General features: G+C 70.4%; 212 protein-coding genes, 7 tRNA genes, 1 other RNA gene, 1 pseudogene and 1 riboswitch (2 of these 222 cut by a window edge). Of the genes and pseudogenes, 83 read left to right on the plus strand and 138 right to left on the minus strand.

The genetic code is table 11. The features are described from left to right. Positions 1-40, minus strand: partial view of an L-threonylcarbamoyladenylate synthase gene (locus tag AC3RX0_RS12880; protein ID WP_491506399.1) — the 5' portion only. Its footprint begins 668 nt before the window's first position; only the first 40 of its 708 coding nucleotides appear in the window; it begins with the start codon at positions 38-40; its stop codon lies beyond the left edge, outside the window. 44 nt (positions 41-84) lie between these two features. After that, positions 85-981: a peptide chain release factor N(5)-glutamine methyltransferase gene (prmC, locus tag AC3RX0_RS12885; RefSeq protein WP_491506400.1), complete on the minus strand. Its 897-nt coding sequence runs from the start codon at positions 979-981 to the stop codon at positions 85-87. 85 nt (positions 982-1,066) lie between these two features. Here prmC and AC3RX0_RS12890 point away from each other — a divergent pair. Continuing rightward, a tRNA-Arg gene (locus AC3RX0_RS12890) sits at positions 1,067-1,139 on the plus strand. 157 nt (positions 1,140-1,296) lie between these two features. Here the strand turns inward: AC3RX0_RS12890 and AC3RX0_RS12895 are convergent. From AC3RX0_RS12895 to thiM, 3 genes are all read right to left on the minus strand, one after another. Then, positions 1,297-2,784: a bifunctional hydroxymethylpyrimidine kinase/phosphomethylpyrimidine kinase gene (locus AC3RX0_RS12895; RefSeq protein ID WP_491506401.1), complete on the minus strand. Its 1,488-nt coding sequence runs from the start codon at positions 2,782-2,784 to the stop codon at positions 1,297-1,299. Further along, positions 2,781-3,437 (minus strand): thiamine phosphate synthase, encoded by a 657-nt coding sequence (gene thiE / locus AC3RX0_RS12900; RefSeq protein WP_491506402.1) that lies wholly within the window; start codon positions 3,435-3,437, stop codon positions 2,781-2,783. The genes AC3RX0_RS12895 and thiE overlap by 4 nt, the downstream gene beginning before the upstream one ends. Beyond that, positions 3,434-4,249, minus strand: a complete 816-nt coding sequence (gene thiM / locus AC3RX0_RS12905) for a hydroxyethylthiazole kinase (protein ID WP_491506403.1) — start codon at positions 4,247-4,249, stop codon at positions 3,434-3,436. The genes thiE and thiM overlap by 4 nt, the downstream gene beginning before the upstream one ends. Then, a riboswitch (TPP riboswitch) is annotated at positions 4,232-4,327 on the minus strand. It overlaps the preceding gene by 18 nt. 137 nt (positions 4,328-4,464) lie before the next feature. Between thiM and AC3RX0_RS12910 the strand changes: the two genes are divergently transcribed. Then, positions 4,465-4,749: a Fe-S cluster assembly protein HesB gene (locus tag AC3RX0_RS12910; RefSeq protein WP_491506404.1), complete on the plus strand. Its 285-nt coding sequence runs from the start codon at positions 4,465-4,467 to the stop codon at positions 4,747-4,749. Between the two features lie 189 nt (positions 4,750-4,938). Here AC3RX0_RS12910 and AC3RX0_RS12915 read toward each other — a convergent pair whose 3' ends face one another. The 12 genes from AC3RX0_RS12915 to AC3RX0_RS12970 form a co-directional block, all read right to left on the minus strand. After that, positions 4,939-8,343: an error-prone DNA polymerase gene (locus AC3RX0_RS12915; RefSeq protein WP_491506405.1), complete on the minus strand. Its 3,405-nt coding sequence runs from the start codon at positions 8,341-8,343 to the stop codon at positions 4,939-4,941. 24 nt (positions 8,344-8,367) lie between these two features. Next, the gene (locus AC3RX0_RS12920) at positions 8,368-9,909 is read right to left on the minus strand and encodes a DNA polymerase Y family protein (RefSeq protein ID WP_491506406.1); all 1,542 of its coding nucleotides are present in this window, start codon (positions 9,907-9,909) and stop codon (positions 8,368-8,370) included. A gap of 1 nt (position 9,910) precedes the next feature. Next, positions 9,911-10,645 (minus strand): DnaE2-dependent mutagenesis accessory factor ImuA', encoded by a 735-nt coding sequence (imuA', locus tag AC3RX0_RS12925; protein ID WP_491506860.1) that lies wholly within the window; start codon positions 10,643-10,645, stop codon positions 9,911-9,913. A gap of 172 nt (positions 10,646-10,817) precedes the next feature. Beyond that, complete coding sequence (locus AC3RX0_RS12930; protein WP_491506407.1) at positions 10,818-12,986, minus strand: bifunctional polysaccharide deacetylase/glycosyltransferase family 2 protein; 2,169 nt, start codon at positions 12,984-12,986, stop codon at positions 10,818-10,820. Further along, positions 12,983-13,549 (minus strand): hypothetical protein, encoded by a 567-nt coding sequence (locus tag AC3RX0_RS12935; RefSeq protein ID WP_498166002.1) that lies wholly within the window; start codon positions 13,547-13,549, stop codon positions 12,983-12,985. The genes AC3RX0_RS12930 and AC3RX0_RS12935 overlap by 4 nt, the downstream gene beginning before the upstream one ends. Then, positions 13,515-15,620, minus strand: a complete 2,106-nt coding sequence (locus AC3RX0_RS12940; protein WP_491506409.1) for an oxidoreductase — start codon at positions 15,618-15,620, stop codon at positions 13,515-13,517. The genes AC3RX0_RS12935 and AC3RX0_RS12940 overlap by 35 nt, the downstream gene beginning before the upstream one ends. Positions 15,621-15,626: 6 nt before the next feature. Then, complete coding sequence (locus AC3RX0_RS12945; protein ID WP_491506410.1) at positions 15,627-16,481, minus strand: SDR family oxidoreductase; 855 nt, start codon at positions 16,479-16,481, stop codon at positions 15,627-15,629. Then, entirely contained in the window at positions 16,478-17,674 is a 1,197-nt protein-coding gene (locus AC3RX0_RS12950; RefSeq protein ID WP_491506411.1) for an acyl-CoA dehydrogenase family protein, read from the minus strand. The genes AC3RX0_RS12945 and AC3RX0_RS12950 overlap by 4 nt, the downstream gene beginning before the upstream one ends. Then, entirely contained in the window at positions 17,619-20,693 is a 3,075-nt protein-coding gene (aroA, locus tag AC3RX0_RS12955) for a 3-phosphoshikimate 1-carboxyvinyltransferase (RefSeq protein ID WP_491506412.1), read from the minus strand. The genes AC3RX0_RS12950 and aroA overlap by 56 nt, the downstream gene beginning before the upstream one ends. 128 nt (positions 20,694-20,821) lie before the next feature. Further along, complete coding sequence (locus AC3RX0_RS12960) at positions 20,822-21,319, minus strand: HNH endonuclease (RefSeq protein ID WP_491506413.1); 498 nt, start codon at positions 21,317-21,319, stop codon at positions 20,822-20,824. 345 nt (positions 21,320-21,664) lie between these two features. After that, a complete protein-coding gene (locus tag AC3RX0_RS12965) occupies positions 21,665-22,537 on the minus strand; it encodes a M23 family metallopeptidase (RefSeq protein ID WP_491506414.1) in 873 nt (290 codons plus the stop codon). A 219-nt stretch (positions 22,538-22,756) separates the two neighbouring features. Then, positions 22,757-23,458 carry an iron-dependent transcriptional repressor DtxR gene (locus AC3RX0_RS12970; protein WP_491506415.1) on the minus strand — a complete coding sequence of 234 codons (702 nt, stop codon included), beginning with the start codon at positions 23,456-23,458 and terminating at the stop codon, positions 22,757-22,759. A 151-nt stretch (positions 23,459-23,609) separates the two neighbouring features. Between AC3RX0_RS12970 and serC the strand changes: the two genes are divergently transcribed. Continuing rightward, positions 23,610-24,728 (plus strand): phosphoserine transaminase, encoded by a 1,119-nt coding sequence (gene serC, locus AC3RX0_RS12975; RefSeq protein WP_491506416.1) that lies wholly within the window; start codon positions 23,610-23,612, stop codon positions 24,726-24,728. A gap of 6 nt (positions 24,729-24,734) precedes the next feature. On the opposite strand, the gene AC3RX0_RS12980 is transcribed toward serC, so the two are convergent. Continuing rightward, entirely contained in the window at positions 24,735-25,415 is a 681-nt protein-coding gene (locus AC3RX0_RS12980) for a DUF3027 domain-containing protein (RefSeq protein WP_491506417.1), read from the minus strand. After that, positions 25,399-25,779 carry a cold-shock protein gene (locus tag AC3RX0_RS12985; protein ID WP_491506418.1) on the minus strand — a complete coding sequence of 127 codons (381 nt, stop codon included), beginning with the start codon at positions 25,777-25,779 and terminating at the stop codon, positions 25,399-25,401. Before AC3RX0_RS12985 ends, AC3RX0_RS12980 begins: the two co-directional genes overlap by 17 nt. 117 nt (positions 25,780-25,896) lie before the next feature. Here AC3RX0_RS12985 and AC3RX0_RS12990 point away from each other — a divergent pair, with 117 nt between their 5' ends. The 3 genes from AC3RX0_RS12990 to AC3RX0_RS13000 are packed head-to-tail and all read left to right on the plus strand — an operon-like array spanning position 25,897 to position 29,601. Continuing rightward, complete coding sequence (locus tag AC3RX0_RS12990; RefSeq protein WP_491506419.1) at positions 25,897-26,172, plus strand: multidrug ABC transporter ATPase; 276 nt, start codon at positions 25,897-25,899, stop codon at positions 26,170-26,172. Continuing rightward, the gene (locus AC3RX0_RS12995) at positions 26,173-27,912 is read left to right on the plus strand and encodes a helicase-associated domain-containing protein (RefSeq protein ID WP_491506420.1); all 1,740 of its coding nucleotides are present in this window, start codon (positions 26,173-26,175) and stop codon (positions 27,910-27,912) included. A 36-nt stretch (positions 27,913-27,948) separates the two neighbouring features. Beyond that, on the plus strand, positions 27,949-29,601 hold the full coding sequence (locus tag AC3RX0_RS13000; protein ID WP_491506421.1) for a DNA repair helicase XPB: 1,653 nt from the start codon (positions 27,949-27,951) through the stop codon (positions 29,599-29,601). Between the two features lie 101 nt (positions 29,602-29,702). On the opposite strand, the gene AC3RX0_RS13005 is transcribed toward AC3RX0_RS13000, so the two are convergent. From AC3RX0_RS13005 to folE, 5 genes are all read right to left on the minus strand, one after another. Then, the gene (locus AC3RX0_RS13005) at positions 29,703-31,544 is read right to left on the minus strand and encodes a bifunctional metallophosphatase/5'-nucleotidase (RefSeq protein WP_498165984.1); all 1,842 of its coding nucleotides are present in this window, start codon (positions 31,542-31,544) and stop codon (positions 29,703-29,705) included. A gap of 158 nt (positions 31,545-31,702) precedes the next feature. Then, positions 31,703-32,413, minus strand: coding sequence for a pyrimidine reductase family protein (locus tag AC3RX0_RS13010; protein ID WP_491506423.1), 711 nt, complete (start codon positions 32,411-32,413; stop codon positions 31,703-31,705). A 25-nt stretch (positions 32,414-32,438) separates the two neighbouring features. Then, positions 32,439-33,332 (minus strand): dihydropteroate synthase, encoded by an 894-nt coding sequence (gene folP, locus AC3RX0_RS13015; protein WP_491506861.1) that lies wholly within the window; start codon positions 33,330-33,332, stop codon positions 32,439-32,441. Beyond that, complete coding sequence (locus tag AC3RX0_RS13020; RefSeq protein WP_491506424.1) at positions 33,332-34,555, minus strand: NAD(P)/FAD-dependent oxidoreductase; 1,224 nt, start codon at positions 34,553-34,555, stop codon at positions 33,332-33,334. The genes folP and AC3RX0_RS13020 overlap by 1 nt, the downstream gene beginning before the upstream one ends. Positions 34,556-34,664: 109 nt before the next feature. After that, positions 34,665-35,267: a GTP cyclohydrolase I gene (gene folE / locus AC3RX0_RS13025; RefSeq protein WP_491506425.1), complete on the minus strand. Its 603-nt coding sequence runs from the start codon at positions 35,265-35,267 to the stop codon at positions 34,665-34,667. Between the two features lie 101 nt (positions 35,268-35,368). On the opposite strand from folE, the gene AC3RX0_RS13030 reads away from it, so the two are divergent. From AC3RX0_RS13030 to AC3RX0_RS13045, 4 genes are all read left to right on the plus strand, one after another. After that, a complete protein-coding gene (locus AC3RX0_RS13030; protein WP_491506426.1) occupies positions 35,369-36,061 on the plus strand; it encodes a helix-turn-helix transcriptional regulator in 693 nt (230 codons plus the stop codon). 45 nt (positions 36,062-36,106) lie between these two features. After that, positions 36,107-36,799 (plus strand): response regulator transcription factor, encoded by a 693-nt coding sequence (locus AC3RX0_RS13035; protein ID WP_308491503.1) that lies wholly within the window; start codon positions 36,107-36,109, stop codon positions 36,797-36,799. 11 nt (positions 36,800-36,810) lie between these two features. Beyond that, positions 36,811-38,523 carry a sensor histidine kinase gene (locus AC3RX0_RS13040; protein ID WP_491506427.1) on the plus strand — a complete coding sequence of 571 codons (1,713 nt, stop codon included), beginning with the start codon at positions 36,811-36,813 and terminating at the stop codon, positions 38,521-38,523. A gap of 119 nt (positions 38,524-38,642) precedes the next feature. Further along, a complete protein-coding gene (locus AC3RX0_RS13045; RefSeq protein WP_491506428.1) occupies positions 38,643-38,930 on the plus strand; it encodes a WXG100 family type VII secretion target in 288 nt (95 codons plus the stop codon). A 57-nt stretch (positions 38,931-38,987) separates the two neighbouring features. Here AC3RX0_RS13045 and groL read toward each other — a convergent pair whose 3' ends face one another. The 4 genes from groL to AC3RX0_RS13065 form a co-directional block, all read right to left on the minus strand. Continuing rightward, positions 38,988-40,607 (minus strand): chaperonin GroEL, encoded by a 1,620-nt coding sequence (gene groL / locus AC3RX0_RS13050; RefSeq protein WP_491506429.1) that lies wholly within the window; start codon positions 40,605-40,607, stop codon positions 38,988-38,990. Positions 40,608-40,717: 110 nt separating this feature from the next. Continuing rightward, complete coding sequence (locus AC3RX0_RS13055) at positions 40,718-41,284, minus strand: LytR C-terminal domain-containing protein (protein ID WP_491506430.1); 567 nt, start codon at positions 41,282-41,284, stop codon at positions 40,718-40,720. Between the two features lie 53 nt (positions 41,285-41,337). Beyond that, positions 41,338-41,586: a DUF3263 domain-containing protein gene (locus AC3RX0_RS13060; RefSeq protein WP_491506431.1), complete on the minus strand. Its 249-nt coding sequence runs from the start codon at positions 41,584-41,586 to the stop codon at positions 41,338-41,340. Between the two features lie 9 nt (positions 41,587-41,595). Further along, positions 41,596-42,657, minus strand: a complete 1,062-nt coding sequence (locus tag AC3RX0_RS13065; protein ID WP_491506432.1) for a DUF2332 family protein — start codon at positions 42,655-42,657, stop codon at positions 41,596-41,598. Between the two features lie 58 nt (positions 42,658-42,715). On the opposite strand from AC3RX0_RS13065, the gene msrB reads away from it, so the two are divergent. Together msrB and AC3RX0_RS13075 are read left to right on the plus strand one after the other, a co-directional pair. Next, the gene (gene msrB / locus AC3RX0_RS13070) at positions 42,716-43,123 is read left to right on the plus strand and encodes a peptide-methionine (R)-S-oxide reductase MsrB (protein ID WP_491506433.1); all 408 of its coding nucleotides are present in this window, start codon (positions 42,716-42,718) and stop codon (positions 43,121-43,123) included. After that, positions 43,120-43,659, plus strand: coding sequence for a nitroreductase family protein (locus tag AC3RX0_RS13075; protein ID WP_491506434.1), 540 nt, complete (start codon positions 43,120-43,122; stop codon positions 43,657-43,659). Before msrB ends, AC3RX0_RS13075 begins: the two co-directional genes overlap by 4 nt. Before the next feature lie 142 nt (positions 43,660-43,801). On the opposite strand, the gene AC3RX0_RS13080 is transcribed toward AC3RX0_RS13075, so the two are convergent. Together AC3RX0_RS13080 and AC3RX0_RS13085 are read right to left on the minus strand one after the other, a co-directional pair. Then, on the minus strand, positions 43,802-44,257 hold the full coding sequence (locus AC3RX0_RS13080) for a hypothetical protein (RefSeq protein WP_491506435.1): 456 nt from the start codon (positions 44,255-44,257) through the stop codon (positions 43,802-43,804). A gap of 2 nt (positions 44,258-44,259) precedes the next feature. Next, positions 44,260-46,620, minus strand: coding sequence for a molybdopterin oxidoreductase family protein (locus AC3RX0_RS13085; protein ID WP_491506436.1), 2,361 nt, complete (start codon positions 46,618-46,620; stop codon positions 44,260-44,262). 281 nt (positions 46,621-46,901) lie between these two features. On the opposite strand from AC3RX0_RS13085, the gene AC3RX0_RS13090 reads away from it, so the two are divergent. Together AC3RX0_RS13090 and AC3RX0_RS13095 are read left to right on the plus strand one after the other, a co-directional pair. Continuing rightward, positions 46,902-47,765: a cytochrome c biogenesis CcdA family protein gene (locus tag AC3RX0_RS13090; RefSeq protein ID WP_491506437.1), complete on the plus strand. Its 864-nt coding sequence runs from the start codon at positions 46,902-46,904 to the stop codon at positions 47,763-47,765. Next, complete coding sequence (locus AC3RX0_RS13095) at positions 47,765-48,982, plus strand: SCO family protein (RefSeq protein WP_491506438.1); 1,218 nt, start codon at positions 47,765-47,767, stop codon at positions 48,980-48,982. The genes AC3RX0_RS13090 and AC3RX0_RS13095 overlap by 1 nt, the downstream gene beginning before the upstream one ends. A 21-nt stretch (positions 48,983-49,003) precedes the next feature. On the opposite strand, the gene AC3RX0_RS13100 is transcribed toward AC3RX0_RS13095, so the two are convergent. Next, a complete protein-coding gene (locus tag AC3RX0_RS13100; protein WP_491506439.1) occupies positions 49,004-49,447 on the minus strand; it encodes a hypothetical protein in 444 nt (147 codons plus the stop codon). A gap of 154 nt (positions 49,448-49,601) precedes the next feature. On the opposite strand from AC3RX0_RS13100, the gene AC3RX0_RS13105 reads away from it, so the two are divergent. The 5 genes from AC3RX0_RS13105 to AC3RX0_RS13125 all read left to right on the plus strand — a co-directional run bounded on the left by AC3RX0_RS13105 (position 49,602) and on the right by AC3RX0_RS13125 (position 54,332). Next, complete coding sequence (locus tag AC3RX0_RS13105) at positions 49,602-50,708, plus strand: LolA family protein (RefSeq protein WP_491506440.1); 1,107 nt, start codon at positions 49,602-49,604, stop codon at positions 50,706-50,708. Further along, positions 50,705-51,646 (plus strand): ABC transporter ATP-binding protein, encoded by a 942-nt coding sequence (locus AC3RX0_RS13110; protein WP_491506441.1) that lies wholly within the window; start codon positions 50,705-50,707, stop codon positions 51,644-51,646. The genes AC3RX0_RS13105 and AC3RX0_RS13110 overlap by 4 nt, the downstream gene beginning before the upstream one ends. After that, positions 51,633-52,511, plus strand: coding sequence for an ABC transporter permease (locus AC3RX0_RS13115; RefSeq protein WP_491506442.1), 879 nt, complete (start codon positions 51,633-51,635; stop codon positions 52,509-52,511). The genes AC3RX0_RS13110 and AC3RX0_RS13115 overlap by 14 nt, the downstream gene beginning before the upstream one ends. 442 nt (positions 52,512-52,953) lie before the next feature. Next, the gene (locus AC3RX0_RS13120; RefSeq protein ID WP_491506443.1) at positions 52,954-53,460 is read left to right on the plus strand and encodes a hypothetical protein; all 507 of its coding nucleotides are present in this window, start codon (positions 52,954-52,956) and stop codon (positions 53,458-53,460) included. A gap of 215 nt (positions 53,461-53,675) precedes the next feature. After that, positions 53,676-54,332 (plus strand): hypothetical protein, encoded by a 657-nt coding sequence (locus tag AC3RX0_RS13125; RefSeq protein ID WP_491506444.1) that lies wholly within the window; start codon positions 53,676-53,678, stop codon positions 54,330-54,332. A gap of 501 nt (positions 54,333-54,833) precedes the next feature. Here the strand turns inward: AC3RX0_RS13125 and AC3RX0_RS13130 are convergent. Next, entirely contained in the window at positions 54,834-54,989 is a 156-nt protein-coding gene (locus AC3RX0_RS13130) for a hypothetical protein (protein WP_491506445.1), read from the minus strand. Between the two features lie 384 nt (positions 54,990-55,373). Between AC3RX0_RS13130 and AC3RX0_RS13135 the strand changes: the two genes are divergently transcribed. Both AC3RX0_RS13135 and AC3RX0_RS13140 read left to right on the plus strand, forming a co-directional pair. Then, complete coding sequence (locus AC3RX0_RS13135) at positions 55,374-56,159, plus strand: hypothetical protein (RefSeq protein ID WP_491506446.1); 786 nt, start codon at positions 55,374-55,376, stop codon at positions 56,157-56,159. Further along, complete coding sequence (locus tag AC3RX0_RS13140) at positions 56,156-56,503, plus strand: GntR family transcriptional regulator (RefSeq protein ID WP_491506447.1); 348 nt, start codon at positions 56,156-56,158, stop codon at positions 56,501-56,503. Before AC3RX0_RS13135 ends, AC3RX0_RS13140 begins: the two co-directional genes overlap by 4 nt. A gap of 1,052 nt (positions 56,504-57,555) precedes the next feature. Here the strand turns inward: AC3RX0_RS13140 and AC3RX0_RS13145 are convergent. Together AC3RX0_RS13145 and AC3RX0_RS13150 are read right to left on the minus strand one after the other, a co-directional pair. After that, positions 57,556-57,628: transfer RNA gene (locus AC3RX0_RS13145), tRNA-Thr, on the minus strand. A gap of 27 nt (positions 57,629-57,655) precedes the next feature. Beyond that, positions 57,656-58,651: a thioredoxin domain-containing protein gene (locus AC3RX0_RS13150; RefSeq protein WP_491506448.1), complete on the minus strand. Its 996-nt coding sequence runs from the start codon at positions 58,649-58,651 to the stop codon at positions 57,656-57,658. A 214-nt stretch (positions 58,652-58,865) separates the two neighbouring features. Between AC3RX0_RS13150 and AC3RX0_RS13155 the strand changes: the two genes are divergently transcribed. Further along, positions 58,866-59,969, plus strand: a complete 1,104-nt coding sequence (locus AC3RX0_RS13155; RefSeq protein WP_491506449.1) for an ABC transporter ATP-binding protein — start codon at positions 58,866-58,868, stop codon at positions 59,967-59,969. Between the two features lie 98 nt (positions 59,970-60,067). Next, a complete protein-coding gene (locus AC3RX0_RS13160) occupies positions 60,068-61,378 on the plus strand; it encodes a DUF4032 domain-containing protein (protein WP_491506450.1) in 1,311 nt (436 codons plus the stop codon). 35 nt (positions 61,379-61,413) lie between these two features. Here AC3RX0_RS13160 and AC3RX0_RS13165 read toward each other — a convergent pair whose 3' ends face one another. From AC3RX0_RS13165 to AC3RX0_RS13195, 7 genes and pseudogenes are all read right to left on the minus strand, one after another. Continuing rightward, complete coding sequence (locus AC3RX0_RS13165; protein WP_491506451.1) at positions 61,414-62,055, minus strand: NAD(P)-dependent oxidoreductase; 642 nt, start codon at positions 62,053-62,055, stop codon at positions 61,414-61,416. Positions 62,056-62,141: 86 nt separating this feature from the next. Beyond that, the gene (rlmB, locus tag AC3RX0_RS13170) at positions 62,142-63,134 is read right to left on the minus strand and encodes a 23S rRNA (guanosine(2251)-2'-O)-methyltransferase RlmB (RefSeq protein WP_491506452.1); all 993 of its coding nucleotides are present in this window, start codon (positions 63,132-63,134) and stop codon (positions 62,142-62,144) included. Next, complete coding sequence (gene cysS, locus AC3RX0_RS13175) at positions 63,127-64,542, minus strand: cysteine--tRNA ligase (protein ID WP_491506453.1); 1,416 nt, start codon at positions 64,540-64,542, stop codon at positions 63,127-63,129. Before cysS ends, rlmB begins: the two co-directional genes overlap by 8 nt. Before the next feature lie 43 nt (positions 64,543-64,585). Beyond that, positions 64,586-65,479 (minus strand): RNA polymerase sigma-70 factor, encoded by an 894-nt coding sequence (locus AC3RX0_RS13180; protein WP_491506454.1) that lies wholly within the window; start codon positions 65,477-65,479, stop codon positions 64,586-64,588. An 8-nt stretch (positions 65,480-65,487) separates the two neighbouring features. Beyond that, positions 65,488-66,675, minus strand: coding sequence for an NAD(P)/FAD-dependent oxidoreductase (locus tag AC3RX0_RS13185; protein WP_491506455.1), 1,188 nt, complete (start codon positions 66,673-66,675; stop codon positions 65,488-65,490). A 104-nt stretch (positions 66,676-66,779) separates the two neighbouring features. Further along, a pseudogene (gene ispF / locus AC3RX0_RS13190) lies at positions 66,780-67,250 on the minus strand (2-C-methyl-D-erythritol 2,4-cyclodiphosphate synthase); the annotation flags it as partial. Between the two features lie 11 nt (positions 67,251-67,261). Beyond that, positions 67,262-67,744: a CarD family transcriptional regulator gene (locus AC3RX0_RS13195; RefSeq protein ID WP_491506456.1), complete on the minus strand. Its 483-nt coding sequence runs from the start codon at positions 67,742-67,744 to the stop codon at positions 67,262-67,264. 149 nt (positions 67,745-67,893) lie between these two features. Here AC3RX0_RS13195 and AC3RX0_RS13200 point away from each other — a divergent pair, with 149 nt between their 5' ends. Beyond that, positions 67,894-68,418: a DNA modification methylase gene (locus AC3RX0_RS13200; protein ID WP_491506457.1), complete on the plus strand. Its 525-nt coding sequence runs from the start codon at positions 67,894-67,896 to the stop codon at positions 68,416-68,418. Positions 68,419-68,443: 25 nt separating this feature from the next. Here the strand turns inward: AC3RX0_RS13200 and AC3RX0_RS13205 are convergent, their stop codons facing one another. Both AC3RX0_RS13205 and AC3RX0_RS13210 read right to left on the minus strand, forming a co-directional pair. Further along, positions 68,444-69,127 (minus strand): response regulator, encoded by a 684-nt coding sequence (locus AC3RX0_RS13205; RefSeq protein ID WP_491506458.1) that lies wholly within the window; start codon positions 69,125-69,127, stop codon positions 68,444-68,446. After that, a complete protein-coding gene (locus tag AC3RX0_RS13210; RefSeq protein ID WP_491506459.1) occupies positions 69,124-70,314 on the minus strand; it encodes a sensor histidine kinase in 1,191 nt (396 codons plus the stop codon). Before AC3RX0_RS13210 ends, AC3RX0_RS13205 begins: the two co-directional genes overlap by 4 nt. Positions 70,315-70,533: 219 nt before the next feature. Here AC3RX0_RS13210 and phoU point away from each other — a divergent pair, with 219 nt between their 5' ends. After that, positions 70,534-71,196, plus strand: a complete 663-nt coding sequence (phoU, locus tag AC3RX0_RS13215) for a phosphate signaling complex protein PhoU (protein WP_491506460.1) — start codon at positions 70,534-70,536, stop codon at positions 71,194-71,196. 6 nt (positions 71,197-71,202) lie between these two features. Here phoU and AC3RX0_RS13220 read toward each other — a convergent pair whose 3' ends face one another. Next, on the minus strand, positions 71,203-71,949 hold the full coding sequence (locus tag AC3RX0_RS13220) for a phosphoglyceromutase (RefSeq protein ID WP_491506461.1): 747 nt from the start codon (positions 71,947-71,949) through the stop codon (positions 71,203-71,205). 35 nt (positions 71,950-71,984) lie between these two features. Between AC3RX0_RS13220 and AC3RX0_RS13225 the strand changes: the two genes are divergently transcribed. Beyond that, the gene (locus tag AC3RX0_RS13225; RefSeq protein WP_491506462.1) at positions 71,985-72,806 is read left to right on the plus strand and encodes a class I SAM-dependent methyltransferase; all 822 of its coding nucleotides are present in this window, start codon (positions 71,985-71,987) and stop codon (positions 72,804-72,806) included. A 5-nt stretch (positions 72,807-72,811) separates the two neighbouring features. On the opposite strand, the gene ygfZ is transcribed toward AC3RX0_RS13225, so the two are convergent. The 3 genes from ygfZ to AC3RX0_RS13240 all read right to left on the minus strand — a co-directional run bounded on the left by ygfZ (position 72,812) and on the right by AC3RX0_RS13240 (position 74,954). Further along, entirely contained in the window at positions 72,812-73,918 is a 1,107-nt protein-coding gene (gene ygfZ, locus AC3RX0_RS13230) for a CAF17-like 4Fe-4S cluster assembly/insertion protein YgfZ (protein ID WP_491506463.1), read from the minus strand. 1 nt (position 73,919) lies between these two features. Further along, positions 73,920-74,519: a nitrobindin family protein gene (locus AC3RX0_RS13235; protein ID WP_491506464.1), complete on the minus strand. Its 600-nt coding sequence runs from the start codon at positions 74,517-74,519 to the stop codon at positions 73,920-73,922. A gap of 144 nt (positions 74,520-74,663) precedes the next feature. Further along, positions 74,664-74,954, minus strand: a complete 291-nt coding sequence (locus AC3RX0_RS13240) for a hypothetical protein (protein ID WP_491506465.1) — start codon at positions 74,952-74,954, stop codon at positions 74,664-74,666. A 124-nt stretch (positions 74,955-75,078) separates the two neighbouring features. Here AC3RX0_RS13240 and AC3RX0_RS13245 point away from each other — a divergent pair, with 124 nt between their 5' ends. From AC3RX0_RS13245 to pstB, 7 genes are all read left to right on the plus strand, one after another. Next, on the plus strand, positions 75,079-75,768 hold the full coding sequence (locus AC3RX0_RS13245; protein WP_491506466.1) for a response regulator transcription factor: 690 nt from the start codon (positions 75,079-75,081) through the stop codon (positions 75,766-75,768). Between the two features lie 92 nt (positions 75,769-75,860). Further along, a complete protein-coding gene (locus AC3RX0_RS13250) occupies positions 75,861-78,026 on the plus strand; it encodes an RNA degradosome polyphosphate kinase (protein WP_491506467.1) in 2,166 nt (721 codons plus the stop codon). Further along, positions 78,023-78,961: an NUDIX hydrolase gene (locus AC3RX0_RS13255; protein WP_491506468.1), complete on the plus strand. Its 939-nt coding sequence runs from the start codon at positions 78,023-78,025 to the stop codon at positions 78,959-78,961. The genes AC3RX0_RS13250 and AC3RX0_RS13255 overlap by 4 nt, the downstream gene beginning before the upstream one ends. A 150-nt stretch (positions 78,962-79,111) precedes the next feature. Continuing rightward, a complete protein-coding gene (pstS, locus tag AC3RX0_RS13260) occupies positions 79,112-80,212 on the plus strand; it encodes a phosphate ABC transporter substrate-binding protein PstS (RefSeq protein WP_491506469.1) in 1,101 nt (366 codons plus the stop codon). A gap of 81 nt (positions 80,213-80,293) precedes the next feature. Continuing rightward, positions 80,294-81,262, plus strand: a complete 969-nt coding sequence (gene pstC / locus AC3RX0_RS13265) for a phosphate ABC transporter permease subunit PstC (RefSeq protein ID WP_491506470.1) — start codon at positions 80,294-80,296, stop codon at positions 81,260-81,262. Next, entirely contained in the window at positions 81,262-82,365 is a 1,104-nt protein-coding gene (gene pstA, locus AC3RX0_RS13270; protein WP_491506471.1) for a phosphate ABC transporter permease PstA, read from the plus strand. Before pstC ends, pstA begins: the two co-directional genes overlap by 1 nt. Before the next feature lie 22 nt (positions 82,366-82,387). Continuing rightward, complete coding sequence (gene pstB, locus AC3RX0_RS13275; protein WP_491506472.1) at positions 82,388-83,167, plus strand: phosphate ABC transporter ATP-binding protein PstB; 780 nt, start codon at positions 82,388-82,390, stop codon at positions 83,165-83,167. Positions 83,168-83,182: 15 nt separating this feature from the next. Here the strand turns inward: pstB and AC3RX0_RS13280 are convergent, their stop codons facing one another. From AC3RX0_RS13280 to AC3RX0_RS13295, 4 genes are all read right to left on the minus strand, one after another. Beyond that, positions 83,183-84,067: an aminotransferase class IV gene (locus AC3RX0_RS13280; protein WP_491506473.1), complete on the minus strand. Its 885-nt coding sequence runs from the start codon at positions 84,065-84,067 to the stop codon at positions 83,183-83,185. 241 nt (positions 84,068-84,308) lie between these two features. After that, positions 84,309-84,947, minus strand: coding sequence for a DNA-directed RNA polymerase subunit beta (locus AC3RX0_RS13285; protein ID WP_491506474.1), 639 nt, complete (start codon positions 84,945-84,947; stop codon positions 84,309-84,311). Between the two features lie 55 nt (positions 84,948-85,002). Continuing rightward, positions 85,003-85,422 carry a VOC family protein gene (locus AC3RX0_RS13290; RefSeq protein ID WP_491506475.1) on the minus strand — a complete coding sequence of 140 codons (420 nt, stop codon included), beginning with the start codon at positions 85,420-85,422 and terminating at the stop codon, positions 85,003-85,005. A 56-nt stretch (positions 85,423-85,478) separates the two neighbouring features. Beyond that, on the minus strand, positions 85,479-85,826 hold the full coding sequence (locus AC3RX0_RS13295) for a helix-turn-helix transcriptional regulator (protein WP_491506862.1): 348 nt from the start codon (positions 85,824-85,826) through the stop codon (positions 85,479-85,481). Between the two features lie 100 nt (positions 85,827-85,926). On the opposite strand from AC3RX0_RS13295, the gene AC3RX0_RS13300 reads away from it, so the two are divergent. After that, entirely contained in the window at positions 85,927-87,156 is a 1,230-nt protein-coding gene (locus tag AC3RX0_RS13300; protein WP_491506476.1) for an NAD(P)H-binding protein, read from the plus strand. Positions 87,157-87,251: 95 nt separating this feature from the next. Then, a tRNA-Lys gene (locus AC3RX0_RS13305) sits at positions 87,252-87,326 on the plus strand. Positions 87,327-87,359: 33 nt separating this feature from the next. Here AC3RX0_RS13305 and AC3RX0_RS13310 read toward each other — a convergent pair. Genes AC3RX0_RS13310 through AC3RX0_RS13320 form a run of 3 tightly spaced genes read right to left on the minus strand, consistent with a single transcriptional unit; the run spans position 87,360 to position 89,377 of the window. Next, complete coding sequence (locus tag AC3RX0_RS13310; RefSeq protein ID WP_491506477.1) at positions 87,360-87,506, minus strand: hypothetical protein; 147 nt, start codon at positions 87,504-87,506, stop codon at positions 87,360-87,362. Positions 87,507-87,548: 42 nt separating this feature from the next. Then, entirely contained in the window at positions 87,549-88,049 is a 501-nt protein-coding gene (locus tag AC3RX0_RS13315) for a nucleoside deaminase (RefSeq protein ID WP_491506478.1), read from the minus strand. Next, the gene (locus tag AC3RX0_RS13320) at positions 88,046-89,377 is read right to left on the minus strand and encodes an MFS transporter (protein ID WP_491506479.1); all 1,332 of its coding nucleotides are present in this window, start codon (positions 89,375-89,377) and stop codon (positions 88,046-88,048) included. The genes AC3RX0_RS13315 and AC3RX0_RS13320 overlap by 4 nt, the downstream gene beginning before the upstream one ends. Before the next feature lie 131 nt (positions 89,378-89,508). Here AC3RX0_RS13320 and AC3RX0_RS13325 point away from each other — a divergent pair, with 131 nt between their 5' ends. Continuing rightward, the gene (locus tag AC3RX0_RS13325) at positions 89,509-89,862 is read left to right on the plus strand and encodes a hypothetical protein (RefSeq protein ID WP_491506480.1); all 354 of its coding nucleotides are present in this window, start codon (positions 89,509-89,511) and stop codon (positions 89,860-89,862) included. Positions 89,863-89,891: 29 nt separating this feature from the next. Here AC3RX0_RS13325 and AC3RX0_RS13330 read toward each other — a convergent pair whose 3' ends face one another. The 13 genes from AC3RX0_RS13330 to AC3RX0_RS13390 all read right to left on the minus strand — a co-directional run bounded on the left by AC3RX0_RS13330 (position 89,892) and on the right by AC3RX0_RS13390 (position 102,278). Then, positions 89,892-90,461: an isochorismatase family protein gene (locus AC3RX0_RS13330; RefSeq protein WP_491506481.1), complete on the minus strand. Its 570-nt coding sequence runs from the start codon at positions 90,459-90,461 to the stop codon at positions 89,892-89,894. Positions 90,462-90,486: 25 nt separating this feature from the next. Then, positions 90,487-90,714, minus strand: coding sequence for a hypothetical protein (locus AC3RX0_RS13335; protein WP_491506482.1), 228 nt, complete (start codon positions 90,712-90,714; stop codon positions 90,487-90,489). A 40-nt stretch (positions 90,715-90,754) separates the two neighbouring features. After that, entirely contained in the window at positions 90,755-92,980 is a 2,226-nt protein-coding gene (locus AC3RX0_RS13340; protein ID WP_491506483.1) for an MMPL family transporter, read from the minus strand. Between the two features lie 48 nt (positions 92,981-93,028). After that, positions 93,029-93,104: transfer RNA gene (locus tag AC3RX0_RS13345), tRNA-Thr, on the minus strand. A gap of 68 nt (positions 93,105-93,172) precedes the next feature. Further along, the gene (locus AC3RX0_RS13350; protein ID WP_491506484.1) at positions 93,173-94,729 is read right to left on the minus strand and encodes an alpha/beta hydrolase; all 1,557 of its coding nucleotides are present in this window, start codon (positions 94,727-94,729) and stop codon (positions 93,173-93,175) included. Next, positions 94,726-95,913, minus strand: a complete 1,188-nt coding sequence (locus tag AC3RX0_RS13355) for a DNA polymerase III subunit delta' (protein WP_491506485.1) — start codon at positions 95,911-95,913, stop codon at positions 94,726-94,728. Before AC3RX0_RS13355 ends, AC3RX0_RS13350 begins: the two co-directional genes overlap by 4 nt. Positions 95,914-95,948: 35 nt before the next feature. Beyond that, a complete protein-coding gene (gene tmk / locus AC3RX0_RS13360; protein ID WP_491506486.1) occupies positions 95,949-96,569 on the minus strand; it encodes a dTMP kinase in 621 nt (206 codons plus the stop codon). Further along, the gene (topA, locus tag AC3RX0_RS13365; protein WP_491506487.1) at positions 96,566-99,286 is read right to left on the minus strand and encodes a type I DNA topoisomerase; all 2,721 of its coding nucleotides are present in this window, start codon (positions 99,284-99,286) and stop codon (positions 96,566-96,568) included. Before topA ends, tmk begins: the two co-directional genes overlap by 4 nt. A 98-nt stretch (positions 99,287-99,384) precedes the next feature. Next, on the minus strand, positions 99,385-99,726 hold the full coding sequence (locus tag AC3RX0_RS13370; protein WP_491506488.1) for an Rv3654c family TadE-like protein: 342 nt from the start codon (positions 99,724-99,726) through the stop codon (positions 99,385-99,387). An 11-nt stretch (positions 99,727-99,737) separates the two neighbouring features. Continuing rightward, positions 99,738-100,076, minus strand: coding sequence for a TadE family type IV pilus minor pilin (locus AC3RX0_RS13375; protein ID WP_491506489.1), 339 nt, complete (start codon positions 100,074-100,076; stop codon positions 99,738-99,740). Then, positions 100,073-100,300, minus strand: a complete 228-nt coding sequence (locus AC3RX0_RS13380; protein WP_491506490.1) for a DUF4244 domain-containing protein — start codon at positions 100,298-100,300, stop codon at positions 100,073-100,075. The genes AC3RX0_RS13375 and AC3RX0_RS13380 overlap by 4 nt, the downstream gene beginning before the upstream one ends. Positions 100,301-100,368: 68 nt before the next feature. Then, positions 100,369-101,253: a type II secretion system F family protein gene (locus AC3RX0_RS13385; protein ID WP_491506491.1), complete on the minus strand. Its 885-nt coding sequence runs from the start codon at positions 101,251-101,253 to the stop codon at positions 100,369-100,371. Then, positions 101,244-102,278, minus strand: a complete 1,035-nt coding sequence (locus AC3RX0_RS13390) for a TadA family conjugal transfer-associated ATPase (protein WP_491506492.1) — start codon at positions 102,276-102,278, stop codon at positions 101,244-101,246. The genes AC3RX0_RS13385 and AC3RX0_RS13390 overlap by 10 nt, the downstream gene beginning before the upstream one ends. A gap of 464 nt (positions 102,279-102,742) precedes the next feature. Here AC3RX0_RS13390 and acs point away from each other — a divergent pair, with 464 nt between their 5' ends. Together acs and AC3RX0_RS13400 are read left to right on the plus strand one after the other, a co-directional pair. Continuing rightward, the gene (gene acs, locus AC3RX0_RS13395; RefSeq protein WP_491506493.1) at positions 102,743-104,710 is read left to right on the plus strand and encodes an acetate--CoA ligase; all 1,968 of its coding nucleotides are present in this window, start codon (positions 102,743-102,745) and stop codon (positions 104,708-104,710) included. Positions 104,711-104,726: 16 nt separating this feature from the next. Beyond that, the gene (locus AC3RX0_RS13400; RefSeq protein ID WP_491506494.1) at positions 104,727-105,377 is read left to right on the plus strand and encodes a TOPRIM nucleotidyl transferase/hydrolase domain-containing protein; all 651 of its coding nucleotides are present in this window, start codon (positions 104,727-104,729) and stop codon (positions 105,375-105,377) included. A gap of 231 nt (positions 105,378-105,608) precedes the next feature. Here AC3RX0_RS13400 and AC3RX0_RS13405 read toward each other — a convergent pair whose 3' ends face one another. Further along, positions 105,609-106,070: a RidA family protein gene (locus tag AC3RX0_RS13405; protein ID WP_491506495.1), complete on the minus strand. Its 462-nt coding sequence runs from the start codon at positions 106,068-106,070 to the stop codon at positions 105,609-105,611. Position 106,071: 1 nt separating this feature from the next. After that, a complete protein-coding gene (gene sp36 / locus AC3RX0_RS13410) occupies positions 106,072-106,287 on the minus strand; it encodes a Sp36 family protein (RefSeq protein WP_491506863.1) in 216 nt (71 codons plus the stop codon). Between the two features lie 96 nt (positions 106,288-106,383). On the opposite strand from sp36, the gene AC3RX0_RS13415 reads away from it, so the two are divergent. Then, positions 106,384-109,053, plus strand: coding sequence for a transglycosylase domain-containing protein (locus AC3RX0_RS13415; RefSeq protein WP_491506496.1), 2,670 nt, complete (start codon positions 106,384-106,386; stop codon positions 109,051-109,053). A 10-nt stretch (positions 109,054-109,063) separates the two neighbouring features. Next, positions 109,064-110,005, plus strand: coding sequence for a metallophosphoesterase (locus AC3RX0_RS13420; protein ID WP_491506497.1), 942 nt, complete (start codon positions 109,064-109,066; stop codon positions 110,003-110,005). Here AC3RX0_RS13420 and AC3RX0_RS13425 read toward each other — a convergent pair. Continuing rightward, positions 109,986-111,863, minus strand: a complete 1,878-nt coding sequence (locus tag AC3RX0_RS13425) for a penicillin-binding transpeptidase domain-containing protein (RefSeq protein WP_491506498.1) — start codon at positions 111,861-111,863, stop codon at positions 109,986-109,988. The two genes, AC3RX0_RS13420 and AC3RX0_RS13425, sit on opposite strands and share 20 nt — an antisense overlap. Before the next feature lie 134 nt (positions 111,864-111,997). Between AC3RX0_RS13425 and AC3RX0_RS13430 the strand changes: the two genes are divergently transcribed. From AC3RX0_RS13430 to AC3RX0_RS13440, 3 genes are all read left to right on the plus strand, one after another. Beyond that, positions 111,998-114,352, plus strand: coding sequence for a transglycosylase domain-containing protein (locus tag AC3RX0_RS13430; RefSeq protein WP_491506499.1), 2,355 nt, complete (start codon positions 111,998-112,000; stop codon positions 114,350-114,352). Positions 114,353-114,412: 60 nt separating this feature from the next. Then, positions 114,413-114,486, plus strand: a tRNA-Pro gene (locus AC3RX0_RS13435). Positions 114,487-114,535: 49 nt separating this feature from the next. After that, positions 114,536-115,291 carry an HAD-IIB family hydrolase gene (locus AC3RX0_RS13440; RefSeq protein WP_491506500.1) on the plus strand — a complete coding sequence of 252 codons (756 nt, stop codon included), beginning with the start codon at positions 114,536-114,538 and terminating at the stop codon, positions 115,289-115,291. Between the two features lie 24 nt (positions 115,292-115,315). Here the strand turns inward: AC3RX0_RS13440 and AC3RX0_RS13445 are convergent, their stop codons facing one another. The 9 genes from AC3RX0_RS13445 to AC3RX0_RS13485 form a co-directional block, all read right to left on the minus strand. Next, entirely contained in the window at positions 115,316-116,572 is a 1,257-nt protein-coding gene (locus AC3RX0_RS13445; protein ID WP_491506501.1) for an alpha-hydroxy acid oxidase, read from the minus strand. Further along, complete coding sequence (locus tag AC3RX0_RS13450) at positions 116,572-117,288, minus strand: FadR/GntR family transcriptional regulator (RefSeq protein WP_491506502.1); 717 nt, start codon at positions 117,286-117,288, stop codon at positions 116,572-116,574. Before AC3RX0_RS13450 ends, AC3RX0_RS13445 begins: the two co-directional genes overlap by 1 nt. A gap of 202 nt (positions 117,289-117,490) precedes the next feature. After that, positions 117,491-118,135, minus strand: coding sequence for a thymidine kinase (locus AC3RX0_RS13455; protein WP_491506503.1), 645 nt, complete (start codon positions 118,133-118,135; stop codon positions 117,491-117,493). Between the two features lie 14 nt (positions 118,136-118,149). Further along, on the minus strand, positions 118,150-119,607 hold the full coding sequence (gene mqo / locus AC3RX0_RS13460) for a malate dehydrogenase (quinone) (RefSeq protein WP_491506504.1): 1,458 nt from the start codon (positions 119,605-119,607) through the stop codon (positions 118,150-118,152). 98 nt (positions 119,608-119,705) lie between these two features. Beyond that, positions 119,706-120,776 (minus strand): aspartate-semialdehyde dehydrogenase, encoded by a 1,071-nt coding sequence (locus AC3RX0_RS13465; RefSeq protein WP_491506505.1) that lies wholly within the window; start codon positions 120,774-120,776, stop codon positions 119,706-119,708. 14 nt (positions 120,777-120,790) lie between these two features. Further along, entirely contained in the window at positions 120,791-122,092 is a 1,302-nt protein-coding gene (locus AC3RX0_RS13470; protein WP_491506506.1) for an aspartate kinase, read from the minus strand. Positions 122,093-122,146: 54 nt separating this feature from the next. Next, positions 122,147-123,190, minus strand: a complete 1,044-nt coding sequence (locus AC3RX0_RS13475; protein ID WP_491506507.1) for a DMT family transporter — start codon at positions 123,188-123,190, stop codon at positions 122,147-122,149. Between the two features lie 10 nt (positions 123,191-123,200). Beyond that, positions 123,201-123,794, minus strand: a complete 594-nt coding sequence (gene recR / locus AC3RX0_RS13480) for a recombination mediator RecR (protein ID WP_491506508.1) — start codon at positions 123,792-123,794, stop codon at positions 123,201-123,203. A 3-nt stretch (positions 123,795-123,797) separates the two neighbouring features. Further along, positions 123,798-125,966 (minus strand): DNA polymerase III subunit gamma and tau, encoded by a 2,169-nt coding sequence (locus AC3RX0_RS13485; protein ID WP_491506509.1) that lies wholly within the window; start codon positions 125,964-125,966, stop codon positions 123,798-123,800. 124 nt (positions 125,967-126,090) lie between these two features. On the opposite strand from AC3RX0_RS13485, the gene AC3RX0_RS13490 reads away from it, so the two are divergent. The 5 genes from AC3RX0_RS13490 to AC3RX0_RS13510 are packed head-to-tail and all read left to right on the plus strand — an operon-like array spanning position 126,091 to position 130,484. Continuing rightward, complete coding sequence (locus tag AC3RX0_RS13490) at positions 126,091-126,969, plus strand: SIS domain-containing protein (RefSeq protein WP_491506510.1); 879 nt, start codon at positions 126,091-126,093, stop codon at positions 126,967-126,969. A 7-nt stretch (positions 126,970-126,976) separates the two neighbouring features. Further along, a complete protein-coding gene (locus tag AC3RX0_RS13495) occupies positions 126,977-127,906 on the plus strand; it encodes an ROK family protein (protein ID WP_491506511.1) in 930 nt (309 codons plus the stop codon). Beyond that, entirely contained in the window at positions 127,903-128,832 is a 930-nt protein-coding gene (locus AC3RX0_RS13500; RefSeq protein ID WP_491506512.1) for a 1-phosphofructokinase family hexose kinase, read from the plus strand. Before AC3RX0_RS13495 ends, AC3RX0_RS13500 begins: the two co-directional genes overlap by 4 nt. After that, complete coding sequence (locus AC3RX0_RS13505) at positions 128,832-129,686, plus strand: class II fructose-bisphosphate aldolase (protein WP_491506513.1); 855 nt, start codon at positions 128,832-128,834, stop codon at positions 129,684-129,686. The genes AC3RX0_RS13500 and AC3RX0_RS13505 overlap by 1 nt, the downstream gene beginning before the upstream one ends. A gap of 12 nt (positions 129,687-129,698) precedes the next feature. Continuing rightward, entirely contained in the window at positions 129,699-130,484 is a 786-nt protein-coding gene (locus tag AC3RX0_RS13510) for a DeoR/GlpR family DNA-binding transcription regulator (RefSeq protein WP_491506514.1), read from the plus strand. Between the two features lie 28 nt (positions 130,485-130,512). On the opposite strand, the gene AC3RX0_RS13515 is transcribed toward AC3RX0_RS13510, so the two are convergent. From AC3RX0_RS13515 to AC3RX0_RS13535, 5 genes are all read right to left on the minus strand, one after another. Further along, complete coding sequence (locus AC3RX0_RS13515; protein WP_491506515.1) at positions 130,513-133,002, minus strand: glycoside hydrolase family 65 protein; 2,490 nt, start codon at positions 133,000-133,002, stop codon at positions 130,513-130,515. 30 nt (positions 133,003-133,032) lie between these two features. Beyond that, positions 133,033-133,749 (minus strand): HAD family hydrolase, encoded by a 717-nt coding sequence (locus AC3RX0_RS13520; protein ID WP_491506516.1) that lies wholly within the window; start codon positions 133,747-133,749, stop codon positions 133,033-133,035. Positions 133,750-133,816: 67 nt separating this feature from the next. Next, positions 133,817-135,049 (minus strand): acetate/propionate family kinase, encoded by a 1,233-nt coding sequence (locus tag AC3RX0_RS13525; RefSeq protein WP_491506517.1) that lies wholly within the window; start codon positions 135,047-135,049, stop codon positions 133,817-133,819. Beyond that, positions 135,046-137,175 carry a phosphate acetyltransferase gene (gene pta, locus AC3RX0_RS13530; RefSeq protein ID WP_491506518.1) on the minus strand — a complete coding sequence of 710 codons (2,130 nt, stop codon included), beginning with the start codon at positions 137,173-137,175 and terminating at the stop codon, positions 135,046-135,048. The genes AC3RX0_RS13525 and pta overlap by 4 nt, the downstream gene beginning before the upstream one ends. A 35-nt stretch (positions 137,176-137,210) precedes the next feature. After that, positions 137,211-138,401 (minus strand): RimK family alpha-L-glutamate ligase, encoded by a 1,191-nt coding sequence (locus AC3RX0_RS13535; protein ID WP_491506519.1) that lies wholly within the window; start codon positions 138,399-138,401, stop codon positions 137,211-137,213. Positions 138,402-138,419: 18 nt separating this feature from the next. On the opposite strand from AC3RX0_RS13535, the gene AC3RX0_RS13540 reads away from it, so the two are divergent. Continuing rightward, a complete protein-coding gene (locus AC3RX0_RS13540; RefSeq protein ID WP_491506864.1) occupies positions 138,420-138,914 on the plus strand; it encodes an ATP-dependent zinc protease family protein in 495 nt (164 codons plus the stop codon). A gap of 19 nt (positions 138,915-138,933) precedes the next feature. Here AC3RX0_RS13540 and ffs read toward each other — a convergent pair. After that, positions 138,934-139,030: signal recognition particle sRNA small type (gene ffs / locus AC3RX0_RS13545), an RNA gene on the minus strand. Positions 139,031-139,153: 123 nt separating this feature from the next. Between ffs and AC3RX0_RS13550 the strand changes: the two genes are divergently transcribed. The 4 genes from AC3RX0_RS13550 to AC3RX0_RS13565 all read left to right on the plus strand — a co-directional run bounded on the left by AC3RX0_RS13550 (position 139,154) and on the right by AC3RX0_RS13565 (position 143,762). Continuing rightward, a complete protein-coding gene (locus AC3RX0_RS13550) occupies positions 139,154-140,116 on the plus strand; it encodes an AAA family ATPase (protein WP_491506520.1) in 963 nt (320 codons plus the stop codon). Between the two features lies 1 nt (position 140,117). Then, positions 140,118-141,377, plus strand: a complete 1,260-nt coding sequence (locus tag AC3RX0_RS13555) for a DUF58 domain-containing protein (RefSeq protein ID WP_491506521.1) — start codon at positions 140,118-140,120, stop codon at positions 141,375-141,377. Then, positions 141,364-143,646 carry a transglutaminase TgpA family protein gene (locus AC3RX0_RS13560; protein WP_491506522.1) on the plus strand — a complete coding sequence of 761 codons (2,283 nt, stop codon included), beginning with the start codon at positions 141,364-141,366 and terminating at the stop codon, positions 143,644-143,646. Before AC3RX0_RS13555 ends, AC3RX0_RS13560 begins: the two co-directional genes overlap by 14 nt. Positions 143,647-143,674: 28 nt before the next feature. Further along, positions 143,675-143,762, plus strand: a tRNA-Ser gene (locus AC3RX0_RS13565). A 341-nt stretch (positions 143,763-144,103) separates the two neighbouring features. On the opposite strand, the gene AC3RX0_RS13570 is transcribed toward AC3RX0_RS13565, so the two are convergent. The 7 genes from AC3RX0_RS13570 to AC3RX0_RS13600 all read right to left on the minus strand — a co-directional run bounded on the left by AC3RX0_RS13570 (position 144,104) and on the right by AC3RX0_RS13600 (position 150,257). Further along, positions 144,104-144,712: a hypothetical protein gene (locus AC3RX0_RS13570; protein WP_491506523.1), complete on the minus strand. Its 609-nt coding sequence runs from the start codon at positions 144,710-144,712 to the stop codon at positions 144,104-144,106. Between the two features lie 273 nt (positions 144,713-144,985). Next, positions 144,986-145,738: a nuclease-related domain-containing protein gene (locus tag AC3RX0_RS13575; RefSeq protein WP_491506524.1), complete on the minus strand. Its 753-nt coding sequence runs from the start codon at positions 145,736-145,738 to the stop codon at positions 144,986-144,988. A 961-nt stretch (positions 145,739-146,699) separates the two neighbouring features. Then, entirely contained in the window at positions 146,700-147,392 is a 693-nt protein-coding gene (locus tag AC3RX0_RS13580) for a nucleotidyl transferase AbiEii/AbiGii toxin family protein (RefSeq protein WP_491506525.1), read from the minus strand. Continuing rightward, positions 147,392-147,997, minus strand: a complete 606-nt coding sequence (locus AC3RX0_RS13585; RefSeq protein WP_491506526.1) for a hypothetical protein — start codon at positions 147,995-147,997, stop codon at positions 147,392-147,394. Before AC3RX0_RS13585 ends, AC3RX0_RS13580 begins: the two co-directional genes overlap by 1 nt. Positions 147,998-148,315: 318 nt before the next feature. Next, the gene (locus AC3RX0_RS13590; protein ID WP_491506527.1) at positions 148,316-149,395 is read right to left on the minus strand and encodes a DNA polymerase IV; all 1,080 of its coding nucleotides are present in this window, start codon (positions 149,393-149,395) and stop codon (positions 148,316-148,318) included. Beyond that, positions 149,392-149,832, minus strand: a complete 441-nt coding sequence (locus AC3RX0_RS13595; RefSeq protein ID WP_491506528.1) for a hypothetical protein — start codon at positions 149,830-149,832, stop codon at positions 149,392-149,394. Before AC3RX0_RS13595 ends, AC3RX0_RS13590 begins: the two co-directional genes overlap by 4 nt. A 41-nt stretch (positions 149,833-149,873) precedes the next feature. Further along, entirely contained in the window at positions 149,874-150,257 is a 384-nt protein-coding gene (locus AC3RX0_RS13600) for a nitroreductase family deazaflavin-dependent oxidoreductase (protein ID WP_491506529.1), read from the minus strand. A 124-nt stretch (positions 150,258-150,381) separates the two neighbouring features. Between AC3RX0_RS13600 and AC3RX0_RS13605 the strand changes: the two genes are divergently transcribed. Next, entirely contained in the window at positions 150,382-151,914 is a 1,533-nt protein-coding gene (locus tag AC3RX0_RS13605) for a DUF222 domain-containing protein (RefSeq protein ID WP_491506530.1), read from the plus strand. Positions 151,915-151,957: 43 nt separating this feature from the next. On the opposite strand, the gene AC3RX0_RS13610 is transcribed toward AC3RX0_RS13605, so the two are convergent. Next, entirely contained in the window at positions 151,958-152,602 is a 645-nt protein-coding gene (locus AC3RX0_RS13610) for an NAD(P)H-binding protein (protein WP_491506531.1), read from the minus strand. Between the two features lie 91 nt (positions 152,603-152,693). Between AC3RX0_RS13610 and AC3RX0_RS13615 the strand changes: the two genes are divergently transcribed. Both AC3RX0_RS13615 and AC3RX0_RS13620 read left to right on the plus strand, forming a co-directional pair. Continuing rightward, positions 152,694-153,494 carry an isocitrate lyase/PEP mutase family protein gene (locus AC3RX0_RS13615; RefSeq protein WP_491506532.1) on the plus strand — a complete coding sequence of 267 codons (801 nt, stop codon included), beginning with the start codon at positions 152,694-152,696 and terminating at the stop codon, positions 153,492-153,494. A 188-nt stretch (positions 153,495-153,682) separates the two neighbouring features. Continuing rightward, complete coding sequence (locus AC3RX0_RS13620; protein ID WP_491506533.1) at positions 153,683-154,540, plus strand: sunset domain-containing protein; 858 nt, start codon at positions 153,683-153,685, stop codon at positions 154,538-154,540. A gap of 8 nt (positions 154,541-154,548) precedes the next feature. On the opposite strand, the gene gnd is transcribed toward AC3RX0_RS13620, so the two are convergent. The 5 genes from gnd to AC3RX0_RS13645 form a co-directional block, all read right to left on the minus strand. Then, a complete protein-coding gene (gene gnd, locus AC3RX0_RS13625) occupies positions 154,549-155,607 on the minus strand; it encodes a phosphogluconate dehydrogenase (NAD(+)-dependent, decarboxylating) (RefSeq protein WP_491506534.1) in 1,059 nt (352 codons plus the stop codon). Between the two features lie 49 nt (positions 155,608-155,656). Next, on the minus strand, positions 155,657-156,739 hold the full coding sequence (locus AC3RX0_RS13630; RefSeq protein WP_491506535.1) for a DNA glycosylase AlkZ-like family protein: 1,083 nt from the start codon (positions 156,737-156,739) through the stop codon (positions 155,657-155,659). 65 nt (positions 156,740-156,804) lie between these two features. Continuing rightward, positions 156,805-157,332, minus strand: coding sequence for a GNAT family N-acetyltransferase (locus AC3RX0_RS13635; protein WP_491506536.1), 528 nt, complete (start codon positions 157,330-157,332; stop codon positions 156,805-156,807). Then, on the minus strand, positions 157,329-157,868 hold the full coding sequence (gene msrA, locus AC3RX0_RS13640; protein ID WP_491506537.1) for a peptide-methionine (S)-S-oxide reductase MsrA: 540 nt from the start codon (positions 157,866-157,868) through the stop codon (positions 157,329-157,331). Before msrA ends, AC3RX0_RS13635 begins: the two co-directional genes overlap by 4 nt. Before the next feature lie 62 nt (positions 157,869-157,930). After that, positions 157,931-159,433: a glyceraldehyde-3-phosphate dehydrogenase gene (locus AC3RX0_RS13645; protein WP_491506538.1), complete on the minus strand. Its 1,503-nt coding sequence runs from the start codon at positions 159,431-159,433 to the stop codon at positions 157,931-157,933. Between the two features lie 150 nt (positions 159,434-159,583). Between AC3RX0_RS13645 and AC3RX0_RS13650 the strand changes: the two genes are divergently transcribed. The 3 genes from AC3RX0_RS13650 to AC3RX0_RS13660 all read left to right on the plus strand — a co-directional run bounded on the left by AC3RX0_RS13650 (position 159,584) and on the right by AC3RX0_RS13660 (position 162,775). Further along, positions 159,584-159,961 carry a DUF3054 domain-containing protein gene (locus AC3RX0_RS13650; RefSeq protein WP_491506539.1) on the plus strand — a complete coding sequence of 126 codons (378 nt, stop codon included), beginning with the start codon at positions 159,584-159,586 and terminating at the stop codon, positions 159,959-159,961. A gap of 45 nt (positions 159,962-160,006) precedes the next feature. Further along, positions 160,007-161,041, plus strand: a complete 1,035-nt coding sequence (locus AC3RX0_RS13655; protein ID WP_491506540.1) for an LLM class flavin-dependent oxidoreductase — start codon at positions 160,007-160,009, stop codon at positions 161,039-161,041. Between the two features lie 117 nt (positions 161,042-161,158). Then, on the plus strand, positions 161,159-162,775 hold the full coding sequence (locus AC3RX0_RS13660; protein WP_491506541.1) for an HAD family acid phosphatase: 1,617 nt from the start codon (positions 161,159-161,161) through the stop codon (positions 162,773-162,775). A 12-nt stretch (positions 162,776-162,787) separates the two neighbouring features. Here AC3RX0_RS13660 and AC3RX0_RS13665 read toward each other — a convergent pair whose 3' ends face one another. Beyond that, positions 162,788-163,258 carry an SRPBCC family protein gene (locus tag AC3RX0_RS13665; protein ID WP_491506542.1) on the minus strand — a complete coding sequence of 157 codons (471 nt, stop codon included), beginning with the start codon at positions 163,256-163,258 and terminating at the stop codon, positions 162,788-162,790. Between the two features lie 16 nt (positions 163,259-163,274). Here AC3RX0_RS13665 and AC3RX0_RS13670 point away from each other — a divergent pair, with 16 nt between their 5' ends. Genes AC3RX0_RS13670 through AC3RX0_RS13680 form a run of 3 tightly spaced genes read left to right on the plus strand, consistent with a single transcriptional unit; the run spans position 163,275 to position 164,845 of the window. Continuing rightward, on the plus strand, positions 163,275-163,598 hold the full coding sequence (locus AC3RX0_RS13670; protein ID WP_498165987.1) for an ArsR/SmtB family transcription factor: 324 nt from the start codon (positions 163,275-163,277) through the stop codon (positions 163,596-163,598). 46 nt (positions 163,599-163,644) lie between these two features. After that, positions 163,645-164,250: a helix-turn-helix transcriptional regulator gene (locus AC3RX0_RS13675; RefSeq protein WP_491506544.1), complete on the plus strand. Its 606-nt coding sequence runs from the start codon at positions 163,645-163,647 to the stop codon at positions 164,248-164,250. Positions 164,251-164,293: 43 nt separating this feature from the next. Continuing rightward, positions 164,294-164,845 (plus strand): GNAT family N-acetyltransferase, encoded by a 552-nt coding sequence (locus AC3RX0_RS13680; protein WP_491506545.1) that lies wholly within the window; start codon positions 164,294-164,296, stop codon positions 164,843-164,845. Positions 164,846-164,864: 19 nt separating this feature from the next. On the opposite strand, the gene AC3RX0_RS13685 is transcribed toward AC3RX0_RS13680, so the two are convergent. From AC3RX0_RS13685 to AC3RX0_RS13695, 3 genes are read right to left on the minus strand one after another with little or no spacing between them, the layout of a single operon-like run. Next, positions 164,865-165,473 carry a GNAT family N-acetyltransferase gene (locus tag AC3RX0_RS13685; RefSeq protein WP_491506546.1) on the minus strand — a complete coding sequence of 203 codons (609 nt, stop codon included), beginning with the start codon at positions 165,471-165,473 and terminating at the stop codon, positions 164,865-164,867. Between the two features lie 30 nt (positions 165,474-165,503). Further along, positions 165,504-166,550 carry a GTP 3',8-cyclase MoaA gene (moaA, locus tag AC3RX0_RS13690; RefSeq protein WP_491506547.1) on the minus strand — a complete coding sequence of 349 codons (1,047 nt, stop codon included), beginning with the start codon at positions 166,548-166,550 and terminating at the stop codon, positions 165,504-165,506. A gap of 34 nt (positions 166,551-166,584) precedes the next feature. After that, positions 166,585-167,814, minus strand: coding sequence for an MFS transporter (locus AC3RX0_RS13695; RefSeq protein WP_491506548.1), 1,230 nt, complete (start codon positions 167,812-167,814; stop codon positions 166,585-166,587). 213 nt (positions 167,815-168,027) lie between these two features. Here AC3RX0_RS13695 and AC3RX0_RS13700 point away from each other — a divergent pair, with 213 nt between their 5' ends. Genes AC3RX0_RS13700 through narI form a run of 4 tightly spaced genes read left to right on the plus strand, consistent with a single transcriptional unit; the run spans position 168,028 to position 174,897 of the window. Further along, positions 168,028-171,759, plus strand: coding sequence for a nitrate reductase subunit alpha (locus AC3RX0_RS13700; protein ID WP_491506549.1), 3,732 nt, complete (start codon positions 168,028-168,030; stop codon positions 171,757-171,759). Then, positions 171,756-173,402: a nitrate reductase subunit beta gene (gene narH / locus AC3RX0_RS13705; RefSeq protein WP_491506550.1), complete on the plus strand. Its 1,647-nt coding sequence runs from the start codon at positions 171,756-171,758 to the stop codon at positions 173,400-173,402. The genes AC3RX0_RS13700 and narH overlap by 4 nt, the downstream gene beginning before the upstream one ends. Continuing rightward, the gene (narJ, locus tag AC3RX0_RS13710) at positions 173,402-174,139 is read left to right on the plus strand and encodes a nitrate reductase molybdenum cofactor assembly chaperone (RefSeq protein ID WP_491506551.1); all 738 of its coding nucleotides are present in this window, start codon (positions 173,402-173,404) and stop codon (positions 174,137-174,139) included. Before narH ends, narJ begins: the two co-directional genes overlap by 1 nt. Next, positions 174,136-174,897, plus strand: a complete 762-nt coding sequence (gene narI / locus AC3RX0_RS13715) for a respiratory nitrate reductase subunit gamma (protein WP_491506552.1) — start codon at positions 174,136-174,138, stop codon at positions 174,895-174,897. The genes narJ and narI overlap by 4 nt, the downstream gene beginning before the upstream one ends. Before the next feature lie 54 nt (positions 174,898-174,951). Here narI and AC3RX0_RS13720 read toward each other — a convergent pair whose 3' ends face one another. The 7 genes from AC3RX0_RS13720 to AC3RX0_RS13750 all read right to left on the minus strand — a co-directional run bounded on the left by AC3RX0_RS13720 (position 174,952) and on the right by AC3RX0_RS13750 (position 182,767). After that, positions 174,952-176,247 carry an L-lactate MFS transporter gene (locus AC3RX0_RS13720; RefSeq protein ID WP_491506553.1) on the minus strand — a complete coding sequence of 432 codons (1,296 nt, stop codon included), beginning with the start codon at positions 176,245-176,247 and terminating at the stop codon, positions 174,952-174,954. A gap of 135 nt (positions 176,248-176,382) precedes the next feature. Next, positions 176,383-178,737: an FdhF/YdeP family oxidoreductase gene (locus tag AC3RX0_RS13725; protein WP_491506554.1), complete on the minus strand. Its 2,355-nt coding sequence runs from the start codon at positions 178,735-178,737 to the stop codon at positions 176,383-176,385. Positions 178,738-178,865: 128 nt separating this feature from the next. Then, positions 178,866-179,798: a formate dehydrogenase accessory sulfurtransferase FdhD gene (gene fdhD, locus AC3RX0_RS13730; protein ID WP_491506555.1), complete on the minus strand. Its 933-nt coding sequence runs from the start codon at positions 179,796-179,798 to the stop codon at positions 178,866-178,868. A gap of 62 nt (positions 179,799-179,860) precedes the next feature. Next, positions 179,861-180,763: an ABC transporter ATP-binding protein gene (locus AC3RX0_RS13735; RefSeq protein ID WP_491506556.1), complete on the minus strand. Its 903-nt coding sequence runs from the start codon at positions 180,761-180,763 to the stop codon at positions 179,861-179,863. Beyond that, a complete protein-coding gene (locus AC3RX0_RS13740) occupies positions 180,760-181,539 on the minus strand; it encodes an ABC transporter permease (protein WP_491506865.1) in 780 nt (259 codons plus the stop codon). The genes AC3RX0_RS13735 and AC3RX0_RS13740 overlap by 4 nt, the downstream gene beginning before the upstream one ends. 32 nt (positions 181,540-181,571) lie before the next feature. Continuing rightward, positions 181,572-182,348 carry a molybdate ABC transporter substrate-binding protein gene (modA, locus tag AC3RX0_RS13745; RefSeq protein ID WP_491506557.1) on the minus strand — a complete coding sequence of 259 codons (777 nt, stop codon included), beginning with the start codon at positions 182,346-182,348 and terminating at the stop codon, positions 181,572-181,574. Between the two features lie 23 nt (positions 182,349-182,371). Continuing rightward, positions 182,372-182,767, minus strand: a complete 396-nt coding sequence (locus AC3RX0_RS13750) for a TOBE domain-containing protein (protein ID WP_491506558.1) — start codon at positions 182,765-182,767, stop codon at positions 182,372-182,374. A gap of 98 nt (positions 182,768-182,865) precedes the next feature. Between AC3RX0_RS13750 and AC3RX0_RS13755 the strand changes: the two genes are divergently transcribed. Genes AC3RX0_RS13755 through AC3RX0_RS13780 form a run of 6 tightly spaced genes read left to right on the plus strand, consistent with a single transcriptional unit; the run spans position 182,866 to position 186,814 of the window. Then, on the plus strand, positions 182,866-184,011 hold the full coding sequence (locus AC3RX0_RS13755; protein WP_491506559.1) for a ThiF family adenylyltransferase: 1,146 nt from the start codon (positions 182,866-182,868) through the stop codon (positions 184,009-184,011). Further along, the gene (locus tag AC3RX0_RS13760; protein WP_491506560.1) at positions 184,008-185,204 is read left to right on the plus strand and encodes a molybdopterin molybdotransferase MoeA; all 1,197 of its coding nucleotides are present in this window, start codon (positions 184,008-184,010) and stop codon (positions 185,202-185,204) included. Before AC3RX0_RS13755 ends, AC3RX0_RS13760 begins: the two co-directional genes overlap by 4 nt. Next, positions 185,201-185,686, plus strand: coding sequence for a cyclic pyranopterin monophosphate synthase MoaC (gene moaC / locus AC3RX0_RS13765; protein ID WP_491506561.1), 486 nt, complete (start codon positions 185,201-185,203; stop codon positions 185,684-185,686). The genes AC3RX0_RS13760 and moaC overlap by 4 nt, the downstream gene beginning before the upstream one ends. Continuing rightward, entirely contained in the window at positions 185,683-186,309 is a 627-nt protein-coding gene (mobA, locus tag AC3RX0_RS13770) for a molybdenum cofactor guanylyltransferase (RefSeq protein ID WP_491506562.1), read from the plus strand. The genes moaC and mobA overlap by 4 nt, the downstream gene beginning before the upstream one ends. Further along, positions 186,306-186,584 carry a DUF6457 domain-containing protein gene (locus AC3RX0_RS13775; RefSeq protein WP_491506563.1) on the plus strand — a complete coding sequence of 93 codons (279 nt, stop codon included), beginning with the start codon at positions 186,306-186,308 and terminating at the stop codon, positions 186,582-186,584. The genes mobA and AC3RX0_RS13775 overlap by 4 nt, the downstream gene beginning before the upstream one ends. Further along, a complete protein-coding gene (locus AC3RX0_RS13780) occupies positions 186,581-186,814 on the plus strand; it encodes a MoaD/ThiS family protein (RefSeq protein WP_491506564.1) in 234 nt (77 codons plus the stop codon). The genes AC3RX0_RS13775 and AC3RX0_RS13780 overlap by 4 nt, the downstream gene beginning before the upstream one ends. A gap of 7 nt (positions 186,815-186,821) precedes the next feature. On the opposite strand, the gene AC3RX0_RS13785 is transcribed toward AC3RX0_RS13780, so the two are convergent. Genes AC3RX0_RS13785 through AC3RX0_RS13795 form a run of 3 tightly spaced genes read right to left on the minus strand, consistent with a single transcriptional unit; the run spans position 186,822 to position 189,433 of the window. After that, complete coding sequence (locus AC3RX0_RS13785) at positions 186,822-187,247, minus strand: molybdenum cofactor biosynthesis protein MoaE (RefSeq protein ID WP_491506565.1); 426 nt, start codon at positions 187,245-187,247, stop codon at positions 186,822-186,824. Beyond that, positions 187,244-187,723 carry a MogA/MoaB family molybdenum cofactor biosynthesis protein gene (locus tag AC3RX0_RS13790; RefSeq protein ID WP_491506566.1) on the minus strand — a complete coding sequence of 160 codons (480 nt, stop codon included), beginning with the start codon at positions 187,721-187,723 and terminating at the stop codon, positions 187,244-187,246. The genes AC3RX0_RS13785 and AC3RX0_RS13790 overlap by 4 nt, the downstream gene beginning before the upstream one ends. Before the next feature lie 9 nt (positions 187,724-187,732). Next, positions 187,733-189,433, minus strand: a complete 1,701-nt coding sequence (locus AC3RX0_RS13795; protein WP_491506567.1) for an APC family permease — start codon at positions 189,431-189,433, stop codon at positions 187,733-187,735. 292 nt (positions 189,434-189,725) lie between these two features. Between AC3RX0_RS13795 and AC3RX0_RS13800 the strand changes: the two genes are divergently transcribed. Beyond that, positions 189,726-190,226 (plus strand): nitroreductase family deazaflavin-dependent oxidoreductase, encoded by a 501-nt coding sequence (locus AC3RX0_RS13800; protein WP_491506568.1) that lies wholly within the window; start codon positions 189,726-189,728, stop codon positions 190,224-190,226. Here the strand turns inward: AC3RX0_RS13800 and AC3RX0_RS13805 are convergent. The 6 genes from AC3RX0_RS13805 to rplJ form a co-directional block, all read right to left on the minus strand. After that, positions 190,213-191,181, minus strand: coding sequence for a carbohydrate ABC transporter permease (locus tag AC3RX0_RS13805; protein WP_491506569.1), 969 nt, complete (start codon positions 191,179-191,181; stop codon positions 190,213-190,215). The genes AC3RX0_RS13800 and AC3RX0_RS13805 overlap by 14 nt on opposite strands. Then, positions 191,181-192,491, minus strand: a complete 1,311-nt coding sequence (locus AC3RX0_RS13810; RefSeq protein ID WP_491506570.1) for a carbohydrate ABC transporter permease — start codon at positions 192,489-192,491, stop codon at positions 191,181-191,183. The genes AC3RX0_RS13805 and AC3RX0_RS13810 overlap by 1 nt, the downstream gene beginning before the upstream one ends. 98 nt (positions 192,492-192,589) lie before the next feature. Further along, on the minus strand, positions 192,590-193,918 hold the full coding sequence (locus tag AC3RX0_RS13815; RefSeq protein WP_491506571.1) for an ABC transporter substrate-binding protein: 1,329 nt from the start codon (positions 193,916-193,918) through the stop codon (positions 192,590-192,592). 202 nt (positions 193,919-194,120) lie between these two features. Continuing rightward, a complete protein-coding gene (locus AC3RX0_RS13820; protein WP_491506866.1) occupies positions 194,121-195,350 on the minus strand; it encodes a multidrug effflux MFS transporter in 1,230 nt (409 codons plus the stop codon). 346 nt (positions 195,351-195,696) lie between these two features. Beyond that, complete coding sequence (gene rplL / locus AC3RX0_RS13825) at positions 195,697-196,086, minus strand: 50S ribosomal protein L7/L12 (RefSeq protein WP_491506572.1); 390 nt, start codon at positions 196,084-196,086, stop codon at positions 195,697-195,699. Positions 196,087-196,130: 44 nt separating this feature from the next. After that, positions 196,131-196,646, minus strand: coding sequence for a 50S ribosomal protein L10 (rplJ, locus tag AC3RX0_RS13830; RefSeq protein ID WP_491506573.1), 516 nt, complete (start codon positions 196,644-196,646; stop codon positions 196,131-196,133). A gap of 355 nt (positions 196,647-197,001) precedes the next feature. On the opposite strand from rplJ, the gene AC3RX0_RS13835 reads away from it, so the two are divergent. Further along, complete coding sequence (locus tag AC3RX0_RS13835; RefSeq protein WP_491506574.1) at positions 197,002-197,307, plus strand: hypothetical protein; 306 nt, start codon at positions 197,002-197,004, stop codon at positions 197,305-197,307. Here the strand turns inward: AC3RX0_RS13835 and AC3RX0_RS13840 are convergent, their stop codons facing one another. Further along, complete coding sequence (locus tag AC3RX0_RS13840; RefSeq protein WP_491506575.1) at positions 197,308-197,616, minus strand: helix-turn-helix domain-containing protein; 309 nt, start codon at positions 197,614-197,616, stop codon at positions 197,308-197,310. It lies immediately after the preceding gene. Between the two features lie 150 nt (positions 197,617-197,766). Here AC3RX0_RS13840 and AC3RX0_RS13845 point away from each other — a divergent pair, with 150 nt between their 5' ends. The 4 genes from AC3RX0_RS13845 to AC3RX0_RS13860 all read left to right on the plus strand — a co-directional run bounded on the left by AC3RX0_RS13845 (position 197,767) and on the right by AC3RX0_RS13860 (position 205,707). Further along, positions 197,767-199,506, plus strand: a complete 1,740-nt coding sequence (locus AC3RX0_RS13845; RefSeq protein ID WP_491506576.1) for a type I restriction-modification system subunit M — start codon at positions 197,767-197,769, stop codon at positions 199,504-199,506. Further along, positions 199,503-200,684, plus strand: coding sequence for a restriction endonuclease subunit S (locus tag AC3RX0_RS13850; RefSeq protein ID WP_491506577.1), 1,182 nt, complete (start codon positions 199,503-199,505; stop codon positions 200,682-200,684). Before AC3RX0_RS13845 ends, AC3RX0_RS13850 begins: the two co-directional genes overlap by 4 nt. A 193-nt stretch (positions 200,685-200,877) precedes the next feature. Continuing rightward, positions 200,878-202,479 (plus strand): HNH endonuclease signature motif containing protein, encoded by a 1,602-nt coding sequence (locus AC3RX0_RS13855; RefSeq protein WP_491506578.1) that lies wholly within the window; start codon positions 200,878-200,880, stop codon positions 202,477-202,479. 102 nt (positions 202,480-202,581) lie between these two features. Then, positions 202,582-205,707 (plus strand): type I restriction endonuclease subunit R, encoded by a 3,126-nt coding sequence (locus tag AC3RX0_RS13860; RefSeq protein WP_491506579.1) that lies wholly within the window; start codon positions 202,582-202,584, stop codon positions 205,705-205,707. Positions 205,708-205,710: 3 nt separating this feature from the next. Here AC3RX0_RS13860 and AC3RX0_RS13865 read toward each other — a convergent pair whose 3' ends face one another. Further along, complete coding sequence (locus AC3RX0_RS13865) at positions 205,711-206,010, minus strand: 4a-hydroxytetrahydrobiopterin dehydratase (protein ID WP_491506580.1); 300 nt, start codon at positions 206,008-206,010, stop codon at positions 205,711-205,713. A 96-nt stretch (positions 206,011-206,106) separates the two neighbouring features. Here AC3RX0_RS13865 and AC3RX0_RS13870 point away from each other — a divergent pair, with 96 nt between their 5' ends. The 3 genes from AC3RX0_RS13870 (at position 206,107) to AC3RX0_RS13880 (ending at position 209,057) form a co-directional block, all read left to right on the plus strand. Continuing rightward, on the plus strand, positions 206,107-206,733 hold the full coding sequence (locus AC3RX0_RS13870; protein ID WP_491506581.1) for a YqaJ viral recombinase family protein: 627 nt from the start codon (positions 206,107-206,109) through the stop codon (positions 206,731-206,733). A 96-nt stretch (positions 206,734-206,829) separates the two neighbouring features. Continuing rightward, positions 206,830-208,560, plus strand: a complete 1,731-nt coding sequence (locus AC3RX0_RS13875; RefSeq protein WP_491506582.1) for an MDR family MFS transporter — start codon at positions 206,830-206,832, stop codon at positions 208,558-208,560. Beyond that, positions 208,557-209,057, plus strand: coding sequence for a MarR family winged helix-turn-helix transcriptional regulator (locus tag AC3RX0_RS13880; RefSeq protein WP_491506583.1), 501 nt, complete (start codon positions 208,557-208,559; stop codon positions 209,055-209,057). The genes AC3RX0_RS13875 and AC3RX0_RS13880 overlap by 4 nt, the downstream gene beginning before the upstream one ends. Before the next feature lie 5 nt (positions 209,058-209,062). On the opposite strand, the gene AC3RX0_RS13885 is transcribed toward AC3RX0_RS13880, so the two are convergent. Then, positions 209,063-209,950: a LysR family transcriptional regulator ArgP gene (locus AC3RX0_RS13885; protein WP_491506584.1), complete on the minus strand. Its 888-nt coding sequence runs from the start codon at positions 209,948-209,950 to the stop codon at positions 209,063-209,065. 69 nt (positions 209,951-210,019) lie between these two features. On the opposite strand from AC3RX0_RS13885, the gene AC3RX0_RS13890 reads away from it, so the two are divergent. Then, positions 210,020-210,691, plus strand: coding sequence for a LysE/ArgO family amino acid transporter (locus AC3RX0_RS13890; protein WP_491506585.1), 672 nt, complete (start codon positions 210,020-210,022; stop codon positions 210,689-210,691). 20 nt (positions 210,692-210,711) lie between these two features. After that, entirely contained in the window at positions 210,712-210,987 is a 276-nt protein-coding gene (locus AC3RX0_RS13895) for an acylphosphatase (protein ID WP_491506586.1), read from the plus strand. A gap of 11 nt (positions 210,988-210,998) precedes the next feature. On the opposite strand, the gene AC3RX0_RS13900 is transcribed toward AC3RX0_RS13895, so the two are convergent. The 17 genes from AC3RX0_RS13900 to AC3RX0_RS13980 all read right to left on the minus strand — a co-directional run. Next, a complete protein-coding gene (locus tag AC3RX0_RS13900) occupies positions 210,999-211,727 on the minus strand; it encodes an SRPBCC family protein (RefSeq protein WP_491506587.1) in 729 nt (242 codons plus the stop codon). Then, positions 211,724-212,614: an FAD binding domain-containing protein gene (locus AC3RX0_RS13905; protein ID WP_491506588.1), complete on the minus strand. Its 891-nt coding sequence runs from the start codon at positions 212,612-212,614 to the stop codon at positions 211,724-211,726. Before AC3RX0_RS13905 ends, AC3RX0_RS13900 begins: the two co-directional genes overlap by 4 nt. Beyond that, a complete protein-coding gene (locus AC3RX0_RS13910; protein ID WP_491506589.1) occupies positions 212,611-214,995 on the minus strand; it encodes a xanthine dehydrogenase family protein molybdopterin-binding subunit in 2,385 nt (794 codons plus the stop codon). The genes AC3RX0_RS13905 and AC3RX0_RS13910 overlap by 4 nt, the downstream gene beginning before the upstream one ends. Next, a complete protein-coding gene (locus AC3RX0_RS13915; RefSeq protein WP_491506590.1) occupies positions 214,992-215,492 on the minus strand; it encodes a (2Fe-2S)-binding protein in 501 nt (166 codons plus the stop codon). Before AC3RX0_RS13915 ends, AC3RX0_RS13910 begins: the two co-directional genes overlap by 4 nt. A 17-nt stretch (positions 215,493-215,509) precedes the next feature. Then, on the minus strand, positions 215,510-216,700 hold the full coding sequence (locus tag AC3RX0_RS13920; RefSeq protein WP_491506591.1) for an XdhC family protein: 1,191 nt from the start codon (positions 216,698-216,700) through the stop codon (positions 215,510-215,512). Further along, positions 216,693-217,826, minus strand: a complete 1,134-nt coding sequence (locus tag AC3RX0_RS13925; RefSeq protein ID WP_491506592.1) for a vWA domain-containing protein — start codon at positions 217,824-217,826, stop codon at positions 216,693-216,695. The genes AC3RX0_RS13920 and AC3RX0_RS13925 overlap by 8 nt, the downstream gene beginning before the upstream one ends. A gap of 9 nt (positions 217,827-217,835) precedes the next feature. Beyond that, entirely contained in the window at positions 217,836-218,753 is a 918-nt protein-coding gene (locus tag AC3RX0_RS13930; protein ID WP_491506593.1) for an AAA family ATPase, read from the minus strand. Beyond that, positions 218,750-219,352, minus strand: a complete 603-nt coding sequence (locus tag AC3RX0_RS13935) for a nucleotidyltransferase family protein (RefSeq protein WP_491506594.1) — start codon at positions 219,350-219,352, stop codon at positions 218,750-218,752. The genes AC3RX0_RS13930 and AC3RX0_RS13935 overlap by 4 nt, the downstream gene beginning before the upstream one ends. 89 nt (positions 219,353-219,441) lie before the next feature. Continuing rightward, a complete protein-coding gene (rplA, locus tag AC3RX0_RS13940; protein WP_491506595.1) occupies positions 219,442-220,131 on the minus strand; it encodes a 50S ribosomal protein L1 in 690 nt (229 codons plus the stop codon). A gap of 14 nt (positions 220,132-220,145) precedes the next feature. Then, positions 220,146-220,577 carry a 50S ribosomal protein L11 gene (gene rplK / locus AC3RX0_RS13945; RefSeq protein ID WP_491506596.1) on the minus strand — a complete coding sequence of 144 codons (432 nt, stop codon included), beginning with the start codon at positions 220,575-220,577 and terminating at the stop codon, positions 220,146-220,148. A gap of 97 nt (positions 220,578-220,674) precedes the next feature. Continuing rightward, positions 220,675-221,766 (minus strand): transcription termination/antitermination protein NusG, encoded by a 1,092-nt coding sequence (gene nusG / locus AC3RX0_RS13950; protein WP_491506597.1) that lies wholly within the window; start codon positions 221,764-221,766, stop codon positions 220,675-220,677. A 48-nt stretch (positions 221,767-221,814) separates the two neighbouring features. Then, the gene (gene secE / locus AC3RX0_RS13955) at positions 221,815-222,081 is read right to left on the minus strand and encodes a preprotein translocase subunit SecE (protein ID WP_491506867.1); all 267 of its coding nucleotides are present in this window, start codon (positions 222,079-222,081) and stop codon (positions 221,815-221,817) included. A 47-nt stretch (positions 222,082-222,128) separates the two neighbouring features. Beyond that, positions 222,129-222,201, minus strand: a tRNA-Trp gene (locus tag AC3RX0_RS13960). A 150-nt stretch (positions 222,202-222,351) separates the two neighbouring features. Then, positions 222,352-222,786 (minus strand): pyridoxamine 5'-phosphate oxidase family protein, encoded by a 435-nt coding sequence (locus AC3RX0_RS13965; protein ID WP_491506598.1) that lies wholly within the window; start codon positions 222,784-222,786, stop codon positions 222,352-222,354. An 83-nt stretch (positions 222,787-222,869) separates the two neighbouring features. After that, positions 222,870-224,234 (minus strand): NAD-dependent succinate-semialdehyde dehydrogenase, encoded by a 1,365-nt coding sequence (locus tag AC3RX0_RS13970; RefSeq protein WP_491506599.1) that lies wholly within the window; start codon positions 224,232-224,234, stop codon positions 222,870-222,872. Between the two features lie 31 nt (positions 224,235-224,265). Continuing rightward, positions 224,266-225,732, minus strand: coding sequence for an NAD-dependent succinate-semialdehyde dehydrogenase (locus AC3RX0_RS13975; protein WP_491506600.1), 1,467 nt, complete (start codon positions 225,730-225,732; stop codon positions 224,266-224,268). Between the two features lie 63 nt (positions 225,733-225,795). Further along, on the minus strand, positions 225,796-227,015 hold the 3' portion of the coding sequence (locus tag AC3RX0_RS13980; RefSeq protein WP_491506601.1) for a flavin monoamine oxidase family protein. It continues 139 nt past the right edge of the window; 1,220 of the gene's 1,359 nt are visible here — the last part of the coding sequence; its start codon lies off the right edge, out of view; the stop codon is at positions 225,796-225,798.

Genomic DNA, 227,015 nt, shown 5'->3' on the forward strand with positions numbered 1-227,015 from the left:
GCAGCTGCGCGGGATCGTCGCAGTCGAAGAGGGGGGACATGTCCCGTCCAGTGTAGCGACGGCCGCCTTGCGCTCACCCCATGGTCACGGCCGTGCAGCGCACGTCACCCGGTCGCGCCCTGTCAGGTCGGGGCGCGTCTGCATGCCGGCCCACCCGTCCGCTTCGAGGATGCCGCGGATCGCTGCGCCCTGCTCCTCGCCGTGCTCGATCACGACGAACCCGCCGGGGCGTGCCAGCCGCAGTGCGACGCGGCTGAGCACGCGCACCACGTCCAGGCCGTCGGCGCCGCCGTACAGCGCCTCGGCCGGATCGAACATCTGCACCTCGGGATCGCGCGGGATCGCGGCATCCGGAACGTACGGAGGGTTGGATGCCACGACATCGACGGTTCCGTCCAGCTCGGCCGCAGCCGTCGCCAGGTCGCCGTGCACGAGGTGCACGTTGGCGGCGCGGTGGCGGGCGATGTTGCGCGCGGCCCACGCGTGCGCCTCGGCCGAGCGCTCGATCGCCCAGACCTCGGCGCGGGGCACCTCGGTCGCCATCGCGAGCGCGATCGCGCCGCTGCCCGTGCCCAGGTCGACCGCGCGCGGGTGCGCGGCCTGGGCGCGTGCGAGCGCGTCGATCGCCAGTTGCGCGAGGACCTCGGTCTCGGGCCGCGGCACGAACACGCCCGGGCCCACCTCGAGCTCGAGGTGGCGGAAGGCGGCCAGGCCGGTGAGGTGCTGCAGCGGCTCGCGGGCAGCGCGCCGGGCGACGAGCTCGCGCAGCCGCGCGGCGGCGTCGGATCCCAGCACGTCGTCGCGGATGTAGGCGGCCTGCACGTCCCCGCGCGACGCGCCGATCACGTGGCCGATCAGCAGCTCGGCGTCGACGACGGGGTCGGGGACTCCCGCGCGGGCGAGGGTGTCGGCGGCGCCGCGCAGCGCCGCCGCCATGCGGACGGGCGCGTGCGCGGGCGCGGGCTCTTCGGTCGAGGTCATGGGCGGATTCGAGCCTACCGGCGGCAGCGGGGTCGGCGGCGGCGCTTCGCGGCATCCCCCGCTCGCCCCGTAAGCTGGAGGACGCGCCCTCGTAGCTCAGTGGATAGAGCGGCGGACTCCTAAGCCGCGCGTCGGAGGTTCGATTCCTCTCGGGGGCACACAGGCGCGCCGCTACGTCCCCGGGCGATCCAGAGCGCGGCCACGACGAGAGCCGCGACCATGAGCACGACGTCGCCGACGGACTTCTCGCCGTGCCGGCGGTGCGCGAAGGTCGCGAAGAACTGGATCAGGGCGAGTCCGATCGCCGGCGGACGCCTAGCTGCGCACCCCCGCGGTCATCGTCATCGGTGCCGACATCGGCGCGGCGAAGAAGTCGTGCTCGTATCGCGCCGACCGCTCGAACGCCCGCCACATCCGCTCACGCGTGGTCGCGTCCGCGGCCGCGGCGCGGGCGGCGACGATCCGCACCGCCTCGCGGGCGCGCTCGGCGAACCCGGCGTCGCCGTACGCCCGCAGCCATTGGCCGTAGCGGTGCCCGGGGCGCGCGTGCGCGAGCAGCCGCTGCCCCACATCCTGGTAGATCCAGTAGCAGGGCAGCACGGCGGCGATGAGCTCGTCGTGATCGCCGCGCCCCGCGCACGCCAGCAGATGATCCAGATACGCGGTCGTGACCGGCGCGGGCTCGGCGCCGAACAGGTCCTCGGGTCCGCTCCACGCCGCGTGCAGCGCCGTCTCCGCAGCCAGCGTCTCGTGCGCCCCGTCGGCCCAGAACGCCTGCTCCGACGCGGACGAGGCCCGGGTGCTCGCCGCGGCGAGCACCCGCGAGTAGTCACGCAGGTACAGGGCGTCCTGCGCAAGATACCAGCGGAACCGCTCGGTCTCGAGAGTGCCGTCGGCCAGCTGCGTGACGAACGGCGACGCGTCGATCCGGCCGCGCAGCTCGCCGATCCGCTCCCACCAGTCCGCGGCGACCTCTTCGGGGGTCGGCGCCGCCGTCGCCCACAGTCGGGCGAAGTGCGAGACCGGGCCATGGCCGTGGCCGACCTGCAGGGCGTCGGCCGCTATCAGGCTCTCGGTCAGCCACTCCTTCGCCCAGCCGATCGCGTCGGCCCACGACTGGCCGCGGGCGCGGCGGGTCGCGACGGCCGAAGAGAGCGAGCACCCCGTGCCGTGCGTGTTCACGGTGGCCACGCGCGGCGCGGTGAACGTGGCGACCGGGCCCGTGGCATCCACCAGCGCGTCCGGCACGTCTTCGCCCGACAGGTGCCCGCCCTTGGCGAGGACGAGGATGCCGCAACCCGCCGCCAGGCGCTGCGCCTGCGCCAGGACCCCGGCCCAGGTCTCGGCCGGCTCGGAGCCGACGAGCACGGCGAGCTCGGGCACGTTCGGCGTGACCAGGTGCGCGTGCGTGAGCAGCTCGCGCAGCGCGGACTCGGCCGCCGCGTCCAGCAGCCGGTCGCCGCTGGTGGCGACCATGACCGGGTCGACCACGACCACCGGCGGGCGGACCTCGGCCAGCCACCGCGTCACCGCGTCGATCGTCGGCCGGTCGAACAGCATCCCGATCTTGACGGCGTCGATCTCGACGTCGTCGCTGACCGCGCGCAGCTGCGCGTCGAGGACGTCGATCGGCGGCACGTGGATGCTGCGCACCCCCGTCGTGTTCTGCGCGACGATCGCGGTGGTCACCGCCATGCCGTAGCCGTGACCGGCCGCGATGCTCTTCAGGTCGGCGTGCAGCCCTGCCCCGCCGGTCGGGTCGGTTCCCGCGATGCTGAGCACCCGAGGGATGCCGCGACTCACCGGGTGCCCCCGTCCCATGCGGCACGCAGCTCGGCGGCGGCCGCCCGCGGGTCGTCGGCGGCGCACACGGCCGAGACGACGGCGATGCCGCAGAACCCCGCCCGCCGCAGCGCGGCGGCGTCGCCGGCGCCGATGCCGCCGATCGCCACCGCCGGCAGGCTCACGAGCCGAGCCAGGCGCCCGGCCGCATCGACGCCGATCGGCGCCGGCGCGTCCGCTTTGGACGTCGTGGCGTGCACGGCACCGATCCCGACGTAGTCGATCCGCGCCGGATCGGCGGCGGCGTCGGCCAACTGGGCGGCGGTGGCCGCACTCAGCCCGATGACAGCGTCGCCGCCGACCAGCCCGCGGACGTCGACCGCGGTCAGGTCGCCCTGCCCGACATGGACGCCGTCCACCCGCACACCCCGGGCGCGCGCAGCGAGGTAGACATCGATCCGATCGTTGATCAGCAGCGCGACCCGATCGGGGAGGCGCTGCGCGAGCGCGGCGGTGAACGCCAGCACGTCGCGGGCCGGCGCGTTCTTCTCGCGCACCTGGACGGCACTCACGCCTCCGGCGACGGCTGCGGCCACGGCATCCGTCCGCTCTCGTCCGCCGCGACGCAGCTGCGCGCCGTCGGTGATCAGGTACAGCGAGAGGTCGGGGTTCACCGGATCCTCCCGTCGACGATGTCGTCGGCGGTCACGGCGTGCAGCTCGTCGATCAGCGCCACGGCGAACGACCCCGGGCCGGTCGACCGGGCCGCGGCGCGCTCGGCGGCCACGGCATACGCCGCGCTGGCGGCCACGGCCGCGCCCAACGGGTCGTCGGCGACGCCGGCGAACGCGCCGACGACACCGCCCAGCGCGCAGCCGGCGCCGGTCATCACGGTCAGCAGTGGGCTGCCGCCGGCGACCCGGACGATCCGGTCGCCGTCGGTGATCAGATCCACCTCGCCCGAGACCGCGACGACCGCGCCGGTGGTCTGCGCGAGGTCGACGGCGGCATCGCGCGCGGCGTCGGGACCGTCGACCGAGTCGACGCCCTGCCCTCCCGATCCGGCACCGGCGAGCGCGCGGATCTCGGAGCCGTTGCCGCGGATCACCGCCGGGCGGTGCGCGAGCAGCTCGCGGGCGAACTCGGTGCGCAGCGTCAGAACGCCGACGGCGACCGGGTCCAGCACCCAGGGGGTGCCGGCGATCGCGGCGGCAGTCACCGCCTCGCGCATGGCGGCCCGCTGCTCGGCGTTCGGCGTGCCGAGGTTGACGAGCACCGCCGAGGCCACCCGGGCGAGCTCGCCGGCCTCGGTGGGCACGTCGGCCATCGCGGGACTCGCGCCGATCGCGAGCAGAGCGTTGGCGACCAGGTTCACGGTGACCGGATTGGTCAGGCACTGCACGAGCGGGCGGTGCTCCCGCACCCGCGGCAGAAGACCGGCGGCCCGGTCGACGACATCAATGAGCGTGCGCGTCATGCGCGACATCCCTTCGCTAGTACGAGCTAGATCAGGTTCGACGGGTGTTCTCTCAGCCCTGAGCCCAGGGCACCCCGTGTCACGTGTTACCAGCCACTGTAGCCGCCCCCGCACAGGCCCCGATGCCCGTGTGAATCCCCTCACAAAGCGTCCAGGGGGTTGCATCGCGTGGCCGATCGCGGAATCGTGGCCGGTTCCGAGAGGACTTACGGAAGGAGAGCATCATGCTCACACTGACCGAGAACGCCGCCACCGCGGTGAAGACGATCGTCGCGCGCGGAGCGGATGCCGAGACCGCCGGGCTTCGCATCCACGGATCGGACGATCCCGCCCAGGGATTCGCGCTGACCCTCGCGGTCGCGCCGGAGACGAGCGACGAGATCGTCGACGAGTCGGGCGCTCGGGTGTTCCTGGACGCCGACGCCGCCACGGCGCTGGACGACCAGGTGCTGGACGCCGAGGTGGATGAGGCGGGTGCCGTGCACTTCGCCCTCGCCACGCAGCGCTGACGCGAGCACGATCCCGAGGGGGTTTCGGCCGACGGCCGGGACCCCCTCTTCGCGTCCGGCGACAGGCGGGCCACCCGAGTCCGCGCTCGCCACCGCGAAACGCAGGCGCGAACGCCGAACGAGACAGCGAACACCGACAAGACACGGCGAGCGCGCGGCCCCGGGCGCACAGTGCCCGACCGCGAGCGGCTACTGGAAGTCGCGGGAGCGGTGCGTCACGCCTACGCGCAGGTCCTCGAACGCGTCGGCCACGAGGTTCGTGACCCCTTCGACCGAGCGCTCCACGGTGCCGCGCACGATCAGCGCGGGCGAATCGCGCACCACGCGCCGGTAGCGCTGCCAGGCTCCCACCGAGCACACGATGTTGACGAGACCGAATTCGTCTTCAAGGTTCAAGAACGTGACACCGGATGCCGTGGCCGGCCGCTGCCGGTGCGTCACGAGTCCTGCGACCTCGATGCGACGCCCGGGTTCGTGCTGCCGCAGCCCGTTCGAGGTCAGCACGCCGCGCGCATCCAGCTGAGAGCGGAAGTGCGTCATCGGGTGGTCGTCGGTCGAGATGCCGGTCGCCCACAGGTCTGCTGCGAGCCGCTCGTAGCTCGACGGGTCGCCGAACAGCGGCGGCTGCACCGACACCATCGAGTCGGGCAGGAACTCGGCGCGGTCCTGCGCGGCGGAGCCGGCCAGCCAGATCGCCTCGCGGCGGCGCAGCCCCAGGCAGTCGAACGCCCCGGCGGTGGCCAGCGCCTCGAGCTGCGCCGTGTTCATCCCCACCCGCCGTACGAGGTCGCGCATGTCGCGGTAGCGCCCGTGCACGTCGCGTTCGGCGACGATCTTCTCGGCCAGCTCCTGTCCGATCCCCTTGACCGCGGCCAGGCCCAGCCGCACCTCGAACATCCCGTCGCGGCGATGTGCGGCGGATTCGTCCGGCGCGTCCCGATCGAACGGCCCGACCGGTGGCTGCTCGGGCTCGAGGCACGCGTCCCGGCCGGTGGGACCGGGTTCGCTCACGACCTCCATGACCGCGTGCACCCCCGACAGATGCAGGTCGGGGCGGCGCACCTCGACCCCGTGCCGCCGGGCGTCGGCGACCAGCGTCGCCGGCGAATAGAACCCCATGGGCTGGGCGCGCAGCAGCCCGGCCAGGAACGCAGCCGGATAGTGCAGCTTCAGCCACGAGCTGGCATAGACCAGCAGCGCGAACGACAGCGAATGCGACTCGGCGAACCCGAAGTTCGCGAACGCCTGGATCTTCGCATAGATCGCGTCCGCGGCATCCCCCACCAACCCGTTGCCGGCCATGCCCGCGTACAGCTTCTGCTTGAGCGACTCGATCCGCTCCACGCCGCGCTTGGAGCCCATCGCGCGGCGCAGCAGGTCGGCGTCCTCGCCGGTGAGCCCGCCCACCGCCATGCCCATCTGCATGAGCTGCTCCTGGAACACCGGGATGCCGAGGGTCCGCTCGAGCACCGGCTCGAGCTTGGGGTGGGCGTAGGTCACCTTCTCGCGCCCGAGCTTGCGGCGCACGTACGGGTGCACCGCTCCGCCCTGGATCGGGCCGGGCCGGATCAGTGCGATCTCGATCACCAGGTCGTAGAACTCCCGCGGCTGCAACCGGGGCAGCAGCCCCATCTGTGCGCGCGACTCGACCTGGAACACCCCGATCGAGTCGGCCCGGCACAGCATGTCGTAGACGGCCGCCTCTTCTTTCGGGATCGTCGCCAGCTCCCACGCCTCCCCTGTCGACGCGCGCACCAGATCGAACGTGTACTGCAGGGCGGCGAGCATGCCCAGGCCCAGCAGGTCGAACTTGACCAGGCCCATCCAGCTCGCGTCGTCCTTGTCCCACTGGATGATCGTGCGGTCCTGCATGCGCGCGTGCTCGATCGGCACCACCTCGCCGACGGGCCGCTCGGTCAGCACCATGCCCCCGGAGTGGATCCCCAGGTGACGCGGCGCCTTCAGCAGCTCTTCGGCGTACGCGATGACCTGGTCGGGGATGTCGTGCCCCTCGGCGGTCGACAGCGACGCCCCCCAGCGCTCCACCTGCTTCGACCAGGCGTCCTGCTGGCCGGGCGAGGCACCCAGCGCCCGGGCCATGTCGCGGATCGCGTTCTTCGGCCGGTACTGGATGACGTTGCACACCTGCGCGGCCCGCTCGCGGCCGTACTTGTCGTACACCCACTGGATGATCTCTTCGCGCCGGTCGGAGTCGAAGTCGACGTCGATATCGGGCTCCTCTTCGCGCATGCTCGACAGGAACCGCTCGAACGGCAGGTTGTAGCGGATCGCGTCGACGGCCGTGATGTCGAGCAGGTAGCACACGGCGCTGCTGGCGGCCGATCCCCGCCCCTGGCACAGGATGCCGCGGCGTCGCGCCTCATGCACGATGCCGTGCACGATCAGGAAGTACCCGGGGAAGTCCTTCTGCTCGATGACGTCGAGCTCGTGCGCGATGCGCTCCCGATCCTTCTCACGCAGGTGCGGGTACCGGCGCGGCACCGCGTCCCACACCAGCTGCCGCAGATGCGACATGGGCGTGCGCCCCTCCGGCACGGCGAGCTTGGGCAGCGCGGGTTTGGCCGAGCGCAGCGGGAAGGCCAGCTCGTCGGCCAGGGCCACGGTGCGCGCCACCGCTCCCGGGTAGCGCGCGAACCGTCGCTGCATCTCGGCGCCCGAGCGCAGATGGGCGGCGCCGTGGGCAGGCAGCCACCCGTCGAGCTCGTCAAGACTGCGATTCGCCCGCACGGCGGCGACCGCCGCGGCCAGGTGCCGCCGCTGCGGGTCGGCGTAGTGCACGTTGCCCGTGGCGATCAGCGGCAGACCGCGGTCGGCGGCAAGGGCTGCGAGCAGGTCGTTGGTCGCGGCATCCAACGGCTCGCCGTTGTCGATCAGCTCGACGCTGACGGCGTCCCTTCCGAACAGCGCCACGAGGCGGTCGAGTTCGGATGCCGCGGCCTGCGCGCCGCCGGTGAGTCCTCCGTCGGCGAGGGCACGGCGCACGGCGCCCTTGCGACAGCCGGTGAGGATCGCCCAGTGTCCGTCCGCCTGCGCGGCGAGCTCCTCGAGGTCGTAGACCGGGCGGCCCTTCTCGCCGCCGCGCAGCTGCCCGTGCGTGATCGCCGACGCCAGCCGGTGGTAGCCCTCCTGCCCGCGCGCCAGCACGAGCAGGTGGGCGCCGACAGGGTCGGCCTCGCCCTTCTGCGGCTTCGGCAGCTCGAGCGACAGCTCTGCGCCGTACACGGTCTTCACCTGACGGTCCTGCGCGGCCTCGGCGAAGCGCACGATGCCGTAGAACCCGTCGTGGTCGGTGATCGCCAGCGCGTGCAGGCCGAGCCGCTCGGCCTCTTCGACGAGCTCTTCGGGCGAGGACGCCCCGTCGAGGAACGAGAACGACGAATGCGCGTGCAGCTCGGCGTACGGCACCGCATCGGCCGGGCGCTCGATCGGCGGCGGCACGTACGGACCTCGCTTGTGCGACCAGGCGGGGCTGTCGCCGCCGTCGGCGTCGGCGGGGACCGGCCGCGGCCGGCGCCGGTCGCTGAGCACGCGCTCGAGCTCGGACCACGGGACCGACGGATTGTCGAAGCCCATCAGCGCACCTCCGCCACCGCAGACTCAGTCATAGCGCGCCTCGGCCATCCATCTGCCGTCCTCGCACACGAGCAGCCATGCCCCCTGCTCGGCATCGACGACCTGGAACCGGTGCGCGCGCCGGGCCCGCACGGCGTCCCACCCGCGCTCGTCCACGGTCCACGGGCCCGCCCACGACACGATCGCGCGGCGCCGCCCGCTCTCGGTGAGCATCGCGGGGGCGGCGGTGAGCTCTCCGCGCTCGTCGACGTCGACGGCGATGCCCGCGAAGGCCTCGACGTCGACCGTGCGCGGCGGGCGGAACACCGTCGCCGGCGCCGGGGCGGGCAGGCTGCCGGGCCACGGCCGGTCGCGCGGCTGGGGGGCCACGGCCCGGTCGCCCCACGGCACGAGCACCTCGCGTTCGGCGAGCCATCGTCCGCCGCCGATCTGCGGGGTCAGCACCCCGCGGTGGCCGAGCATCGCCTGCACGCGCGAGAGCGCATGGTGCACTCGGTCGTCGGGCCCCTGTCCGAAGATCGCCGGCTGGTGGTGGGATGCCGCGTCCACCGCCTCGGGTGCGATCCGCACCAGCGCGACCCCGCTGCGCAGCACCCGGTTCTGCGCGTCCTCGGCCAGCTGCCAGCGCACCCGGTCGACGACCGCCGCGGCGTCGAACGCGCCGGGGTGCAGCCAGACCCGCTCGCTGCGCTCGCCGCGGTCGCCCGAGAGCTCGACCCGCAGCTCGGTGCACACCAGGTCGACCGCGCCCAGGCCCGCGATGAACTCGTCGGCGGCGATCCGCATGCCGAACGCGACCTGCTCGGCCCGGTCCAGGGCGGGTTCGAACGCGACCTGGCGGTCGAGCTCGGGCGGTGGCGTGCGCGGGAGCACGGGCTGCGAGTCGGCGCCGGCCGCCAGATCGTGCAGGCGCAGCCCCCGGGGGCCGAACCGGTCGCGCACGCGAGTGGCCTCGAGCGCGGCGAACGCCCCGAGCGTGTGCACCCCGAGCCGGGAGAGCAGATGCACGAGGGCGGGGTCGTCGAGCACCGTGACCGGGAGCCCGGCCAGGAACGCCGCCGCCGCGCCCGCCTCGACCACCCGCACCGGATCGTCGTCGCGAGTGGCCCGGGCCGCCTGCTCGGCGGTGAACGGGCCGTCCGCGACCCCCGCGCGCACGCCCGGCAGCTCCTCGTGCTCGGCGAGGATGTCGAGGATCTCGCACGCGGCGGCCGCCTCGCCCCCGTAGTACCGCGCCGGGCCCCGCACGCGCAGCGCGCACAGCCCCGGCCGGATGATCTGCACCCCCGGGGCGAACTGCTCGACGCGCGCGACCACGGGCGAGAACACCCGCTGGTCGCGGGCGGCGTCCGCACCGATCACCTCGAGGCGCGGCGAGTGGGATTGCGCGTCGCGGCGGCGCTGGCCGCGGCGCACGCCGTCGGCGCGGGCGGCGGCCGAGCACGCCACCACCGCGTTGTCGTGCACGACCGCGATCGGCCCGGACTCGGCCACGCCGTCGCGCAGCAGCGCCGTGACCGGCCAGTCGGGGAACCACAGCACCAGGCTGCGGACGGGGCCGTCCATCTCAGCCCACCGCCCGCATCCGCTCGCCCTCGCCGCGCCACGGCCCGCCCGCGACCTCGCCGGTGCCGATCTCGGTGCGCCACCCGCCGGCATCGCCCGGCCGTGCCGCGCCGAACCCGTCGGGCAGCAGCATCCTCGCCCGCCGCGGTGCGGGCCGGCGCCGGCTGCGCACGCTCACGGTCACCGCGCGGGTGCGCAGGTGGCCGTGCCCGTCGCCGACGCCCGTCCATTCGGGGGCGTCGACGGCGAGCGCCGCCTCTGCCTGCGGCCACTCCCCCTGCACGAGCAGGATCCCGCTCCGGTCGCGCAGCCGCGCCGCCAGCCGCGACGCCTCGGCGGGGACGGTGCGCCCGGTGGGCCGCACCGCGACCACGGGCAGGACGTCGGCGAGGGTCGCGGTCACGGCCAGCCAGCGCGGGCCCGGCTCGGGCACCAGCACGAGCCGGGTGAGGTCCACGCCCAGCTGCTCGGCCGCCTCGGCACCCAGTTCGGGCATGCCCACCACCCCGCACCACGAGCCCGCCTGCGTGGGTGCGGCCAGCAGCGCCAGCAGCAGCGACATCGACGAGTCGAGCACATAGGCGGCGCCGGTGCGCAGGCCGCCTCCGGGGAGCAGCGCGGACAAGGCGGGCAGCACCGGCAGCACCGGCGCATCGAGCCGGCGGCCCTGCGCCTGCTCGAGCCGAGCGCGCAGGCGCGAGACCTCCGTCGCCACCTCGACCTGCTGCGCCCCCATGATCGCCCTCACTTCTACATACTAGAACGCATGTTCTAGATGATCAATCGCGAGAACGACGATAGACGCCCCCTCCGACATCCGAAAGGGCACTATCCATTCGCTATGTTCGACAGTCGCGACTCATCGCATGGATCGAGTGGGCCGTCCGGGCGCACAGCCCGACGCGCGATCAGACGTCGCGCGCGGTGGGCACGCGCAGGCTGCCGTAGCGCTCCATGCGGTGCCACCGCAGGCGGGTCCCCGCGATCGCGGTGAACACCGACTGGATCACGACCAGGTACATCAGCTGTCGGTACACGAACTGCTGCAGCGGCAGCGCCCACAGCGCGCGCATCGACTCGCGGTCCAGCGCCAGGGCGTACGCGGCCATCACCATCTGCAGGGCGAGGAAGCCGAGCCACAGCAGGCCGATCCGCACCGGGTCGAGGAAGATCAGCCCGTACACGGCGAACAGGTCCACCACCGGGGCGAACAGCGGCAGCAGCACCTGCAGCACCAGCAGGTACCCGAGGCCACGGCGTCCGAGCTTGCCGGCGCGGCCGCGCTGCACCACCGCACCGCGGTGCTTCCACATCGCCTGCAGGGTGCCGTAGCACCACCGGTACCGCTGCCGCCAGAGGGCGCCCAACGTCTGCGGCGCTTCGGTCCACGCCAGCGCGTCGTCCTGGTAGACGACGCGCCAGTCCGCCCGGGCCAGCGCCATCGTCAGGTCGGTGTCTTCGGCGAGGGTGTCGTCGCTCACACCGCCCACCTGCACCAGCGCTGTACGGCGGAACCCGCCGATCGCGCCCGGCACCGTCGGCATGCACTGGGCCACGTCGAACATGCGCCGGTCGAGGTTGAACCCGACGACGTACTCGATGTGCTGCCAGCCGCCGAGGACGCCCCGGCGGTTGGCGACCTTCGTGTTGCCCGACACCGCCCCCACAGCGGGGTCGTCGAAGGGACGGATGAGCCGCTCGATCGTCTCGGGCTCGAACACGGTGTCGCCGTCGACCATCACGATCAGCTCGTGCGAGGCCGCGCGCAGCCCGGTGTTCAGCGCGGCGGGTTTGCCGGCGTTGGCCTGGCGGATCACCTGCACCTGCGGCAGGCCGAGCGCCGCAGCGCGGGCCGCAGTGTCGTCGGTGGACCCGTCGTCGACCACGATGATCTCGACCGGATGCGTCGAGGCGGCGATCGAGCGCACGGCCGCCTCGATCCCGGCCGACTCGTTGTAGGCGGGGATGATCACGGTGACCGGCTCGCGCGTGCCCGCGCGGGGCGCCCGCCTGCGCGCCTCACGCGCACGCCGGGAGGCGCGGGCGTGATGCACGGCCGTGGTCATCACCAGGAACACCCGCACGAGCGTCACGAGGCCGCTGATCAGCAGCGCCCAGCTGAGCACGCCGACCAGGACGTCGCTCACCCGCACCGCCCACATCAGCGCGCCCGCCGACACGCGGTCGACGGCGGCCGCCGGCCGCATCGTGTGAGCTACCCCGATCGCATCGCCGATCGTCGTCACGCGGTACCCCTCGTCGGCCCAGCGCGTCAGCATCACATCCAGCGCCGCGACCGTCTCGGCGCGGTCGCCGCCGCCGTCGTGCATCAGCACGACAGCTCCGGTCCCGTCGTGCGGCTTCAGGTTCGACTCGATCGCGGCCACCCCGGGCCGCCGCCAGTCCTCACTGTCCAGGCTCGAGAGCACGGTCAGGTAGCCGTCGGCCGCCGCCGACGCGATCGCGTCCCACGAGGCGGGGCTGACCGACTGATTCGAGGAGCTGTAGGGCGGGCGCAGCAGCGAGGCCGTCTGCCCGGTGGCGGCGATCACCGCCTGCTGCGCGCCCTGCAGCTCCACCGTGCGCTGCCAGCCCGGCGCCTGCCCGAGGTCGGTGTGCGTGAGGGTGTGGATGCCGATCTCGTTGCCGTCGGCGACGATGGCACGGGCGATCTCGGGGTGCTCCAGCACTTCGTTGCCGACGACGAAGAACGTGGCGTGCACGCCGTGCCGGCGCAGCACCTCGAGGATCTTCGGAGTCCATACCGGGTCAGGCCCGTCGTCGAACGTCAGCGCGATCGTGCGCCCCGGCGGCGCGATGGTGTGCACGTCGGCGGGGGTGCGGGCGTCGATCACGGGGCCGCCGCCCCGCACGGCACCCGGCACCTGTCCCGTCCCGGCTGCCGCGGCCACGCCGTCGTCGGTGATGCCGCCCTGATGATGCAGGTATCCCTGCATCGTGAGGGCAGCCGCCAGGACCAGCATGATCCCGGCCAGCACGATCCAATGCGCGCGGACCCGCCGGCCGACGGTCCGCGACCGGCGCGCGCTGCGTTCGGAGATGCGCTCCGAGCTCACGGGTGAGTGGGCGGGGTCGGCTTGCGGGTCTGACCGGGCGCCGCGGTGCTCTTGCCGCGATCGGTCGACTGCGCGGGCACGGTGGGCTGCGGCGAGGGTGTGGATGCCGGTGCCGGCGTGGTCGACGTGGTCGGCGTGGGCGTCGACGACGATCCGGTCGACGGCTGGGGGCCCGGCGTGGCGTCGGGCGCGGTGCGCACGACCGGATCGATGGACGGGGCGGTCGAATCCGGAGAGGCGGATCGGCCGGCGGCCTGCGACGGGGACGGCGACGGCGGGACCGGCTGGGCGGCCGACGGGGGCTGCGGCAGGAACGGCGCATCGATCGACGGACCGCCGACCAGCGCGCTCACCAGCAGCGCCGCGTACGACAGCGCCGCGATCACGGCGACCACGGCCGCGATGCGCACCGCGCTCAGGCGGTGGCCGCTCGCGTCCAGGAAGACGGGGGCGCCGGCCTCGGTGATGGCGGCGGACTGGCGGATGCTGCGGCGGGTGGGCAGTGTCTCGGTCATCGGCTCGGTCATGTCATCTCCGGGCGTCGAGTCTACCGGCGGGTCCATCGACGACTCCTGGGAGCCTCCGCGCGGCGCGGGCGGCGGCGTCGCCGGCCCGCAGGCCCTCTTCGAAGGCGGCGACGGCGTTCAGTCCCACGGTGTTGCGCGCCCCGCCGACGACGGTGTGCGCGATGCCCCGCGCCGCGAGCTGCGTCGCCAGCCCGTCCCGGGGCGTCTGGCCGGCCGCGACGACCACGATGTCAGCCTCGATCAGCTCGGGCGTGCCGTCCACCTCGATGCGCACGCCACCGGGTTCCACGACCCGATAGGCGACGCCGGTGAGCGTGCGCACACCGCGGCGGCGGATCGCCTGCACGGCCGCCCATCGGGTCGTCACCCCCATCCCCGCGCCGATCGCGCCGCTGCGGCGCATGACCGTGACCCGCCGGGCCGGTGGGGCGAGCACGCCTTCTCGCAGCCCGTGCTCGATGAGGAAGCGCTCCCGGTCCGCGTCGTCCGCGGCATCCTCCGTCGTCGCCGGCACCGCGGATCCCTCCACGAGCAGGTGCGCCAGGTCGACGGCGATGCCGCCCGCCCCGATCACGGCGACCCGCGGGCCCAGCCGCTGCGCCTGCGCGAAGGCCTGCGCGTAGTCGATCACGTTCGGTCCGTCGATGCCCGGCAGCTCCACCCGGCGCGGCACGACCCCGGTGGCGACGATCACGTGGTCGAACCCGGCGAGATCATCCGCACCGGCCGTGCAGCCCGTGCGCACCTCGACCCCGAGCCGGGCCAGCGCCCGGGCGAACGACCGTGCGGTCTCGGCGAAGTCGCGCTTTCCCGGCACCGCTCCGGCCAGCAGGAACTGACCGCCGATGGCTCCCGCCGCCTCGAACAGGGTGACCCGGGCGCCTGCGAACGCGGCCGCCCGCGCCGCCTCCATCCCGGCCGGGCCCGCACCCACGACGGCGATGTGCGGCGGTGGCCCGGACGGATGCTCCGGCACGAGCGGGAACTCGAGCTCGCGGCCGGCGCGCGGGTTGACCGTGCACGAGACGGGTTCGAGGCCGAACGAGCGGTCGATGCAGGCCTCGTCGCAGCCGATGCACGGATTCACGTCGGCGGCGCGGCCGGCGAACGAGACCGCCACGATGTGCGGGTCGGCCAGGAACGGCCGCGCCATCGAGACCAGGTCGGCGGCGCCCCCGGCCAGCAGCCGCTCGGCCTGCGCGAGGGTGTTGATCCGGTTCGACGCGATGACCGGCACAGCGGCCCCTGCGGCGGCCAGCGCCGCCCGGATGCGGGCGGGCACCGACGCGAAGGCTGCGTGCGGCACCATCGACTGCACCGTCGGAACGCGGGCCTCGTGCCAGCCGATGCCGACGTCGATCGCGTCCGCGCCCGCCTCGACGACGGCGATCGCCAGCGCGTCCGCCTCGTCGGGGGTCGACGAGCCGTCGACGAGGTCCGCGCCCGAGACGCGAACGAGCACGGGCGCATCCGCCACGGCCCGGCGCACCGCACGCACGACCGCGACCGGGAAGGCCCGGCGCCGTGCGGCATCGCCGCCCCACGCGTCGTCGCGGCGGTTGGTAACCGGCGAGGCGAACTGATTGAGCAGATATCCCTCGGAGGCCATCACCTCGACGCCGTCGAACCCGACCTCGACCGCGACGCGCGCCGCAGCGGCGAAGTCGGCGATCGTGGCGGCGATGCCGTCGTCGTCCAGTCCGACGGGAGTCGCATCCGAGAACCTGCTGTGCACCGCGGACGGCGCCACCGGGGTGAGCCCGAACGACGACGCGAACGCATACCTGCCGGCATGGAACAGCTGCAGCGCGATCCGCCCGCCGGCCGCGTGCACGGCATCCACCACGACGCGCCAGGCATCCGCGTGCCCGGGCTCGTCGAGGAGGGGGTAGCCCGCACCCCCCGCGCCGACCCGGCTGACCGCGGCGCCGCCGGTGACGATCAGGGCGGCGCCGCCGCGGGCCCGCTCGGCGTAGAAGGCGGCGAGCGCGGCCGGGTCCCCGGTCTCGCGGTTCAGGTGCATCGAGCCCATCAGCATCCGGTGCGGCAGCGTGAGCGTGCCCACCCGCACCGGGGTCTGCAGCGTCGGATACAGCGTGCCGGCCACGGACGCCTACCCGCGAGTGGGTCGCGGCGTCAGCCCCAGCGGGTCGGTCGTGTCGCGCCAGTACGGCGGGGCGGCGACCGTCATGCCGCCATCGACGACGATCGTGTGCCCGGTGATGTAGCCCGCGCGCTCCGAGAGCAGGAAGTCGATGGCGTTGGCCATGTCCTCCACCGTGCCGGGACGGCCGAGCGGGATCGCGTCGATCACCTTCTGCATCGGCGCCATTCCCGGCATCGAGTAGAAGTACTCCAGCGAATCCGAGTCGATGAGCCCGCCGTTGACCCCGTTGACCGTGATGCCGTACGCGGCGAACTCCACCGCCATGAAGCGGACGAACGACTCCACCGCGGCCTTGTACGAACCCAGCGCCGCATAGGTGGCGAAGGCGCGCATGCTGCCGTAGCTCGACACGGCGACGATCCGTCCGCCGTCGTCCATGAGCTTCACCGCCTCCTGCGCGCCGAGCACGAACGGGCGCAGGTTCATCGCGTACGAGCGGTCGAGGTGGTGCGTCTTCAGGTCGGTGACGCGCTTGAAGGCGGCCGCGGCGGCGTTGTTCACGAAGAAGTCGAGCCGGCCGTATTCGTCCGCGACCGCGTCGAACAGCCGCACGATGTCCTCGGGGCTCTCCATGTCGGCGCGCACCGCGATGCCGTCACCGCCGCGCCGGCGGGCCTCGGCGACCACCTGGTCGGCGAGGTCGGCGTTCGTGCGGTAGTTCACGACGACGCGGGCGCCCTTGGCGGCCAGCCCCAGCGCGAGGGTGCGGCCGATGCCGCGAGACGAGCCGGTGATCAGGGCGATCCTTCCGGCGTACTCCGCCTGGTCCGGGTCCGCTGAGGGGGTGGATGCCGCAGTCACAGGCTGATCCTCTCTCTCGCCGCCGCGAGCACTTCGCGGGCAACGACCGTCTTCTGGATCTCGTTCGTACCCTCTTCGAACCGCTGTGCGCGGGCGTCGCGGTACACGCGCTCGATGGCCGAGGTCTTCCAGTACCCGACGCCGCCGTGCACCTGCAGGGCCTTGTCGGTGACGCGCGTGAGCATGTCGACGGCGATCATCTTCGCCATCGACGACAGCGCCGGCGCGTCGGGCGCGTCCCGTTCCCACTCCCGGGCCGCGTGCAGCGCGAGCTGCTTGGCCGCCTGGATGTCGGCCTCGTTCTCGGCGATCATGAACGCGATCGCCTGCCGCGAGGCGATGGGCTTTCCGAACGTGACGCGCGTGGTCGCGTAGTCCACGGCGAGCTCCTGCGCGCGCTCGGCCAGCCCCACGCAGCTCATCGCCACCGAGATGCGGCTCGGGGTGAGGAACCCGCCCAGGGCGATCTTCAGCCCGTCACCCTCCTCCCCCAGCCGCTGCGCGACCGGGACGGGGGTGTCGGTGAATGTGAGCGTGGCGTGGTCGGTGCCGTGGACGCCCATCGTGTTCGAGGTGTCCTCGACGTCCGCGCCCGGCGCGTGCCGGTCGACGAGCAGGCCGACCACGCCGTCTTTGCCGGTCGTGCCCTCCAGCCGTGCGAACAGCAGCCAGTAGTCGCATCGCACGCCGAACGTGATCAGGTGCTTGCGCCCGTTCAGCAGATACACGTCGCCCTCGCGGCGCACCGTGCACGTGAGGTCGGCGCCGGTGCCGTTGCCGGGCTCGGTGAGGGTGAAGGCGACCAGCGTGTCGCCGGCGATCATCGGCCGGACGAACCGATCGCGCTGCTCGGGCGAGACGTACGGGTTGATCGCCCGCCAGGTGCCGTTCAGCACATGCACCAGCATCCGGATCGACGCATGCGACCGCGAGAAGACCTCCATCAGCCCCATCCACTGGCTGAACGCCAGTCCCCGTCCGCCGAGCTCGCGCGGCGCCGCCATGCTCAGGTAGCCGCGCTGCTTCAGTTCGGCGAACAGCTCGGGCGGCACCGTCCCGGTCCGCTCGATCGCCTGGGCCCATTCCTCGCCCGGTCCGCGCACCCAGCGGGTGACGTCTGCGAGCAGGGATTCGTACTCATGCGCTTCGATTCGGCTTCCACGTCCGTCGAGCGTGACCGGGCTGCTGGTCATCGATGGGGCCCTCCTTGTCGGTGTCGGTCAGTGCGGCCAGACGCTGCGGCTTGAGCGTCGCCGCCCGTTCCCGCAGCAGGAACTTCTGCACCTTGCCGACGGCGTTGCGCGGCAGGCTGTCGATGACCTCGAGCCGCTCGGGCCAGTAGCTCTTCGACACGCGGCAGTCGTCGAGGTAGCGCTGCAGCTGGCGGAAGCTGAGGCTCGCACCCGGGGCCAGCACCGCGAACGCGCATGCGCGCTCCCCCAGGCGCGGATCGGGCATCGCGACGATCGCGACATCCTCGATGGCCTCGTGGCGGTACAGCAGCTGCTCGATCTCCGAGACCGGCACCTTCTCGCCGCCGCGGTTGATCACGTCGCGCACGCGGCCGGTGATGCGCAGGTAGCCGTCGTCGTCGATCGTGGCCAGATCCCCGGTGCGGTACCAGCCGTCGGCGGTGAAGGCCTCGGCGGTCAGGTCCGGGCGGTCGAGGTAGCCGTCGAACACCGTGGGGCCGGTGAGCTCGAAGTCCCCTTCCACGCCGGGCGCGACCGGGTGCCCCGTGTCGTCCACGATCCGCAGTCGCACGTCGTGCAGCGCCTTGCCGTCGGTGCCCCAGGCCTTGGCCTCGGGATCGGCCGGGCTCGACAGGGCCGCGAGCCCGGTCTCGGTGGTGCCGAACGCGCCGCACACCGTCGTGCCGAGCACCCGCGTGGCGTGCTCGGCGAGCGCCCGCGGCACCGCGGCGCCCGTGGCGACGAAGATGCGCAGGGCCCGCGGCGGCGCGGCGCCGGCCTCGACCTCGCGCACGAGGTCGGTGAGGAACGGGGTCGCGGCCTGCACGAACGTGCCCTCCCACTCGTCGAGCACCTCGAGGGCGCGCTTGCCGTTCCACGTGCGCTGCACGATCTCGGGGACGCCCAGCACCCACGACAGCCACATGCCGTAGAGGAACCCGGTCTGGTGCGCGAGCGGTGACGGCACGAACACGGCGTCGGTCGAGTTCAACGGCAGCTGCTCGATCTCCATCCATGCGGCGCGGCTCAGGCTCCGGTGCGTGTGGATGACGCCCTTGGGCTCACCGGACGTGCCCGACGTGAACAGCAGCTGGGCCGGGTCCTCGGGCGCCGGCGCCCGGGCGTCGAGGGCCGCACGGTCCACGCGCGCCCACGCCGAGGCGCGGTGCCACGCGAACCACTCGACGTCGGGGTTCTCGCACGACGGCACGACGTGCGCGACGCCCGGCGTCAGGTGCATGACCAGAACGTTGCGCACCGCGAGCTCGGCCGCCTCGGGGCCGGAGAGGATGTCGGCGAGCTCGCGATCGTGCTGTCGACCCCGGTAGTTGTCGGCGACGATCACGAGCTTCGCCTGCGACCGCTTCAGCGCGAAGGCGACCTCGCGCTGGCGGAAGATCGGCATGATCGGGCAGATCACCGCGCCGATGCGGGCCGCCGCGGCGGCGATCACCACGAACCCGGCGCAGTTGGGCAGCTGCACCGCCACGCGGTCGCCCGGCTGAACCCCGAACTGCAGCAGGAGAGCTGCGGCCTTGTCGACCTCGCGGTCGAGCTCGGACCAGGTCAGCGGCGTGGTGCGGTCGCTGGCGGCGTCCACGAGCGCGAGCCCGTGCGGGCGCTCCGTCGCCCAGCGGCGGATCCACTGCGCACCGGTGACCCGGCCGGCCTCGTCCGCGGTGCCGGCCGGCGGAAGCCGGCGCGCGGTGGGGCGGGCCGGCCCCTTCTCGACCTGCATGTCGATGTGCAGGTCGGTCATCGCGTCGAGGAACTGCGGGTACGAGATGCGGTACGCGTTGGGGAACGTCAGCGTCGAACGGCCCGACGCGGCCGCGGCGGCCACCGCCAGCGACATCAGCACCCGGTGGTCGTTGAACGACGACAGGTGCGCGCCGTGCAGTCGGCGCACGCCGCGGATGTGCAGGTCGGTGCCGTCGAACTCGAGATCGCCGCCCATCTCGTTCAGCTGCAGCATCGAGGTGACGCGATCGGACTCCTTCAGCCGCACGTGCTCGACGTTGTGGAAGACGCTCTCACCCTCGGCGACGGACGCCATGGCCGCCAGCACCGGCAGCATGTCGGGCACGGTGCGGCAGTCGACGTCGGTGGCGCGCAGGCGGACGCCGTCGTGCTGGATGCGCACGCCTCCGGTCTCGGCGTCGACGACGAGGGGAAGGCCCATGCGGTGCGCGATGGCGAGGAAGTCGGCCTCGGGGTGGTCGATCTCGGCGGGGTCGACGCTGGTCAGCCCGGTCAGCAGCACGTCGGCGGGCCGAAGCCCCGCCACGGCCAGCCCGAACGCCGCCGACCCGATGTCGGGCGGCAGCTGCAGATCCGCCGGGCGGGCGATCTGGCCCGGCTCGATGTCGTAGCGGCGCCCACGCTCCGAGACGGCGACGTGCAGCCCGAACTGCGCCATCATCCGGACGGTCAGGTCGACGTAGCTGCGCTCGTTGAACGCCCCGTCGACGATGACCGTGGTGTGCCCGGTGGCGAACGGGGCGATCAGCAGCAGGGACGAGATCCACTGCGACAGGGTCCCGGCGATGTGCACCGTGCCGCCGGCCGGACGGCCGTGACGCACCCGGATCGGCGGACAGTCGGTCGGGGACGAGGCATCCACCCCCAGCTCGTTCAGCGCACGCAGCAGCGGCCCGATCGGCCGGTGCTCGAAGTACTTCTGGCCCGTGATCACGATGTCGCGGTCGGCGAGAGCGGCCAGTCCCACCATGAAGTACAGCGTCGTGCCCGAGCTGCCCACGCTCTGCCGTTCGCGGCGCGGGCGGTAAGGCCCGCCGTGGACGACGAACGTGTCGCCGTCCATCTCGATCCCGATGCCGAGCGAACGCAGCAGCCCGACCGTGTACTGCACATGCCGGGCGTCGCTGAGCCCGGTGATGCGACTGGTCCCCGGTGCGAGCGAGGCGAGGATCAGGGCCCGGTGCGCGTGGTACTTCGAGTTCGGCACGCGGACGGTGCCGTGCACCCGCGCCGCGCTTCCCGCCACTGACAAGTGCATCGTCACAACCTCCCGTTCCGGAAGTGAACGGTCAGTCTCGACAGTCCACGTCGGTCGCCACGTGCGACCATACTCCCGCCACGGCCGATCGTGGGGTGATCACAGGCCAGACTGTGCCGACGCATAGGTCAGGCGGCGAGTGCGAGGTACGGCTCCCAGCGCGGGTCGGCCCGCTCGGTGCCCCGCACCGTCCAGTGGCCGCCGTGCGGCGGGTGCGGAGCGAACCGCAGCGTCCAGCTCATCTCCTGCGGTGTACGGTCGCCCTTGCTGTTGTTGCAGCGCTGGCAGCACGCGACCAGGTTCTCCCACGTGTCCTTCCCACCGCGCGAGCGGGGCATGACGTGGTCGATCGTGCCGGCCGAGCCGCCGCAGTACGCACAGCGGAAGCTGTCGCGTCGCAGCACGCCGCGCCGGGTGACCGGCACGTGCCGCGCACCGGGCAGCCGCACATAGCGCGTGAGGATGATCACCGCCGGTCTGTCGTACGTCTCACGGATCCCGAAGACGGGATCCCCTTCGACGTGCTCGATCACCGTCGCCTTGTCGTTCATCACCAGGACCAGGGCCCGGCGGAACGACACCACGGCGAGCGGCTCGTACCCTGCGTTCAGCACCAGTGTGCGCATCTGCCATCCTCACGAACGGTCCGAGACGGCTTCCCGGACGATCGACCGAAGACGCAGGAGTCCCGCTGCGGGGATGAAAAAAGCGCCGTCCTAACGACGGCGCTCGAGCGCCGCACGCGAGGTGCGGCATCCGAACTCATGATGACGAAGCACGAGCAGGCCGAGGGCATCCATGGTGCGGATGCGTGGCGTGTCGCCCATCGTCGTCCCTTTCGCGTGATTCATACGTCCGGGAACAGGGTAGCGCGCTCTCCAGGGGCTGGGATCCGCGCGGCGGCGGCGTGTCGAACGCCCCGGGTCGCGGAAGGATGCCGCAACCCGGGGCGTTCGTGACGGATGGACGCCTCAGCCGGCGTTGGCGCGCAGCCAGGCGAGCGGGTCGATGCGCGTGCCGTTGATGCCCACCTCGAAATGCAGGTGGTTCGCGGTGGAGCGGCCGGTGCTGCCGACCCGCCCGATCATCTGGCCGGCCTCGACGTGCTGTCCGGTGGACACCTGACGACTGCCGTAGCGCATGTGCCCGTACAGCGTCTCGACCTTCTTGCCGTCGATGACGGTGTCGATCACGACCGCGACGCCATAACCGTAGTAGCCCTCGCTCGAGACCGTGACGGTCCCGGCGGTGGACGCGAAGATCGGCGTGCCGCCGGGCGCGAGCAGGTCGACGCCCATGTGCTCGCCGCCGCGGCTGCGGAAGCCGTCGCCGATGCGGGTGATCGTCGCAAGCGGCCAGCGGATCGCCCCTGTGCCCGGGCCGGTCATGTTCAGGTCGACGCTGGAGGTCGACCGAGACACCGATGCCACACGGGCGGCCTGGCGGGCCCGCGCTGCGGCAGCGGCCTCGGCCTGCTTCTTCGCGATCTCACCGGAGGTGGTGGCCGAGTAGCTGTCACGGGAGAGCGTGGCGCTCTTCTGCGACGACCCGACGACCAGGGACTGGGCGTCGTCAGCGGCCATCTGCTGGATCGTGCGCGCCCCCGGCGCGGAGTTCGCGGCGGCGAAGGCGGGAATGGCGACCGTGCCCACCAGCGCGGTGATCATGCCGACCACCGCGAGACTGCGCAGCGGCGATCGCTTCTTGCCCTTGCGCGGTGCGGGCGCGGGACGGGGTGCGGGGTGCGGGGTGCTGTGCGTGGAACGCAGCGCGCGGCGGGTGCGGGCAGGGCCGACCGCGGGCTCGGCGGGCTCCATCGCGGTCGAGTCGATCTCTTCAGCCAAACTGGTCCTCCGGCCTCCGCTCCCGGGCTCATCCGGCAACGGGCTCGTCGGAATCGTGGCACGGGCGTCGGGACACGCGTGCTCGCTTGACCGCAAGAACGACGAGCCGGGGAGGCGATCCTTGCGGCATCCGGCGGCGGGCTTCTCGCCAACGGACTGTTCGAGGCTACCCGAAGGTAACGGATAAGTCACGCTCTCCGGCTGGCAAGCCGCTGATGATCACGACCGGTCGTCGACCAGGAAGATGTGCGAGGCGACTTCGACCGGCAGCTCCAGGCCGCCCTCGGCGCCGTCCATCTCGACGAGCACATACCCTTCGCTGTAGCGGTAGCCGCCCGTCGCGCCGGGTACGACGCCGGCGTCGAGCAGCTGCTGCAGCAGTTCGGGGTCGACCTGGGCGGGCTCGGCGAGACGACGGATCGTCCCCCGGACGGGGCCGCCCTCGGCGTCGAGCCGGCGGACCAGGCCGATGACGCCCTGCTCGAAGTCCATCGAGTCGGTGCCGCCCAGCAGAGCCAGCCCCGGGATCGGGTTGCCGTAGGGCGACTCGGTGGGGTGCCCGAGCAGCTCGACGAGGCGGCGCTCGACCTGCTCGCTCATCACGTGCTCCCAGCGGCAGGCCTCTTCGTGCACGTAGGCCCATTCCAGCCCGATGACATCCGACAGCAGCCTCTCGGCGAGGCGGTGCTTGCGCATGACGTCCACGGCCTTGTGCCGGCCGGCGTCGGTCAGCTCCAGGCGACGGTCGTCCGAGACGACCACGAGACCGTCGCGCTCCATGCGTCCCACGGTCTGCGACACGGTGGGACCCGAGTGCCCGAGGCGCTCCGAGATGCGCGCACGCAGCGGCACGATGTTCTCCTCTTCGAGCTCGAGGATCGTGCGCAGGTACATCTCGGTGGTGTCGATCAGGTCGGTCATCACTGTGCTCCGTATGGCGCGGCGCCGAATACCGCGTGGGTCCAGCCTATCCCGCGCCCACGACACGCCCACCGCCGGCGTCGCCCGAGTGAGCGGCGTCACGTTACGGACCGCGACGGGCGCGCGCGGCGCGCCGCCCTAGAATCTGTGCATGGCCCACGTCGCACTCCCCGCTGACCTCCTGCCCGCCGACGGTCGCTTCGGATGCGGACCGTCGAAGGTCCGGCCCGAGCAGGTGCAGGCGCTGGCGGGACCGGGGGCCGCGATCCTCGGGACCTCGCACCGCCAGGCACCTGTGAAGAACCTCGTCGGCGGCGTCCGCGAGGGACTGGCCGAGCTGTTCCGGCTGCCCGACGGGTACGAGATCATCCTCGCCAACGGCGGCTCGACCGCGTTCTGGGACGCCGCGGCGTTCGGGCTCATCGAGAACCGTGCGCAGAACCTCGTGTTCGGCGAGTTCGGCGGCAAGTTCGCCAAGTCCGCGGCCGCCCCATGGCTGCAGGCGCCCGACGTGCGCACCGCCGAGCCGGGCACCCGCACGGTCGCCGAGGCCGTCGAGGGCGTCGACGTGTACGCGTGGCCGCACAACGAGACCTCGACCGGCGTCGCCGCCCCCGTCGAGCGCGTGCACGGCGACGCCGGCGCGCTGACGGTGATCGATGCGACCAGCGCCGCCGGCGGCATCGACGTCGACGTCGCGAACGCCGACGTCTACTACTTCGCTCCGCAGAAGAACTTCGCCGCCGACGGCGGGCTGTGGTTCGCCGCCGTCTCGCCCGCCGCGATCGAACGCATCGAGCGCATCGCGGCCTCCGACCGCTACATCCCGGCGTTCCTGGACCTGAAGACCGCGGTCGACAACTCCCGGCTCAACCAGACGCTGAACACGCCCGCACTGGCCACGCTGCTGCTGATCGACGAGCAGGTGCGCTGGATCAACGCGAACGGCGGGCTCGCTTGGGCCGGCGCCCGCACCCGTGAGTCCTCGGACGCCCTGTACACGTGGGCCGCGGCATCCTCGTTCGCGACCCCGTTCGCCGCGGATCCCGCCGACCGCTCCCCCGTGGTGGTGACGATCGACTTCGACGAGTCCGTCGACGCGGCCGCCGTCGCCAAGAGCCTGCGCGCCAACGGCATCGTCGACACCGAGCCGTACCGCAAGCTCGGGCGCAATCAGCTGCGCATCGCCACGTTCGTCGCGATCGAGCCCGACGACGTGCGCCAGCTCATCCGCTGCATCGACTACACGGTCGAGCAGCTGGCGCAGTAGCCCGCGTCACTGCGCGTCGTCGTCGAAGTCCGCCGAGTCGTCGAGCTCGTCGATGTCGACCCCGTCGAGGTCGCCCGCGTGCAGGATGGGCGACGCGTCCTCGTCGAAGTCGGACTCATCCAAGTCGTCGAGGTCTTCGTCGTCAAGATCGTCGAACTCGTCGTCGCCCAGATCGTCGGCGTCGGGGTCGAAGCCGCTGTCGTCGAGGTCGTCGCCGTCCTCGTCCAGATCGTCGGCGTCATCATCGTCATCATCATCGAGGTCGCCCGCGCCGTCGCCGGCCTCCGACGCCCGGTCTGCGGCGTCGCCGGCTGCGGCATCCTCGTCCGCGTCGTCAGTGGATGCCTCGTCCCGCGCTGCCGCGTCGGCTGCGGCCTGCTGCGCCTGGAAGTCCGCCAGGCGCTCCGCCCACGGCACCCATTCGGGCGCGAGCAGCGCATCGTCGCCGGGCAGCAGCTCGACTTCGAGCACGGTCGGCTCGGCCCCTTCGACCACCGCGAGGCTCACCGTCCAGAACCAGCCCGGGTAGCCGAGCATGCGGTTCGCGAACCGCAGCGACACCACTCCGTCGTCCTCCACCGTGTAGCCGGCGGCGTCGCCGATCGTCTCGGACCGGGTCACCTCGTGCAATGCCGCCAGGGCGAGATCGTGTGCGGCCAGCAGCCGCTCGTCAGGCGTCGAAATCATCGGCCACCCGGCGCAGCAGCGCCGCGATCTTCTTGGACTGTCCGCCGCTCGGGTACCGGCCGTGGCGCAGGTCGCCGCCGATGCCGTCGAGCAGCTTCACGAGGTCTTCGATGATGATCGCCATGTCGTCGGCGGGCTTGCGCGACCGCTTCGACAGGCTCACCGGCGCCTCGAGCACCCGCACCGACAGTGCCTGCGGTCCGCGCTTGCCGTCGGCCAGGCCGAACTCGACGCGACTGCCCGCCTTCACGACGGCACCGGCGGGCAGCGCGGTGGCGTGCAGGAAGACGTCCTGGCCGTCGTCGGCGGAGATGAAGCCGAAGCCCTTCTCTTCGTCGTAGAACCTGACCTTGCCGGTGGGCATGAGTGACCTCGCTGGAACGGGGAGTGCGCATCGCACGGAGCGGGAGTGGAGCGAGGGGCCGTCTCGACCCCTGGTTCCAGCGTACGGCACCCGCGCGCGGCGGGTAGGCTGAAATGGATGAGCGCGCCCACACCTGCCGACGTTCCGGTCCGCCGAATCGACCGCATCCTGGCATTCACCGCGCTGGGGCTGCTGGTCCTCGCGGTCGTCTGCTTCTTCACGATCATCATCGGCACGGCCGTCCACGCCGACCAGGCAGCGCCCCTGTGGCGTGTGCTGTTCTGGGTCACGGCCGCTGCGCCGATCCTCGGGTTCGGCTGCATCCTCGCGGTGCTCATCCTGAGCTTCGTGCGTCGGGGGCGGGCGAACCGGGCCCACGACCGAGCGCGCTGAGTGATCGACACCTCCGACGCACGGGCGCTGGCCACGCAGCTGGCGGGGCTGGACCCGCTCGAGCTCGCGCGGCTGCTGCACGCGCGCGGGGTGCCGGCGTCGGCGCCGTGGCGCGACTGCTTCGATGCGGCCGAGGCGCTGCTCGATCCCGCCTCGATCGATCGGGCGCTGGCGGGCCTTGCCCGCGCCGCCGTGTCGGCGCTGGATGCCGCGACCGCCGTGGACGCTCCCGTCGAGCCCGCGCAGCGCGCCGCGGCCGCCGCGCTCGGTCTCGTGCGCGCGGACGGCCAGGTGTTCGGCGCCGTGACGGCGCGCCTGCGCGCGCTGCTCGCGGTCGCGCCCGACGAGCCCGCCTCCTCCGACGTCCCGCCGGCCGCCGACGAGGCCCTGTCGGTGGCCACGGCCGAGCGCGCGGCGGCGGCCGTTCGGACCCTCACCGACCTCGTCGCCGGGGTCGCCGACCAGCCGCTCGCGGTCACCGGCACCGGCGCGGTGACCGCGATCGACCGGCGGCGGCTGATCGAGGCGCACATCGTCGCCGACGGCGCGGAGCTCGACGACCTGCTGCGTCTGGCCGTCGAGGCACGCCTGCTGACCCTCCTCGACCGCGAATGGCGCACCACCATGCAGGCCGAGGACTGGCTGCCCGCCGCGCTCCCCCGCCGCTGGTCTGCGGTGGCAACCGGGTGGCGGGACGCCCTGCCCCCGGCGCTGCGCACGCCCGAGGGCGGCTACCTGGCGCCGTCGCAATGGCTCGGTGCGATCCCGCTCGCCCCGCAGTGGCCGGTCCGCGCCGAGGGCATCCGCGCCTGTGCGGTGCGGTGGGGACTGTACGCGGCGGGCGACGACGGCGCGGAACCGTCCTGGACGGCTCCGCTGCGAGCGGGGGCCGCGCCCGATCTCGCCGCGCTGACGGCGCTGCTGCCCGCAGAGATCGACCGCATCTACCTGCAGGCCGATCTGACCGCGATTGCGCCCGGCCCGCTGCGCTCGGAGCTCGACCTGCGGTTGCGCACGATGGCGATCCGCGAGACGGCGGCCCAGGCATCCACCTATCGATTCACCGCGGCGTCGCTCGCCGCGGCCGTCGCCGGCGGCGAGGATGCCGCGTCCCTGCACGCGTTCCTCTCCGAGCTGTCGCTGACCGGCATCCCACAGCCGCTCGCGTATCTCATCGAGCAGACCGCCGCGCGGCACGGCCTGGTGCGTGTGGGCCAGGACGCCGAGACCGGTCGCACGCGTGTGACCAGCGCCGACGCCCGGCTGCTGCGCACGATCGCCGTCGACCAGGCGCTGCGTTCGATCGGCCTGGTCGAAGCCGGCGACGCCCTCACCTCGCGGGTCTCGCGCGACGCCGTGTTCTGGACGCTCGCCGACGCCCGCTATCCGGTGCTCGCCGTCGATGTGCGTGGCCGTCCCGAGCCGGTGCAGCGCCGCCGCGCCCCCGTGGAGCTGGCGGCCCGCACCGATCCGGCGACAGCACTGCTTCCGTTGGCCGAGACGCTACTCGCGCACAGCGCCGCCGACGCGGACGCGGCCTGGCTCACCCGTGAGCTCGACCAGGCTGTGCGCGCCCATGCCGACGTCGTGGTGACGGTGCAGATGCCCGACGGCAGCGAGCGCGAGTTCACGATGGAGGCGACGGGCCTGGGCGGCGGCCGCCTGCGCGGACGCGACCGCGCGGCCGACATCGAGCGCACCGTCCCGGTGGCGAGCATCGTCAGCGTCCGCCCGCGCTGAGCCTGCGCAGAGCGTGCTCCGGTAGAATTGTCCGTTATGTCTGACGGCCCCCTCATCGTCCAGAGCGACCGCACCGTGCTGCTCGAGGTCGCGCACCCGGATGCCGAGACCGCGCGCCACGAGCTGGCGATCTTCGCCGAGCTCGAGCGCGCTCCCGAGCACATCCACACCTACCGCATCACGCGCCTGGGGCTGTGGAACGCCCGCGCCGCCGGGCACGAGGCCGACGACATGCTTGCCACGCTCGAGCGCTGGTCGAAGTTCCCCGTTCCGCCGTCGGTGTCGCTCGACATGCGCGAGACGGTGAACCGCTACGGGCGGCTGGTGATCGAGCGCGACGACGTCGACGGCGCGAGCGCCCTGGTGCTGCGGTCGACGGATGCCGCGGTCCTGACCGAGGTGTCCAAGAACAAGCGGATCCAGCCGCTGCTGATCGGACACCCCTCCGCCGACACGTACGTCGTGGATGCGTGGGCGCGCGGAGCGATCAAGCAGGAGCTGCTGAAGATCGGCTGGCCCGCCGAAGACCTCGCCGGGTACACGCCTGGTACGCCGCACCCGATCGACCTGGTGGAGGGCGACTGGCATCTGCGGCCGTACCAGCACACCGCGGTGGACAAGTTCACCGACGGCGGCTCGGGCGTCGTGGTGCTTCCCTGCGGTGCGGGCAAGACGCTCGTGGGGGCCGGCGCGATGGCCGAGACCAAGACCACGACCCTGATCCTGGTCACCAACACGGTCAGCGCCCGGCAGTGGCGCGACGAACTGCTGCGGCGCACCACGCTGACCGAGGACGAGATCGGCGAGTATTCCGGGCAGATCAAGGAGATCAAGCCCGTCACGATCGCGACCTACCAGATCCTCACCGCGAAGCGGAAGGGCCAGTACGCCCATCTGGCCCTGCTGGACGCCCTGGACTGGGGCCTGATCGTGTACGACGAGGTGCACCTGCTGCCGGCGCCCGTGTTCAAGCTCACCGCCGACCTGCAGGCCCGACGACGGCTGGGCCTGACGGCGACGCTCGTGCGCGAGGACGGCCGCGAGGGCGACGTGTTCAGCCTCATCGGCCCGAAGCGCTTCGATGCGCCGTGGAAGGAGATCGAGTCGCAGGGCTTCATCTCGCCCGCCGTCTGCTACGAGGTGCGCGTCGACCTGCCCGAGGGCGACCGGCTGGAGTACGCGGCATCCGCCGACGACGACCGGTACCGGCTGGCGGCCACGGCCCCGGCCAAGATCGGGGTGGTCAAGGACCTCGTGGCCCGGCACGCCGGCGAGCGGATCCTCGTGATCGGGCAGTACCTCGACCAGATCGACATCCTCGCCGACGCCCTGAACGCCCCGAAGATCACCGGCGCGACCCCGGTGGACGAGCGCGAGCGGCTGTACCAGGCGTTCCGCGAGGGCGAGATCGAACTGCTGGTGGTCTCGAAGGTGGCGAACTTCTCGATCGACCTGCCCGAGGCATCCGTCGCCATCCAGGTGTCGGGGTCGTTCGGCTCGCGGCAGGAGGAGGCGCAGCGCCTCGGCCGCCTGCTGCGCCCGAAGCAGTCGGGGCACACCGCGAGCTTCTACACGCTCATCGCCCGCGACACCGTCGATCAGGACTTCGCGCAGAACCGGCAGCGGTTCCTGGCCGAGCAGGGCTACGCCTACACGATCCTCGACGCCGACCAGCTCGCCGCGGCCTGACGCCGACAGGTCGTTGCAGAGCCGCGCGCAGTGCGACCGAGACGGAGGGCCGGCACCCGACTGCTCGGGTACCGGCCCTCTCGCCTGGCGAGGACCTGCGCTCAGTCCGTCAGCGTGATCCGATCCAGCGGACCGGGGGTGTACGGGCTGACCGCGGTCAGGTGCTTCGCGAAGGCGTCGATGTCGAGGCCGCCGTAGTAGACGTCCGTCCCGTCGAGGAACGTCGGGAACCCGTCCCCGCCGCCGGCGAGGAAGTTGTTCGTCACCACGCGGTAGGTGGCGGCATCCTGCAGCGGCTCGCCGTTCAGCACGACGTCGCCGAGGGCCAGCGTCGACGCCGAGTACGAGTAGGTGAACTCCTTGTTGATCTGCAGCACCTTGTGCGACGCGGCGTTCGGCCCGCTCCACTGCTCGACCAGCAGCTGCTTGATCTGCGCGCCGGTGAGCGAGAGCGAGACCAGGTAGTTGTTGAACGGCTGCACCGTGAACGCGTCGTTGAACGTCACATCGCCGTCCGCGTCGTGGCCGAGGTCGGCACGGATGCCGCCGGGGTTCATGAACGCGATGACCGGTTCGTCGGTGGTGCCCGGCACCGTGCCGACGACGCTGTCGTCGGCCAGCTGCGCATCCGCGATCAGGTCGCCCAGCTGCGATTCGCCGGCATCGTCCTGCTTCTTGGTCACGTCGCCGGTGACCTGGCCGAGGACGCGGCCCGCGATCGGCGCCACGAGCTCCTTGTAGTGCGCGATCAGGGCCGTCTCGACGGGGTCGGGGGCCACGTCACGCGTGACGAGCATGTTCGCGCTCTTCACCGAGGTGCGCACGATGTCCTGCGTGCGCTTGTCGTAGGTCAGGGTGGTGTCGGTGAACAGGCGCCCAAACGACGACGCCGAGGTCACCATGCGGTCGTTGCCCGCCGGGTCCTTGATGTCGCACACGTACGGCTGGTGCGTGTGACCCGAGATCACCATGTCGATGGCCGGGTCGAGGTTCTTCGCGATCGGGATGATCGGGCTCGTCGGGTCCAGCTGCGCGCCGTTCGCGCACGCGGCGTCGTATGACGGGTTCACCGTGTACGACGTGCCCTCGTGGTACCACGTCTGCTGTCCGGGCGCGCCGCCCTGGTGGATCAGCACGACGATCGCATTCACGCCCTGCTCCTTGAGGACCGGCACGAGCGCGTTCGCCGTGGCCACCTCATCCTTGAATTCGAGGCCGGCGACACCGGCCGCCGTCACGATCGAGGGTGTGTCCTTCAGCGTCATGCCGATGAACCCGATCTTGGCGCCCTTGATGTTCTTGACCGTGTAGGCGGGCAGGATCGTGTTGTCCGTGCCCTGCTCGACCACGTTCGCGGCCAGGTAGTCGAAGCTCGCACCCGGGAAGGTGCCGTCGGGGCAGGAGTTCTGGTTGTTCGCGCCGTCGCCGTCGTCGATGCAGCCGCCGTCGGCCATGCGCTGCAGCTCTTTGTAGCCCTCGTCGAACTCGTGGTTGCCCACGGCCGAGGCGTCGAGCTTCAATGCGTTCATCGCGAGGATCGTGGGCTCGTCGTGGAACGCGCCCGACAGCAGCGGCGAGGCGCCGATGAGGTCGCCGGCGGCGACGGTGAGCGAGTAGGGGTGCCCCTTGCGCGCCTCGGCGAGATGCGTCGCCAGGTACTCGACGCCGCCCACGTTCTCGGTCACGTCGACGGCTTCGCCCTTGTCGTTCAGCGCATGGTCCACGACGAGCCGTCCGCTCGAGCCGCCCGGCGCCTCGAGGTTGCCGTGGAAGTCGTTGAACGACAGCAGCTGGATGTCCATCGTCGGGCCGTTCGGCGCCGGGTGGGGCTTGTTCGGCGCGGCCTGCGCGGGCGCGCTCATCGCCATCGCGACCGCCGCGGCCATGACGACCGCGGCCGCTCCCGCGAGCCGCTTCGGGGATTTCTTCAAGGGATTGACCACGGGTTCTCTCCGTTTCGGGTCCGCGGCGCCGACGGGTTGCGGGCACCGACGATGGGAAAGAACCTAGCGCACAGCGGCCGTTACCTGAAGAGTCCAGATGGCTTCGCCCAGAATCGGCTGAAAGAGTTCAGGCGCGGTTCGCGGCGGGTTCATCCGGCTCAGGCCGGACGCGCGTAGCGCAGGAACGCGAACCCCTCGTCGTCGTGCAGGACGTTGCGCAGCACGAGGCTGCGATCGGCCTCGCCGGCGCCGGCGACGATGCGCCCGGCGTTGCCTCCGACCACGCGCGGCGAGAGCGTGAGACACACCTCGTCGACGAGGTCCGCGTCCAGCAGCGAGCCGAACAGGTGCGGCCCGCCCTCGCACAGCAGCTGCGGCATCCCCTGTCCGGCGAGCCCGTCGACCATCGCCGCGAGGTCCACGGCGTCCTGCCCGCACACGAGCACGTCGGCGACCTCGCCGATCGCCGATCGCCGCGCGCCGTCGGCCGCGGCGCACGTGACCACCACCGGACGCGACGCGGCCTCGGCGAACACGGGGGCATCGGGGCTCAGGGCGAGCCGCCGGCTGATCACCACGAGCCGCGGCGCGTCGGCGAGGCCGTGCGCGCGCCGCCAGGCGAGATCCTCCTCCGCCGGCCGCACACCCCCGTACCCCTCGACCCGGACCGTGCCGGCGCCGACGAGGATCGCGTCGGCCATGGCGCGCAGCACTTCCATCAGCGCCCGGTCGGTCGCGCCCCCGAGCATGCCGCTGCGACCGCCCAGGGTCACCGCGCCGTCGACGCTGGCGACGAAGTTCATCCGCACCCGGGGCGCCGCCCGATCCTCCAGCGCATAGGCCCGAAGCAGCTCGTCCCGTTCGATCATGCGTCTCCCCGATCGGTCGCCTGCGTCAATCATTCCCCTCAGGACGCGTGTTGTGCAGTTCGTAGGCGGGTTCGCGCCAGCCGAGGATCGCCTCGATCATCCGCAGCGCGTCCACGGTCTCGCGCACGTTGTGCACGCGGAACAGCCGGGCCCCCTGCGTCGCGCAGAACACCGCCGCCGCCAGCGACCCCGAGAGCCGGTCGGTGCCGCCGCGGTCGAGGCTCTCGCCGATGAAGTCCTTGTTCGAGAGTGCGACGAGCATCGGCAGCCCGGTGCCGGCCAGCTCGCCCAGCCGTCGGGTCAGCTCGAGCGAGTGCCGCGTGTTCTTGTTCAGGTCATGGCCGGGGTCGACGATGATCCGTTCGCGCGGCACGCCGTGGGCGACGGCGCGGTCGACGCGCGCGCGCAAGAAGGCGGACACGTCGCCGATCACGTCGTCGTAGTGCGGCAGCGGGTGCTGCGTGCGCGGCTCGGCGAGGCTGTGCGCGATGACCAGGGTCGCCTGCGAGGCCGCCACGACATCGGCGATGGCCGGGTCGTGCACTCCGGTCGTGTCGTTGATGACGGCAGCCCCCGCCGCGATCGCCGCCCGGGCCACCTCGGGATGGAACGTGTCGACGCTGACCGGGCCGACCGCGGCCAGGGCCTGCACGACCGGCACGACCCGCTCGATCTCGTCGTCCACCGGCAGCGGCGGCCCGGGGGCGAACTTCACCCCGCCGACGTCGACGAGGTCGGCGCCCGCCTCGAACGCCGCGCGGCCCGAGGCGATCGCGGCGTCCAGGCCGAACGTCGCGCCGTTGTCGTAGAACGAGTCCGGCGTGCGGTTGACGATCGCCATCACCGCCAGGCGCCGCGAGAAGTCGATCTCGCGGTCGCCGATGCGCCGGATCGGATGCTCCAGTTCCGGCGCGACGATCACGCGGTGACCAGGTCGCCGAGCGGCACGTCGGGGTCGGCCAGCATCTCGAGGTCGACGTCGGCGGCCGAGGCGATGAGCTTCTGCACGTCCTCGTTCACGTCCCAGATGTTCACGTTCATGCCGCCGACCACACGCCGGCCCCGCACCCAGAACACGATGAACTCGCGGGCATCGACGTCGCCGCGGATCACCAGCTGCGCGTCCTTCATGAGCGACGGGTAGCCGCTGAGCTCCATGCCCAGGTCGAACTGGTCCGAGTAGAAGTACGGGATCATGTCGTGCTGCACGTCCTGGCCGAGCATCGCGCGGGCGGCGACCGGGCCGGAGTTGAGCGCGTTGGCCCAGTGCTCGCTGCGCACCCGCTCGCCGAGCACGGGGTGCATCGCGTTGGCGACGTCGCCGGCCGCGTACACGTCGGCGGCGCTCGTGCGCAGCGACGCGTCGGTGAGGATGCCGCGTTCCACGGCGATGCCCGCGGCTTCGGCGAGCTGCGTGTTGGGGATCGCGCCGACGCCGATCAGCACGAGGTCGGCGGGGACGGTCTGGCCGTCCACGACGACGCCGTCGGCGCGCCCGTCACCCGTGATCCGCTCGACGTTCACGGAGGTGCGCAGGTCGACCCCGTTCTCTTCGTGCATGCGGCGGAACACGCCGCCCATGTCTTCGCCGAGCGCGATCGCCAGCGGCACCGGGTCGCGCTCGAGGATCGTGACGTCGTTGCCCAGCTGCTTGGCGGCCGCGGCGACCTCCATGCCGATCCAGCCCGATCCGATCAGCACGAGCTTCTTGCCGCCGGCCGACAGCTCGGCCTTCAGCGCATCCGAGTCGGCAAGCCGACGCAGCATGTGCACGCCGGCGAGGTCGTGACCCGGGATCGGCAGCTGCCGTGGCGAGGAGCCGGTGGCCAGCAGCAGCTTGTCGTAGCCGAGCGTCGTGCCGTCCGAGAGCGTGACGGTGTGCGCCTCGGGGTCGATCGCGGTCGCGCTCGTGCCCTGCCGCACGTCGATGCGCTGCTCGCGATACCAGTCGTCGGGGTGCAGGATGACGGCATCCAGCCCCTCGTCGCCCTTCAGATACCCCTTCGACAGCGGCGGGCGCTGGTACGGGGTGTGCGGCTCGTCGGCGATCACGGTGATCTCGCCCTCGTAGCCCTCTTCACGCAGTGTCTGCGCGGCCGTGCCTGCGGCCAGGCCGCCGCCGACGATGACCATTCCTGCCATTTCTCCTCCTGTGGGTGTTTCCGTCTGTGATGTCCTCGTCGGCGATGTCTGCGTCGGCGATGTCTGCGTCGGCGATGTCTGCGTCGGCGATGTCTGCGTCGGCGATGTCTCAGTGCGGCCGCGGCGCGAACTGTGCGCGCAGGCTCTCATCATCACGGACAGCACCGCGGAATGCACGGGTGACCGTCGTCGAACCGGTCGAGCGCGCACCGCGCAGCGACATGCACATGTGCTCGGCCTCGAGCACGACGCCGACGCCGCGCGGGGCGAGGCAGGCGTCGAGGTGATCGGCGATCTGGGTGGTCAGCGTCTCCTGCACCTGCAGGTCGTGGGCGAACAGCTCGACGACGCGGGCGAGCTTCGACAGGCCCACGATGCGCTCGCCGGGCAGGTACCCGACGTGGGCGACGCCGCGGAAGGGCAGCAGGTGGTGCGCGCACAGCGAGACGAACGGGATGTCGCGCACCAGCACCAGGTCGTCGTAACCGTCGTCGTTCGGGAACGTCGTCATCGCGAACGGCTCGGTCGAGGTCAGCTCATGCAGGCTGGCGACGACGCGGCGCGGGGTGTCGGCCAGGTTCGGGTCGTCGAGGTCACGCCCGAGGGCGCGCAGAAGGTCGGCGACGGCGGACTCGGCCGCCACGACATCCACCGGGGATGGGGTGGATGCCGCTTCCACCGCCGTGAGCGACACCTGTGCTGCGATCGACATGAACGCCCCTCCTCGCCGGCACCGTGTCGGCTCGTGATTCCGACGCTACGACCCGCGAATTCTTTTGTCAAGATTCACTGTTTTAGATGTACACTGACGGCATGGGCATCATCGCCGACAACCGCGCCGCGGCCATCGCCGCCCTGGCCGATCCTGTGCGACGCCGAGTGTACGACCTCGTCGCGAGCACCACGGATCCGATCGGGCGCGACGAGATCGCGACGCGGTCGGGGCTGCCGCGTTCGACGGCGGCGTTCCATCTCGACCGGCTGGTCGAAGCCGGCGTGCTGACCACGGAGTACCGGCGGCTGTCGGGCCGCTCCGGCCCTGGCGCCGGGCGGCCGGCCAAGCTGTACCGCACGACCGCGTCCGAGATGGTGGGCTCGGTCCCCGAACGGCACTACGAGCTGGCCGGCGAGCTGCTGGCGGCCGCGGCCGAGCGCGCCGACCGCGACGGCATCCCGATGCGCGAGGCCGTCACCGCGCAGGCCCGCAACCTCGGAGCGGCCGTCGCCGAAGACCACCCGAGCCTCGAAGCGGCTCTGGACGCATGCGGCTACGACCCCGTCGCCGACGAGAGCGGAACCGTGCGACTGTGCAACTGCCCGTTCCACACTCTCGCCGACCGGCACACCGACCTGATCTGCGGCGCGAACCTGGCGCTGGTGGGCGGCATGGTCGAGGCCACTGGCGATCCCCGCACCGCACGGCTGGTGCCCCGGGCCGGGCACTGCTGCGTCGAAGTCGCCGCCGCCGGCAAGGGCGCCGGCGCGCGGCGCAAATCGACGACCTGACCGCGACATCCCCCAGAACACAGCGCTGTTCACCATAATGGGCACATGACCGCACCGCGCATTCTTGTCGTCGACGACGAACCGAACATCCGCGATCTGCTGATTACGAGCCTCAGATTCGCAGGCTTCCAGGTGCGTGCCGTCGCCAACGGCGCGCAGACCATCTCCGCCGTCCTCGAAGAGGAGCCCGATCTCATCATCCTCGATGTGATGCTCCCCGACATGAACGGCTTCAGCGTCACCAAGCGGCTGCGCGGTGCGGGCTACACCGCCCCGATCCTCTTCCTCACCGCCAAGGACGAGACCGAAGACAAGATCGAGGGCCTGAACGCGGGCGGCGACGACTACGTCACCAAGCCCTTCAGCCTCGACGAGATCGTCGCCCGCATCCAGGCGATCCTGCGCCGCACGATGCAGACCGACGAGGAGTCGGTCATCCGCACCGGCGAGCTGACGATGGATCAGGACACCCACGACGTGTTCGTCGGCGACGCTCAGATCGACCTGAGCCCGACCGAGTTCAAACTGCTGCGGTACCTGATGCTCAACCCCAACCGCGTGCTGAGCAAGGCCCAGATCCTCGACCACGTCTGGGAGTACGACTTCAACGGCGACGCCGGCATCGTCGAGAGCTACATCTCGTACCTGCGCCGCAAGATCGACCCGCATGCCTCCGAGTCGCTCATCCAGACCAAGCGCGGCTTCGGGTACATGCTCAAGGCCGGCAAGTCCTCCTGACCGGCACGGTCGTGGCCACGGAGCCGGATGCGGTCACCGGCTGGTGGCGCAGCCTCAGCCTGCGTGCGAAGGTGACCGGCGTCACCGTCGCAGTGCTGATGATCGGCCTGATCACGGTCGGCGCGGGCACCCTGGTCTTCCTGCGCAACGCGCTGGACGCGAACCTCGACACCCAGGTGCAGCAGCTCGCGGTCGCCGACGTCGGCACCAGCGTGTTCGACATCACGATCGACAGCGCCGACGGGGATGTGACGTTCACACCCAACCCGTCAGCGAACCTGCAGTTCTCCGGCTACTTCGTCGCGGTCTACGCGGCCGACGGCCGGCGTTTGGCGACCACCGGTCCCGAGACGCAGAACGGCCCGGTCTTCCCCGCGAAGATCACGACGCAGGACCAGCTGATCCGCGGGACGGCGCCGTTCACGATCGAGGGCGCCGCGGGGCCCGACTACCGGGCGAGCGTGGGGCCGCTGCAGGTGGGCAACCGCAGCGCCGTGTTCACCCAGCTGGTCGCGCTGCCCACCGCATCGGTGAACCGGATCATCGGCACGTTCCTGGGTATCTACAGCGTCTTCGCGATCCTCACCGTCATCGTCGGGGCGCTGGTGACGCGGTGGCTGGTGACCCTCGCGTTCCGCAGCCTCGGCCAAGTCGAGACGACCGCGATGTCGATCGCCGCGGGCGACTTCAGCCAGCGCATGACCGGCGTCGAGCCCGAGCACACCGAGGTCGGGCGGTTGAAGATCGCGATCAACGCGATGCTCGGGCGTCTGGACGCCGCCCTTGGGCAGCGCGATGCCGCGGTGCGGCAGATGCGCCGGTTCGTCGGCGACGCCAGCCACGAGCTGCGCACCCCGCTGGTGACCGTCCGCGGCTACGCCGAGCTGTATCGGATGGGCGCGATCCGCGGCGACGAGGACGTCGCCGTCGCCTTCGACCGGATCGAGAAGGAGGCGATACGGATGGGCGCGCTGGTCGAGGACCTCCTGGCGCTGACCCGTCTGGACGAGCGGCAGGAGGCGGTGCCGATCGTCCCCGTCGACCTGCGCCCGATCGTGCGCGATGCGGCGATGGACGTGCGGGCGGCCGCTCCTGGACGGCCGGTCGGCCTCGAGGACACGACGACCGGCGCCCAGCCGATCGTCCCGCTCACCCTGACCCTGGAGCCGGGCGCGCCCAGCGCACGGCGCAAGGCCGCCCCGACCGCCGGCAGGCCCGGCGGCGCCCGCGGTCTGCTGAGACGCCGGCCGCGCACGCCGGCCACCTCCGAGATCGAAGCCGCTCCTGCGCCCACCGAGCCGATCGCGGTGGCCGTGGCCCCCGAGCCCATCGTGCTCGGCGACGAGAACCGCATCCGGCAGGTCGTGGCCAACCTCCTCGCCAACGCGCGCCGGTACACCGCCGAGGACTCCCGCATCGATCTGTCGGTGGGAGTGGATGCCGCAGCCGGCACCGGCTGGATCTCGGTGGCCGATCACGGCGAGGGCATCCCCGAGCAGCTCCGCGACCAGATCTTCCAGCGGTTCTGGCGCGCCGACACCTCCCGCACCCGCGAGACCGGCGGCTCCGGCCTGGGCCTGTCGATCGTCGCGTCCATCGTGCAGGTCCTGCGCGGTTCGGTGACTGTGACCGAGACGCCCGGCGGCGGGGCGACGTTCCGCATCGCTTTCCCGCTGGCCGACACCACCGGGGCGGACACCAGGGCGATCGGCACCGCGCACTGACGCACCTCCTCCCCAGCAGGGCCGAGCGCGCGAGTTGTCCACATTCCGCCGTCGAGCGTCCCGCCGCTGTGGCCCCGGCGCCTAGCGTGGTCGCACGCAGACACGAAGGGAGCCTCCTCATGGCCGTCTATTCCGTCGACAGCGACGCGGTCCTCGGCGCGACCGCCGCCGTGCGCGGCACGATCGACCGGGTCCAGGGCGAGACGCAGGCCATGCTCGCCCAGCTCACGCAGCTGCAGTCCTCGTGGACGGGGTCGGCCTCGGCGGCCTTCGCCGGCGTGGTCGACCAGTGGCGCGCGACGCAGGCGCAGGTCGAGGCGAGCCTGGCCGCCATCAACCATGCGCTCACCGCCGCCGGGCAGCAGTACGCCGACGCCGAGCAGTTCAGCGCGGGCCTGTTCCGCTGACGCCGGCCGCGAAGGACGAAGCGCCCCTCCCGGAGGAGGGGCGCTTCGTTCGGTGACTCAGAAGTCCATACCACCGGTCGGGTCGGCCGGAGCCGCCGCAGCCTTCTCGGGCTTGTCGGCGACGACCGCCTCGGTCGTCAGGAACAGGCCCGCGATCGATGCCGCGTTCTGCAGCGCCGAGCGGGTGACCTTGGTCGGGTCGATGATGCCCTGCGCGAACAGGTCGCCGTACTCGCCGGTCGCGGCGTTCAGGCCGTGCCCCGAGGGCAGGCCCGACACCTTGTGCGCCACGACGCCCGGCTCCAGACCCGCGTTGGCGGCGATCTGCTTGAGCGGGGCCTCGATGGCGACCTTGACGATGTTCGCACCGGTCGCCTCGTCGCCCTCGAGGCTCAGCGCCTCGAAGGCCTTCTCGCCGGCCTGGATGAGCGCGACACCGCCACCGGCGACGACGCCCTCCTCGACGGCCGCCTTCGCGTTGCGGACGGCGTCCTCGATGCGGTGCTTGCGCTCCTTGAGCTCGACCTCGGTGGCCGCACCCGCCTTGATGACGGCCACGCCGCCGGCGAGCTTGGCGAGGCGCTCCTGCAGCTTCTCGCGGTCGTAGTCGCTGTCGGTGTTCTCGATCTCACGACGGATCTGCGTGACGCGACCCTCGATCTGAGCGGCCTCGCCGGCACCCTCGACGATCGTGGTCTCGTCCTTGGTGACGATGACCTTGCGCGCACGGCCCAGCAGGTCGAGGGTGGCGTTCTCGAGCTTGAGACCGACCTCCTCGGTGATGACCTGGCCACCGGTGAGGATGGCGATGTCCTGCAGCTGCGCCTTGCGGCGGTCGCCGAAGCCCGGGGCCTTGACGGCGACGGACTTGAAGATGCCGCGGATCTTGTTCAGCACCAGCGTGGCCAGCGCCTCGCCCTCGACGTCCTCGGCGATGATGACGAGCTCCTTGCCGTCCTGGATCACCTTGTCGACGACGGGCAGCAGGTCCTTGATGTTGCCGATCTTCTGGTTCGCGATGAGGATGTACGGGTCCTCGAACACCGCCTCCTGGCGGTCGGGGTCCGTGACGAAGTAGGGGTTGATGAAGCCCTTGTCGAAGCGCATGCCCTCGGTGAGCTCGAGCTCGGTGCCGAACGTCTGCGACTCCTCGACGGTGACCACGCCCTCCTTGCCGACCTTGTCGATCGCCTCGGCGATCAGGTCGCCGATGGTGGGGTCGGCGGCGGAGATCGACGCGGTCGCGGCGATCTGCTCCTTCGACTCGACCTCCTTGGCCGATGCGTGCAGCTGCTCGATGACGGCCGCGACGGCCTTCTCGATGCCGCGCTTGAGCGAGATCGGGTCGGCGCCGGCGGCGACGTTGCGCAGCCCTTCGCGCACGAGCGCCTGGGCGAGCACCGTGGCGGTGGTCGTGCCGTCACCTGCGACGTCGTCGGTCTTCTTGGCGACCTCCTTGACCAGCTCGGCGCCGATCTTCTCGTACGGGTCGTCGAGCTCGATCTCCTTGGCGATCGACACGCCGTCGTTCGTGATGGTGGGGGCGCCCCACTTCTTCTCGAGCACGACGTTGCGACCGCGGGGGCCGAGGGTCACCTTGACGGCGTCGGCCAGCGTGTTCAGGCCGCGCTCGAGACCGCGGCGGGCCTCCTCGTCGAAAGCGATGATCTTTGCCATGTGTGTGTCGTCCCTCCCGGACGTTGGCTGACGGTCTTTAGCACTCACTCAATGCGAGTGCTAATCCATTCTGGCACTCGCCCCTGTCGAGTGCAAGCCGCCCGGAACGGCTACGGCGTGGTCGACGGCGAGGGCGACGCGACGCGATCGGTGCCCAGCACGACGGCCAGCTGCTTCGCCTTGGGGTCGTCCGTCGGCTGGTACTTATCGCTCTGCGCGGTCACCGCGCCGCCGATCACGTCGGCCAGCCCCTTGGCCGCCGCCGCGTCCGCGGGCGCGGCGTAGTAGATCGTGGTGGTCGGGTACGTCGAACCGGCCTCGCCGGGCGAGACCTTGGCCGCGGACCAGCCGGCGTGCACCACGACGTCCTTCTCGCGCGTGGCCACCCCCGGCTGCCCGGTGGCGTTCAGGATCAGCACCGAGTACGACGTGTCGACGACGGGGGTGATCGTGGGGGCGGCCGTCGGCGGCACCGCATCGGGTGCGCCGTGCAGGCGGTCGGTCACGATCAGGGTCCCGAGCACGCCCAGCCCGATGAGCACGACGGTCGCCACGACCGCCCAGGCGAACACGACGCCGCCGCGCAGGTGCGGGTTCTCGGCGCGGTGCGCACCGACCCGATCGGCGTCAGCCGGCACGTCGTCGAAGCTGTCGTGCGGAAAGCTCTCGGTCGGCACCACTGCATGCTACCCGTCGGCGTTCAGTGCATGCTGCCGACGTGCGGCATGGATCAGGCCACGCCCGAGACGCGGGCGATCCGGGCGCGCTGCCGTTCGTCGCGGCGACGTCGCAGACGGCCGACCAGCAGTGGGTCATACTCCAGTGCGTCGGTCGTGTCGATGAGGCGGCCGAGCAGCTGGTAGTACCGGGCGGGGGCGAGGTCGAGCTCGGCGCGGATCGCTTCTTCCTTCGCGCCGACGTGGCGGGTCCAGCCGGCCTCGAAGTCGAGGATCACGCGGTCGCTGTCGTTCAGAGGCACGTCCCCACGCTAACCCCGCGACGCCACGGCGGCGGGGCGCCACTCCAGATCGTCGCCGATCGGCTGCACGATCGCGCCGAGCGGGTCGACCGCCGCGACGACGGCGCCGTCCAGGGCGAGCGCGAAGGATCCGTTCGGCCACGCTCCAGCGTCGGGGGTGGGATGCCACTGCCCGCGCAGACCGGAGTGCAGGGCCGCGGCATCCATCGTGATCCAACGGCCGGCCGCACGGGCAGCGGCGACGATGCGCTCGCGGGGCTCTCGGGGCACGTGCACGAGCACACCCGGCGTGGTCACGACGAGGGTCGCGCCGGCGGGGGCCTGCGCGGCCAGGTGCGTCAGCGCGTCGGCAGCGTCGGCCGCCACCAGCCGGGGCGGATCGGCGGCCGCGATGTCGAGGGCCGCCTCGATGCGCGCGGCGCGCCCGTGCTCCCCCGGCCACACCAGCCCGGTCAGCCATGCCCGGTCGGCCCCGTCGCGTGCGTCGCGCGGCTGCAGGTCGATGCCGGCGCGCCAGACCACCTCGGGCAGCCGGAGCCCCGGCTGCCACGGTCCGCGCCAGCGTGCGCGCAGCACCACGGAGCTCACGCCGTCGGCCGGATCGAGGGCGTGCACCGCCCGCTCGTCGTCGTACCGGTACGAGTAGCGGTCCGGATACAGGCACAGTCCCGCGCTCGCGCCGACCTCGAGCAGCGCGACCGGACCGTCGATGCGGCTGAGCGCGAGCAGCAGCGCCGCGCACCGCAGCGGCTCGTTGGTCTGCACGCCGCGCTGGCCGCATTCGGCGACCACCGCGTCGGCGTGCGCGGCCAGCCACGCGCTCCACGCGTCCGCGTCGACCAGTCCGCAGCCGAGCATCCGGGCGACGGCGAACACGAGCGGCGGCTGCCGGTGGGCGGGGGCGATCCGCGCGAGCACCGCCGCCGCCCCGACGTCGTCGGCCACGCGCTGCGCCCACTGCGCATACAGCGGCGAGCGTCGCGGAGCTTCGTCACGGGCGAATCGCGCGTAGCGCGCACGTACGGCGTCGACCTCGTCGGGGTCCAGAGCTGCGCGGTCCACGGCATCCATTCTTCCCAACCCGGAACACGCGCGCCGGATGTCGGGTTGAATGGAGACGGAGGACCCGATGACCTACACCGTGAACAAGACCGACGACCAGTGGCGCGACCAGCTGGACCCGCAGCAGTATGCCGTGCTGCGCGAGGCGGCCACGGAGCGCCCGTGGACCGGCGAGCTGCTCGACGAGCACCGCGCCGGCCTGTACACCTGCGCCGCGTGCGGCGCCGAGCTGTTCCGCAGCGGGACGAAGTTCGAGTCGCACTGCGGATGGCCGAGCTTCTACGAGTCGATCCGGCCCGAGGCCGTGCAGCTGCTGGAGGACAAGACGCTGGGTATGGAGCGCACCGAGGTGCGCTGCGCCGCCTGCGGTTCGCACCTGGGGCATGTGTTCCCGGACGGGTTCGGCACCCCCACCGGCGACCGGTACTGCATGAACTCGATCTCACTGTCGTTCAGCCCCGAAGAGGCCGAGTGAGCGCATTCGACGCGGTCCGGGCGCGCCGTTCCTGGTCGAAGGTGACGGATGCCGCGCCCACCCACGACGAACTGCTGCCGCTGGTGGCGGCCGCGGGGCGGGTGGCCGACCACTCCTCGCTGCGACCGTGGCGGCTCATCGAGCTGCGCGGCGCCGATCGTGAGGTGCTCGGCCGCGCCATCAACAAGGCGAACGGCGAGAAGGGCGTCTCGTCCAAGCCGCTGCGGGCCCCGCTGCTGCTCGCGGTGGTGGCCAGCTTCCGCCCGAGCGAGAAGGTGCCGCGCTGGGAGCAGGCCGCCGTGGCCGCCGGCGTCGCCCACACGCTGAGCCTGCTGCTGGACGAGGCCGGCTGGGGCGTGATGTGGCGCACGGGCCACTACACGCGCAGCACGCCGGTCACCAAGGCGCACGACCTGCGCGACAACGAGAAGCTGCTCGGCTGGCTGTACGTGGGCGGCAAGCCCGAGGGGAAGTCCGACGGCAAGCGCAAGGAGCTCGACGCCGAGCGGTTCCTGTCGCCGCTGACCGAGCCCTGATCCCAGCCCTCGAGGCGAGTGCTGCATCCCGCGCCCGTGCACAACGGCGGAGATTTGCGACGACACGCCGGGCGGGATGCCGGGGCCACAGGGTGTTGCGCACAATCCCCGCGGTTGTGCACAGAATCGGCGGTTGACGACCTCAGCGCGCGGCCAGCAGCGCCTGCGCGGCCTCGTTCTTGGCCTTCATGTCGATCCAGGCCTCCTCGGCGGCAACGCGCGCGCCGTCGCCGGCGGCGAGGTCGATGAGATCGAGATCGCGCAGGCCGCTCGCAGCCTGCCCGACCAATTCCCACGCCGTGTGCACGAACGCTGCGAGCTGGGCGAGCTCGGCCAGATCGCGCACGAGTCCGAGCGGGCCGGGTCGCGTGCCCGCGAAGTCGGGCGGCGCGAGTTCGGCGAGGTCGTCGGCCGACGGGTACCGCTCGTCGGCGATCGCGGCCAGTTCGTCGGCGCGCGCGTGCGCGTCGCGCGCGAAGGCGGCGCACGGGTAGGCGACGTCGGCCACCGACGCGTGGGCGGTGCCGACGGCGCGATAGGCCTCCGACAGGATGCGCTCGGCCCGCACCAGCAGGGCCAGATACCGCGGGAACTGCATGATCACACCTGCCCATCGGCCCGCGCCGAGGCGGTGCCCAGCGGTGCGGGTGCGGGGCCGTCGCCGTCGCGCACCTTTTCGAGCCGGACGGCCGCGACCTTGAACTCGGGCTGTTTGGAGACCGGGTCCCAGGCGGTGAGAGTGAGCTCGTTGGCGGCGCTGAGCGGGTCGCTGCCGTAGTGCCAGGGCGCGAACACGACGCCCTCGCGCACGTTCGAGACCCGGGCGGGGGCCTCGATCACGCCACGTCGCGAGGTGACGCGGACGATGTCTCCCTCGCGGATGCCGCGGGCTGCGGCATCCGTCTGCGACACCTCGACCCACATCGACGGCGCCGCGTCCTGCAGCGGCTGTGCGCGCATGGTCTTGGTGCGGGTGTGGAAGTGGTAGACGGTGCGGCCGGTGGTCAGCCGCAGCGGGTACTCGTCGTCGGGTGTCTCGTACGCCGGCTGGTACGGCGCGGTCTTCAGCACCGCCCGGCCGTCGGGATGGTCGGCGAGGTAGGCGGTGCGGCTCACCGGCGTGCCGGTGACGAGGTCGTGCCCGTGCGTCTCGCAGTAATCGGGATGCGTCGCGAACCGCCCGTCGCCGTACAGCCGCTCGGTGCCCTCGGGGGCCGCCACGGTCACCGGCCACTGGATGCCGCCGCGCTCGTGCAGCATGTCGTAGGTCAGCCCGGAGTAGTCGCACGGACGGCCGGCGCTGCACGCCTTCCAGCCCTCGAACGCGTCCTCGGGGGTGTCCCAGGCCGGCAGCGGGCGACCGTCCCGGTCAGCGAGGCCCAGACGGCGGGCGTAGTCGATCCAGATGTCAAGGTCGCTCCGGGCCCCACCGGGCGGGTCGACCGCCTTCTCCTGCAGATGCACGGTGCGGTCCACGTTGGTATAGGTGCCGGTCTTCTCGGCCCACAGCGCCGACGGCAGCACCACATCGGCCAGTCGCGCCGTCTCGGTCAGGTATCCGTCCGAGACCACCACGAAGCACTGCTCCCCCGCCAGGGTCGCGCGGATGCGCCCGAGGTCGGGCATCGACACCGCCGGATTCGTGCCGGCGATCCACAGGAACCCGATCGACCCCTCCTGCGCGTATCGGAACATCGTCATCGCATCCGTCGGCGGCGTCCAGTGCGGGATCACCAGCCGGTCCACGTTCCACAGCGCCGCGAGCTCGTCGACGTGCGCCGGGTTCGACCAGTTGCGGAACCCGGGCAGGGCCGCCCCGCACCCCGCCTCGCGGTTGTTCTCGGCCGACGGCTGCCCGTTCATCTGCAGGACGCCCGCCCCCGGCCGGCCGATCATCCCGCGCAGCAGGTGCAGATTGTTGACCTGACACGAGGCCGCCGTGGCCTGATGCGACTGGTAGAACCCCATCGAACAGGTCGACACGATCCGCTCGCCGGTCGCGAAGATCTCCGCCGCACGCCGGATGTCGGATGCCTCGACCCCGCAGATCTCCGCAGCCCACTCCGGCGTCGCATCCGCGGTCAGCCGCGCCAGCTCGTCGAAGCCGATCGTGTGCGCGTCGACGTAGTCCCGGTCCACCGCCCCGGCCGCGATCAGCTCATGGACCAGCGCGTTCATCAAGGCGAGGTTCGTGCCGTTGCGGATCGGCAGATGCACCGTCGCCCGCTCGGCGACCTTCGTGCGCCGCGGATCCACGCATACCAGCCGTGGCGGGTTCGGCCCGTCCAGCCGATCGAGCATCCGCGCCCACAGCACCGTCTGCGTCTCGGCCACGTTGTGCCCGAACAGGAACAGGGTGTCGCAGTGATCGATGTCGGTGTACGAGCCGGGCTGGCCGTCCGTGCCGAACGACTCCTGGAACGCGGCCGACGCCGTCGCCGTGCACAGGCGCGTGTTCCCGTCCATGTGCGGGGTGCCGATCCCCGCCTTCCCGACCACCGCGAGCGTGTAATACTCCTCGATCATCAGCTGCCCGGACGTGTAGAACCCGTGCGACAGCGGTCCGCGCTCCCGCAGCAGCGCCGCCGACCGCGAGGCGACAGCCGTCATCGCCGTGTCCCAGTCCGTCTCCACCAGCTCGCCGTCGCGGCGGATCAGCGGCGTCGTGAGCCGGTCGTGCTGCTCGCCCCGCCATCCGTACAGCCCCTTCGGGCCGAGCCGCCCGTGGTTCACCCGGTCCTCGGCACGGCCGCGGATGCCCACCATCCGCCCGCCGGCGACAGCCACCTCCACACCGCAGCCGTTGCTGCACAGCAGGCACGCACCGCGCACCCACCGCTCGACATCCGCCTCGGAGACGCCCTCGACCAGATGCTGATCGACCCGCGCCGGCCACGCCTCCCCCGCCGCGAACGGGGTGCGCGCACCCCAGATATCGCTGATCCGATCGACGCTCGTCATGTTCGCCGCCCCTCGTCCGGGGCGTGGTGCCGCAGCCAGGTCGCCGCCGCGCGCTTCCCCGTCTCTGTCTACTCGCGACGCGGACGACGGTCAACGCCTGCGCGCCAGGACGGCCTTGCCATCGGGCACAGTCGTCATCGGGCACAGTCGTCATCGGACATAAGGAGCCGGATTATCATGTCGCCGATGCGACCGCTGCACGACCCCGCGTTCGGCGACCGGCGGACTGCCGGCCGTGCGCCGCGGCGCACGCGTGAGGCGCAGAAGACCGGGGTGCGGCGATGACCGGAGGCACCGTCGCCTTCGCGTTCGTGCTCGGCATGGTCGCGCTGCTCAATCCCTGCGGATTCCCGCTGCTTCCCGTCTATCTCGCCGCTTTCGTGGACGGCGGCCGTACCCGCGGGGTCGCGCGCGTCGGCGCGGGCGTGCGCGCCGGACTCGCGCTCACGGCCGGGTTCATGACGGTGTTCTCGGCCGCCGCGGTCCTCGCGGGCTCGCTCCATGCCGTCATGCTGTCGGTCGCCCCATGGCTGATGATCGTCGTCGCGGTCGCGATCATCGGTCTGGGCGCCCTGGCGGTGGGCGGCCGCTCCGTCTCGCTGCACGCGGCACCGGGTTTCCGGGGCGGCCCCGGCTTCGTGCCGATGGCCGGATTCGGCGTGGCGTATGCGGTGGGCTCGCTCAGCTGCTCGCTGCCCGTCTTCGTCGCGGCGATCAGCGGCGCGCTGGCGACGGGATCGGGCGTGATCACCGCCGCCGTGGTGGTCGCGTACGGGTTGGGCATGGGACTGCTCGCGACGGTGCTCGCCCTGATCGTGTCCTTCACCGGCTCGCTCTCGGTCGGCCGCCTGCGCCGGTTCGCGGCGGCAATGCCGCGTATCGCCGGAGCCGTATGCATCGCGATCGGCGCGTATCTCGTGGGGTACTGGATCGGCCAGATCGGCGGCCCGGACCTCGTCGCACCCGTCACGCGTGCTCTCGACACCGTCCAGGCGCTCCTCGTGACGGCGATCGAGGACGCGTGGCTGCCGATCGGCGCAGGCCTCGCGCTGACCGTGCTCGTCGTGCTGGTCGCGGCGGCCCGCCGGGGCCGCACCGTCGTGGCCCCGGCATCCCCCCACAGCCATCGACGAGAGGACACCTGATGCCGCGCGAGCAGAAGCAGCCGCAGCGCCCCTGGGAGCGGACCTGGGTGCTGTGGGTCTCGTCTGCGGCGCTGCTCGTGGTGGTCGCCGCGCTCATCGTCGTGGGCGTCGGGGGCATTGGCGGCGCCGCGCCGCCGCCGGCGGCGGACGCGCTGCCGGCGGGGATGAACCAGGCGACCGCCGACCTTCTCGGGGTCGCACCCGTCGCCAGCGCACCCGTCGCGGCCCCGCCGTACCGGCTCACGGACCAGGACGGGCACGTCGTCGATTCGTCGGCGCTGAGCGGAAAAGTGGTCGTGCTCACCTTCAACGACGACAAATGCACCGACCTGTGCGCGATGCTCGCGTCGGACATCGTCGCCGCCGACCACGACCTCTCGGCCCCGGCCCGGGCGAGGATCGCGTTCGTCTCGATCAACGCGAACCCGTATTACCCGAAGCCGTCCGATGTGAAGGCGTGGTCGCAGCAACACGGACTGGACGCGCTGCCGAACTGGGAGTACCTGACCGGCACGTCCGCACAGCTGGCGGCCGCCGCCCGCGCGTACGGTGTGCCGATCGAGCGCGATCCGGCCACCCGCACGGTCTCGCACGGCAGCCAGATCTTCGTCATCGGGCCGAAGGGGCGGATCGTCGAGCAGGCCGCGTTCGGCACCGAATCCGCCGACACCGCACCGTTCGCGCACGGGCTCGCGACACTCGCCGACGACGCGCTGCCCACCTCGCAGCGCGGCGATGTCGCGGGCGCGAATCTGGCCGGCGCCATCGCGGGCGGCACGGGCATCGGCGACACCCCGGCCGCGGTGACCGGCCCGGCCCTCGCAGGCACCGCGCAGCTCAGCAGCGCCGACGCGCGGGGACGATACGCGGTCGTCGACTTCTGGTCGTCGACGTGCGCGGCCTGCGCCGTTCAGCTGCAGGGCGACCAGGCAGAGGCGCGCCGCGTCGGCGATGCCGTCGCCTTCCTCGGGGTCGACGTCGGCGACGACGCCGCCGCGGGGCGCGCCGCGACCGCACGCGCACATCTGGCCCTTCCCACCCTGCGCGATCCGCGGGGGCTGCAGGCCGCTCGCTTCCGCGTCAGCGAACTGCCCTACACGATCGTGCTGTCACCGACCGGGAAGGTGCTGCTGCGGCATCCCGGACTGTTCACCGCGGACGAGCTCGACTACGTGCTCCACGGCCTGGACGCATCGCTGCCCGGCGCGCATCCGTGACCGGGTGCCGACGTACGTCGGTCATTCCTCGACGGTGACGGCGCGTGCGACGACATATGCCTGCACGGCCACCCCGACGAGGAAGGTCGTCGTCCCGGCGATACCGGTGAGCAGCCAGGCGAGCGGCACCAGCGGCACGGCCGACACGAGCCAGCACACCCCGGTCGCCAGGAACAGCGTCGCGAGGTTGCCGGTCGCGACCAGATAGGGGTGGGCGATCACGCGGCGCTCCACCGCCGGACGGTTGCCGTGCCGGTGGTGGGCGATCCGGCCCACCACGACGTACGCGCCGCACGCCCCGGCGAGCATCAGCATGACCGACAGCACGTCCGGAAGTCCGTGATGCTCCACCGTCACCATGGTCGTGCACCAGATGAGCAGCGTGTAGGTGTGCGGGATCGCGACGGTCTCGGTGACTTCGTGGATGAGTCGTCCGTAGGGGGTGCGCGGCCGCGAGGAGGTCATGGCCCCCAGCCTGCCACTGCCCGCCGCGCGATCACGCGCGGACCCTGCCTTCAGCACATCGCGCGCAGCACCCGCACGGCATCTTCGACGTGCAGACGCAACCGGGAGGGAACACTCAGCCCACCCCACGCATGGCGTGCTTAGACTCGGCCGTATGGGCACGGTCAGGTTCACTCGCCGTTGGATTCCCGCCATCGTCGCACCGGTGGTGGTGGCCGCCGGCGCCGTGGTCGTTCCGGCGATCGCGAACGCGGCATCGCCGCCGCCGCAGAAGACCGCCGCACAGGTCCTCGACCTGATCGCGACCAGCCACGACGCGCACTACTCCGGCACCGTCCAGCAGTCGTCCGACCTCGGCCTTCCGCAGCTGCCGAGTTCGATGTCTTCTGCCGCTCCCGGCGGATCGAGCGCCGCGAGCCTGCTCGACCTGATCACCGGGTCGCACTCCGCGCAGGTCTACGTCGACGGCCCCTCGCGTCAGCGCGTCCAGGTGCTCGACACGCTCAGCGAGCGCGACGTCGTCCACAACGGTTCGACGGTGTGGACCTACGACGCGCACAAGCGCACCGCGACGCGGTACACGATCGGCGCCGGCGCGAACGCGAAGCCCATGCCGACCACGCCTGCCGACGCCGCCGACCGGCTGATCGCGGCGATCACCCCGACGACGTCGGTGTCGGTCTCGACCTCCACCGATCTCGGTCGCGGCGTGTACGAGTTGCGGCTGGCGCCGAAGACGTCCGCGACACTGGTGGCCGATGCGGTGATCACGGTCGACGCGCAGACCGGCGTGCCGCTGGCCGCCCGCGTCGACGCACGCGGTCAGTCGACGCCCGCCATCGAAGTCGCGTTCTCGTCGATCGATTTCACCAAGCCCGCCGCCGACGTGTTCTCGTTCACACCGCCGAAGGGCACCACGGTCACCGACCACACCGTGCCCGCACCGGGTGAGCACAAGGGCAACGGGGCGCACAAAGGCAACGGGCAGCACAAGGGCAACGCCGATCATCAGCGCGGCCCGAAGGCGTCGCTGCCGAGGCCGACGGTGCTCGGCAGCGGCTGGACCTCGGTGATCGAGGTGCCCGCGCACGGCGCCATGGCGGCGCTCGGCGGCGACGCCGCGCTGCTGGACGAGCTGACCCGGCCGGTCGCCGGGGGCAGGATGCTGCAGACCTCGCTGATCACGGTCTACCTGCGCGGCGACGGCACGGTGTTCGCCGGTGCCGTCCCCTCTTCCGCTCTGCTGTCCGCCGCGAAGTGAGTCCCGCCGACGCCGCGATCGTCACCCGCGGGCTGACGAAACGGTTCCGCGGTCGGCCCGCCGTCGACGGTCTCGACCTCGATGTGCCGCACGGGTCGGTGTTCGGGTTCCTCGGTCCGAACGGCTCGGGCAAGACCACCACGATCCGCATGCTGCTGGGCCTCGCCGCGCCCAGCTCCGGCGACATCCACGTCCTGGGCGGGTCGCTCCCCCAGGCGCTGTCGTCCGTGCTGCCGCGTGTCGGTGCGCTCGTGGAAGGACCCGCGTTCGCCCCGTTCCTCACCGGCGCGGCCAACCTTTCACGCTTCGACGCCGCGAACCCGCGGTCCGCGTCGGCCACGCGCCGTTCCCGCGTGCGCGAGGCGATCGACCGGGTGGGTCTCACGGCGGCCGCGAACAAGCGCGCGGGCGCGTACTCCCTGGGCATGAAGCAGCGGCTGGGACTGGCGGCCGCGCTGCTCGGTCCCCGTGATCTGCTCGTCCTGGACGAGCCGACCAACGGCCTCGACCCGCAGGGCACCCGCGAGGTGCGTTCGCTGATCCGCTCACTCGCCGACGACGGCACGACGGTGTTCCTGTCGAGCCATCTGCTCGGCGAGATCGAGCAGGTGTGCACGCACGTCGCGGTCATGCGCGCGGGGCGTCTGGTCACCAGCGGCACACTCGACGAGCTGCGCGCCGTGTCGGCGCCCCGGGTGCACGTGCGCACTCCGGATGTGGATGCCGCGGCCGCCGCGATGCGGCGCCTGGGCCTCGCCGTGCAGCGGGTGGGGACCGACGAGCTGGATGCCGCGCTCGGCGACGGCGTGCCGATCGAGGCGGTCACCGCCGCGCTGGTGCGCGAGGACGTGCGGGTGCGCGGCATCGCCCTGACCGGAGCCACGCTGGAGGAGCGCTTCGTGGAGCTGACCGGGGAGGGATTCGATGTCGCAGGCTGAGGCATCCATTCCGCACCGTCCGGCAGGCCGTGCACCGACACGCGCCGCAGGTCGCCCGTTCGCCCTGGTCGGGTCGGAGCTTGCGACCCTGTTCCGGCGGCGCCGCACGATCGTGATGCTCGTCGCGCTGGCGCTCGTCCCGGTGCTGATCGGCATCGCCGTCAAGCTCACGAGGGCGGGCTCCGGCGGGCGCGGCCCCGCCTTCCTCGGCGAGATCACCGACAACGGCGTGTTCGTGATCTTCACGGCCCTGACCGTGTCGATCCCGCTGTTCCTGCCGCTCGTGGTCTCGGTCGTCTCGGGCGATGCGATCGCCGGCGAGGCGAACCTCGGGACCCTGCGCTACCTGCTGATCGCCCCGATCGGGCGTGTGCGGCTGCTCGCCGTGAAGCTCTTCTCCTGCTGTGCGTTCATCGCCGCGTCCGTTCTGGCGATCGCGATCGGCGGCACGATCACCGGGGCGGTGCTGTTCCCGATCGGCCCGGTCACCCTGCTGTCGGGGACGACGGTGAGCCTCGCCGACGCGTTCGGCCGGGTGCTGCTGCTGGCCGGCTACGCCGCGCTGTCGCTGCTCGGGCTGTGCGCGATCGGCCTGTTCATCTCGACGCTGACGTCGATGCCGGTCGGGGCGATGGCGGCGACCGTCGTCATCGCCGGCGTCTCGCAGGTGCTCGACCAGCTGCCGCAGTTCGACGCGATCCACGCGTACCTGCCGACGCACTACTGGCTGGGCTTCGCAGATCTGCTGCGCAGCCCGATCCTGTTCGACTCGTTCGGCCAGAACGCGGTGCTGCAGATCGCGTACGCCGTGATCTTCGGGGCGTTCGCGATCACCCGGTTCACGACGAAGGACATCCTGACCTGACGCGCCCGACGCGCGGACGCAGAGCCCCGGCCGCTGAGAGCGAGAGCAGCGGACACCGCCGCGCGTGGCCGAGCGACAGCGCGCGGGTCGTGCGGCGGTGCCCGCCAACTTCCCCAATGAGACCGGGAGATTCGTGTCGTGACGAGGGGATCCTCACCGATCCGTCGACAGCATATACCCGACCGGGACCTGCACCCGACCATGGACCACGCGTTGTGCCGGCTACAGGACTCGAACCTGCAACCCCGTATTACGGAGTCAACTGCCGGACCATGCCGAGATCGGGGTGACCGTGCGTTTCCAGATGCGGTCGGGTCCCGTCTCCTACCCGCGATTCCATCGTTGCATCAGAACGACCACGGCCGATATGCTCCGACCACCCATTGAGGCAGGGGGTAAGACGAGCGACGACTCGCGCGGCTCATGAGACGAAAGCAGGGCGGTGAGACACGTAGCGCTTAGCATCCTGATCGCAGTTGCGGTCAGCAGCGCGCTCTGCGGATGCAGCGGATCGTCCGCCGCCAACCCGCTGTCCCTCGGCGGAGATCCCGGCGCGCTCTGTGTGAGCACGGCACCGAACCAGCCCCATGTCATTGGCGAGGTGGTAACGCCTGGTGCGGACATCGTGATCGACAGGGTCGAACTCACAAGAGCCGACAGCTTGCGCCAGTCCCAACCCGCAGTGGTCATCGAGCTGGCGCACGGGGCGTCGACCATCGGTGCGCTTCCGCTTCCGGAGGTCGAGAAGGACTTCGCCGAGATGTGGGATGCGCGTAAAACAGCACACGGCGCTGCGCTGAGCAAGGGCACCGACTACACGGTTCTGGTGGTTCTTGAGTCGTCCGCTTCAGTCGGGTCGGCCCAGTCGATGAGAATCTTCTACAAGGCGAACGGGCACGACTCCCAGGCAGAGAGCACAACCACCTACACGTTCAAGTCACACTGCTGAAGGCGGTCCCTCATCGCGCGCCGGCCGGGCACGGCGGCGACATGTCCCGAAGACGTCGAGGCCGCATGTCGTGCCGCGGCGCGGCATCCCGGCCCTGTGGCTGACCGCCCAGCATCATCGACATTTCGAATCCTCGCGACCGTCTTGGGCGCGTGGCACGTATCGGTGCGGTAACGATCAGGCGTAGTTCCGCGAAGACTGGGAATGCTTCGACCATGCGAAAATCGCTCGGATTCGTCGCGGGGTTGCTCCTCACAAGCGCTCTGAGCCTGGTCGGCTGCTCTGGGTGGCCGCTCGACCATTCGGAAGGATGCCCGAGCTGGCCATCTTTCGACACACCCGCGGACGCCGTGAAAGCGGCCAGTGCTGTGGTGATCGGACACGTGACGCAACGTGATGGCACGGGCAGATTCAACGACATGGAGGTCAATGCATGGACCGTACAGGTCGAGCAGTGGGCGAAGGGCTCGGGTGGTGACACCATACGCGTCGTGTCGGTGCCAGACGGCTGCCCAGGGCAGGAGCCATATCTCGAAGGTGACCCCTTCGAAGCCGCCATGGCATACGACCTATCGATCGTGTTCCTGTTCTCGAACCCCGACAGTGATGTCTGGTGGTCATTGACGCCCGGGCAGGGCGTCATCCCTGCGACGCCAGATGGCGGTATTCCCAGCACCTGGCCACCCGGCGTGATGGCGAGCCCGCCGGCGACGGCTCCTTCCGGGGAGGCCCGCGTCATGGGAGAAGACCCGAGAGCACACTCTGTACCGGTGGCCGTGGCGGAGCAACCCGCCACCGGCGAGGCAGTCACGCGCGCGCTCCCAGCAAATAGGCTCGCCTCCTCCGGGCGGACCCGATCGGAACCCACATGAATAACAGGGCCCGATGATCCGGCGCGTTCGAGGCCGGGGTCGTGCGCAAGAGTGGAACTACGTGGGACGGTCGGCTCGTGGTGCATCACCCAGACAAGGCCTGGGAGACCGTGTGCAAACCAGTACGCCAACTCCGCGTGCTGCTAGATCGCGACGACGTGCCAGAGGACGACCACAGTCTCCTCGAGATGTTACTTGGGCGCGAAGGTATCGAAGTTGTCCGGTTCAGCGATTACGGACCCGTCTGACACGATGGTGCTCGAGACCGATTCCCTCGGCTCGGCGTTTGGGTGGGTGACACTCGTCGGGCCGGCGGGCACGATCGGTGATCCGTTCGCTGGCCGCGAGGTGCGGATTGCGCGCGAAGAGACGCTTCGTACGCACACGCTGCTAGCTGAGCCTTCGTCCCCGCCTCGATCCGCATGCGCGCACCGGCGCGTTCGGGGACGAATACTCAGTTCCGTGATCGAACGCAAGCGTATCGCTCAGCATGCGTGACGTTCAGCGCCTCCGTCGCTTCGCCGCGAAGTAGACAACGACGATGAGAATCGATGCAACTGCCAACGCGACCCGCACCGGCCAGCCCACGACCGAGACACCGATAGCGTCATTGCACTCGGTCGCGCCATTCACGCAGGAGGCATAGACGACGGTCATGATGCCGATTCTCCGGGATGAGATCGCCCGCGAGTAGTGGAATCAATTGTGCCTCTCGACGGCTCTTCGCGAGTAGCCGCTTCACACAAGAGTGCTCCCGTGTAAAGCTCACCCGTGGTATGAACATGGTTCTCACATGCGTGCTCACCCTGGAAATTCACGCGGTGTCAGATGGAACCCGATGATGTCCAACCTCGCCTCGGCGCCTCCAAATGTACTTTATGACCGATACATTGCGTATCAGTTGAGTGATACACCGGAGGGGCTCATGTGGATTATCTGGCTCGTCGCGCTCGTGCCCGTGCTCCTAGGAGCCGTCACCGCGGCAGTGCTTCGTCTCACCGCGATGCGGCATTCACCGAGGCTGTCGGGTGGCTGCTCGCATTGACCGTCGTCAGCGGGGCGCTACCGACTCTCCTGACCCTCGCCCTCGAGACCACACGAAGCTGGTGGCCGGCCGGGGGGATCGGGTACGACGTCGCAGGGCAGCGCGTGCTGTGGATCCTGCCTCTCGTGTGGGGCATCGTCGGGGTCGCGATCCTCGGCTTCCCGATCGCGCACGGACGCCGCAGCGGAACGGCAGAGGTCGTCCGGCGCACAGTGCTTTCGTTCGTGCCGCGGGGCTGGATCGTCACGGTGCTCGTCATAGCTGCAGTCGTCGTGGCGGTCTCGATCGCGGCGGGCACAGCGTCCCTTTCTGATGAAGATGGCCGCTACGTGCGGTTCTGGGTCGACCTTGGTCCCAGTGCCGTTGCCACGAGGATCTATGGCTGGTACTTCTCGATCCCGGCGATGGTCGTGCTCGCTGTCCTGTTGGTCGTGACGTGGGCGGGGTGGATGCTGGTGGCACGGCCGGCATGGTCGGACGACCACGCACACGACCTCGCGGTGCGCCGACTCCGATGCGGCAATATCGGTCGGGTTGCGACGGGTGCGATCGTGTTCCACCTCGGGTACATCCTCAGCTCGCTTGCTGCGCCGGCGGGCCTGCGCGGGTCGTTCGACGCCGGCGAGTTGGGCACGATTTCATGGGGATCGCCGCTCGCCGCGCTGGGCCCGGCTCTGCACTGGGGCGGTCTGATCGCGTTCGTGGCGGCGTTTGCGCTGTGGCTGACAGTGGTATTCACCGCGATTCCGGCACGGCGCGGGCAGGTGTTGTTGGCCCGATGAAAATCACGATCACACCCGACGGCGGAACACCCGCCGAGCAGGTATATGACCAGCTACAGGGCATGATCAGCACGGGTCAGCTTGCTGCCGACGAGCGGTTACCGTCGGTGCGACAACTGGCGTCGGACCTGGGGGTGGCGCCTGGCACGATCGCCAAGGTCTACCGGCGCCTCGAGGAGGAGGGGCAGGTCGCCACGCGGATCGGCGCCGGCACACGCGTGAGCAGCTCAGCGTCCGCCGTATCGAAGCGTGTGGCCGAAGCCGCACGCTTACTCACACAGGCCGCGCGCGCAGAGGGCCTCGACGTCGAAGACGCCGTGCGCGTCCTGCGTGCGATGTGGTGACGGTGCGCATACTTCGAGCACCACGACTCCAACGCGTTGCCGACCACGCAGGACATCAGCGACGTGGCGACCGAACTGCCGGTTGAATGTTCCGCCGATGCATGGGTTGCTGTGCGGACGTCGAACTCGTGTTCGAGTAACGCTGGTTCCGCGCTACTGTTCCGTCTCTGCCTGAGGCAGATATCTGACGCGGAATCACGTTATCCGCTTCCTCCGTATTCGACTCCCCGGATGCCGACGCCCGATACTCATTGCGGCACGGGCACGTACCTCAGAACGTTTGTTGACCGACGCTCAAAAGCTACGGACTCATAGAGCGTCAGTGCCGGCTCACGCGACGGGCGAGAGGTGAGATCCAGCGTGCGAAGACGCCGACGAACCGTCCCGCGTCGCGGGCGACGAAGAGATCCACGCCCGGGGACTCGATCATTGCGTGCACGCAGTCGGAATCGAAGGTGAACGGTATGCTCACCCGGTGGCACGGTCCGCCGTCATCGATTGATCCGTGCCTAGCGATTGCCACCGGCCCCGCCGACATGATGATCACGCATGAAACGCCGGAGTCAACGCCGGTCTCTGAGGCTCGTGATCTGCCGGCGGCGAGTCCTCACCACTTCCCACCGGAGGCGCTCGCGTACTCCGCCAGGTCTCGGGCGCAAGTCGAACGTGTGTGGCGAGCGGCACGACCCCGGCTACACGTTCACGGGCATCTCCATATCGGCGCGGCAGGCGCGACGCAGGAGGCGCGGCGAGTCATCTCCTTGGGACGGGATCCCCTGTCCTTGCAATGCTGCACACCTGGATCTCTCCACCCTGGATGTCGAGGTCCTTGGCCAGTACCTGGGCGACGCCGTTGCAGAGTTCCGAGCGAGCGGCGTTGTCCCACGCGGCAGCCACGGCTCTGGCCCGTGGATCGGCGTGCAACGCTCCGCGGCGCTGAGCAGGCAGTGTTGGATGACGCCGCACCGTCAGGCACTTCTGGATGCGAATCTCCCAGGTTGGCGTGAGCCTGCGCCGCCGCGCCCTCAACGGTCAGGCAATCGACGACACGGTGCCGGCTACAGGACTCGAACCTGCAACCCCCGTATTACAAGTACGGTGCGCTACCAATTGCGCCAAGCCGGCAGACTGATCAGTCTACCGGGGACGCGGTCACTTGCCCGTCGTCGACGACGGTGCGGGCGAGGATGCCGGCGGTGTGGCCGTGGGGGTCGGCGACTCGGTGCGGTAGTAGGCGTCGCTGGAGAGCGTCAGCACGAACTGCGCGAACTCCTTCGGGTCGTCCAGGGCGCCGGCGTACGGCACGCCGTTGACGATGATCATCGGGGTGCCGGTGAGGGCGACGCCCTTGGTGTCGGGAATCGACTCGACGGCCCGTTCCGTGGCATCCTTCACCCACGAGACGTAGTCCTCGTTCTCGATGCAGTCGCGCACGACCTTCGGGTCCTGCGCGCCCGACGCGATGGCGAGGTCGGCCAGCTGAGCGTCGGTGAAGCCGTCGCCGCCCTGGTCGGGCTGCTTGTTCAGCAGCGCGTTGTTGTAGGCGTAGAACGCGTCCGACGAATGCGTGGCGACGCACGCCGCGGCGCTGGCGGCACGCAGCGAGTACTTGGTGCCGTTCGACTTGGCCGAGAGGATCGCGACGGGGTAATAGCTCAGGGTCGCGGCATCCTGGCTCACCCAGCGTGTGAGCTGCTGCGCGTTGGCGATCTGGAACTGCTTGGCGCCCGGAGCGTAGTAGTCGACGTAGATGCGGATGTCGACCGCGCCCGCCGTCGTCGCGCTCGGCGCGGGCGTCGGGGTGGCGCTCTTGCCGGCCGGTGTGGGCGACCCCGAAGGGGTCGGCGTCGGCGTGGCGTCCACCGACGGGGCGGCAGGGTCCCCGGCGACGCCGTTGACGCTGGTCACGGCGAAGCCGTCGTCGACGACGTTCGACGGCGACAGGTCAGGACGGTTGGTCTGCGACGTCAGGGCCATGGCGACCCCGCCGGCCGCGAGGCCCACAACCGCCACGGCGCCGACGGTCAGCAGCGTGCGCCGCAGTGCACGCGCTCGCTTCTGCTGCGCCTGCACCTGCTGCGCCTTCTCGCGCACCGCTTCGCGCCGGCCGTTCGGCTCGGGAACGTTCGATGGCTCGTCGTTCGACATCGCACCTCTTGACAGACCTCTCACCGGGCTTTCCCCGGTGCGCCGCGTGGGTCCCGCGGACCATCCGATGCTAACGAGGCACCCTGAGAAAAACCCACAGAGCAACGTCTGGCATACTGAGCATGCGCCCGATGAGGGGCGCGCGGGTCGCGAGGTCCGCTTCCATTCACTACGGATCGTCCGGCACGTACCTGCCGGTGAAGGAGAAGAATCGATGGCGTCCGTCACCTTCGACAACGCAACCCGTGTCTACCCGGGCGGCACCCGCCCGGCCGTCGACAAGATCAACCTCGAGGTCGCCGACGGCGAGTTCCTGGTCCTGGTCGGCCCGTCCGGTTGCGGAAAGTCCACCACGCTGCGCATGCTGGCCGGCCTCGAAGAGGTCAACTCGGGCCGCATCCTCATCGGCGACCGCGACGTCACCGACGTCCCGCCGAAGGACCGCGACATCGCGATGGTGTTCCAGAACTACGCGCTCTACCCCCACATGACGGTCGCCGAGAACATGGGCTTCGCCCTGAAGATCGCAGGCGTGAAGAAGGAAGAGCGCGCCGCGCGCGTGCTCGAGGCCGCGAAGCTGCTCGACCTCGAGGAGTACCTCGGCCGCAAGCCGAAGGCCCTGTCGGGCGGTCAGCGTCAGCGTGTCGCCATGGGCCGCGCGATCGTGCGCCAGCCGCAGGTGTTCCTCATGGACGAGCCGCTGTCGAACCTCGACGCCAAGCTGCGCGTGCAGACCCGCACCCAGATCGCGTCGCTGCAGCGGCGCCTGGGCGTCACCACCGTGTACGTCACGCATGACCAGACCGAGGCGCTGACCATGGGCGATCGCATCGCGGTGCTCAAGGACGGCGTCCTGCAGCAGGTCGGCACGCCGCGCGACCTGTACGAGCAGCCGAACAACGTGTTCGTCGCGGGCTTCATCGGCTCGCCGGCCATGAACCTGTTCCCCGTCGACGTCGCCGACGGCGGCGTGCGCTTCGGCAACTCGATCGTGCCGGTCGAGGCGTCCACCCTCTCGAAGGTCAACGGCTCGAACGTCACCATCGGCGTGCGCCCCGAAGACATCCAGCTCGGCTCTGCCGGCAGCCAGGGGCTGTCGGTGACCGTCGACCTGGTCGAAGAGCTCGGTGCCGATGGCTACCTGTACGGCCACTCCGAGATCGAGGGCAAGCGCACCGACGTCGTCGCGCGCGTGGACGGGCGCCGTCACCCCAACGCCGGCGAGACCGTCGTGCTCACCCCCGTGCAGGACCACGTGCACGTGTTCGACATCGAAAGCGGCGAGCGCCTCACCGACAAGGCGATCGCCTCGGCGTAAGAGGCTCAGCACGACGGCGCGGGTTCGGTCTGCCGGACCCGCGCCGTCGTCGTCTGGGGCGCACGCTGCAAGACGCCGGCGGAGAGGGGAAGGATGCCATGGGTGACGCGCTGACCATCACCGCGAGCGCCATCGACCCGGCGCTGCTCGCACTGCCGTGGGCGACGCCGCTGGCGGATTGGACGAGCCGCGACATCGTGTCGCTGCCGAAGGGCATCTCGCGCCACCTCGTGCGGTTCGCGAGCCTGTCGGGCCGCGTGATCGCGGTGAAGGAGACCACCGACGAGATGGCTCGCCGGGAGTACGACATCCTCGGCAACCTCGCGCGCCTGGACGTGCCGTGCGTCGAGCGTGTCGCGGTGATCGGCGGGCGGGCGGATGCCGAGGGTCACCCGCTGCGTGCGGTCCTGGTCACCGCGCACCTGAAGTTCTCGCTCCCCTACCGGGCCCTGTTCACCCAGGTGCTGCGCCCCGACACCGCCTCGCGGCTCGTCGACGCGCTGGCCGTGCTGCTGGTGCGGCTGCACAACGTGGGGTTCTTCTGGGGCGACGTGTCGCTGTCGAACGCGCTGTTCCGCCGCGACGCCGGCGCGTTCGCCGCGTATCTCGTCGACGCCGAGACCGGCGAGCTGCACGAGGGCGGGTTGACGGCCGGCCAGCGCGAGCACGACCTCGACATCGCCCACACGAACATCGCCGGCGAGATCTTGGACCTCGCCGCCGGCGGGCGCCTCGAGGGCGGCATGGACGCCGTCGAGGTCGCCGACGGGATCATCTCGTCGTACCGGTCGCTGTGGGCGACCCTCACCGATGCCGAGACGTTCTCGGCACGCGAGTCGTGGCGCATCACCGAGCGGGTGCAGCGGCTGAACGCGCTCGGCTTCGACATCGACGAGATGACGATCCAGGCCACGCCCGACGGCGCGCGGGTCTCGATCCAGCCCAAGGTCGTCGACGCCGGACACCACCAGCGGCGTCTGCTGCGGCTGACCGGGCTGGACGTCGAGGAGAACCAGGCCCGGCGCCTGCTCAACGACCTCGACGAGTACCGGGCGCGCACCGGTCGGGGCGACGAGGACGAAGAGATGCTCGCGCACGAGTGGCTCACCCGGGTGTTCGAGCCGATCGTGCGGGCCATCCCGTTCGAGCTGCGCGCCAAGCTCGAGCCGGCCGAGGTGTTCCACCAGGTGCTCGAGCACCGCTGGTACATGTCCCAGGCGCGGGGCGCGTCGGTGCCGCTGGCCGAAGTGCTCTCCGACTACATCGACGACGTGCTGCGCCATCGCCGCGACGAGGCCACGTTCATGGGCCCGACCACGTCGACGTTCACGGTGCCGATTCCGCAGGTGGCGGCATCCTCCCCCGACGACGGGGACGAGGATGCCGTGGACTGGCGCGATCTGGTCTGATTCGCCGCGCCGCGACGGCAGAGGCGGACGCGGTCTCAGTACCCGACGGTGAAGCGGGCGCGGCGGTGGGCGCGGTTCTCGACCTCGTCGACGACCGCGATCGCGAAGTCGGCGCCCGAGATGAACGAGGTGCCGTCGGCGGCTTCGACCACCACGTCGCCGCCGCTGCGGTAGGCGCCGGTGCGCTCGCCCGGCACCCACGCGCCGAACTCCTTCGGCGGGTGCACGAGGAACCAGTCGAGGTCGTCGCCGGATGCCTCGAGCAGGGCGAGCGAATCGACGCCGACCTTGGCCTCGTGGGCGTACTGCTCGGGCACGCCCAGGTCGAACAGGCGCGGCCCGCCGGGCGCCGACAGGCTCCCCATCGCGCCGCCCACGACGCCCAGGCGCGTGGAGGTGCCGGAAAGGCGCGTCGCCAACTGCTGCAGCGCGCCGATCACCTCGTCGGTCATGTCGCCGCGCGGCGCGACCGCCGAGACGACGACGTCGGCGCCGTCGAGCGCGTCGGCGATGCCGTCGAGGTCGAGGATCGATCCCTGGACGTAAGCGGCGTCGTCGATCGGCGCCTCGGGTGCGTTGCGCGCGACCGAGACGACGTCGTGACCGCGTGCGACGGCCTCTGCGACGATGTTGCTCCCGGCGTAGCCGGTGCCTCCGATGACGACGATGCGGGCCATGACGTTCCTCTCTGCGCCGCGGGCGCGGCGTCCGAGAAGTGCAACCGCGTCGTCGGCCCGAGGTATTCCGGCGTCTGGCCGCGACGTCACGCGGTCTGCGCTGCGCGCATGGTCGCGATCTGGTACAGCGCGACCGACGTGGCGATGCCGGCGTTCAGCGACTCGGTCGCCTGCGAGATCGGAATCGACACGATCTGGTCACAGGTCTCGGTGACCAGGCGAGACAGGCCCTTGCCCTCGGATCCGCACACGATCACGACCGGGCGGTCGGCGAGTTCGAGCGAGGGCAGCGACACGTCGCCGTCGCCGTCCAGGCCGAGCACGAACACACCCTGCTTCTTGAACTCCTTGAGCGTGGCGGTGAGGTTGGCCGCCAGGGCCACCGGCACGCGGGCCGCCGCGCCCGCGCTCGTCTTCCACGCGGCGGAGTTCACTCCGGCCGAGCGGCGCTGCGGCACGATGACGCCCTGCCCGCCGAACGCGGCGGTCGACCGGATGATCGCGCCGAGGTTGCGCGGATCGGTGACGCCGTCGAGGGCGACCAAGAGCGGCGTGCCGCCGTCGGCGAAGACCTCTTCGAGCAGGTCCTGCGGGTGCGCGTACTCATACGGCGGCACCTTCAGCGCGACGCCCTGGTGCACGCCGTCGAAACCGGCCATGCGGTCCAGCTCGGGGCGGGTGACCTCGAGCATCGGGATCTCGCGATGCGTCGCGATCGACAGCATCTCCTTCACCCGGTCGTCCATCTCCACGCGCTGCGCGATGTACAGCGCGGTCGCGGGGATGCGCGCGCGCAGCGCCTCGAGCACCGAGTTGCGGCCGGTGACCGTCTCGGTGTCGTCGTTCTGCTTCGACCGGCCCTGACGGTTGACGTTCTGCTGCTTCGGCTTCGGCTTGCCGCCGGCGGCGACGTACCGCTCCTGGGCGGCCTTGCGCTTGCCGGCGACGTGCCAGCTGCGGTCCTCGGCCTTCGGCGTCGGGCCCTTGCCCTCGAGCGACTTGCGGCCGTGGCCGCCGGTGCCCTTGGTGGGTCCCTTCTTCTTGCTCTTGCCCGCTCCCGGGCGTCCCGGCTTAGTCATTCTGCACGCTCCAATGTGTCCCGTCGGGACCGTCTTCGAGGGCGATGCCGGCCGCCGCGATCGCGTCGCGGATGCGGTCGGCCGCCGCCCAGTCCTTGTCGGCGCGCGCGACGGCGCGCTGGTCGATCATGGTCCGCACGAGTGCGTCGAGGGCTGCGGCATCCGGCCCCGCTCCCCCGCGCTGCCACCGAGGGTCCAGCGGGTTGATCCCCAGGACCCCGGTCATGAGGATCACCGCGTCGAACGCCGCCTTCGCGGCATCCGGGTCACCGCCGTCCAGCGCGGCGTTGCCCGTGCGCACCGTCTCGTGCAGCACGGCCAGCGCCTGCGGCACGCCCAGATCGTCGTCCATCGCCGCGGCGAACGCCTCGGGCAGCGACGGCCCGTAGACGAACCAGCCGTTCTCGCCGCGCGAGCGCAGCACGCGCTTGAGGAACGTGTGGATGCGATCGAGCGCGGCCTCGGCCTCGTCGAGGGTCTTGCCCGACACGTCGAGGCTCGACCGGTAGTGCGCCGCGGCCAGGGCGTATCGCACGACGAGCGGGTCGCGCTCGGCCAGCAGGTCGTCGGCGAGCACGAAGTTGCCGAGCGACTTCGACATCTTCTGCCCGTCGACCGTGACCAGTCCGTTGTGCACCCAGTACCGGGCGAAACCGTCGCCGGCCGCCGTCGACTGGGCCAGCTCGTTCTCGTGGTGCGGAAAGCGCAGGTCGAGCCCGCCGCCGTGGATGTCGAACTCGGACCCCAGATAGCGTTCCGACATGGCCGAGCACTCGATGTGCCAGCCGGGGCGCCCGTCGCCCCACGGCGATGCCCACACCGCCGACCGCGGCTCATCGGGTTTCGCGCCCTTCCACAGTGCGAAGTCGTGCGGATTGCGCTTGGCCCGGGGGTCGGCGTCGGTCGCCGGCTCCATGGCGTCCAGGCTCTGGTGGGTGAGCCCGCCGTACTCGGGCCAAGAGCGCACGTCGAAGTAGACGTCGCCCGATCCGTCGGGGGCGGGATACGCGCGCCCGCGTTCGATCAGGCGCTCGATGAGCTCGATCATCTGCGGGATGTGCCCGGTCGCGCGCGGCTCGTACGTCGGCGGACGGATGCCGATCGCCGCGTACGCGTCGGTGAAGGCGCGCTCCATCCGGTACGCCAGCGCCCACCACGGTTCGCACTCGGTCGCGTTGGCCAGCACCTTGTCGTCGATGTCGGTGACGTTGCGCACGAGGGTCACACCGGTGAAGCGGTGCTCCAGCCAGCGGGCCAGGATGTCGAAGCTCAGCGCCCCGCGCAGATGCCCGATGTGGGGCCCGGACTGCACGGTGGGGCCGCACACGTAGATCGTGACATTCCGCGGGTCGAGCGGGACGAAGTCGCGCAGCGCCTGGGCGCGCGTGTCGTAGAGGCGGAGAGTCACCCGTCAAGCGTACCGGCGCGCACGCGCCGGCCGAGGATGCGCGTCACGACAGCGCGAGCGGAACCGCGGCATCCACGTATGACAGCTTGTGCGGGTTGCGCACGTAATACAGGCCGGTGACGCGGGATGCCTCGACCCGGGCCGTCAGGATGCCGTCGACCTCGTCGCCCACCGAGACCACGAGGGCGGGCTGACCGTTGACCAGAGCCGACGTGACCGCCGGCTCGCCGTCGCGGTACGCGACCCCGGCCAGCCAGCGGACGACCTTCTCTGCACCGACGATCGGGCGCAGCGCCGCACGCCGCACACCTCCGCCGTCCGTGAGCAGCACGATGTCGGGATCGAGCACGCCCACGAGCGACTCGATGTCACCGGTGTCGACCGCGTGCTGGAACGACGCCATGATCGACCGCACCTCGGCAGCCGGCACCCGCTCGCGCGGGCGCCGCTCGGCGACCCGCTGCCGGGCGCGGTGCGCGATCTGGCGCACCGCGGCCGGGTTCTTGTCGAAGATCTCGGCGAGCTCGCCGAATCCCACGTCGAACACCTCGCGCAGGATGAAGACGGCCCGCTCCAGCGGAGACAGCGTCTCGAGCACGACCATCATCGCCATCGACACGCTCTCGGCCAGTTCGGCGTGTTCTGCGACATCCGCGGTCGTGAGCACCGGCTCCGGCAGCCAGGTGCCGACGTAGGTCTCTTTCCGCCGCCCGAGCGTGCGCAGACGCGTGAGCGCGAGCCGTGACGCGATCCGCACGAGGTATGCCCGCCGGTCGCGCACCTGCGCCAGCTCGACCTCCGACCAGCGCAGCCAGGTCTCCTGCAGCACGTCCTCGGCGTCGGCGGCCGATCCGAGCATCTCGTAGGCAATCGTGAAGAGCAGATTGCGGTGGGTGACGAACGCGCGGGTCGCGGGGTCCGAGGCGGATGCACTCATCGGTCCTCCTAACGCACCGTCTCGATCGCTGCGGCGGGGCTGTGCCCCACGCGCCGTCCGCGGGCGCGGTCGCGGATCGCCCAGTGCGTCGATCCGGGCCTGCGCGCCTCGCGCGCGAGGGTCGTGACCGTGCCCCGGCAGATCGTCTCCTTGATTCTCGCGCCGGACCAGCCGCTGAGGCGCATCGGAGCGACCGTGTCGTCGGCGTGGGCGACCTGGAACACCCCGGCGGACCGTCCGAGGCTCACGCATTGCCCGGCGAAGCCGGGCGAGACCTGACGCGGCTCTGCGCCGTGGATGCGGGCGAGCACGGTCTCGGCCGCGCTCGCGCCCAGGGGCTCGGCGAGCTGGCAGCTCATCCGGCGGGGCAGGCCCGAGGCGACCATGGCGTCACCGGCCGCCACGATCCGCTCGTCATCGACGCTCGTGAGCGTCTCGTCGGTGCGCAGGCGCCCCACGGCGTCGGTGGACAGCCCACTGTCGGCCGCCAGCTGCGGCACGGCGAACCCCGCGGCCCACACGACGATCTCGCCCGCCACGGTGCGGCCGTCGGTCAGCCGCACGCCGTCCGCTGTCACCCGGGCGACGCGGGCGCCGGGCCCGGCCCAGACGGCCACGCCCAGCTTCTGCAGACGCCGCGCGATGAACCGGCGGGTGCCCGGGCGCACACTGGGAGCGAGCGCACCGCCGGCGACCAACCGGACCGCGCGACCGGCTTCGCCCAGTTCGGCCGCGGTCTCGACGCCGCTCAGGCCGCCGCCCACCACGACGACCCGTGCGTCGGGCGCACGCCTGAGCACATCGCGCAGGCGGTCGGCCTGGTCCAGGCTCGAGATCGGCAACGCGAACTCGGCAGCGCCCGGAACATCAGGACTGCGCGTGCTGCTGCCCACCGCGTACACCAGGTGGTCGTAGTCCAGGGCGGTGCCGTCTTCGAGCATCACACGACGCCCGTCCGCATCGATCCGCTCGGCGGTGCCCACCACCAGGCGGACCCGATCCGCCAGAACGTCACGGAAATCGTCGACGGCGTCGTGCGAGCCGCCCACGCGCTGGTGCAGACGGATGCGCTCCACGAACACGGGCCGCGGGTTGACCAGGGTCACCGCGACCCGGTCGTCCCGTGTCAGACGGTTCGCCGCCATGACTCCCGCATACCCTCCGCCGATGACGACGACGACCACTGGCTTGTCCACGGTGCCTCCTCAGCTCCTGTGCACATACGACGCCGCCCGGGCGGTGGATGTGACAGTGCTGATGACAGGCAGTGCCGATGACAGGCAGTGCTGACGAGCGCCGGTCAGACCGGGATGACGAGCGCCACCGCGTGCGCGGCGACCCCTTCGCCACGGCCGGTGAAACCGAGACCGTCGGTCGTGGTGGCCGAGACGGTCACCGGCGCACCGCCGAGGGCGGCCGACAGCACGGCTTCGGCCTCGGCACGCCGCGGCGCGAACCGCGGGCGCTGCGCCTGCAGCTGCACCGCGACGTTGCCGATCTCGAACCCCGCGTCGCGCACGAGCGCGTGCGTGCGGCGCAGGAACACTTCGGCGTGCGCCCCCGCGTATTCGGAGTGCGCTGTGCCGAAGTGCGTTCCGATGTCGCCGAGACCGGATGCCGACAGCAGCGCGTCCACGATCGCGTGGGCCGCGGCATCCCCGTCGGAATGCCCGACGAGCCCCTGCTCGCCCGACCATTCCAGACCGGCCAGCCACAGCGTGCCGTCGCCGCCGAAGCGGTGCACGTCGGTGCCCACGCCGACACGCGGCAGCGGCTGACGGTTCAGGACGCGAGGACCTCGTCGAGAAGACCGCTGGCCTGCTCCTCATCGGTCTTCTCGGCCAGGGCAAGCTCGGAGATGAGGATCTGCCGGGCCTTGGCCAGCATCCGCTTCTCACCCGCCGACAGCCCGCGGTCCTGGTCACGGCGCCACAGGTCGCGCACGACCTCGCTCACCTTGATGACGTCACCCGACGCGAGCTTCTCCAGGTTCGCCTTGTACCGGCGCGACCAGTTCGTGGGCTCTTCGGTGAAGGGTGCGCGCAGCACCTCGAACACCCGCTCAAGGCCCTCTTTGCCGATGACGTCGCGGACGCCGACCAGGTCGACGTTGTCTGCGGGCACCTCGATCACAAGGTCGCCTTGGGTGACGCGGAGCTTGAGATAGACCTTTTCTTCGCCCTTGATGACGCGGGTCTTAACTTCAGCGATCGTCGCCGCACCGTGGTGGGGATAAACGACCGTTTCGCCAACCTCAAAAAGCATGCAGTTATATCCTTTCGGCAACCTCAAGGATACCACAGCCGGTATGTACTAAGGTTCGCCAAGCACGGCCCCCGGGGTGGGGCAGTCACACGGATCGGCTCGGTGCACATTAGACTGCAAGGGCACATCGTCTGCCTGTGGGAGGAACCGTGAAATCGCGCCTGATCGCGTCCGTGGCCGTCTGCGCCGCCGTCATCCTCGGAGCCACCGGCTGCTCCATGATCGCCCCTCAGGGTACGACGATCCCCTATTCGCCCGGTGACGGCATCAACGTCGCGAACGTGCCCGGCGCGCCGCTCCAGGTGCGCAACGCCCTCGTGGTGGCCACCCCCGACGGGACGACCGGCAACCTGATCGCGGGCGTGGTCAACATGACCGCCGACGCGCAGACCCTCACCATCCAGGTCGGCGAGGGCGCCGCCAAGACCACGCACCAGGTGCAGGTGCCCGCCGACGCGGTGTCGAGCCTCGGCGAGAACATCGACCCGATCCGCCTCGACGGCCTCGACGTGAAGCCCGGCGCGACCGTGAAGGTCTACTTCCAGTCCGGCAGCGTGAACGGCGCGATCGCGAACGTGCCGGTCCTCGGCGGCGACGACCAGTACCTGAGCAGCTACGTGCCCGCGCCGGCGCCGACGCCCAGCGCGACGCCGAGCGCGACACCCGCGTCCTGACAGACCGTTCCCCGGGCCCGGCCGGCTACCCCTCGAAGCGGTAGCCGAGTCCGCGGATCGTCACCAGCATCACGGGATCCTTGGGGTTCGCCTCGATCCGAGACCGAATACGCTTGATGTGCACGTCGAGCGTCTTGGTGTCGCCGAAGTAGTCGCTGCCCCACACGCGATCGATCAGCTGCCCACGCGTGAGCACGCGGCCCTCGTTGCGCATGAGCACCTCGAGCAGCTCGAATTCCTTCAGCGGCATGCTGATCTCTTCGCCGTCGACCGTGACGGTGTGCCGGTCGATGTCGAGGGTCACCCGACCCCCGCGGAGCACCCGCTCGTCGAGGTCGTCGTCGGCAGCGGACGTCCGCCGCAGCACGGCGCGCATGCGCGCGAGCAGCTCCCGCGTCGAGTAGGGCTTGGTGATGTAGTCGTCGGCTCCGAGCTCGAGCCCCACGACGATGTCGACCTCGCTGTCCTTGGCGGTGAGCATGATGACCGGCACCGCGCTGGTGGTGCGGATCTGCCGGCACACCTCGGTGCCCGGCATGCCCGGCAGCATGAGGTCGAGCAGGACGATGTCGGCGCCGACGGCATGGAACTTCTCCAGCGCGGTGGGGCCGTCCTCGGCGATGTCGACGTCGAATCCCTCGCGGCGCAGCAGATAGGCCAGCGGGTCGGCCAGGTCCGGTTCGTCCTCGACGATCAAGACGCGGGTCATGCGGGGGTGTCCTTCCGTGTGGCCTTCTTCTTGCGCTTCTTCTTGCGGCCCTTGCCGGTCTCATCCGATGGGGACGGCACGGCCAGGGGCAGGCGGATCGTGAAGGTCGAGCCCTGGCCGGGGCGCGACCACAGCCGCACCTCGCCGCCGTGCCGCTGCACGGCGTGCTTGACGATCGACAGGCCCAGTCCCGTGCCGCCGGTGCGGCGCGACCGCGCCTGATCGGCGCGATAGAAGCGCTCGAAAATGCGCTCCTGATCGGTCTCGGCGATCCCGATGCCCTGGTCGGCGACAGAGATCTCGACCACGCCGTCCTGGCTGCGTACGCCGATGCCGACGTGCGAGCCGCGCGGCGAATAGGCGATCGCGTTGGCGACGAGGTTGCCCACGGCTTCGCCGAGCACCTGCACATCGCCGTGCACGTGCGCGCCCCGCTCGCCGCCGCGCCGCAGCTCGACGCCGGCGGAGTCGGCCTGCGTGGCATGGGCTTCGAGGGCCGAGACGACGAGCTCGTCGACGGCGATGTCGCGCATCGCGGCCGGCTCCTCGGCCTGCAGCCGCGACAGGCTCATGATGCGGGTGGTCAGGGTGCCCAGCCGCGTGGCTTCGGCCTGCAGCCGCCGGGCGAACGTGCGCACCTGCTCGGGATCGTCGGCGGCCGACTCGACGGCTTCGGCCAGCAGGCCGACGGCGCCCACCGGCGTCTTCAGCTCGTGGCTCGTGTTGGCCACGAAGTCGCGGCGCATCTGCTCGACACGCTCCTGCTCGGTCACGTCGCGCAGCACCATCAGCACGAGTCGCTGCGTGATCGCCCGCACGCGCACCGACACGACGCGCTGCTCGGCGGGCCGGCGCCGCAGGCGCATGGTCACGGGCGCCGAGGCGGTGCCCGCGCGGGCCGCCCGCGCCAGCAGCGCGAGCTCCTCGGCCGGTAGGGTGACTCCCTCGGTGAGTCCATATGCGTCGGCGGGAATGGATGCCGCGACCACCGTGCCCGACGGATCGACGATCACCGCGGGATCGTCCAGACCCGCCAGCACATCGCGGGCGCCGTCGGGCACTTCTTCCGACGCGTGCACCATGGCGCGGTCGCGGGCGCGGTACGCGGCCCCCACCACCAGGGCGATCGAGCCGCCCAGGATCACCCCGATGAGCAGCGCGAGCAGCGCCAGCTGCGGTGTGTCCATGTGAACAGCGTAGAGTGCGCGCCATCGGCGGCCTCACCGGATCCGTGCTCCGAGGACATGCGCCGCGCAGTGTTCACCCGGGCAGCACCATCCGTTAACCTTCGATGGCGAAGATCGCTTCGTCGTGGACGCGCCACTGTACGTGTCCCGCGACCCGAGTCATCCCGTTCCGACGACCCCGCTCCGAGGAACCCCGATCCGAAGAAACGGTGCCATCGCATGCGCGAAGTGTTCCATCAGACCCTCGAAGAGGTGCAGTCGCGGCTCGTCGAGATCGCCGACCTGGTCGCCGTCGCCATCGAGAAGGCCACCAGGGCGTTCGGCACGAGCGACGTGACCCTGGCCGAAGAGGTGATCGACGCCGACAGCATCATCGACGAGAAGGCCGTCGCCCTCGACGAGCTGGCCATCGAGATCCTCGCGCGGCAGCAGCCGGTGGCGCGCGATCTGCGCATCGTGGTGATGAGCCTGCGGGTGAGCGCGTCGCTGGAGCGGATGGGCGACATCGCCGAGCACATCGCGCAACTGACCCGCATGCGCTTTCCCGAGCGCGCGATCCCCAAGGGCCTGAAGTCGACGTTCACCAAGATGGGCGAGCTCGACGTCGAGGTCGCCCGCACCCTCACCGAGCTGCTGCGCACGCAGGACCTCGAGCTCGCCGAGCAGATCCGCAATGCGGACGACGCGGTCGACGAGCTGCATATCGCGGTGTTCGAGAAGGTGCTCAGCGACAGCTGGCAGGGCGAAGCCGGCGCCACGGTCGACGCGACACTGGCCAGCCGCTACCACGAGCGGTTCGCCGACCACGCCGTGTCGGTGGCCAAGAAGGTCGTGTACCTGGCCACCGGCGACTGGGCCGCCGACGTCGACGACCTGGACTGAGTCCGGCTACTTGCCCTGGTTGGCCACTGCGGCGGCGCCCGCGGCGGCCGCCTCGGGGTCGAGGTACTCCCCCGGCTGCAGCGGAGAGAGGTTCTCGCCCAGGCGGTAGACGAGCGGGATGCCGGTGGGGATGTTCAGCCCCGCGATGTCGGCGTCGCTGATGCCGTCGAGGTGCTTGACGAGCGCGCGCAGCGAATTGCCGTGGGCGGTCACGAGCACCGTCTTGCCGGCCTGCAGGTCGGGCACGATCGCGCTGTGCCAGTACGGCAGCAGGCGGTCGATCACGAGCTTGAGCGACTCGGTGCGCGGGATCTCGCCGTCGATGCCGGCGTAGCGCGGGTCGTTCGCCTGGCTGTACGGGTCGTCGTCCGCGAGCTCGGGCGGCGGCACGTCGAACGAGCGGCGCCAGAGCATGAACTGCTCCTCGCCGAACTCGGCGAGGGTCTGGGCCTTGTCCTTGCCCTGCAGCGCCCCGTAGTGGCGCTCATTCAGGCGCCAGGAGCGCGTGACGGGGATCCACAGCCGGTCCGCGGCATCCAATGCGATGTCCGCCGTCTGGATCGCCCGGCTGAGCACCGACGTGTGCACGATGTCGGGCAGCAGGCCGGACTCGGCCAGCAGCTCGCCGCCGCGCTGGGCTTCGGCCTCGCCCTGCTCGGTCAGACGCACGTCCACCCATCCGGTGAACTGGTTTGACTTGTTCCATTCGCTCTGGCCATGGCGCAGCAGGATCAGCGTGTAGGGCGCGGTCATGCGTGTCAGTTTATCGGGATGAGATCATGGACCCCATGCGTGTGTCTGTGGTCGGCCGTCCCACCCGCGGCACCACCGGCATGAACCGGCTGCGACGCGTGGACCGCTGGATCGCGCGGCACCCGGCGCTGCGCCGGGCCGCGGATCCCCTGGTGGTCGACCTCGGCTACGGCGCCAGCGGCGTGACGGCCTTCGAGCTCGAGGCACGGCTGCGCCGCACGCGGCCCGACGTGCGGGTGCTGGGGCTCGAGCTCGATCCCGACCGGGTGGCCCGGGCGCGGGAGCAGCTGGCCGAGGTGCGCGCCCGGCGAACGACGTTCGACGCCTCTGCGCGGGTGTCGTTCGCGCGCGGCGGCTTCGAGGTTCCGGTGGCGGGCGGGCGGCGCCCCGCCGTGATCCGCGCCTTCAACGTGCTGCGGCAGTACGACGAGGCGGATGTGCGGGATGCCTGGACCCGCATGGCCGTGCGCCTCGCGCCGGACGGACTCGTCGTGGAGGGGACGTGCGACGAGCTCGGCCGCGTCTCGTCGTGGGTCGCGTTCGGACCCGACGCCGTGCCGATCACCTTGACCGTCTCACTCAGATTGACGGGGCTCGAACATCCCTCGATCGCTGCCGAGCGGCTGCCCAAGGCCCTGATCCACCGAAACGTGCCCGGCGAGCGGGTGCACGCGTTCTTCGCGGCGCTCGACCGCGCCTGGGACCACGCAGCGGGCATGGCCTCGTTCGGCCCCGCCCAGCGCTGGCGCGCCGCGATGCAGGGCATGGTCGACACCGGCTGGCCGCTGCGGCAGCGCTCCCGATGGCGGCTGGGCGAGATCACCGTCCCCTGGGAGGCCGTGGCCCCGGTCGGCTGACCAGATCAGGCGCGGCGGCGGCCGAGCTTGGGGATGCGGGGCACCGAGGCGGTGGCCCCGGCCTCGGGCGGCACGATGACCTCCTGCGCGGCGGCGACGGGACCCTCGGCGGTGTCGACCACGAGGTCCGCATCCACGGGCGTGCTGCGGCGCACGAGCGCCAGCGCGATCGGGCCCTGCTCGTAGTGCACGGCGGCCGCCACGATCGTGCCGGCGTCCTTCTCCCCCGCGCGTACGGCGTCGCCGCGGGCGGGCAGCGCCGACTCGCTGCCGTCGAGCTGCAGCGCCACCATCCGCCGCGGCGGATGGCCGAGGTTGTGCACCTTGGCCACGGTCTCCTGCCCGCGGTAGCACCCCTTGTCCAGGTGCACGGCGCTGCGCAGCCAGTCCGCCTCGTGCGGCAGCAGCCGCTCGTCGGCGTCGGCGATGCGCGGCCGCCACGCGGCGATGCGCAGGGCCTCGACCGCGAGCGCACCGGCCACCGGCAGGGCGCGGGATGCCACGAGCCCGGCCAGGCGCTCCGCCTCTGCGGTGTCGACCAGGGCTTCGGCCCAATCGCGCTCGGCACCGGGGTGCGGGTCGGCGGCGCTGTAGGCCCAGCCACCGAGAGTGACACCCGGCCACGGATCGCGCCAGACCAGCGGCACCCCGCCCGGCGCGGCCGCGTGCACGCCCGCCACGGCGGCGGTCGCGCCGCCCACCACCGCGAACTCGTCGCCCGCGTCGCGCGGGTCCACGCGCAGGCGGAAGCGCATCTTCTTGAGAAAATCGAGCAGGCCCGCGGCATCCGCTCTGTCGACGATGAGCCACGCAACCGCGCCGTCGTCGACGATGGATGCCGCGTGCTCGACGTGGCCCGCGGGGTCCAGGATCAGCAGCTCGGCGCTCTCGCCGGGCGCGAGGACGCTGACGCGCTGTGTCGAGAAGGACTCGAGCCAGGTGAGCCGGTCCTCGCCCGGCACGGCCAGCACCGTGCGGTCCCCGAGCGGCGCGATCGCCGCGCCGGAGGCGAGGGCGCGCTGCTCGCCGAGCGGGTTCGCGGCATGCTGCAGCACGCCGTCGGTCACGATCGCGCCGGGGGCTGCGGCCAGCAGGGTGTCGAAGGCGTCCATTTCACTGCACCTTCGCGAGGCGGGCGGACGCGTGCGAGGCGAGCTCGCCGCCCAGAGCCGCGACATCCCATGCCCACAGCAGGTGGCCTTCGACCAGCCCGTACATGCGCGTGGCCGCCGTGTAGGCCTTGGCGGTCGCCGGGCGCACGACGGCATCGGTCGCGATGTCGATGCGAGGCCCGCGGATCTGGCCCAGGTACAGCTCGCTCATGCCGTCGGCGTGCACGAGGGCGGCTTCGATGTCGAAGCCGCCCTCGGCGTTGCGCAGCCGCTCGACGTCGTCGACGGTCGGAGCGGGTGCGGAGACGCGCGCCGGCAGCAGCCCGGGACCGGGGTCGGCGTCGCTCTGCGGCCGTGCGATCCGCCAGTAGCCGAGCTCCGCCACGAGAGGAGTGCGATCGTCGCCGGTGCCCATCCAGGCGTCGGCGGAGTAGTTCAGGTACGGTCCGCCGTCGTGGCTGAAGCTCACGCGGTGGACGAACTCACCCGAGTAGTGGTGCTCGGCGGCGGCGTAGTCGATGACGCCCGTGCCCTCCCAGACGCCGATGAGCCACGACAGCGGCGCGAGCTCGGCGGGCAGGTCGATCGGGATCTCGATCACGACGCGCCTCGTCAGCGCTGGCCGCGGTACAGGTTCTTGACCACCACGACCGAGACGAAGAGGATCGCCAGCGAGGCGAGCCCGAGCAGCCCCACGAAGAAGAGTTCCAGCGCCATCAGGTCCATGGCTCCACTCTATCCCGACCTACACCGCCCCGATCGCGATCAGGCCGAACACCGCGCCGGCGACGGCGAGGATCACGAACGCCCCGAGCATCGAGAGCGCGATCCGTGCGATGAAGCCCTCGGCGCGGCCGATCCACAGCTGCAGCGCGAACGTGAGGATGAGGCATCCGCCCAGCGCCAGCGACAGCCAGCCCGCGCGCAGTCCGATCGGCGCGAACAGGCCGACGGCGACGCCCATGAGCGCGGCGGCCACCCACACGGCGATCGCACCGGCCAGGGTGCCGCGTGCAGACGGCTCGAGGGTCGACATGCCGCCATTGTCGCATGCGCCTCGCTGTGTCATGTGCGGGCGTCGTCGATGTCATCCGAGCACCGCCCCGCATAAAATGAGCTGTCGGCGCCCGGTCCCGTACTTCGGCGTCGGGGAGGGCCCTGTGGCACAGCTTCTCGTTCTCAGCTCGGCAGACGATCCGGCGCTGCCCGCCCTCGAGCTGCTCGCGCACCGTCTCGAGACGATCCCCGCCGACCCCGCGCATCTGGTGGCCGCACCCCGCGCCGATGCGATCCTGCTGGATGCGCGCACCGACCTGGTCGCCGCCAAATCGCTGTGCCGCATCCTGACCGCCACGGGGCTGGACGCCCCGCTCGTGCTCGTGGTCACCGAGGGCGGCATGGCCGCCGTGAACGACGACTGGGGCATCGCCGATGTGGTCCTCACCACGGCTGGACCGGCCGAGGTGGACGCACGCATCCGCCTGGTGCTCGGCCGCGACGCGCGCGAGCACGACACTCCGGCCCGGGTCCAGGCATCCGGCCTCACGATCGACGAGGCATCGTATTCGGCCAAACTGCACGGCCGGCCGCTGGACCTGACCTACAAGGAGTTCCAGCTGCTGCACTTCCTGGCGATGCATCCGTCGCGCGTGTTCACCCGCGAGCAGCTGCTCAGCGAGGTGTGGGGGTACGACTATTTCGGCGGCACCCGCACGGTCGATGTGCACGTGCGACGGCTGCGGGCCAAGCTCGGCGAGTTCGAACAGCTGATCGGCACCGTGCGCAACGTCGGGTACCGCTTCATCGTCGCCGACGACGACGCCGGGGCCACGCACCCCGCTCCCGCCTGAACCGCGGCGCGCGGGCCACCCGGCGATCGCGGCTCGTTCAATTTCATCCATCCGCCGTCGCATGTGCCGGATGCCCCTGCAATGATGAGGACATGATCGAACACGAAGTCCTGGACACCGGCCTGGACGACGGAGAGGACGATGACTTCGAACTCACCGAGGTCTTCGATTCCGAACTGCCCGAGGGGCGATATCTCGATCGCGAGTTGAGCTGGCTCGCCTTCAACCAGCGCGTGCTCGAGCTGGCCGAGGATCCTGAACTGCCGGTGCTCGAGCGGGCGAACTTCCTCGCGATCTTCGCCAGCAACCTGGACGAGTTCTTCATGGTGCGCGTGGCGGGCCTGCGCCGCCGGATCATGACCGGGCTGGCCGTGCCGACCAACGTCGGACGCGCGCCGCAGGACGTGCTCGCCGACATCTCCGGCGAGGCGCACCGTCTGCAGCTGCGACACGCGGACGTGTGGACGGCAGAGGTCAAGCCCGCGCTGGCCGCCGCCGGCATCGACTTCGTGAGCTGGGCAGATCTCGGCGACGACGAGCGCGCCGACCTGTACCGCTACTTCCAGGAGCAGGTGTTCCCGGTGCTCACCCCGCTCGCGGTGGATCCCGCCCACCCGTTCCCCTATATCTCGGGGCTGTCGCTGAACCTCGCGATCCGCATCCGCAACGCGCGCACCGGACGCCAGGAGTTCGCCCGCATCAAGGTGCCGCCGATGCTGCCGCGGTTCGTGCGCGTCGGAGACGAGTCCGACCGCATCCGCTTCCTCCCCCTCGAGGACCTGATCGCCAACAACCTCGCCGATCTGTTCCCGGGGATGGAGATCCTCGACCACCACACGTTCCGCCTGACCCGCAACGAAGACGTCGAGATCGAGGAGGACGAGACCGAGAACCTCATCCAGGCGCTCGAGGCCGAGCTGCTGCGCCGCCGGTTCGGGCCGCCGATCCGTCTCGAGGTCACCGACGACATGGACGAGCTGACCCTCGACCTGCTCATCGACGAGCTCGACATCACCGAGCAGCAGGTGCACCGGCTGCCCGGTCCCCTGGATCTGCGCGGCCTGTTCGACCTCGGCCGCATCGACCGTCCCGACCTGCGCTACACGCCGCACGTGCCGACGACGGCGCTGGCGTTCCAGCCCGCCGAGCAGAACGGGCGCGCTGACCTGTTCGCCGCGATCCGCAAGGGCGACGTGCTCGTGCATCACCCGTACGAGCCGTTCGCCACGAGCGTGCAGGCGTTCCTCGAGCAGGCGGCGAAGGACCCGCACGTGCTGGCGATCAAGCAGACCCTGTACCGCACGTCGGGCGACAGCCCCATCGTGGCGGCGCTGATCGACGCGGCCGAGGCCGGCAAGCAGGTGCTCGCCCTCGTCGAAGTGAAGGCACGGTTCGACGAGTCGAACAACATCGCCTGGGCGCGCAAGCTCGAGAAGGCGGGCGTGCACGTCGTGTACGGCCTGGTCGGGCTGAAGACGCACGCGAAGCTGGCCCTCGTGATCCGCGAAGAAGAGGGAACGCTGCGCAGCTATGCGCACATCGGCACCGGCAACTACAACCCGAAGACGAGCCGCATCTACGAGGACTTCGGCCTGTTCACGATCGACGAGCAGGTCGGCCGCGACCTCATCCGCCTGTTCAACGAGCTGAGCGGGTATGCGATCGAGAAGAAGTTCAAGCGGCTCCTGGTCGCCCCGCGCCACTTGCGCAAGGGGCTGCTGCGGCTCATCGATCGCGAGCGCCACAACGCCCAGAACGGCAAGCCCGCCCGCATCCGCATCAAGGTCAACTCGATGGTCGACGAGCAGATCATCGACGCGCTGTACCGCGCCAGCCAGGCCGGCGTCCCCGTCGACATCTGGGTGCGCGGCATCTGCAGCATCAAGCCGGGCGTGCCCGGCATGAGCGAGACGATCACGGTGCGCAGCATCCTCGGCCGGTATCTCGAGCATTCGCGCATCTTCTCGTTCGCCAACGGCGGCGACCCGCAGGTCTACATCGGCAGCGCCGACATGATGCACCGCAACCTCGATCGCCGCATCGAGGCGCTGGTGCGGGTCGCCGCGCCGGCGCACATCAAGGCGCTCGAAGACCTGTTCACGCTGGCGATGAGCGACGGCACCAGCTCCTGGCACCTGCGCAGCGACGGCGAATGGATACGGCACAGCGTCAGCGAGTCCGGCAAGCGCCTGGTCGATCTGCAGGATCGCACGATGGCCACGATCACGCGCCGCCGCCGGGCGCGGGCGGTGCGATGAGCGAGACCGCCGTCTACGCCGCCGGCGGAGTCGTCTGGCGCCTGGTCGAGGGCCGCCCCACGATCCTGGTGATCCACCGCACGGCCTACGCGGACGTCACGCTGCCCAAGGGCAAGGTCGACCCAGGCGAGACCCTGGCCGAGACGGCCGTCCGCGAGATCCTCGAAGAGACCGGCATCCGCACCCACCTGGGCGTGCCGGTCGGCGTCTCGCGCTACGCGCTGCCCAGCAAGCGCACCAAGATCGTGCACTACTGGGCCGCGCACGCCACCGACGACGCGATCCGGGCCTCGCAGTTCGTGCCGAACAAAGAGATCGCGGCCATCGAGTGGCTCACTCCCAAGAAGGCGCGCTCCCGGCTCAGCTACCCCGTCGACGTCGAGATCCTCGACAACTTCTGTCGCCTGGTCCAGGACGGCGTGCTGCACACGTTCCCGATCGTCGTGCTGCGACACGCGAAGGCCGTCGCGCGCGAGAACTGGGACGGCGAGGACGCGCTGCGCCCGCTGACCGGTCGCGGCACCAAGCAGGCCAAGGCCGTCGCCGGCCCCCTGCGCTCGTTCGGCGTGCGCAAGATCGTCAGCTCCGACGCGGTGCGCTGCGTCACCACCGTCACGCCCCTTGCGGCCCTGGTCGGGCACAAGATCCGGCGCACGCCCGAGATCAGCCAGGACGCGTGGGAAGAGGGCACCGCCGACGTGCGCTCGGTGGTCGGCCATCGGGTGCGCTCGCGCAAGCCCGCCGTCCTGTGCAGCCACGGACCCGTGCTGCCCGACATCCTGCGCGAACTGGCCTTGGCCACGGGCACGCTGCACGGCACCTATCTGGATGCCGCGGCCGCTCTTCCGGTCGGTGGATTCTCCGTCGCGCACGTGTCGCTCGACAACCCCGGCTCGGGGATCATCGCCATCGAGACGCACGAGCCCAAGATCTGAACCGACCCCGGTCCGCGGCATCCACCCCATCGCCGCACCGTTCACCTTCCGTTCACCCGGACAGCGCACTCTGGTCACCGTCGCGCTCTACCGTGCATGCGAGCCCCGCACCCGAGGGCCGACATCCCTGACACGTGAAGGATTCACACAGTGAAGCTCACCCGTATCGCCCCGCTGGGCGCCCTGGTCGTCGCCGGCGCGCTCGTCCTCGCCGGCTGCGCCTCGAACGAGAGCGCCGGCGCCACCGGCCCCTCGGGCGCCGCGTCGTCCACCGCATTGAAGGGCACCCTCAACGGCATCGGCTCGTCGGCCCAGGGCACCGCCCAGCAGAGCTGGATCGCCGGCATCCAGACCGCCAACCCCGACCTCAACGTGAACTACGACCCGCAGGGCTCCGGCGCCGGCCGCAAGAGCTTCATCTCGGGCGCAGCCGACTTCGCCGGCTCCGACGCCGCACTGAAGGACGAGGAGCTGGCCGGCACGTTCGCGCTGTGCGCGCCGGGCACCAAGGCCATCGACCTGCCCGTCTACGTCTCGCCGATCGCGATCGCGTACAACGTTCAGGGGGTCAAGGACCTGAAGCTGGATGCCGCGACCATCGCCGGCATCTTCTCGGGCAAGATCACCCGGTGGAACGACCCGAAGATCGCGGCGCTGAACAGTGGCGCGTCGCTGCCGGACGCCTCGATCGTGGTGGTCCACCGCTCGGACGACTCGGGCACGACGCAGAACTTCACCGAGTACCTGGCCGCGAATGCGAAAGACGTCTGGACGGAGCCCGCGTCGCAGACCTTCCCGTACCAGGTCGGCGACGCAGCCAAGGGCACCTCGGGCGTCGCCGAGGCCACCAAGAACGCGAAGAACTCGATCACCTACATCGACGAGTCGGGGGCCGCGGGCCTTTCGATCGCCGAGCTGAAGGTGGGCGACGCGTTCGTGAAGATCTCGGCCGAGGGCGCCGCCGCGGTGGTCGCCGACTCGCCGCTGGTCAAGGGACGCGCCCAGAACGACCTGGCGATCGACATCAACCGCACCGACACGCAGGCGAACGCCTGGCCGCTCGTGCTGGTGTCGTACGTGATCGCGTGCCAGCAGTACCAGGACGCCGCCAAGGCCGCTCTGGTCAGCGGCTACGTGCAGTACGTGGCGAGCGCTGCCGCGCAGCAGGCCGCGGCACAGCAAGCGGGCTCCGCGCCGCTGTCGCCCGACCTCGCCGCGAAGGTGATCGCCGCAGCCCAGTCGATCAAGTGACGCCACCGCGGGTCCGGTCGGGCCGACCCCCGACCGGACCCGCACGGTTCACCGTCCGAGCAGAGGAAGAGAAAGAGCAGGATGACCGCTCCCACCGCCGCGCCGCCCGCGCCACCGGCCCGGGCCGCCCGTGCCCGCGCGAAGGTCCGCATCGGCGACCGCGTGTTCGCGACCACCACGATCGTCGCCGGCTCGCTGATCCTGGCGACCCTCGCCGCGGTCGCGATCTTCCTGGTCATCCAGAGCATCCCTGCCCTGGTCGCAGGCAAGGGCGAGCTGCCGAACGATGCGACCAACTTCTGGCAGTACGTGTGGCCGCTCGTGTTCGGCACGGTCTGGGCCGCGTTCCTGGCGCTCGTGTTCGCCACTCCTCTGTCGATCGGCATCGCGCTGTTCATCACGCACTACGCGCCGCGGCGGGTCTCGCAGACGCTCGGCTACATCATCGACCTGCTCGCCGCGGTGCCCTCGGTCGTGTTCGGCCTGTGGGGCATCGTCACACTCGCCCCGTTCGTGCAGCCGTTCTACCAGTGGCTCGGTGCGAACCTGGGCTGGATCCCGCTGTTCGCCCCGCCCGTCTCGGGCACCGGTCGCACGATCCTCACCGCATCGGTCGTGCTGGCCGTCATGGTGATCCCGATCATGACCGCGATCTGCCGCGAGGTGTTCCTGCAGGCGCCCCGCCTGCACGAAGAGGCCGCGCTCGCCCTCGGCGCCACGCGCTGGGAGATGATCCGCATGGCCGTGCTGCCGTTCGCACGCAGCGGCATCATCTCGGCGATCATGCTGGGGCTCGGCCGGGCGCTGGGCGAGACGTTCGCCGTCGCGATGGTGCTCTCGCCCGCCTTCGTCGTCAAGTTCGCGGTGCTGCAGGCGCAGAACCCCAACACGATCGCCGCGAACATCGCCCTGCAGTTCCCCGAGGCCACCGGCGTGTCGGTGAACGCCCTGGTCGCCTCGGGTCTGATCCTGTTCGCCGTGACGCTGCTGGTGAACGTCCTCGCACGCTGGATCATCAGCCGTCGCGCCGCCTTCTCGGGAGCCAACTGATGACCACCGCGACCGCCGATCGCAGCGCGAGCCGCGGTATCCATCCCCACAACACGCTCACCTCCGGCAAGCTGCCCCGCGGCACCGCCTGGATGGTGCTGGCCGGCGGCTGGGTGTTCAGCGCCGCCTTCTTCGCGCTGCTGGCCACGGCCGGCGCCACGAAGGGCTTCAACATCGTGGGCGCGATCTTCTTCGGCACGATCCTGTTCGACATCGTGCTGTACGCGATCTCGCGCATCGTCGAAGGCGCGCGCCGGGCGAAGGACCGGCTCATCACCTCGCTGGTCTCGACCGCGTTCATCATCGCGCTGCTGCCCCTGATCTCGCTGGTCTGGACGGTGCTCGTCAACGGTCTGGCGCGCTTCGACGCCGCGTTCTTCACGCAGTCGATGCGCAACATCATCGGCGACGGGGGCGGCGCCCTGCACGCGATCATGGGCACCCTGCTGATCACGCTCATGGCGGCGCTGATCTCGGTGCCGATCGGCCTGCTGACCTCGATCTATCTCGTCGAGTACGGCCGCGGCCTGCTGGCCCGCTCGATCACGTTCCTCGTCGACGTGATGACCGGCATCCCCTCGATCGTCGCGGGCCTGTTCACATTCGCACTGTTCTCGCTGATCCTCGGCCCGGCCGTGCGCAACGGCTTCATGGGCGCGGTCGCGCTGTCGGTGCTGATGATCCCCGTCGTCGTGCGCTCGAGCGAAGAGATCCTGCGCCTCGTGCCGAACGAGCTGCGCGAGGCGTCGTACGCGCTCGGCGTGCCCAAGTGGCTGACCATCCTGCGGATCGTGCTGCCCACGTCGCTGGCCGGCATCGTCACCGGGATCATGCTCGCGATCGCCCGCGTGATCGGCGAGACCGCGCCGCTGCTGCTGGTGACCGGATTCACGTTCAGCATGAACTACAACCTGTTCTCGGACCGCATGATGACCCTGCCGGTGTTCGTGTACACGCAGTACACGCAGGCCGCCGGCGTCAGCGCGCAGGCCTCGATCGACCGCGCCTGGACGGCGGCGCTGACCCTCATCCTCATCGTGATGGCCCTGAACCTCATCGGCCGGCTCATCGCCAAGATCTTCGCGCCCAAGCGCGGCTTCTAGAATCGACTCCGAAGGAAACGAAGTGTCCAAGAGCATCGACGTCACCGACCTCAACGTCTACTACGGCGACTTCCTCGCCGTGGAGGGCGTCTCGCTGCACATCGAGCCCCGCAGCGTCACCGCGTTCATCGGCCCCTCCGGCTGCGGCAAGTCCACGTTCCTGCGCACGCTCAACCGCATGCACGAGGTGATCCCGGGGGCGCGCGTGCAGGGCAAGGTGCTGCTGGACGGCGACGACCTCTACGCCCCGGGGGTCGACCCGGTGGCGGTGCGCCGCAACGTCGGCATGGTGTTCCAGCGCCCGAACCCGTTCCCGACGATGTCGATCAAGGAGAACGTGCTCGCGGGCGTGCGGCTGAACAACAAGCGCATCTCGAAGTCGGATGCCGATGCCCTCGTGGAACGGTCGCTGCGCGGCGCGAACCTGTGGAACGAGGTCAAGGACCGCCTCGACAAGCCGGGCTCGGGACTGTCGGGCGGCCAGCAGCAGCGTCTGTGCATCGCCCGCGCGATCGCGGTGGAGCCCGAGGTGCTGCTGATGGACGAGCCCTGCTCGGCCCTCGACCCGATCTCGACCTACGCGATCGAGGAGCTGATCGGCGAGCTCAAGAGCGACTACACGATCGTGATCGTCACGCACAACATGCAGCAGGCCTCGCGCGTGAGCGAGCGTACGGCGTTCTTCAACATCGCCGGCACCGGCAAGCCCGGCAAGCTCATCGAGTACAACGACACCGCCACGCTGTTCACGACCCCGACCGAGCAGGCCACCGAGGACTACGTCTCGGGCCGCTTCGGGTGAGCCCCGCGCGCGGGGTCAGTCGCGCGGGCCGAGCAGGTAGCGGTTGAAGGATGCCGTCGCTTCGGCGTCGACCGGGATCGCCACGTCGTCGATCGCGGTGATGGGGGCGGCCAGGCGGACGCTCGAGACCAGCCACGCGGCATCCACCCGCGTCAGCGCCTCGGCCGGCACGGACTCGTACGCGACGTCGCGGCCATGCGCCCGCAGATGCTCGAACAGGCTCATCTGGGTCGTGCCGTGCAGGATGCCGGTGCCGGTCGCGGGCGTGACGAACCGGTCGGCGATCCGCAGCACGACCGACGAGGTCGGCCCCTCGAGGACGAGACCGTCGCTGGTCACGAAGATGGCATCGTCGGCGCCGCGCCGATGCGCTTCGCGCAGCGCGGCCATGTTCACCGCGTACGACAGGGTCTTGGCGCCCAGCAGCAGCCAGGGTGCGCGCTCGGCGGCGCCGCTGTCGATGCCGCGATCGAGCGTCACGACGCGGATGCCGCGCGTGCGGGGCACGGTGTTGTCGGGGGCGAGGGATGCCGTGGCCCACGCGGTGGGCGCGGGGCCCTGTTCGACCCCCCGGCTGAGGATGAGCTTGATCGATCCCTCCCCCGGCCCGGCCTCGGCGGCGGCGCGGGCGACGGCCTGGCGCCACTGCCCGAGGTGCGGGGCAGGCAGATCGCACAGCGCGGCCGAGTGCGCGAGCCGCTCGAGATGGGCGGTCGCCTCTTGCGGGTGGCCGTCGACGACCCCGATCGTCTCGAAGATGCCGTCGCCGCGCTGCGTGCTCAGCTCGCCGACACTCAGCGCCGGCGCCGACGGGTCGACCACCTGGAACGTGTCGGCGAAGTCGCCGTCCTGGGCATCGGCGGGCACGGGGGCGATCATCAGCGCGAAGCGGGCGGCCATGATCCGAGCGTAGTCGGGTGGGGAATACGCCCAGCGCAGGGTCGGTTACACTTGAGCGGCCGGGCCGCAGTAACCCCGGGCTCCATCTTCTGCCGCTGCGAGCGGCCTTGCGCCGAGAGGCGTTCTGCGGCCCGGCACTTCTGTGCCGGGGCGCTGGACGCCTCTCCCCGCGAAGCGGGCATGCGCACTGCGGGCGTTCTGCGGCCCGGCACTTCTGTGCCCATCGGTCGCTGAGCGACGGTCAGGTCAGCGACTCGCGGCGCCACAGCCCCGCGCTGGCCGCGAGGTCGCCCGCGTACGTCGACAGGCGCAGGGCCCGCGTCGTCAGGGCACTCGCCCGCTCGGGCTCGGTCGGCTCGTAGTCGTCGGCGACGTGGGTGGCGCCGGATGCCTCGACCCGGCAGAACGCCGCCGCACGCTCGAGCGCCACCGCGAAATCGCCGGCGAACGCCCCACGCATGATGCGATCGACGAGCTCGACCAGCTCGTCCGGGGCTGCCGGCACCGGGGCGCCCGCGACCACCGGGTCGGCGGAGGCGATCTCGACGCGCCCGCGCTCGTACAGCAGGGCCGCCGTGTGCGGGTCGTCGTGGATCATCAGCTGCAGCAGGTACAGCCGCCACAGCGCACCCGGCAGCGACCGGGCCGGTGCCTGCGACCACAGCTCGGCGATGTCGTCGATGCCGTGCATGCGCGTGAATGAGACGAGCCTGTCGACCGTCTCGCGGTCGGGGTCGGCGCGCACGCGCGAGAGCAGCGCCGCCGCGGTCGAATGCGCGACCCGCGTCTTCTCGGCGGGGTCGTGCGCACCGAACAGCCGGTCGAGCTCACCGGTGGGTCGGCGCACAGGCTTGTGGAAGTCCCGTCCTGCGTCCGTCACTCGACAAGGCTACCCGCGCCCCCTCCCGCCGGGGGCGCGGGCCCGCCATCCGCCGCTATGCGCGCGGCGCCGTGCCGTTGATCCGCACGTGGTTGCCGGCCGGGTCGCGGAACGCGCAGTCGCGCGGGCCCCACTGCTGGTCCATCGGCTCCTGCAGCACTTCGGCCCCGGTGGCGCGCACCCGCTCGAACGTCGCGTCCAGGTCGCCGGTCAGGAACACGAGGGGACCGGGGCCGGAGCCCTTGGCGACCAGGCGTGCGAGCGCCTCGCCGTCGTCGGGCGAGCGCCCCGCGCCGGGCGCCGACAGCACGAGCACGACGCCGGGCTGCTCGGGCACGCCCATGCTCAGCCACCGCCATCCGTTGCCCGACACGTCGTTGAGCACCGTCAGCCCGAGAGCGTCGCGGTAGAACGCGAGCGCGGCGTCGACGTCGTCGACGGTCAGCGGGAAGAATCCGAACCTGATGTCTGTCATGACCACAACGCTAGGGGCGCGGCATCCCGGGCGCTTCTCGGATCCTGCTCGATCGCTCACCCGTAGCGGGTCGGTCGGGTGAGCACCCGGGCGAAGCACTCCGGCAGCGCCTCGGCGTCGTCGTGCGAGCGGGCGCGGTACGCGCTCGGGGTCTCGCCGACGATCTCGCTGAACGTCGAGCTGAACGAGCCGAGCGACGTCGCCCCCACGGCGGTGCAGGCATCCGTGACCGACATTCCGCCGCGCAGCAGCGCCATCGCCCGCTCGATGCGCCGGGTCATCAGGTACGCGTACGGCGTCTCGCCGTAGGCGGTCTTGAACTCGCGCGAGAAGTGCGCCGGCGACATGAACGCCCGTGCGGCCATGGTCGGCACGTCCAGCGGTTCGGCATACGCACGGTCCATGAGGTCGCGGGCGCGGCGCAGGTGGGCGAGAGTCTGCGGCGACTGGGGGGTGGATGCCACGTCCCGACCCTACCGGCAGTCCGCGCAGTACGCTCAGAGCATGGCGCAGAGCAGGCCGCAGAGGATCGCGATCGCCGGCGGCACCGGCACCGTCGGGCGTCTGGTCACCGAGATCGTCCGCGCGCACGGGCACGAGCCGATCGTGCTGTCGCGTTCCACCGGAGTGGACCTGTCCACCGGCGACGGACTGCCGACGATGCTGCGCGGCGTGGACACCGTGATCGACGTCAGCGGGCCCACGACGATGTCGGCTGCGGCATCCATCCGCGGATTCGAGGCGATGACCGGCAACCTGCTCCACGCCGAGCAGGCGGTCGGCGTCGGGCACCACGTCGCCCTCTCGATCGTCGGCATCGATCGCAGCGAGAAGGGCTACGGCTACTACCAGGGCAAGCGCGCGCAGGAGCGCCTCGTCGAGGCCGGAGCGGTGCCGTGGACGATCCTGCGGGCGACGCAGTTCCACGAGTTCGCCAAGCAGATGTTCGAGCGGATGAAATTCGGCCCGTTCGTGCTCATCCCGGGCATGCGGTCGCAGCCGATCGCCGCGCGCGAGGTCGCCGCGCGGCTCGTCGAGCTGGCCGAGGGCGCTCCCGCCGGCCGTGTCGCCGACATCGCCGGGCCTCACGTGGAGCGCATGGCCGAGCTCGCGCGACGGTACGGGCGGGCCGCGGGCCTGTCGGGCCATGTGGTCGAGCTCTCCATCCCCGGCAGCGGCGGAGCGCAGATGCGGGACGGCAGCCTGCTGGCCGGCGTCGACGCGCAGCTGATCGGACCCGACTTCACCGACTGGCTGATCGACGAGACCGGGTCGGACGGGATCGCGCAGGGCTCGCAGGCGCACCGGATCGCCGGCATCCCGATCATCCGCGAACCCCTGCCCACGCCGCCCGAGCCCAGCCTGTCGAACGCGCGGGCGCTGATCGCGGGGCTGCAGCGGGCGGGCATGCCGATCACGCTCACGATCGAAGGCGATCCGCGTCCTGTCGCTCCGGAGATCGACGCGACCGCCTTCCGCGCGCTGCAGGAGGGCGCGGCGCTCGTGCTCACCCGCACACGGGGGGTGGATGCCGCAGCCGTCGTGCGCTATCTGCCCGCCGCCGTCGAGGTCGAGGTCTCGCACGGGCCCGCTGCGCTCACGCCGCAGGGTCGTCAGGCGGTGGGGCTCGACCGCAGCCGTGGTGAGGTGCGGCGGCTGGGCGGGGCGACCACGGTCGACGCGCAGGAGGACGGCGCGTTCCGCACGGTGGCGACGATCCCGACGCCGAACTGATCCGCCCCTGCGGTGCGCCCGCATCGCAGGGGTGCAATCCGGCGATGGTTTAGACTGCCGAAAGGTGCCGCACGTGTTGTACGGCACCTACGCACGCCCCCGTAGCTCAGAGGCAGAGCAACCGGCTTTTAACCGGTGGGTCGAGATATCGTAATTCTCCGGGGGCACCATGCATTGGTTCTACCGCCGGTGTCCGACACTCGTCACGCCGTGCGCACCGCGGCGCCGACGGCATCGAGGATGACGCGCAGTTCATCGGGCGGAGTACGGGTGAGAGTGCCCGAGGTCGGCAGTTCGCGAGCGCGATGCGACTGCGCGATCCGCTCGGGCACCGCGGTGCGATCGTCCACGGCAGACCTCCGTCCGCTCGGGGTCGCCGAGCGCCGACGATGCTACTCCTGCAGCCCGAGCAGCCTGCGATGCAGGTCGCGCACCTCGACGGCGAGGTCGGGGTCGGGCCCCGCGACCTCGATGCCCGGCGCGATCTCGGTGATCGGCAGCGGTGCGACCGGGCCGGGGGCGATCCCCCACTCCTGGTGCCAGGCGACCAGCTGCGCCGTGCTGGTGGCGTAGACGATGCGGCCGAGGCCCCCCCAGGCGTGCGCGGCGCTGCACATCGGGCAGTGCTCGCCGGACGTGTAGACGACGCTCGTGCGTCGGGCCGCGGCATCCATGTTCGCCGCCGCCCACCGCGCGATCTCGAACTCCGGATGCCGGGTCTTGTCGCCCCCGGCGACGCGGTTGCGGTCTTCGAACAGCACCGTGCCCGCGGCATCCACGATCAGCGAGCCGAACGGCTCGTCGCCGGCATCTAGCGCCTCGCGGGCCAGGTCCACGCAGCGGCGCAGATGCGCGCGATCCGCCGGAGTCGGATTCGTCGTCGACACGGTCATGCCGTCACACTCCCTGCAGTGGTTCCGTCTGTCAACTCGATCTCGTCGGCGCGCCCGATGCGCAGCACATCGGGGACGCACATCATGAGCACGACGAGCACGACGCCCATGGCGAGCGCCGAGAACGTGGTCGTCGCGGCGACCCCGATCTGTTCGGCGATCGCACCGAGCCCGAGCGTCGCGATCGGCATGATGCCGATGGCGAGCTCTTGCAGACCGAGCACACGACCGTGCAGCGCGGGGCGGGTGACCACGAGCAAGAGCGTCGTCTGCAGCACGCCGAACGCGGCGCTGGCCAGTCCGACCATCGCCATGAGGGCGAACCCGGCGGACACGATGTGCAGCTGCGAGAACACGACCCAGAGAATGCTCCAGACCAGCGTGCCGAACACGAACAGCGCGCCCTTACGGCGGAAGTCGCCGAGCGCCGCGATCACGAGCGAGCCGACCAGACCGCCGGTGCCCGCGCACGTGAGCAGCATGCCCAGGCCCGCGGCGTCCAGGCCGAAGCTCTCGTCGGCGAACACCGGCATGAACGACTGGTACACCGGCCACAGGAACGTGTTGGCGGCCAGCGTCACCATCAGCACGGCCACCGCGCGCCGGTTGCGGCCGATGATGCGCACGCCGCTGACGACCATGCCGATCACCGATTCGGTCGCCGGGTGCACGGCGATGCGGATGCGTCGCAGCGGCAGGATCAGCGCGAACGACAGCGCGTACCAGCCGGTCGAGACCCACAGCGCCGCGGGCGCCCCGAACACGGCGATCATCGCGCCGCCGAGGGCGGGCCCGATCACCTGCGTCATGTTCATGGCCATCGCGTTCAGCGCATTGGCGTTCGACACGTTCTGCGCCCCGACGAGGTCGACGACCAGGGACGCGCGCGCCGGCTGCGACGGCGACTGCGCAAGTCCGATCGCCAGCCCCCCGGCCAGCAGACCCCAATACGGCAGCTTCCCGAACGACGCGAACGTGGCGACGACCGCCATGCCGACGGTGACCCAGCCGCTGGCCAGCAGCAGCAGCGACACCCGGTTGTGCCGGTCGGCGATCGCACCGGCCACCGGACCGAGCAGCATCGGGGCGAGTCGCATAGCGGTGAACACGGCGACGAGGAACTCGGAGCGGGTCATCTCGAACGCCATCCAGCCGAGGACCAGCGTCTGGGTCCACGATCCGCCGAAGAAGAACAGGTTCGACAGCCACAGCTGCTGGAACGGGCGGTTGCCGCGCAGGGAGGCGAGCGCCGTGCCGAGTCCGATCCGCTGTCGATCAGGGGCGGAAACGGGGGCGGGAGCGCCCTGCGATGCGGATTCGGCTGCCACGCGCCACGACCTCACTCTCTCGAACAACCTTCACATGGTATACCGGAAGGGGATGGGATGCCGGGGCTCGCGCTGCCGGCAGGCGCCCGGGCCGCAGGTTCTAGGCTTGTCGGCGAGCGCACTGTCGAACCGTGCGCAGACGGGAGGTCGCCATGTTCGCCATCGCCGACGACGCGTGCATCATCGTCCGCGCGATCGCCGCCAAGACGCCGGGCGGCCGGGAGTCGGGCGGCCTGCGCATCAGCGACGGCGCCGATCGGGGCACGGACTATGCGCTCGAGCCCGTGGGCGGGCCGGAGGTTGGCGACGTGATCGTCGACCAGGCGGGTGCGCGGGTCTTCCTCGCACCCGATGTCGCCGAGGCGCTGGCCGATACCGTGCTCGAGGCGAGCGTGGACCACGGGGGCGTCGTCGACTTCCGGTTCGGCACGAGCGCCGGCCCCCACGGCATGACCGAGGTGCGCTCAACGGGGCACGTGCACTGACGGTGACGGCGGCTGCAGCCGCTGCGCGGTCAGGCGAGCTCCGCACCCGCGTGTGCGAGCTCGGCGAGCGCTGCGTCGCTCGACTCACGCGCGACACCGGCGACCAGTCTCGTGAGCACCCGCACGTGGCGCCCGTGCGAGATCGCGTCCAGCGCGGATGCGCGCACACAGTAGTCGGTCGCGATGCCGGTGATGTCGACATCGACGATGCCGTTCGCGTCGAGCAGCTGCTCGACGGTCTGGCCGTCGTCGGTGACGCCCTCGAACAGCGAGTACGCGGGCCTGCCCTGGCCCTTCTTCACGTGGTGGGTGATGGATGCCGTCACCAGGCCGGGATCGTACTGCGCACCCTCCGTGCCGGCGACGCAGTGCACCGGCCACGTGTCGACGAAGTCCGGCTCACCGGCCGCGAAATGACCGCCGTTGTCGTTGTCGCCGTCGTGCCAGTCACGCGAGGCGACGACGATCGCATACTCGCCGGCGTGCTCGGCGAGGTACTGCGAGATGCCGGCGGCCACGGCATCCCCGCCCTGCACCCCGAGTGCTCCGCCCTCGGTGAAGTCGTTCTGCACGTCGACGATGAACAGTGCCTTGCCCATAGCTCGAGGGTACCCGGGCGGGGCGTCACACGGCCGCGCGGTACACGACGACGGGGCCGGCCTCCCACCGGCGCCTGCGGATGTAGCGAAGAAGCTCCAGACTCGCCTTGCGCTCCGCACGCGCCCGTCCGAACCGATACCAGCGCTCGGAGGGCGGCTCCAGCGGTCCGCCCTGGATGCAGATGCGGTAGTCGAAGCGTCCCACCTGCTGGACCTCTGCACGCACCTCGCCGAGGTCGATCACGGTCTCCATGACCGGATGATATTCGCCGCCCGGGCGGTCGGGGCCGTTCTCATGGAATCCGTTGGCGGGTCGCGGCATCCACCTCGGTGCCGACGCCCGGCCGCCACAGTTTCGACGGCCACCAGATCGCCCGCCCGATGTCGAAGGCGACGGCGGGCACGAGCAGGGAGCGCACGACGAACGTGTCGAGCAGCACACCGAACGCGACGATGAACGCGATCTGCGCGAGGAACAGGATCGGGATCACCCCGAGCGCAGCGAAGGTCGCCGCGAGCACGAGTCCCGCCGAGGTGATGACCCCGCCGGTGGCGACGAGGCCGCGCAGGACCCCGGGTCGGGTGCCGTGCTCGCGGGACTCCTCGCGCACGCGGGTCATCAGGAAGATGTTGTAGTCCACGCCGAGGGCCACCAGGAACACGAATCCATAGAGAGGAACGGCGGGATCGGCGCCGGGGAAGCCGAAGGCGTGGTCGAAGACCAGCGCAGAGACGCCGAGGGCCGCGATGAACGACACGATCACCGAGCCGATCAGCACGACCGGGGCGAGGATCGCGCGCAGCAGCAGCATGAGGATGACGAGGATCACGGCCAGGACGATCGGGATGATCAGCGTGCGATCCCGGATCGACGTGTCGTTCGCATCGAGGTCGGTCGCGGTGACGCCGCCGACGCGGGCGGACGGCACATCGTCTGCCAGCTCCGCCCGCAGCGTGCGCACCGTGTCTTCGGCCGCGCCCGAGTCCGCCGGCGCCGTCAGCGTGCCCAGCAGCAGCACCTCGCCGTCCGAGACCGTCGGCTGGGCGGGCGGGGTTGCGGGCGGGCCGGGAGCCGTGTACTCGGGCCGACCGTCCGTGACCGTCACGCCCACCTGGCCCGACACCGAATCCGTGGATGCCGCTGCCAGCGACTCGATTCCATCGACGCGGCTCATCACGGTGGCTGCGGCGGCGACGTCGGCCTCGGCTGCCAGCACGTACACGGGCGACCCCGAACCCGCGTCGAAATGCTCGCCGAGCACCTGTTGGCCGTCGCGCGCCTCGGAATGCCCGAGCACGAGATCGCTCGAGGGCACACCGTCGGCCTTCAACTGCACGATGCCGGTGCCCGCCGCCAGCAGCACGACCAGGCACACGATCCACACCGGTCGCGCCCGACGGGCGACCAACCGCGCCTGCCGCGGCCAGAAGCCCGTCACGGGCTGGGTCAGGTCGTCGGGGATCATCGCGAGCGGGTGGCGCGGGATGAACGGCCAGAACGCGGCACGTCCGAACAGCGCCAGCAGCGCCGGAAGGAACGTGAGCGCCGACAACATCGCGAACGCGATGCCGATCGCGGCGATCGGGCCGAGCGCGCGGTTGGTCGCCAGGTCGCTCAGCAGCAGACACAGAAGCCCCGCGATCACGGTGCTCCCCGACGCCAGGATCGGCTCGAACGCGCCGCGCCAGGCGCGGGTCGCGGCATTCCACCGGCGCCTCCCCTCGCCGACCGCCTCGCGGAATCGTGCGACGTAGAGCAGGGCGTAGTCCGTGGCCGCGCCGATCACGAGGATGAAGAGAATCCCCTGCACCTGGCCGTTCAGCAGCACGACCCCGGTCTTGGCCAGCCACCACACCACGAGCAGAGCGACGCAGAGCGCGAAGGATGCCGTGGCCAGCACCAGGATCGGCAGTAGCGGCGAGCGATACACCACCACGAGGATGAGGAAGACGGCGATCAGTGCGACGCCCAGGAGCAGGCCGTCGATGCCCAGGAAGCCGTGCACGAGATCGGCCGTGAACCCGGCGGGCCCGGTGATCCAGGCCGTCGTGCCGTCCGGCAGATCGGTGTCGAGCTCGGTCCGCACGGCAGCCGTCGCGTCGGTGATCTGCCCGCTGGCCATCGGCACGAAGAGCTGGGCGGCCGCGCCGTCTTTCGCCATGATCGGCGGCGACACCGTGCCGTTCACCCCGGCGACCGCGCCGAGGCCGGTCTCGAGGTCTCGCAGCGCCGAGATCTGGGCGTCGGTGAGCCGCGACCCGTCGTCGGCGCGCACGACGACGACAGCGGGGATGCTGTCGCTGCCGGTGAAGTCGGCGAGCCGGTTCTGCACCGTCGTCGATTCCGCCGAACTCGGCAGATACGCCGACTGGTTGTTCGTCGAGACCTCGCTGACCTTGCCGAAATAGGGTCCGCCGATCGCACCCCCGACGAGCCAGATGACCACGAGCAGAACCGGGACGCCGATGCGGATCCACCGACTCGGAGCGGAACGGTCGACTGCGCGGGCCGGAGGCATGCTCTCACCGTAACGGGGTCATGCGCCCGGCGTGAGCAGATCGGGAAGTGGAGCCACCTGAGGGAATCGAACCCTCGACCTATTCATTACGAGTGAATCGCTCTGCCGTCTGAGCTAAGGTGGCGCGTGCGCGGCGCACCGCGCACGATGATCGATCTTACATGGTCGTCAGGGTGCTTGCGAACCAGGCGGTCACTGCGCGCAGCGGATGTCGCCGTCGGGCACGGTGCCGTCGACGAAGTAGTCGTTGACCGCGGCATCCACACAGCTGTTGCCCTTGTTGAAGCCGGTGTGCCCCTGCCCCACGCGGGTGATGAGGATGCCGGAATCCAGCTGCTTGGCGAGCGACTGCGCCCACGTGTATGGCGTGGCCGGGTCGTTCGTCGTCCCGATCACGAGGATCGGACCCGCCCCCGGGGCGTGGATCGGCTCGCGCACGCCGGTCGCCTTGACCGGCCACTCGTCGCAGGTGTCCAGATCGACGCTCCAGTACCGTGCGATCGTGGGCGCCTTCTGCTGCAGCTCGGCGACCGCGGCGGCCTTCTGCGCGGCGGTGGCGTCGTCGGGATAGTCCACGCAGTTGTACGCGTTGAACGCCTCGTACGAGTTGTCCTGATACCTGCCGTCCACCCGGTTGTAGTAGAAGTCGGCGAGCTGGAACGCCGGCCCCGCGTCGCCCTTCGCCGTGGCGGCGAGCGCCTGCGTCAGGTACTGCCAGCTGTCCTGCGAGTACAGCGCCGCCACGATCGCGGTCATGAGGCTGTCGGCGCCGAGCCGCCGCCCGTCGCTGTCGGGGATCGGGCGCCGGTCGACGCGAGCCAGCAGCGACCCGAGGTCGGCCATGCCGTCGGCGACCGTGCCCGTGAACGGGCACCCCCGCGATTTCAGGCACGAGGCCATGTACGCCTTCAGCGCGGACTCGAACCCGATCGCCTGCGTGAGGCTGACGTCCAGCCCCGACACCGACGGGTCGATGGCGCCGTCGAGCACGAACCGCCCCACTTTCTGCGGGTACAGCTTGGCGTAGGTCGCCCCGAGGAACGTCCCGTACGAATAGCCCAGATAGTCGAGCTTCTTGTCGCCGAGCACGGCGCGCATGAGATCCATGTCGCGCGCCGCGAACACGGTGTTCACGTCGGGGAGGATGCCGCCGCTGTTGCGCCGGCACGCGTCGGCGAACGATTTGAACGACGACAGCATCTCGCTCCGCCACGCCGGGGTGTTGCGCGGCGCCGACGGGATGTCGAACAGGAACGCGTCCATCTGCTTCGCGCCGTAGCACTTGACCGCGGTCGACTCGCCGACCCCGCGCGGGTCGAAGCCGATCACGTCGTACGACTTCTCGAGCCGGTCGCCGACGGCGAACTGCAGGGAGTCACGCACGAGCTCGATGCCGCTGGCGCCGGGCCCGCCCGGATTGACCAGCAGCGAGCCGAGCGGTCGGCCGCCGGTGGCTCGGTGGCGGATGATCGCGAGATCGACGCTGCCGGTGCCCGGGTCGTTCCAGTCGAGGGGGGCCTTGATCGTGGCGCACTCGAACTGGCCGTTGCACGGGCTCCAGTCGATCTTCTGCCCGTAGAACGGCATCAGGTCGGCGGCGACGCCCGCGGTGTCGGGCGCGGCACTGGACGAGGCCGCGGGGGCGCTCGAACCGCGATCGGGGACGAACGAGAACAGACACCCGGTCAAGGCGAGGGATGCCGCGGCCAGCCCGGCGAGGACGGTGACGAGGCGGGTCTTGGCGTTCACAGGATCCTTCCGTGGGCCACGGTGATGAGCATGCTCTCCAGCGCGAGCACGGGTGAGACGTTCTGCTCCATGCGGCGACGGGTCTCGGCGATCTCGTCGAGCACGACGAGCGTGCGCGCGGGGTCCCACGCGCCGGCGAGACCGCGCAGGTCGGCGGCGAGCTCGAGGTTGATCAGGTCGTCGTCGCGGCCGAACTGCAGCATCAGCACATCGCGGTACAGCGACTGCAGGTCGGTGAGCACCCGGTCGATGCCGTCGCGCAGGCTGCGCGTCGCGCGGCGCTTCTGCTCGTCCTCGAGCGCCTTCAGCTGCGATCGCACCGCGGGCGGCACCGCCGCGCCCGGGGCGATCCCGAGCGTCGAGAGCAGCTGCGACCGCTCGGCCTCGTCGCGCTCGGCCGTCAGCGCCTTCGCGTCGTCGGTCGCTCCGGCGACGATCTCGGCGGCCGCCTCGACAGCACTGGAGACGCCGCGCACCCGCAGCACGGCACGCAGCATGTCATCGCGGCGATCACGGGCCGTGGCATCCGTCGCCAGCCGCTGGGCCATGCCGATGTGCCGCTGCGCGTGCCGTGCGGACTGCTCGGCGATCTGCGCGTCCACGCCTGTGCGCAGCGCGATCAGGCGCGCCACGTCGGCGACCTCGGGATCGCGCAGCCGCAGCGTGCGCACCCGGGAGCGGATCGTCGGCAGCAGGTCGGCCTCGCTCGGCGCGCACAGCACCCACACGGTGCGCTCCGGTGGCTCTTCGAGGGCCTTCAACAGCACGTTCGACGTGCGCTCGGCCATGCGGTCGGCGTCTTCCATCACGATCACCCGATACCGGCCCAGAGAGGGTGCGAAGTACGACCGTTCGACGAGCGCGCGGGCGTCCTTGATCGAGATGATCACGCCCTCGGTGCGCAGCGCCGTGTAATCGGGATGGGTGCCGGCGAGCACCTGGCGCATCGCGTTCTCGTCACCGGGTTCGGCGATCAGCGCCGCGGCGAAGGCGCGCGCGAGCGTGGAGCGCCCCGACCCGGGCGGGCCGGTGATCAGCCACGCGTGCGTGAGACCCGCCGGGTCGGTGGCCGCGGCCCGCAGGGTGCGCACGGCGTCGTCCTGCCCCCACACCTCGCCCCACGGCAGGGCCGCCGCGTCGGTCGCGCCGGACACCGGCGTCACGGTGAGCGAGTCGGCGGCCATGGCGTCAAGCCTAACCATCGCCGCCGACGCTGCGCTCACCCGAGCCGGTCGGCGACCCGCGCCCGCACGAGGGTCGCGATCTCGTCGATGGCGCGGGCGGCGTCCACCACGAGGAACCGCTCGGGTTCGGCGACGGCGAGTGCGAGATACGCCTGACGCACCCGGGCGTGGAATTCGTCCTTCTCCGCCTCGAGCCGGTCGAAGGGCTTGTCCGCCGCGTCCAGACGGGTGCGGGCGGATGCCTCGTCCAGATCGAGCAGCACCGTCACATCGGGCAGCAGCCGCTCGGTGGCCCACAGCGACAGATCGCGGATCTCCTGCGAGTCCAGCACGCGACCCGCCCCCTGATAGGCGACCGACGAGTCGAGGTAACGGTCCTGGATGACGACCTCACCCCGAGCCAGCGCCGGGCGCACGACGGTCGCGACGTGATGCGCCCGGTCCGCGGCGTACAGCAGCGCTTCGGCCCGCGGGTCGACGTGTCCACGGTGATGCAGCACAAGCGCACGGATGCGCTCCCCCACCTCGGTGCCGCCCGGCTCGCGCGTGCGCACGACGGTGCGTCCCTGCTGCTCGAGCCACTCCTGCAGCAGAGCCGCCTGAGTCGTCTTGCCGACGCCGTCGCCGCCCTCGAACGTGACGAACAGACCGGTCACTTCTTCTTCGTCGCCGTCTTGCGGGTGCCGGTCGCATTCTTCGCCGCGGGCTTGCGCTTGGGGGCGGGACCCTTCGCGCGCTTGTCGGCGAGCATCTGGACGGCGCGGTCGAACTCGATCGCGAGCGGGTCTTCGCCGCGCGGGATCGTCACGTTCGTCTCGCCGTCGGTGACGTACGGGCCGAAGCGGCCGTCGCGGATGCGGATCGGCTTGCCCGACACCGGGTCGGCCTCGAACTCCTTCAGTGCGCTCGACGCGCGCCGGGCGCCGTACTTCGGCTGCTTGTAGCGCTCCAGTGCCTCCTCGAGGGTGATGTCGAACAGCTGCTGTTCGCTCTCGAGCGTCCGCGAATCCGTCCCCTTCTTCAGGTACGGCCCGTACCGGCCGTTCTGCGCGGTGATCTGCTCGCCCGACTCGGGGTCGGCGCCCACCACGCGCGGCAGCGAGAGCAGCTTCAGCGCCATGTCGAGGTCGACGGTGTCCACCGACATCGACTTGAACAGCGACGCGGTGCGCGGCTTCGGCTCGGCGCTCTTGGCGGCGGCCTTCTTCGTGCTCTTCTTCTTCGCGGCCGCCGCATCGGTTACCTCGCCGGTCTCGGCATCCACCTGCTCTTCGGCCGCCGGTTCGACCTCTTGCACGTACGGGCCGTAGCGCCCGTCCTTGACGACGATCAGCTTGCCGTTGTCGGGGTTCTCGCCCAGCACGCGGTCGCCGGCGACCGGCGCCTCGATGAGCTCGACGGCCTTGGCCGCCGTCAGCTCGTCGGGTGCGAGGTCCTCGGGGATGTTGACGCGACGCGGGTCGGCGTCGGGCTGGGCGGGGTCGGTGACCTCGAGGTACGGGCCGTACCGGCCGATGCGCAGCACCGCGTTGTCGGTGATGCGGGTCGAGTTGAGCTCACGCGCGTCGATCTCGCCGAGGTTGTCGACGATCTTGCGCAGGCCCGGGTGGTCGTCGGCGCCGTAGTAGAAGTCCTTCAGCCAGTCGACGCGCTTCTGCTCGCCGCGCGCGATCGCGTCGAGGTCGTCTTCGAGTCCCGCGGTGAAGTCGTAGTCGATCAGCTCGGTGAAGTGCTGCTCGAGCAGTCGCACGACGCTGAAGGCGACCCAGCTGGGCACGAGCGCCTGGCCGCGCTTGGTGACGTACCCGCGCGCGATGATCGTGTCGATGATGCTGGCGAACGTCGAGGGACGGCCGATGCCCTTCTCCTCCAGCGCCTTCACCAGCGACGCCTCGGTGTAGCGCGGCTTCGGCGTGGTCGCGTGGCCCTTGGGCTCGACGTCGCGCACCGCGAGCGTGTCGCCGACCGCCAGCTGCGGCAGCGACTGGTCGTCCTGCTTGTCGCGGTCGCTGCGCTTCTCGTCCTTGCCCTCTTCGTATGCCTCGAGGAACCCCTTGAACGTGTAGACGGTTCCGGATGCCGTGAACTCGACGGTCTCGTCGGCCAGCGCGACGGCGAGGGTCACGGTGGTCGTCTCGTAGGTCGCGTCGGACATCTGGCTGGCGACCGTGCGCTTCCAGATCAGGTCGTACAGGCGCACCTCGTCGCGATCGAGGGAACCGGAGACCTGCGACGGCGTCCGGAAGTGCTCGCCGGAGGGACGGATCGCCTCGTGCGCCTCTTGCGCGTTCTTGCTCTTGCTCTTGTAGACGCGCGGGTTCAGCGGCACAGCCTTGGGCCCGTACAGCTGCACGGCCTGCTCGCGCGCCGCCTCGATCGCCTGGGTCGACAGGGCGGTCGAGTCGGTGCGCATATAGGTGATGTACCCCTTCTCGTAGAGGCGCTGGGCGACGCTCATCGCGTGCTTCGCGCTCATCGAGAGCTTGCGGCCGGCCTCTTGCTGCATGGTCGAGGTCGTGAACGGCGCATAGGGGCGGCGGGTGCCGGGCTTGGACTCGACGGAGGTGACGGACGCGGAACCGGCGGCGGCGATCTGGTCGGCGAGCGCGCGAGCGCGGGCCTCGTCGATGACGACGACGGCCCTCTTCAGCGCGCCGGTGTCGTCGAAGTCGCTGCCGCGGGCGATCGGCGCGCCGCCCACGCGCACGAGCTGGATGCCGAAAGCGTCGGTCTCTTTCGCCGCGGTCGCCACGACGTCCCAGTACGAAGCCGAGACGAAGGCGATCCGATCGCGCTCGCGGTCGACGACCAGCCGGGTCGCCGCCGACTGCACACGGCCGGCGGACAGGCCCTGCTGCACCTTCAGCCACAGCACTGGCGAGATGTCCCAGCCGTAGAGCCGGTCGAGGATGCGGCGGGTCTCCTGTGCGTCGACGAGGTCGAGATCGAGCTCGCGCGTGTTCTGCACGGCGGCCTGGATCGCGTCCTTCGTGATCTCGTGGAACACCATGCGCTTGACCGGAACCTTGGGCTTGAGTGTCTCGAGCAGGTGCCAGGCGATCGCCTCGCCCTCGCGGTCTTCATCGGTGGCCAGCAGCAGTTCGTCGCTCGTCTTGAGGGCACGCTTGAGCTCGGTGACAGTCTTCTTGCCGCGCTCGGACTCCACATAGTAAGGAGCGAAACCGTTCTCGATGTCGACCGAGTAGCGCCCGACCGAGGTCTTCTTGAGTTCGGCCGGAATCGCCTTGCGGTCGGCGAGGTCGCGGATGTGACCCACCGAGCTGAGCACCTCGTAGCCGTCGCCCAGGTAGCCCTGGATCGACTTCATCTTCGTCGGTGACTCGACGATGACGAGCTTCTTGCCTTGTGCCAAGGGGGTGGTCCTTTCTTCGAAGCACACCATACACACCCGCGCCTGTGCACGGCATTGTGCTGATCTCAGGTGACGGACCCAGAAAACGACAGTACAGCTCACGGGTCCGACGTCGGCGCAGCCGCGGGATCCGGGCCGGCGCGCGCCGACGCCGCGGCGGCCAGCACGCCGAGCGGGACGGCGACGGCGACGGTCACCACGAGGCCGTCGACAACGCACGAGGTGACATGCGCGCCGCCGACGGCCGCGAGGGCGTCCGCACGCTCGCACGGGATGCCGCTGACCGCGCCCGATGCCGCGTCGGCCGCGGCGAGGGCGGCGGCATCGGCGGCGGCCGCCGCGCGCTGGGCCTGCACCGCCGCCGAGCCGACCGCGGCCATGCCCAGCGTGAGGGCGGCCGCCGCGCCGATCGCGCCGATCGCCAGCACTGTGCCGGCCATGTCGCCTCCTCTCAGAGTCCGCCCGCCAGCGCACAGGACTGCACGCGCAGGGGCGGCACGGGCACCGGAAGAGCCGCCGGTGCGCTCGCTGTCACGCAGACGAGGTCATCGCGCGGCGCGATCGCGGCGTGTGCGCCGTCGACGGCCGCGGCGAGCACCGCCTGGGCGCGTGCCACCGGTTCGCCGCGGGCGACCAGACGGGCGGCGTCGGCCGCGGCATCCTGCAGCCGCACCTGCCGTCCGCACACGCCCAGGGTCGCCGCGCCGAGCGCGAGCACCAGCACGACCGCCGGCAGGACGACCGCGAACTCGGCCGTGACCGAGCCGCGGTCGCCCGACCGGGCGATCATGACACCGTCAGCGCGCGTCGCACGAGATCGGTGAGGATGCCGCGCACCTCGTCGCTGCGCATGATGACCACCAGCAGCCCCGCGAATGCCACGGCCGCCATCGTGGCGATGGCATACTCCGCGGTGGCGGCGCCGGTGTCGTCGGGATCGGTGAGGAACAGCCGCGCCGCCTGGCGACGGGTCAGGGCGGGCAGGGACTGCGGCGGGGATGTGGGAAGGGACATGCTCAACTCCTTGTGTGTTCGAAACGATGGGCACGGTCTTCATGGGCACGGTCTCTACGGGGCACGGCCTAGAGCGACAGCGGCGTCGCGCTCAGGACGCTCAGCAGCATGGGGGCGACGCCCAGCAGCAGGAACGCGGGCAGGGTGCACGCGCCCAGCGGCACGAGCAGGCGCGACGACAGCCGGGCCGCGCGCAGGCGCCCGTCGGTGCGGGCGCGGTGACGGGCCAGGGCCGCGCCCGCCCGCAGCAGCTCGGCGGCGGGGACGCCGGCCGATCGCGAAAGGGACAGGATGCCGCGGGTCTCGGCATCCACGTCTCCCGCGCCCGCCTCGCCGACGATGCGCTGCGCGTGGTCGATCGAGACGCCGCCCGACAGCGCGATCGCCAAGAGGTCGGCGGCGATGCCGGCGACCGAACCGTCGGGCTCCGCACGGCGGACGAGCGCTGCGCTCCACCGGCGCGCGATGAGGATCAGCGCCAGCCCGGTGACCGCGCAGGCGACGCCGGCCGGGGTCGCAACCAGCGTGCGCAGCGTGTCGAACCCGAGAGCGGCGCCCAGGGCGACGCCCACCAGCGGCAGCCACGACATGAGCTTGGCGGTGCCGGCCGGCTCGGCCAGCGCCACGCGCACCTCGGCGCGCGATCGGTCGCTGTCGTCGAGCGCGGCGGCGATCCCGCGCAGACTGCCGGCCAACGGGGCGCCGACCCCCTCGGCGATGCGCCAGGCGGCTGCGACATCCGCCCAGCCCGCGCCCTGCGCGCCGATCGCGGCGGCCACGTCGGCGCCCGCCTCGATCCGCGCCGACACGCTGCCCGCCGCGGCGTCGCCGGCCGCCGCCAGATGGCGCCACGCCGCGGACGGGGCGATGCCGGCCTGCAGCAGCACCGCCAGGCGCAGGACGGTGCCCGCGTCGGGACAACTCGGGCTCGGCGGGTGTCGTCTCAGTCCCATCTCTGCTCCTCGATCGCGAGCCGCCCGTCACGCACGATGGGTCGGCCCAGGCCCGCGACCCGGCGCACCCGGTCGACGCCGCGCTCGAGGTGGACGACGGCGCCGATGGCGCTGGCGACCTGCCGCGCCAGCGCCGTGTCGCCCATCCCCGCGAGAGCCCCCAGCGCCTCGAGGCGCGCGGGCACGTCGGCGAGGCCGTTCGCGTGCAGCGATCCGGCGCCGCCGTCGTGGCCGGTGTTCAGCGCGCTCAGCAGCTCGCGCACCTCTTCTCCCCGGCATTCGCCCACCACGATCCGGTCGGGCCGCATGCGCAGGGCTTCGCGCACGAGCTGCGCGAGCCCGACGCCGCCGACGCCCTCGAGGTTCGCCTGCCGCGCCTCGAGCGCGACGTGGTGCGGATGGGCGATGCGCAGTTCGGCGACGTCTTCGATCGTCACGATCCGCTCGGTCGCCGGCACCTGCGACAGCAGCGCGCCCAGCAGCGTCGTCTTGCCGGTGCCGGCGGCCCCCGTGATCAGGATGTTCTCGCGCGCGGCGATGAGCCCTTCGAGCCGGACGCGCCCGGTGGCGTCGATCGCGCCGCGGCGCTCGAGCGCGGCCAGGTCGAACGCCTGCGCACGGGGCACGCGGATCGAGATCAGCGTGCCGCCGCGCGCGACGGGCGGCAGCACGACGTGCACGCGGATGCCGCCCTCGATCCGCACATCGACGCAGGGATGGGCGTCGTCGACGTGCCGTCCGCCCAGGCCGATCAGCGCGACCGCCAGCTCGCGCACCTCGGCCTCGCCGGCGCGCCATCGTGCGATGCGCTCGGCCCCGTCACCGCGGTCGACGAACAGGCCGTCGTCGCCGTTGACGAACACGTCAGTGACGTCGGGGTCGTCGAGAAAGGGCGCGAGCACCGCGAGGGTGGGATGCCGCGGCCCGGCCTCCGCCGGTGCGGCTGCGGCGCGCTCGGCGACCGGGTCGACCGGCTGTGCGACGGCATGGCCGGGTCTCGGGCGGACGACGAACGCTTCGGGCATGCCCCGAATCTAGGGAGCCGAAGGGGGCCGGCGGGGCCGGCACGAGACATCCGTGGACAGCTCGCCGCGCGCGCGGCACTGGGGAGGAGGCGATGCGGGAGAGTCGAGACGCGCGGTCCGCAGAACAGAAGAGGGCGGCATCCCATGGGGGGAATGGGATGCCGCCACACGCAGCACCACAGTCGGGGGGTGGTCGGGTGCTGCAACGCCAGAATCGAATGTTCGGCCGTTGCTGAGCTTACGCACTTTTGGGGTTTAGCACCAAACACATTCCCTCGCCATCGAGTGATATATCGAGTGATGATTTCCTCATGAAAAGCCCGGAATCATGCGGGCTGGGGCATGACACGTGTCATATCCGGCACCCACTATCGGCGGTAGTGGCATCCTGACCCCGGGAGTAGATTGACCCCGGCCTCGGTGCGGAGTCGCCCGACCTCACGCCCACCGCGAAGGAGCGCAACATGAGCAGTCAGATCGATCACCTGCTGGACGAGAACCGCGAGTTCCCCCCGTCATCCGGGTTCTCGTCCGAGGCCAACGGCACGGCCGAGCTGTACGAGCGCGCCGCGGCCGACCGCGAGGGCTTCTGGGCCGAGCAGGCGCGCGATCTGCTGCACTGGCAGACCCCGTTCACACAGACCCTCGACTGGTCGAACCCGCCGTTCGCGAAGTGGTTCGACGACGGCGAGCTCTCGGTCGCGTACAACTGCCTCGACCGGCACATCGAGGCCGGCAACGGCGACCGGGTGGCGATCATCTTCGAAGGCGAGCCGGGCGACGAGCGCCGCATCACCTACGCCGAGCTGACCGCCGAGGTGAAGAAGGCGGCGAACGCCCTCGAGTCGCTGGGCATCGGGCACGGCGACCGCGTGGCCATCTACATGCCGATGATCCCCGAGGCCGCCATCGCGATGCTGGCCTGCGCCCGCGTCGGCGCGATCCACTCGGTCGTGTTCGGCGGCTTCTCGGCCGACAGCCTGCGTTCGCGGGTGGATGACGCGGCCGCGCGCCTGGTGATCACCGCCGACGGCGGGTACCGCAAGGGCAAGGTGTCGGCGCTCAAGCCCGCCGTCGACATGGCACTGGCCGACCGCGGCCACGGCGCCCAGGAGACCGTCGAGCACGTGCTGGTCGTCAAGCGCGGCGGCAACGACATCGACTGGACCGAGGACCGCGACCTGTGGTGGCACGACGTGGTCGACGCCGCCCCCACCGAGCACGAGGCGAAGGCGTTCCCGGCCGAGAACCCGCTGTACATCCTCTACACGTCCGGCACGACCGGCAAGCCCAAGGGCGTCGTGCACAGCTCGGGCGGATACCTGACCCAGGCCGTCTTCACGAACAAGTACACCCTCGACATCCACCCCGACTCCGACGTCTTCTGGTGCACCGCCGACATCGGATGGGTGACCGGGCACACCTACGTCGTGTACGGCCCGCTCGCGCTGGGCGCGACGGTGCTGATGTACGAGGGCACGCCCGACACGCCGCATCCCGGCCGCTGGTGGGAGCTGATCCAGAAGCACGGTGTCACGATCCTCTACACCGCGCCGACCGCGATCCGCTCGTTCATGAAGAGCGGGCGCCAGATCCCGCAGAGGTTCGACCTGTCGAGCCTGCGGCTGCTCGGCTCGGTGGGCGAGCCGATCAATCCCGAGGCGTGGATGTGGTACCGCGAGGTCATCGGCGCCGACGCGACGCCGATCGTCGACACGTGGTGGCAGACCGAGACCGGGGCGGCGATGGTGGCGCCCATGCCGGGGGTCACGGCCACCAAGCCCGGCTCTGCGCAGGTGCCGGTCCCGGGTATCTCGGTCGACGTCGTCGATGAGGAGGGCAGGCCGGTCGACAACGGCAACGGCGGCCTGCTGGTGATCACCCGGCCCTGGCCGGGCATGCTGCGCGGCGTGTGGGGCGACCCGGAACGGTTCAAGGAGACGTACTGGGCGAAGTTCGCCGACCAGGGCTACTACTTCGCGGGCGACGGCGCCCGCAAGGACGAGGACGGCGACGTCTGGCTGCTCGGCCGCGTCGACGACGTGATGAACGTGTCGGGCCATCGCCTGTCGACCACTGAGATCGAGTCGGCGCTGGTCGCGCACGAGTCGGTCGCCGAGGCCGCCGTCGTCGGCGCCGCCGACGAGACCACCGGCAAGGCCGTGGTGGCGTTCGTGATCATCAAGGAGAGCTACCTCTCGCAGCACTCCCCCGAAGGCCTTGCCGGGCAGCTGCGATCGTGGGTCGGCGAGCAGATCGGCCCGATCGCCCGCCCGCGCGACATCTACATCGTCAGCGAACTGCCCAAGACCCGCTCGGGCAAGATCATGCGCCGTCTGCTGCGCGACGTCGCCGACGGCCACGAGGTCGGCGACACGACGACCCTCGCCGACACCGCCGTGATGAGCATCATCTCGGCGCAGGTGAAGTAGGGCAGAGCGCACAGCCGTGGACGAGCGGCGGCGGGCTCCCGAGGACTGCCCTCACGGGCCTGCCGCCGCCGTCGCATCCCACGCGGCGCTCGACCTGCTCGACGACCCGCGCGTCGTCGTCCTCGTCGAGGGCGTGAGCGACCAGATCGCCGTCGAGACGCTCGCCCGCCGGCAGGGCGTCGACCTGGCGTCGCAGCACGCCGTCGTCGTGCCCACCGGCGGCGTGCACGGGCTCGCCGCGTCGATCCGCACCGCGCGGTCGCGGCATCCCGTCGTCTCGTTCTGCGGTCTGTACGACATCGCCGAAGAAGCGGTCGTGCGCCGGGCGCTGATCGCCGAAGCGCTCGGCACGTCGGCCGATCCGCCCGAGCGCGCGGGGTTCTTCGCGTGCTCCGCCGATCTCGAGGACGAGCTCATCCGCGCCTGCGGGGCCGAGCGCGTCGAGGCGTGTCTGCAACGGCATCATGACCTGCACGCCTTCCGCCGGCTGCAGGGCCAGCACGCATGGCGGTCGCGCCCGATCGAGGCGCAGCTGCGCCGCTGGATCGCCTCGGGGGCACGCCGCAAGCTGCGCTACGCGCAGATCCTCGTCGAGGCCGCACCTCTGGATCGGATGCCACGCCCGCTCGTCGCCCTGATGGCCCGCGTCGCTCCCCCGCATCCCTGAGCGGCGGCGCTGCGATGACGCCGAGTCAGGCGACGCCACGGGTGCCGGGGTCCGGGGCCCTCGCTCGAGGCGAGGACATCTCACGAAACGAGGATCAAGAGCATGGAATCGATCCTCGCTTCGTGAGATCCCCTCGCTCCGCGCGAGGATCGCGCCGACGCGCGCGTGCCGAAGGGCGGGCGTGCCGAAGGGCGGGCGCGCCCAGCGCGAGCATGCCGCGTGAGGCGCGGGTCAGGCCCTGAAGCTGAAGACGACCTCGACCTCGACGGGGGAATCCAGGGGAAGGACGGGTGCGGCAACGGCGCTGCGCGCGTGCCGGCCGGCCTCGCCGAAGACCTCGCCGAACAGCTCGCTGGCGCCGTTGATGACACCGGGCTGCCCCGTGAAGTCGGGGGTGGATGCCACGAACCCGACGACCTTGACGACGCCGGTGAGGCGATCGACTCCGCCGACGGCGGCGGCCGCCGCGGCGATCGCGTTCAGGGCCGACTGCCGCGCGTACGCCTTGGCGTCGTCGGCCGAGACCTCGGCGCCCACCTTGCCGGTGGCAGGGAGCGCACCCTGCACCATCGGCAGTTGGCCCGCGGTGTACACGAGGTCGCCGTGCACCTTCGCCGGAACGTAGGCCGCCACCGGCGGCACGACCTCGGGAAGCGTGATCTGCAGGTCGGCGAGCGTCTGCGAAACGGTCATGTCAGTTCCCTTCGAACTGCTTGGCCGCCTGGGCTGCGGCATCCAACCCGGCGTTGTCGGAACCACCGCCGACGGGGCGCTTGAAGTACGCGACGAGCCCACCCTCGGGACCCTGCACGACCTGCACGAGCTCCCAGCCCTGCTTGCCCCAGTTGTTGAGGATGGCTGCGGTGTTGTGGATCACCAGCGGCGTGGTGAGGTACTCCCAGGTGGTCATCGCGGCGCAGCGCTCCTTCGCAGAGGTTTCTGTCACGGGTTTTTCTTGGGAACCGCCTGGAGGCTTCGCCCAGCAATCTCCCCTAGCATCAACCCTATGCCCCACTCGAAACGCACGGCCACCGGCGTGGCCGGAGGACTGCTGGGCCTCATCGGGCTGAGCACGGTCGCCGGTGTTCTGATCACCGCCACGGTCACCCCCGCCGTCGCCGTCACCAGTGCCGCCGCCACGAGCGCCATCGACATGTTCAACAACCTGCCGAGCGTGCTGAACATCGGCAAGCAGATCCTGCCGTCGACGATCTATTACAAGGACGGCAAGAAGACCGTCAAGATGGCGACGTACTACGACCAGAACCGGTCGCCGGTGTCGTTCAAGCAGATCGCCCCGGTCATGTACGACGCGCTGCTGTCGAGTGAGGACCCGCGCTTCTACGAGCACGGCGGCATCGACATCATGGGCACCACGCGCGCGATCCTGTCGAACGTCAAGGGCGGCTCGGACACCCAGGGCGGATCGTCGATCAGCCAGCAGTATGTCAAGAACGTGCTCGTGCAGCAGTGCGACTGGGAGGCGAAGAGCGACCAGGATCTCAACAAGTGCTGGCTGAAGGCCACGGACTCCAGCGGCGCCGAGGGGTATCAGCGCAAGCTGCAGGAGATGCGGTATGCGATCGCGCTCGAGCAGAAGTACTCGAAGAACGACATCCTGCTCGGCTACATGAACATCGCCAACTTCGGCGGCACGACCTACGGCATCGACGCCGCGGCCATGCACTACTTCGGCGTGCACGCGAGCAAGCTCAATCTCGCTCAGGCCGCGACCCTGGCCGGCATGGTGCAGAACCCCAACACGTACCGGATCGACCGGGGCGACAACGGCACGACGACCGACCGCGCCGGCAAACCCGTCAACACGACGAAGGACGGGTTCAAGCTGACCAAGCAGCGGCAGGAGTATGTGCTCGGCCGCATGCTGCACGACGGCAAGATCACCCAGAAGCAGTATGACGACACGGTCAAGGCGCCGATCACGCCGAAGATCACGAACCCGACCACCGGCTGCGGCACGAGCAGCGCGCCGTTCTTCTGCAAGTACGTGACCGACACCATGATGAACGACCCGGCGTTCGGCAAGACGACGGAGGACCGTCGCCAGCTGCTGTACAAGGGCGGGCTGAAGATCTACACGACGCTCGACCCGCGCATCCAGAAGGCCGCGCAGAAGGCGCAGGACGAGTACGTGCCGAAGGACCTGAAGGGCGCCTCGACCACGAGCAAGTCGAAGACGTTCGGCTCGACCTCGGTGAGCGTCGAGGCCTCCACCGGCCGCGTGCTGGCGATCGCGCAGAACACCGACTACACGCCCGCGGCCGAGGCCAAGGGCAAGACGAGCATGGTCTACGCCGGCACGACGACCTTCGGCGGCTCGGGCGGGTTCAACGCCGGATCGACCTTCAAGCTGTTCACCCTGCTCGACTGGCTCGACAAGGGGCACTCCCTGAACCAGATGCTCGACGGCGTCAGACACGACCGGGGACCGTGGACGGACCGGTGCGTCGCCGGCGGCACCTGGAACACCGTGGCCGACATCCCGAACTACAACAAGAACCGCGGCTACTACGGCACGCCGATGCGGTTCACGAAGGACTCGCTGAACACCGGGTTCATGGAGATGGCCCGACAGCTCGACCTCTGCGACATCGGCAACGTGGCCAAGAGCCTGGGCATCACCCGCGGCGACGGCACTCCGCTGCCGCTCACCACCGACGGCACGGGCAAGCCCGCGGACAGGCCGGCACCGGCCCAGATCATCGGATCCGACAATGTTTCGCCCATGGCCATGGCCGGCGCGTACGCCGCCGTCGCGAACAAGGGCATCTTCTGCCAGCCGCGTGTGATCGACAAGATCGTCGACTCCGAGGGCAACGACATGAAGCTGCCGGACCGCACCTGCACGCAGGTGATCGACCCCAAGGTCGCGGCCACGGCTGCGTACGCGCTGAAGGGACCGTTGCAGCCCGGCGGCTCCGGCGCGCCGGGCAACCCTCACGACGGCACCCCGGTGATCGGCAAGACCGGTACGCACGAGGAGTACCAGACCTGGCTGATGACCTCGAACACCGAGGTGACGACCGCCAACTGGGTCGGGAGTGTGACGGGTCACGTCGACCTGTACCACAACTACTTCAGAGGCGTCTCGCTCAACAATGCGCGCTTCAGCCTCGGCCGCAGCATTCAGGCCGCCGTCGACCAGTACTACAAGGGCGGCGCCTTCCCGCAGCCCGACAAGAACCTGCTCCGCACCGTCAAGGTCACGCTGCCGAACGTGGTGGGCATGTCGCAGGACGACGCACAGAAGCTGCTGAAGAGCAAGGGCTTCCAGGTGACGATCGGCAAGCCGGTGGACTCCGACCAGACCGAGGGCATGATCGCCGAGCAGAGTCCGGGCGCCGGTCGCGTCGCGGCGGGCACGAACGTGACGCTCAGTCCCAGCACCGGCAAGGGCAAGGCCATTCCCGATGTGACCGGCCGCATGCCGGCCGAGGCGGTCGCGATCCTCGGCGCCGCGGGCTTCTCGAACACGAGTCTGAAGTGCGAGACGAACCCAGGTGGGGACGGTCGGGTGACCTCGACGGATCCCGCCGCCGGGACGATCGCCGGGCCGTCGAAGAAGATCACCGTGACCTACCAGTCGCCCGACTGCAAGGGCGGCGGCGGCTCCGGCGGCGGCGGGATCATCCCGCCGCCCGGCAAGGGCCACTGAACGGGACGCGATGACAGCAGCTGACCGTCGCGGCTCGCCCGCCCGCGCCGCCCTCACCGTGCTCGGCACGGTGGGGGCGGTCGGCGCAGGCGCGGCCGTGTGGGGCATCGGCATCGAGCGGCACCTGTACACCGTGCGTCGGCACACGCTGCGCCTGCTTCCGCCCGGCGCCGAGCCGATCCGCATCCTGCACCTCTCCGATGCGCACATGGCGCCGTGGCAGCATCGCAAGCAGCGCTGGATCGCATCGCTCGCCGCCGAACGCCCCGACGTCATCGTCAACACCGGCGACAACCTCGGCCACGCGACCGGGCTCGAGGGCGTCAAGCGCGCATTCGCACCGTTCCGCGGCATCCCCGGCGTGTATGTCCACGGGTCGAACGACCACTCCGCACCGGCGCCGCGCAACCCGTTCAAATATTTCCTGGGGCCGTCTCGGCATGTCGTCGAGACGCCCGCACTGGATGCCGCGGCCCTCGACGCCTTTCTGGACGACGATCTCGGCTGGACCGACCTGAACAACGCCGCCGCGAGGCTGACCGTGAACGGGTTGCGCATCGACGCGTTCGGCGTCAGCGACGCGCACCGCGACTGGGACCGCCTCGACGTGCTGCCCGGCGCCGTCTCACGGCTCGGCGACGGCGCAGACCTCGTCTGGGGTGTCACGCACGCCCCCTACCGCCGCGTGCTCGACGCGTTCATCGACCTCGGCGCCGACGCCCTGTTCGCCGGCCACACGCACGGCGGCCAGGTGCGCATCCCCTTCTCGCCGAACGCGCTGGTCGCCAACTGCGACATCCCGCTCGACCAGGCCCGGGGCCTCAGCTCGTGGACCCACGACGGCCGCACCGTGCCATTGAACGTCAGCGCCGGCATCGGCCATTCGATCTACGCCCCCGTGCGCTTCGCGTGCCGGCCCGAGGCGACCCTGATCACCCTGCTGCCCCGCTGAGGAACCTCTTCGCGATCGGCCCCGCCGTATCGGCGCCGCTGCTGCCCGTGTCGACGAAGACGGCCACCGCGAGGTCGCCCTGCGCTGCGACCATCCAGGCGTGCACCATCGTCTTGCCGTCCCGCTCGAACTCGGCAGTGCCGGTCTTCGCGATGACGGGCGCTCCGGGCACGTCCTTCAGGATGGTGGCGGTGCCGTCCACGACCGGCTGCCGGAAGATGTCCTTGAGCTGCTTCGCCTCGTCGGCGGTCAGCGGCTTCACGCCGTCAGGCAGCTTGCCAGGCTGAGACGGGAAGAGCATCGGCACGACGGTGCGACCGGCCTGGATCGAGGCGATCCCGGCCGCCATCACCACCGGTGAGGCGAGCACCTTGCCTTGCCCGATCACGTCGGCGGCGGCCTCGGTGTTCGACGAAGCCTGCGGGATCCGTCCCGGAAAGCTGTCCGTGCCCGGGATCTCGCCGACGCCGAACCCGAGGCTCTGCGCGGTCGCGGCGACCTCGCCGATCGTGCTGCGGGCGTTGATCATCGCGGTGTTGCAGGAGTGGCCGATGGCCGTCTTGAGCGAGATCCGGCCGAGCGCCGAAGAGGGGTACCACGTGTCGTTCACGAAGCGATACCCGTCGACGACGGCATCGGCCGTGCAGTCGACCTTCGAGTCGGCGGTCAGACCGGCACGCAGAAGCGCCAGCGTGTCGAACATCTTGAACGTCGACCCCGGGGGCACCTGTCCCTTCAGGGCCGCGTCGAACGAGCCGGTCCCGGGGCCGTTCGCCGCCGCCAGGATCGCACCGTCGCTGGGGCGGATCGCCACCAGAGCGCTGGCCGGACCGATGTCGCGCAACGCCGTCTCTGCGATGCGCTGCAGGCGTTCGTCCAGGGTCGTCTGCAGCGGTGCCCCGGGCTTCGGCTCGGCCGTGAACAGCTTGGTCGCGTCTCCGCTCTGCGGCACCCGGCTGATCTGCACCCCGAGGGTTCCACGCAGCCGACTGTCGTAGCGCTGCTCCAGTCCGCTGAGCCCGACCGTGTCGGTGGCCTGGTACGTGCCCGGGTTCTTCTCCATGATCTCGGCGGTGACCGGGCCGACCGACCCGAGCACCGGGCCGGCGAAGCCGCGGTAGGGGCCGAGCTGCAACGTGCTCGGCATCGCGAGCGCGCCGGGAATGCCGCGCAGCTCGGCGGTCGAGGGCGCCTCCTGCTTGCGGTAGGTGATCGCCTGCACGAACTGCTTCGCGCCTCCGCCGGACACGCGCGCGGCGAAGTCCTTGCCGTCGACGCCGACCACCCGGGCCAGCGCCGCGGCGGACGTCACCGCCTGCTCCGGCGTCACCTGGCTCTTGTCGATGCCGAAGATCACGACCGGGCGACCGGTGATCAGCGCCTGGCCGGAACCGCTCAGGATGTCGGCGCGGGGCGGCGCCTCGGTCGTGCGACGCAGCACGTCACCGGCGGCAAGGTCCGGTTGGATGACGGACGGCGTCCAGTCGACGTACCACTTTCCGGACTTCTTCGTGAGCTTGACCGTGGACGCATAGGTCCAGTCGCCGGCCCCCACCGGCCAGCTCCAATGCACGCGGGCGCTGCCGTGGTCGTCCTCGACCTTCGGTGCGTCGATCTTCACAGCCGGCGTGATCTTGCCCAGGCCCGCCACGATGTCCGAATACTGCTCGTCCACCTGTGCCGCCGTGGTACCGCTCAGGCGCACCTTGCTGAAGTCGCCGGAGACCAGCGCGTTGCCGAGCGCCTTCGTGTCGGGCTGATCGATGGCGCTGCACGCGCAGAGCGAGAACGCGAGCGCGCACACGGAGGCCGCCCCGACGAGACGACGTATCCAACCGGGCCGGGAGTCTGTCCGCATACAGCCAATGCTCAGGGTCGGCTGGTCGTAAGTCAAAACACGATGTTCGACTTCGGGGGTGCCGGGCCGTACGCCGAGCCGCGGCATTCAGAACATCCACCCAGCCCACAGAGTCAAGGCATAGCGTGGTCAGGGTGTCCCGCGATACGTCCCCCGACCAGAGGCGGCACGCGTCCGGCGTGATCGGCGGCGTGCTGGGTCTGCTCGCGCTCAGCGCCGTCGCGGGCATCCTAATCGCGGCGGCGATGACTCCGGCCGTGGCGATGGCCAGCGCTGCGGCGACGACCGCGATCAACACGTTCGACAGCCTGCCCAGCGACCTGCAGATCAATCCGCTCCAGCTTCCGACCACTCTGTATGCGAAGAACCCGAAGACCGGCACCTACCAGGAGCTGACCGAGTTCTACGACCAGAACCGCGTCCCGGTGAAGTGGGACCAGGTCGCGCCGGTGATGTTCGACGCGATCCTCTCCAGCGAGGACCCGCGCTTCTACGACGAGGGCGGCATCGACCTGCTCGGGACGACGCGCGCCCTCCTGTCCAACCTGCGCGGCGACAGCAGCATCCAGGGCGGCTCGTCGATCAGCCAGCAGTACGTCAAGAACGTGCTGGTGCAGGACTGCTATGCGTCGGTCAACGACAAGAAGCTCACGCAGCCGCAGAGGGATGCCGCAATCCAGACCTGCTATGACCAGGCGACGAACGCCAGCGGCCCCGACGGCTATGCCCGCAAGCTGCAGGAGATGCGGTACGCCATCGCCATCGCCCAGAAGTACTCGAAGAACGACGTGCTGCTGGCCTACCTCAACATCGCGAACTTCGGCGGCGTCACCTACGGCATCGAAGCGGCATCCGAGTACTACTTCGGGGTGCACGCGAGCAAGCTGACCCTCGAGCAAGCGGCCACCCTCGCCGGCATGGTGCAGAACCCGAACACGTATCGCATCGACGAGAAGAACAACAAGGCCAACGGGGCCGCGAACCACTACGCCGAGACCAAGCAGCGCCAGGAGTATGTGCTGGGGCGCATGCTCGCCGGCGGCAAGATCTCACACGCGCAGTACGACGCGGCCGTGAAGGCTCCGATCGTCCCGCACATCACGCCGCCCAAGACCGGGTGCGCGGCCACCACAGTGCAGTACTTCTGCGCGTACGTCACCTCGATCATCCGCAACGATCCGGCTTTCGGCGCGACCGCCGCGGCTCGGGATCAGGCGCTGCGACAGGGCGGCCTCAAGATCTACACGACGCTCGACTGGCGGCTTCAGAAGGTCGCGCAGGCGACGGAGTCGAAGTACGCACCGAAGTCGCAGAAGGGGTTCGGATACGGCTCGACGATCGTGAACATCCAGCCGTCGACCGGCGACATCATGTCGCTCGCGCAGAACACGGACTACAGCGCGATCTCGTCGTCACCGGACTCCCCCTCGACCTCGATCGTGTACGCGGGCGACGCACGACAGGGCTCGACCGGCTTTCCGGCGGGATCGTCGTTCAAGCTGTTCACGCTGCTGGACTGGCTGCAGAAGGGCCATTCGCTCAACCAGGTGGTCAACGGCTACCCGCGCGTCATCCCGCACATCACCAATTCGTGCCAGGGCGACTGGAACAACCTCGGTGACGTCATCATCCCGAACTACCGCAACGAGGCGGGGTATTTCGGGACGCCGATGCAGTTCACCGCGCAGTCGCTGAACTCGGGCTACTTGTCGATGGCCAGCAAGCTGGACCTGTGCGATGTGATGAAGGATGCCACGAAGCTCGGCGTGACGCTGGCCGACGGCAGCGGCCCCGTGCTGATGAACACGCTGGGCTCGGTGATCGGATCGAACGCCGTGTCGCCGATCGCGATGGCCGGGGCGTACGCCGCGATCGCCAACAAGGGCGTGTTCTGCCAGCCACGGGTGATCGCACGGGTGACGGACGCGAACGGCAAAGACCTTCCCGTTCCCAAGCGCACGTGCAAGCAGGTCATCGCCCCGAAGATCGCAGCGACCGCCGCCTACGCCCTGCAGGGCGTGGTGAAGCCGCCGTTGGGCACGGCCGTCACGGCGAACCCGCACGACGGCACGCCGCTGTTCGCCAAGACGGGCACCCACAACGGCGAGCAGACCTGGCTGATCACCTCGAGCACGGCGATGACGTCGCTGGTCTGGTCGGGCACGACCGACGACCGCGGCAACGCGAACCTCGACCTGTTCCATCACTACTACCGCGGCAACGACCTCGGTGACATCCGGTATCCGATGTCGATGGCCATCCAGAGCGCGGCCGACAAGTACTATCCGGGCTCGGCCCTGCCGGCGCCCGATCCGAAGCTGGTCGTCCGCTCCGGAGGCTACTCCGGCTCGGGCGGCCACCAGGGGAACAAGGGCGGCAAGGGCGGCTCGCCGTCACCTACGCCCTCGCCGTCGCCGACCACGAGCACTGCCCCGGCGCCGTCACCGAAACCCACGCCGTCCAAGCCGGGGAAGCACTCCCACGGATGAGCGCGGCGCCGCAGCGGTTCGGAGCATCGGTTCCGATCAGGTAGACTTGAACGGTTGCCACGGGGTGTGGCGCAGCTTGGTAGCGCGCTTCGTTCGGGACGAAGAGGCCGCAGGTTCAAATCCTGTCACCCCGACAATCAAAGGCTCCACTTCGGTGGGGCCTTTGTCATAGAGAGGACCGACATGCCCGCTCCCCGCCTGATCGCGTTCGACCTCGACGACACGCTCGCGCCGTCCAAGGCCGCGATCGACCCGCGCATCGCCGATCTGCTGATCGCCCTCGCCGAGCGGGTCGAGGTGGCGATCATCTCGGGCGGGCAGCTCACGCAGTTCACGACGCAGGTCGTGGACCGGCTGCCGGATGCGTCCGAGACCGTGCGTCACCGCATCCACCTCCTGCCTACCTGCGGCACCCAGTACTACCGCCTCGACGGCGACGGGGTGCGCACGGTGTACGCGCATTCGCTCGCCGACGACGAGAAGGCGCGGGCCCTGGCCGCCGTGGAGCGCGAAGCGCGCCGGCTCGGCTATTGGGAGTCGCAGATCTGGGGCCCGATCCTCGAGGACCGCGGATCGCAGATCACGTTCTCGGCGCTGGGGCAGCGCGCGCCCCTCGCGGCCAAGGCCGCGTGGGACCCCACCGGCGAGAAGAAGAACACCCTGCGCGCGGCGGTGGCCGCGGCCCTGCCCGATCTCGAGGTGCGCAGCGGCGGCTCGACGAGCGTCGACATCACCCACCGCGGCATCGACAAGGCCTACGGCATGCGGCAGCTGGCCGAGCAGACCGGCATCCCCCTCGACGACATGCTGTTCGTCGGCGACCGGCTCGACCCCGACGGCAACGACTATCCGGTGCTCGCGCTCGGTGTGCGCTGCCAGGCCGTCACGGGCTGGGAGGACACCGCCGACTACCTCGACGGCATCATCCCCACCCTGTAGCCCGGCGCCCGGGCTGCGGGGCGCTCAGCGCGTGACGACCGACGCGGGCTGCCCGACGGGGACCAGGCGCGTGAGCTGCGTGACGTGCTTGGGCTCGAGCTCAGCGAGCGACGAGACGCCGAGCAGCTTCATCGTGCGCTCGATCTCGGTGCGCAGGATCGCGATGGTGCGGTCGACGCCGGCGCGGCCGCCGGCCATCAGCCCGTACAGGTACGCGCGCCCGATGAGCGTGAACTTCGCGCCGAGGGCGATGGATGCCACGACATCGGCGCCGTTCATGATCCCGGTGTCGACCATCACGGTGGCATCCTTGCCGACCTCGCGGACGACCTCGGGCAGCAGCCGGAACGGGATCGGCGCCCGGTCGAGCTGGCGCCCACCGTGGTTGGAGAGCACGATGCCGTCGACGCCCAGGTCGATGAGCCTCTTCGAGTCCTCGACGTTCTGCACGCCCTTGATGACGATCTTGCCGGGCCACATGCCGCGGATCACCTCGAGGTCGTCGTACGAGATGGTCGGGTCCATCGCCGCGTCCAGCAGCTCGCCGACCGTGCCCCCGGTCGTCGACAGCGACGCGAACTCGAGCTTGGGCGTGGTGAGGAAGTCGATCCACCACCACGGCCGCGGGATCGCGTTCACGATCGTGCCGAGCGTCAGCTGCGGCGGGATCGAGAACCCGTTGCGCTTGTCGCGCAGACGGGCGCCCGCGACCGGGGTGTCGACCGTGAAGAACAGTGTGTCGAAGCCGGCCTCGGCGGCACGGCGGGTCAGGCCGTATGAGATCTCGCGGTCGCGCATGACGTACAGCTGGAACCAGTTGCGCCCGTGCGGGTTCGCCGCCTTGACCCCCTCGATCGACGTGGTGCCCAGCGTCGACAGCGTGAAGGGGATGCCGGCCGCTCCCGCCGCCCCTGCCCCGGCGACCTCGCCCTCGGTCTGCATCAGGCGGGTGAACCCGGTGGGCGCGATGCCGAACGGCAGTGCCGAGCGACCGCCGAGGATCTCGCACGACATGTCGACCGTGGGTGCGGGCTTGAGGATGCCGGGGTGGAACTCGACGTCTTCGAACGCCTGCCGGGCCCGGGCGATCGACAGCTCGCCCTCGGCGGCACCATCGGTGTAGTCGAACGCGGCCGCCGGGGTGCGGCGCTTGGCGATGGTGCGCAGGTCGTAGATCGTCAGTGCGGCGTCCAGCCGGCGCTTGCGCGCGTTGAACTCGGGCTTCTTGAACTGCATGAGCTCGAGGAGCTCCTTGGGGTTCGGCAGCTGTCGGGTGACCATCAGGGGTCCTTTCCGTCGCGGGTGAGGCCGGCATGCGCGTAGTAGCCGGTGATGTGGTCGGCGACGGCGGCGCGGGCGCGGGCCGCGTCGCCGTCGCCGATGGCCTGGACGATGCCACGGTGCTCCACCCGCAGGCGGGCGGCCGTGGCATCCCAGTCGTCGATGCGCTCGGCCCCGGCGACGACGTACGACTCGATCGCCATCCGCAGCCCCGCCATGGTCGCGGCCACCACGGTGTTGCCGGATGCCTCGGCCAGCGCGAGATGGAACTGGGCGTCCAGCGCCAGGAACTCCCCGGGCGCGAGGTCTGCGGCATCCATCGCTTCGAGCACCGTGGTCGCCTCGGCCAGCGGCGCCTGCCCGGCGGCGAGGGTCTCGGCCACCGCGGACTCGAGGATGACGCGCGTGCGCACGACGTCGTCGATCGGGAAGCCCTGCGCGGCGACCTGCAGCCGCAGCAGCGCCGACATGCCGCCCTGGGGCGTGGCGATCACGATCGCGCCGGCGCTGGGGCCCGACCCGGTCGCCGTGCGGATCAGGCCCAGCACGTCGAGCACGCGCAGCGCCTCGCGCACGCTCGAGCGGCCGACGCCGAGGGCTGCGGCGAGCTCGCGCTCGGGCGGCAGGTGGTCGCCGGGGCGCAGGGCGCCGTCGAGCAGATCGGTCTCGATCTTCTCGAGCACGACGCGCCAAGCGCGGGCGGGGCTGTCTGCCACACGGACTCCTTCTGTGGTCTGACCACTATAGAGCCTTGTGGTCAGGCCACACAAGATCGCCGGGCTCCCCCGGTCGGCACGGCGCATCGTTCATAACTCCGTCAAGGTCGGCCCGTTCGGCACCGATTCGGCCTCTGCGGGGCCCGAACGGCCCAGATTGGATGAGTTGTGAACCGGCTGCGGGCGCGAAGCGCGCCGAAGCTCAGCTGAGGCGGCCGCCCGACTCCCGCAGGTAGCACTCCGCGCACATCGACTCGTACGTGACGCGCTCGGCGCTGAGCTCGTCGATCGCGACCTGGTCGCCGTCGAAGACGAACCGCCCGCCGACGAGCCGGGCGTTGAACAGCGCCTTGCGCCCGCACCGGCAGATGGTCTTGAGCTCTTCGAGGCTGTGCGAGAGCTCCATCAGCCGCCGCGAGCCGGGGAACGCCTGCGTCTGGAAGTCGGTGCGGATGCCGTACGCCAGCACCGGGACGCCGTCGAGCACGACGATCCGCAAGAGGTCGTCGACCTGCTCGCGGGTCAGGAACTGCGCCTCGTCGATCAGCAGGCACGCGACGTCGGCCGAGGCATCCGTCTGCGCCGGAATCAGCGCCTCGGCGTCGCGCCGTACGCGCGCCCGGTTCTGGGCGAACAGCGCTCGCAGGTCGTCGCCCGGGCGGATGAGGAAGTCGACTGGGCGGCTCACGCCCAGCCGGCTCGAGATGCGGTCGGCGTCCTTCGTGTCGATCTCAGGCTTGGCCAGCAGCACGCGCTGACCGCGCTCTTCGTAGTTGTAGGCCGCCTGCAGCAGCGCCGTGGACTTGCCGGAGTTCATCGCTCCGTAGCGGAAGTAGAGCTTGGCCACCTGCCGGCCCCGGGTCAGCGGTTGATCTCGAGCGCCTGCGCGGTCTCGGTCATCGTCTCGTCGGCGAGCGCGGGCTGCCCGTTCAGGCGCTGCCCGTACGTCGGAATCAGCTCGCGCAGCTTCGGCTCCCACGACGCGTACTGCTCGGGGAAGCACTGCTTCATCAGGTCGAGCATGATCGGCACCGCCGTCGACGCGCCCGGAGAGGCGCCCAGCAGGCCGGCGATCGTGCCGTCCGAGGCGGCGACCACCTCGGTGCCGAACTGCAGTTTGCCGTTCTTCATCACCTGTGCACGCTGGCCCGCCTGCAGCAGCCTCCAGTCGTCGTCCTTCGCGGTCGGCACGAAGGTGCGCAGGCTCTCGACCTTGGCGTGGTGGTTCTTGAGGAGTTCGCTCACGAGGTACTTGATCAGGGCGAAGTTCGTGAACGCGACCTTCAGCATGCTGAACAGGTTCGCGGGACGCACTTGGGTCACGATGTCCCACATCGACCCGTTCTTGAGGAACTTGGGGCTGAACGTGGCGAACGGGCCGAACAGCACCGAAGTCGTGCCGTCGACGACGCGGGTGTCGAGGTGCGGCACCGACATGGGCGGTGCGCCGACCGACGCCTGCGAGTACACCTTGGCGTGGTGCTGCGACACGATCGCCGGGTCGCTGGTCATCAGCCACTGTCCGCCGATCGGGAAGCATCCGTAGCCCTTGATCTCGTCGATCCCGGACTTCTGCAGGAGCTTGAGCGCCCACCCGCCCGCGCCGACGAACACGAAGCGCGCCTTGATGCGCCCCGGCGCGCGCCCGATCGCGCGGCGGTACTTCACGAGCCACGTGCCGTCGCTCTGCCGCTTGAGGCTGCGCACCTCGGTGTTGGTGCGCACGTCGACGCCGTCGGAGGCCAGGTGCCCGAACAGCTGGCGGGTGAGCGAACCGAAGTCGACGTCGGTGCCGGCGGGCACGCGGGTCGCGGCGAACGGCTCGCCCTTGACCCGCTTCTGCATCAGCAGCGGCGCCCACTTGTTGATGACGCGAGAGTCCTCGCTGTACTCGATGCCCTCGAACAGCGGCTGCTGCTTGAGCACCTCGTAGCGGTCCTTGAGATAGGCGACGTCGTGCTCGCCGCGCACGAACGTCATGTGCGGGGTGGCGTTGATGAAGGTCTTCGGGCCGTCGAGGATGCCGCGCTCCACGAGTGAAGCCCAGAACTGGCGGCTCTGCTGGTACTGCTCGTTGATGCTGATCGCCTTGGACGGGTCGAGCGAGCCGTCGGGCCCCTGCGGCATGTAGTTCAGCTCGCACAGGGCCGAGTGGCCCGTGCCCGCGTTGTTCCACGCGTTCGAGCTCTCTTCGGCCACCTGGCTCAGTCGTTCGATCGCCGTGATCTTCCACTCCGGCTGCAGCTCGTGGAGAAAGGTTCCCAGGGTGGCACTCATGATGCCCCCACCGATCAGGACGACGTCGACGGTTTCAGTCACAATTCTTCAGTCTACCGGGCGAAGCCGAGCGTCTTCACCGCCGCGGACCGTGCCCCGCCCGGCCGTGCGCGACGGCGAAAGGGCGGTGGGATGCCGCGTCAGGCGGCCGCGGTCAGGCGGGCGGCGACGAGCTCGGCGATCTGCACCGCGTTCAGTGCGGCGCCCTTGCGCAGGTTGTCGTTGCTGATGAACAGCACGAGCCCCTTGCCGTCGGGCGCGGACTGGTCGGCGCGGATGCGTCCGACGAAGCTCGGGTCCTTTCCGGCGGCCTGCAGCGGCGTGGGCACCTCGTCGAGCACGACCCCCGGTGCGGCGCTGAGCACCTCGCGGGCGCGGTCGGGGGTGATCTCGCGGGCGAACTCGGCGTGGATCGACAGCGAGTGCCCGGTGAACACCGGCACGCGTACGCACGTGCCGGCCACGCGCAGGTCGGGCAGCTCGAGGATCTTGCGGCTCTCGTTGCGCAGCTTCTTCTCTTCGTCGGTCTCGTTGTCGCCGTCATCGACGAGGTTGCCCGCGAAGGGGATCACGTCGAACGCGATCGGGGCGACGTACTTCTCCGGCGCGGGAAAGTCGACCGCTCCCCCGTCGTGCACGAGTCCGATCACGCCGTCCTGCGCGACGGCGGCCTCGACCTGGCCGAGCAGCTCCTGCGCGCCGGCGAGGCCCGAGCCCGACACCGCCTGGTACGTGCTGACGATCAGACGCTCCAGGCCGGCCGCGGCATCCAGCACCTTCAGCACCGGCATCGCGGCCATCGTCGTGCAGTTCGGGTTGGCGATGATGCCCTTCGGGGCGTCGTCGATCGCGTGCGGGTTGACCTCGCTGACCACGAGCGGCACCTCGGGATCCATGCGCCAGGCGCTCGAGTTGTCGATGACGACGGCGCCGGCCTCGGCGAAGCGCGGCGCGTGCGCGCGGCTTCCGGTCGCACCGGCCGAGAACAGGGCGATCTCGATGCCGGTGGGGTCGGCAGTCGCGATGTCTTCGACGACGACGGTCTCGCCGGCGAACTCCACGGCGGTGCCCGCCGAGCGGGCGGTGGAGAACAGACGCAGCTCGCGGATGGGGAACGAGCGCTCGGCGAGGATCTCGCGCATGACGGCGCCCACCTGCCCGGTGGCGCCGACGACGGCGACGTTCACGCCGGAATCCGAGATACGGGTCATGTCCTTGGCTCCAATCAGCGGCCGGTGCCGGCGTAGACGGTGGCGTCGACCTCGCCGTCGAGTCCGAACGCGGTGTGCACGGCGCGCGCGGCCTCGGCGAGGTCGTCGCCGCGCAGCACGACCGAGATGCGGATCTCGGAGGTCGAGATCATCTCGATGTTGATGCCGCCGGCGCTCAGCGCCTCGAACAGCGTGGCCGAGACGCCCGAGTTCGTGCGCATGCCGGCGCCGACGACCGACAGCTTGCCGATCTGGTCGTCGTGCACGAGGCTCTCGTACCCGACGTCGTGCTGCTCGGCGGCGAGGGCGCGCAGGGCCGCCCCGGCATCGGCCTTGGGCAGCGTGAACGAGATGTCGGTGCGCCCCGTCGTGGCGGCGGAGATGTTCTGCACGATCATGTCGACGTTCGCGCCGGATTTGGCGACGATCTTGAAGATCTCGGCGGCCTTGCCGGGCACGTCCGGCACCCCCACGACCGTGATCTTCGCCTGGCTCAGGTCGGTGGCGACACCGGCGACGACGGGCTCTTCCATGTGTTCTCCCTTGAGCTGCGGGAATGTCGTGACCAGGGGCGCGCGGCGCGCCTCGTCGACGACGAGCGTGCCCTCCCCCGAGCTGAACGTCGAGCGCGCATGGATCAGCACGCCGTGCCGGCGGGCGTATTCCACTGCGCGGATATACAGGACCTTGGCCCCGTTGGCGGCGAGCTCGAGCATCTCTTCGCTCGAGATGACGTCGAGCTTGCGCGCCCGGGGCACGACCCTCGGGTCGGCGGTGAAGATGCCGTCGACGTCGCTGTAGATCTCGCACACATCGGCGTCGAGAGCCGCCGCCAGCGCCACCGCGGTGGTGTCGGAGCCGCCGCGGCCGAGTGTCGTGATGTCGCGGGTGTCACGGTTGAAGCCCTGGAAGCCCGCGACGATGACGATCGCGCCCTCGTCGAGCGCCTCGCGCAGGCGGATCGGAGTGACGTCGACGATGCGGGCGGCACCATGACGGGAGTCGGTGATCATGCCGGCCTGGCTGCCGGTGAACGAGCGCGCCTCGAAACCCATCGAATGGATCGCCATCGCCAGCAGGGCCATCGAGATCCGCTCGCCGCTGGAGAGCAGCATGTCGAGCTCACGGGGTGCCGGAATGGGGGCGACCTGGGCTGCCAGGTCCATCAGCTCGTCGGTGGTGTCGCCCATCGCGCTGACGGCGACGACGACGTCGTGCCCGGCGCGCCGGGTGTCGACGATGCGCTTGGCGACCCGCTTGATGCTCTCGGCATCGGCAACGGACGACCCGCCGTACTTCTGGACGATCAGCGCCACGTTCGAACTCCCCGGGCCGCGTGCGGTCGAGGATGCCGCAGCCCGCACTCCATTTTACGGATCAGCGGATTCCGGTCCGGCCATGTGACAGGGCTCGGGGACCTGCCGGTCGCCCGGATCGGCCTCGACGACCGGATCGGGCACGGATTCGACGATCGCTCCGGGCACGGCCTCGGCGACCGCGTCAGCCGCCGCCGCGGCATCCGTCTGCCGACGACGCCACCCGCCGGTGGCCGCCAGCCAGCAGCCGAGCAGCACGAGGGGGAATCCGAGCAGCAGCCCGAGCGTCAACGGCTCGGCCAGCACGATCGCCCCCAGTGCGATCGCGACCACCGGGTTGAGGTACGTGAACAGGGGCGCGCGTACCGGGCCGACCTCGTCGATCAGGGCGAAGAAGGCGATGAAGGCGACGGCCGTGCACAGCACGCCCAGCAGCACCAGCGACACCGTGCCGCGCACCGACGGCACCGCGTGCTGGGTCATGACGGCGACCGGCAGATATGCCAGGCCGACCACTGCCAGGGCGAGCGTGACGGATCCGAGCGAGGGCACGTCGCGCAGCTTGGTCGCGATGATGAACGGCACGATCGCGTACAGCACCGCGGTCAGCAGCACCTTCGTGACGGCGATCAGCGCCGCTGCCGGGTCGGACACCGTCATGCCCTGGCCGACGACGATCACCGCGACCCCGCCGAAGCCGACGAGCAGTCCCGCGATGCGCACCGGCGTGAGCAGCTTGCGGTCGCCGACGATGAACCCGATGATCGCCGCCCACAGCGGCACGGTCGACACCAGCAGTCCGGTCAGACCCGACGGGATCGTCTGCTCGGCGCTGGAGAGCAGGAAGAACGGCCCGCCCATCTCGAGCGCCCCGAACGCGAGCACCCAGGGCCAGACGCGCAGAGCGGGTCGCAGGGCCCTGCGGTGGATCGCGATCGGCAGCAGCACGAGCGCGCCGATCAGAGTGCGGCCGCTCACGACGGCCGCGGGTGAGAAGGCCGCGACCGCTTCGCTGATGAAGAGATACGTGATCCCCCACAGCACCGACATCGTGGCGAACAGCCACCAGCCCTTGGCGCTGAACCGTGTTGCACTCATCCGTGAATTGTCACACGGACCTGCGACCCTCGAACGCGCGGCCCAGGGTCACCTCGTCCGCGTACTCGAGGTCGCCGCCGACCGGCAGGCCCGACGCGAGCCGGGTGACGGTGATCTGCAGCGTGTGCAGCAGCCGGCCGAGGTAGGTTGCGGTGGCCTCGCCCTCGAGGTTCGGGTTCGTCGCGAGGATCACCTCCTGCACGGTTCCGTCGGCCAGGCGCTGCATGAGCTGGGCGATGCGCAGGTCGTCGGGGCCGATGCCGGCGATCGGGCTGATGGCACCGCCGAGCACATGGTAGAGCCCGCGGAACTCGCGCGTGCGCTCGATGGCCGCGACATCCTTCGCGTCTTCGACGACGCAGATGAGAGCCGGGTTGCGCCGCGGGTCACGGCAGATCGCGCAGCGCTCGTGCTCGGACACGTTGCCGCAGATCTCGCAGAAGCGCACCTTCTCGCGCACCTCGCCGAGCAGCTGCGACAACCGTGACACGTCGAAGCCCGGGGTCTGCAGGATGTGGAACGCGATGCGCTGGGCCGACTTCGGTCCGATGCCGGGAAGGCGGCCGAACTCGTCGATCAGGTCCTGGACGATGCCGTCATACATGGATTACTGGAACCTCGTCGCCGTCTCGTAGGGCTCTTCGCGCACGAACGTGGCGCCCAGCACCTGTCGGACGACCGCCTCGCCGACGCGCTCGACGCCGTCGTCGCGCACGGTCGATGTGGACAGCCGCGGTGCGACGACCTGCACGGGCGGCTCGGGTGCGGTCATCTCGTCGTCGGCCTCGCGCTCGTCGTCGTCGGCGGGCAGCGACGTCTCGATGTCGCGGGCGGGCAGCACGTCACCCTCGCGCGGCGGTGCCAGGGTCGCGATGCGCGCGGATGCCGCATCTTCGGGTTCGTCGTCGACGGCGAACTGGCCGGGGGCCGCGGCGGGGTCGGAAGGGATGGGCGCGACCGCCCAGTCGGTCACGGGCGATGCGGCGGGGACAGACTGCGCACGAGGGGCCGGCGCCCGCTCGGCCGGCGCGGACGCGCGTTGGCGGGGCGGCGCCTGTTCGCGGGGCGGCGCCTGCTCGCGTGACGGCGCCTGCTCGTGCGAGGGCGCGGGGCCCGACGGTGCGTCCGGAAGGCCGGGGCCACCGTCCCCGCCCGGGCCGCGACCAGGATCGCCCCCGCCGTGCCGGGCGATGTACTTCACGCGCACGCCGAGCTCGGCCTGGATCGCCTGGCGCAGATCCTCGCTGGGCCCGTTGCCGGCCTGGAGCTTCTTGAACTTCGTGACGTCGGCCGCGCTCGCGAAGCTCAAGGTGAGCACGTCGTCGTGGAAGCCCTGCACGGTCGCCGAGGTGGCCACCAGCCACGAGCCGCGGTCGACGGCCTCGAGCCGCTGCAGGATCGTCGGCCACGCCGCCTCGATGCGCGCGAGGGTGACCGGCGGCGGGATCGAGGGCTCGGGCTGCGGCTCGGGCGGCATGGGCTCGGGCTGCGGAACCGGCGACGGTGCGGGCTGCGGCCCCGGCGCCGGGGCCGGCTCCGGGGTCGGCATGGGCTCGGGCGCCGGGGTCGGCATGGGCTCGGGCGCCGGGGTCGGCATCGGTGTGGGAGCCGGCGGGGCAGGGATCGTCGCTTCGACTCGCGGTGCTCGCGGGACGACGGGGCTCGCGCCGGCGGGGGCGCCGTGGGCGAGCACCCGTGCGACCATGAGCTCCAGCTGCAGGCGCGGCGAGGTCGCACCGGTCATCTCGTCGAGCGCAGAGACGACGATGTCGGCGATGCGCGACAGGCGCTCGGCGCCGAAGCGCGTCGCCTGCGCGGCCATCCGGGCGAGTTCGTCGGCCGGGACGCCGCGCAGCACGGCCGCGGCGCCGTCGCCGGTCGCGGCCACCACGATCAGATCGCGCAGCCGCTCGAGCAGGTCGTCGACGAACCGGCGTGGATCCTGGCCGGTCTGCACGACGCGGTCGACCGCACCGAAGGCGGCCGCGGCATCCTGCCCCGCGAACGCGTCGACCACCTCGTCCAGAAGCTCCGCCGGCGTGTAGCCGAGCAGGGCCACGGCGCGCGCGTAGGTGACGATCGCCTTGTCAGACCCGGCGATCAGCTGGTCGAGCACCGAGAGGGTGTCGCGCGGCGAACCGCCGCCGGCGCGCACGACCAGCGGCAGCACGCCCGGCTCGACGGTCACACCCTCTTGCGTGCACAGCTGATCGACGTACTCGAGCATGGCCGCCGGCGCCACCAGCCGGAAGGGGTAATGGTGGGTGCGCGAGCGGATCGTGCCGATGACCTTCTCAGGCTCGGTGGTCGCGAAGATGAACTTGACGTGCTCCGGCGGCTCTTCGACGAGCTTGAGCAGCGCGTTGAACCCCTGCGGCGTCACCATGTGCGCCTCGTCGAGGATGAAGATCTTGAACCGATCGCGCGCGGGGGCGAACACGGCCCGCTCGCGCAGGTCGCGCGCGTCGTCGACGCCGTTGTGGCTGGCGGCGTCGATCTCGACGACGTCGAGCGATCCCCCGCCTCCGCGCCCCAGCTCGACACAGCTGTCGCACGTGCCGCACGGGGTGTCGGTCGGCCCCTGGGCGCAGTTCAGGCAGCGCGCGAGGATGCGCGCGGAGGTCGTCTTGCCGCAGCCGCGCGGCCCCGAGAACAGGTAGGCATGGCCGACCCGGTCGCTGCGCAGGGCCGTCATCAGCGGCTCGGTGACCTGCGCTTGCCCGATCATCTCCGCAAACGTCTCGGGCCGGTAGCGGCGGTACAGTGCGGTGGTCACGCGTCCAGCCTACGGTGTGGTTCGGACACGCTCACGGCCTCCTGCACAGATGACTTTTAATGATCGTTATAACGCGTTATGATCACTCTCAGTCATGCCCGACGGATCACGAGAGAAGTGTGCGATGACCGGAACCTTCGTCGACGTTGAGATCTCCAGCCAGCCTGACGCCTGGCGCCGGGCAGCGGCCCTGCTGCCGGCCGTCGCCGATCGACTGCCCACCGCGGGCTCGCGCATCGCCGTGGTCGGCTGCGGCACGAGCTGGTTCATCGCGCAGTCTTACGCCGTGCTGCGCGAGCAGGGCGGCTCCGGCGAGACGGACGCGTTCGCGGGGTCGGAGTTCCCCTTCGACCGCCCTTACGACCTCGTCGTGGCGATCTCGCGCTCGGGCACCACGACCGAGATCATCGATCTGCTGCGCACGACGTCGGCGCCGACGCTGCTGATCACCGCCGTGCCCGACGCGCCGGCGGTCGACCTGGCGACCGCGACGGTGGCACTGGAGTTCGCCGACGAGCAGTCCGTCGTGCAGACGCGGTTCGCGACGAGCGTGCTGGCGCTGCTGCGCGCCCACCTGGGCGACGATGTCGCGGCGGCCGCCGCCGACGCCGAGCGCGCCCTGCAGATCGACATCGACCCGCTGCTGGGCGCGGACCAGACCACGTTCGTCGGGCGCGGCTGGACCGTGGGGCTGGCCGCCGAGGCCGCATTGAAGACGCGCGAGGCCGCCCAGTACTGGTCCGAGTCCTACCCCGCGATGGACTACCGCCACGGTCCGCTCGCGATCGCACAGCCCGGCCGCAACGTATGGGCGTTCGGGTCCGTGCCGGCCGGATTGGAGCAGGATGTCGCGGCCACCGGCGCGACCTTCGTGCATCACGACCTCGACCCGCTCGCCGCCCTCGTGGTCGCACAGCGCTTCGCGGTGGGACTGGCCAAGGCGCGAGGACTGGACCCCGACCGCCCCCGTTCGCTGGCGCGCTCGGTCATCCTCGGCGGGTGAGCCCGAAATGCGGCGGCTCGAGCCCGGTCCCCGGGTGCTGGCGTTCGACGTCGGCGGCACCGACGTCAAAGCCACCGTGGTCGGCGAGGACGGCACGGTTGCCGCCGCCGTCCGCGCCCGCACCCCCTCGCCTTCGCCGCGCATCGTGGACGAGCTGCTGGACGTGCTGGCCGGCACCGCCGCGACCCTGATCGGCGACGGTCCGCGGCCGGCCGCGGTGGGCCTGGCGCTGCCCGGGATCGTCGACGACGACGCGGGGATCGCCGTGTTCTCCGAGAACCTGCAGTGGCGCGACGTGCCGTTCGGCGACCTGGCGGCCCGGTGCCTCGGGCTGCCGGTCGTCGTGGTCCACGACGTACGCGCGGCCGCGACCGCCGAGGCGCAGCTGGGCTCTGCCGCGGGACTGACCGACGCGCTCGTGCTCACCGTCGGCACCGGTATCGCCGCGGGCGTGATCGTCGGCGGCGAGGTGGTCGTGCGCGGCGGGTACGCCGGCGAGATCGGGCACGCCGTCGTCCGTCCCGGCGGCGAGCAGTGCGTGTGCGGCAACCGCGGATGTCTCGAGGCCACCGCTTCGGCCGCCGCCATCGCCCGCCGCTACGCCCGCGCGAGCGGGCACGCGGTCGCCGGCGCGCGCGACGTGCTCGCCCGCATCGACTCCGACCCCCTCGCCCGCGAGATCTGGGACGACGCGGTCGACGCCCTCGCCTTCGGGCTCTCGCACGCGGCCGCCGTGCTCGCACCCGAGGCGATCGTGATCGCCGGCGGCCTGTCCGAGGCCGAAGACGCCCTGCTGGCCCCGCTGCAGCGGCGGCTGGACGCGTACTTCCCGATCCGTCACACCCCGATCCTGCGCGCCCGCCTCGGCGGCGACGCCGGCGTGGTCGGCGCCGCTCTGCGCGCACGCACCCGCACTCGCACGGGGATGCCGACATGATCGTCACGGTCACCCCGAACCCCGCCGTCGACGTCACGATCACAGCTCCCCTGTTCGCGGCCGGTGCGAGCCAGGTGATCCCGGCGTCGCGTCGCCGCGCCGGCGGCAAAGGCCTGAACGTCGCCCGCGTGCTCGCCCAGACCGGCCACGACGCGATCGCGCTGGGCCCGGTGGGCGCCGCCGACGCGGACTGGTTCGCCCGCGACCTCGACGGCATCGACGTGCGCCTGACGGCGTGCGCCGCCCCCACCCGCCGCACGTTCGCCCTGGTCGAGACCGAACCGGGCCGCACGACGCAGCTGAACGAGCGCGGTCCGGCCCGCAGCGCCGCCGAATGGACGGCCGTCCTGGCGGCCATCGCGGCGGCCTGCGACGGCGCGGCGGCGCTCACGGTGTCGGGCTCGCTGCCCACTGACACCCCCGACGACATCGTGGGCAGGATGCTGCAGCCCGCCCGGGATCGCGGCATCTCGATCATCGCCGACCTCACCGGTCCGGCGCTGCTGACCGCGGCGGCATCGCGCGCCGACGTCGTCAAGCCCAACGCCGACGAGCTGCGCGCGACGGTCGGCACCGCCGATCCGCTCGCCGGCGCCCGGGCACTGCACCGGGACGGCGCGGGCCTCGTGCTCGTCTCGCTCGGCGAGCAGGGCCTGGTCGCCATCCCGCGCGAAGGCGCCGCGCTGCGCGGCCGCCTTCCCGAGCCGCTGCACGGCAACGCGACCGGGGCCGGCGACGCCGCCGTCGCCGCCGTCGCCGCCGCCCTCGACGACGGCCTGCAGCTCGAGCGCGACCTCGCCGAGATCGTCCGCCGCGCGGTCGCGTGGTCGGCCGCCGCCGTCCTCGCGCCGCTGGCCGGCACGCTGCATGCGAGCCGCACCGAACTCGCCGCGCACGTCGTGATCGTCCCTGAAACGGAGTCGTGATGCCCCTCGTCCCCACCGCCGCGCTCGTCGGCGACGCCGCCCGGCAGGGCCGCGGCCTGGCCGCGTTCAACGTCGTGAACCTCGAGACGGCCGAGGCGCTCGTGGCCGCCGCGGAACGGGCCGGCCACCCCCTCGTCCTGCAGATCTCCGAGAACTGCGTCGCGTACCACGGCGGACTCGAGCCGATCGCGGCGGCGACGCGCGCGCTGGCCGAGGCATCGACCGCCGGCCTCGCCCTGCATCTGGACCACGCCGAGGACCCCGCCCTCGCCCACCGCGCCGTCGATCTGGGCTTTGGATCGGTGATGTTCGACGGCGCGAAGCTCGACTTCGACGAGAACGTGCGCCGCACACGCGAGATCGTCGCCCATGCGCACGCGGCGGGCGTGTTCGTCGAGGCCGAGCTCGGCGAGATCGGCGGCAAGAACGGCGCCCATGCGCCCGGGGTGCGCACCGATCCCGCCGAGGCGGCCGCGTTCACCGCCGACACCGGCGTGGACGCGCTGGCCGTGGCGGTCGGGTCCACGCACGCCCGCACCGACCGCACCACCCGGCTCGACCTCGGGCTCATCGGGCACCTGCGCGACGCGCTGACCGTGCCGCTCGTGCTGCACGGCTCGTCGGGCGTGGCCGACGATCATCTGCGCGAGGCGATCGCCGCCGGCATTGTGAAGGTCAACGTCTCGACGCACCTCAACGGGTTCTTCACGCGCGCCGTGCGCGCGGTGCTGGATGCCGATGCCGCTCTCGTGGATCCGCGACGGTATCTGCGCGAAGGCCGTGCCGCGATGACCGTCGAGGCGGCGCGCCTCATCCGCCTGATCTCGGACCGGCCCACGGCCGTCGAGGCCTGAAAAGGAGTGCCGGTGGAGCGCGAGGAGAGACTGTCGCGCCTGGTCGACTACATCGTCGAGAAGGGCGCGGTGCGGGTCGAAGAGGTCATCGCACAGTTCGGCGTGTCGGGCCCGACCGCCCGGCGCGACCTGGACGCGCTGGCCGAGCAGCAGCTCGTGGAGCGCACGCGCGGCGGCGCCCGGTCGAACTCCACCACCGGGGACCTGCCGCTGCGCTACCGCACGGCGCGGCGCGGGCGCGAGAAGAGCGCGATCGCGCGGGCCGTGGCCGGCCTCGTCTGTCCCGGATCGGTGATCGCGTTCAACGGCGGCACGACGACGACCGCCGCCGCCTATGAGGTGGGCGTGCGCGCCGCGGCCGACCCCGCGTTCGCTGCCACCGAGACCACCGTCGTCACGAACGCCGTGAACATCGCCAACGACCTCATCGTGCGCCCCCAGCTGCGCATCGTCGTGATCGGCGGCGTCGCCCGCGCCCGCTCCTATGAGCTGATCGGCCCGCTGACCGGGCTCATCCTGCCCGAGATCTCCATCGATACGCTGTTCCTCGGCGTGACCGCCGTCGACCCCGCCCGCGGACTGTTCACGCCCGACGAGGGCGAGGCATCCGTCAACGCCGCCCTCGTCGCCGCCGCACGGCGCACCGTCGTGGTCGCCGACTCCACGAAGTTCGCCGCAACCGCGTTCGCACGCATCTGCACGATGGACGCGGTGGACGCGCTGCTCACGGACGGTCAGGTCTCGGATGCCGACGCCCGCGCCGTGCGGGACGCCGGCCTGGAGCTCATCACGGCGTGAGCCGCGGCATCCTGAACCCGCCGCCGGTTCAGTCGTCGGCGGCGATCACCGGGATCGTCGTGGTCTCGGTCGTCGGGACGGATGCCGCCAGCAGCGTGCCGTCCTCGCGGCGCTCGCCGATCAGCTCGCGCAGCGTAGGACGGCCCGAGATCAGCGGCCCCTGATCGGCCAGCGGCACGACCAGCGTCTGACCCGCGGACACCGTGTGCGGCACCCCCCGGACGGTGAACGCGACGTCGCCCTGGGGGCCGGCGACCACCGTCATCGCGGCGGCGCGCAACGTCACGTCCAGCCGCGTGCCGTGCCAGTGCACGACATAGGCCAGCTCGTCCCAGCCCGCCGGCAGCCGCGGGTCGAAGCTCAGCCCGTCGTCGTCGCGCAGGCCGCCGAAGCCCGCGATCAGGGCGGTCCAGACGCCACCGGCCGAGGCGACGTGCACGCCGTCGGCGGCGTTGTGGTGCAGATCGGCGAGGTCGACGAACAGCGAGCGCTCGAAGTAGTCCTGCGCCAGCTCCTGATAGCCCACCTCGGCCGCGAGGATCGACTGCACCACGGCCGACAGCGTCGAGTCGCCGGTGGTCAGCGGGTCGTAGTACTCGAAGTCGGCCAGCTTCTCTTCGGGCGTGAACTGATTGCCCTGCAGGTACAGCGCGAGCACGACGTCGGCCTGCTTGAGCACCTGGTACCGGTAGATCACCAGCGGGTGGAAGTGCAGCAGCAGCGGCCGCAGACCCGGCGGCGTGTGCTCGAGGTCCCAGACCTCCTTCTCGAGGAAGACCTCGTCCTGCGGGTGGATGCCCAGCTGCGGGCTGTACGGGATGTGCAGGGCCTCGGCGGCCCGCTCCCAGGCGTCCGGCTCGGCGGCGTCGAGGTTCAGCCGGGCGACCATGCGGCGGTAGACCTCGCCGTCGCGCTCGGCCATCTCGCGCACCGTGCGGGCGGCGAAGCGCAGGTTGAACCGTGCCATCACGTTCGTGAACAGGTTGTCGTTGACGACGGTCGTGTACTCGTCGGGGCCGGTGACGCCGTGGATGTGGAACTCCTCGACACCGTCGTGCCGGCGCCAGAATCCGAGCGTGGCCCACAACCGTGCCGTCTCGACGGCGATGTCGACGCCGTCGCGGTACAGGAAGTCGAGGTCGCCGGTGGCCCGCACGTACTTCGCGAGGGCGAAGCAGATGTCGGCGTTGATGTGGTACTGCGCGGTGCCGGCCGCGTAGTAGGCGGATGCCTCTTCTCCGTTGATCGTGCGCCACGGGTAGAGCGCGCCGGCCTCGGTGAGCTGGTGCGCGCGCTTGCGCGCGGCCGGCAGCATCAGCACGCGCATGCGCAGGGCGTTCAGCGCCCACTGCGGCGTCGTGTACGCCAGGAACGGCAGCACGTAGATCTCGGTGTCCCAGAAGTAGTGCCCGCTGTAGCCCGACCCGGTGATGCCCTTGGCCGCGATGCCCTGCCCGTCCGCGCGCGCGGCGGCCTGGGCCAGCTGGAACAGGCACCAGCGCACGGCCTGCTGCAGATCGTCGCGGCCGCCGATGCGCACGTCGGAACGGTCCCAGAACGCGTCCAGCCACGCGCGCTGTGCGCGCAGATGGGCCGGGAACCCCGCCGCCATCGCACGGTCGAGGGTGCGGCGGCACCGGTCGACGAGCTCTCGCGCCGGCACGCCGCTGCCGCTCGTGTGGTAGCTGACGAACTTCTCGACCCGGATCGGGACGCCTGCCTTCGCCTGGAAGCGGAACACGTTCTTGGCGATGTCGGGCTCGACCAGCGTGCGCGACGAATAGGTGTTCTCGGTGGTGACGACGTGATCGGCCGCCACCGCGATCGTCATGTTCGACTGGGCGACGCGGTAGCTCAGCGCCGCGCGCAGCTTGTCCTGCCAGAAGTCCTGCGGCTCGAGCACGCGCTGGGCGAACCGTTCGGACTTGCGCGGGTCGAACGCATGCTTGCGGTGCGCCATCGGCGTGCCGCCGTAGATGTTCTCGCCGTCCTGTCGGTTGACGATCTGGCAGCTGACCGTGACGGGGGCATCGGCATCCAGCACCGTCACGTCCACGCTCATGATCCCGAGGTGCCGCTCCTCGAACGAGACCATGCGCTCGAAGTCGACCCGCACGTGCTTGCCGCTGGGCGTGACCCACAGCAGGCGCCGGCGCAGGACGCCGTCGCGCAGATCGAGCTCGCGCTGGTACTCGCGCACGTCGGCGAGGTCGAACGTGAGCGGCTCGTCGTCGACGTAGATGCGCATCACCTTCGCGTCGGGCGCGTTGATGATGGTCTGCCCGACCTCGGCGAAGCCGAACGCCTGCTCGGCGTGCCGGATCGGGAACGTCTCGTGGAAGCCGTTGATGAACGTGCCCTGCTCGTGGGCGTGGCGGCCCTCGGGGTGGTTGCCACGCATGCCGAGATAGCCGTTGCCGACGGCGAAGAGGGTTTCGGTGACCCCCGCGTCGTCGAGGTCGAAGCTCGTCTCGACCAGACGCCAGGGGTCCACGGGGAAGCGGTCGCGATCGATCATTATCAAGAGAGTCTAGGAAGCCCGGCAGTCTTATGCGACCAGGTCGGCGAGGTCGGCGATGACGAGATGGGCGCCCGCGTCGCGCAGCACCTTCGCGCCGACGCCGCGATCGACGCCGACGACGAGGCCGAAGCCGCCGGCGGCGGCGGAGCGCACACCGCTCAGCGCGTCTTCGACGGCGGCGGTGCGGGCCGGTTCGACATCGAGCGCACGGGCGGCCGCGAGGAACATGTCGGGGGCCGGCTTCGAGCCGAGGCCGTCGCGTTCGGCGACGACGCCGTCGACCACGACGCCGAAGCGGTCGCGGATGCCGGCGCTGCGCAGCACCTCGTCGGCGTTCTTCGAGCTCGAGACCACGGCGACGGGGATCGCGGCATCCCGCAGCTGATCCAGAAGCGCCAGCGAGCCGGGGTACGGCGTGATGCCCTCTGCGCGCAGGGTTCGCGCGAACACTGCGTTCTTGCGATTGCCGATGCCGCAGACGGTGTCGGCCGTGGGCGGATCGGACGGGTCGCCCCAGTGCACCTCGATCGAGCGGCTGCGCAGCACGGCGGCCACGCCGTCGTACCGCTTCTTGCCGTCCACGTACTCGTAGTAGTCGCGGTCGGTGTAGGGCGGACCCACCTCCCATGCCGCGAACAGTTCGTCGAACAGGTGCTGCCACGCGTGCATGTGCACCTGCGCCGTGGGCGTGAGCACGCCGTCGAGGTCGAACAGGACGGCGTCGTACTCCCGAAGGTCGGTCACCGCATTCCTTTCGTCGCCGTGGTTCCAGCGTAACGAGCGACGGCCCGCCGCGGGGAGCCCGCGTCCCTCAGCCGCCGGTCACCTGCAGGGTCTGGCGGGCGATCTCGAGCTCTTCGTTCGTCGGCACCACGAGGACCGTGACGGTCGAGTCGTCGGTCGAGATGATCCGGATGCCGCGGCCGCGCGCGGCGTTGCGGTCGGGGTCGATGCGCACCCCGGCGAACCCCAGCGTCGCCAGCGCCTCGGCGCGCACGTCGGCGGCGTTCTCTCCCACGCCGGCCGTGAAGGAGATGACGTCGGCGCCGCCGAGCTGGGCGAGATACGCGCCGGCGTAGGCCCGCAAGCGGTGCACGTAGACGTCGAACGCCAGTGTGCAGGCCGCATCGCCGCGTTCGCGGCCGGTGAGCACATCGCGCATGTCGGAGTAGCCGCTCAGCCCCTTCAGGCCGCTGCGCTTGTTCAGCAGCTCGTCGAGCTCGTCGACGGTGAACCCGGCGCGGCGGCCGAGCTGGAACAGCGCCGCGGGGTCTACGTCGCCCGAGCGCGTACCCATGACCAGGCCCTCGAGCGGGGTGAACCCCATCGAGGTCTCGACCGAGCGCCCGCCGTCGATCGCGGTGACCGACGCCCCGTTGCCCAGGTGGAACACGATCTGCTTGAGCTCGGCCAGCGGACGGCCGACGAAGGCGGCGGCCGCCTCGCTGACGAACTTGTGCGACGTGCCGTGGAAGCCGTAGCGGCGGATGCGGTGGTGGGCGGCCAGCTCGGCGTCGATCGCGTACGTGTAGGCGGGCGGGGCGAGGGTCTGGTGGAAAGCCGTGTCGAACACTGCGACGTGCGGCACGTCGGGGAACGCGCGCTTGGCCGCCACGATGCCGGCGAGGTTCGCGGGGTTGTGCAGCGGGGCGAGCACCGCGAGCTCTTCGATGTTGATCTCGACCAGCGGGGTGATCAGGGTCGGCTCGAAGAAGCGCGCTCCCCCGTGCACGACCCGGTGTCCGACGGCGACCGGCACATTCTCGTCGAGGTTCGGTCCGTGCTCGGTGAACGCCTGCAGCATGACGTCGAAGCCGGCGAAGTGGTCGGGGATCGGCAATTCGCGCTCGTACGTGGCATCCAGCACGGTCGGAGCCGGTTCACCGGGCGGGGTGGGCGGAAAGATCACGGTGTGCGTGCACACGCCCATCGCCTGGCCGATCCGCTCCACCAGCCCCGAGGCGAGCACCGCCTGCCTGCGCATGTCCAGCAGCTGGTACTTGAACGAGCTGGAACCGCTGTTGACGACCAGGACGATGCTCATGCCGCTCCCTGGGCCTGGATCGCGGTGATCGCGATCGTGTTCACGATGTCTTCGACCAGCGCGCCGCGCGATAGGTCGTTGATCGGCTTGTTCAGCCCCTGCAGCACCGGGCCGATCGCGACCGCTCCGGCCGATCGCTGCACGGCCTTGTACGTGTTGTTGCCGGTGTTCAGATCGGGGAAGACGAACACGGTCGCCCGGCCCGCGACATCCGATTCGGGCATCTTGGCCGCGGCCACGGCGGCATCGGCCGCAGCGTCGTACTGGATCGGACCCTCGACCGGCAGCTGCGGTGCACGCTCGCGCACATAGGCCGTGGCGGCCCGCACCTTCTCGACGTCCTCGCCCGCCCCCGATTCGCCCGTCGAGTACGACAGCATCGCCACCCGCGGCTCGATGCCGAACTGCTCGGCGGTGGCCGCCGATGAGATCGCGATGTCGGCCAGCTGCGTCGCGGTGGGATCGGGGATCACGGCGCAGTCGCCGTACACGAGCACGCGGTCGGCGAGCGCCATCAGGAACACGCTCGAGACGACCGAGACGCCGGGCGCGGTCTTGATGATCTCGAACGCCGGCCGGATCGTGTGCGCCGTGGTGTGCGCGGCACCCGACACCATGCCGTCGGCCAGGCCCAGGTGCACCATGAGGGTACCGAAATACGACACGTCGGTCACGGTGTCGGCGGCCCGCGCGTAGGTCATGCCCTTGTGCACGCGCAGCCGCTCGTATTCGCGCGCGAACCGGTCGACGAGCACGGGATCGAACGGGCTCACCAGCTGCGCGGCCGAGATGTCCACGCCGAGCTCGACGGCACGGCCGCGCACCTCGCCGGGGTCGCCGAGGATCGTCACATCGGCGATCTCGCGGGCCAGCACCGTGGCCGCCGCCCGCAGCACGCGGTCGTCGCCGCCCTCGGGCAGCACGATGCGCTTGCGGTCGGCGCGTGCACGCTCGATGAGCTGATAGCCGAACATCAGCGGGGTGACGATGCTCGAACGCACCAGCCCCAGCGCGTGGGTGAGCCGGTCGACGTCCACGTGCTTCTCGAACAGGGCGAGCGCGGTGTCGTAGCGCCGCCGCGAATCGGCCGCCAGGCGGCCCCGGGTGCGCATCACGCGCAGCGCGGTCTCATACGTGCCGTACTCGGTCGTGATGATCGGCAGCGACGAGTCCAGGCCGTCGATCAGCCGATCGATCGCGTCCGGCAGAGGGAAGGGCCCGTTCAGCACGATGCCTGCCAGGGACGGGAATGTGCCCGACGCGTTGGCCAACAGCGTCGCCAGCAGCACGTCGGTGCGGTCCGCGGCGACGACGACGATCGCACTCGCCTCGAGGCGGGGCAGCACGTTGTCCATCGACATGCCGGCCACCACCACGCCCAGCACCTCGCGGGTGAGCAGGTCGGGATCGCCCTTGAGCAGAGTCGCATCCAGCGAGCGCATCACGCCGCGCACCGACGGCGCGACCAGGAACCTGTCTTCGGGCAGCGCCCACACGGGAACGGACCCGGTCGGCGGGGATGCGGCATCCACCGCTTTCGCGACGGCCGCGATCGTCGCACCCAGCGTCTCCGGATCGGTGCGGTTGGCGACGACGGCGAACAGGGCGGCGCGGCCGTGCGCGAGCTCGGCGAGCGCGAGCGAGGCGAACTGCCCCATCTGCTCGGGCGTGCGCGCCTGCGTCTTGCCCAGCTGCTCGCCGAGCCCCTGCTGCGAGCGTCCGCCGAGCACGAGCAGCACCGGGGCGCCGAGGTTCGCGGCGATGCGGGCGTTGTAGCCGAGTTCGGCGGGGCCCCCGACGTCGGTGAAGTCGCTGCCGAGGATGACGACGGCGTCGCACTGGGCCTCGACGGCCTTGTAGCGCTCGACGATCGTCGCCAGCGCGGCCTCGGGGTCGGTGTGCACGTCGTCATAGGTGACGCCGATGCACTCGTCGTAGTCGAGGTCGACGCCGTCATGCTCGAGCAGCATCTCGAGGACGTAGTCGCGCTCGGCCGTCGACCGGGCGATCGAGCGGAACACACCGACGCGAGGGGTGGCGTGGCTGAGCGCGTCGAGCACACCCAGAGCGATCGTGGACTTGCCGGAGTGGCCCTCCGCGGATGTGATGAAGATGCTCTGCGCCACGACTTCAGCCTAGGGACCTCCGCCTGGGCGCGCACTCACTCGGCGGGCAGGGCCTCCTTGGGCAGCCGCCGCACCTTCTGGCGCCGCCGGCGACGCTCGGGGATCATCGAGCGCATCTCCTCGAGCTTGCCGAAGCACAGCAGCCGGTCCCCCGCCTCCAGCACGACTCCCTTGCGAGGGTTCGGGATCACCGTCGACCCGCGGTGCAGCGTGAGCACGGTGATGTCGCGCTCCCACAGCCCCGCCTCGCCCAGGCTCTGGCCGACCAGGCCCGCGTCGCCGTGCACGAGCAGCTCCGCCACGCCGTAGCCGGTCGAGACCGTGAGGCGCTGGCGCACGTCGATCTCGGGGAAGCCCACCTGGTTGGCTATGTAGTCGATGATGGCGCCGGCGACGTCCAGCTTGGTTGCCGTCTCGATGCCCTGCAGGCCGGGCGAGGAGTTGACCTCCATCACGAGCGGACCCTCGTCGCCCTCGAGCATGTCGACGCCGGCCACCCGCAACCCCATGATCTGGGCGCTGCGCACTGCGGCCTGCTCGTAGGCGGCGTCCAGGACGACAGGCTCGACCGTTCCGCCACGGTGCACGTTGGAGCGGAACTCGTCGCCGTTCGCGACGCGGCGCATCGCGGCGACCACCCGGTCTCCGACGACGAGGGCGCGGATGTCGCGGCCCCGGCTCTCGGCGATGAACTTCTGGATCAGCACGTTCTGCTTGGTCGAGTGCAGAGTCTCGATGATCGCCTCGGCGACCTTGACCTGCGGAGCGAGGATGACCCCGATCCCCTGCGTGCCCTCGAGCAGCTTGATGACCACGGGCGCGCCGCCGACCCGTTCGATCGCCGGGCGTACATCGGCGCGATTGCGCACGAAGGCGGTCGGGGGCAGAGCGATGTTGTGCCGCGACAGGATCTGGTTCGCACGCAGCTTGTCGCGGGCGTTCGAGATGCCGTTGGCGGTGTTGGGGGTGTACACGTCCATCTGCTCGAACTGACGCACCACGGCCGTGCCGAAGTAGGTGATCGAGTTGCCGATGCGCGGCAGGATCGCGTCGTAGTCGCTGAGCGGGCGACCGCGGAACTGCAGGTCGGGCTCGTCGCTGGACAGGTCGATGGCGAACCGCAGCGTGTTCAGCACCTTGACCTGATGGCCGCGCTGGACGGCGGCGGCCCGAAGGCGCTGCGTGGAGTACGCCTGCGGCGCGCGGGAGAGAATGGCGAGTTTCATGGGATGGGTCCTGCCAAGATGGGGGGCGTGGCTCAGAGTTCCCATCCAAGCATCATCGCCGGGTGGCGTGAATGGGTGAGCCTGCCCGACCTCGGCATCGCGTGGATCAAGGCGAAGCTCGACACCGGTGCCCGGACGTCGTCGCTGCACGCCTACGACGTCCATCTGATCCCCGGTGGGCCCGGCGCCGCCCCCGACCGGGTGCGGTTCCGTGTGCGGCCGTGGCAGGAGTCCGACGACGACGAGGTCGCGTACGAGTGCGACGTGCACGACCGGCGCCGCATCCGCAGCTCGTCAGGGCACGAGGACGAGCGCTACGTGGTCCTGCTGCCGATCGTGCTGCTCGGCCGCACCGTCACCGCCGAGGTGACCCTGTCGAACCGTGACGAGATGGGCTTCCGCATGCTGATCGGACGCCAGGCCCTGCGGCAGGGATTCATCGTCGATTCGGGCCGTTCGTTCGCCGGGGGGCGGGCGCCCAAGCACGCGCGGCGACGCAATCGCGGGCGCTGAGATCACATCCGCCCCGGAAAGTAAAGACTCTCCGCGAACCCGGCAGAGCCCGGTTACCCTTGCTACGTTTCCGTCCTGGGGGAGTTGGCCTGGATGCCGCCTCGCGGAGAGCTGTCTCCAGTCTAACCGACCGGGTTACGATCAGATGACAGGGGCGACGATGCCCACCCCGGATTACCGAAGGACTGCCGATGGAGCAGACAACGACATCCACATCGCTTCGCGATGAAGCGGCACCGATGAGCCCCTCCGGGTTCGCCGAGAAGACGGCTGCCATCCTCGCCGAGGTGTCGCGCGTGATCGACGGCAAGCCCGAGGCGGTGCGCAGCGCGCTGGTGGTGCTGCTGGCCGAAGGGCATCTGCTGATCGAGGATGTCCCCGGCGTCGGCAAGACGATGCTGGCCCGGGCGCTGGCGGCGACGGTGGATGCCACGGTGCACCGCATCCAGTTCACGCCCGACCTGCTGCCGGGAGACGTGACCGGGGTGAGCGTCTTCAACCCCGCCGAGCGCGAGTTCGACTTCAAGCCGGGCGCCGTGTTCGCGAACATCGTGATCGCCGACGAGATCAACCGCTCCTCCCCCAAGACCCAGTCGGCGCTGCTCGAGGCGATGGAAGAGGGCCAGGTCACCGCAGACGGCCAGACGCATGTGCTGCCCGACCCGTTCCTGGTGGTCGCCACGCAGAATCCGCTCGAGATGGAGGGCACCTATGCGCTGCCCGAGGCGCAGCGGGACCGGTTCATGATGCGCATCTCGATGGGGTACCCGGATGCCGCAGCAGAGGCGCAGATGCTCCGTGAGCGCGATGTCGCCAACCCGCTGACCTCGATCAGCCCCGTCGTCGACGCCACGCAGGTGCGCGAGCTCATCGCCTGGTCGCGCCGCGTGCACGTATCGCCGCCGATCGAGCAGTACGCGGTCTCGCTCGCGCAGGCCACGCGCGCCCACCCGGACCTGCGCCTGGGCGCCAGCCCCCGCGCCACCCTGCAACTCGTGCGCGCGGCGAAGGTGTGGGCGGCCCTGGACGGCCGCGCGTTCGTGATCCCCGACGACATCTCGGCATTGCTGCTGCCGGTGTTCGCCCACCGTCTCATCCCCACGCGGGTCACCAACGCGCGCGGGCGAAGCGGCGCCGACACCGTGACGGCGATCCTCGAACGGCTGATCGGCACCGTCCCGGTGCCCTTGCCCCGGACCTGACATGAGACGCGCCTGGCCGCTCACCGTCCGTGGGACAGCCGCGACGATCCTCGCCCTGGCCTCGTTCGTCGCGTCCGCGCAGCTGGGATCCGTGCAGCTGCTCGGCTTCGGCGTGTTCCTGCTGGCCCTCGTTGCGGTGAGCCTCATGGCGCTGCACATCACGCGGCGCGACGTCACCGTCACCCGCGCCACGTCGCCGGGCGTCGCCGCGACCGGATCGACCATGCGGGTCACGGTCCACGTGAGCGTGCGCACCGCGCTGCCGACCACGCCCGGCACGTGGGAGGACGTCGTGCCGGACGGACTGGAAGGGCGCTCGGACGGGCGTTTCCCGGCCGTCGGCTCGGGCCTTCGCGGCGGCGACCGCGCGGTCGATCTGATCTACGACCTGCGGGCCACGCGGCGCGGCGTGCATTGGATCGGTCCGTTGGAGCTGACCATCCGCGACCCGTTCGGCATCGCGCGCCGCCCGGCCGAGATCGGCGACACGACGCGAGTGATCGTCACCCCCGAATGCACCGATCTGCCGCCGCTGACCGCGTTCGCCGGCGCGACGGGCGGCATGCTGCAGGCCACGACCACCCGGCTCGGCCAGGGCGCCGACAACCTCATCGCCCGCCCGTACGAACCGGGCGACTCGATGCGTCGCATCCATTGGCGGGCCACCGCGCACCGCGACACGCTCATGGTGCGCCAGGAGGAGCAGGAGTCCACGCCCGAGGCGACGGTGGTGCTCGACCGCGGGAAGGCGCGCTGGAGTGAGGATGCCGCGACCGCGCCGGGTGCGGACGCCCAGTTCGAGGCGGCCGTCGACGCGTGCGTGTCGGCGGTGAACACGCTGGTGCGCGACGGCTACGCGGTGCAGGTCGTCGACACCGACGGTGCGCCGCTGAGCGACGTGCTGCCCGGCGGCGAACAGGCCGCGGTCACGACCCTGGTCGCACGATTCGCGACCGTCACGGCGCAGGGCGGCGCCGACCTCGGCACGCTCGCCCGTCTGTGGGCGGGGTCGACGACCGGCCCGCTCGTGGTCATCACCGGTGGTGTCGGACCGGCCGACGTCGACGCGATGGCGGCCCTTCCCGCCCACAGCGTGCACCCGGTGCTGCTGGCGACGCACCCGGTCGACGACGCGATCGAGCGGGCGACCGCGACCGGCTGGTACGCGGCATCCATTCCCGCCGGCTCCGACCTGCGCGACGCGTGGGCCCGCGTCTCGCACGCCGACCTGATGACGGGAGCCGACCATGGCGCCTTCTGAGCGCACGCCTTCTCAGCGTGGAGCCCGGCGGGGCAGCACAGCGCAGCTCTCGCTGTCGCTGGCCGCCTGGATCGGCGTCCTCGCGGCGATGGTGCCGCTCGTGGGCGTCATCGTCCCCGGCGGGTGGATGGCGGGGGTGACGCTCGTCACCGGCGCCGTCTTCGCTGCGGGTTTCGTCGCCCGCTGGTACCGGCTGCCGGCGGCCGTCGTCGCCCTGGTCGAGCTCGCACTGTGGATCGCCATGATCACGGCGACCTTCCTTCGCGACCTCGCGATCGTGTTCGTGGTGCCCACCCTGCACGCGTTCACTGCGGTTCCCGACAGGATCGCCACCGCGATGCAGCAGATCCGCACCGGCGTCGCTCCGCTGCAGGCGACCCCCGAACTCGCGTTCTGCCTCGTCACGGCTGCCGGGGTCGTGGCGATCGTCGTCGATCACATCGCGATCACCGCACGGATGCCGCTGGCCGCCGCGATCGCGCTGGTCGCGGTGTCGCTGATCCCGTCGTTGGCCGTGCCCGCCCCGTTCGACGTGCTCGCGTTCGTGGTGCTCGCCGTCGCGATCCTGTTCCTGCTGCGCGTGGAGACGCGCACGCGCTATCAACCGCCGCATGCGGCCCCCGTCGCCCCCAGCAGCACATCGGCCATCGCGGTCTCGATCGGCCTGGTCGCCGTGCTGGTCGCGGTGGCGGCGACCCCGCTGCTGCCCGCACCGGCCGCACGGGCAGGGTTCGGTCCCGGTGGCAGCACGATCAACGCCTCGCTGGACCTCGGCAGGGACCTGCGGCGTCCCGATCCGGTCACCGTGCTCACGCTGCGCACGTCGGCGCCATCGGCGCCGTATCTGCGGGTGGCTACCCTCTCGTCGTTCGACGACGCGGTGTGGCAGCCCGACGTGCGCCCGAGCCTGCCGGTCTCGGACCCCGCCGGATTCGGCCGCCTCAGCGCCGCACCCGACGTGGACGTCAAGAAGGTCACCACGCGCATCCGCATCGACGACCTCGACGCCCGGTACCTGCCGGTGCCGTTCCCCGCCGTGTCGGTGGCGGGCGCTCCCGACGGCTGGGAGGTGATGAGCGCCAACCGCACGGTCGTCAGCGACGGCACGCGGTCGACGTCGTCGGGCGAGGAGTACACCGTCACCAGCGAGGTGCCCGAGCCCACGCTGGAGCAGATCCGCGCGTCGACCGCGCACGTCGGCGACGCCGACACGATCGGGCTGCCGGTGAAGATCCCGCCGATCATCAGCGAGGACGCCCACAAGGTCACCGCGGGCACGACGAACGACTACGACGCGCTCACCGCGCTGCAGTCGTGGTTCCGCGGGCCGTCGTTCGAGTACTCGCTGCAGGCGCCGGCCCAGCAGGGCTTCGATGCGTCCGGCGTGGCGAGCGTCGCCGAGTTCCTGCGCGTGCGCAAGGGCTACTGCATCCACTTCGCCTCGGCGTTCGCGATCATGGCGCGCGTGCTCGGGATGTCGTCCCGCGTCGTCGTCGGGTATCTGCCCGGAACGACGGACGCCTCGACGGCGGCCGATGCCTCGTCGCCGGTCTACACGGTCTCGAGCACGCAGCTGCACTCGTGGCCCGAGGTGTACTTCTCCGGCATCGGGTGGGTTCCCTTCGAGCCGACCAAGAGCCTCGGCGATCCGACCGCGTACCTGCCCGAGACGACCGGTGTCGGCCACGACGTGACCCCGAGCACCGCACCATCGACGGCGCCGTCGACCACGCAGCGCCCCGAGAACCAACGCGACCCGGGCGCCACGAAGGCCGACAACGGGCAGCCGGGCGTCCACGCAGGTGTGAACCTGCTGCCCTGGGCGGTGGGCACCGGCGTCGTCGTGGTGCTGCTGCTGGTGCCGCTGCTGCTGGGCGATCTGCGACGTCGCCGACTGGATGCCGCGGCCCGGCACGGCGACGCGCTGGCGGCGTGGGCGAGCGTGCGCGATACCGCGATCGATCTCGGCATCCCCGTGCCGGTGACCGAGTCGCCGCGAGCTTTCGCGGCACGTCTGGTGCGCCAGAACGGGGCACCGCATGACGAGACCGTCTCGCTCGTGCACGCGGTCGAGGAGGCTGCCTATGCCTCGGACGGTGCTCCATCCGGCGATGGATCTCTGGGCCGCGCCGCATCTGCCGTGCGCAACGGACTGTATCTGTCGGTGTCGGGCGGCCGGCGCACCCGCGCACTGCTGTTCCCGCGTTCGCTGATCGTCCGCCCGGGGAGCGTCTATGCGCGGGCTGGAGCATCCACCACGACCCGGTAGGATGGTCTGCGGCCCTCCGGGGCCACCCGGAGGATTCGCCTAGTGGCCTATGGCGCACGCTTGGAAAGCGTGTTGGGTGCAAGCCCTCGGGGGTTCGAATCCCCCATCCTCCGCCACACGTTTTGCCTAGAGAACACTGGGATCGCGACCCCTGTCGAGAACGCGTGACACGCGTACTGGCACATTTGAGTAGGAATCAAGCCAGCTCGAATACAGCCATCGCTGCCCCGGGTGCGATGTCCGCCACTATGAGTAACGACCTCACTCGCCCTGACATACAAGGACGCGGCAGACCTGGTCGGGATCGAGTACCGGACCATCAAGGCCGGCGTCGAACGCTGCACCATCCCGAGCATCCAGCTCGGACCGCGCAGGATGATCCCCCGCGCCGGACTCCTCCGCGCCTTCGGCGTCGAGTCCTGAATCCGAACGCCCTTCCCGCTATCGGAACAAGCCGTCAATCTTCTCGCACGATGGCGAACGGGTCCTCGTCGTTCTCGAACCACGATTCACCGTCTGTCTCGTGAACGATGACGGTCTGCGTGCTTGCGAGGGACTCAAGACCGTCCGCGTCCTCGAGCGCACCCCATCCATCGACGTGCGCAATCTCCCGCGCCGCCCCTGCTGCGTCAGCGACAGCAATAGACGCGTCCTCGTCGGTGTCGTCCGCCCACGCTCGCGCGTATGCCGCTCGTCCCGCTCGGATCAGGGCCTCTTCGTCGACGACCATGTAGTCCCACCGGCCGACGACGGTAAGCGTGCTGCCGCCCTCCTCATCAAAGTCCTCGTCGTCGTCTTCTTCGTCATCCTCGTCTTCTTCGTCATAGTCGAGCCCCAAGGGAAACGAGCCACACCAATCGAACTCCGCGTCGTCGAATGCCGCTGCGGCCTTGTGTAGCCGCTCGGCCGACGGGAAGTACTCCGCGTGTTCGGCCTGACGCCCACCGCGAGCGAGGGTGACCGCAATGTGGTCCCGAAGCGCATCCATCAGCTCCTCGCCCCGCGCGGCGTAGGCCTCGCGCGCCGCGGTGCTCCATTGGGTCTCCGACTCAAACTCGTCCGTCATGTCAGCACTCTATGCGGACACCGCACGCCGTGCGGAACCTGTGTTACCCAGCGATCACCGGATCGGTCGGCCAGTCGCCGCGACCTGCGCCCTCCGAGGCCGAGAGTGTAGCGATCGGACACGACTCCGTTCCGCGCTTTCGCGGCATATCCTCGCCCCTCCGCTGGAGCTCTGGGCCTGCGCTATTCCACGACGCGGCGCTACGCCGCGCCCGATCGCTGGAACGGCTGATTGTCGGAAGGATGCAGGGCACTGGCATCAGCTCACGGTCTGTCAGTGGAGGATGACCAGCCAGCCCACGACGACCACGGCAAGTGGGCTGAAAAGGAGCGGCAAGCTCCAAGCGATCCGTCGCCGTCTCGCTTGCTCGACAACCTGACGCAGTGCGGCGAACCCCTCCAAGTCGGGCTCGGGGAGCGGCGGCATGCCCCATGTCGCCAAGTCACCAGCGGTGCGCTGCAGATCAGCAAGATCATCGCCAGCCAAGACCACCGATCGATGCTGCAACCAGTGCACCAGCCGCGTCGAGGTGAGCACTTCAACGGCGCCAGGCCGCTGCTTCACCGTGATGCTGCGTGCGCCAACGATCGCGACGATCGCTGTGGCATCCACGGTCCGCTTCGCCGCTCGCGTGAGGATTCGAGTGACCCGTCGCGCTTCATACTCCGCATTGCGCAGATGATCGGTCGGGCGACCGTTCACGAGAAGACGCCAGCTTCCGACCCACACTTTCATACCGGCGTGGTTCTTCGTGTTGATGATGAAGACGCCCGCGGGCCCGATCACGACGTGGTCGATATCGCTTCCGGCTGTCCCGACGGGAATCGCATGGAGCACCAGCCATTCCGGTCCCAGCTCGTCCAGAGTGCGAGCTACGTCGAGCTCGCCGAGCGCCCCGCGGTACCACGGCCAACTCTCCGGGGTGAGCGGACTGCGACCGAAGAATCGAGCAACAGCAGAGCGGCGCGGCACGTCCGCCTGCAGGCGCAGGGTCTCGGCGATCACGGCGGATGCCGGTGCGCGCATACGCAGACTTTCGCCTATCGAATCGGCCGACGCTGACATCGAAGCCGGCTCGCTGCTTGGCCGGACTGCAACCGCGGGCGAGCACTCGAGGCACCGCACGGTCCGAGTGTTCGACTCGTAGATCGCCTGGGTCCCCGCGCTGAGTGGCGCGCCGCACACACGGCACCGCCCCTTGTAACGCAGCCTCATGGGGCGATCGCCTGACGTGGTGGTCCCCTCGGTCACGATGAGGTACTCCAAGCCCGGGACTTCGCCTCGGAACGGCCTCGTCGCCGGCTCATGTCCAGTCCAGACCGCGGGCGTTGAGGCGGTCTTCCTCGAACTCGTCGGTCAGCTCGCGGCACCACCCCGGACGGCACACATGCCCATCGTCGGAACCAATCTGCATGAGCTAAAGCTTCCATAGTTGGCCCCACTCGGTGAAGCGGATTCTGCGGCGTGGGCTCTTCGCGCCCGGTCGGGGTGGTGCCCAAGGTGTGGAGCGCGCGGGAAGGAACTCCGCCGAAGGATCAAGGGCACGATCAGGGCCTCCCGAGCCCCGCTGGCCAAAAAGAGCGGAGTGACGTTGGACGTGTCGACGACGGGACGGCTCACGCAGTCAAAGACGAGGAGGTTGGATATCCGAGAAGTAATGCACGCAGGCACTTTCAAGTGACACTGCCGCGGCCCCTTGCAATCTCAAGGATCCCGTGTAGATCGGGTTGCATGGCTCGAGGCAGGTATTCGAAGGCAAAGGCCCGTCGCGACGACGCGTATCGCCGCCAGCGCGCGGCGATAGAAGCGGCCGCGACCGCGATCACCTGATCACAGCGCTTCGGACAAGCGAAGTATCGTGGAACACACTGTCGATGTGGTCAGGCCTGAGCCGACAAGCGCTCAGCAAGAGACAGCGGTCGTCGCCCCAAGACACCCCGTGAGAGCGACGCACGCTCCGGACGATGGGCGAGCCGGCGCCTCACAGTCAGGGCGCCCGCCTCACCCCGGATCCACGGCTCTGCCTCTGAGCTTCTTCGTTCCACTCGCGGGCGAGCGTGGCGTATCGGCGGCGATCCTTCTGATTCAGGCCCGCGAGTTTCGGGAGCAGTTCGAAGGTGGTCGCGACGTAACCCGGGATGTCCTCCCCCGGACCACCGGTCGCAGCCATGAGGACCTCGATCGTCTTGGAGGCCTCACCGCCCTTGTCGATCAGGGCGACCAACTCCCGCGCATCCTTCCTGCCCTTCTCCGTCGCATGTCGATCGATCAGCGCCGCAATCTTGGTGGCGATGTGCGCGTCGAGTGTCAGCATGAGCCACCCCTCGACCTTGAAGTCAGGATCTACATATCGCGTGAGCACGGCGACATCCAGCAGGAGCTTCGAACCAAGCTTGGACTCATACGGAAAGTAGGCATCGATGTGGACGCCGTCGGCCTCGCCTCGCGCCTTGCGTCCACCGCTGTGCAGAGTGTTTTCGCTGTACTCGTTCAGCCTCTGTGGAAGCTTCTGCCGGAGAGTCTGATCAGTGATGATGAGGTCGATGTCGTGGCTGATCTCACCACCGACGCGCGCGTTGGTCGCCCAGCCGCCGATGAGAATCGAAGGCTCGAGATCGTAGCCGAGCGAGTCGAGCAATGCACGGAGCCTGCCTTCGTCGTCAGCACCGAGGACTGTCATCACCGATCACCTTCCTGATCCCACTCACGCTCCGGAACGAAGCTCGCGCGAAGAGCGTTCCGGAACTCGGATGCCTGCCACCCCGGCGTGGCGAAGAGGTCGGCGTAGGTCTGCGCAAGGCTTGAGTAGCCGTCCCAGATCTTCATGGCGCGTTTGTCCATCGACAGCACCCGAACCTCGTCACCAGCTGGCAGCCCTGCGAGGTCGACAGTCACAGGCAGGTAAACAAGATGCTGGTGGAAGTCTGCGACTGTGCGACCCTGCAGATGAGCCGTCGCGGCATCCGGACCGCCAAGGGCATAGGGATCTTCCGCGGAGTCGAGAAGATGGTTGATCGCATCTCGCGTCGTCCATGCGAGTGTGTCGTTGCCGAGGTTCCGCCATGCGCAGAGCATCGTCAACAGTTTGTCGATGCTCACCACGGCAAGTCCGCCACGACGGTACCGGTCGATCGTGCCGTTGCTCTCGAGTCGCTCGAGTGCGAGATACGCCGTCGTGCCGGGTACGCCGGCTTCATACGCAAGGTCGGCGACACTGCTCCACGTGCGCCGACCCTCGAGCGCGCGATCGGCGAGAGCGCGCCAAACCAGTTCGTTGCCCTTCATCCGCACATCCCCGATCAGGTTTTCCTGGAATCTTGATTACAGGAATACATGTAACCACAATTACGGGAAAACCGGAAGACGCCGCGATCCTCGCGGGGTCGTTCGCCCTGCTGCGCGTGGCACATCTACTGGCACAGTTAAGCGCGACACGCCGTGCAGATCGACGTATTTTGACGCAGGTATGCCACCAACTCGGCACCCGAAAACCGCGGAATTACGCGGCAAAACGGGCCAAACGGAATTAGTCCAACGAGAGTTCGAATCCCCCATCCTCCGCCACATTTTCTTCACACTGACCAGGGATTTCATTCCTCCCGGTCACCATCCGCTGCGAGTCGGCGTGTGGCCCTCACGGGCGTCGCCCGGCATCGCCAACTCCGCACGCACGCCGAGAAGGCGCAGCGGACGGCCGGGCTCGATCCTGTCCACGAGCTTCAGCGTCTCGGCCAGGACGACGTCCCGGTCGAAGGTCGCCGCGATCTTGTGCACCAGGGTCTTGGTGAGGAACGGCGCGTAGCGCACCTTGAGGCCGACGCCGATGACCGGCCGGCCTTCGGCGACAACATCCGCCAGCACCTGCGCGACGAGATCGCGCGCGGCGCGTTCGACGTCGGCACGATCGACGATGTCCTGCTGGAACGTCGTCTCGCGCCCGTGGCCACGCGCCACCCACGGTGTGTCGTCGACGACCGACGAGCCGTCTCCGCGGCCGAGCTGGCGGAACCACAGGCCCATCTTCGGTCCGAACTCAGCGACCAAGACGGCTTCGTCGGCATCCGCGAGCTGCGCGACGGACTGGATGCCGTGTGCCGCGAGTCGCCTGGAGATCTTCGCGCCCACTCCCCACAGGGCGATGGTCGGCCGGTCGCCCATGACCTCGCGCCAGTTCTGCGCGGTGAGGCGAAAGGTCCCGCGCGGTTTGCCGAAGTCCGTCGCGTTCTTGGCGCGGACGAGCGTGTCGCCGATGCCGACGCTGCAGTGCAGCCGCGTCCGCTCGAGCACCGCCTGCTGCACCTGCCGCGCGTAGCCCTCGGGATCGTCGGTCGTCACGCCGAGAAAGGCCTCGTCCCATCCGAGAACCTGCACGATGGCGCCGGGCTGCGCACGGAGCGTGGACATGACCTCCTCCGAAGCGGCCGTGTACGCGGGCGCGTCGACGGGCAGGATGACGGCATCCGGCGCCTTGCGCGCAGCGATGCGCAGCGGCATCCCCGACCCCACCCCGAGCGCGCGCGCCTCGTATGACGCGGTCGAGACGACGGCTCTCTCAGTCGGGTCGCCCCTGCCGCCGACGATCACCTGCTTGCCGGCGAGTTCGGGTCTGCGCAGCACTTCGACGGCCGCGATGAACTGGTCGAGGTCGACGTGCAGCACCCACGAGCGCGCGGGATCGGTCATGAGTCCAGTGTGTCGCCCCCGCCCTCGGCTCGTCGATGAGCGAGGAACAGATCCTCGTATGCAGCGACCGGCACGCGCCCGTCGGCGGCGGCCACGAGCACGGGATCGACGGTGACCAGCGCGTCGGCCTGCAGAACCGCAACGGCGAGCGTCTCGAGCGGGCCGATGTCGTCGCGATCGAGATCGATCGCGAGCCGCCATGCCATCGCGCGCGAGCCGCGGTCGCCGAGCACGCGCATCTTCAGTTCGGCCACGCGCTCGAGCAGCGCGCGTGCGTTCCTGGGCTCGAGCCCACCGCTGCGCATCCTGCGATACAGCTGCGTCATCATGAGCGATCTGACGCTTGCGGCGGCCACCAGCGTGTGAGCGGGATCGATCGACCTCTCGTCGAACGCCAGCGTCAGCGCGACGTCGGCATCGACGGCGTATCTGGTCATGTCCCGACGATAGCCGTCACCTCCCCCACCGAATCCGAGCGCTATCGACGGGTGAGCACGATCGCCGCGGGCATCCGCCGCACGATCGGGCGCAGCCAGCTGCGCGTGAGCGCCGCCGCCTCGTCGGCCTCGACGATGCGCGGTGCGGTCGTGTGCACGATCCCGCCCTTCCAGATCAGGTCGGCCCCGCCTGCCGCGAGGACGTTGCGCGCCCAGTTCGTCCCCTTGCCCCAGGGCAGACCGATCAGCACGATGCCCTTGTCGCGCGTGGGCACGACCGCGATCGGGGTGGCGTACTCGGTGCCGCTGCGTCGCCCGCGATGATGCACGAGCGCCCACAGCGGAAACCATCGCTTGCCTGCGAGACTCTGCGCGACCGGCGCGAATCTGCGCTGGACCGCAGGACGATGGGATGCATCGCTCATTGGATCATCATGCGGCGGTGCCGCGCCCAGGAGGCTGATCATGAGCAGATTCACACGCGCGCGGGTCACCGAAGGACATGCCCGGTCGAAATCGAGTGTCGGAGGTGTGTTCTATGGTTCGGGTATGGCAGACGACACTGCAGGCACCCTCGACCGGGGTCCCGATAGGGCCGGGGTCGTCGCAGCGACGGTCGCGGCGTCGCTGTCGGGAACACCGGTGCCCCGGGATCGCGTCCCGGTCGTGCCGGGCAGCCCGGAGTGGGAGGCGGCGATCTTCGAGATCGAGCACGCGTTCGAGCCCACGCCCGAACAGGCCGGGGCGGTGGTGCTGCGCGACCTGTTCGAACACGTCGAGGCCCAGCAGTACGAGCAGAACCGGCGCGGGGCCGCCCGGGCCGAGGCCCTCGCCGACGCGATCGGGTTCGCCCGCGCGAACCCGGAGATCTACGTGATCCCCGCCGACCTGGACCCGGCGGGCATGGCCGAGCGCTGCGCGGTCGCCGAGGCCGCGTCCCGGCTGCAGCTGACCCAGAACCAGGTCCGGGAACACGCGTACGCGGCCGACGCGGGCCGGGCCGACCTCCCCCACCTGTGGCACCGGGTCCGGGAGGGCTTCGCCCCGGTCGCATACGCCCTGGCCGCACTGAACGAGTCCGTGCACCTGCGCGCCACCGCCGACGCACCCACCCGGGACACGTTCGACCGGGCCCTGGCCGAACTCGCCCCGCACACCAGCCTCGGGGTCTTCCGCCGCCGCGCCCGGGACCTGGCCCGCCGGCTCACCCCGCAGAACGAGAGCAGAACGCACGCGCAGGCGTTGAAGAACCGGGCCGTGACGTACCAGGACCTGCCCGACGGGGTCAGCGACCTGATCCTGCACGCCGCGACCGAAGACGTGCACGCAGTCTTCCGGTCTCTGACCTCTCAGGCCAGACACATGAGCAAAGACCGGCGGGAGGGCCGCACCCGGCACCAGCTGCGCGCGGACCTGGCCCGCGACCTGCTCCTGGGTCGCAACCCCCGCACCACCTCGCCCGGCACCGGGCCCGGCGCCGTGGTCATCGACCCCGGCCGCAAGACCACACCCGCGATCGTCACGAAGGTGTTCGTCACGATCCCCCTGAACCGGCTCACTCCCGCCGCCCAGTCCACCGTCCGCACCGACCGAGCGGGCCTGCCCGGCCTCGACCTCAACGAGCAGGCGCTGATCCCCGGGCAGGGCCCGGTCGACGACGCCACCGCCCGGGAGATCTTCCGGACCGCGTCCTCGTTCACCCGGGTGATCACCGACCCCCTCACTGGCGTCATCCTCGACATGGACCGCCGGTCCCGGCACGCCACCGAGGCGCAGAAGACCTGGCTCGCCCTCGTCCACGGCACCTGCCGGCAAGACGGCTGTCAGCGCCTCGCGATCGACACCGACACCGACCACTGGTGCCAATACCACGGCCCCGAACGCGGACCCACCGACATCCGCAACCTCGGCCCGTTCTGCACCCCCGACCACATCATCAAAGACCGCACCAAGGTCAGACACCGTCGCCGCCGCGACGGCACGGTGCAACGCGAATACCCCACCGGGCACCGCACCACCCGAGAACCACCCGATCGTGAACTTCTCGCATGCCTCGGACACACCCGCTTCCCACCCTTCTGACGTCGCAGAGAGGTGGAGCGCACCAGCGGCCGAGAGTGACCGATCAGCCGCGGACGGCCTCGGCGATGGGCACGTCGCCGCCGTTGAACCGGATGGTCTGCCCGATCGTCGAATCGTCGGCGAGGACGGCGGCCACCACTGCGGCGACGTCCCCCCGCGGCACGGATCCGGATGCCTCGGCCCGGGCGTCGATGCGTCCGGTCGGCTCGTCCAGGGTCAGGCTGCCGGGCGCGACGATCGTGTAGTCCAGGCCGCTGTGCCGAAGGTGCTCATCGGCCGCGGCCTTCGCCTCGGCGTAGGCGAAGAACGAGTTGCCGGGGCTGACGCCGTGATCGCGGCGAGCGCCGAAGTACGAGACCATCACATAGCGCTTCACGTCGGCGGCGGCCGCGGCATCCATCGACCGGATCGCCGCGTCCTGATCGACCGCGCGCGTGCGGGCCGGGTCGCCGCCGCCCGCGCCGGCCGACCAGACCACCGCGTCGTTGCCGGCGATGATGTTCGTGAGCTGGTCGACGTCGAGCAGCTCGACATCGGCGACCAGTGCCTGGGCGCCGGTGGCGACCACGTCGGTCTCGTGTTCGGGGTTGCGGATCACGGCAGTGACGGTGTCGCCGGAGGCGATCAGCAGCGGCGCCAGGCGCAGAGCCACCTTGCCGTGACCGCCGATGATGAGGATGCGAGCCATGGGATTCTCCTTCCGGCGCTGATCCCGAGCCTACGCACTCGACACCCGACTAGCGTGAGAACGCCCACACCTCCACGATGGGAGCACCGAGATGACCCACGAGCGCGCCGAACGATTCCGTGCCCTGCACGACGGGCCGGGCCCCCTGCTGCTGCCCAATCCGTGGGATGCGGGCTCGGCCCGCATGTTCGAGCGGCTCGGATTCCGGGCGCTGGCCACGACCAGCAGCGGATACGCCCTGTCGCTCGGGCTGGCCGACGGAGGCGTGGCGCGCGAAGCGGTGTTCCACGGCGTCGAATCGATCGTGCAGGCCACGACGCTGCCGGTGAGCGCCGATCTCGAGAACGGATTCGGGCAGGATGCCGCGGCCCTCGCGGATGCGTACCGTGCGGCGGTCTCGTCGGGCCTCGCCGGGGCATCCATCGAGGACTCCACCGGCATGCCGGACTCTCCGCTGTTCGAGATCGCCGAGGCGGCCGACCGGGTGCGAGTGGCGGCCGAAGCCGCGCACGGTCGGGATGCGGCGTTCGTGCTCACCGGCCGCGCCGAGAACTACCTGCACGGCCGGCGGGACCTCGCCGACGTCATCGCGCGGCTGCAGGCGTATCAAGAGGCGGGCGCCGACGTGCTGTACGCACCCGGGCTGAGCGACGCCGCCGAGATCCTGTCGGTCGTCACCAGCGTCGACCGCCCCGTCAACGTGCTGTTCGGCCCCAGCGGGCTCACCGTGGCCGAGCTCGCCGACCTCGGCGTCGCCCGCATCTCGATCGGGGGCGCGTTCGCGTTCGCCGCCTACGGCGCGGCCGCCGCGGCGGCGCGCGCGTTCCTGGACGAGGGCACGAACACGTTCAGCGATCTCGCGCGTGCAGGCCACCAGGCCACCGGGTACTGAAGCGCGGGCGCCTCGCACAGCGGCATCCGTGCTAGCTTTGGCCAACGCGCGCACGGGGGTACGCGTGCCGACAGCGGGCTGGGCCGCAGTCGGCGCCGCTGCATCCGGCTCTTCAGCGAATGCAGCACACTCGCGCACGCCACGGCGCAGCACAGCGTCGGACGACGAGAATCGGGGAACACATCGACATGGCCAGATCACGCCTCCTCGCTGGCGCCGGCATCGCATTGGCGGCCGTGCTCGCCGGCGGCGCGCTCGCAGCGGCGCCCGCCTTCGCGATCGGATCCGCCCTGCCCACCGCCGCCCGCGCGGCTCCTGCCACCACGGTGGTCATCGCGGCCCGGACCCCCACTGTGGGCGCTCCGTGGATCTCGGGCGCGCCGGTCGCCGGAGGAGTCCTCACCGCGAAGCCCGGCCGCTGGACGACGGGGACGACATTCCGCTACCAGTGGTATGCGAACGGCGCCGCCATCAAGGGGGCCACACGTGCGACGATCACGCTCACGACCGCACAGCGCGACAAGCGGATCACGCTGCGGGTGACCGGCACGAAGGCGGGCTACACGACGAAGTCCGCCCTGTCGCGCGCGACCCTCAAGGTCGCCGTGGCGCCGCGCCCTTCGGTCTCGGGAACGATCCGGGTCGGCAGTACGCTTGGCGTCCGCCGAGGAATCTGGAGCACCAGCACGGTCTTCACCTACCAGTGGTACGCCAATGGCAAGGCATTGAGCGGAGCCACGAAGTCGTCGTACCGGGTGCCCACCGGCCTCGTTGCCAAGAAGCTCACCGTCAAGGTCACCGGCAAGAAGGCCGGGTACCCGACGGTGGCGCGCACGTCGCCCGCCACGGCGGCTGTGCCGTATCCGAGCCGCACCGCACCCGTCTCACTGTGGAACTGCCCCTCGTGGGCGCCGATCAAGGGCAACGCGAGCTCGATGATCTACCACATGCCAGGCCAGCGCTACTACACCAGGACGCAGCCCGAGGAATGCTTCCGTACCGAGGCCGCCGCCGTGGCAGCGCATTACCGCAAGGCGAAGGTCTAGCCGCCGCCCTACTCCCGGGCGTCGGCCTTGCGTCCGCCGGCTTCGAGCACGTCGCCGGCGGGCAGTTCCTTGTGTCCACCGAACTGCAGGCGCATCGCCGACAGCAGCTGGTTCGCATAGTGATCTTCGTCGCGCGAGGCAAAGCGCTCGAACAGGGCCGAGGCCAGCACCGGCGCGGGAACGCCCACGTCGACGGCGGCCTTGACCGTCCAGCGACCCTCGCCCGAGTCCGAGACCCGGCCAGCCAGGCCCTCCAGGTCGTGGTTGTCCTCCAGCGCGGCCGCGGTCAGATCCAGCAGCCACGACGAGATGACCGATCCGCGGCGCCACAGCTCGGCGACCTTGGGCGTGTCGATCGTGAACTTGTAGTACTCGGGCTCTTCCAGAGGGGCGATCTCGGCGGAGTGCTCGGCCTCGCGGGCACCGGCATCCGCGTTGTGCAGGATGTTGAGCCCTTCGGCCAGCGCCGCCATGATGCCGTACTCGATGCCGTTGTGCACCATCTTCACGAAGTGACCGGCGCCGCTTGGTCCGCAGTGCAGATACCCGAGCTCTTCGGGCGCGTAGTCGCCGGTGCGGCCGGGCGTGCGCTCGATCTCGCCCGCGCCGGGCGCGATCGTGCGGAAGATGGGCTCCAGGCGCTGCACCGCGGCATCCGGTCCCCCGACCATCAGGCAGTAGCCGCGCTCGAGACCGAACACACCACCGCTGGTGCCGGCGTCGATGTAGTCGATGCCGTGATCGGCGAGGGCGGCGGCCCGGCGAACGTCGTCGCGGTAGTTCGAGTTGCCGCCGTCGATGATCGCATCGCCCGTCTCGAAGACGTCGGCCAGCTGATCGACCACCTTTCCGGTGATGGATGCCGGGACCATGACCCACGCGGCACGCGGCGCCTGGAGCTTGGCCGCGAGATCCTCGAGACTCTCGGCACCCGTCGCGCCTTCCGCGACGAGGGCGGCGACGGCGTCGGTGTTCGTGTCGAACACGACGCACTCATGGCCGTCGCGCTGCAACCGCCGCACGATGTTCGCGCCCATCCGGCCGAGGCCGATCATTCCCAGTTGCATATCCGTTCCTCCCCGCCCGCGATCGCCGGCCCTTCGGAGTCTAGGCCGGTCAGCGCAGCCCGACCACGGGCGCCCCGAGCCACTCCCCCAGCTCGTCGAGCTCGGCGCGCAGCATGTCGTACTCCTCGAGCTCGAACGGCAGCTGCTCGTGCACGGCGTTGACCCGCAGCACGCCCTCCTTCTTGTCGAACTCGGCGTCGAGCTGCCCCATGAACCGGTCGCCCATCAGGATCGGGTGGGCGAAGTAGCCGTGCACACGCTCGGCCTTTGGCTTGAACTGCTCGAGCACGTAGTCGAATTCGAAGAGCTCCCGCAGCCGCGGTCGATCGAAGAGCATGGCATCGTACGGATTGAGGATCGCGACCCGGCCGTCGATCTCGTCGTCCGCCCGGGCCAGCGCCTCGGGATCGACACGCCACTTCCACTTCGAGCCCTCGACGCGCGCCGGTTCGCCGGCGTCGCCGACGCGCGACCACGGCGAGTTCTGCTTGGTGATGCCGGCTGCCTGCAGGCGCCGCTCCGCAAGCAACCGCTCCGCCTCGTCGTCGGGGTATTCGGGCAGGTCCTGCGGGAACACGCGCTCCGCGACATCCCACACCCGGCGCCGTCCCTGTCGTCCCGAGACCGCCACGACGCCCTGACGCGAGAGCGCCTCGAGCATGCGCGGCACCTGGTTCGGCCCGTACCAGCCGTCGGACGAGTCGCGCACTGCCGTCGCCGTGTCGGGGATCTGGTCGGCGAGCATCGGTCCTTCGGCGCGCAGCCGTGCGATCACGTCCTTGCGGAACGCGTCGTTCGCCTCGAGCCACTGCCGCTGCTTGTCGTACTGCGGGTACCGTCGCATCGCCGGGCGCAGCAGCGGCAGGAGGCTCATCGGCCGGTACGTGCCGTCGAATTCGAACAGCAGCCGGTCGTCCTCGACCGCTTTGCGCAGCTGGCCGGTCTCGTATGACCAGCCGATGCGCGACCACAGCGTCGTGTGCTCGCACGGGGCGATCACCGCGGTGGGGTCGATCTTGATCGTGCCGAGCTGCTCGGCCACCTCGACGACGTCTCCGGGACGATCGGCGTCGAGCAGCTGAGCGCGCACGACGATGCGACAGGCCTGGTCGCGGCTCAGTTCATGCACCACCTGCACGACGGTAGCGGCAGGGTCCGACATCCGGAAGACGACGGCGGGAAGAGGATGCCGCGGACCTACTGAAGGCGAGCGGCCATGGCATCCAGCTGCGCGCCGACCAGGCGCTGCGTCGTCCACTCGTCCATGGGCGCAGCTCCGATCGAGCGATAGAACCCGATCGACGGCGCGTTCCAGTCCAGCACCGTCCATTCCAGCCGCGTGTAGCCGCGGTCGACGCACAGGGCGGCGAGCTGCGCGATGAGCGCCGTGCCGTACCCGCCGCCGCGCTCGGACTCATAGACGAAGAGGTCCTCGAGCCAGATGCCGTGCCGACCGGTCCACGTCGAATAGGTCAGGAACCACAGCGCGATCCCGACGATGCGCCCGTCGCGCTCGACGATGTGCGCGAACGCGTGCGGGTCGTCGCCGAACAGCGTCTCGGCGAGCATCTCGGGGGTGTTCGCCACGGCGTCCGGCTCGCGCTCGTACACGGCGAGCGCCTGGATGCACGCGAGGATGCCGGGCTCGTCGCCGGCGCGGGCCGGGCGCAGGATCGCCCCGTCGGCGAGGACCCGCACGGACTGCTGAGCGGGGATCGTGCTCACGCGGTGGCCGCGCGCTTGGGCAGCACCCAGCCGGCGCGGGGGAAGTGGCAGGTGTAGCCGTCGGGGTAGCGCACGAGGTAGTCCTGGTGCTCGGGCTCGGCCTCCCAGAACGGCCCTGCCGGTTCGATCGTCGTGACGGCCTTGCCCGGCCACAGGCCCGACGCGTCGACGTCGGCGATGGTGTCGCGGGCGACCTCTTCCTGCTCGGAGGTGAGCGGGAAGATCGCCGACCGGTAGCTCGTGCCGATGTCGTTGCCCTGACGGTTCAGCGTGGACGGGTCGTGGATCTGGAAGAAGAAGGCCAGGATGTCGCGGTACGTCGTCTGCGCCGGGTCGAACACGATCTCCACCGCCTCGGCGTGGCCGGGGTGGTTGCGGTAGGTGGCGTGGTCGTTCGTGCCCCCGGTGTAGCCGACGCGCGTGTCGAGCACGCCGGGCTGGCGGCGGATGAGGTCTTCCATCCCCCAGAAGCAGCCGCCGGCCAGGACCGCGGTCTCGGTGCCGGGGGTGCGGGTGATGCTGCCGTCGTCGGTCATGATGCTCCTCGGTCTGGTGACGTCACGTCCCATTCTCCCCCGCGTCCCGACCACCGGGCCCGTCAGGCCTGGACGGGTTCGAGCGTCACACCCCCGCGGACGGTCTCGAGCGTCACGTCCAGGCGCTGGGGAAGCACGGTCGGGTGCGTGCCCGCCATCTGCTCGATGACGCGCACCACCTGGCAGCTGTAGCCGAACTCGTTGTCGTACCAGACATAGACGACGGCGTTCTCACCGTCGGCGATCGTCGCCAGGCCGTCCACGATGCCGGCACGGTGCGAGCCGACGAAGTCGGTCGAGACGACCTCGGGCGACTCGATGTAGTCGATCTGCTGGCGCAGCTTCGAGTGCAGCGAGACCGCACGCAGGTAGCCGTTGAGCTCGTCGCGCGCGGCCGGGCGCTCGAACGTGAGGTTCAGGATCGCCAGCGACACGTCGGGGGTGGGCACGCGGATCGCACTGCCGGTGAGCTTGCCCGCCAGCTCCGGCAGGGCCTTCGCGACGGCCTTGGCGGCCCCGGTCTCGGTGATCACCATGTTCAGCGCCGCCGAACGGCCGCGGCGGCTGCCCTTGTGGAAGTTGTCGATCAGGTTCTGGTCGTTCGTGTACGAGTGCACGGTCTCGACGTGGCCGCGGACGATCCCGTACGCCTCGTCGAGGGCGGCGAGCACCGGGGTGATCGCGTTGGTGGTGCAGGATGCCGCGGACAGCACGCGATCGGACGGCTCGATGTCGCCGTGGTTGATGCCGTGCACGATGTTCTTGACGTCCCCCTTGCCCGGGGCGGTCAGCAGCACGCGCGACACGCCCTTCGCCTTCAGGTGCTGCTCGAGCCCCTCGCGGTCGCGCCAGCGCCCGGTGTTGTCGACGACGATCGCGTCGTGGATGCCATAGGCCTCGTAGTCGACCGTGGCCGGGTCGTTCGAGTAGATGACCTGGATGAGTGTGCCGTTGGCGAGGATCGTGTTGTTGTCGGTGTCGACCGTGAGCGTGCCGGCGAAGGGGCCGTGCACGGAGTCGCGTCGCAGCAGGCTCGCGCGCTTCTCGAGGTCGTCCTCGCTGCCCTGGCGCACGACGATCGCGCGCAGGCGCAGGCCGGACTCGCTGCCGGCGTGCGAGATGAGCAGGCGGGCGAGCAGGCGCCCGATGCGTCCGAAGCCGTACAGCACGACGTCCTTCGGCGTGGGCTCGGCCGAGTCGTCGGACGTGAGGATGTCGGCCAGCTCGCCGCGCAGGAACTCCACCAGGCTCAGTCCGTCGCCGCGCTGCATATACGCGTCCGACAGGCGCGCGATGTCGAGCGACGCGGGGCCGGGTCGCAGCACCGTGAGGGCGTCGAGCACGGCGGTCGAGGCATCCAGGCTCATCTCGTCCGCCCCCGCCTGACGCGCGAACTTGTGCGCCTTGATCAGGTCGATCGAGCTGAGGCCGATGAGCCGGCGACCGTGGATGGAGGTCACCACCCCGCGGTTGCGGTACAGACCGCCCACCAGCGGAATCAGGCGCTCTGCCTGCTCCTCACGGGCTATCCATGCACGGCGTTCGTTGTCGACCGGACTGTTCACAGCGCTCCTTCGCGTACGGGCTCGAGACCTGCGGATGACGGGGAAGGCGCGCCGAGGCGCACCGAAAGTGAGGGATCACCTGCGATTCTAACGGGCCTTGAATACCGCTTTCTGTATGCCTGCCAGGATGGAACGGTCGAAAGGAGCCCCGTGTCGTCCACACGCCGTGTCACCTGGTCGATCGTGCTCGATGTCGTGGTCGTCATCGTGTTCGCCGTCGTCGGCCGTGCCAGCCATCACGAGGCCCTCTCCCCGGCCGGGATCGCGACGACGGTGTGGCCGTTCCTGGCGGGTCTGGCGATCGGCTGGATCGTCTCGCGTGCCTGGCGGGCACCGCTGCGGCCGGTGCGCACCGGCGTGCCGGTGTGGATCGTCACTCTCGTGGCCGGCATGCTGCTGCGCGTCGTGAGCGGCCAGGGCACCGCCGTGCCGTTCATCATCGTCGCCGCGGTCTTTCTGCTGATCACTCTCGTCGGCTGGCGCCTGATCGCGCGCCTGGTGCGGCGACGCCGCCGATTGCCGCGCTAGTCCATTCACCGGAATAGGCCCGGCGCGAGTACGGTTGCAGACACCATGCAGCGCTTCGGGACTCTCTCGTTCGGCCACTACGGACCCCTCGGCGGCGGGCGCGAGCTCACCGCCCGCGACTCGATGCACCAGGCCATCGACCTCGCCCAGGGGATGGACGAGCTGGGGGTGGACGGCACGTACTTCCGCGTCCACCATTTCGCCCGCCAGCAGTCCTCCCCCATCCCGCTGCTGGCCGCGATCGCCGCGAAGACCGAGCGCATCGAGGTCGGCACCGGCGTCATCGACATGCGCTACGAGAACCCGCTGTACCTGGCCGAGGAGGCCGCCGCGCTCGACCTGATCAGCGATGGCCGACTCGCCCTGGGCGTGAGCCGCGGCTCACCCGAGTCCGTCGTGCGCGGCTACGAGACGTTCGGCTACACGGGGTCGGAGGACCCGCGCGGCGCCGACATCGCCCGCGAGCACTTCGCGACGTTCCTGCGCGCGATCGAGGGCGAGGGCCTGGCCGAACGCGACCCGAGCTCGCCGTTCGGCGGCGGCACCGGCCTGCAGCGCGTCGAACCGCACTCCGAGGGACTGCGCTCGCGCATCTGGTGGGGCGCGGGCAACCGCGACAGCGCCGAATGGGCCGGCCGCATCGGGGTGAACCTGATGTCGTCGACCCTGCTCACCGAGGATCGCGGCATCCCGTTCGACCTGCTGCAGGCCGAGCAGCTCGACGCGTTCCGCACCGCCTGGCGCGAAGCCGGCCACCCCGGCGAGCCGCGCACGTCGGTGAGCCGCTCGATCTTCCCGCTGATCACGGCGCAGGACCACATGTACTTCGGGCACAGTCGCGAAGGCGAGGGCGTCGGCTACATCGACGGCCTGCGTTCCACCTTCGGCAAGACGTACGCGGCCGAGCCCGACGAGCTCGTCGAGCAGTTGAGGCAGGATGCCGCGGTCCAGGCGGCCGACACCCTCATGCTGACGATCCCCAGCCAGTTGGGCGTCGCCTTCAACCTGCACATCATCGAGGCGTTCGCGACGCACGTGGCGCCGGCGCTCGGATGGCGGCCGACGACGGCGAAGGCCTGAGCCGGCAGAGGAGAGAATCCTCATCCAGGCGTGCCGCGAGCGGCCTTTCGCGGGAGTCGCGCACGGGTCTAGGGTGACGGACGGCTGAACGTCCATCCGCCCGAAAGCGAGTCAACGATGATCCGTACACGCCGCCTGGCCGCCGTCTGTCTCACCGCCGCCCTCACCGCGGCGCTGTCCGTCGCCGGGGCGACCACGGCCCAGGCCCATCCACAGGGGGGCAGTCCCGGCGACCTGTCGCCGCGCACGCACTTCACGATGGCCGCCGACGGCTCGAGCGGCCTGACCCAGGGTGGCGAAGGCATCCCGAACATCGACGTCGTGAAGAAGACCATCGCGACGTACTACGGCGACCCCGGAACGGGCCTGGCGAACGAGACGTCCTCGCCGTACATCTCCGAGATGACGAAGATCACGGCGCGGGTGAAGGCGAAGCTGGCGTCGTACTACAAGGCCTCGGCGCGCACCGGCAAGACGCCGGCGATCGTCGTCGATACCGACGACACCATGCTCATGACGTACGACATGGAAGTCGCCGACATGCACTTCGTGTTCGACCCCGCCGAACAGGACGTCTGGGTCAAAGGCGAGAAGTTCCCGGCGACCCCGGGCATGGTCGGCCTCGTGAACACCGCCCGCAAGCTGGGCTTCGCCGTGATCGGCATCACCGGCCGCAGTGCCGACCAGAAGCCCGCCCCGATCGCGAATGTGACCAAGGTCGGCTACACGGGCTTCACGGCCGACAACTATTACACGAAGTGGGCGGCGGGCGCCCAGCCGTCGTACATCACGTGCGCGACCGCGAAGTGCAGCACGGTCGAGTTCAAGGCTCTGACCCGAAAGCACCTCGAGAACGACTTGGGCTACGACATCGCCGTGAACATCGGCGACCAGTGGTCCGACCTGCAGGGCGGTTTCGCCGACCACGACGTGAAGCTGCCGAACCCGACCTACTACCTGCCCTCGCCCGATCTGCCGGGCGTGGACGAACCGAAGCTGACCCCGCGTACGCAGTTCCAGCTGAAGGCGGACGGCTCGAGCGGCCTCACGCAGGGCGGTGAAGGCATCCCGAACATCGACATCGTCAAGAAGACCATCGCGACCTACTACGGCGACTCCGGGACGGGCCTGGCGAACACCGACTCCTCGCCGTACATCTCCGAGATGACGGCGCTGCTGAACCGTCGCGTGCCGGCGATCGCCGCCGAGTGCCAGAAGCTCTCGGCCAGGGGCGAGAAGCCGGCGATCGTGCTCGACGCCGACGACACGACGCTGTGGACGTACGACATGGAGGTCGCCGACATGCACTTCGTGTTCAATCCGCAGACGCAGAACGACGACTGGGTGCAGCCCGAGCGGTTCCCGGCGACCCCGGGCATGGTCGCGGCGACGAACACGATCCGGGATGCCGGGTGCACGATGATCGGTCTCACCGGCCGCGGCGCCGACCAGAAGCAGGCCACCCTCGGCAATCTCGCGAAGTACTACACGGGCTTCACTCCCGAGAACTACTACACGAAGTGGGCGGCCGGCCAGCAGCCGTCGTACATCACGTGCGCGACCGCCAAGTGCACCACGATCGAGTACAAGTCGCAGACGCGGGCGTACGTCGAGACGCCGGCCGGCGGCGGCTACCGGATCGTCGCGAACGTCGGCGACCAGTACAGCGACCTCATCGGCAAGCACGCCGACCAGATCGTGAAGCTGCCGAACCCGACGTATTACCTGCCGTAGGGCGGCCCCGCTTCACGCGTAGAATCCCTCGCGCAGGTTGACGCCGTGCTCGACCCACGCCTTGAGCGCGGCGAGCATCCCGGTCCAGCCCTCGCAGTTGCCGAACGCGCTGCGCGCCCCTTCGGGCGTGACCCGCCATGACGACTCGGTGATCGTCACGAGGGTGCGCGCGCCGTCGTCGACGGGTTCGAACTCGAACGTCGTGGTGGTGCGCCCGTCGGCCGCGGTGACCGCGTCGCCGCCCCAGCGGATCACGATGCGCCGCGAGGGCTCGGCCTCGATGACGTCGATCGGGAACCGGCCCGGAAAGTCGTGGAAGTCCCACGTGACGTCCGCACCCGCCTCGATCCGCCCCCGCGCTCCCCCGGTCGTGAAGTAGTGCGACAGCTGCTCGGGATCGGCCACGGCCTCGTAGACCTCGGCCGGGGGCCGCGCGACGCGTCCCGACACGGTGAACGCCAGTTCCTTCAGTTCGCTAGACATGTTGTATTTTTACAACATGATGGATGCCTCGCACAAGCCGTCGGACGACGACCTCGTCTTCAAGGCACTCGCCTCGCCCGTGCGCCGCCGCATCCTCGATGCGCTGAAGGAGTCGCCGCGCACGACCGGCGCGCTGTGCGATCTGTTCGGCGACCTCGATCGCACGACGGTGCTGCAGCATCTGCGGGTGCTCGAATCGGCCGAGCTCGTCACCGGACGCAAGGTCGGGCGCGAACGTCATCTGGCGCTCGCGCCCCTGCCGATCAAGCGCATCCACGACCGGTGGATCGACGGCTACACCCGCGCGGCGGTCGAGCTGCTCGCCCGCCTCGACGGCTGAGCGCAACGCGTCCCGCGCACAGATCCGGGCCGGTCATAATGGAGCCATGGCCACGGGCTACAGCGCGATCTCGAGCTACTCGCGAGTGCAGATCCTGCATCTGCTGCAGACCAGACCCGCCCGCACGATCGCCGAGCTGAGCGCGGCGACGGGATTGCACGCGAACACCGTCCGCGAGCATCTGCAGCGGCTCATCGAGTCGGGGTACGTCGTGCCCGAGACCGAGCATCGGGCCACGCGCGGGCGTCCGCGCATGCTCTACAGCGCGGTAGCCGGACCCGGCGCGCCGCCCAGTCCCGTCGCGCAGCGCAAGGTGCGGGACGCCGCGGCCCGCGGCGACCTGATGCGGCGGGTCATGCCGTGGACCGAGTCGGGACTGCCCGACGACGCCCAGCACCAGCTCGACGCCCTGGTCGAGGACCTGCAGGAGGCCGGGTTCGACCCGGTCGTCGACGAGGAGCAGCTGACCGTCGACCTCACGCCGTGCGCGTATGCGCAGTCGCAGGGCCGGCACCGCGACGTGCTGTGCGGCGTGCACGTGGGCCTCATGCAGGGCGTGCTCGCCGAGGCGGGCGGGCCGCTCGAGGTCGAGGGGCTGCTGCCGACGTGCGACCCCGCGCAGTGCCACGTGCAGCTGACCATGCCGTCCTGATGCAGGCTCCGTGCACCGGGCGTGTCTCGGGTAGCGTCGAGGCATGACGGTGACGGTCAGGCGTGCGACGGCGGCCGACGCCCGCGCGATCGCCACGATCCGGGTGACCTCGTGGCGCACGGCCTATCTCGGCCTCATCCCGCCGGTGCTGCTGGAGCGCCTCGACATCGAACACGAGGCGCAGCTGCGCGCGCTGCACTGGGACGAGCGCCACGCCGACCCGCGCACGACCGACTTCGTGGCATATGACGGCGACCATCCGGTCGGCTGGGCGGCCGTCGGCCCCTGTCGCGACGACGACGGGCCGCACCGCGGCGAGCTGTACGCGCTGTACGCGCTGCCCGACCGCTGGTCGACCGGTGTCGGTCACGCGCTCATGGGCGCCGCCGAGCAGGCCCTGCGCGACGCGCGGTTCGCCGACGCGTCGCTGTGGGTGCTGGACGGCAACGCTCGCGCCGCCGGTTTCTACGAGCGGCACGGCTGGCGTGAGGACGGCGTCGTGAAGGACGACGAGCGGATCGTGGGCACCACCGGAGCGCCACCGCTGCGCGAGCGACGGCGGCTGCGCGACCTGGCCGAGGCGATCAGTCACTGATCAGTCAGTCACTGATCAGTCAGTCACTGCTCAGACGCATGCCGAACGACCGCCCGCCGTCGTCCGACGGCAGCCGATCGAACCCGACCCGCGGATAGAACGCCGCCGCGCCGGCGTTGTCGACCGAGGCCGACAGGTGGACGCCTTCGACGCCGAGCTCGCGCAGCCGCTCGGCGAGCGCCGCGATCAGGCGACGACCCCATCCCTGCCCCTGCAGCTCGGGCAGCAGATCGATGTGCAGGTGCGCCGGGTAGCCCTGCGCCTGAAAGCCGCTCGGTTCGCGCCCGCGCCCCGCGGCATAGCCGAGGATGTCGGCCTCGCGGGCCGAGGCGGCCGCGGGCACGGGCCAGCGGGCTGCATACGACGGCCACCATTGGTCGGCGAACCACCGCTCGAACGCGTCGGTATCGGGTGCGCACACGATGTAGCCGGCCACGCGTGCGTCGTCCGTTTCGACGACGAACGCGGTATCGGGGTGGTGCTGCGCGTACGGCCACGCGAAGATCGCGGCCCAGATGTCGTCGTCGGAGAGCAGGCCGGTCGCATCCGCCCCGGCATCGGCCGTGCGCACGCAGATCTCACCGAGCGCGGGTTCGTCTCCCGGACGGAAGGGACGGATGCGGGTCACGTGAGCGAGCCTAGCCAGGCGCGCGAGGGCTCAGCCGCCGATGTACGACATCTCGACGTGATCGCGGGGCGCGGTCGCCTGCGAGCGCAGCTCGGAGTACCGGTCGTCCCGCACCGCCCAGATGCCGGCGAGCGCGTCGCGCACAGCCGCGTCGTCGGACCCGTCGTCGGGCACCGAGCGCAGCAGCGCGCGCAGGTCATGGCCGCGCGCGGCGAACAGACAGGTGAACAGCTTGCCGTCGGCCGAGATCCGCGCCCGTGTGCAGGCGCCGCAGAACGGCGCGGTCACGCTCGAGATCGCGCCGATCTCGCCGGCGCCGTCGACGTACCGCCAGCGGGTCGCCGTCTCGCTCGCATACGCGGGCGGCACAGGCTCCAGGGGGTGCACGGCCGAGATGCGTTCGATCACCTCGGCCGAGGGCACGACCTCGGCGAGGTTCCAGCCGTTGGTGGTGCCGACGTCCATGAACTCGATGAACCGCACCGTCACGCCGGTGCCGCGGAAGTGCTCGGCGACCGACACGATGTCGTGGTCGTTCACACCGCGCTTGACGACGGTGTTGACCTTGACGGGGAAGCCCTCGTCGCGGGCGGCGCGAATGCCCTCGAGCACCCGCGCGACGGGGAAGTCGATGTCGTTCATGGCCCGGAACGTCGCGTCGTCGAGCGAGTCGAGCGAGACCGTGACGCGATTCAGGCCGGCCTCGCGCAGAGCGGCGGCCTTGTGCGCGAGCGCAGACCCGTTCGTGGTCAGGGCGATGTCGAGCGGGGTGCCGTCCGGTGTCGGCAGAGCCGCCAGCATGCGGACCAGCTCTTCGATGTCGCGGCGCAGCAGCGGTTCGCCGCCGGTGAGGCGCAGCTTGCGCACGCCCAGGGCGATGCCCGCGCGGGCCACGCGTGTGATCTCTTCGAACGAGAGCAGCAGCCCACGGGGCAGGAACTCGTGGTCGCGGCCGAAGATCTCCTTGGGCATGCAGTACACGCAGCGGAAGTTGCACCGATCGGTCACCGAGATCCGCAGATCGTGCAGCGCGCGTCCGTGCGCATCCCCTATCGCCTGCAACCGCTCTGCTGCCATACCCCCACCGTAGTCATCGCGCGGGGGTGACGGGTCATTTCGCGGCACGGGCATCGCGCAGCATGCCGGCGACCACGAGCGCGCCGGCGCCGACGAGCACCAGCAGCCACAGCCCGAGCCAGTACGAATTCGTCTCGGCGTGATACGTGGCACCCATCACGAGCGGTGGGAAGTATCCGCCGAGGCCCCCTGCCGCCGCGACGACCCCGGTGACCGCTCCGACCTTGTCGGGAGGCGTAGAAGGGCCGACCCACGCGAAGACCCCGCCCATGCCGAGTCCCATCGCCGCCGCCATGAACAGGAACACGACGCCGGTGACGATCCCCTCCGGCGGCTGCTGCCCGACGATGTAGGCGGTTCCGACGATGCCCGCCAGCGACACCAGCGAGACGAGCTTGGGCCCGAGCCGGTCGGCCAGCATGCCGCCGATCGGCCGCGCGATGACGGCCGCCACCGCGAACATGGCCGTACGGGTGCCCGCCCCGACCGGGTCGACCTCGTGCGGATAGATCGTCATCAGATACTTCGGCAGATACGTCGAGAAGGCGACGAACCCGCCGAAGACGATCGCATAGAGGAAGGCCATCTGCCAGGTCACGGGCAGCTTCAGCGCGCCGACGACCTTCGGCACGAGGGGCTGGCGGCTCGGCGTCCACACCGGCGAGTCGCGCATCACGACCCAGACCACGAGCGCCGTCAGGACCATGAGCCCCGCCACCAGCAGGTGCGTCGGCAGGTAGCCGATCCATCGCAGCAGCCGCGGGGTGAAGAACGCGGCCACGGCCGTGCCGATCATCCCCATGCCGAACACGCCGTTCGCGAAGCCCCGGCGCGCGGGTGCGAACCAGGCGCTGGCGAACGGCACGCCGGCGGCGAAGATCGTGCCCGGCACTCCGAGCAGGAACGCCGCCACCAGCAGCAGCGGGTAACTGCCGATCGAGCCGGCCAGCGCGACCAGCAGTACTGCGGGAACGCCCGCCAGCAGCACCAGGGCGAACACCCTGCGCCCGCCGAGGCGATCGGCCAGCGCCCCGACCACGATGCGCCCGAGGGCGCCGACGAGCACCGGCATGGCCAGCAGCAGCGAGACCTGCCCCTGGTTGAGGGCCATCTGCTGCGTGTACAGGTTCTGCAGCGGGGCGATCACCATCCACGCCCAGAACCCGACCGTCGAGGCGAGGGTCGCGAGGATCACCTGGCCGAGGGCGCCGCGCAGCTGCACCGAGGTCGCCGTGGCCGGAGCGGATCCCTGCGTGGGGGTCATGACGACTCCTCTCATATGGCGCCCACAGTAGCCAGGACACCGGGCGAAGTCACCCGATCGCACCGTTTTTATTCGTTCGCCGCCTTGGCGTCACGGCCGTCGACGTCGCGTGATTTTCCACGGGAGAGCAACCGATTAAACACGGCTCGGCCTCTGGCATCCTCTGCGGGCCCGGCACATACTGGGGGTACTCGTGAGGCTGGAGGAGATGGAATGACCCCCGACATCCGCACCGCGACGCCCGCCACCGACGGGCCGCTTGCCGACACGCTGCTGGAGCTGAGCAAGTTCATCCGTCCGGGTGAGGTCTCGGCCGATCTGCGCACGCTCTTCCTCGAGGGCGGCCGCGACGGCGACGTGTTCTACCGCGACCGGTGGTCGCACGACAAGGTGGTGCGCTCCACGCACGGCGTGAACTGCACGGGATCGTGCTCATGGAAGGTGTACGTCAAGGACGGCATCATCACCTGGGAGACCCAGCAGACCGATTACCCGTCGGTGGGGCCGGACTCCCCCGAGTACGAGCCGCGCGGCTGCCCCCGCGGCGCCGCCTTCAGCTGGTACACGTACTCGCCGACGCGCGTGCGATACCCCTACATCCGCGACACCCTCCTGCAGCTGTACCGCCAGGCGAAGCAGCAGTTCCCCGACCCCGTCGAAGCGTGGGAGGCGATCGTCGAAAGCCCCGAGGCATCCACCGCGTACAAGAGCGCGCGCGGCAAAGGCGGACTCGTGCGCGCGACGTGGGACGAGGCCGTCGAGATCACCGCGGCCGCACACGTGTACACGGTGAAGAAGTACGGACCCGACCGCGTCGCCGGCTTCTCGCCCATCCCGGCGATGTCGATGATCTCGCACGGCTCCGGCTCGCGGTTCATGAACCTGCTGGGCGGCACGATGCTGTCGTTCTACGACTGGTACGCCGACCTGCCGGTCGCCAGCCCCCAGGTGTTCGGCGACCAGACCGACGTGCCCGAGTCCGCCGACTGGTGGAACGCCGCGTACCTCATCATGTGGGGGTCGAACGTCCCCATCACCCGCACCCCCGACGCCCACTTCATGACCGAGGCGCGCTATCGCGGGCAGAAGGTCATCGTCGTCTCGCCCGACTACACCGACAACACGAAGTTCGCCGACGAGTGGGCCTCGCCGCACCCCGGCACGGACGCCGCCCTCGCGATCGCGATGGGGCACGTCATCCTGACCGAGCACTTCGTGCAGGGGCGCACGGCACGGTTCGAGGACTACATGCGCCGCTACACCGACGCCCCGTATCTCGTGACGCTCGAGCGCAACGGCGACCGGCTGGTGCCCGGCAAGTTCGTCACGGCATCGGACCTCGGCCCATCGGATTCGGGACAGGATGCCGCAGCCGCCCACGCCGCGTTCAAACCTGTTGTGCTCGACGCGGCCGGAGAGGTCGTCGTGCCGAACGGCTCGCTCGGGCACCGCTTCTCGCCCGAGGACCAAGGCCGGTGGAACCTCGACCTCGGCGACGTCGTGCCGCCGCTGTCGATCGCCGACCTCGCCGATTGGGACGGGGCGAGCGCCGAGATCGCGCTGCCCCGGTTCGACGTCGCGCCCGAGGCCGGGCACGAGCACGCCGGCGGCGCGGGCGTTGTCGCCCGCGGGGTGCCGGTGCGCGAGGTCGCGGGTCACACCGTCACGACCGTGTTCGACCTGATGCTCGCCCGGTACGGCGTCGGCCGCGACGGGCTGCCCGGCGAATGGCCCGCCGGCTACGACGACGCCTCGACGCCGGGCACTCCCGCCTGGCAGGAGGAGATCACGTCGGTGCCGGCCGAGCAGGCCACCCGCATGGGCCGCGAGTTCGCCGACAACGCCGAACGCAGCGGCGGCCGGTCGATGATCCTCATGGGCGCGGGCACGAACCACTGGTTCCACTCCGACACGATCTATCGCACGTTCCTGGCCCTCACGATGATGACCGGCTGCCAGGGGGTCAACGGCGGCGGCTGGGCGCACTACGTCGGGCAGGAGAAGGTGCGCCCCCTCACCGGCTACAACCAGTACGCGGGCGCGGCCGACTGGGTGCGCCCGCCGCGACAGGCGATCGGCACCGCGTTCTGGTACCTGGCCACCGATCAGTGGCGCTACGACGGGCTGCCGGCGAACCAGCTGGCCTCGGCACTGGCACGCGGCACGTTCGACGGACGCACCACGGCCGACTGCCTCGTCGAGTCGGTCAAGCGCGGGTGGATGCCGAGCTATCCGACGTTCGCACGCAACCCGCTGGATCTGTGCGACGAGGCCGAGGCGCTCGGCAAAGAGCCCGCGCAGCACGTCGTGGACAGCCTGAACGACGGTTCGCTGCACTACGCGTGCGAGGACCCGGACGCGCCCGAGAACTTCCCCCGCGTCATCACGATGTGGCGCGCGAATGTGCTGGGCTCGTCGGGCAAGGGCAACGAGTACTTCCTGAAGCACCTGCTGGGCACGGATGCCTCGATCCGCGTGGGCGAGGCGGCCGAGGGATCGCGCCCGCGCGACATCCGGTGGCGCGAGGACGCCCCGATCGGCAAGCTCGACCTGCTGGTGACCAGCGACTTCCGCATGACCTCGACGACCCTGTTCAGCGACATCGTGCTGCCGACGGCCACCTGGTACGAGAAGTACGACCTGTCGTCGACCGACATGCACCCGTTCGTGCACTCGTTCACCCCGGCGATCGACCCGCCGTGGCAGACGCGCACCGACTTCGAGACCTTCAAGATGCTGGCCGAGCGCTTCAGTCAGATGGCGCGCACGCACCTGGGCGTGCGGCGCGACATCGTGGCGGCGCCGCTGCAGCACGACACGCCGGATGCGCTGGCCACTCCGCACGGCGCCGTCCAGGATCTGCCGCTCAAGCCCGGCGTCACGATGGCCAAGCTCATCGTCGTCGAGCGCGACTACCCCGCGCTGGCCGAGCAGTGGAAGTCGCTGGGCCCGCTGACCGAGAAGGCCGGCATGACCACGAAGGGCATCACGTACCGGCCCGACCGCGAGATCGCCACGCTCAAGCAGCTCAACGGCGTGGTCGACGCCGGCCCCATGGTCGGACGCGTGCGCCTGGACACCGACAAGCGCGCCTGCGAGATGGTGCTCGCGTTCTCGGGCACGACGAACGGACGCCTCGCGGTGCAGGGCTTCGAGCAGCTCGAGGCTCAGACCGGGCAGAAGATGGCGTTCCTCGCCGAGGAGCACGCGGGCTCGCGGATCACGTTCAGCGACGTGCAGATACAGCCGCGCAGCGTCATCACGTCGCCGGAGTGGTCGGGGTCCGAGCACGGCGGCCGGCGCTACACCGCGTTCGCCGTGAACGTCGAGCAGCTCAAGCCCTGGCACACCCTGACCGGCCGGCAGCACTTCTTCCTCGACCACGACTGGATGGAGGAGCTCGGCGAGAACATGCCGATCTACCGGCCGCCGCTGGACATGCACCGCCTGTTCGGCGACGCGGTGCCGGGGACGGCATCGGGAGCCGAGGTCAACGTGCGGTACCTGACGCCGCACTCGAAGTGGTCGATCCACTCCGAGTACCAGGACAACCTGTTCATGCTGTCGCTGTCGCGCGGCGGACCCACGATCTGGATGAGCGTCGAGGACGCGGCCAAGATCGGGGTGCGCGACAACGAGTGGATCGAGTCATACAACCGCAACGGCGTCGTGGTCGCCCGCGCGATCGTGTCGCACCGCATGCCCGAGGGCACCGTGTACATGTACCACGCGAAGGACCGCACGGTCGACGTCCCGTTGAGCGAGACCAGCGGCCGCCGCGGGGGCATCCACAACTCGCTGACCCGCATCCTGCTCAAGCCGAGCCACCTCATCGGCGGCTACGCGCAGCTGGCGTGGGCGTTCAACTATCTCGGCCCCACCGGCAATCAGCGCGATGAGGTCACCACGATCCGCCGGCGCAGCCAGGAGGTGCAGTACCGATGAAGGTCATGGCGCAGATGTCGATGGTGATGAACCTCGACAAGTGCATCGGATGCCACACCTGCTCGGTGACGTGCAAGCAGGCCTGGACGAACCGGACCGGCGTCGAATACGTGTGGTTCAACAACGTCGAGACCCGTCCGGGCGTCGGCTACCCGCGCACGTACGAGGACCAGGAGAAGTGGGGCGGCGGCTGGGTGCGCACCAAGCGCGGCCGCCTGAAGCTGCGCAGCGGCGGGCGCCTGAGCAAGCTCGCGCACATCTTCTCGAACCCGTACCTGCCCGAGATCGACGACTACTACGAGCCGTGGACGTACGACTACGACATGCTGCTGAACTCCCCCGCCGGGGAGCACACGCCGGTCGCGCGGCCCAAGAGCCTGCTCACCGGCAAGGACATGAAGATCTCGTGGTCGGCGAACTGGGACGACGACCTCGGCGGCTCCGCCGAGACCATGCAGGACGACCCGATCCTGCGCAAGATGAGCGAGCAGGTGCACGCCGAGTTCGAGCAGGCGTTCATGTTCTACCTGCCGCGCATCTGCGAGCACTGCCTCAACCCGTCGTGCGTGGCGTCGTGCCCTTCCGGCGCGATGTACAAGCGCGCCGAGGACGGCATCGTGCTCGTCGACCAGGACAAGTGCCGCGGCTGGCGCATGTGCGTGTCGGGCTGCCCCTATAAGAAGGTCTACTTCAACCACAAGACCGGCAAGGCCGAGAAGTGCACGCTGTGCTACCCGCGCATCGAGGTGGGCCTGCCGACCGTGTGCTCCGAGACCTGCGTCGGACGCCTGCGCTACCTCGGTCTGGTGCTGTACGACGTGGACCGGGTCGCGGAGGCCGCGAGCGTCGAAGACGAGCACGAGCTGCTGGACGCGCAGCGCAGCGTCATCCTCGACCCGTTCGACCCCGCCGTCGTCGAGGCGGCCCGCCGCGACGGCATCCCCGAGGACTGGATCGAGGCGGCGCAGAACAGCCCGATCCACAAGCTCATCTCGCAGTACAAGGTCGCGTTGCCGCTGCACCCCGAGTACCGCACGATGCCGATGGTCTGGTACATCCCGCCGCTGTCGCCGGTGGTCGATGTGGTCACCGGGTCGGGCAACGACGGCGAGGACGCGCGCACCCTGTTCGCCGCGATCGACAAGCTGCGCATCCCGATCTCGTACCTGGCCGAGCTGTTCACGGCCGGCGATGTCAAGCCGGTCGACGAGTCGCTGCGCAAGCTCGCCGCGATGCGCTCGTACATGAGGGGGATCAACCTGGCCGACGAGCGCGACGAGTCGATCGCGACGGCGGTGGGCATGACCGGTGCCGAGATCGAGCAGATGTACCGGCTGCTGGCGATCGCCAAGTACAACGACCGCTACGTGATCCCGGCCGCCCACGCCGAACAGGCGCGGGAGCTCGAGGAGCTCGCGTGCTCGCTGGACTACGAGGGCGGGCCGGGCATGGGCGGTGCCGGTCCGTTCGGCACGTCCAGCGGGCACCCGCTGCCGGTCGCGGTGGAGAACTTCCACGCCCTGTCGACCCGGCAGACCTCCGATCGGGCGTCGAGGCCGAGCCCCGGCCGGGTGAACCTGCTGAACTGGGACGGCAACGGGGCTCCCGAGGGACTGTTCCCACCGAAGGACGAGGACGCCTGATGCTGCTCGCCGCCCGCCTTCGCGCCACCGCACGCCGTACGCTGCCGCCGCGGCTCGATGCCCTGACGCTCGGCCGCGAGCAGCGGCAACGCGTGCACATGGCCGCGGCCGTTCTGCTGGACTACCCCGACGCGGCGTGGTTCGCGAAGCTGCCGACCGTGCGGGCCCTGGTCGCCCCGCTGCCGGACGAGCTGCGCACGCCCCTGGGGCGGTTCATGGATGCCGCAGCCCGGGCCGCTGCGGCCGATCCGACGTCCCGCGCCTGGGAGCGGCTGTACGTCACGACGTTCGACCTGAAGCGCAAGTGCAGCCTGTACCTGACGTACTTCGCCACCGGCGACACCCGCAAGCGCGGGACGGCGCTGGTGACGATCCTCGAGGCGTACCGCGCCGCGGGATGGGAGTTCGACGCCGCCGAGCTGCCGGACTATCTGCCCGCCGTGCTGGAGTTCTCAGCGATGAGCGATTCCGAGATCGCCGGCGCGCTGCTGTCGAGCCACCGCGAGGGCATCGAGGTGCTGCGCGCGGCGCTCGAGGGCATGGACAGCCCGTGGGCGGACGTCGCCCGCGCGGTGACGCTGTCGCTGCCGCCGATCGACGAGGCCACGCGTGAACGCTACCTCGACCTCATCAGCGAAGGACCGCCGACCGAGACGGTGGGCCTGAGCTTCTTGGGCAATCTGCCGCCGTACTCGGCGCGCTCCGGCTCGGCTCCGAATGCGAGGGAGGACGCATGAACCCCCTGTCCATGCTGCTGTGGGTGGCCCTGCCGTACGCGGGCATCGCGGTGTTCGTCGTGGGCCACATCTGGCGCTACCGCTACGACAAGTTCGGCTGGACCACCCGCTCGAGCCAGTCGTACGAGAACCGCCTGCTGCGGTGGGGCTCGCCGATGTTCCACTTCGGCATCCTGTGCGTGCTGGTGGGCCACGCGGTCGGCCTGCTCGTCCCCCGCGAATGGCTGTACGCGATCGGCATCGACGAGCACATGTACCATCTGGGCGCGACGATCCTCGGCACGGCGGCGGCCGTGCTCACCCTGATCGGGCTCGCGATCCTGATCTACCGCCGTCGCACGGTCGGACCGGTGTTCCTGGCCACGACCACGATGGACAAGGTCATGTACGTGCTCCTCGCGCTCACGCTCGTGTTCGGGACGCTCGCCACGTTCATCTACCAGCTGTTCGGCCCCGGGTACGAGTACCGCGCGACGATCGGACCGTGGGTGCGCAGCATCCTGCTGTTCCAGCCGCAGCCCGAGCTCATGGACGGCGCGCCCCTCATGTTCCAGCTGCACGCCCTGACGGCGACGCTCCTGTTCATCCTGTGGCCGTTCACGCGGCTCGTGCACGTGTTCTCGGCGCCGGTGCAGTACCTGTTCCGGCCCTACATCGTGTACCGCTCCCGCGAAGAGCACCGCAGCGGCGCCCGCCCGACCCGCCGTGGCTGGGACCCGGTCGCAGCGCCGAACCCGGAGCGGCTGCGCCGCCCGTGACGACGAGAGACGGCACCCGGCTTCGTGCCGGGTGCCGTCTCTGGTCGGTGGGGCCTACTCCGCCTCGCCCACCACGCCGGGTGCGAGGTCGCCGCCCGACGGGACCGCCGCCTCGGGCTTGGGCATGCGGGTGATCGCCGGGATGATCAGCGACACCAGCGCGATGATGCCGATCACGGTGTAGCCCAGCGTGTAGTTCTTCACGACGCCGTCGCCGATGAGCGCAGCGATGATCGGCGGGCCGATGATGCCGCCCAGGCTCCAGCCGATGATCATCAGACCGTAGATGGCTCCGGCGTGCTTGACTCCGAAGAAGTCGCCCGCCGTCGCCGGCATCGTGCCGAACCCGCCGCCGTAGCAGAGGTAGATCACCGCGGCGAGGATGAAGAACAGCACCGCGTTGCTCGCGTGCGGGACGATCAGCAGGCACACGCCCTGCAGGCCCAGCATCAGCGCGAACGCGACCATCCGGCCGGTGAAGCCCGACACCCACGCCCAGAAGATGCGGCCGCCGCCGTTGAACAGGGCGAGCACGCCCACCAGGGCCGCGGCCCCCGCGACGGAGTACCCGGCGACGTCCTTCGCGGTCGCCGCCGCCTGGGCGATCAGCGCGATGCCGACCGTCACGTTCAGCGTCAGGATCGCCGTCAGCAGGTACCACTGCGGCGTGCGCAGAGCCTCCTTCTCGGTGAACTGCTTGTAGGCGTCGCGGGTGCGACCGCTCACCGCCGGCGCCCATCCGGGAACCGTGTAGCCGGCGGGCGGGTTGCGGAAGAACGAGGCGCCCACGACGGCCAGCACCAGGTACCCGATCCCGAGGGGCAGGAACGCGCGGTTGGGCTCGGTCGGGGTCATCGCGATCAGCCACTGCGCCACCGGGGCGGTGACCACCGCGCCGAAGCCGAAGCCGGCCACCGCCAGCCCGGTGATGAGACCGCGCTTGTCGGGGAACCACTTCTGCAGCATCGCGATCGGCACGATGTAGGCGTAGCCGAGCCCGAAGCCGCTGATCACGCCGTACCCGAGCACGAGCAGCCACAGCAGGCTGGCGTCATGCGACACCGCGAACGACGCCAGGACGCACCCGAGGCCGTAGATGATGCCGCCGGTCAGCGCCACCGGGCGCGGGCCGGTACGATCCTGCACCTTGCCGCCGACGTAGCTGCCGATGAAGATCATGCCGATGGTGACCGTGAACGTCAGCGACGCCTCCGACGTGGTCAGGTTCATCGCGGTCGGCTCCGCCAGAGCCTTGCCGAACACGCTCCATGCGTAGACCGCGCCGATCGCGAACTGCAGCAGCAGCGCCGCCACGACGATCCACCATCTGCCCGCAGTCGGTTTTCGCACCGCTCCCGAGCTCCGTGTGGCTGATGACATCATTGTCCATCCTCTCTGTCGCCGGTCTTCATGTGGGCACGCCGATCCAGCGCCGGGGTCGCCCCCCGCGCGCCCGTCGGCGGCCGTCTCAGTGCTGCGTCGTCGTCAGCGCCCCGCCGTGGCCAGCGTCCCCGGCGCCTTCTCGGCGTCCGATCCGCCCGCCGTCGCCGCCGGCTCCAGCCGGATGACCACGCCCTTCGATGCCGGAGTGTTGCTGCCCAGCGCCGTCAGCCCCAGCGGCACGAGCGGATTGCCTTCGGGGAAGTAGGTGGCCGCGCACCCTCGCGAGGTCGGGAACGCCACGACCTTGAACCCGTGCACCGCCCGGTCCACGCCATCGCTGTACTCGCTGTGCACGTCGACGATCGACCCGTCGGCGAAGCCGAGCTCGGCGAGGTCGTCGGGGTGCACGAAGATCACGCGACGGCTCTTCTTGATGCCGCGGTAGCGGTCGTCGAGGCTGTAGATCGTCGTGTTGAACTGGTCGTGCGCGCGCATCGACTGCAGCAGCAGGCGTCCGGGCGGGCACTCGAGGTATTCGAGGTCGTTGACCGTGATCATGGCCTTGCCGGTCGCCGTCGGGAACGTCCGCGAGTCACGCGGTCCGTGCGGCAGGATGAAACCGTTGTCCTTCTTCAGTCGTGCGTTGAAGTCGTCGAATCCGGGCACGACGCGCTCGATGTGGTCGCGCACGACGTCGTAGTCCCGCTCGAACGACGCCCAGTCGACCGGTCCGTCGTCGCCCAGCAGTGCCCGGGCGATGCCCACCACGACCGACATCTCGCTGCGCAACTGGTCCGAGATGGGCTTCACCTTGCCCCGGGTCGAGTGGATCGCGCATACCGAATCCTCGACCGTCAGCATCTGCGGACCGGTGGCCTGCATGTCGATCTCGGTACGGCCGAGCACCGGCAGGATGATCGCCTCGTCGCCGACCGTCAGGTGGTTGCGGTTGAGCTTCGTGGAGATCTGGACGTTCAGCCCGACCTTGCGGAACCCCTCTTCGGCGGCGTGCGTGTCCGACACGGCCGACACGAGGTTGCCGCCCATCGAGATCCACACCTTCGTCTTGCCGGCCAGCATCGCCTCGACCGCCTGGACGACGTCGTAGCCGTGCTCGCGCGGAACGGTGGTCCCGAACTCCTTGTCGAGCGCGGCGAGGAACTTCTCGGGCATCTGCTCCCAGATGCCCATCGTCCGGTCGCCCTGCACGTTGCTGTGCCCGCGGATCGGCGATGCCCCCGCGCCGGGCTTGCCCATGTTGCCGCGCAGGAGCAGCAGGTTGATGACCTCCTTCAGGATGCGCACCGCATCCCGATGCTGGGTCAGGCCCATCGCCCACGTGATGATGACGTTGTCGGCGCGCAGGTAGCGGTCCGCCAGTTCGTCGATCTGGGCCGTGGTCAGGCCGGTGGCCCGCAGCACCATCTCGGCGTCGAGGTCCTTCACGTGCTCGCGGAACTCGTCCAGGCCCGAGCAGTGCTCGTCGAGGAACGCATGGTCGAGCACCGTGCCGGGGCGCGCATCCTCGGCCTGGAACACCCGCTGCGAGATCGCCTTCATCAGCCAGCCGTCGCCGCCGGCACGGATCTGCAGGTACTGGTCGGCCAGACCCATGCCCTTGCCGATGATGCCGCTCACCTTCTGCGGGTTCTTGTAGCGGATCAGCCCCGCCTCCAGCAGCGGATTGATCGCGACGATCTCGGCGCCGGCCTGCTTGGCCTCTTCGAGCGCGGTCAGCATCCGGGGGTGGTTCGTGCCCGGGTTCTGACCCATGATGATGATCAGATCGGCCTTCGCGAAGTCTTTGTAGGCGATCGTGTTCTTGCCGATGCCGATCACCTCGCCCAGCGCCTTGCCGGTCGACTCGTGGCACATGTTCGAGCAGTCGGGCAGGTTGTTGGTGCCGAACGAACGCGCCAGCAGCTGGTACGCGAACGCCGTCTCGTTGGCCGTGCGCCCGCTCGTGTAGAACGTCGCCTCGTTCGGCGAGTCCATGGCCTTCAGCCGATCGGCGATCAGCCTGAATGCGGCGTCCCACGTGATCGGTTCGTAGTGGTCGCTGCCCTTCGGCTTGTACACGGGCTCGATCAGGCGCCCCTGCATGCCGAGCCAGTACTCCGACTTGTCCTCGAGACTCGGGATCGAGTTCTCGGCCCAGAACGACGTGGGGATCGTGACGGGCGTCGCCTCCCACGTGACGGCCTTCGCGCCGTTCTCGCAGAACTCGAACGTCTTGCGCTCGTCCGGATCGGCCCAGGCACAGCTCATGCAGTCGAAGCCGTCCTTCTGGTTCATCTCGGTGACGAGCTTGAGCGCTCGCCCGAGGCCCATGTCCTTGATGGCCGGCACCATCGCATGGAGCACGCCGGGAACGCCGGCCGCCCACTGCTTGGGTTCGGCCACTTCCATGGCCGTGGCATCCTCATCGACGTCTTGAACCGGCGCCTTACCCGTCATCGTGAAGCACGCTCCTTCGCTCGCTCACTCGAAGGGCGCCGTCGTCGAGCAGCCGACCGCACCCTCTCTCCCTGGCTTATCAGCGAATGCACAGGTTTGCAAGGGCTTCTGCACATCCGCGTGTCGTATCACGCGGGTTCCAGCACCCCCGCGCGGATGCGATCCGCCCGGGAGTACACGTTCATGGATGCGCCGCGGACGAAGCCCACCAGCGTCAGCCCCGACTTCTCGGCCATCTCGACGGCCAGCGACGACGGCGCCGACACCGCCGACAGCATCGGGATGCCGGCCATGACGGCCTTCTGCACGAGTTCGAAGCTCGCGCGTCCCGACACCTGCAGCACGGTGCCGGTCAGCGGCAGCCTGCCGTTGAGCACCGCCCAGCCGACGACCTTGTCGACGGCGTTGTGCCGGCCCACGTCCTCGCGCACGACCAGCAGCTCACCGGTGGCGGCGTCGCACAGCGCGGCCGCGTGCAGCCCGCCGGTCTTCTCGAACACCTCTTGCCGGTCCCGCAGCGCGTCGGGCAGGCCCGCGAGCATCGCCGGAGAGACCTGGACCGGGTCCTGCGACACGTCGAACGCCGAGGTCGTGGCCACCTGCTCGATCGACGCCGCCCCGCACACGCCGCATGCGCTGGTCGTGTAGGAGTGCCGGGCGCGAGCGGGGTCTGGCAGCGCAGTGCCCGGCGCGAGCGTGACGTCCAGCACGTTGTACGTGTTCCCGCCGTCAGCGGCGGAGGCGCCCAGCGCATAGATCCCGAGCGGCACGCTCGTCGACCCGGTCGTGCGGATCGTGCCGCCGGTGCCCGGACCGCCGCAGTGGATCGCTGAGGCGAACTGGTCGTGGTGCGTGATCACACCCTCCGAGACCAGGAACCCGGCGGCCAGCTCCACGTCGTGCCCGGGCGTGCGCATCGTCACGGTCAGCGGCGCGCCGCCCACCCGGATCTCCAGCGGCTCCTCGGCCGCCAGCGTGTCCAGCCGGCGCACGACCTCGATGTCCGTGCCGTCGGCCGCGGTGATGCGGACGACCTTGTGACGGGTGGTGATCCTGCCCATTCCGACCTCCCGGATGCGCGACGTTGCAGCTCCCACGGTACTCGTCCCGCACCGGGCGGAGGTCATTCCCGGGGCGGCAGGCGCACGAGGAACGTCGCGCCCGGCACCACGCCGGCCTGCGCGGGCACGCGGATCACGACCTCGTCGCCGGCGGCGGTGCGGGCCCGGGCCGTCACCGCACCTGCGCCCTCGGGCTCGACGGCGACGATCTGCGCCTGCCACGTGTCACTGGCGCCTGCGGGGCGCGTCGCGGCCAGCGCCCTGACGAACGGGGTGGCCGGAGCGTCCAGTACGTCGGCGGGGCGCCCCGCCTGCGTGATCCGCCCGTCCTCGAGCACCACGAGGCGGTCGGCGAGGGATGCCGCGTCCCGGGCATCGTGCGTCGCGATGAGCGCGGTCGTTCCGGTGTCGGCGAGCTGGTCGTGCAGCACCGCCCGGATGCCGGCGGCCGTGGCGGGGTCCAGCGAGGTCAACGGCTCGTCCAGCAGCAGCAGCAGCGGAGACGTGGCCAGGGCCCTGGCCAGCGCCACCCGCTGCTGCTGGCCCCCCGACAGCTGCGCCGGGCGGCGGTCCCCCGACGCGCCCAGCCCGACGCGCTCCAGCCAGGCGTCGGCATCGGCCCGCGCCCGATGCCGCGCGGTCCCGCGCGCCCGCGGCCCGAAAGCCACGTTCTCCCGCGCCGACAGGTGCGGGAACAGCCGCGGCTCCTGCCCCAGCAGCACGACTCCCCGCCGGTGCGGGGGCACGCGGTGGCCGGCCGCGGCATCCAGCAGCCGACCGTCCAGACGCACGTGCCCACCCGACAGCGGCGCGAAGCCGGCGATCGCGCCGAACAGCGTCGACTTGCCGGCGCCCGACGGCCCCATCACGGCGACGACCTCGCCCGGCAGCGCCAGTAGCGACACGTCGAGGCGGTACCCGCCGCGCTCGACCAGGACCGCGGCGTCGAGTCCGGCGCCGGTCATCGCACGCCTGCCCCGACGGCGGCGGCGGAGCCAGGGGCCGGACGCCATGCCCGCACGAGCAACAGCACCGCGACCGCCGTGACCAGCAGCAGCAGCGAGAGGGCCACGGCCGCGCCCTGGGTCACTCCGGCGCCGTTGAAGGCCGTGTAGATCGCCAGCGGCATCGTCTGTGTGACCCCCGGGGCGTTGCCGGCGAACAGGGCGGTCGCACCGAACTCGCCGACCGCGCGGGCGAAGCACAGGATGACCCCCGACAGCAGCCCGGGACCAGCCAGCGGCAGCGTCACGCGCCACAGGGTCGTCCAGCGTCCGGCGCCCAGGCCCGCGGCGGCCTGCTCGTAGCCGACGCCCGATGTGCGCAGCGCCCCCTCGAGGGCGAGCACGAGGAACGGCAGCGCGACGAACGTCTGGGCGAGCACGACCGCCGCGGTGGTGAACGGCAGCTGCAGCCCGGTGCCGCCGAGCCAGCCGTTGCGGCCGAACAGGAACAGCAGGGCCAGTCCCCCGACCATCGGCGGCAGCACGAGCGGCACGGTCACGGTCGCGCGCAGCACCGAGGCGGTGCGCGCCGGGGCGCGGGCGATGAACAGCGCCATCGGCACGCCCAGCACAAGGCACACGGCGGTCGCGGCAAGCCCGGTGAGCACCGACAGGCGCAGCGCGTCCAGGGCCGCGGGCGAGGTGATGTCGGCCCACAGGGTCGGCCACTGCACCCGTGCGACGAGCGCGGCCAGCGGCAGCACGAGGAATGCCAGCCCGATCACCGCCGGGACCATGAGGATCGGCGGCGCATACCCGGTACGGCGTCTCACGGTCTGTCGAATCCGAACGAGGCGAGGATCGCCTGCCCCCGGGCGCCGGTCACGAAGTCGACGAACGCATGGGCGGCGGCCGGGTTGGGCGCGTCCTTCAGCACGGCGATCGGGTACGAGTTCACGACCTTGTCGGCGCCGGCGGGCACGATCGCCTCGACCTCGTCGGTCGTGGCCGCGTCGGTCTTGTACACCAGGCCCGCGTCGGCCTCGCCGGTGCGCACCTTCGTGAGCACGGCGGTGACGTTCTGCTCTTCGCTGGCGGGGGTGACCGCGACCCCCGCGTTGTGCAGCAGGGTCTGCGACGCCGTGCCGCACGGCACCTGGGGCGCGCACAGCACGACCTTCCGCTTCGGGTCCGCGAGGTCGGCGAGCGTGTGCACGCCGGCGGGGTCGCCCCGGGGCACCGCGATCACCAGGGTGTTGCGCGCGAAGACGACGGGGTCGCTCGCCAGCCCGGGACCCGTGACCTTCGCCATGTTCTTCTGGTCCGCCGAGGCGAACACATCGACCCTCGCCCCGCCGAGGATCTGCGTGGCCAGGGTGCTCGAGCCGTCGTAGCTCGCGGTGACGTGCACGCCGGGGTGGGCCGTCTCGAACTCGGCGATGGCCTTCGCGAAGGCATCCTGCAGCGATGCGGCCGCCGCCACCGACACGTTCCCAGTGATGCCCGGGGCGGTCGGATCCGACGCGGGCGCGGACGATGCGGCGCATCCCGAAAGGACGAGGGCGAGGGATGCCGCGGCCGCGGCCAGCAGGGACGGTCGGCGCATGATGCTCTTCTCGGAATCGGGGTTCAGCCGCGCGGCATCTCGACGATCACCGTGGTGGCCTTGACCACGGCCACCGCGAGCGATCCGACCTCGAGCCCGAGGTCGCGCACGGCCTCGGCCGACATGAGCGAGACCACCCGATGGGGGCCCGCCTGGATGTCGACCTGCGCCATCACGCCGTCGGCGACGACGTTCGTGACCAGGCCGGTGAAGCGGTTGCGGGCGCTGGAGAGCACGTCGGTCGGATCGTCGGCGGCCCCGGCCAGCTCGACGGCGCGCCGCGCGAGCGCGTCGCCCGGGATCTCGGCGGGGCTCGCATCGGTCACGGGCAGCACGCCGTGCTCGACCCAGCGCCGCACCGTGTCGTCGCTCACCCCGAGCAGCCGCGCCGCCTGCGCGATCTTGTAGCTTGCGGCCATGCGGTCAGATTATCACCGCAGTTGCGGAGACAGCATCCATTCTCCTCCGCGTCTGCGGATCAGAGCCTGCCCCTTCGCAGCGTGGCTACGCTGAGACCATGACCCTGCCCCCTCTGGTCGATCCCGTCGGCGCGCTCGGCGACGCCGAGAATCTGCGCACCGCGCGCCATCAGCGGCTGGCCGGCCTCGGTCCCGAGGGCCAGCGCCGCATCGCCGCCGCACGCGTCGCCGTGATCGGCGCAGGAGGCTTGGGCTCCCCTGTCGTGCTGGCCCTGGCCGCGGCCGGAGTCGGCGAGCTCGTCGTGTTCGACGACGACGACGTCGACCTGTCGAATCTGCAGCGCCAGGTGATGCACCGCCGGCAGGACGTGGGGGCCCCGAAGGTCGACAGCGCCGTACGCGTGGCATCCGAGCTCTCCGAGACGCGCGTGCACCCCGAGCGCACCCGCCTCACCCCCGCGAACGCGGCCGGCCTGCTCGCCGACGTCGACCTGGTGCTCGACGGCACCGACGCGTTCGACAGCCGCGAGGTCGTCGCCGCCGCGTGCGAACGGCTCGGCCTGCCCCTCGTCTGGGGCACTGTGCAGGAGTTCGCCGGTCAGGTCACGGTCTTCTGGTCGCGTCCGCCGGCGGGCCTCGCCCCGGTGCGGCTGCACGACTTGTACCCGTCCGGCAGCGAGGCGCCGGCGTGCTCCGCGGTCGGAGTGTTCGGCCCGCTGTGCCTGCAGGTGGGTGCCCTCATGGCGGGTGAGGCGCTCAAGCTCGTCACCGGCATCGGGCAGCCCCTGCTCGGTCGCGTGGCCCTGCTGGACGCCCTGGCCGGCACGCAGCGCGAGGTGCCGTTGCGCACGTCGCGGGCGACGGATGCCGTGCCCGCGCACGTCGCGATCGCCGAGGTCGACGAGCCCGGGGACGCGGTCGTGATCGACGTGCGCGAAGCGGACGAGCTCGCCCGCGGTGCGCTGCCCGGGATCGTGCACATGCCGCTGAAGACCGCGGTCGCCGAGGCCGACGCCCTGGCCGACGAGTTCGAGGGGCGCCCGATCGTGGTGGTGTGCCAGGTCGGCGCGCGGGCTCGGGTCGCTGCGGCGGCGCTGCGGGACGCCGGCGCCGACGTCGCGGTGCTGCGCGGCGGCATGGACGGATGGACGCGGCGCCACGCCGCCACCGAGCAGGAGCGGGAGCGGGAGCACGTGCGGGAGCACGAGCACGAGCACGAGCACGAGCGGGAGCAGAGCGCATGATCACGGTCGAAGAGCACCTCGCGCGGATCCTCGAGGCGGTGCGGCCGGTCGAGTCCGTCACGATGCCGGCGGCGGCGGCGCTCGGTCGCGTGCTGCGCGAGCCCGTGCTCTCGGCCGTCGACCTGCCGCTGTTCGACAACTCGGCAATGGACGGCTTCGCCGTGCTGTTCGCCGACGTCGCGGCGGCAAGCTCCGACGCGCCCGCGGTGCTGCAGGTAGTGGCCGACCTGCCGGCGGGCACGGCGGACGACCCGGCGCTGAAGCCTGGCCAGGCGGCGCGGATCATGACCGGCGCTCCGGTGCCGACCGACGCCGACACGATCGTGCCGTTCGAAGACACCACAGGGGGCCTGGCCGACTCGCTGGATCGCGTCCAGGTCATCGCAGCCCCCCGCGCGCGCGGCGCGCACATCCGGCCACGGGCCGAGGAGCACCGGGCCGGCGACGTGATCCTGAGCGCCGGCGAGCTGCTGGGCGCCCGGCAGCTGGCCGCGGCTGCCGCGGCCGGCGTCGCCGAGGTCACGGTGTCGCGGCTGCCGCGCGTCGCGGTGATCTCGACCGGCGACGAGCTGGCACAGCCGGGCGTGCCGCTGCGCCGGGGGCAGATCCCCGAGTCCAACAGCACGCTGCTGGACGGGCTGTGTCGCGAGAACGGCGCCGAAGTGGTGCTGCGCGAGCAGGTCGACGACGACGGCGACGGGCTGCGCCGGGCGCTGGAGGATGCCGCGGCCCGGGGCGCGGACGTCGTGATCACATCCGGCGGGGTCAGTGCGGGGGCATACGAGGTGGTGCGCAACGTCGCTCCGATGGCGTTCGAGCAGGTGGCGATGCAGCCCGGCAAGCCGCAGGGCTTCGGCGACGGCACGCCGCTGATGTTCGGGCTGCCCGGAAACCCCGTCAGCGTCGCGGTGTCGTTCGAGGTGTTCGTGCGGCCGGCGCTGATGGCGCTGCAGGGCGCCGCCGGTCACGACCGGCTCGTGCTGCCGATGCGGGTGACCGAGGCATGGCGCACCCCGGCGGGGCGCCGGCAGTACCGCCCCGTGGTCGTCGACCGCGACGGCGTGCGACCGGCCTCGTCGGGCGGCTCGCACCTGGCCGCCAGCCTCGGGCGCGCGCAGGCCTATGCCATCGTCCCGACCGACGTCGACAGCGTCTCGGTCGGCGACGTCGTGGATGTCATGCTGGTGCCATGAGCTTCACACACCTGGATGCCGCGGGCCACGCGCGCATGGTCGACGTCACCGAGAAGCAGCCGACCGTGCGCTCCGCCACCGCCCGCGGATTCGTGCGCTGCGCGCCCGAAGTGGTCGCCGCCCTCCGGGACGGCACCGTACCCAAGGGCGATGTGCTGGCGGTGGCCCGCGTCGCGGGGATCGCCGGCGCCAAGCGCACCGCCGAGCTGCTGCCGCTCGCGCACGTGATCGGCGTGCACGGCGCAGGCGTCGACCTGCAGATCGTCGACGGCGGCGTCGAGATCGAGGCGACCGTGCGCACCGCCGACCGCACCGGGGTCGAGATGGAGGCGCTCACCGCCGTCTCGGTCGCAGCCCTCGCGGTCGTCGACATGGTCAAGGGCATGGACAAGGGCACCTCGTTCACCGACGTGCGCCTCGTCGCCAAGACCGGCGGCAAGTCCGGCGCCTGGCGGCGCCCGGGCGAGTCCGGTCCGCGATGACCGCCGCTGCCGCGCCGGGCCGGTTCGGCGCGATCCTGCTGGCCGGCGGCCGCGCCTCGCGCATGGGCGGCATCGACAAGCCGGGTCTGCGCGTCGACGGCGTGAGCCTGCGCAACCGCGCGATCGGCGCGGTGCGCAGCATCGGCGCCGACCCGATCACGGTCGTCGGCCCTGCGCCCGATCCCTCCCCCGACCAGCCCGGCACCGCCGTGCGCTGGATCCGCGAGGACCCGCCCTTCACGGGACCCGCCGCCGCGATCGTGGCGGCGCTCGCCCAGCCTGCGCCCGCCGACGACGCGCAGTGGACGTTCGTGCTCGCATGCGACCTCCCCCGGGTCGACGCCGCCGTACGGCAGCTCGTGGACGACATCGTGCTCCTGCCCTCCGACACCGATGGTGCGTGCCTGGCCGACGCGTCCAGCCGCCCGCAGTGGCTCACCGGGGCGTACCGCACGCACGCGCTGCGGCGGGCCGCGGCATCCCTCGCCGACGCCGGCCGCGACGCCTCGATGCGCGCGCTGCTGGCCGACCTCGCGATCGCCGCGCTCCCGGACCGTGCGGGCGGAGCCGATGACATCGACACGTGGGAGGATTACGAGAGGTTCACGAAGGAGGCCCCATGAGCGAGCACCTGCCCCCCGAAGCCCTGGATCACTGGGCGGACGCCCTGCGCGAGCGTTTCGCGCTGGCGCAGGAGGACGTGCCGATCGGGCTGATCCTCGACCTCGCGAAGGATGTCGCGAACGGCGTGGCCCGTCCCGCGGCTCCGTTCAGCGCGTTCGTGGCGGGACTCGTCGCAGGCCGGGCGGGCGGCTCGCCCGAGCGGGTGCAGGAGGCGGTCGCGGCGGTGTCCGAGCTCGCCTCGACGTGGGACGTGCACGCCGGAGAGACGTCGTGACCCTCGTCCGCTTCTTCGCCGCGGCCGAAGAGGCCGTGGGCGCCGCCGAGCTGCGACTGGCCGCTCCCGACCTGTCGGCGCTGAGGGCCGCGCTGAACGCGGATCATCCAGCGCTGGCGGCGATCCTGCCCCGCTGCTCGGTGCTCGTGGACGGCGCGCGGACCGACGACGACGAGCCGCTGGCCGACGACGCCGTCGTCGACGTGCTGCCCCCGTTCGCGGGCGGCTGAGCCGGCGTCAGCCGCCGAGGCCCTTCCAGGCCGTCGTGCCGTCGGACTCGACCTGCCGCTTCCAGACCGGCAGGCTGTGCTTGATCGCCTCGATCAGAGTGCGGCTCACGTCGTACGCCACGCCGCGATGGGCGGCGGCCACCGCCACCACGACGGCAGCGTCGCCCACGGCGAGCCGGCCGACCCGATGGCTGACAGCGACGACGGCCTCGGTCTCGCCGATCGCCTCGGCCGCCAGGGCCGCGAGCGTCTTCTCGGCATCGGGGTGGGCGCTGTACTCGAGCGCGACCACAGGGGTCGCGGCATCCGGATCGTGATCCCGCACCCGCCCCACGAACGTGATCTCGGCGCCCATGCGCGGGTCGTCGACGGCGGCGGTATGAGCGGCCTCGTCGAGGGGCTCGGCGCTGATGCGCGCCCACTGCAGGGTCATCGGTGGTCGTCCCCGCGCAGCTGCCCGAGCAGGTGCGGCGCGACCGACAGCACGACGGGCATGCCCGACTCGACGGCGGCCGGGCTGCCGGGCAGGTTCACGATCAGCGCGGCCTCGGCGACGCCCGACACCCCGCGCGAGAGCATGCCCGCGGGCCGCTCGGCCGTCGCCCGTCGTCGCAGCTCTTCGGCGATGCCGGGGATCGTGCGGGTGAGCACCCGCCGGGTGCCCTCAGGGGTCTCGTCGCGGGGGCCGACGCCGGTGCCGCCGGTGGTCACGATCACGCGGATGCCGTCGGTCAGCGCCGCGCGCAGCGTGTGCTCGACGATGTCGGCGCCGTCGGGGATCACGACCGGGTCGTCGCACGCGAAGCCGGCCTCGCGGAGGGCGGCCACTGCCAGAGGCCCGCTGACGTCCTCACTCTCGCCCCGTGAGGAGCGGTCCGACACCGTGATCACAGCCGCGGAATACTGCATGCCTCCAGCCTAGGCGAGGGTGCCGCCCATCTCCTCCACTTCGACGTCCGACTCGTGCGCCGCATCGGCGATGTACTCCTGAACCTTCTCGTCGGGCAGCGTGGACCGGATCGCGAGGAAGTAGATCACCGCCGTGACCACCAGGTTGACCAGGAACACCCAGAAGAACGCGGCCTGGTCGAACGCCTGGCCGAACACGCCTGAGCTGAACACGAAGCTCGTCAGCCCGTACAGCACGAACCACGGCAGGATCCACACCGCTCCGGTCTTGAAGAACAGCGGCGGCTGGGCGCCCTTGTGCCCGAAGATCTGGAACAGCACGAGCACGACGTAGCCGATCAGGATCGTGACCAGCAGCTTCCAGTTCGTATCCCATCCGGCCCAGAACATGATCATGTTCGCGCTGTAGAACGCGAGGAACGGGATGATGTCACCGCCGGGCAGCCGGAACGGGCGGTGCATGTCGGGGAACTTGCGCCGCATGACCGCCAGCACGAGCGGGCCCGATCCGAACGACATCACGGTGGCGCTCGTGATGAAGCCGACCAGGGACTGCCAGCTGGGGAACGGCAGCAGCAGCACGACCCCGACGCAGAACGTCACGATCAGGCTCCAGTGCGGTACCCCGTGGCGGTTGTTGGAGGCCAGCCAGCGCGGCGCGTTCTGGTTGCGGCCCATGGCGTACGAGACCCGGGACGCGATCGCCGTGTAGATCAGGCCGGTGTCGGCGGGCGAGATGACCGCGTCGAAGTAGAGGATGTACGCGAGCCAGGCCAGCCCCGCGAGGGACGCCAGAGCGGCCAACGGTCCGAAGTCGTTCTGGAACGTCAGCCCGGCCCAGCCGCCGGACTTGTGCAGCACCGCGGCCGGCACGGCCAGGGTGAACGCGATCTGCAGCAGCGCGTACAGGATCGCGCAGATCACGACCGAGCCGATCAGCGCCAGCGGGATGTTGCGCTTCGGGTTCGTCGTCTCGCCGGCCAGCTCGATGCCCTGGCGGAAGCCGAGGTACGAGAACGTGATGCCGGCGGTGGCGATGCACACGAACACCGCGGCGAAGCCGTTCGGCGCGAACCCGTACGAACCGAAGTTCGCGGGCGTGCCCATCTGGGTCGTGCCCAGCGCCGTGATCAGGAACACGGCGATCACAAGGACGATGACGCCGAGCTTCCACCACACCAGCACGTTGTTGATCTGCGCGAACAGCCGCACGCCGTAGTAGTTCAGCACGACGAACAGGGCCAGCAGCGCGATCGCGACCACCATGCCCAGCGGAGTCAGCACCTGCGCAGTGGCCCCGGCATCCGTCTGCTGCACCGTGAACGGCGCGAACTTCGTCGCGTACGTCAGGGCGCCGGTGACCTCGATGGCCGGCACGGCGGCCGACGCGATCCAGGTGATGAAGCCCAGCGAGTAGCTGCCGAACGAGCCCCACACCAGGTGCGGGTAGCGCACGACACCGCCCGAGATCGGGAACATCGGTCCGAGCTCGGCGTAGCACAGGCCGATCAGGATGATCATGACCCCGGCGATCAGCCAGGAGAAGATCGCGGCGGGGCCGGCGATGGCCGACGCGTGGAACGCACCGAACAGCCACCCGGACCCGATGATCGATCCGACCGCGGTGAACAGCAGACCGACGGGTCCGATGTGCCTCTTGAGCTTGTGCTGCGTGTGCTCCGCAGGGAGCCGTTCCTGCTTGGTCGACATGCGTATCCTCCTCGTCGCAGAGCTCGTGGAGGACGTCACCACTCTGTTATGAACGTCGCGCGGACCCAAGATCGCACGCTACGCCGACAGGGCCGACGCGGTTCACTCTCTTACGAAATGCATAAGCTGTCGCTTGCCGGTGCCGAAGATTCCGCGGATCACCCCGGTCGGGATCGTCTGCGTCGTGCGCGAGGTGAGGGTCTGCTCCAGCGGGGACTTCTGCGGCCGACGGGCCGTGCCACGATCTGCTCCCCGGCCCGACCCCGCCGCCGGCATGCGCCACAATGGCGGCATGCCCCGCATCCGGCGCGCCCTGCGCCGCACGCTCGCCCCGCTCACGCAGACGGCACTGTTCCGCCGCTTCGGCCGCCGTATCATGCCGGTCCTCGAGGCCGGGTTCCGCATCGTCAGCGGAGGAAGGATGCCGATCAGCGGCATCCTCGTTCCCTCTCTCACGCTGCGCACGATCGGCGCGAAGAGCGGGCAGCCGCGCGAGGTGCAGCTCATGTACACGCCAGACGGCGCCGGCAGCGCGATCGTGGCGGGAACGAACTTCGCCGGTTCCCGGCATCCCGCCTGGACTGCCAACCTGCTCGCGCACCCCGACGCTGAGATCGCCGTGCGCGGTCGCCGGCTCGCGGTGCGCGCCGAGCCGATCGGCGACGACAGCCGCGACGCGGCGTGGGCGCGCATCGAGGCGCAGTGGCCGAACTACCGCTCCTATGAGCGGACGTCAGGCCGCACCGTCCGCCTGTTCCGCCTCGTCCCGGTGCGCGAGCTCACCCCTTCGTAGCGCCGGCCAGCAGCCCGCGGACGAAGAAGCGCTGCAGCGCGAAGAACACGATCAGCGGCACGATGATCGAGATGAACGTGCCCGCCGATTGCAGGTACCAGCGGTCGCCCCACGTGCCCGACAGCGAGTTCAGCGTCTGCGTCAGCGGCAGCGACGAGCTCGGCGCGAAGATCGTCGCCACCAGCAGGTCGTTCCACACCCACAGGAACTGGAAGATCGCGAACGAGGCGATCGCCGGCATCGCCAGCGGCACGATCATCCGGAAGAAGATCTGCCCGTGTCCGGCGCCGTCCACGCGCGCGGCCTCGATGAGCTCGCCCGGGATCTCGGCGATGAAGTTGTGCAGCAGGAAGATCGCCAGCGGCATCGCGAAGATCGCGTGCGCGATCCACACCGTCGCGAAGCTGTGGTCGACGTCGCGCAGCGTGAATCCGGGGAAGATCCCGACACCGGCGATCGTCAGGCCCCGCGAGAACAGGCTCAGCAGCGGCACGAGCGCCATCTGTATCGGCACGATCTGCAACGCGAAGACGAAGACGAACAGGATGCCGCGGCCCTTGAACGGGATCCATGCGAACGCGTACGCGGCAAGGGCGGCGATCGAGATCGGGATGAGGGTGGCCGGGATCGCGATCGCCAGCGAGTTCATGAACGACTCGCCGAGGGTCAGCGCCGTGCCGCCCGCCGTGAGCGCGTCGAAGTAGTTCTGCAGCGTGAAGCCGGGATTGACGAAGAACGTCCACCACCCCGACGTGTTGGAGTCGGCGCCGGGACGGAACGAGGTGACGAACAGACCGAACGTCGGGATCGTCCAGATCACGGCGATGATCGCGGCGGCGAGCGTGGCCCCGCGCGAGGTGAGCCGCTTCTGGGCGTCGCGCGCCAGCTTGCGGTCGTTCTTCGGCAGGCGTGACGCCCGGGTGTCGGCCGACAGGTCGAGCTCTGCGGTGGCCATCAGCGCACCTCCTTCTGCTTGCGCATCTGGCGCACGTTGTAGACGATCAGCGGCAGCACGAACAGGAACAGCACGACCGCGAGTGCCGACGAGTGCCCGTAGCTCTGGAACCGCTGCTGCTGGTTGACCATCTCGAAGCCGAGCACCGAGCTGTTCGACCGGCCGCCGGTCATCACCGCCACGATGTCGTACACCTTCAGGGCCGCGATCGTGATGGTCGTGAGCACAACGATCAGCGATGTGCGGATGCCCGGGATCGTGACGTTGAAGAACCGCTGCCGCGCGTTCGCCCCGTCCAGCTGCGCCGCCTCGTGCTGCTCGGTGGGCACGGCCTTGATCGAGGCCGACAGGATCACCATCGCGAAGCCCGTCTGGCTCCAGATGAACACCGCCAGCAGACAGAACGTGTTCACGAGCGGCTGCGCGTCGAGCCACCCCACGGGTTGACCGCCGAACCACGTGATGATCGCGTTGAGCAGTCCGACCTGCTGGCCCTGCCGGTAGTCGTAGACGAACTTCCAGATGATGCCCGCGCCGACGAACGAGATCGCGACCGGCATGAAGACGAACAGCTTCAGCGTCTTCTCGCCGCGCGCCCGGTCGACGAACGCCGCGTACACCAGGCCGATGCCCGTCGCGATGATCGGAGCGAACAGCGCCCACAGGACGGTGTTGATCACCGACCAGAAGCCGTACGCGTTCGTGAACGTCCAGACGTAGTTGTCGAACCAGACGAACTCGGTGCCCGTCTTGTCGAAGAAGGACTGCACGACCGTCGCGATAGCGGGGTACACGAGCCCGGTCAGCAGCAGGAGCGCCGCGGGCGCCATGAAGATGATCAGCTGGAACACGTAGCCCGCGCCCTCGCGCGCCCGGTAGTCGGCGAAGAACAGGATGCCGCCGGCCAGCAGCGCGATCGCGACGACGTAGACGACCGCGTTCTGATAGGGACGCAGCACCATGAGCGCGATCACGGGGATCACGAAGCACGCGGCCACGCGCATCCAGAAGTAGCCCATGCCGGGTCGCGGGGCGTACTCGATGAGCAGGAGGATGACCCCCACGAGCGCCGCGAACAGCACCACCACGATCGGGATCTGGACGAGCGGTGCGAGCCCGCCGATCCAGATGAAGAAGCTGTTCAGCGAGAAGCCGAGCGTCGTCGGCAGCGCGTCTTCGGCGGGCTGCCGCGACAGCATGAACAGGAACAGCGCGACGATCAGCACCGCCGCGATGAGGATGAGGATGCCGGTGGTCCGGCGCGTGAGCGGGGCCGGTCCCCTGGCCGTCGACGCGGGTGCAGTCGCCATTTCTCCGCCTTTCCGGGGCACGTCTTCGTGCCCGCACCGTGGCGACGACCGCAGCCGGGCGAGCCCGCGAGGACTCGCCCGGCCGGGCCGTCAGCGGGTCAGTTCTCGTAACCTGCCTGGATGGCCTTGAGCACCTGGTCGGTGGGCATGCCGTCGATCCAGCTGACCATGCCCTTCCAGAACGAGCCGGAGCCGACGGTGGCCGGCATCAGGTCGGACGCGTCGAAGCGCATGACCGTGTTCGGGTCCTGCATGATCTTCATCGCGTCGGTGAGGAACTGGCTCGAGGCCAGCGACGCGTCGGCGCCCTTGTTGGCCGAGATCACGCCGCCGAGCTTCACGCGCGCGTTGGCGAACTCGGGCGTGGTCATGAACTCCTGGACCTTCTTGACGGCCGCCGAGTCCGAGAAGGCCGCGACGAACTCGCCGCCGCCCTCGACCGCGTTCGAACCCTCCTGCAGGCCGGGCAGCACGAAGGCGTACACGTCGCCGTCGGGCGCGACCTCGGGCGTCTTGCCGTCCTTGGTCTTCACGTCGAGGAAGTTCGACGACAGGAACGAGGCCTGGTGGGTCAGGGCGCACGATCCGTCGGCCACCTTGGCGGCGACGTCGGCGAAGGCCGTCGAGTTGATCGTCTTGACGTCGCCGAAGCCCGCGTTGACGTTTTTCGGGTCGAGCAGGATCGAGCCGACGGCGTCGAAGGCCTGCTTGATCTGCGGGTCGGTGAACTTCACCTTGCCGTCGACCCACTGGTCGTAGACGTCGGGGCCGGACTGGCGCAGCACGAGGTCTTCGATCCAGTCGGTGCCCGGCCAGCCCGATGCGTCGCCCGAGGCGAACCCGGCGCACCAGGGCGAAGTGCCGGTCTTGGACTCGATCGTCTTGGTCAGCGTCAGCACGTCGTCCCAGGTCTTCGGGACCTCCACGCCCCAGTCCTTGAACTGCGCCGGCGAATACCAGACGTAGCCCTTGACGTTCGCGAGCATCGGCGCGGCATAGAAGGTGCCGTCGACGGTGCCGTACTTCTTCCAGTCCGCCGACCAGTACTTGTCGACGTTCGCGCTGACGGCGTCGTCGGCCTTCTTGACTTCGCCGGTGCCGATCAGGGACTTCAGCAGACCGGGCTGGGGGACGATCGCGATGTCGGGGGCGGAGCCGCCGCTGACCTTCGTGACGATGTTGCCCTCGAAGCTCTTGTCGCCGGTGTACTCGACCTTGATGCCGGTGTCTTTCGTGAACTGGTCGAACGACTTGTTCAGCAGGTCGGCCTCCGACCCGGTGATACCGCCCGAGATGTGGACGGTCTTCCCCTTGACGTCATCGCCGCCGCCGCTCGAACCGCCTTCCGCACAGCCGGTCAGCACGATACCTGCCGCACCGATGATGGCCAGCGGGGCCAGCACGGAGCGTTTCATGGACATGCCCATTCGGTCCTCCTCGTCAGGAACGGGTCCGCGCTCGGCCACGAGCCGAGGGCCAGCGCTTCCTTGCCAACGTACTGACGGCTCCTAGGCTTTTCAACCGCGCCTGATAACGGCTTCATAACTCATGGGAGCGCTCCCACGCCGCTTGGAGACTGCTCCCACACAGTGCCGCGGCCTCCCGTTCCCGGCGTTTCCGAGCCCGATCTCAGGGGGTCAGCTGCGGGACCGTCCAGGGACGCACGACGAGCCACAGCGACAGCACGCCCACCGCCGCGCAGCCGATCATCACGATCGCCATCGTCGAGGGCGTGATGCCCGCCTCGGTGGCGATGACGCCCACGAGCGGCGAGATCAGTCCCGCCACGGCGTTGTTCGAGAAGCCGATGAGCGAGGCCGCGGTGCCGGCCGCCCGGCCGTGCCGGTCGAGCGAGAGCACCTGCACGCACGGGAAGGTGAATCCGCACGCCGACATGAACACGAACAGCGGCACGACCGTGCCCCACAGTCCCAGGCCGAGCTGGTCGCACACGACGATCGCGGTGGCGGCCACCACGAGCACGCCGGTCGAGAACGCCAGCACCCACTGCGGCCCGAAGCGCGCCGCGAGCCGCGCGGCGATCTGGTTGCCGATGACCAGGCCGATCGAATTCGCCGCGAACAGCATCCCGTACTGCTGCGCCGTGAACCCGTACGACTCCTGGAACAGGAACGACGAACTGGACAGGTACGAGAACAGCCCGCTGAATGTCATGGCGCCGATGATCAGCACGCCGATGAAGATGCGGTCTCGCAGCACCGCCCCGTAGCGCTGCCACACGGTGGTGGCGTCGCGGCTCGCGCGACGGGCGGCCGGCAGCGTCTCGGGCAGGATGAAGATCGCGCACCCGAGCATGACCACGCCGTAGCAGGCCAGCACGACGAAGATGCCGCGCCAGTCCATGACCGCCAGCAGCGCCGAGCCCACGAGCGGCGCGATCACGGGGGCCGCGCCCGTGACCAGGGCCAGCCGGCTGAGCATGACGACCAGGCGGCGCCCGCCGAACAGGTCGCGCACGATCGCCATCGCCACGACGCCCCCGGCCGCGGCTCCGATGCCCATCAGCACGCGTGCGGCACCCAGCAGCAGCAGACTGGGGGCGAGTGCGGCCAGCGCACTGGCCGCCACGTGCACCGCGGTGACGATGAGAAGGGGGATGCGGCGGCCGACCTTGTCGCTGAGCGGGCCGACGATCAGCTGTCCGATGCCGAAGCCGATCATCGTGCCGGTCAGGGTGAGCTGCACGGCTGCGGCGGTGGTCTGGAACTCGTGCTCGAGCACCGGGAACGCCGGCAGGTAGAGGTCGACGGTGAACGGGCCGAGAGCGGTGAGGGCGCCGAGCAGCACGATGTAGAGCACTCGCCGGGCGGTCGAGATCGCGTCGCCCGGGTGCAGCATGATGGGCGCCGTCGCCGGATCGGGTCCGAGCGTGCGGATCGCGCCGGTCGCCGAGGGGATGCGGATCGAACCGGTGGCGGTGCGGATCGATCCGGTGGGCGTGCGGGTCTCGCCCGGGAGCAGGTCGCGGTCGGGATCGGTCAGCGGGGTGTCAGGCGTCACGTGGGGTCCGGTCGGGGAAGCGGGGGAGGCGGGGAGCGCCGGAATCGAATCGATTCGGGCGACGGTCAATGATATCGGTTCCGCCGCGCGATCCGAGCGAAGCCGCCGCGCGCCGCGGCTGCGGATCACACATGCACGAAGGCCCCGGGCACAATGCCCGGGGCCTTCGTGGAATGAAGCGAGATTACTTCAGGGTGACCGTCGCGCCGGCCTCTTCGAGAGCGGCCTTCGCCTTGTCGGCGGTCTCCTTGTTGGCGCCCTCGAGGACAGCCTTCGGAGCACCGTCGACGACGGCCTTCGCGTCGCCGAGGCCGAGCGAGGTGAGCTCGCGGACGACCTTGATGACCTGGATCTTCTTGTCGCCGACCGACTCGAGGATGACGTCGAACGAGTCCTTCTCCTCGACCTCTTCGGCGGGGGCGCCACCGGCGGGGGCGCCGGCAGCGGCGACCGCGACGGGAGCGGCGGCGGTGACGTCGAAGGTCTCCTCGAACGCCTTGACGAACTCGCTGAGCTCGATGAGCGTGAGCTCCTTGAAGGCGTCGAGCAGCTCGTCAGTGCTGAGCTTTGCCATGATGATTCTCCTTGATTGGGGTTTTGCTACGCCGAGGCCCGGTGTCAGGCCGCGGACTCCTGCTTCTCGCGCAGCGCGTCGACCGTGCGAACGGCCTTCGACGGAAGCGCCTGGAAGACGAACGCCGCCTTGGTCATCGTCGCCTTCATCGCACCGGCGAGCTTCGCCAGCAGGACTTCACGGCTCTCGAGATCGGCGAGCTTGGTGACCTCTTCAGGGCTCAGGGGGGCACCGTCGAAGTAGCCGCCCTTGATGACCAGAAGAGGGTGCGCCTTGGCGAAGGCGCGCAGACCCTTGGCGACGGCGACCGGGTCGCCGTGCACGAACGCGATGGCCGACGGACCCTTCAGGTCGTCGTCCAGCGTCGAGATCCCCGCCTTGTTGGCGGCGATCTTGGTCAGCGTGTTCTTCACCACGGCGTATTCCGCATCCTGACGAATGCTGTTGCGGAGCTCCTTGAGCTCTGCAACCGTCAGGCCGCGGTACTCAGTGAGCAGAACGGCAGTCGAGTCCTCGAAGTTCTTCGTGAGCTCGGCGACCGCCTGGTCCTTCTGCGCCATGGCCACTCCTTGTCTATGCTCCACGCTCCGCGGTGGCGGAGCGCCGACCGCAGACCCCGGCGCCTGACAAACAAAAACGCTCCGGCGCAAGCGCACGGAGCGAGAGAATCGTTCGGTGTCACCTGCGCGGGCCCCTGCTCAGCAGTGCTTCGATCGTCTTGCTCGCGCACGACGATGACCGGCGGTCTTCGGTTGGTCCCCAGCTTACGTGATGTCGGCGTCTCCACCCAAATCGCGGGGTCCGCGGCATGCCGTCTCCTCCCCAGCCGAGGAGCGCAGGCGGCCGTCCCCGATTCTGCTCCCGGGTCTGCCTCGAACGGGTCGCAGGGTCGGACCCGGCTCGTACGGTCGCCGCATGCTGCATCGCATCGAACCCGCTCGGCGGCGGACGGACGTCGCCTATCTCGTCCCCTGGCTCGTCGACCGCCAGGCCCTCCCCTGGTGCACGCTGCGCAACGTCGGCGCAGAGCGACTGACCGACATCTCCACCCAGTTCTTCGGAGAAGGGTGGGCGGAACCGGCGGTCCCACGCGCGAGTCTCGTCCCGGGTGGTGAGCTGCGGTTCGTGTTCTTCGGCGAGCGCGCCCTGGAGTCCGGGATGGTCACCGTGCATTGGCGGCGACCGGACGGCCGCGAATACGCCTGGACGTTCGTGTGCTGATCAGGCGATGCGGTCGCGAGGCCGCCAGAACCACTCCTCCACCTCGCTCAGCTTGTGCGGACGATCCGATCCGGTCAACGCGTACGGGTCGATCCCGTCGAACAACTCCGCGAGGTCGATCTCGAGCACGCCCGCAATCTTCAGCAGCGTGACCAGTCGCGGATTCGAGCCCGACTCGATCTTGCGGATGTTGGAGACGTCGAGGCTCGCAACCGCAGCAAGCCCGGAGACGGTGAGCTTGCGCGTCATCCGATACGAAGCGAGCCGGCGGCCCAGCTCTTCGCGAGGGTCGATCGTCGATTGGGGCACCACCCCTGTGTACCGATCCGCACGATCGAAGCCCTAGCCTTGCAGGCTCGCGGTTTCATCCACGCGGTTATATCCTCCGAACATGTCCCTCTGCGCGAGCCTGCCCTTCGTCCTGCCCTCGTACAGTCGGACCGGCCGGACGGCCGCGCGGTGAGCAGCCTCGGCACCTTCGTCTGGGGCATCGCCGACCAGCTGCGCGGCGTCTACAAGCCGCATCAGTACGGTGACGTCATCCTGCCGATGACGATTCTTCGGCGGCTCGACTGCGTGCTCGGCGGGCATCGCGACGAAATCGCCGCCGTCATCGAGTCGACACCGCAGGAAGAGCTGCGCGACGCGCTCATCCGCAAGAAGACCGGGTTGTCGTTCTACAACGCGAGCCCGTGGAGCTTCGCCCGTCTGATCGGCGACCCCGAGGGTCTCGAGGCCAACCTGATCGACTTCCTCGCCGGGTTCTCGAAGAACATCGACGTGTTCGAGCGGTTCAGGTTCGAGAACGAGATCCACCAGCTCGCCGAGAAGAACCGGCTGCTGATCGTGGTGCAGACCTTCGCCGACGTCGACCTGCACCCCGACCGCGTGAGCAATGCCGAGATGGGCGATCTGTTCGAGGAGCTCATCAGAAAGTTCGCCGAGGCATCCAACGAGACCGCCGGTGAGCACTTCACGCCCCGCGACGCCATCCGCCTGATGGTGGACCTGCTGTTCGCCGAGGACACCGCGGCGCTCACCGAGCCCGGCATCGTGCGAACCGTCTATGACCCGACAGCCGGGACCGGTGGCATGCTGTCGGTCGCCGAAGAGCGCATGCACGATCTCAATCCCGATGCGCGGTTGCGGCTGTACGGGCAGGAGATCAACGACCAGTCGTACGCGATCTGCAAGTCGGACATGATCGTGAAGGGGCAGGATGCCTCGAACATCCGCCTCGGCGACACCCTGGCCGATGACCTCTTCGCAGGGCAGACCTTCGACTACTGCCTGTCGAATCCCCCTTACGGCGTGGATTGGAAGGCGTCGCAGGCGGCGATCAAACAGCACGTGCAGGATGCCGGTGACCGCAGCCGCTTCCCAGGCGGACTGCCGCCGATCAGTGACGGGCAGATGCTGTTCCTGCAGCACCTGGCCACGAAGATGCGGCCCGTGCACGAGGGCGGAGGTCGCGCCGGCATCGTGCTGAACGGCTCGCCGCTGTTCACCGGAGGTGCGGGTTCGGGCCCGAGCGAGATCCGCCGGTGGCTGCTCGAGCACGACCTCGTGGATGCGATCGTCGCACTGCCCACGAACATGTTCTACAACACGGGGATCGCAACCTACATCTGGATCCTCGACAACACCAAGCACGCCGACCGGATCGGCACTGTGCAACTGATCGACGGCGCCGGCTTCTATTCGAAGATGCGCAAGAACCTCGGGCAGAAGAGCCGCGAGGTGTCTTCGGAGGATCGCGAAGCGATTCTCGATCTGTACGACGCGCACGCCGAGAGCGAGCACTCCAAGATCTTCGCGACCGACGCGTTCGGATACTGGACGATCACGGTCGAGCGCCCGCTCCGCGACGAGTCGGGTGACGTGGTGCGTGATCGCAAAGGCGCGCCGAAGCCCGACTCGAAGCTGCGCGACACCGAGAACGTGCCCTTCACGTACGACGGCAACGCGCACGGACAAGACGCGCGGGATGCCGTCATCCGGGCGTATTTCGACGCCGAGGTCGCGCCGCACGTGCCGGATGCCTGGGTGGACGTCGCGAAGACCAAGGTCGGCTACGAGATCCCGTTCACCCGGCACTTCTACGTGTACAAGCCGCCGCGCCCTCTCGAAGAGATCGACCGGGACTTGAATGTGCTGGTCGGCGAGATCATGGAGCTGCTGAGGGAGGTTGAGCGTTGAAGACCGCGCGGTCGCGCCTCAAGGCTCCGTGGCTCGGGCTGGTTCCCGATACGTGGGACACCGTACCGCTTCGACGGGTAGCCACATTCAGGAACGGCGCCGACTACAAAGCTGTAGAGGTCGAATCTGGCGGTTATCCCGTATATGGATCGGGCGGTGAATTCCGCCGCTCGTCCAAATACCTCTATGACGGGGAGAGCGTGCTGTTCGGTCGCAAGGGCACGGTCGATCGACCGCTTCTTGTCAGTGGGAGGTTCTGGACCGTAGACACAATGTTCTACACCGAACTCTCACCCAGCATTGATCCACGTTTCCTTCACTACTACGCCACGACGATGCCGTTCGAGTACTACCGGACCAACACCGCCGTGCCAAGTATGACTCAAGACGATCTGGCCGGGCACGTGGTGCCTCTCCCCCCGCTCGACCAACAACGCGCGATCGCCGACTACCTCGACCGCGAGACCACCTGGATCGACACGCTCATCGCGAAGCAGGAGCAGCTCATCGCCACCCTACGCGAGCGTCAGGCTACTGCAATCGATGAGGCAGTGGCCACGGCCGGCGGACCCCGCCTCATGCTGAAGCGGGCACTCGCACGCGCAATCTCAGACGGTCCCCACGAGACGCCAGAATTTCTCGAATCGGGTGTGCCATTTCTGTCCGTCGACGGGATTCAGCAGGGAGCCCTGATGTTCGACCGCTGCCGGTATATCTCCCACGCGGACCATGCTCGCTACTCGGCGAAGATCAAACCACAGTACGGTGACGTCCTGATGGGAAAGGCTGCGTCGACGGGAAAAGTCGCGTACGTAGAGACTCAGCGAGAGTTCAATGTCTGGTCTCCTCTTGCCGTCATTCGCCCCGACGCCCGGGTGGCTCTTGGTGAGTGGATTGCGTGGGTCCTCAAGACTTCCCAGTTGCAAGCCTCCATCGACGTCGCGTGCACAAACAACACGCAAAAGAACATCTCGATGGATGATATTGGTCGGCTGGAGATTCCGCTCCCAAGTCTCGATGCACAGGAGCTGGCGGTCACACGAATCGCGCAACTCCATGACAAACAAGCACATCTCATCGCGAAAGCCGAGCAGTTCATCGCGCTTGCGCGTGAGCGGCGGGCGGCGCTGATCACGGCGGCGGTCACGGGGCAGATCGACATCGGTGTCAACGCCTGACGGGTTTCGGCTCGCTTCGCTCGCTCAACGACCGGATGAGTCCCGACCCGGCCGTTGAGCGAGGAGCGCAGCGACGAGTCGAAACGCGGCGCCTCCTCCACAGGCTGCGTGCGGCGGGAGTTGTCCACAGATACGACTTTTGATCTGGGATTTGTCGCCGTTCGATGTCGGAGGTCACCGGCACAATGGGAGCATGAACACGGCACCCGACGAACTGCTCGAGACGCTCACCCGTCTCGGCGCAGCGCTGGGTGATTCTGTGCATGACGCGCTCGCCTGCGACACCGTTCGAGGCCTCTCGGATGACGATCTGATCGCGTTGACGGAGGCTGCCGAGATGCTCGGCCGACGAGTCGATGCGCTGCGTGTGGTCGCCGCCGGCGAGGTCGATGATCGTTCACGTGCCACGCTCGGCGAAGAACGTCTGTCGGCACGCAACGGGTGCGCCGACGCGGTCGATCTGCTGTGCAGAGTCACCCGCGTCTCGTCGGCGACGGCTCGGGTCCGCATCCGGCAGGGCCGCGCCGTCGCGACGCGCACGACGTTGACCGGCGAGCCCCTTCCTGCACTGTTCCCCACGATCCGTGGGGCGATGATCGACGGCACGATCGGAGTCGACGGCATCACGGCGATCACCGGGGTGTTGTCCCCGATCGCCGCCCGGTGCGACCCGGTGCAGAGGGCCGCCGCCGAGTACGAACTGACCGCCGCGGCCACCGGGAGCGGCGAGGACGGGGCGCCCCCGTGCACCGCCGACGAAACCCGGCTGCAGGCGAAGGTGTGGGAGCTGGTGCTGGATCCCGACGGGGTGCTGCCCGCCCACGAACGCGCCGCACTGAAACGGGGAATCTGGTTCGGCCCGGAACGCGACGGCATCCGCCCGATCCGCGGCGGGGTCCTCGCCGACCGGTACGAACAGTTCCGGCTGCTCGCCGACGCGATGCTCAACCCCCGTGTCGACGACCTTCCCGACCCTTCCGCCGGCCACAGTCCGACAGACGACGACGCCACCGCCGGCAATGCGGACGGCGTCCCGGTCAACCACACCGAGCGAGACACAGCCGGTCGCGCTCCCGGAGATGCCGCGGTCGCGTCCGGCGTGCGGTTCCGCGAGAACGCCGACGACCCCGACGGTCCCGACGAGCCGGTCGACACGCGCACGCACGCGCAGAAGCTGCATGACGTGTTCGCCACCATCCTCGATGTGGCAGCCCGCTCCGCCGAAACGCCCACCATCGGCGGAGCAGCCCCGGCCGTGATCATCACCATCGACGCCGACGAGCTCGACCGCGAAGCCGGCGTCGGGTTCATCAACGGCACCGACTGCGCCGTTCCCGCGTTCGTCGCCCGGCACGCGGCCTGCAACGCCGGCACCCAGCGCATGGTCGTCGCCGGCGACGGGCGCATCATCGAGCTCGGCTCGCCGAACCGCACCTTCACGGCCCACCAGCGTCGCGCGATCGTCGCCCGCGACGGCGAGTGCGTCATCCCGGGCTGCCACGTCCGCGCGTCATGGTGCGAGATCCACCACGTGATCCCGCATGCCCAAGGCGGACGCACCCACGTCGACAACGGCGTCCCGCTGTGCTGGTGGCACCATCGCACGATCGATGCCAGCGGCTGGGAGATCCGCATGGTGAACGGCCTGCCCGAAGTCCGCGCACCCCGCTCGGTCGACCCGAGCGGGCGATGGAGAGCTGCCGGCGGATCCCTTCACCGTGCACGAAACCTGCTCCGCCGCCGGGTGCGCGGCCGCCCCCGACCGACGGCCACCGGCCCGGCCAGACCCACGTAGCACGTCTTCGCGAGGCGCACGGACGCCGCTCCCCCGCATATCCGACATGATGTCTATAGTCATGCGGTTATAGACGCGCACAGGCCAGGGGCAAGGGGCGGCATGGGGAAAGAGCACGAGAAGGCGTTCGAGGACGAGATCTGCGAGTATCTCCACGCCCACGGCTGGGAGTACGACACCGACAACTCCGGGTACGACAAAGTCCGCGCACTCTATGTGCCCGACGTGCTCGGGTGGCTCGCCGACACCCAGCCCACCGAGCTTGCGAAGATCGTGCGGGCCGAGGCATCCGATATCGAGAAGCACACGGCGCAAGAACAGCTGCTCGACCGCCTCGTGAAGACCCTCGATCTGCCTCTCGAGTCCGGCGGCGGCACGCTCAACGTGCTGCGTCGCGGATTCAAGAAGACTCCGGCGTCGTTCTCGATGTGCGAGTTCAAACCTGCGACGAGCCTCAACACCACTGCACTGAAGCGCTACGAGAAGGTGCGCCTGCGCGTCATGCGCCAGGTGTATTACTCGTCGAAGAACACCCACTCGATCGACCTCGTGCTGTTCGTCAACGGCCTGCCGGTCGCCACCATGGAGCTGAAGACCGACGACACCCAGTCCATCGACGACGCGATCGCGCAGTACCGCACCGCGCGCGACCCGAAGGGCGAACCGCTGCTCGGCTTCGCGAACCGCGCTCTCGTGCACTTCGCAGTCTCGACCGACGAGGTCGCGATGACGACGCGACTGGCAGGCAAGGCGACCCGGTTCCTGCCTTTCAACCGCGGCGACGACGACGGCGCGGGCAACCCGGTCAACCCGGACGGCGCTGCCTCCTCGTACCTGTGGGAGCGGGTCCTGCAGCGCGACGCCTGGCTGCACATCGTGGGTCGTCTGCTGCACCTCGAGAAGAGGACGACGACGGATGCCGTCACCGGCGAGGTCACGAAATCCACGACGCTGCTCTTCCCGCGATTCCACCAGTGGGAACTCGTCACCGACCTGCTCGCGACGGTCCGGCGGGAGGGACCCGGCCACCGCTACCTCGTGATGCACTCCGCCGGCTCGGGCAAGACCAACTCGATCGCCTGGCTCGCCCATGGCCTGTCGAGCCTGCACGACGCCCACGACAAGAAGGTCTTCGACACCGTCATCGTCGTCACCGACCGGACGGTGCTCGACGACCAGCTGCAGAAGGCCATCAAGCAGATCGAGGGCGTGGACGGCACGGTCGCCACGATCAATGCCGACGAGGTGCGCAAAGCGGGCGAAGGGTCGAAGTCGGCGCTGCTGGCCAGAGAACTGCTGCGCGGCAAGCTCGTCGTGATCGTCACGATGCAGACCTTTCCCTTCGCGCTCGAGGCGATCCGTGAGAACAAGGGGCTCGCCGATCGGACGTTCGCGATCATCGCCGACGAGGCGCATTCCTCGCAGACCGGCCGCACGTCGCAGCAGCTGCGCGCGGTGCTGACCACCGACGAGCAGCGCGACCTCGACGACGGGGGCGAGCTCGACACCGAGGCGGTACTTGCCGCCGAGATGCAGGCCCGCGCCGACTCCCCCAACCTGTCGTTCTTCGCCTTCACTGCCACACCCAAGACAAAGACCCTCGAACTGTTCGGACGCGTAGGCTCCGACGGGCTGCCGCATCCCTTCCACGTGTATTCGATGCAGCAGGCGATCGAAGAGGGCTACATCCTCGACGTGCTGCGCAACTACACGACCTACGACACCGCGTTCCAGATCGCCGAGACGTCGAAGCGCCATCTCGAAGCGGTCGAGCTGGTCGACGAGGCCGAGGCGACGAAGGGACTCATGCGCTGGGTGTCGCTGCACCCGACGAACATCGCGCAGAAAGTGCAGATCATCGTCGAGCACTACCGCGCGAACGTGCGCCACCTGCTCGACGGGCACGCCAAGGCGATGGTCGTGACGGCGTCCCGTGAGGCCGCGGTGCGCTACAAGGAGGCGATCGACGCCTACATCGCGAAGAAGGGGTACGGCCTGGCGACGCTCGTCGCCTTCTCAGGCACGCTCACCGAGCAGCAGGTGCCCGGGGTCGCGTTCGCCGGCGTCGAGCCGCCGTATTCCGAGGCGAACCTCAACCGCGGACTGCGCGGCCGCACGCTTCCCGTCGCGTTCGGGTCTGACGATTTCCAGCTGCTCATCGTCGCGAACAAATACCAGACCGGCTTCGATCAGCCGCTGCTGTGCGCGATGTACGTCGACAAGCGGCTCGACGGCGTGACTGCGGTGCAGACGCTGTCGCGCCTGAACCGCACATATCCGTCCGCCGGCAAGGACGTCACGTATGTTCTCGACTTCGTGAACGACCCGCAGCAGATCCTCGAGTCGTTCCTCCCCTACTACCGCACCGCGGAGCTCACCGAGCGGACGGATCCCGACGTCATCCACGACCTGCAGGCGAAGCTGGATGCCGCGGGCATCTACACCGACGCCGAGATCGAGGCGTTCACGGCGTGGTTCATCGACCCGCACGCGAAGCACGGTGCGCACACGGCACCGCTGAAGGCCGCAGCAGACCGCTTCAATGACCGGTACGCTGCGGCCGCGGCATCCGACGACAAGGCCACGATCGACGAGCTCGACCTGTTCCGCAAGGACGTCGGGTCGTTCGTGCGGCTCTACGACTTCCTCTCGCAGATCGTGAACTACGCCGACACCGGCCTCGAGAAGCGGTCGCTGTTCCTGCGCCTGCTCGCACCGCGACTGACCGGGCGGGCGTCGGCCGAGGCGATCGACTTCTCGGCGCTGGAGCTGACGCGGATCAAGCAGGCGCGCTCGGGCGACCACACTCTCGACCTCGCATCGGGCGAGACCAAGCAGCTTCAGCCGCTCCGACCCGGCGCAGGCACAGCACGCGACCCGCGGATGGTGCGGCTGGCCGAGATTCTGGGCCGCATCAACGAGCTGTTCGCCGACGAGGACTTCACCGAGTCCGGTATCGAATCGTGGGTGCAGGGCGTCGTGACCGTCCTCGGCGACGACCCGCAGATCCGGCTCCAGGCGGCCGCGAATTCACGCAAGCAGTTCATCGAATCGCCGGACCTCACGACGGCCGTGACCGACGCCGTGCTCACGAACCACGACGCACACAACAGCGCCGTCGACTTCTACTTCACGCATGCCGAGAAGCAGGCCGCGCTCGTCAAGCTGCTCGGCGAGCTCGTGCACGAGAACCTGCGGATCGAGCGCGAAGAGGCTGCCGCGTCCTAGCCGTCAGCCGGCCTCGACGCCCATGTCGTGGGCGGCGCGCGAGATCTGGGCCGCGAGCGCCGCGTCCTTCTCGGTCACTCCCCCGGCGTCGTGGCTGCTCAGTCGCACCTCGACGCTCGGATAGGTGACGGTCACGTCGGGGTGGTGGTTCGCCGCTTCGGCGAGGCCGGCGATCGTCTGAAAGAGGCGGGCGCCGGTGGCGAAGTCGCCGGTGCGGAACAGTGCGGTCACGGCGTCGCCGTCCGGCCGCCAGTCCTCGACCCCGCCCGACGAACGGAACTGGTCATATGTGAGGGTGTCCATGCGATCGACGATGCCACGGCACGGCGAGGAATCAACCCCCTTGCGAAAAGCCGCGTCGCGCCCGGCGCCGTCGACGCCACGGCGTACGCTCGAGGAGTGACCCCCGAACTCGCCGAGCGCATCGTCGCGGACTCGCGCGATCGGGTCGCCTGGCTGCGGGCCCGCTCGCGGGGCATCACCGCGACCGACGTCGCCGCGCTCACGAGCGAGCGTGTCATCGCCCGCGCGGCGCACACCAAGCTGACCGGCAGCGGCTTCACCGGCAACGCCTACACCGACCACGGCCGGCGCCGCGAACCCGAGATCGCGGCATGGATCGCGGCAACGCACGGCATCCGGCCCTCCACCGCGCTCTTCCGCGCGATCGTCGAGCCGCGGCACCTCGCCACCCCCGACGGATTGATGCAGGATGCCGGGGGCCGCGTCACGCTCGCAGAGATCAAGACGACCAACAAGGCGTGGCGCAGCATCCCGCGCTCGTATCTTCGCCAAGTGTGGTGGCAGCAGCACGTCATCGGGGCCGAGCGCACGCTCGTGGTCTGGGAGCAGCATGACGGCTTCGTGCCGATCGACGACGAGCCGCGCTGTGCGTGGGTCGACCGCGACGAGGCCGAGATCGGCAAGCTCGTGCGCCTGGCCACGGCGCTCATCGATGAGCTGCACCGGCGCACGCACCCGCAGCCGTCACGCGAGGCGTACCGGGCGCTCGCGCTCGCGGACTGATCCGAGCCGGGGAATAGTTGACGTGGGTCAACGATTACAGATATAGTTGACCGTTCTCAACTGTTGACCTCTGTCAACGATCTGCGTTAGGAATCCATGTCCCAAACCTCGCCCGGCATGAAGCCGGCCATGACCCACCGGCAGGTGCTCGAAGCACTGTCGGGTCTGATCCTCGGCATGTTCGTGTCGATGCTGGCCTCGACCGTCGTGTCGAGCTCGCTGCCGGTCATCATCCACGACCTCGACGGCGACCAGGCCGCGTTCACGTGGGTCGTCACCGCGACGCTGCTGACCACCGCGATCTCGACCCCGATCTGGGGCAAGCTCGCCGACCTGTTCAACCGCAAGCTCCTGTACCAGCTCGCGATCGTGGTCTTCGTGCTGGCCACCGCCGGCGCCGGCTTCTCGCAGACCCCCGAGATGCTCATCACGTTCCGCGCGGTCCAGGGCATCGGCGCGGGCGGTCTCGCGGCGCTCAGCCAGGTGATCATGGCCGACATCCTCAGTCCCCGCGAGCGCGGCAAGTACATGGGCCTGTTCGGCGCGGTGATGGCCGTGGCCACCGTCGGCGGCCCGCTGCTGGGCGGCGTGCTCACCGACGCGTGGACCTGGCGCTGGAACTTCTATGTCGCGCTGCCGGTCGCGATCGTCGCCCTGATCCTGGTGCAGAAGACGCTGCACCTCTCCCCCCACGAGCGCCGCAAGGTGTCGATCGACTACACCGGCATCGTGCTGCTGTCGGCCGCCGTCTCGCTGCTGCTGATCTGGGTCACGATCGCAGGCACCCCCACCGGGTTCCCGTGGAACAGCTGGCAGACCTACGTCATGGTCGGCGGCGCGGTCCTCGCGACGGTGCTGTTCATCGTCGTCGAACTGCGCTCCAAAGAGCCGCTCGTGCCCCTCTCGATGTTCCGCAACCGCACGTTCACGCTGGCCGTGATCGCTTCGATCTCCACCGGCATCGCGATGTTCGGGGCATCCGTCTTCCTCAGCCAGTACATGCAGCTGGCCCGCGGAGCCACCCCCACGCAGGCGGGGCTCATGACCATCCCGATGATCGCGGGCCTGCTGATCGCATCGGTGCTCATCGGCATGCTGGTCTCGAAGTACGGGCACTGGAAGCCGTACCTCATCCTCGGCGGCCTGCTGCTGATCGCAGGGTCCTACACGCTGTCGACGATCCACTACGACACGAACTTCGTGCTCGTCTCGCTCTACATGTTCCTGCTCGGCGCAGGCGTCGGCATGACCATGCAGAACCTCGTGCTGATCGTGCAGAACACGTGCAAGCCGAACGAGATCGGCGTCGCGAGCTCGGGCGTCACGTTCTTCCGGAGCCTCGGCGGCACCGTGGGCGTGGCGGTCATGGGTGCGGCGCTGGCCACCAAGGTCACCGACCTCATGACCGACCGCATGCCCGAGCTCGGCAAGGCGATCATGAGCCTCGGCGACAAGGCAGCTTACTGGCAGGCGCAGCTGGCCAGCGGCGCGATGCCCAAGGTGTCGGACATGCCGCACGCACTGCGCGTGATCATCGAGGACGTGTACGCCCAGGGCATCTCGCACTCGTTCCTGATCGCCGTGCCGTTCGCGGTGATCAGCCTGGTCGCGATCGTGTTCCTGCCCAACGTGTCGCTGACCCGCATGACCAACACCGAGCGCATGCACGCCGGCGAGGCGGACCTGGCCACGGTCTCGGTCGACGAGGGCATGAGCGTGCTCACCGCGACCGGCAGCATCCGCATCGCAGACGGGGTGGATGCCTCGAGCGCCGCCTCCGGCTCCTCCGGCTCCGCCGGCGAGCCCGCCGGATCGAGCGAGCGATGATCACCCCCATCCGCTCCGTGGCGACACCCGCCGAGGGAGCCGCCACGGAGGACGACCCGCGTCGCCTCGCGGTGCGGGCGCTGGAGGGCGCGTTCTCGCAGCTGTTCACCCAGCTGCGCCGGGTCTATGCGCAGGCCGCCGAGGCCGTGAGCCCCGGCATGATGCCGGGCACGTTCAAGGTGTTCACCGTGATCGAGCGCATGGGCTCGGTCACGGTCTCGGCCCTGGCCGAGCGCATGGACTCCGACAAGAGCCTGATCAGCCGTTCGGTCAGCGAGCTCGAGACGCTCGGACTGGTCGAGCGCACCGCCGACCCCGCCGACGGGCGGATCCGACTGATCAGCATCACGCCGCTCGGCCGCGAGCGGCTCGAGTCGGTGCGCTACCCGTACATGGACCGCCTCGGCGACGTCCTCGCCGAGTGGCCGCTGGAGCACATCGACCGGCTCACCGTGCTGCTGCAGGCGCTCGCCTCGGGCGACGTCCCCGAGGCCTGAGGCCCTCAGCTCCGCAGCACCCGGCGGCCTTCGGACACGACGGCGTCGGCCACGGCATCCAGCAGCGCGGAGCGCAGGTTCCACTGCTGCCAGTACAGCGGCACGTCGGCGGGCTCGCCGCCCAACCGGACGAGCGACCCATCCGCCAGCCCCGCATCGGACTGGAACCCCGGCAGCAGTCCCCAGCCCATGCCGAGGTGCACCGCCCGGGCGAAGTCGTTCGACGCCGGCACGTAGTGCCGGGGCGGGGCGGTCTGGACGCCACGGCCGCGCAGCCATTCGCTCTGCAGGTCGTCGCGACGGTCGTAGTCGACGCGCACGGCCTGGGCCAGGGCCGCGGGCGTCGGCCCCTCCGGCAGCCACCGGGCGACGTACTCCGGCGTCGCGACCGCTTCGTAGCGCATCGTCCCGAGCGGCACGACGCGGCAGCCGGCCACCGGCTGAGCGCGTGAGGTGACGGCGGCCATGACCGTGCCGGATTCGAGCAGCTCTGCGGTGAAGTCCTGGTCGTCGCGGTGCAGGTCGAAGACGATGGGATGCTGTCGCGTCAGCCGCGCGAGCGGTTCGAGGAACCACGTTCCGAGGGTGTCGGCGTTCACCGCGAGCGCCACGCTGAACCGCACCCGGTCGTCGGCGGTGCCGAGCTCGCCCAGCGCATCGTGCTCGAGCAGGGTCAGCTGCCGGGCGAGGCGCACGACCGCCGCGCCGGCCTCGGTCGCCCGCGCGGGTCGCGCCCGGATCAGACAGACCCGGCCGAGCTGCTCTTCGAGCGCCTTGATGCGCTGGCTGACCGCCGACGGGGTGATGTGCAGGCGCCGGCCTGCGGCATCCAGTGTGCCCTCGTCGATCACGACGGCGAGGGTCTCGGCCAGTTCGAACGGGATGCGCATCATAAGCCATGCTAATGCTGCTGCAGTTCTGTGAGCTGTACTTCAGACGGCATCGCGCCGTAGCGTCGAAGCGTGCTCTCGTCGATCTTCGCCGGACTCGGTCTCGGCCTCTCGCTCATCGTCGCCATCGGCGCGCAGAATCTGTTCGTGCTGCGTCAGGGGCTGCGCCGCGAGCACGTCCTCGCGGTGGCGATCGTGTGCACCCTGTCGGACGCGGCGCTGATCGCGGTGGGAGTCTCGGGCATCGGCGTGATCCTGCACGCCGTGCCGTGGCTGGCCGTCGTGATGCGCTTCGCAGGGGCGACGTTCCTCGCGGTGTACGCGGTGCTGGCGCTGCGGCGGGCGTGGTGGCCGAGCGGCGACGCGCTGCGGGTGGATGCCTCCGCCCTACCGGGCTCGCAGGGGGCGACCGGCACGATGACGGGTGGGCTGGCGACCGCGACGCGGACGGGGACGCGTCTGGCGCCCGTCCTCGCGACGTGCCTGGCGCTCACCTGGCTGAACCCGCACGTGTACCTCGACACCGTGTTCCTGCTGGGGTCGATCGCAAGCACGCACGGCGACCTGCGCTGGTGGTTCGCGCTGGGCGCGGCGTGCGCAAGCGTGCTGTGGTTCTTCGCGCTGGCATACGGCGCGCGGTATCTGGGGCGCTGGCTGTCGACGCCGCGCGCCTGGCGCATCGTCGACGCCGTGATCGGCGTCGTGATGCTGCTGCTCGCCGCGAACCTCGTCGCCGGGGCGTGACGGCCTGCGAGGATGGGGGCATGCGCCGCGTGCACGTCATCGTCTCGGGTGAGGTCCAGGGAGTGGGCTACCGCTACACGATGCGCATCGAGGCCGACGCGGCCGGCGTCGCCGGGTGGGTGCGCAACCGTCGCGACGGCACGGTCGAAGCCGAGATCGAGGGCACCGACGAGCAGGTCGACGCGGTGCTCGCCTGGATGAGCGAGGGACCTCCGGGATCGCGGGTGACCGACGCGCGGGTGCGGGATGCCACGCCCACCGGCGCGATCGGCTTCGACGTGCGTCCCACCGCGTGAGGGGTCGTGGGTCAGCGCCGGCGGCGCAGGAGCAGGCCGAGCAGCAGTCCAGCGGCGAAGGCGATCGCCGGCGCGTAGCGCCGCAGAAGCACCGGCATCACCGTGGACATCAGGTCGAGCTCGGCCGCCGGGGCGGGCGGTGTCGGCCTGGCGCCCGGCGTCGGGGTGCTGCGCGGCGCGTGGATGTCGGGCGGCGGTGCGGCCGCGGCATCCGCCGTCGTCTCGGCTGCGGCATCCTGCGTCTGCGATGACGGGTCCTCTGCCTCTGCGACCTCCGCGTCCGCCTCGCCCTCAGCCCCCGCGGCGAGCTTCGCCGAGAAGCACTCGACGAACTGGCCGAGCAGCTTGTCGCTGACGTCCTGGATGACGCCACGGCCGAACTGCGCGGGCTTTCCCGTCACGGCGAGGTCGGTGACCATGTCGACAGCGGTGCCGTCGCCCTCGGCGGTGATCTGCGCGGTCACCGTCGCACCCGCGGTGCCGTTGCCGCGCTTGTCCTTGCCCTTGGCCTCGACCACGACCTGCCCGCTCGACGGGTCGCGCTGGACGAACCGGCCGGTGCCGCTGTAGGTCATCGAGACCGGGCCCAGCTTGACCTTGACGGTGCCGGTGAACTCGTCGCCCTCCACCCCGGTGAGCGCGGCGCCGGGCAGGCACGGCGCGTTCTCCTCCAGATCGTCGAGGGCGGCCCACACCGCCTCGGGCGGGGCGGGCACCACGAAACGATGCTCGAGCTTCATCCGGCTGCCCTCTGCCCTGCGGCGAGCATCGCGGCCACGACGGCCTTGCGGGTCAGCACCCCCGCCAGGTGCCGTCGGTAGGCGGGATCGCCGTTCGCGTCGTCGGGCGGGTTCGTCCCCTCGGCGACAGCGGCGACCGCCGCGCCGATCGCCGCCTCGGTGTCGGCGTCCGCAGTGGCGGCGATGCCGACCAGGGCGTTCTCGGTCGTGGTGGCGCGCACCGGCACGGATGCCATGTTCGACAGGCCGATGCGGGCTTCGGCGATCGCGCCGTCCTGCACCCGGACAGCCGCCGACACGCCGACCACCGGCCACTGCTGGGCGGTGCGCGTGAACTTCTCGTGGTGCGAGCCCCAGCCCTCGCGCTTGGGGATGCGCACCTCGGTGAGGATCTCGTCCTCGGCGACGGCGGTGGTGAACATGTCCTGGAAGAAGTCGGCCGCCGGCACCGTGCGGGTGCCGCCCCGGCCGACGATGACGAACTCCGCGTCCAGCGCGAGCGCCGGTGCCGGCAGGTCCGCGGCGGGGTCCGCGTGCACGAGCGCACCGCCGAACGTGCCGCGGTGCCGGATCTGCGGGTCGGCGATGGCGTGCGCCGCCTCGGAGATCAAGCCGGCGAAACGTGCCACGAGCGGGTCGTTCGCGACCTGGTGATGAGTGGTCATCGCCCCGATCACGATCGCATCGCCGTCTTCGCGGATGCCGCGCAGCGACTCGATGCGCCCGAGGTCGACGAGCACGGAGGGAGCCGCCATCCGCAACTTGAGCACCGGGATCAGGCTCTGCCCGCCCGCGAGCAGCTTGCCGTCGTCACCCGCCTCGGCCAGCTGCGCCAGCGCCTCGTCGAGCGTCGTGGGAGCCGCGTAGTCGAATGCCACGGGGATCATGCCGCACCTCCTGTCGGGGAGCCGCTATCGGCCTTCGCATCCTGCAGGGCGTGCCACACCGTGGCGGGCGTGGCCGGCATCCGGATGTCGCCGACACCGTACGGTCGCAGCGCGTCGACGATGCCGTTGATGATCGCCGGCGTCGAGGCGATCGTGCCGGCCTCGCCCACGCCCTTCACGCCGAGCGCGTTGGTCAGCGCCGGGGTGACGGTGCGCGCCGTGGTGAACGAGGGCAGGTCGGCGGCGCTGGGCAGCAGGTAGTCGACGAAGGACCCCGACACGAGGGTGCCGGCGTCGTCGTAGACCGCCTCTTCGAACAGCGCCTGCGAGATGCCCTGCGCGAGTCCGCCGTGCACCTGCCCGTCGACCAGCAGCGGATTGATGACGTTGCCGATGTCGTCGACGCACACATACTGCCGAAGCGTCACTCGCCCGGTCTCGGTGTCGACCTCGACGGCGGCCAGGTGCGTGCCGTGCGGGAAGTTGAAGTTCTGCGGATCGAACGTCGCGTCCGAGTCCAGGCTCGCCTCGAACCCGTCCGGCAGGTTGTGCGCCGCGAACACCGCGAACGCGATCTCGCCGAGCGTCATGCCCGCGTCGGTGCCCTTGACGCCGAACCGTCCGGCGCTGAACTCGACGTCGTCGCGGTTGGCCTCCAGCAGATGGGCGGCGACCGTCTTGGCCTTCTCGATGACCTTGTCGGCGGCGGCGACCACCGCCATGCCGCCGACCACGAGCGATCGCGACCCGTACGTGTCCATGCCCTTCTGGGCGACCTGGGTGTCGCCGTGCAGGATGATGACATCCTCGAACGCCACGCCCAGCCGATCGGCGACGATCTGGCTGTACGAGGTCTCGTGGCCCTGCCCGTGCGGGCTGATGCCGGTCACGACCTCGACCTGGCCGGTCGGCAGGATGCGCACCTGCGCGTGCTCCCAGCCCCCGGCCGCATAGTCGAGCGAGCCGAGCACCCGCGACGGGGCCAGCCCGCACATCTCGGTGTACGTCGAGACCCCGATGCCCAGCTGCACCGGATCGCCGGCGTCGCGACGGGCCTTCTGCTCGGCCCGCAGCGCGTCGTAGTCGAACATCTCCAGCGCCTTGTCGGTGGCGGCCTCGTAGTTGCCGGAGTCGTACTCGAGGCCGGCGACGGTCGTGAACGGGAACTCCTCGTGGCGGATCCAGTTCTTGCGGCGCAGCTCGATCGGGTCCATGCCGAGCTCGGCGGCGAGGTCGTCCATGGCGCGCTCGATAGCGTACGTCGCCTCGGGGCGCCCCGCGCCACGGTAGGCACCGGTGATGACCTTGTTGGTGAACAGGTTGTTGCACTCGAACCGATAGGCCGGGAACTTGTAGATCGCGTTGTACATGAACGCGCCGAGGATCGGGATGCCGCCGCCGATGAGGCTCTGGTACGCGCCCATGTCCGCGAGCAGGTTCACGCTCAGCGCCGTGACCGTGCCGTCGCGCTTCGCGCCGACCTTGATGCGCTGCACCTGTGCGCGGCCGTGATGGGCACCCATGAGCGACTCGGTGCGCGTCTCGGTGTACTTGCACGGCTTGCCGGTGTGTCGCGCGGCCAGGACGGTGATGAACTCCTCGGTGGTCACGGCGAGCTTTCCGCCGAATCCTCCGCCGACGTCCGGCGCGATCACCCGCACCTTCGATTCCGGGATGCCGAGGCTCAGCGCCAGCATGAGCTTCAGGATGTGCGGCACCTGCGTGGCGGACCACATCGTGATCTGGTCGCCGGTGGGGTCGACGATCGTGGAGCGGGGCTCCATGAACGCCGGGATGAGCCGCTGCTGGTAGTAGGTGCGCTCGAGGACGACCTCGCTGTCGGCCAGCGCCTGCTCGGTGTCGCCGCCGGTGCCGGCAGCGGCCGAGTCGAACACCCACCGCGCCGACAGGTTCGTGCCGAGCTCGGGCTGGGCGAGCACCTCGTCGGTGAACGCCTCTTCGAGGTCGAGCACGACGGGCAGCTCTTCGTAGTCGACGTCGATCTCGTCCAGCGCGTCGCGGGCCTGCGCGGGGGTCCGCGCGATGACGCAGGCGACGATCTCGCCCGCGAAGGCGACGTGGTCGATCGCGATCGGCAGATACGGCGCGGCCTTCTGATCCGGCGTCACCGGCCACGCCGACGGGATCGCGCCCTGCTCGTCGGCGACATCGCGGCCGGTCAGCACCGCGACGACGCCCGGAGCCGTGCGCGCGGCATCCACGTTCAGCGACGTGATCTTCGCGTGTGCGAAGGGGCTGCGCAGCAGGGCGATGTGCAGCATGCCCGCCAGCACCATGTTGTCGGTGTAGCGGCTGTGGCCGGTGATCAGCCGCTGATCCTCTTTGCGGGTGCGCGGGGCCCCGATCTCGGCGGTGGTCATGCCGGCTCCTTCACCGGTGCGCCGGTATGCGTTCCGGCAGCGGCCGCCGCCTGCACGGCCTTGACGATGTTGTGATAGCCCGTACAGCGGCAGAGATTGCCTTCCAGCCCCTCGCGGATCGTGCGCTCGTCGGGGTCGGGGTGTTCGCGCAGCAGGTCGATGGACTCCATGATCATGCCGGGCGTGCAGAACCCGCACTGCAGCGCGTGGTTCTCGTGGAACGCCTGCTGCATGGGATGCAGCTCGCCGTCCGTGGCGATGCCCTCGATCGTGGTCACCTCGTGCCCATCGGCCTGCACGGCCAGCACCGTGCAGCTCTTCACGCTCATCCCATCCAGATGCACCGTGCAGGCACCGCAGTTGCTCGTATCGCAGCCGATCAGCGTCCCCGTCTTCCCGACGACCTCGCGCAGGTACTGCACCAGCAGCATCCGCGGCTCGACATCGTCTGTGTACGTGGTCCCGTCTACCGTCACGGTGATGGTCCTGCGCGTCATGGCATCTCTCCGTCCGCTCACACGTCGTCGTGTTCTCTCTGTATAGCAGTGCCCACAGGCACTGACAACGGCCCCGCATCAGTCCCCTGGTGCATGCGCCGGTCGGTCTCGTTCAGCGGGACGTTGGTGCCGCCCCAGCGCCGGCCGACGATCTGCGCGGCGATCGAGACCGCCGTCTCTTCGGGAGTGCGCCCGCCCAGGTCCAGCCCGATCGGGCTGACCAGCCGGGCCAGGTCGTCGGGTCCGAGGCCTGCCTCGACCAATCTCTCCAGGCGATCGGCGTGCGTCCGGCGTGACCCCATGGCGCCGATGTAGGCCGGCGCCTGCGCGCCGCGCAGTCGCAGCGCCACCTCCAGCACGGGCACATCGAACTTGGGATCGTGGGTGAGCACGCAGATGACGGTGCGCGCATCGATCCTGCCCGCGTCGACCTCGGCCTGCAGATACGTGTGCGGCCACGACACGACCACCTCGTCGGCGGCTGGGAACCGTGCCCGGGTCGCGAACACGCTTCGCGCATCGCAGACCGTGACGTGGAAGCCGAGGAACGCCCCCTGGCGCGCGACGGCGGCGGCGAAGTCGATGGCGCCGAAGACGATCATCCGCGGTTTGGGTTGGAAGGATGCCGTGAACACGCGCATCCCGGTCTCCATCCGCTCGCCCTGCAGACCGTAGGTGAGCACACTCGTCGAGCCGGAGGCCAGCAGACCGCGCACGTCGTCGGCGACGGCTTCGTCGATGCGGGCAGCCCCCAGGGTGCCCTCGACCGCGTCGGGGCGGACGACCAGACGACGGCCGACCATGGCCGGGTCGGCGTGCTCGATGACGGTGGCCACGGCCACCGGACGCCCCGCGGCGATGTCGTCGGCGACGGCGCCGAAATCGGGGAACGTCTCGCGCGAGATCGGCTCGACGAACACGTCGATGATGCCGCCGCAGGTGAGCCCGACCGCGAACGCGTCGTCGTCGCTGAAACCGTAGCGCTGCAGCACCGGCGTGCCGGAGTCGACGACCTCCTGGCACAGTTCGTACAGCGCGCCCTCGACGCAGCCGCCCGAGACCGAGCCCGACACGGTGCCGTCTTCGGTGACCATCATCGACGCGCCGGCCGGCCGTGGTGCGGAGCGGATCGTCTGCACGACCGTGCCGATGCCGATGGTCTGGCCGGTCTGCCAGCTCGCCCGCAGCTCCGCCAGGATCTCACGCACGGCCGATCACCTCCAACAGCTCGCCGAACGCCGCCAGCGAGTGCCCGGCGACGAGACCGTCGAGCCACGGGAGCGACGCCGCCATCCCCGCCTGCACCGGAGCATACCCCGGCTTGCCGCGGTGCGGGTTCGCCCACAGCACCCGATGTGCCAGCCGGTGCAGCCGCTCCATCTGCGCGCCGAGCAGGGCAGCGTCGCCGACCTCCCACCCGTCGCTGGCCACGACGACCACCGCCGAGCGCGCTGTGCCACGCTGCCCCCACCGGTCGATGAACGCTCGGATCTGCTCGCCGAGCCGGGTGCCGCCCGACCAGTCCGGCACGGTCGCGCCCACCAGTCGCAGCGCTGCGTCGGGGTCGCGGGTGCGCAGCGCCGCGGTGACCCGGGTCAGTCGGGTGCCCATCGTGAACACCTCGGTCGTCCGTGGGGCGGCGGCCACGATCCGGTGGGCGAGCCGCAGCAGGCTGTCGGCGTACGGCGTCATCGACCCCGAGACGTCCACGAGCAGCACGATGCGCCGGGGCCGCGGCGCACGCCGCCGGTGGCGCGGCCGCACGGGCTCGCCGGCATGACGCAGCAGCTCCCGTACGGTGGCGGCAGGGTCGACGTCGCCGGTGCGCGCCGGGCGTCGGCGCATGCCGCGGCGCTGGGGCGGACGGACGGTCAGGTCCGCGAACAGCCCTGCCAATCGGCGACGCTCGTCGTCGGACAGGCTCGCGATGTCGCGGCGACCGAGCGCCTCCTGCGCGCTGGCCAGGACCGGCACGAACCGCCCGTCGCCCGGTTCACCGTCGGCGGAGGCGACGTCGAGGCCGGCCTGCACGATCGTCTTGGCCGCGCGACGCGCACCGCCGGTGCGCACCGGCAGCGCGCCGAACCAGTGCGCGAACGCCTTGTCGTACGGGGCGACGTCGTCCGGCCCCGCGCACAGGGTCGCCCGCCCCGCCCAGTACACATGGGTGCGATCGCCGGCCCCGAGTCGCGCGGTCGCGGCGGCGAACAGCTGCGCGCGGTCCGGACTCGAGACCAGACCCGCCGCCCGCAGCGCGTGGGTGAATCCGATCAGCGCCACGGCCGGGGTGGTCGGCGCCGAACCGTCGCCATCCGCCCGGGCACCGGCATCCATCGCTCTTCCTCAGGTCGTGAGCAGGACGTCGAGGGTCGCCCGCACCCGCTCGATGTCTTCACGGTACTTGCAGATCGCACCGATCGTGGCGGCGGCCGATTCCACGTCGAGCGTGCGTGCGCCGAGCTGGTGCAGGGCGCGCGCCCAGTCCAGCGTCTCGGCCACCCCGGGCGGCTTCTGCATGTCGGCGGCGCCGCGCAGCTCGGCGATCGCGCCGGCGACCTGCCGGGCCAGCGCCTCGTCGACCTCGGGCAGGCGTGCGCGCAGGATCTGCACTTCGCGGGCCAGGCCCGGGTGCTCGATCCAGTGGTACAGGCAGCGACGCTTCAGCGCGTCGTGCAGTTCGCGCGTGCGGTTGGAGGTGAGCACGACGATCGGCGGCACGGTCGCCGTGATCGTGCCGAGCTCGGGGATCGTCACCTGATTGGTGGAGAGCACTTCGAGCAGGAACGCCTCGAACTCGTCGTCGGCGCGGTCGATCTCGTCCACCAGCAGCACGGCCGGGCTCTGCTGCAGCACCCGCAGGATGGGCCGGGCCAGCAGGAACCGCTCGTCGAACAGCGACCGCTCCAGCTCGTCGGTCGTGCCGCCGCCGCCCGCGGCCTCGACAGCCCGCAGGTGCAGGATCTGCCGGGTGAAGTCCCAGTCGTACAGCGCCTGGGTCGCATCGATCCCCTCGTAGCATTGCAGGCGGATCAGCGGCAGGTCGAGCGCCTGCGCGAGCGCCTCGGCCAGCGCCGTCTTGCCGGTGCCCGGCTCGCCTTCGAGCAGCAGCGGGCGCTGCAGCGCCAGGGCGAGGTAGGCGACCGTGGACAATCCCGCATCGGGCAGATATCCCGTCGCGCGCAGCTGCTCGGCCACGGCCTCGGGCGACGCGGGCATCCCCGCAGACGGCACCGGAGCCGGCATCGCTGCGGGCGTGCTCATGCGCCCAGCTTAGGGATCACCGCGCCGGCCGGCAGATCCTCCGGGCGATCGACGTCGACGCCGGTGCCCAGATCGCCGCACTCGACGACGGTCACGGCGTGGTCGGCGAAGTAGGCGCGCGCACCCGAGTCGCCGATGGCGCTCGCTGCGATCCCGGCCCAGTGGTCGCGGCCGACGAGCACGGGATGGCCGTGCCGCCGTGCGCCGTACGCCGCGCGGGCGAGCACGTCGGGAGCGGCGACCTCGCGCAGCCGGCGCACGACGGCGGCACCGGCATCGGGCACGTCGACGAGGTGGATCATCGCCGCGACGGCGTGGGTGCGCTCGGCCGCGACCAGGCCCGCCCGCAGTGAGGCGCCCATGCCCTCGGCCCAATCCTCGGCGACGATCACCTCGACGTCCTCGTCCGCCAGCACCGCGCGCACCGCCTCGGCCTGCGCGCCGGCGACGACCACCACCGGGGCGCAGCCGGCATCCGCGAGCGCACGGGCGGCGTTCAGAGCCCACGGCCGGGCCGCGGCATCCGTCACCAGCGCTTTCGGCGCTCCCATCCGGCGTCCTGCGCCGGCGGCCAGCAGGATGCCCGCGACGCCCGTCATGCCGTCAGCCTACGCCGGAAGCTCGCGAGACCTCCCGGGACGCACAAGAGGCCCCACCCGGAGGAGGGGCCTCTTCGTGAGCGTCAGACTCAGATGGCGTTGACGTCCAGCGGGATGCCCGGGCCGAACGTGGTCGACACGGCGCCCTTCTGGATGTAGCGGCCCTTCGAGCTGGACGGCTTCAGGCGCACGATCTCTTCGAGCGCGGCCTTCAGATTCTCGTCCAGCTGCTCGGCCGTGAACGAGGCCTTGCCGACGACGAAGTGCACGTTGGCGTGCTTGTCGACGCGGAACTCGATCTTGCCGCCCTTGATCTCCTCGACGGCCTTGGCCGGGTTGGGGGTCACGGTGCCGGTCTTCGGGTTCGGCATGAGGCCTCGGGGACCGAGGACCTTGCCGAGACGCCCGACCTGGCCCATCAGCTCGGGGGTGGCCACGGCCGCGTCGAACGCGGTGTAGCCGCCGGCGACCTTCTCGATGAGCTCGGCGCCGCCGACCTCATCGGCACCCGCGGCGATCGCGGCCTCGGCAGCCGGACCCGTCGCGAACACGATGACGCGCGCGGTCTTGCCCGTGCCGTGCGGGAGGATGACGGTGCCGCGCACCATCTGGTCCGCCTTGCGCGGGTCGACCGAGAGCTTGAGGGCGACCTCGACGGTCGAGTCGAACTTCTTCGACCCGGTGTCCTTCGCGAGCGCGACGGCCTCGGTCGGGGTGTAGTACTTGTCCGCCTCGATCTTCTCGGCGGCAGCCTTGTAGGCCTTGGACTTGGTAGCCATTGTCGTTACTCCCCTCAGTCCTCGACCGTGATGCCCATGGAACGGGCGGTGCCGGCGATGATCTTGGACGCGGCCTCGATGTCGTTCGCGTTCAGGTCGGGCTGCTTGGTCTCGGCGATCTGGCGCACCTGATCCTTGGTGAGCTTGCCCACCTTGTCGGTGTGCGGCGTCTTGGAGCCCTTCGCAACGCCGGCTGCCTTCTTGATCAGCTCGGCGGCCGGCGGGGTCTTCAGGATGAAGGTGAAGCTGCGGTCCTCGTACACGGTGATCTCGACGGGGATGACGTTGCCGCGCTGCGACTCGGTCGCCGCGTTGTACGCCTTGCAGAACTCCATGATGTTGACGCCGTGCTGACCGAGCGCAGGCCCGATCGGCGGCGCCGGGTTGGCGGCGCCGGCGTTGATCTGAAGCTTGATCAGGCCGGTCACCTTCTTCTTCGGTGCCATGTGTTCTTCCTTTCAACGAATCGGATGCAGTCCGCATCCGTTCTCCCGCGGATCCGGCATCTCCGGAGCGCGGTGTCTGTGGGACGCGCTGTGCGCGTCAGATCATCTTGGTGACCTGGTCGAAGCTCAGCTCGACCGGGGTCTCGCGCTCGAACAGCGAGACGAGCACGGTGAGCTTGCCGCTGGCCGGCTGGATCTCGCTGATCGTGCCGGGCAGGCCCGCGAACGAGCCCTCCTTGATCGTGATGGTCTCGCCGATCTCGAAATCGACCTCGGCGGGGATGACGCGCGCGGTGGCCTGGCCGGCCTTCGCGCCGCCGCCCTTGGGCGTCGCGACCTCGCGGATCTCGACCAGCGACTTCAGCATGTTGAACGCCTCTTCGAAGCGCAGCGGCGTCGGGTTGTGCGCGTTGCCCACGAACCCGGTGACGCCCGGCGTGTGGCGCACGACCGACCAGGTGTCTTCGTTGAGCTCCATGCGCACGAGCACGTAGCCGGGGATCCGGACGCGCGTGACCATCTTGCGCTGCCCGTTCTTGATCTCGACGACGTCCTCCATCGGGACCTCGATCTGGTAGATGTCGTCCTCGACCTCGAGCGTCGACTTGCGCTGCTCGATGTTGGCCTTGACTTTGCGCTCGAAGCCCGCGTACGAGTGGATGACGTACCACTTGCCCGGCTGCGAGCGCAGCTCGGCGCGGAACGCCTCGTACGGATCCTCGTCCTCTGCCGCGGCCTCTTCAGCGTCGTCGACGACGGCGGACGCGGCATCCACCTCGGCGACGAAGTCCTCGTCGAGCACGGGGCGATCCTCGTCGCCGTTGATGTCGGGGCCGTCGTAGGGCGAGACCTCGTCGGCCGCCGCAGCAGCGCGCTCGGCGGCGTCCTCGGCCGCTCCGTCGTTCAGGACCTCGGCCGCAGCCTCAGCCTCGGCCGTCTGGTCGATGTGCAGTGCGTCGTTCACGATCGCGTCCGCCTCCGGGTCGTCGATGTCATAAGCGTCGTCGTCGCTGTTCGAGTCGTCCTCATCTTCGGACTCCTCGCCCTCGACGTGCAGGGCACGGTGCTCCGCGGCCTCGACCGCGTACTCCTCGGCTTCGAGGACGTTGCCCTCCTGAGCCTCGTCGTCCTCGCTGGACTGCTCGGCTGCCGTCGCCCAGTCGACGTCGTCGGCATATCTCTCAGACACTTGTGTTCTCTTCCGTTCGTATGAGCCGGGGTGTGCGCGCGAAGGGCGTCACGAAGCCGGCGTGCCGAACACCCACGTCGTCAGCCAGACGAACAGAACGTCCAGCCCGTAGACGATGGCCATCATCACGATGACGAAGCCGAGCACCACGAGGGTGTATTTGAACAGCTCCTGCCGCGTCGGGGTGACGACCTTGCGCAGTTCGGCGAAGACCTGGCGGATGAAGATGGCGATGCGCTGGAAGATGTTGGGCTTCTTCTCGCTCGGCCGGTCGCTCGCGGCGACGATCTCGCCGTTCTGCTCGTCCTGAACCATCGACTCCACCTGAATCGTCTTCTGTGTGCCAGCAAGACGCTGACGCGCAGGGCGGACAGGAATCGAACCTGCAACCTGCGGTTTTGGAGACCGCTGCTCTGCCAATTGAGCTACCGCCCTAAAGGCCCGGGGGCCTCGGGGAAGTCGTCATTCTGCCACAGTGCTGGTTGGTGGGGACCGTGTCCGGACCGGCGGGCACAGCGAAAGAATGCAGACTTCAACTGCCCTTCAAGTGTACGGCATGCCCCGCTGGGTCGCGAACCGGGCGGGTCAGTACGGCTGGATGCCGTCGCGCTCCGGTTCGGGGTCGCGGCGGAACGCCCGGCCGCTCACGGAGTCGGGAACGACGCGCACGTAGTTGCGCTTGAGGGTCGGGATCCAGGGCCGCAGGCCGAGCGTGTCGGCGCGGTCCACATCGGATGCCGCATCCACCCGCTCGGCTCTCCCCCGGACTACGACGCTCCATGCGTCGGCGTCGGTGTGGTCGTCGACCTCGAACAGCACCCGGTCGTTCACGGTCAACTCGAACAGCTTGCTGCCCTCGGCGGTGCGGAACAGGATCGTGCCCTCGTCCACCACGAAATTGACCGGGAAGATGTCGATCTGGTCTCCGACGCGCGTCACGAGCCGCCCGACCTCCTGGCCGCCCAACCGCTCCCAGCACACGCCCTCCTCGAGGGCGACGACGGCGCTCACCTCGTCCATGGCCCCATCATCCCACTCGCGCGGGCGCCCCGGGCGGGCGTCGGTCACACGGTGCGCCGCCCGGGGCGAGATCGGGTGATCCGCTATGCGCCGATGCGGACGAGCTTCTTGTTGACGAACTCGTCGGCGGCCAGCAGCCCCAGCTCGCGCGAGGTGCCGCTGCGCTTGACGCCGCCGAACGGCAGCTCGGGACTGTCAGCCAGCACGAGGTTCACATAGACCATGCCGGCCTGGATGCCGTCGGCCACTCGCTCAGCCTGCGCCGCGTCGGTGGTGAACACGTACGAGCCGAGGCCGAAGGACGTGTCGTTGGCCAGGGCCACCGCCTCGTCCTCCCCCGCCACCCGGTACACGACCGCGGCGGGGCCGAACAGCTCTTCGCGGTACACGTCCATTTCTGGTGTGACGTCGGCCAGTACGGTGGGCGCGAAGAACGTGCCCTCGCGCGTGCCGCCGGTGAGCACCGTGGCGCCCTGGGCGACGGCGGTGTCGATCTGGGCCTGCAGCCGCTCGGCGGCGGCCTCCGACGACAGAGGTCCCAGGATCGTGTCCTCTGCGGTGGGGTCGGATGCCTTGACCGCCGCCATCGCCGACGTGAACCTGCCGACGAACTCGTCGTACAGGCCATCGGCGACGATGAAGCGCTTGGCGCCGTTGCAGGACTGGCCGTTGTTGTCCAGGCGCGCGTCGACGGCGGCCTGCACAGTGCCGTCCAGGTCGTCCGTGGACAGCAGGATGAACGGGTCCGAGCCGCCGAGCTCGAGCGCGACCTTCTTGAGGTTGCGGCCGGCGACCTCGGCGACGGCGGCGCCGGCACGCTCCGAGCCGGTCACCGACACGCCCTGCACGCGCGGGTCGGCGATGATCGCCGCTGCCTGCTCGTTGGACGCGTAGACGTTGACGTACGCACCGGCCGGGAGCCCTGCATCCTCGTAGATCCGCTCCAGCAGCGCCGCCGATTCGGGGCACTGCGGCGCGTGCTTGAGCAGGATCGTGTTGCCCAGCACCAGGTTGGGCGCGGCGAACCGTGCGACCTGGTAGGCGGGGAAGTTCCACGGCATGATGCCCAGCAGCACACCCAGCGGCGCGCGGCGGACGACCGCGGTGCCCTCGCCCAGGATGTCGATCGGACGGTCGGCGGTGATCTGCTCGGCGTTGTCGGCGTAGAACTCGATGATGTCGGCGGCGAAGTCGACCTCGCCGACCGCGGCCGCGATGGGCTTGCCCATCTCGCGCACGATGATCTCGGCGAACTCGTCACGGCGCTCGCGGTGCAGCTCGGCGATGCGGCGCACGACCGCGGCGCGCTCGGCGACGGGGGCCTGCGCCCAGGTCGCGAACGCGGTCGCGGCCGCGGCGATCGCGTCGTCGACCTGCGCGTCGGTGAACGTGTCGTACGTGGCCAGGGTCTGGCCGGTGGCGGGGTTGACGACGGCGTAGTCGGTCATCTCCGGTCCTCTCTGTCAGTGCGTGGGTCGGTCAGCCGACGGGGATCAGGGTGTACTTCGTGGACAGGTACTCGTGGATGCCCTCGGGTCCGCCCTCGCGGCCCATGCCGGACTGCTTGACGCCGCCGAAGGGAGCCGCCGCGTTCGAGACGACCCCGACGTTCAGGCCCATCATGCCCGACTCGAGACGGTCGATCATGCGGTGGCCGCGGGCGAGGTCCTGCGTGAACACGTACGACACCAAGCCGTACTCGGTGGCGTTGGCCAGGGCCACCGCCTCGTCCTCGTCGTGGAACGTCGCGATCGCCAGCACCGGCCCGAAGATCTCCTCGCGCAGGATGTCGCTGCCGGCCTGCACATCGCTGATCACGGTGGGCTCGAAGAACGTGCCCTCCGACTCGATGGCGCCACCGCCCGTGCGCACGGTCGCGCCGCGGGTCACGGCATCCTTCACCAGTTCGTCCGCCTTCGCGATCGCGTCGGCGTCGATCAGCGGACCGATCGTGACGCCCTCGTCGGTGCCGCGGCCGACCTTCATCTCCTTGACGCGGGCCGTGACCCGGTCGGCGAACTCGGCGGCGACCGCCTCGTGCACGATGAACCGGTTGGCGGCGGTGCACGCCTGGCCGATGTTGCGGAACTTCGCGATCATCGCCCCATCGACCGCCTTGTCGAGGTCGGCGTCCTCGAAGACGACGAACGGCGCGTTGCCGCCCAGCTCCATCGACACGCGCAGCACGTTCTGGGCAGCGTCCGCGATGAGCCGGCGACCGACCTCGGTCGACCCGGTGAACGACAGCTTGCGCAGACGCGGGTCGGCGATGATCGGCCCCGACACCTTGCCGCTGGTGGTCGTGGCCACGACGTTGACGACGCCGGCGGGCAAGCCCGCCTCTTCGAGCAGCTTCGCGAAGAAGATCGTGCTCAGCGGGGTCAGCTGCGCGGGCTTGACCACGACCGCGCAGCCGGCGGCGAGCGCCGGGGCGATCTTGCGGGTGGCCATCGCGAACGGGAAGTTCCACGGCGTGATGAAGAACGACGGGCCGACCGGCCGCTGCGAGACGACCATGCGGCCGGTGCCCTCGGGGTTCAGCCCGTACCGGCCGTTGATACGCACGGCCTCCTCGCTGAACCAGCGCAGGAACTCGCCGCCGTAGGTCACCTCGCCACGCGACTCGGCCAGGGGTTTGCCCATCTCGAGGGTCATCAGCAGTGCGAGGTCCTCCTTGTGCTCCTGCACGAGCTCCCACGCGCGGCGCAGGATGTCGCTGCGGGTGCGCGGCGGGGTGGCGGCCCAGGCCTCCTGCGCGGCCACTGCGGCATCCAGCGCGCGGATGCCGTCGGCGGGCGACGCGTCGGCGATGGTGCGGATGACCCGGTTCGTGCTGGGATCGTGCACTTCGAACGTCTTGCCGCCCTCGGCTTCGACCCATTCGCCGCCGATGAACAGTCCGGTGGGGACGCGGTCCATCAGTTCGGATTCCTGCTCGGCGCTCATATGTCCTCCTCGACTAGGGATGTCTTCTTCAATACTCGACGGATCGCGCTCGGCGTGCACGGATCATGGCCGTGCGCGGTCGACGATCGCCGCGGCGGCGGCCCGGCCCATGCGGATCGCTCCGTCCACGTGCTGGTAGCCGGCGCCGGCCATGTCGCTGCACGCGAAGTGGATCGGGCCGACCGCGGTGCGCAGATCAGCGCCGTAGCGCGCGAGCCCGCCCAGGTCGAAGCTCGCGGCATACGCGCCGCGGGTCCACTCCTCGGCGCCCCAGTCGCTCTCGTAGTAGACGACGGGGTTCTTCGCCTCGGGCCCGTAATAGTGCGACAGCGACTCGAGGATGCGCTCCTTGCGCTCGGCCGCGGGCAGCGCGAACACGTCGTCGGCGTGCTGGTCCGAGACGAACCCGACGAGCGTGCCGCGCTCGTCGTCGTGGTTGGAGTTGTCGTACGCCTCGTGCGCCAGCTCGTACGGGCTGAAAGCGGTGCCCGACAGGCCCTGCTCGCGCCAGAACGGACGGTCGTACACAGCGTGCACCTTGATCACGAACCCCATCGACAGGTGCTGGTGCAGCTGCTGCTGCCGGCGCGGGAGCGGCGGGGCGAACGAGATGCGCTCGTACAGCACCGGGGCGTGCGCGAGGATCGCGTAGCGGGCGCGGACGGTCATGCTGTCGGCGCGGACGACGACGCCATCGTCGTTCCACTCCACGAACCGGACCGGCTGCTGCAGGAACACGTCGTCGCCGAGGCGCTCGGCCAGCAGCTGCGGCACCTGCTGCAGGCCGCCCACGACGCGCTTGTCGAGGATGAAGTCCGCATCGACCAGGTGCGAGAAGCTGCCGGCGCTGGCGGCCATCAGCAGCGCCTGCAGCGTCGAGAACGCGTGCGGCGGCTTGGTGAGCATGGCGCCGGCGATGAACAGGGCGATGTTGTCGACCGCCTCCTGGTCATCGGTCTGCGCGCGCAGCCAGGCCTCGAACGAGATCCTGTCGAGCTCTTCGGCATCGGGCGATTCCCACGGGCGGTCGGGGTCGACCTGGGCGACCATCGCGTCGAGCTTCTCGATGAGCCCGATCATGACCTTCTCGGTGGCCGGCGGCACGGGGAAGATCTCGCCGGTGAACCGCGTCAGCTCCCCATCCGCGTCGACGTAGACCGAGTCGCCCTCGCGGTAGCGGCTGAAGGTCTCCAGGCCCAGCTCGTCGATGGTCTCGATCAGGGCGTCCTGGTCGGGCGAGACCCACTGCCCGCCGATCTCGAGCATCGCGCCCTCGATCGTGT

It is taken from the genome of Microbacterium sp. W1-4-2 (assembly GCF_058349885.2).

Excerpts from the sequence above, each read along its gene's own strand:
- AC3RX0_RS13605 (WP_491506530.1), top strand. The coding sequence starts at position 150,382 with ATGGCAGACGACACTGCAGGCACCCTCGACCGGGGTCCCGATAGGGCC.
- AC3RX0_RS12910 (WP_491506404.1), top strand. The coding sequence starts at position 4,465 with ATGCTCACACTGACCGAGAACGCCGCCACCGCGGTGAAGACGATCGTC.
- moaA (WP_491506547.1), bottom strand. The coding sequence starts at position 166,550 with ATGGCAGCAGAGCGGTTGCAGGCGATAGGGGATGCGCACGGACGCGCG.
- AC3RX0_RS13330 (WP_491506481.1), bottom strand. The coding sequence starts at position 90,461 with ATGGGCAAGGCACTGTTCATCGTCGACGTGCAGAACGACTTCACCGAG.
- AC3RX0_RS13800 (WP_491506568.1), top strand. The coding sequence starts at position 189,726 with ATGCCCCGCATCCGGCGCGCCCTGCGCCGCACGCTCGCCCCGCTCACG.
- AC3RX0_RS13570 (WP_491506523.1), bottom strand. The coding sequence starts at position 144,712 with ATGACGGACGAGTTTGAGTCGGAGACCCAATGGAGCACCGCGGCGCGC.
- AC3RX0_RS13280 (WP_491506473.1), bottom strand. The coding sequence starts at position 84,067 with ATGGCCGCCCGCTTCGCGCTGATGATCGCCCCCGTGCCCGCCGATGCC.
- AC3RX0_RS13790 (WP_491506566.1), bottom strand. The coding sequence starts at position 187,723 with ATGCAGTATTCCGCGGCTGTGATCACGGTGTCGGACCGCTCCTCACGG.
- AC3RX0_RS13740 (WP_491506865.1), bottom strand. The coding sequence starts at position 181,539 with ATGGTCCCGGCGGTGATCGGGCTGGCATTCCTCGTGCTGCCGCTGGCC.
- AC3RX0_RS13815 (WP_491506571.1), bottom strand. The coding sequence starts at position 193,918 with ATGGGCATGTCCATGAAACGCTCCGTGCTGGCCCCGCTGGCCATCATC.
- AC3RX0_RS12950 (WP_491506411.1), bottom strand. The coding sequence starts at position 17,674 with ATGACCAGCAGCCCGGTCACGCTCGACGGACGTGGAAGCCGAATCGAA.
- AC3RX0_RS13155 (WP_491506449.1), top strand. The coding sequence starts at position 58,866 with ATGGCGTCCGTCACCTTCGACAACGCAACCCGTGTCTACCCGGGCGGC.
- AC3RX0_RS12960 (WP_491506413.1), bottom strand. The coding sequence starts at position 21,319 with ATGCGCACACTGGTGCTGAACGCAGGGTACGAGCCGCTCGCCGTGGTG.
- AC3RX0_RS13695 (WP_491506548.1), bottom strand. The coding sequence starts at position 167,814 with ATGACCCCCACGCAGGGATCCGCTCCGGCCACGGCGACCTCGGTGCAG.
- AC3RX0_RS13785 (WP_491506565.1), bottom strand. The coding sequence starts at position 187,247 with ATGACCCTGCAGTGGGCGCGCATCAGCGCCGAGCCCCTCGACGAGGCC.
- AC3RX0_RS12985 (WP_491506418.1), bottom strand. The coding sequence starts at position 25,779 with ATGCCCACCGGCAAGGTCAGGTTCTACGACGAAGAGAAGGGCTTCGGC.
- AC3RX0_RS13620 (WP_491506533.1), top strand. The coding sequence starts at position 153,683 with ATGGCCAGATCACGCCTCCTCGCTGGCGCCGGCATCGCATTGGCGGCC.
- AC3RX0_RS13370 (WP_491506488.1), bottom strand. The coding sequence starts at position 99,726 with ATGGCCGGCACAGTGCTGGCGATCGGCGCGATCGGCGCGGCGGCCGCC.
- AC3RX0_RS13500 (WP_491506512.1), top strand. The coding sequence starts at position 127,903 with ATGATCGTCACGGTCACCCCGAACCCCGCCGTCGACGTCACGATCACA.
- AC3RX0_RS13240 (WP_491506465.1), bottom strand. The coding sequence starts at position 74,954 with ATGTCGACCCTCGAGCCGTCTGCACGCGGCACCCTGGCCGGTGCGATC.
- AC3RX0_RS13910 (WP_491506589.1), bottom strand. The coding sequence starts at position 214,995 with ATGACCACCGCCGAGATCGGGGCCCCGCGCACCCGCAAAGAGGATCAG.
- AC3RX0_RS13445 (WP_491506501.1), bottom strand. The coding sequence starts at position 116,572 with ATGGTCACCCGACAGCTGCCGAACCCCAAGGAGCTCCTCGAGCTCATG.
- AC3RX0_RS13020 (WP_491506424.1), bottom strand. The coding sequence starts at position 34,555 with ATGGCAGGAATGGTCATCGTCGGCGGCGGCCTGGCCGCAGGCACGGCC.
- msrB (WP_491506433.1), top strand. The coding sequence starts at position 42,716 with ATGACCTACACCGTGAACAAGACCGACGACCAGTGGCGCGACCAGCTG.
- AC3RX0_RS13180 (WP_491506454.1), bottom strand. The coding sequence starts at position 65,479 with ATGAGTGCATCCGCCTCGGACCCCGCGACCCGCGCGTTCGTCACCCAC.
- AC3RX0_RS13415 (WP_491506496.1), top strand. The coding sequence starts at position 106,384 with ATGCCCCACTCGAAACGCACGGCCACCGGCGTGGCCGGAGGACTGCTG.
- AC3RX0_RS12980 (WP_491506417.1), bottom strand. The coding sequence starts at position 25,415 with ATGATTTCGACGCCTGACGAGCGGCTGCTGGCCGCACACGATCTCGCC.
- AC3RX0_RS13440 (WP_491506500.1), top strand. The coding sequence starts at position 114,536 with ATGCCCGCTCCCCGCCTGATCGCGTTCGACCTCGACGACACGCTCGCG.
- AC3RX0_RS13160 (WP_491506450.1), top strand. The coding sequence starts at position 60,068 with ATGGGTGACGCGCTGACCATCACCGCGAGCGCCATCGACCCGGCGCTG.
- AC3RX0_RS13090 (WP_491506437.1), top strand. The coding sequence starts at position 46,902 with ATGACCGGAGGCACCGTCGCCTTCGCGTTCGTGCTCGGCATGGTCGCG.
- narH (WP_491506550.1), top strand. The coding sequence starts at position 171,756 with ATGAAGGTCATGGCGCAGATGTCGATGGTGATGAACCTCGACAAGTGC.
- AC3RX0_RS13880 (WP_491506583.1), top strand. The coding sequence starts at position 208,557 with ATGATCACCCCCATCCGCTCCGTGGCGACACCCGCCGAGGGAGCCGCC.
- AC3RX0_RS13210 (WP_491506459.1), bottom strand. The coding sequence starts at position 70,314 with ATGGACACACCGCAGCTGGCGCTGCTCGCGCTGCTCATCGGGGTGATC.
- AC3RX0_RS13915 (WP_491506590.1), bottom strand. The coding sequence starts at position 215,492 with ATGACGCGCAGGACCATCACCGTGACGGTAGACGGGACCACGTACACA.
- AC3RX0_RS13375 (WP_491506489.1), bottom strand. The coding sequence starts at position 100,076 with ATGATCGCCCGGTCGGGCGACCGCGGCTCGGTCACGGCCGAGTTCGCG.
- AC3RX0_RS13700 (WP_491506549.1), top strand. The coding sequence starts at position 168,028 with ATGACCCCCGACATCCGCACCGCGACGCCCGCCACCGACGGGCCGCTT.
- prmC (WP_491506400.1), bottom strand. The coding sequence starts at position 981 with ATGACCTCGACCGAAGAGCCCGCGCCCGCGCACGCGCCCGTCCGCATG.
- msrA (WP_491506537.1), bottom strand. The coding sequence starts at position 157,868 with ATGACCGACGACGGCAGCATCACCCGCACCCCCGGCACCGAGACCGCG.
- AC3RX0_RS13130 (WP_491506445.1), bottom strand. The coding sequence starts at position 54,989 with ATGACCGTCGTCTATGCCTCCTGCGTGAATGGCGCGACCGAGTGCAAT.
- AC3RX0_RS13505 (WP_491506513.1), top strand. The coding sequence starts at position 128,832 with ATGCCCCTCGTCCCCACCGCCGCGCTCGTCGGCGACGCCGCCCGGCAG.
- AC3RX0_RS13100 (WP_491506439.1), bottom strand. The coding sequence starts at position 49,447 with ATGACCTCCTCGCGGCCGCGCACCCCCTACGGACGACTCATCCACGAA.
- AC3RX0_RS13335 (WP_491506482.1), bottom strand. The coding sequence starts at position 90,714 with ATGGAGACCGTGATCGACCTCGGCGAGGTGCGTGCAGAGGTCCAGCAG.
- sp36 (WP_491506863.1), bottom strand. The coding sequence starts at position 106,287 with ATGACCACCTGGGAGTACCTCACCACGCCGCTGGTGATCCACAACACC.
- AC3RX0_RS13905 (WP_491506588.1), bottom strand. The coding sequence starts at position 212,614 with ATGATCCCCGTGGCATTCGACTACGCGGCTCCCACGACGCTCGACGAG.
- AC3RX0_RS13045 (WP_491506428.1), top strand. The coding sequence starts at position 38,643 with ATGGCCGTCTATTCCGTCGACAGCGACGCGGTCCTCGGCGCGACCGCC.
- AC3RX0_RS13595 (WP_491506528.1), bottom strand. The coding sequence starts at position 149,832 with ATGACCAGATACGCCGTCGATGCCGACGTCGCGCTGACGCTGGCGTTC.
- AC3RX0_RS13675 (WP_491506544.1), top strand. The coding sequence starts at position 163,645 with ATGGCCACGGGCTACAGCGCGATCTCGAGCTACTCGCGAGTGCAGATC.
- AC3RX0_RS12915 (WP_491506405.1), bottom strand. The coding sequence starts at position 8,343 with ATGGGCTTCGACAATCCGTCGGTCCCGTGGTCCGAGCTCGAGCGCGTG.
- AC3RX0_RS13035 (WP_308491503.1), top strand. The coding sequence starts at position 36,107 with ATGACCGCACCGCGCATTCTTGTCGTCGACGACGAACCGAACATCCGC.
- AC3RX0_RS13085 (WP_491506436.1), bottom strand. The coding sequence starts at position 46,620 with ATGACGAGCGTCGATCGGATCAGCGATATCTGGGGTGCGCGCACCCCG.
- AC3RX0_RS13970 (WP_491506599.1), bottom strand. The coding sequence starts at position 224,234 with ATGACCGACTACGCCGTCGTCAACCCCGCCACCGGCCAGACCCTGGCC.
- AC3RX0_RS13775 (WP_491506563.1), top strand. The coding sequence starts at position 186,306 with ATGAGCGAGCACCTGCCCCCCGAAGCCCTGGATCACTGGGCGGACGCC.
- AC3RX0_RS13900 (WP_491506587.1), bottom strand. The coding sequence starts at position 211,727 with ATGAAGCTCGAGCATCGTTTCGTGGTGCCCGCCCCGCCCGAGGCGGTG.
- pstC (WP_491506470.1), top strand. The coding sequence starts at position 80,294 with ATGACCGCTCCCACCGCCGCGCCGCCCGCGCCACCGGCCCGGGCCGCC.
- AC3RX0_RS13585 (WP_491506526.1), bottom strand. The coding sequence starts at position 147,997 with ATGAAGGGCAACGAACTGGTTTGGCGCGCTCTCGCCGATCGCGCGCTC.
- AC3RX0_RS13680 (WP_491506545.1), top strand. The coding sequence starts at position 164,294 with ATGACGGTGACGGTCAGGCGTGCGACGGCGGCCGACGCCCGCGCGATC.
- pstA (WP_491506471.1), top strand. The coding sequence starts at position 81,262 with ATGACCACCGCGACCGCCGATCGCAGCGCGAGCCGCGGTATCCATCCC.
- AC3RX0_RS13755 (WP_491506559.1), top strand. The coding sequence starts at position 182,866 with ATGACCCTGCCCCCTCTGGTCGATCCCGTCGGCGCGCTCGGCGACGCC.
- AC3RX0_RS13125 (WP_491506444.1), top strand. The coding sequence starts at position 53,676 with ATGCGAAAATCGCTCGGATTCGTCGCGGGGTTGCTCCTCACAAGCGCT.
- AC3RX0_RS13515 (WP_491506515.1), bottom strand. The coding sequence starts at position 133,002 with ATGATCGATCGCGACCGCTTCCCCGTGGACCCCTGGCGTCTGGTCGAG.
- AC3RX0_RS12990 (WP_491506419.1), top strand. The coding sequence starts at position 25,897 with ATGAGCGCGCCCACACCTGCCGACGTTCCGGTCCGCCGAATCGACCGC.
- phoU (WP_491506460.1), top strand. The coding sequence starts at position 70,534 with ATGCGCGAAGTGTTCCATCAGACCCTCGAAGAGGTGCAGTCGCGGCTC.
- AC3RX0_RS13225 (WP_491506462.1), top strand. The coding sequence starts at position 71,985 with ATGCGTGTGTCTGTGGTCGGCCGTCCCACCCGCGGCACCACCGGCATG.
- AC3RX0_RS13750 (WP_491506558.1), bottom strand. The coding sequence starts at position 182,767 with ATGGCCGCAAGCTACAAGATCGCGCAGGCGGCGCGGCTGCTCGGGGTG.
- AC3RX0_RS13095 (WP_491506438.1), top strand. The coding sequence starts at position 47,765 with ATGCCGCGCGAGCAGAAGCAGCCGCAGCGCCCCTGGGAGCGGACCTGG.
- AC3RX0_RS13495 (WP_491506511.1), top strand. The coding sequence starts at position 126,977 with ATGCGGCGGCTCGAGCCCGGTCCCCGGGTGCTGGCGTTCGACGTCGGC.
- AC3RX0_RS13925 (WP_491506592.1), bottom strand. The coding sequence starts at position 217,826 with ATGGATGCCGGTGCCCGGGCGGATGGCGACGGTTCGGCGCCGACCACC.
- folE (WP_491506425.1), bottom strand. The coding sequence starts at position 35,267 with ATGTCGATCGCAGCACAGGTGTCGCTCACGGCGGTGGAAGCGGCATCC.
- AC3RX0_RS13860 (WP_491506579.1), top strand. The coding sequence starts at position 202,582 with ATGGGGAAAGAGCACGAGAAGGCGTTCGAGGACGAGATCTGCGAGTAT.
- narJ (WP_491506551.1), top strand. The coding sequence starts at position 173,402 with ATGCTGCTCGCCGCCCGCCTTCGCGCCACCGCACGCCGTACGCTGCCG.
- rplA (WP_491506595.1), bottom strand. The coding sequence starts at position 220,131 with ATGGCTACCAAGTCCAAGGCCTACAAGGCTGCCGCCGAGAAGATCGAG.
- AC3RX0_RS12920 (WP_491506406.1), bottom strand. The coding sequence starts at position 9,909 with ATGGACGGCCCCGTCCGCAGCCTGGTGCTGTGGTTCCCCGACTGGCCG.
- rplJ (WP_491506573.1), bottom strand. The coding sequence starts at position 196,646 with ATGGCGCAGAAGGACCAGGCGGTCGCCGAGCTCACGAAGAACTTCGAG.
- ygfZ (WP_491506463.1), bottom strand. The coding sequence starts at position 73,918 with ATGGACGCCTTCGACACCCTGCTGGCCGCAGCCCCCGGCGCGATCGTG.
- AC3RX0_RS13600 (WP_491506529.1), bottom strand. The coding sequence starts at position 150,257 with ATGAGCGATGCATCCCATCGTCCTGCGGTCCAGCGCAGATTCGCGCCG.
- secE (WP_491506867.1), bottom strand. The coding sequence starts at position 222,081 with ATGGTTCAGGACGAGCAGAACGGCGAGATCGTCGCCGCGAGCGACCGG.
- AC3RX0_RS13315 (WP_491506478.1), bottom strand. The coding sequence starts at position 88,049 with ATGACCGTGTCGACGACGAATCCGACTCCGGCGGATCGCGCGCATCTG.
- AC3RX0_RS13760 (WP_491506560.1), top strand. The coding sequence starts at position 184,008 with ATGATCACGGTCGAAGAGCACCTCGCGCGGATCCTCGAGGCGGTGCGG.
- imuA' (WP_491506860.1), bottom strand. The coding sequence starts at position 10,645 with ATGGGGGCGCAGCAGGTCGAGGTGGCGACGGAGGTCTCGCGCCTGCGC.
- AC3RX0_RS13590 (WP_491506527.1), bottom strand. The coding sequence starts at position 149,395 with ATGACCGATCCCGCGCGCTCGTGGGTGCTGCACGTCGACCTCGACCAG.
- AC3RX0_RS13965 (WP_491506598.1), bottom strand. The coding sequence starts at position 222,786 with ATGGACGAGGTGAGCGCCGTCGTCGCCCTCGAGGAGGGCGTGTGCTGG.
- AC3RX0_RS13465 (WP_491506505.1), bottom strand. The coding sequence starts at position 120,776 with ATGACCCGTATCTCGGATTCCGGCGTGAACGTCGCCGTCGTCGGCGCC.
- AC3RX0_RS13615 (WP_491506532.1), top strand. The coding sequence starts at position 152,694 with ATGACCCACGAGCGCGCCGAACGATTCCGTGCCCTGCACGACGGGCCG.
- AC3RX0_RS13425 (WP_491506498.1), bottom strand. The coding sequence starts at position 111,863 with ATGCGGACAGACTCCCGGCCCGGTTGGATACGTCGTCTCGTCGGGGCG.
- modA (WP_491506557.1), bottom strand. The coding sequence starts at position 182,348 with ATGCGCCGACCGTCCCTGCTGGCCGCGGCCGCGGCATCCCTCGCCCTC.
- AC3RX0_RS13165 (WP_491506451.1), bottom strand. The coding sequence starts at position 62,055 with ATGGCCCGCATCGTCGTCATCGGAGGCACCGGCTACGCCGGGAGCAAC.
- rplL (WP_491506572.1), bottom strand. The coding sequence starts at position 196,086 with ATGGCAAAGCTCAGCACTGACGAGCTGCTCGACGCCTTCAAGGAGCTC.
- AC3RX0_RS13540 (WP_491506864.1), top strand. The coding sequence starts at position 138,420 with ATGGGGGGCGTGGCTCAGAGTTCCCATCCAAGCATCATCGCCGGGTGG.
- AC3RX0_RS12970 (WP_491506415.1), bottom strand. The coding sequence starts at position 23,458 with ATGACCGACCTGATCGACACCACCGAGATGTACCTGCGCACGATCCTC.
- AC3RX0_RS13030 (WP_491506426.1), top strand. The coding sequence starts at position 35,369 with ATGGGCATCATCGCCGACAACCGCGCCGCGGCCATCGCCGCCCTGGCC.
- gnd (WP_491506534.1), bottom strand. The coding sequence starts at position 155,607 with ATGCAACTGGGAATGATCGGCCTCGGCCGGATGGGCGCGAACATCGTG.
- AC3RX0_RS13535 (WP_491506519.1), bottom strand. The coding sequence starts at position 138,401 with ATGAAACTCGCCATTCTCTCCCGCGCGCCGCAGGCGTACTCCACGCAG.
- narI (WP_491506552.1), top strand. The coding sequence starts at position 174,136 with ATGAACCCCCTGTCCATGCTGCTGTGGGTGGCCCTGCCGTACGCGGGC.
- recR (WP_491506508.1), bottom strand. The coding sequence starts at position 123,794 with ATGTATGACGGCATCGTCCAGGACCTGATCGACGAGTTCGGCCGCCTT.
- AC3RX0_RS13795 (WP_491506567.1), bottom strand. The coding sequence starts at position 189,433 with ATGTCGACCAAGCAGGAACGGCTCCCTGCGGAGCACACGCAGCACAAG.
- fdhD (WP_491506555.1), bottom strand. The coding sequence starts at position 179,798 with ATGGGCAGGATCACCACCCGTCACAAGGTCGTCCGCATCACCGCGGCC.
- AC3RX0_RS13105 (WP_491506440.1), top strand. The coding sequence starts at position 49,602 with ATGGGCACGGTCAGGTTCACTCGCCGTTGGATTCCCGCCATCGTCGCA.
- AC3RX0_RS13205 (WP_491506458.1), bottom strand. The coding sequence starts at position 69,127 with ATGACCCGCGTCTTGATCGTCGAGGACGAACCGGACCTGGCCGACCCG.
- AC3RX0_RS13895 (WP_491506586.1), top strand. The coding sequence starts at position 210,712 with ATGCGCCGCGTGCACGTCATCGTCTCGGGTGAGGTCCAGGGAGTGGGC.
- AC3RX0_RS13550 (WP_491506520.1), top strand. The coding sequence starts at position 139,154 with ATGAGCCCCTCCGGGTTCGCCGAGAAGACGGCTGCCATCCTCGCCGAG.
- rlmB (WP_491506452.1), bottom strand. The coding sequence starts at position 63,134 with ATGACTAAGCCGGGACGCCCGGGAGCGGGCAAGAGCAAGAAGAAGGGA.
- AC3RX0_RS13300 (WP_491506476.1), top strand. The coding sequence starts at position 85,927 with ATGGCGCAGAGCAGGCCGCAGAGGATCGCGATCGCCGGCGGCACCGGC.
- AC3RX0_RS13810 (WP_491506570.1), bottom strand. The coding sequence starts at position 192,491 with ATGGCGACTGCACCCGCGTCGACGGCCAGGGGACCGGCCCCGCTCACG.
- AC3RX0_RS13380 (WP_491506490.1), bottom strand. The coding sequence starts at position 100,300 with ATGTCCCTTCCCACATCCCCGCCGCAGTCCCTGCCCGCCCTGACCCGT.
- AC3RX0_RS13195 (WP_491506456.1), bottom strand. The coding sequence starts at position 67,744 with ATGCTTTTTGAGGTTGGCGAAACGGTCGTTTATCCCCACCACGGTGCG.
- AC3RX0_RS13835 (WP_491506574.1), top strand. The coding sequence starts at position 197,002 with ATGCTGCATCGCATCGAACCCGCTCGGCGGCGGACGGACGTCGCCTAT.
- mobA (WP_491506562.1), top strand. The coding sequence starts at position 185,683 with ATGACCGCCGCTGCCGCGCCGGGCCGGTTCGGCGCGATCCTGCTGGCC.
- AC3RX0_RS13865 (WP_491506580.1), bottom strand. The coding sequence starts at position 206,010 with ATGGACACCCTCACATATGACCAGTTCCGTTCGTCGGGCGGGGTCGAG.
- AC3RX0_RS13150 (WP_491506448.1), bottom strand. The coding sequence starts at position 58,651 with ATGTCGAACGACGAGCCATCGAACGTTCCCGAGCCGAACGGCCGGCGC.
- AC3RX0_RS13855 (WP_491506578.1), top strand. The coding sequence starts at position 200,878 with ATGAACACGGCACCCGACGAACTGCTCGAGACGCTCACCCGTCTCGGC.
- AC3RX0_RS13580 (WP_491506525.1), bottom strand. The coding sequence starts at position 147,392 with ATGACAGTCCTCGGTGCTGACGACGAAGGCAGGCTCCGTGCATTGCTC.
- AC3RX0_RS13340 (WP_491506483.1), bottom strand. The coding sequence starts at position 92,980 with ATGCCTCCGGCCCGCGCAGTCGACCGTTCCGCTCCGAGTCGGTGGATC.
- moaC (WP_491506561.1), top strand. The coding sequence starts at position 185,201 with ATGAGCTTCACACACCTGGATGCCGCGGGCCACGCGCGCATGGTCGAC.
- AC3RX0_RS13405 (WP_491506495.1), bottom strand. The coding sequence starts at position 106,070 with ATGACCGTTTCGCAGACGCTCGCCGACCTGCAGATCACGCTTCCCGAG.
- thiM (WP_491506403.1), bottom strand. The coding sequence starts at position 4,249 with ATGTCGCGCATGACGCGCACGCTCATTGATGTCGTCGACCGGGCCGCC.
- AC3RX0_RS13555 (WP_491506521.1), top strand. The coding sequence starts at position 140,118 with ATGAGACGCGCCTGGCCGCTCACCGTCCGTGGGACAGCCGCGACGATC.
- AC3RX0_RS13290 (WP_491506475.1), bottom strand. The coding sequence starts at position 85,422 with ATGACAGACATCAGGTTCGGATTCTTCCCGCTGACCGTCGACGACGTC.
- AC3RX0_RS13420 (WP_491506497.1), top strand. The coding sequence starts at position 109,064 with ATGACAGCAGCTGACCGTCGCGGCTCGCCCGCCCGCGCCGCCCTCACC.
- AC3RX0_RS13575 (WP_491506524.1), bottom strand. The coding sequence starts at position 145,738 with ATGCGCGCACCGGCATCCGCCGTGATCGCCGAGACCCTGCGCCTGCAG.
- AC3RX0_RS13385 (WP_491506491.1), bottom strand. The coding sequence starts at position 101,253 with ATGGGACTGAGACGACACCCGCCGAGCCCGAGTTGTCCCGACGCGGGC.
- AC3RX0_RS13665 (WP_491506542.1), bottom strand. The coding sequence starts at position 163,258 with ATGTCTAGCGAACTGAAGGAACTGGCGTTCACCGTGTCGGGACGCGTC.
- AC3RX0_RS13255 (WP_491506468.1), top strand. The coding sequence starts at position 78,023 with ATGAGCGAGACCGCCGTCTACGCCGCCGGCGGAGTCGTCTGGCGCCTG.
- AC3RX0_RS13735 (WP_491506556.1), bottom strand. The coding sequence starts at position 180,763 with ATGACCGGCGCCGGACTCGACGCCGCGGTCCTGGTCGAGCGCGGCGGG.
- AC3RX0_RS13115 (WP_491506442.1), top strand. The coding sequence starts at position 51,633 with ATGTCGCAGGCTGAGGCATCCATTCCGCACCGTCCGGCAGGCCGTGCA.
- AC3RX0_RS13475 (WP_491506507.1), bottom strand. The coding sequence starts at position 123,190 with ATGAGTGCAACACGGTTCAGCGCCAAGGGCTGGTGGCTGTTCGCCACG.
- acs (WP_491506493.1), top strand. The coding sequence starts at position 102,743 with ATGAGCAGTCAGATCGATCACCTGCTGGACGAGAACCGCGAGTTCCCC.
- AC3RX0_RS13820 (WP_491506866.1), bottom strand. The coding sequence starts at position 195,350 with ATGCTGCACCCGGGCGACGCGATCTCGACCGCCCGGCGAGTGCTCTAC.
- AC3RX0_RS13390 (WP_491506492.1), bottom strand. The coding sequence starts at position 102,278 with ATGCCCGAAGCGTTCGTCGTCCGCCCGAGACCCGGCCATGCCGTCGCA.
- AC3RX0_RS13140 (WP_491506447.1), top strand. The coding sequence starts at position 56,156 with ATGAAAATCACGATCACACCCGACGGCGGAACACCCGCCGAGCAGGTA.
- AC3RX0_RS13975 (WP_491506600.1), bottom strand. The coding sequence starts at position 225,732 with ATGAGCGCCGAGCAGGAATCCGAACTGATGGACCGCGTCCCCACCGGA.
- AC3RX0_RS13885 (WP_491506584.1), bottom strand. The coding sequence starts at position 209,950 with ATGATGCGCATCCCGTTCGAACTGGCCGAGACCCTCGCCGTCGTGATC.
- AC3RX0_RS13660 (WP_491506541.1), top strand. The coding sequence starts at position 161,159 with ATGATCCGTACACGCCGCCTGGCCGCCGTCTGTCTCACCGCCGCCCTC.
- rplK (WP_491506596.1), bottom strand. The coding sequence starts at position 220,577 with ATGGCACCGAAGAAGAAGGTGACCGGCCTGATCAAGCTTCAGATCAAC.
- AC3RX0_RS13610 (WP_491506531.1), bottom strand. The coding sequence starts at position 152,602 with ATGGCTCGCATCCTCATCATCGGCGGTCACGGCAAGGTGGCTCTGCGC.
- AC3RX0_RS12935 (WP_498166002.1), bottom strand. The coding sequence starts at position 13,549 with ATGGACCCGCCGGTAGACTCGACGCCCGGAGATGACATGACCGAGCCG.
- AC3RX0_RS13560 (WP_491506522.1), top strand. The coding sequence starts at position 141,364 with ATGGCGCCTTCTGAGCGCACGCCTTCTCAGCGTGGAGCCCGGCGGGGC.
- AC3RX0_RS13295 (WP_491506862.1), bottom strand. The coding sequence starts at position 85,826 with ATGGACCGTGCGTATGCCGAACCGCTGGACGTGCCGACCATGGCCGCA.
- AC3RX0_RS13875 (WP_491506582.1), top strand. The coding sequence starts at position 206,830 with ATGTCCCAAACCTCGCCCGGCATGAAGCCGGCCATGACCCACCGGCAG.
- AC3RX0_RS13725 (WP_491506554.1), bottom strand. The coding sequence starts at position 178,737 with ATGACGGGTAAGGCGCCGGTTCAAGACGTCGATGAGGATGCCACGGCC.
- groL (WP_491506429.1), bottom strand. The coding sequence starts at position 40,607 with ATGGCAAAGATCATCGCTTTCGACGAGGAGGCCCGCCGCGGTCTCGAG.
- AC3RX0_RS13805 (WP_491506569.1), bottom strand. The coding sequence starts at position 191,181 with ATGGCCACCGCAGAGCTCGACCTGTCGGCCGACACCCGGGCGTCACGC.
- AC3RX0_RS13930 (WP_491506593.1), bottom strand. The coding sequence starts at position 218,753 with ATGAGCACGCCCGCAGCGATGCCGGCTCCGGTGCCGTCTGCGGGGATG.
- AC3RX0_RS13250 (WP_491506467.1), top strand. The coding sequence starts at position 75,861 with ATGATCGAACACGAAGTCCTGGACACCGGCCTGGACGACGGAGAGGAC.
- AC3RX0_RS13010 (WP_491506423.1), bottom strand. The coding sequence starts at position 32,413 with ATGATCGAACGGGACGAGCTGCTTCGGGCCTATGCGCTGGAGGATCGG.
- aroA (WP_491506412.1), bottom strand. The coding sequence starts at position 20,693 with ATGCACTTGTCAGTGGCGGGAAGCGCGGCGCGGGTGCACGGCACCGTC.
- AC3RX0_RS13080 (WP_491506435.1), bottom strand. The coding sequence starts at position 44,257 with ATGCAGTTCCCGCGGTATCTGGCCCTGCTGGTGCGGGCCGAGCGCATC.
- AC3RX0_RS13065 (WP_491506432.1), bottom strand. The coding sequence starts at position 42,657 with ATGGATGCCGTGGACCGCGCAGCTCTGGACCCCGACGAGGTCGACGCC.
- AC3RX0_RS13490 (WP_491506510.1), top strand. The coding sequence starts at position 126,091 with ATGACCGGAACCTTCGTCGACGTTGAGATCTCCAGCCAGCCTGACGCC.
- AC3RX0_RS13355 (WP_491506485.1), bottom strand. The coding sequence starts at position 95,913 with ATGGCCGCCGACTCGCTCACCGTGACGCCGGTGTCCGGCGCGACCGAC.
- AC3RX0_RS13670 (WP_498165987.1), top strand. The coding sequence starts at position 163,275 with ATGATGGATGCCTCGCACAAGCCGTCGGACGACGACCTCGTCTTCAAG.
- AC3RX0_RS13000 (WP_491506421.1), top strand. The coding sequence starts at position 27,949 with ATGTCTGACGGCCCCCTCATCGTCCAGAGCGACCGCACCGTGCTGCTC.
- AC3RX0_RS13935 (WP_491506594.1), bottom strand. The coding sequence starts at position 219,352 with ATGACGGGCGTCGCGGGCATCCTGCTGGCCGCCGGCGCAGGACGCCGG.
- serC (WP_491506416.1), top strand. The coding sequence starts at position 23,610 with ATGGCCCACGTCGCACTCCCCGCTGACCTCCTGCCCGCCGACGGTCGC.
- AC3RX0_RS13525 (WP_491506517.1), bottom strand. The coding sequence starts at position 135,049 with ATGAGCATCGTCCTGGTCGTCAACAGCGGTTCCAGCTCGTTCAAGTAC.
- AC3RX0_RS13655 (WP_491506540.1), top strand. The coding sequence starts at position 160,007 with ATGCAGCGCTTCGGGACTCTCTCGTTCGGCCACTACGGACCCCTCGGC.
- AC3RX0_RS13220 (WP_491506461.1), bottom strand. The coding sequence starts at position 71,949 with ATGACCGCGCCCTACACGCTGATCCTGCTGCGCCATGGCCAGAGCGAA.